Source organism: Nocardia arseniciresistens (assembly GCF_046764875.1).
GTDB lineage: Bacteria > Actinomycetota > Actinomycetes > Mycobacteriales > Mycobacteriaceae > Nocardia > Nocardia arseniciresistens.
The window spans coordinates 1-226,709 of sequence record NZ_JBKORD010000012.1 but is presented as its reverse complement, the minus strand read 5'-3'; the positions used below and the strand labels follow the sequence as shown (position 1 = coordinate 226,709).

Here is a 226,709-nt window from a genome sequence, read left to right as displayed (position 1 = left end):
GGCCATACACGTGGTGCCGACACGCGGGTCAACCACTGGTGCGCTCCGGGCTGTGACCATGGTTGACATCGTCGACCCGGCTACCGAACCAGTTTCATCGAAAACACAACCTGCACAGGATGTTTCCTCCCCTGCAGGGCCGTAACTTCACACTGGTCCGATAACGGAAAGACCCAGGAATTGGTCGACAGCTGGAGCCCGATCGACACGTGTCAGCCGAGCTACTCAATCATGCTTTGAAACGACACCGCTTCCAAGCTTCCACATTTCATAGTTCCCACATTCCGCCGTGATCTCGGCCGCCGCCTGAGCCGCGGTGAAGAAGTCGTCGACCACCGGCGAGGTGTGCGATGCCGCCATCGCGAGGCACACCTGATCGGACGCCAGATCCGGGACGGGCACGTAACTGTGTTCGGATGTGAGTAGAACACGGTCGCCGAACGGGCCAGAAACGAGATGCCCCGGCCGGCCGAGACATGCTCGAGCGTCTCCTCTACCCCGCGCACCAGGTACCCGGCGTTAGGGTGCGGCCGTCTGGTGGGCTGCGTGCTCGTGTCCGTGTGCCAGACCAGCGGCTCGCCGGCCAGGTCGGCCTCGGTGATCTGCTCCCGGCCGGCCAATCGGTGGCCGACGGGCAGCACCGCCACCCGCGGCTCGGTGTACAGCGGGGCCACGCGTAGGCCAGCCTCGTCTATGGGCAGCCGTACATAGCCGACGTCGATGCGGCCGTCGAGCAGCATCGAGCCTGGTCGTCCCATTCGATCGCTGCACGTCCACCAGAACATCTGGGTGCCGGGCGGCGAACAGCTGTACCGCTGGGGCAACCGCGATGCCCGCCCGGAAGCCGACCATTATTCGCTGGCCGCCCTGATCGAGATCCTCGGTGCGACAAGTGATCTCGCCGAGTCGGCCGAGTCAGACGGGGGCGGCGCGCATTTGCGGGAACCGGAGCCGGGCTCGAGATCCGGCCGTCGAAAGTCGAAGGGCTGCGGTTGAAACTCGAGCGCCCGGTAGCGCGGGGCCGGCTGGACGAGCAGACACCGGGGCTGTTCGCGATCATTGAATGAGGTTGGTGCATAGCACTATTGACGGGCTTTCCCCTGCGTCCGTCGGTGAGACCGGTAGGGGAACGAGGTTTCCCTTTGCCTGATGGACTGGCAAGTACCTACTATCTGGTCGGGTACTTACCAAGCGGGTTGTGAACAGGTGGCGAGGTCGGGCGATGGGTGAAAAGAGATCCGGACCATACTTCTGCGGCATCGACGCGGCGATGGACGTCGTTGGCGGGAAGTGGAAAGCGCTGATCCTCTGGGAGCTGGAGAACCACGGCGTGCGGCGCTTCGGCGAACTACGACGCGGCCTGCCGGGAGTGTCGGAGAAGATGTTGATCCAGCAGCTGCGCGAGCTGGAGGAGGACGGCATCGTCGACCGCGAGGTCTTTCGAGAGGTGCCTCCGCGCGTCGAGTATCGCCTCACCGCGCTGGGAACCGCGCTCAACGCTGCCCTCGAGCCCCTCGAGCCCCTCGGGGCCTGGGGCCGCGACCGTATCGATCGAACCGGAGCGGCGCGGGTCCATTTTCCCGCGTGACCGAGTAGTTCGGCGGCGCACCTCGCCCGGCGCGGCGGGAGGCGCAGCACGGTAACCAGGGGGTCAGATGGTAGGAAAGGGTACGTGTCAGCAATTGGCGAAAGATCCGGCCCGAAGAGAAACTCCCGCGCAGTGTCCGAGGTGGTGGAACTGGTCAGCACGCTGATCCAGTTCGATACTTCCAACACCGGCGATCTGGCGACCACCAAGGGTGAGCGCGAGTGTGCGCAGTGGGTGGCCGATCAGCTGCATCAGGCGGGCTACACCACCGAGTACGTGGAATCGGGCGCGCCGGGGCGCGGGAACGTGTTCGCGCGGTTGAAGGGCGCCGATTCCAGCCGCGGTGCGCTGATGATGCACGGCCACCTGGATGTCGTCCCCGCGCAGGCCGCCGACTGGAGTGTGCACCCCTTCTCCGGAGCGGTCCGCGACGGCTACGTGTGGGGACGCGGCGCGATCGATATGAAGGACATGGTCGGCATGATGTTGGCCGTCGCCCGGCAGTTCAAGATCGAGGGGACGGTGCCGCCGCGCGATATCGTCTTCGCCTTTCTCGCCGATGAGGAGGCCGGCGGCAAGTGGGGCTCGCAGTGGCTGGCGGACAACCGGCCCGATCTGTTCGCTGGGATCACCGAAGCGGTGGGGGAGGTCGGCGGGTTCTCGCTGACGGTCCCGCGCCCCGACGGCACCGAACGCAGGCTCTACCTGGTGGAGACAGCGGAGAAGGGCCTCGGCTGGATGCGGTTGCGCGCCAAAGCGCGCGCGGGTCACGGCTCGTTCCTGCACGAGGACAACGCGGTCACCATCTTGGCCGCCGCGGTCGCCCGACTCGGCAAACATACTTTCCCGCTGGTGCTTTCGGATTCCGTCGCCGAATTCCTCGCCGCGGTGGCGGAGGAGACGGGCTTGCCGTTCGATCCGACGGTCCCAGACATCGAGGGGCAGCTCGCGAAATTGGGCACGATCTCCCGCATCATCGGCGCCACGCTGCGCGATACCGCGAACCCCACCATGCTGCAGGCCGGTTACAAGGCCAACGTCATCCCACAAACAGCGGAAGCGGTCGTGGACTGCCGTGTGCTGCCGGGCCGGCAGCAAGAGTTCGAACGCGAGGTGGACGAGCTGATCGGCCCCGACGTCGAGCGCGAGTGGATCACCAAGCTCGATTCCTACGAAACGACCTTCGACGGGCATCTGGTCGACGCGATGAGCGAGGCAATCCTCGCCCACGATCCGCACGGCCGCACCGTGCCCTACATGCTCTCCGGCGGTACCGACGCGAAGGCGTTCGCCCGCTTGGGTATTCGCTGCTTCGGCTTCGCGCCGCTGCGGCTGCCGCCGGATCTGGACTTCACCGCGTTGTTCCATGGAGTCGACGAACGCGTTCCGGTGGATGCCCTCGAATTCGGCACCCAGGTTTTGGAACATTTCTTGTTGCACAGCTGAATCAATCCGGAGAGGACCTAATGACCTACAACCCCTACGACGCGCTCCCGCAGGTGCCCGCCTTCACGGTGGCCTCGGAGAACATCGCCCCCGGTGAGTCGCTGCACAACGATCAAGTCAGTGAATTCTTCGGCGTCGGAGGCAAGGACATTTCGCCGCAGCTGTCCTGGTCCGGATTCCCGGAGGAGACAAAGAGTTTCGCGGTCACGGTGTACGATCCGGACGCGCCGACGGCGGCGGGCTTCTGGCACTGGGCGGTCGCCAATATCCCGGTGACGACCACCGAACTGCCGACCGGCGCGGGAAGTATGGGCGGCACGCTGCCCGAGGGTGCGATCAACCTGCGCAACGACGCATCGTTCCCGGGCTTCGTCGGCGCCGCGCCGCCCGCGGGGCATGGGCCGCACCGGTATTTCGTGGTGGTGCACGCGGTCGATGTGGAGAACCTGGAGGTCACCGAGGACGCGACGCCGTCATTCCTCGGGTTCAACCTGTTCTTCCACACCCTCGCCCGCGCGACCATCGTCGCCACCTACGAGGTGAAGTAGGCTCCGCCGACTCCGACTCCAAAAATGCTGTGGCCCTGAGCATTACGCTCAGGGCCACAGTGCTTTCTCGCGCTGGGACACGTTGAGCACACCGTCTTACCCGATCAATGCGCGTACCCGATTCTTATCGGATCCAGATCTCGGGGATCGTGACAATCCTTGCGACGAGTATCAAACCCCGCCGAAACCACGACAGTGCCTGGCACCACCACGGCTGATGGGACTCTCGAATTTGCGCCGACCAGGGCGCGTCCTCCACGGGGATCATGTGACCGCGCCGTTTCCGCTTGGCCTCGAGATACCGTCGCGCCTTGTCGCTGCGCGGCCGCGTCCCCAGGGGCACGACCGTCACGGTGATGCCCTGATCGCGCACCGCGCGCACCTTTTCCGGATTGTTCGTCAGCAGCTGGACCGACCCGAGCCCGAGCACGGTCAGTGCCTCGGCCGCGAGTCGGTAGCACCGCATATCGACGCTGAGCCCGAGACGCTCGTAGCTGTCGAAGGTGTCGACACCCAACCGTTCACTGGTGCGCAGACCACGCGCCTTATTGACAAGGCCGGCGCCGCGCCCCTCCTGTTCGAGGTACACGAGCACACCGCACCCTGCGTCCTGGATGAGATCCATGGACTTGTCGAGTTCAGGACCGCAATCGCAGTCTTCGGATTGCAGGGCATCGCCGTATAGGCAACGGGAATGGATCCGAACCAGACAACCATCGGCGATCTGGCCGAAAACAAGCGCGTGGCCGCCGTCATCGCCACCGGATATCGGCATGACCCGAATGCAGAGCTCACGCCCTTTTCGGGTCAGCCGATGTCCGGTTTCGGAGAGGCTCGGTGCCGCTTTGCCCATGCTCCTCCGATGCATAGTGAAGCGGTCGGGCGAACTGCGAAATTGCCAGTCGCACAATGCATCCATCGTAGCCGGAGGGCAGGTTCGATGGCACTGCTACGCGGAGATGCCGACCTTATCGCCGACCGACTGCGTTCCGGTGTCGAGGGCGGGTTACGCGAGGACGGTCGACGATACCTTTTCGACCGCTAGGTATTCGGCGTTGTCACTCGATACCGGAACGGATTCCGGGGCGCGATCCTGTCGCTGCTCGGGCACCGCGACCGCTGCCATCCGCCGTCGCACCGCGAAACGACGTTTGCTGTCGGTCAAGGCCCGGAGAGCGCGGCGTAGCCGCCCCGCCGGGGCAGTGACCATGGCGTCGGAATCCCAATTATCCGGCGCCCATGGCGCCGCGTCGGTCGGGATCCAGTGTTTGCGCCTGCGGCGCTTGGCCTCCAGGTACGCGGCCGCGCGTGCGCTCAGGGGGCGGGTGCCCAAAGGCACCACGGTCACCGCGAAGCCCGCCGAGCGGATCTCATCGGCCTTGTCCGGGTTGTTCGTCAGTAGCAGTATCGATTTCAGCCCGAGTTTCTTCAGGCTCGTCGCCGCGTGATGGTAGGTCCGGGCGTCCGGCGGGTAGCCGAGTGCCTCATAGCTGGTGAAGGTGTCGGTGCCCTCGAGCTCGCTGTACCGGTAGCCGCGCGCTTTGGCGACGAGTCCGGCACCGCGGCCCTCTTGCTCCAGATACACAAGGACCCCTGCGCCCGCGGCCTGGATGAGATCCAGCGCCTTGTCGAGCTCGGGCCCGCAGTCGCAGTCATCGGAGCGCAGCGCGTCGCCATATAGGCAGCGGGAATGGATCCGCACCAGACACTCGTCGCCGGGTTGCCCGAAAACGAGCACGTGCCCGTAAGCGGGGCCACCGTCGACTTCGATGACAGAAACCTGGATTTCGTGCCCCTTGCGGGTGAACCGATGAGCGGTTTCACCAGGCAGGGGGGCAGCTGTGATCAATGCTGCCCCGAGCCGGAGTCGGCGCGACGCCGTTGGATGTGGGTGGTCACGACGGCGACTGTAGCGGATCGGATGTGCCGATCCGATGAAATGAGACGCAAAAAGTGGTAAAATGTCGCGGGCTCAGACGATCACGGTCGTCGAGTCGAGGCGAATCGTTCGACGGTGTCGTCGATATCGCCGGTGAGCGGCATGGTGCTCGGTACATCTCCGAGTTTTTGCGTCAGCAGCATGGCCGCGGTCGCCCACTCCAGGTCTTTCTGCTGGAGCGACTCCTCCGACAAGACCACCCGATAGGCGAGAGCCGCCGAGAACGCCGCAGCCGCACCCGGCGCGTTCTTGAGCGCGGGCAGGTAGTGCGTGACGTCGATATCGAGCCGGTCCGATCGCATCGCGCAACGAAATTCGCCCACCGTGCACACCGCGCCGACCCCGAGCCCGAGTAGTCGGCGCGCAACGTCCTCACTCGACGCCGATGCCACGTCCGGGATCATTTTCTCGAGCTCGTCAGCGGAGCCGACCAGATAGTCGACCGCGTCGAAATACCGATACAGATCCTGCGGCACAGGAAGATTCGGAGTCGGACAGACAATCAACCGCGGTTTGGGCCGCATGTTCTGAACCATGGCCAACACCTGGGTGATGATGCCGATGGGGTGTTCGAATGTCAGTAGTACGACGTCCGAGGCGCCGATTTCGGCACGAACATCCGGGCTGTCGAGATCGGCCGCCTCCAATCTGACCCCCTCGCTCTGCACGCCGATCAACGCCATATCGCCGCTCGAGGTCATGATGACCGCGGTGATCGGCGATGGCGCGAGCGGGGCGGTCTTGATCAGCCCGGTTCCGACTCCGGCCTTGTCGAGGTATTGCCTGATCCGACTGCCGTTTTCGTCGCCACCCAGTGCCGTGACGATGCGCACCTGAAGTCCGAGGCGCGCGGCCGCAACCGCCCGATTGAGCCCCTTGCCGCCGGGATGCTCGCTGTAGCTGTTGCCGCGAGCAGGCGCGTCGACGGCAGGAATGCGGTCGACCCGGTAGAGATGATCCATGACCGCATCACCGACGACTGTCACAATTCCGGGTCGCGGTTTCGAGTTCGGCAGCGTCACTATGATTTTCGGAGTGGGGGCGAGCTGCGGGATCGGGTACCCGGTTTCACCGGCGAGCAGGCCCGCCAACGCGGTGAACGCGTCGTGCTCCGAAGTGGTTCGCAGCCGCTTGACCGTCGGCGCCTCCGGGATGGCCTCCGCGCGCAGCGTCTCGTGCAAACGTTGCCAGTTCGCGGCGAGATACTCCCGCCGCTGACCCAGGCTATCGGCGTAGAGCCGATCGAGATCGATCCCGTCCGGGGGGCTTTCGCGCAGCAGCCCGAGCGAGAGGGCAGCATCGGCGATCAGCCGGGCAGTCGGCTGCAAGCGCCGCGCCATGTCGCTCACGACTGGCAGCATGGACTCCTCCGGTGACCGCCCCGTGCGCAGCGCACGTTGCCGAACGACCACCAGGTCGAGCAGTGGCTCGACGTCGATCTCGGTGTTGCGCAAGCGATCCGAGCTCAGACCGGAGTACTTGCACAGCCGCGTGAGGATGTTGCGTATCGCGACCATACGAGAGTCCTGCGGAAGGTTCTGCAAGATCCGCCCCTCCCTGTGTGCGTTGTCGTTTCGTTGTGCTCTGCGGAGAACTGCCCGGCGATCGGGGTTTAGCGCCAACGCGATCCGGCAATCCCCAATTTACTCCGGCAATTGACCATCATGAAGGGCAAATGCCACACTGGTTTTGACGATCTGATCGTCCACCAGACAAACCGGGAGGGTTTGGTGATGAGAGTGATTCTGCAGATGCGACATGCTCGAAGGCGCGGACGGCACAACGTCGGCAACTCTGATACCGAGCTGGAGACAAACCGCGCCACGGACTAGGCGAACGGCGCGCTGTTCGCTTGGACATCCGAGAAGAAATCAGCCAATACCGTCGCCCGCTACGCATCATCCGCGGGTGGCGAGGCCCGGCCGATCGGGCAACTCGAATCGGCTGGGGCTCAGTGCTCCCCAACAATGGCGCCTGTTCGGCGACGATTCCTCCGCCCGTGGAGACAGCCGTGACGATCTACGAAAGCAGCCGGTCGATGACCAGCAGCGTCACGCCCGAGTGGGCATGGCGGGCAGGCCAAGAGGAACCAGCGTGGCGACTGAGCTGGTTGCCCAACCCGCTGACCCGTGAACAGGCATTGGCCGGGATGGAACTGCAGGAGATCCTCAGCCATCCGGACCTGGCCTCGGACCCCACCGCGCAGGCGCTGGCCGATCAACTCGGCCTCACCGTCCGGCAGGCGCTGAGCCTGCTGCATCAACGGATGCTCGACAGGAGTCATTCGTGACCACCTACCCCCAAGAGCTCATCGAGCTCGAGCAGTCGCACCGGAGGCACCCATGAACGTGCATACAACCGAATGGACGATGATCAGTGACCTGACCCCCGAATCAGCCTATCGGACAACAGGACCAGGGTCAGCAGTGTGGCTGTTGAGCTGGCTGCCCGATCGACTGCTGACCCGCGAACAGGCATTGGCGGGTATGGAGCTCGACGAGATCCTCAGCGACCCGCGCGGCGTGCACGATCACCACGCGCAATCCGAAGCGTCCGAGCGTGCCGACATCCTCGACATCCTGTGGGAGCAGGCGGTGATCCTGCTGTCCAAGCAGATTCTGGTCCGACTGCGCCAGGGCTCTGGTGCGGAACCGAACCAGGCCGACGGGGGCAGTGAGCCGGCCACGACCGGACACACGTTGCGCTCGCATCGTGTGTCGCTGCATCCTCGCGGGCCGGTGTACGGGTAGCGCGCTGCCCGAAAGCGCATGCCACGCAAGGATGCATCGAACGCCGCGCCAGCGGTGCTGTCAGGCGCGATCGCCGTTCTCGGCGCCGACGGCGTCAGCGATCGACTTGTACCCGTGTTCGCGCAGGCGCGCGGCGATGCCGCGGTGAATGCGGCGGGTCCAGAACGCGCCCCCGTAGATGAAACCCGTGTAGCCCTGCAGCAGAGTGGCGCCCGCGAGGATGCGTTCCCACGCCTGGTCGGGGGTTTCGATACCGCCAACGGAGATCAGCACGAGCCGGTCGCCGACGCGACGGTAGAGCCGGCGCAGCACCTCCAGGGAGCGGTCGGCGACCGGCGCGCCGGAGAGGCCGCCCGCGCCCATCGCCTCGACCTCGGCGGCGGGGGTGCGCAGGCCGTCGCGGCGGATGGTCGTGTTGGTCGCGACAATGCCCGCGAGACGCAACTCGACCGCGAGGTCGGCTACCGCGTCGATGTCGTCGTCGGAGAGATCGGGTGCGATCTTCACCAGCACCGGAACCTCGACACTGTCGAGTACGGCCTGTAGCACCGGGCGCAGCGATTCGACGGCTTGCAGATCGCGCAAACCGGGGGTGTTGGGGGAGCTCACGTTGACCACGACGAAGTCAGCGAGCGGACCGAGCAATGCGGCGCTGATCGCGTAATCGACTGCGGCGCCTTCCGCTTCGACGATCTTCGTCTTGCCGATATTGGCACCGATCGGCAGCCCGCCGCGGCGGCCACGCAACCGTCGCGCCGCCGCGGCGGCACCGTCGTTGTTGAAACCCATCCGGTTGATCAGGGCGTGATCGGCGGGCAGCCGGAACAGTCGCGGCGCGGGATTGCCCGGTTGGGCATCGGCGGTGACGGTGCCGATTTCGGCGAAACCGAAACCGAGCGGGCCCCAGGCATCGACGCCATCGGCATTCTTATCGAAGCCGGCGGCCAAGCCCAGCGGCGCGGAGAACTCGACGCCGAATGCGGTGTTGCGCAGGATCGGATCCCGCGAAACCAGAACCTTGGACATCGCCGAGCGCGACGGTGCGAAGCGGTCGGCCAGTTTGATCGTCGCGAAGACCAGGTGGTGGATTCGTTCCGGCGGCAGCAAGAACATCAAGCGCAATAACAGTGCGTACATGGGCTCACATCCCCGCTTCGGGCTGGGGTAGCAGCGCGGTCTTTCGGCGGCGCAGCAGCACTCGACGGCTGCCGTCGGTATAGGCGCGTACGCGCGAGAGCTCCCAACCACCGAATTCGGCTTGGATTGCCAGCCGCATGGATGCGGTCACCCGATTCACCTCCGGAGGTAGTCGCAGTGGCACGTACTCGTAATCGTCACTACTGGTTTCCCAGTTCGCGGGGAGCGCGGTGCGTGGGCTCCTGGTCCGGTGATGATCTGGCGGTTGCGTATCCTTCGACGCCATCAGTGCCCTCCCTTTCGCTGGTCCGCCCGGATCCGCTGCAGACCGTCCCCGGTCGCGGACCCGACGAACAGGTCTCCGGTGTGCTCGTCGATGGCTATCGAATTGGCCTGCCGGACCGTCGGAAAGCGGCCCACTTCCTCCGGGATACCCGTCGACAGATCGAATCCGACGACTTCGTTGGTCTGCGTACACGTCACCCACACGGTCTCGGACCGCTGATCGTAGGCGAGCGCGTAGGGCGACGATCTTACCGGGAAACGCTGGCGCAGTACGAGCGGTCCGGCCGTGTAGACCAGCAGTTCGTTACCCGCGGTGTCGGTGACGATGATGCGGCCGAAGTGGTCGGCGATCAGATTGGTGGCGCCGTCACCGACGCGCAGAGCCAGGCCGAGTTGGTCTTTGCGCAGGTCGACTTCGGTGAGGGAGGTCTGGCGGCGATCCAGAACGGTCACGCGATCACCGGTGATGGCCAGAGCGTCGGCCGAGACGAGCCCGGAGACGGTGTGGAGGACTTCACCCGTGGGGGACAGAACGCGCACGGTACCGTCGGCCGTGCCGACGACCAGGGAGCCGTCAGCGCGTATTTGCGCCGTGTGCACCTCACCCTCGACCGGCACCGCGGTGGTCGTGCCCGCGACAGCGTCGATACGCAGCACCTGATTCGGCAAGGCCGCAAGGACTTCGCCGTGCGGCCCCGCGGCGATCGCGGCGGCCTTCGCGGGCAGAGGCACAGCGCGCACCTCAGGCGGGGTGGTCGCCGGGTCGATGAGCGAGAGCGTGGTCGCGCTGCCGTCGAGTGCGGCGAGCAGGCCGGTTCCGGTGACGGCGAGCAGATCGGTGATCGGCGTGGTGATCGGCAGGACCTGACCAGTCGGTGTAGCGGTCGTGTCCGAGGCGGTGGCGGCGGTGGCGGATGGTCTGGTCGGCAGATCCGCACCATTGGTGCCCGACGAGCATCCGGCGAGCAGCACTATCACCGCGATACCCGCAATCGCTGAGGGGACCGAGCCGCGAGGGCGCATCCACCGAACTCCTTCTACCGACGTACTACCGACCGATCATCCGCAACGCCACCATCTGACCATGATGGCGCACCATCGCAGCCGACTGGGGTGGCGGCTCGAGGAGAATGTCGGTGATCGGGGTTACCGTTGACTTGAAACAGTGTCCGACTCAGGGAGATCTGGTTGAAAGCCGACCATCCATCGGGATTTGCCATCGATGACATAACCGTTGGTCCGTTTGCTCACGGATTCGGCAGCACCGCCGATGGCAGGCCCTATGCCTTCCGCACCGTCCGCTCGATGGTGGTGCTGGAGATCTACCGCGCCGACCTCGACAGTGACGTTCCCGGCCCGGAGGACGTCGTCGCGCTCGCCCAGGCACGGGCCACCGACATCGACCTCCACGACGAACGCAGCGTAGTGGCGCTGGTGCGGGACATGATTCCGCACGCGGTGCCGGTCGAATCGGCCGCCGAGCGCGACGTGACGACCGTCCGGGCACTGCTGGGCCGAATCAGCTCCGTCATCGATGGTATGTAAAGGGAGATGCCAACCACACGATTCGCCCGTACCGCGCTGACCGCAGCGTCCATTCTCGCCGTGGCCTCGATCGCGGCGTGCAGCTCGGGACCGGACGAAGCGGCCGTGGACGTCGCGCGCTCTTCGGCCAACGCTTCGTTGTCCTCCTCGGTCGCCGTCTCCTCGAGTGCCGCGCACCCGCCGCTGCCGACCGCCGCCGAGCTCGACGCGCAGATCAAACGCGCACTGGACCCGTCGCTGCCCGACAGCGAACGCACCGCCCTCATCGAAGACGGTGAGGTGTTCAAGGACGCCATCCCTGACATGTACAAGGCGCTGCAGGACAATCCGCGCGCCGTCTACGGGGTCACCGACCCGGTTTTCGACAACCGCGACGGCACCTTGACCGCGACCATGCGCTTGGACAAGGACGGCAGCGGTAGCGCGATCCGCACCACCGTGGTGCATTTCGTGCTCATCGACGGCAAGTGGAAGATCTCCCGCACCGACCTGTGCGGCATCCTGCGCTCGGCCGATTACCGCACCGCGGCCTGCGGCTAGTGCTCGATACGGGCCTGGCACGGTGGGGTCATTTCGTCTATCGCCATCGATATCTGGTCCTCGTGGCGTTCGCGCTGGCCGTCCTCGCCTCCGGCTGGTACGGCCGTGATCTCTCGGGCAGGCTGACCCAGGAGGGTTGGTTCGACGAGAGCAGCGAATCGGTGGCGGCTTCCAAGATCGCCGATGACACCTTCGGGCGCGATACCGACAGCGACCTCATCGCCGTCTACACCGCTCCCGACGGCGCCACCGTCGATGACCCCGCGGTGCGTGCCGCGGTGACCAGCGCGCTCGAGCAGCTGCTGACCCGCCATCCCGACCGGGTCCAGAAGGTCGACAGCTATTGGGACAGCCCGTTCGCCGCACAGGCCACCGACGCCTCCCACACCCACGCCTTCGCCAGCATCGGGCTGCGCGGGGAGGGCACCGCCACAGTCGAGAACTACGCCGCGATCAAGGACCAGCTCGGCGCCGGCCGCGCCGGAGGTGGGCCTGGCGGTACGACAGTGCAGCTGGCCGGGCTGCAGCCGATTGTCGAAGGCATCAACCAGGGCATGCAGCACGACATCAAACGCGCCGAAATGATCGCGTTGCCGATCGTGGCGATCCTGTTGTACTTCGTCTTCGGCGGGGTGATCGGCGCGCTGCTGCCGGTGCTCATCGGCGGCATGACGGTGCTCGGCACACAGGGCACCATGCGCGTGCTCACCGACCACATCGATGTGAACGTATTCGCAAGCGCGGTCGTGACTTTGGTCAGTCTCGGGCTCGCGATCGACTACGGCCTGTTCACTGTGACCAGGTTCCGTGAGGAGCTCGCCGCCGGCCACTCGGTGGAGGAGGCGACCGCGCGCACCATGGCCACCGCGGGGCGCACGGTGCTGTTCTCGGCGGCGATCATCGCGATCAGTCTCGGCGCGTTGTTCATCTTCCCCAACGGTGTGCTGCGCTCGGTGCCCTACGGCGGTATCAGTTCGGTTTTGCTCGCCGCGCTACTGTCGGTGACCGCGCTGCCCGCGGTGCTCAGCATCGTCGGGCGACGCATCGACCTGTGGGGGTGGCATCGCTTCTCCCGCAGCAAAACCGAGGCGCAGATCGATGCCGGATTCTTCTCACGACTGGCCACCACCGCGATGCGGCGACCGTGGTTGATCGCGGTGCCGATCGTGCTCGGGCTGCTGGCGTTGAGTATCCCGTTCCGCCACATCGAATTCGGTGGCCTGAGCGAACGCTATCTGGCCGATGACAACTCGGCAAGGGTGGCACAGGAACGCTTCGACGAGCTGTTCCCGAGCTTCCGCACCGAGCCGCTCAAACTTGTCGTGATCGGGGCGAATCCACAGCAGCTCAGTGATATCCGGTTCGAGGCCAGCCACATTCCCGGCCTCACCGGACGTTTCGAACCCGGTGCGCCGACCAAAGATGGCATCAATGTGCTCAACGCGGGCTTGGCCGATAAACGCGACGCCGACACGGTGATCGAGGCACTGCGCGCCATCCCCGAACCGCCCGGGGTGCAGATCATGGTCGCGGGTGTGCCCGCGCTCGAGCGCGACAGCATCAACGGACTGCTCGACGGGCTGCCGATGCTGGCCGCGATCCTGGTGGTCGCCGCCCTCGGACTGATGTACGCGGCGTTCCGGTCCTTCGTGCTCGCGTTCAAGGCCGTCATCATGAGTGCGTTGAGCCTTGGCTCCACCCTCGGCATCCTCACCTGGATTTTCGTGGAGGGTCACGGCGCGGGGGTTTTCCATTTCACTCCGGGCCCGCTGATGTTCGCGGTCCTCGCGTTGATCGTGACGGTCATCTTCGGACTGTCCACCGACTACGAAGTGTTCCTGCTCTCACGCATGGCCGAGGCCCGCGCGGGCGGCGCCGACCCGCCGGAGGCGATCCGCTACGGCATCGCCCACACCGGCGGCGTCATCACCTCCGCCGCCGCGATTCTCATCGTGGTGACGGGTGCGTTCGGTTTCTCCGATCTGGTGCTGATGAAATACATCGCCTATGGGATGATCGCCGCGCTGATCATCGACGCGACGGTGATCCGTATGCTGCTCACGCCTGCGGTGTTGAAACTGATCTGGCGTTGAGAAGGAGGGGCGATCGTGCGTGCGGTCAAGGGCGCGAACCTGGCATCGGTGTTTCTGCTCGAGCTGGGTGTGCTTGCCGGAGTTGGCATCTGGGGCTTCACGTTGCCCGCGGGGTGGATTATCCGAGTGGTCGCTGGGCTGGGTGGGCCCGCGGTGTTCGTCCTCATGTGGGCGATGTTCGGTGCGGGCGGGGGCGCGAGAATTCAGCTCACCGGGGTTTGGCGGCTCGGCCTGGAATTGATTTGGTTCGGCGGTGGTGCGCTCGCCTGGTACCAGGCTGTGGGGCCGATCGCGGGGCTGGTCTTCTTCGCGCTGTGGGCGATTACCGCGGCGGTGCGGGTGGGCTTGCAGGGCGGGTTGCTGGTCGACATCGGACGCGACGGTATGACCGAGCCGCCACCGGATTGATGTATCGGGGACTGCCCAGAGGCCGATGGCGGTCTCCATCATCATCGCTGCCGACCACGCGGCTACCCGAACTTCGCGATTTTTCGCGCCATTACAACCGGAGTCCCTACCGGTCAGCGGCGGACCGGCAAGACTAATTGCGCACCGGTGACGGGGTGGTCGAGTACTTCGACGGGGTGTTGGTAGACGCGGCTGAGCAGTTCGGTGGTCAGCACGTCGCGGGGTGGGCCGTCGGCGGCGATGCGACCGGCGTCCAGGACCGCGACGCGGTCGGCGTAGGCGGCGGCGATGCCGAGGTCGTGCAGGACGACCACGACGGCCGTCCCCTCCTCGGCGCGGGCGGTTGCGAGGTTCAGTACGGCCTCTTGGTGACCGAGGTCCAATGCGGCGGTGGGTTCGTCCAGTAGCAGCGTGCCGGTGTCCTGGGCGAGGACGCGGGCCAGCGCGACGCGCGCGCGTTCGCCACCCGACAGTGTCGGAAACGACCGGGCCGCAAGGTGTTCCACGTCGGTGGCGGCCATGGCGGCGGCGATCTTCTCGTCGTCGAGTTCACGCAGTTCGGTACGCATCCACGGCGCTCGGCCCATGGCGACCACTTCGCGCGCGGTGAACGGGAAGCCGACGGTGTGACTCTGAGGCAGCACCGCACGGCGGCGGGCCATGTCGAGCGGGGACCAATGGGCCAGCGCGCGGCCATCGAGCTCGACGGTACCTTCGGTCGGCTCGAGCTCACCCGCGAGCGCGGCAAGCAGCGTGGACTTACCCGCACCATTCGGTCCGACCAGCGCGACCACTTGACCGGTAACCACCTCGAAATCCACAGCTTCGAGCACCCGACTGCTGCCCGATCCGGTGACACCCCGGCGATCGATGCTCACCCCGACTGCTCGCAGCGTCACCGAATCTCGCTTGTGCGCAACAGGCAGCTCATGCGTCCGCGCAAAAACACCACCCATCATGCCCAGCCTCCCGCGCGGGCTCGGGTGCGCCGCAGCAGCCAGAAGAAGAAGGGGCCGCCGACAAGGGAGGTGAGCATGCCGAGGGGGAGGTCGGCGTTATCGACAAGGGAGCGGGCGCCGACGTCGGCGGCGAGCAGGACAACGGCGCCGATGACAGCGCTCAAGGGGATCAGGACGCGATGGGCGGGGCCGACGAGCATGCGGACCAGGTGCGGGACGATCAGGCCGACGAACAGGATGATGCCGGTGAACGCGACACCCCCGGTGGCCAGGATCGCCACGACCACGATGACGTTGCGGCGCAAGCGTTCTACATCGACGCCGAGATGTCGCGCGGCGGATTCGCCAAGGGCGAGCAGATCCAGGCGCGGCGCGATGAGGATCGCGGCGAATAGACCCGCGGCGGTGAGTGGGGCGACCACGCTCACCGAGTCCCATGTGGCGCCGTTGAGGCTGCCCAGCTGCCAGAACACGATCTGATCGCGGGCGGCCGGGGAGGCGACGAACAGCAGCAAGGCGATGAGTCCACCGGCGAAGGCATTGATCGCGACGCCGGTGAGCACCAGGGTGACCACCTCGGTGCGTCCATTGGATCGGGCAAGCACATACACCAGAAACGTGGTCGCCAGACCCGCGACGAACGCCGCCGCCGCGACCGACCAGGCAGCGACGAACGCGCCGCCGAACACGATGACCGCGCCCGCACCGACCGCCGCACCCGCGGACACCCCGATCACGCCGGGCTCGGCGAGCGGATTGGCGAACACTCCCTGCAACAACGCACCCGCTGTCGCCAACGCCGCACCGACCAGCATCGCCAGCACCACCCGGGGGAAACGCACCTGCCACAGCGTCACCTCACCGGCGGGATGCGCGGGCATCGGACCCCAGTCCAGCCCGATCCGATGCAACACACTGCCCGCGACCTCGGCGGGGGTGGTCGGCACCTGCCCGATCCCGGCGGATGCAAGCGCGAGCAGCACCAGCAAGACCACCGCGATGACGAAGACGATCGTGGTACGCGAACGGCCCCGCGATTTCGGGGCACCCGGCTGCGGACTGTGCGGCATCGTCGGTTCGGTCGTCGCGCTGCCGGAGGTGTCGCTCACTCGCTCGCCGCCGATGCTCATGCGGGTGGAGTGCCGTACACGGCCTCGCTCAGGGCCGCGATGACGCGACCGGTGTTGGGGCCGAAGCTCAGTACTACCGCATCCGACATATCGACCACGCGGCGATTGCGGCCCGCGGGGGTTTGGGCGATGCCGGGGACCTTCTCCAGGCCGTCGATGCCACCGACAGATTTCAGGCCGTCGGTCATGACGAGCAACACGTCGGGGGCAGCGCCGATCATCGCTTCGCTGGTGATCGCGACGAACGGCTCTTTGATTCCGGCTACCTCGCCCGCGTCGGTGGCGCCCAGCGCGGCAATGAGCGCGTCCGCGCCGGAGCCGGGCCCCGCGAGCATGGTGATGGCGCTGCTGCGCAGGTAGAGGAAGGCGATGGTGAGCGGCTTGTCCTGCTTGGGCACGGCGGCGCTCGCGGTGGCGATCTCGTCGCGGGTGCGTTGGGCAAGGGCCTGACCACGGTCGGGGACGCCGAGTGCGGCCGCGACGGCCTCGATCTGCGGGACGACACCGTCCATGGTGCGTTCCGGATCGAAGTACACGACCGTGACACCCGCCGCGCGCAGCTGCTCGCGCACCGCTGGCGCGGCGCTGGTGCTGTCGGTGAGGAATACCGAAGGGCGCAGTGCCAGAATTGATTCCAGATTCAGAGAGCCACTGCCGCCGGTGACACTCGGCAGGTTGCGCACCGCGGGGAACGAGGCACCGGTGCTGCGGCCGATAAGTTTCGGACCCAGACCCAACCCCCAGACGATCTGCGCGAGGGTGCCGGTGCGGTCCGCGGCGATGATCCGGCTTGCGCTGTCGACGGTGACCTCGGAACCGTCGAAGGACCGCACCGTCACCGGCAGCGTGGGGGTCGGTTCCGGTCCGATCGGCACCGGGTCGAGATCGGCCAACCCTGCGGTGCTGGGCCCCTGCCGACCCGAGCCGGTGACATCGCTACCGGTGCCACACGCGGCGGCCGCGACGACCAGCATCAACGCGAGAACGGCGAAGACCGCACGCCCCGATGCGGTGCGGACACGGCCCAACCCTCGCGCCGCCGCCGCGGGCCTCGACAAGCGCGCACGGAAAACCGAAAGCCTCGACGTCGCAAACCTCATGCAGGCAAGGCTAACTTGCATCATTCCGTGCGTGCACTGACGTCATCCAGAGCGGCCGCGATGGCCCGAGGTAGTTCGAGAGCTTCGGCGGCGAGCACACCGGTCAGCTGCCCGATATCGCGGGCTCCGACGATCATGCTGGAGACGCCGGGACGGTCCCGAATCCAGGCGAGCGCGACGGCCAGCGGCGAGGTGGCCAGACCGTCGGCGGCGGTGACCAGCGCGTCGACAACCCGGGTTGCGCGCTCATCGAGCCGCTGGCGGATCTCGGCGGCGGTCGCCTCGTCCGCCCCGCGCGAATCGGCGGGCACCCCATCGCGATATTTACCGGTGAGGATGCCCCCCGCCAGCGGTGCCGACGCGATCAGTCCGACACCGTGATGGTCCGCGGCGGGCAGGTAAGAACTTTCGGTGCCGCGCGCCAGCAGTGAATACGGCGTCTGCGCGACAGTGATCGGCGCGACGGCCGCCAGACTGGCTAACTGCCAAGCGCCGAATCCACGCACACCCGCGTACCTGACCCGCCCCGAGCGCACCGCGTATTCGAGGGTCGCGGCGACCTCCTCGAGCGGCGTGCGCGGATCCCAGGCCGCCACGTTCCAGATGTCGAGGTAATCGGTGCCGAGCTCGAGCAGTGTCCGGTCCAGTTGTCGCAGCAGGGTGCGCCGCGAGGTATCCACCGTCGGGTGAGCCGGTTCCGGCGTGGGCACCGACGGACCGACCGGCGCGTGTGAAACCCTCGGCAGCACACCGGCACAGCCGCTGATCACCAGGTCGTCACGCGAGACCAGGTCACCGAGCAGTTCGGCCAGGATCCGTTGCGCCGCGCCACCGGCGTAGGCGGGGGAGGTATCCACCAAGGTGCCGCCCGCGTCGGTGAAAGCCACCAGCTGCCCGGCAGCCTCGTCGGAATCCGTATGCGACCCCCATGTGTGGGTCGCCAAACCGATCCGGGACACCCGTAGGCCACTGCGACCGACCGTCCGCTGTTCCATCACCGTGTCCACGATTTCGTCACGGCGCCAAGCCTAGAGCGTGCGAGCAGATGCGGACGTGCACCCGCGCTGTGCGTCGCGGCCCCGCGCAGTGATGGGTGAGGTCACCGCCCCGGCACCCGATCCTCGCCTCGACACTGTACTGTCGCTGCGTGATTGCGGCGGTGATCATCTCAGTGCTACCCGCCTACGAACCAATTGCCCAGCCGGAACGGATATTTCGGGCAGAAGCGGAGGAGGGTAAGTGGTCGGCGAGTCCATGACCTGGGTACAGGCGCTAGTACTCGGTCTGGTGCAGGGACTGACGGAGTTTCTGCCGATTTCCTCCTCAGCGCATCTGCGTATCGTGTCGGCCGTGTTCTTCGGTGACGACGCGGGCGCTTCGTTCACCGCGGTGACCCAGTTGGGCACCGAGGCCGCCGTGCTGGTGTATTTCGCCAAGGACATCGCGCGCATCGTGCGCGCCTGGTTCAGCACGGTGCTGAGCAAGATCAGGGGAACGGCCGAGCAGCGCGTTCCGCTCGCCGACCAGGTCACCATGAAGCTTCCCGTGATGCGTCCCGGCGCACCGATGGTGCTCGATGAGACCACGCAGCGCGAACTCGACTACCGCATCGGCTGGTATGTCATCATCGCGACCATCCCGATCGGTCTACTCGGGTTCGTGCTCAAAGATCAGATCCGCACCGGCGCCCGCAATCTGTGGCTGGTTTCTTTCATGCTGATCGTGTTCGCGCTGGTCATCGCCGCCGGCGAGTATTACGGACGCAAGACCCGCCCGATCGAGCAATTAACCACCCGCGACGGCCTCATCATGGGTTTCGCTCAGTGTCTGGCGTTGATCCCGGGTGTGTCGCGCTCCGGCGCCACCGCGACTGCCGGACTGTTCCTGGGGCTCGAGCGTGCCGCCGCGGTGCGGTTCTCGTTCCTGCTCGCCATTCCCGCGGTCACCGCCTCCGGTCTGTTCAGCCTGCCCGATGCATTCGAACCGGCAGGGGAAGGGCTCAATGCCAGCGGCCCGCAGCTGCTCGTCGCGACGATCGTCGCGTTCGTCGTCGGCTACGCCTCGGTTGCCTGGCTGCTCAAGTTCGTCGCCAAGCATTCCCTCGACTGGTTCGTCGGCTACCGCATCGTGCTCGGATTGACCGTGATGGGCCTATTGGCAAGCGGGGTGGTGTCGGCGACATGATCGCCAACGGACCCCGTCCGATCGCGCCCATTAGGCTGGCCGCATGACGGTAATCCTGCTGCGACACGGTGTGTCGACCTCGAACACCGCCCGCACCCTCGCCGGGCGCAGCCAGGGCGTCGATCTGACCGAGCGCGGCAACGAGCAGGCGCGCACCCTGGCCGACCGCCTGGCAGCGCTGCCGATCGAGCACATCGTGCACTCGCCGCTGCTGCGCTGCCAGCGCACGGTCGCGCCGCTCGCGGAAAAACTGGGCCTGGAACCGGAGTACGACGACCGGCTGATCGAGGTCGACTACGGCGAGTGGACCGGCAAGCTACTGGCCGAGCTGCTGGCCGAGCCGCTGTGGAAGGTCGTGCAACAGCACGCCTCCGGCGCGGTGTTCCCCGGCGGGGAGGGCCTCGCGCAGGTGCAGGCCCGTGCGGTCGCCGCGATCCGCGACCTGGACCGGAACTTCGCCGAACAGCACGGCCACGACGTGCTGTGGGTCGCATGCTCGCACGGTGATGTCATCAAGTCGGTGCTCGCCGACGCGTTCGGCATCCACTTGGACGGCTTCCAACGCATCGTGGTGGAGCCCGCGTCGATCAGTGTCGTTCGCTACACCCCGACCGCGCCGTATGTGTGGCGCCTCAACGACACCGGGACCGACCTTTCCGCGCTGGCGGCGTCCAACGTGCCACCGCCCGCGGCCGATTCCGGCACCACAGGGGACACCGAACCGGTCGATACCTCCGGGCCCGTTCCCGGCGGGGAGGTAGGTGATACCGGAAGTGCGGATAATGGGAATGCGGAGCGTCGAGATTCCTTGTAAACGAGTAGCCGGCGTGATGAATATCTGTGCGCCGCCAGTAGTCGATCAAGGTCACGTATCAGGAGGTGCATGTGTCACGCGCAATCCATGTATTCCGCACCCCCGATCGTTTCGTCGCCGGGACTGTCGGTGAGCCGGGCGATCGTTCGTTCTATTTGCAGGCCGTGGAGGAACCGCGCGTTGTCAGCGTGCTGTTGGAGAAGCAGCAGGTAAAGGTGCTCGCCGACCGCATGGGTCTGCTGTTGGACGAGGTCGCGCGCCGCTTCGGTGCCGAGATGCCGCCGCAGGCCGACGATGTGGCCGACGTCGACCCGTTGCAGACGCCGGTCGATGCCGAATTCCGGGTCGGCACCATGGGTTTGGGCTGGGACGCCGACGCGGGTGCGGTGGTGGTGGAGCTGCTGGCTATCACCGAGACCGAGGTCGACGAGTCGGTGGTGCTCGATGACACCGAGGAGGGACCCGACGCGGTGCGGGTGTTCCTGACCCCGATTCAGGCGCGCGAGTTCGCGCTGCGCTCCACCCGCGTCATCGCGGCGGGACGTCCGCCGTGTCCGCTGTGCGGCGAACCGCTCTCGACCCGCGGCCACATGTGTGTGCGCACCAACGGTTATAAGCGCGGGGATATCTTCGGCGCGGCCGAGCTGGAGGAGTAACCGGTGGCCGTGTGGCACACCGCCGATTTGACGGTGATCGGACGGGTGACCGTCGCAAGCAATGTCACCCTCGTCTGTGATGTGCCCGGCAGCCCGGGGCCCGACGGTGCGCCGCTACGAGTGGTGTACAAACCGGTGCGCGGTGAGCAGCCGCTGTGGGATTTCCCCGACGGCACCCTCGCGGGCCGGGAGGTGGGCTCATATCTGATATCGGATGCCCTCGGCTGGGGCATCATCCCGGAAACCATCCTGCGCGAGGGCCCCTACGGTCCCGGCATGGTGCAACGCTGGGTGAACGCGGTGGACAACCACACCGAACAGGGCAACCGTCTGGATTTGATCGACCTGGTTCCCGCGGGCGCGGTCCCCGACGGCTTCTGCGAAGTGCTGCGCGCCCACGACCCTGCGGGCAACGAGGTCTCACTCATCCACGCCGACGATCCACGCCTGCAACGCATGGCAGTACTGGATGTCTTGCTCAACAACGCCGACCGCAAAGGCGGACACGCCCTGGAAGGCACCGACGGCCAGGTCTATGGCGTCGACCACGGCATCTGCCTGCACAGCGAGCACAAACTTCGCACGGTGCTGTGGGGATGGGCGGGCCGCGATATCGACAAAGATCTGCTCGACGACATCACCGCCTTCGCGAAGGCACTGCCCGGCCAGGTCGCCGACGATCTCGCACCCCACCTGACCGACCCCGAGATCGACGCACTCGCCGAGCGGACCCAACAGCTGCTCGACGACCCGGTGATGCCCGGTCCGCGCACCCACCGCCCGATTCCCTGGCCCGCGTTCTGAGCGTGCCGCCTCAATCGAGCAGCGGGCGCACCTTCTCACCGACGAATCGCACGAACCCCGCCAGATCTGGGTCGTCGTCGGTCGGTTCGAGCACGACGGTGTCCGCGCCCGCGGCCGCGTATCGGCGCACGGCCTCCGCGATGGCGTCGGGGGTGCCCGCGATGCCGGCACCCTCCTGAAAACCGTTGCGCCGCGCGGTTGCCGCCAGTCGTGCCGCGGCATCTGGTCCGGTTGCCGCGGCCAAGTACACCGTCACCCGATGTGGTTCTGTCCGACCGGCTTTCACACGGCCTTCCTCGATGAGCAGCCGTGCCGCGCGCACGCCCTGCGGCGCGGTACGTGAGGTGAGGATGGTGCCGTCGGCGAGTTCGCCCGACAGCCGTAGGGTGCGCGGACCGCCCGCGGCGGCCAGGATCGGCGCGGGCGCGGTGGGCGCAAAATCCAGCGCGACGTTGTCCAGTCGCACGTAGCGGCCCTCGGTGGTCACGGTTTCTCCGTTGAGCAACGCGCGCAGCGCGCTGAGTTGTTCGCGCAGCAGGGTCATCGGTGATTCGACTCCCGCGCCGATCTGCGTCATCCATTCCTGCACGCCGTGCCCGAATCCCGGCAGGATCCGCCCCGGGTGCATCCGCAACAGCGCGGCGACCTCCATGGCAGTCAGTGCGACATTGCGCAACGGCACCGGCAGCACGCCGATGCCGACGCGTATCCGCTCGGTGCGCGCGAGCACGGTCGCGGCGGCCGCGATACCGCCGCCCCAGAAGCAGTCCTCCCACAGCCACAATTCGTCGAGGCCGCTGTCTTCCGCGGCGTTGCCCACTGCGGCAAGATCTTCCGGTGGAAGTTGTGGGAGGGCGACGGCACCGAGAACAGTCATCCGGTCACGGTATCGCGGGATACCGACAAGAGTGGCTCGCGTCGGTTGCCGGCCACCACCGACCCTATGGTGCTCGATGATTGCGAGAGCCGGATTCGCCCGGTTCGCCGACCTCGCAAATCGGGCACCGAGCGCATCGGACCAGCGAGCACGAAACCATTGACATCTGCCACCGACGCCGTTTATGCAGGTCGCAACACACCATGGGGGTGTCCTACGTCGCGAATCGGACGGGGCGAAGGCCGATGATCTCCACCACACCTTTACCCTCGAATGATGCAGTCCTGGTCCGATACCGCCCTTCCCACCATCCCCGGAGCAGGGCCACCGTTGCGGTTGTTCGACACCGCCGACCGACAGGTCCGGCCGGTCACCCCCGGTCCGACGGCCACCATGTACGTCTGCGGGATCACGCCCTACGACGCCACCCACCTGGGGCACGCGGCAACCTACTTGACCTTCGACCTGGTCAACCGGTTGTGGCGAGACGCGGGCCACGACGTGCACTACGTGCAAAACGTCACCGACGTCGACGACCCGCTGTTCGAGCGCGCCGCCCGCGACGGCATCGACTGGCGCGATCTGGGCACCCGCGAGATCGAGCTGTTCCGCGAGGACATGTCCGAGCTGCGGATCGTGCCGCCGCGCGACTATATCGGGGCCATCGAGTCGGTCGACGAGGTCGTGGAAATCGTGCAGAAGCTGCTTGCTTCGGGTGCGGCCTATATCGTCGACGACGCCGAATTCCCCGATATCTACTTCCGCGCGGACGCCACCGAGCAGTTCGGCTACGAATCCGGCTACGACCGCGCCACCATGGACCGCTTGTTCGCCGAACGCGGCGGCGACCCTGATCGCCCCGGCAAACGCGACACCATCGACGCGCTGCTGTGGCGCTCCGCGCGCCCTGGCGAGCCGTCGTGGCCCGCCCCCTTCGGTGCGGGCCGTCCCGGTTGGCATATCGAGTGTGCGGCGATCGCCCTCAACCGCGTCGGCCCCGAATTCGACATTCAGGGCGGCGGCAGTGACCTGATCTACCCGCACCACGAGTACTCCGCTGCCCACGCCGAAGCGCTCATCGCCGGGCGCCGCTTCGCGCGCCACTACGTCCATGCCGGTCTGATCGGCCTCGACGGCGAGAAGATGTCCAAGTCCAAGGGCAACCTGGTGCTGGTCTCCGAACTGCGCCGCTCCGGCACCGACCCCGCCGCGATCCGCCTGGGCCTGCTCGCCGGCCACTACCGCCAGGACCGTATGTGGACCGACACCGTCCTCGCCGCGGCCACCGGGCGCCTGGATCTGTGGCGGCGCGCGACCTCACTGGCCTCCGGCCCCACCGCCGAGGACACGATCGCTCGCCTGCGCCAACACCTGGCCGACGATCTCGATACCCCGAAAGCTTTGGCCGCCGTGGACAACTGGGCAACCCAAGCCGTCGAGTACGGTGGCGCCGACCGCGAAGCTCCCGCCTTGATCGCCGCCGCGGTCGATGCGCTGCTGGGCGTGCGCCTGTAGAGCTCTGTCCGACCCGTCCGGCTTCTCGTGGCGGGCGGGTCGGTACGTATCTCCTGCCGCCGGAGGCATTTGCCCTCCGGCGGTCGTGTTCGGGAGCCGGGGCCCTCATAGCCGGATGACGCGAGTGGCTGCTTTGTCGAGGCGACCTCTCTTGCCCGCGCCGCGATTCCGTGATCTGGTGCTCCTGTGTGCAACATTCATCCGCGTGCCCTGATCGGTCGGCGCACCGCGCTCGGTGGTGTCTTCGGTGCCGTCACGCAGCGGGTGGCCGGTCATTTGGAGGCCTCCGCTGAGCCTGCCGGGGCCCGAACCCTCGCGGCACGTCAGCGTTTCTTCGGCGCGGACCTCATCGACCCGGAGACTGGAGCGGTGCGTGCCGACCAGGTGGTGCTGTCGTGGGTGGGCTGCACGACCTTCGCGTTGGCGATCGGCGGGTCGGTGTTGCTGCTCGACGCGTGGGTGCCCCGGTTCACCAGTTCGGGCTATGTGCCCGCCACCGCGCAGGATCTGGCCGATTTGCATCCGGAGGCAATCTTCATCGGGCACGGGCATTTCGACCACGCCGGTGACGCGGGCCGGATCGCGCAGGCCTGCGGCGCGGTGGTGCACGGTAGCGCCGAACACTGTGCTGCCATCCGCGCGCAGGTGACCGACCCGTCGTTCCCCACGGTCGAACTGGGCGATGCCGACACGCTGATCGGCGCGCGCCACGATTTCACCGTCGGCAATGTCGCGGTGACTGCCATCCGTCATCTGCATTCGGCTCCGACCGCCCCCGACCGTAGCGACCCGGCCGCACCGTTCTTCCCGATACCCGACCTGCGCGCGATGGTGACGCACCCGCCGACGCTCGACGGCGTGCTGCACAGTCTGCCGCGACTGCGCGACCAGGAAGGCGGTGTCCTGCTCTACCAATTCCGGGTTCCAGGATTCACCCTCACCTGGCACGACTCAGCGGGCCCGCTGACCGAGAAAGCCCCCCACGTCTTCGACGTCTTGTCCGGCCTCGCCCCGACCGACGTGCAGATCGGCGCCATTCAGGGCTTCAACCAAATCACCAACGGCCTACGAGACCCCCGCCGCTACATCGAATCCCTGCGCCCGACCCTGTTCGTGCCCAGCCACCACGACAACTGGCTGCCCGGCGTCACCAGCCAGGCCGCCCGCTACGACGTCCCGCTGCGCACCGAACTGGCCCGCCTCACACCCGCGCAGCGCCCTGAATTGCGCACCATGCACGACCCGACCGACTACGTGCGTCCGCAACGACTGACCTTCGCGCTGTAATCGGGGGCGAGTACCACTCGAGCGGCCTTACGCAGCCAGAATCGTCGCGCAGCGGTCCGCCCTACTCGGATTCCCTCTCCTCGTCGTCGTCCCCGTCCGGTTCGACGAGCAGGGCGCGGAGCGCGTTCGAGATCCAGCTAGCTCGCGCGCACGACGTGTTCGACGGGCTCATGCACTGTCGCCGCCGGTTGTGCGGTGTAGAGCTCCTCGATTTCGGTGGCGTATTTCGTAGCGATCGGCTTGCGGCGCAGCTTCATGGTGAGGGTGATCTCGTCGCCGCCGGGCTCCCAGAAGGTCGGTAGGACGGTGAAGCGTTTGATCTGTTCGACGCGCGAGAGCTTCGTATTCCCTGCCGCGATACCGCGGGCGATCTCGGCGATCACACCGGGGTCGGCGGCGAGGGCGGCGGCGGAGGAATCGGGCAGTCCGTGCTTGGCGGCATAGGGTGCGGCGGATTCGGCGTCGAGGACGATCAGTGCGGTGTTGAAGGGGCGGGCGTCGCCGATGGTGGCCAGCGCGCCGACCAGTGGGGCGGCGGCCTTGATCGCGTTCTCGATGTTGGCGGGGGACATGTTCTTTCCCGCGGAGTTGATGATGAGTTCCTTCTTGCGGTCCACCACGCGCAGGAACCCGTCGGCGTCGCTGGTGAGGATGTCGCCGGTGTGCAGCCAACCCTCGGCGTCGACGGCCTCGGCGGTCTTGTCCGGATCTTTGCGGTAGCGGCGCATCACCAAGGGGCCGCGGACGAGGAATTCGCCGTCCTCGGCGATCTTGGATTCCATGCCGGGCAGCATCCGTCCGACGGTACCCAGGCGCGCCTCGGCCGGTGAGCTGGCACTTGCCACACACGTCAGCTCGGACATGCCCCAGATTTCACAGATCGGGATGCCGAGGCCGGTGAAGAACCCGAGGGTCTCCGGTGGGATCGGCGCGGCACCCGACATCGCCCACTTCACCTGGTCCAAACCAATTTTCGCGCGCAGTTTCGACAGCACCCGTTCGTCGGCCTCGGCCCATTGCGCGGCCAGCTCCGCCTCGATCGGCCGGCCTTCGAGTTGCGCGGCTGCCTTGCGTGCGGCCACCGCCAGCGCCCACTGCAAAGCGGCGCGGGTGGTGTCGTCGGGTTCGTTGTCGACGGAGAATTCGACGGCGGCCTTGAGCTTTTCCCATACCCTCGGCACCGCACCCCAAATGGTCGGGTGCACATCGAGCAGGGCGGCGGGCAGGAGTGTGCGGTCGGGCACGACGGTGATCTGGATGCCGAAGACCTCCTGTAAATACAGCGCGGTCATGCGGTCGGCCATGTGTGCGGTCGGCAGGTAGGAGATTTGGCGGTCACCGAATTCGACGGGGAGCACCGTGTGGAAGGCGTGCGCCTCGGCGAGCAGGTTCGCGTGGGTGATCTCCACGCCCTTCGGATTGCCGGTGGTGCCGGAGGTGTAGACCAGTGTCGCGACGTCCTCGGGGGCCACCGCCCGCCAGGTCGCTTCGAAGTCGAAATCGGTGCGGCCCATGGCTTTGAGCTCGGCGACGCTGATGGTTCCGGCATGCTCTGCATCGACGCACACGATGGTCTCGATCGGCGCTCCACACGACCTGACCCGCTCGACGTACTGTTCCTCGCAGATCACCACCCGGTTCTCGGCATTGGTGAACACATAGTTCAACTGCTCCGGCGCCAAGGTGTTGTACACCGAGAACGATGCCGCCCCGGTGTGCTGTGCGCCTACCTCGAGCGGATAGAACTCGACCCGATTGCTCATCATCAGCGCGACGGTGTCACCGCGGCCGACCCCGAGGGCGTTGAGCCCTGCGGCGACATGTCGTGCTTGATCGGCGTATTCACGCCAGGTCAGGGTCTGTCCGCCTCCGATGGAGCGCACAGCGACCGCTTCTGGGTCGATCGCGGCGGTGCGCTGGAACGCGGCGCACGACGTGTTCAGTTGGTTCATCGCACAGTCTCAATCACCTCAGCCGGATTTTGCTCTCACCGACGTTAGGTCGCCGGTCGCGGCAAGGGGGACGTTTTGCCCGATTCAGCCAGCCGCCACAGCGAGGTGATCTCCGCGCCGCGAGCGGTGTGCAGTGGATCGGTCGGATCCGTCGCGCGGCTGTGGTGTGGCCGGGTGTCGAGGCGGTCGAGGACGCGCAGCCCTGCCGAGGCGATGGCGTCGGTGAGGTTTTCGCGTGTCCTGAGCTCGAGGTGCTCGGCGAGATCGGACAGGATCAGCCAGCCTTCGCCGCCGGGTGTCAGGTGAGCGGCGAGACCGGTGAGGAAGGCGTGCAGCATGGCGCCGTCGGGGTCGTAGACGCCCTGTTCGACGGCGGCGGTGGGACGCGCGGGCAACCACGGCGGGTTGCACACGATGAGCTCGGCGCGACCGGCGGGGAACAAGTCGGGGCCGGTCACCTCGATGCGATCGGTCAGGTCGAGCCGGTCGATGTTGTCGCGGGCGCAAGCCAATGCGCGCGGGTTGATGTCGGTGGCCACGACATGCTCGATGCCGCGACGGGCCAGCACGGCCGCGAGCACACCGGTTCCGGTGCCGAGGTCGAATGCGGTGCGGGGGCCCTCGCCACCGGCGGGCAGTGGTGCCTGCGCGACCAGGTCGACGTATTCACCTCGCACGGGTGAGAACACCCCGTAATGCGGGTGGATGCGCGCACCCAGCGCAGGCACATCGACACCCTTGGCGCGCCACTGCTGTGCACCGATCGCGCCGAGCAATTCGGTGAGCGCGACAACCATCGGTTGCCCGGGCGCGCCGTAGGTCTCGGCGCACACCTGCCGCAGATCCGGTGCCCTGCGTAACTCGAGGGTGTGGTCCGCGGACAACTCGACGACGAGTTTCCCCAGCACCCGCGCACGATGCCCCCGAGCTCGACGATAGAGGTGGAAAGTCTCCGCGACGCTACCGCCGCGCGGCGGCGTTACGCGGTCGATGCGGCGACGCAGCGCCTGCAATAACTGCCGTGCCTGCTGAAAATCGCCCTGCCACAACAGCGCGGTGCCCTCACAGGCCAATCGGTAGGCGGTGTCGGCGCGCATGGTGTCGTCGGCGACGATAACCCGTCGCGGCATCGGCGCGCCGCTCTCGGAATGCCAGGGGGCGCTACGGTCGGTGTCGGTGTCGGTCCAGTGCATGGTTGGCACGGATGCTCCTCGTGATCGAACGTGTGTGGACACGGAGAGCACTTCGACCAGGTGCGATCACAGCCGGGTGTCGGACCCGGGCGAGGTTGGAACCGGGGAAGGGCTAGCCGTTCTGCGTCGAAGCGCGAGCGAAGGAGTCGCCGAGGACCATGCCGAGCGTCACGAGAAGCCCTTTCACTGATTCACCTCAAGAATCCCATAGGGCGCGGCGCGCGGGTGGCGCGGGTACGGCAGTCCCGCGCGGCTGGGACCCGGTGTCGTTCCGCCGAGCGACCGATCCCGTCGGGTGAGATGAATGCGGGTCGTTTCAGGATCGCATGGGTACCGTGGCGCGGACGGTGGCGTTCATCGCCGCGGTGAACGCCACGATGGCCGGGTGCTGGTCGGCGCCCGCGCGGAAGGCGATTCTGGTGTGGCGTGCGATCGGGAGCTCGGTGAGGATCACCCCGGCGGGTGGACGCGCCGCACTCGCTTCCGGGACCAGCGCGACACCCTGACCGGCCGCGACGAAGGCCAAAACCGTGGCGAATTCGTCGATCTGGTGGCGGATGTGGGGCAGGAAGCCCGCGGCCTGGCAGGCGCGGATGGTCATGGTGTGGCAGCGGGTGCCGGTGGTCGCCACGATCCACTGCTCGTCGCGGCAGGTGGCGAGGACGGCGTCGGTGGTGGTGCGTGGAGTGGTGGAGGCCAGGAACATTGTTTCGCGGTAGAGGGGCTCGGTGTGTACTCCGGCCTCGGGCGGGAACGGCACCAGGTCGTAGTCGTGTACCAGCGCCACGTCCAGCTCGCCCGCGCGCAGTGCGTCCGAGACCAGCGCCGGGTCGAGTTCCGCCACGCGAGGCTGGAGGCCGGGATGGTCCTGGGCCAGGGTGCGCAGCGCGGCCGGGATGAAAGCCTGTGTCGCGGAAGGGAAAGCGCCGATCCGCAGCGCACCGGTGGGCCCGGCCTCGGAATCGGCCAGGTCCGCCTGTGCCTGTTCCAGGCGGGCCAGCACGACCTCGGCATGCCCGACGAGGGTGTGCCCGGCCGGGGTGAGCGTCACCCGCCGCCCGGTGCGCTGCAATAACGCCACCCCGGCTTCGCGCTCCAGTGCGCTGAGTTGCTGCGAGACCGCGGACGGAGTGAAGGCCAACGCCTCAGCGACCGCGGCGATGGTGCCGCGACGGGCCAGTTCCCGCAGCAGCCGCAACTTGCGAACATCGAGCATCAGATGAGCTTACGCTCAAAGGTGCAAATACGAACTAGACCTGAGGGTAAGTGCCCGACACAGTGAACCTATGGCTCAGCACGAAGCTCTGCGCGGGATTTTCGTCCCGCTCGTCACTCCGTTCACCGCCACCGGAGACGTCGCGCTCGACGCACTGCGAGCTTTGGCTCACCGCGTCCTCGACGACGGCGCGACCGGCCTGGTGGCCCTGGGCACGACCGGCGAACCGGCCACCCTCGACGCCGAGGAGAAGCGCACGGTCCTCGATGTGTGCGCCGAGGTCTGCCGCACCCGAAACGCACCATTGATCCTCGGCGCGGGCGACAACAACACCCGCGCGACCGTCGCTGCCCTGGACGCATTCGCCGCCCACCCCGAGATCACCGCGGCGCTGGTCCCGGTGCCCTACTACACGCGCCCGTCGGAAGCGGGCGTGCTCGCTCACTTCACCCAGCTCGCGGCGAGCAGCCCCGTGCCGGTGATCATCTACCACATCCCTTACCGCACAGCCCGATCCGTCAGTGCGCACACCCTGCGCGAACTCGGCCGACTGCCCGGCATCGCCGCGGTGAAATACGCGACAGGCGGCATCGACGCCGACACCATCGACCTGCTCGGTGACCTTCCTGCGGACTTCGCCGTCCTCGCGGGCGACGACGAATTCCTCTTCCCGCTGCTCGCCTTGGGCGCCACCGGCGGCATCCTCGCCTCGGCACAACTGACCACCGCACCATTCGTCGCCCTGATGTCCGCGTGGCACAGCGGAAATCCGACCCGAGCCCGCGAACTGGGCGCGGCCCTGGCAAGAATGTCCGCCGCCGCCTTCGGTGAACCCAACCCCTCGGTGATCAAGGCAGTCCTACACGCCCAGGGCCGAATCCCCACCCCGAATGTCCGCCAGCCCCTGCTGGCCGCCGCGCCGGACTCGATCGCGCGGACCCTCCACCGACTCGACGAGCTCACCGAAGTGCGGATGTGACCAGCGCACGGCCCACGCCATCCATGTGGCGCAAGCACGAACTCGGGCGCGCCCCGCCGCCGCACCCAACCACGTCGACCGGGTCAGATCTCACGACGCAGCGGCGAAGGATTCGTACCGCTCGACTCACCCGACACCCTACGACCGATCTTGATCGGATACCTATACGGGGTATAGGCTCAACGGGAAACCGGCCGTTCGACCGAGGAGTGGGCGACATGGAGCAACGCGGACATCGGCACGACAACCCGGCTGATGGTCATGCAGCGCACGAGGCGAGGCCCGCCACCCGGTCGGTGGTGCTCGATATCGGCGGGATGCGCAGGGCCAGTGAGCAGAACGTCGTCACCGCGATCCTCGGCCGGCGGGCCGGTGTCGTCGATGTCGCGGTCAATCCGGTCTCCCACACCGCAACAGTCGTCTTCGACCCCACGCGGACCTCGGTAGCGCAGCTACGCGACTGGATTCGCGACTGCGGCTACCACTGCGCGGGCCGCTCGGTGCCCGGACATCTCTGCGATCCGATGACCGAGCCCGACGGGCCAAGCGGCCACACCGCCCCGCGCAGCCAGAACGCGACGGCAACCGATCATCGCGCCCACGACCTCTCGATGCCATTGCCGCATGAACAGCACGAACTCGCCCCGACGCCGAGGGATCCCGACACGACCCACGGGCACCCCGCATCGGCAACTATCCGGGAACATCCGACGCCGGATCGTGGGGCGCTGGATTACGCGGCGATGGGCCACGGCGGCCACGCGGGCCACGCTGGCATGTCCATGGAGGCCATGGCGGCCGATATGCGCAACCGTTTCCTGGTGGCGCTGGTGTTTTCGGTGCTGGTGATGTTGTGGTCGCCGATGGCCTCGGACATGTTCGGTCTGGATGTGCCGGTGCCTTTCGAGCTATGCCAGGACGTGTGGGCGCTGGTGCTGAGCCTGCCGGTGATCTTCTATTCCTCGGCGATCTTCTTCACCGGTGCGGTGCGTGCTCTGCGCGCTCGCACGCTGGACATGATGGTGCTCGTCGCGGTCGGGATCGGGGCGGGCTGGTCGTATTCGCTGGCGATCACCCTCACCGGCGGCGGCGAGGTGTTCTACGAGGCCTCCACGATGCTGGCCACCTTCGTGCTGCTCGGTCATTGGTTCGAGATGCGCGCCCGTGGCGGTGCGAGCGATGCGATTCGCACGCTGCTGGATTTGGCGCCGCCGATGGCGCAGGTGTTGCGCGAGGGGGAGCCGGTGGAGGTGCCGACCGCGCAGGTCGTCGTCGGTGATCTGCTGCTGGTGCGTCCGGGGGCGAAGATCGCCGTCGATGGTGTCGTGGAAGGCGGCGACAGCGAGGTCGACGAATCGATGGTCACCGGCGAGAGCCTGCCGGTACACAAGTCCGCGGGTTCGGCGGTGATCGGGGCCAGCATCAATGTCAACGGCACACTGCGGGTGCGCGCGACCAAGGTCGGCGCCGATACCGCACTCGCGCAGATCGTGGAACTCGTTCAGCAGGCCCAGAATTCGAAGGCTCCCGGCCAGAAGCTGGCCGACCGGGCCGCGTTCTGGCTGGTGCTCGTCGCGTTGATCGGCGGTGCTGCGACGTTGGGGGTGTGGCTGCTGGCCGGTGCGAGTTTCGCGAAGGCGATGTTGTTCGCGATCACCGTCGTGGTGATCACCTGCCCGGACGCGCTGGGTTTGGCCACGCCGACCGCGATCATGGTCGGCACCGGGCTCGGCGCGAAACGCGGGGTGTTGTTCAAGAATGCGATGGCGCTGGAGACCGCAGCGCGCATCGAGGTGGTGGTGATGGACAAGACCGGCACCTTGACCAAAGGCGAGCCCGAGGTCACCGAGGTGGTGACCGTCGAAGGCACCGAAGAGAACGCGGTACTTCGCCTGGTCGCGGCCCTCGAACGCGACTCCGAGCATCCGCTCGCGCAGGCGATCGTGCACCGGGCGGAGCAGCTCGGTGTCGACGGTCGGCGCGCACAAAGCTTCGAAAATGTGCCCGGCCACGGCGCGATAGCCGAGGTGGACGGCCATCGGGTGGTGGCCGGCAATCGCCGCCTGCTCGATCGTGAGGGCATCGACGCCACCGCCCTGTTCGATGCCCGCGAACGCCTCGCCACCACCGGCCACACCGCGGTACTCGTCGCCATCGACGGCAAGGCCGCCGCCGTCATCGCCATCGCCGACGCCGCACGCGACACCTCGGCTGCCGCGGTGTCGGAGCTGCACGATCTCGGCATCGAAGTGGTCATGCTGACCGGCGACAACCGGGCCACCGCCGAACGGATCGCCGAGGAGCTGGGCATCGACACCGTGATCGCGGACGTCCTGCCCGGCGACAAGGCCGCGAAAATCGTTGCGCTGCAACAGGCCGGGCGCAAGGTCGCGATGGTCGGCGACGGCGTCAACGACGCACCCGCCCTCGCCGCGGCCGACCTCGGCATCGCCATCGGCGCGGGCACCGACGTCGCCATCGAAACCGCCGACCTGGTCCTCATGCGTTCGGACCCCCTCGACGTGCCCACCGCCCTGCGTATCGGCCGCGGCACCCTGCGCAAGATGCACCAGAACCTGGCCTGGGCCGTGGGTTACAACACCGTCGCCCTGCCCATCGCCGCAGGCGTATTCGAACCCGCCTTCGGCTTCACCCTGCGCCCGGAGATCGCGGCCCTTTCGATGTCGGGCTCGAGCGTCATCGTCGCCCTGAATGCTTTGTCGCTCAAACGCCTGCCGCTGCCCGCCCGGAGGCCCGCTACCGAGAACAACCGTGTGTCCGCACGCCGGTGAGGTCGGGTTTCACCGTCGTTCGACCCGTCGTCGACCGATGAACGCCGACACCACGCTGTACACGTCTGAGACAGTGCCCTAGATTCGGTGGGCATGCAGACCATCGAGCTCGACGCGCCCGACGGCACCATCGAAGCGATCGTCGCCCGCCCCACCGGACAGGGGCCGTGGCCAGGGGTCGTCGTACTGCACGACGGGGTGGGTTTCGGCACGGATCTGCGCGGCAACGTCGAGATGCTCGCCGACTACGGTTACCTCGCGATCGCCCCGAACCTGTTCTCCCGCGGCCGGGTTCGCTGCATCCGCTCGATCTTCGACGCGCTGTTGCGCACCGGCGAGGGCCCGCCGATTCGTGACATCCTCGCCGCACGCGGGTACCTGCTCGCCGACGTCGATTGCACACGCAAGACCGCGGTCATCGGCTTCTGTCTTGGCGGTGGCTTCGCCTTGCTCACCGCTGCACAAGGATTCGACGCCGCCGCACCGTTCTATCCGGGTCTCTACGGCGACTACCGCAGCATTCTCAACGGTGCCTGCCCGATAGTCGCCAGCTACGCCGCACTCGACCCGTCACTGATCGGCGCGCCCGCCAAACTCGACCGCGCACTGACCGCACTCCAGGTCGAGCACGACATCAAGTCCTATCCCGCCACCATGCACGGTTTCGCCAACGTCTTCCCCGTCGAGCCACTGCTGCGTGTCACCGGCCTGGGCTACGACCAGGACGCCGCCCGCGATGCCTGGCAGCGCATCTTCGCCTTCTTCGACCGCCACCTCGGCACCGAAGATCGTGTCGCACGGCCTGACGCGACATAACCACTGCCGCGGTCCGCCGACCACCTCATGGGCGTCGAGTCGCTGCGCGACCCGCCGTGATCGGGAGCCGGGCACCGTCGAGCAGGGCTCGACCGCCCATCAGCGCGAGGCGGCTATTCCCCGCGCCACTGCGGGGCACGCTTCTCCGCGAAAGCGCGCGGGCCTTCAAGGGCGTCCTCGCTGACGAACACCGCAATCGCCTCCTGCGCGCTCATCTCCCAGATCGGAGTATCCCAGTCCGAGCCGAAGCCGTTGACTCGGTGCATGATTCGCTTGGAGGAGCGGACCGCGAGTGGGGCGTTGGCTGCGATGGTTTCGGCGAGCTCGATGGCGGCGGAGAGCACCTGGTCGGCGGGTACGACCCGGTTGACCAGACCCCATTGGGCGGCCGTGGCGGCATTGATGGGGGCGCCGGTCAACGCCATTTCCAGGGCGATCTTGGGTGGGATCTGCCGCGGCAGTCGCAGCAGGCCACCCGCCGCGGCGACGAGACCGCGTGTGACCTCGGGCAGCCCGAGGGTGGCATCCTCGCTCATCACCGCCAGATCACTGGCGAGGACGAACTCGGTGCCGCCACCGAGGGCGAAGCCGTTGACCGCCGCGATGAGCGGTTTATCGATGAAATGCCGGACCAATCCACCGAATCCGTATTCCGGGTGCTCGGGGTCACCGATCCCGTTGCCGCGGGCGAGTTCTTTGAGGTCGGCGCCCGCGCAGAAGGCGCGGCCCGCTCCGGTGATCACCCCGACTCGCAGCTGCGGATCGGCGGCCAGTTCCTCGAGTGCGGCCCCGACGGCGATCGAGAGCTCGGCGTTCACCGCGTTCATCGCCTCGGGCCGGTTCAGGGTGATGACGGCGATGTGGCCCCGGCGTCGCAGGGTAGCGGCCTCGCTCACGACAGTCTCCTCGTTCGTGGTGATCTGCTTGTTGGACCCTACTGCGGCAACGAGATCTGCGAGGGCGCATCGGCGGTGAGCGCGGCCACTACACCGGCGAACATGGTGTTCTTGATGGCGCCGAGGGTCGCGGAGTCCTTGCCTCCCAACGGGGCGAGCAGTGCCACCGCCGCGGTCGTCACCTCACCTTCGCCCGCGGTCGCATCGACGATGTCGTAGTCGCGCGCGTCTACCCCACCGAAGCGGCGGCCGGTGGTCATCGAGGCGAGCGCGGACCTGGGGGTGAGTTTGGCCTGGATGAGCGCGGCCATGCCCGGGGTGAACGAAATGTTGATGTCGACCTCGGGGAAGCAGAAGTAGCCGCGGTCGGCGCGCATGACGCGGTAGTCGTGGGCGATGGCCAGCATGGCGCCCGCACCGAAGGCATGTCCGGGCAGGGCGGCGGCGGTCGGGATGGGCAGGGTGAGCATCCGCGCGAGCAGCGCCTGCACCTGTCCGGTATACCACTGGATGCGTTCGCCGTTGGCCAGCAGCCAGTCCAGGTCGAGGCCGTTGGAGTAGAACTTGCCGCTGCCGGTGGTCACCAATCCTTGTGCGCCGTCGGCGAGTACAGCATCGAGCTGGGCGTTGATCGCGGTGAGGAAGTCGGGGGAGAAGCGGTTTTCGTCGTCGCCGAGGTCGAGGACGGCGATCGTGTCGTGGTAGGCGAGGGTGGGCATGGCGGTTCCTTTCGAGAGGGTTCGGCGCTGTCAGTGCGGTGGGCCCACGTCCAGGACCGCGCGCACCGCGGCCCGCAGATGTTCGTGGGCAACGGGTTGGCTGAGCCTGCCGCGTCGCAGCAGGATGGCGGTCGGCAGGTCGACCACACAGGTGGTGATCACATCGACCGCGCGACCGTCGCCGCGATCCCACAGGGCGTTCGAGAGCCGGACCAGCAGTGCCACCAGGGTGCGGTCGGTGCTGGCCAGCTCGGCGGCGACTGTGTCCGGCAGCTCGTCGCCGAGCAGTTGCTCGCGCGAGACCAGGTGCAGCAGTTTCCCGGATTCGGGGAATCGTTGGGCGAACAGCACCGGGGTCTGTGCCACGGCGACCACGGCCTCGATCGCCGCGGTGCGCGAAGGGGCGGGTGCGCCGAGGTGGGCCTCGACCAGTTCGGTCTGCATTGCCAGAAATCGGTGCGCGGCACGCAACCAGCTGCGCCCGAGCAGTTCCGCGCGCGAACCGAAGGTGTGATAGATCGCGCCGTTGGACGCCCCGGTCGCCGCGGCGACCGCGCGGATGGTGACCGCCGCGGGCCCTGATCGCACCGCCAGCGACTCCGCGGCATCGAGCACCGTGTCGGGGTCGTGGATCCGTGGGCGAGGCATATCCGAACTATAACAGAGCAATTGCTCTGTTATAAATGCCCAAGATTTTCGGGCTCGCACCCCACGGCATCGATACCCCTGTTGCGCACTGCCACTTCATGTTTCGGCCAGTCACGGTTACTTTCCGGTGGCCGGAGTTTCACATCGGAGATTTCGTTACGCACGCACCGGCCCGCAATACAATGCGGTACTGTTCGGTCCTCCCCACACTTGCCCGAACGACAGAACGGCGCACCGATGTCACGAGTGGTCACCAAGGAGCAGTACTTCGACATCGCTCTGGAGATGCTCGCCGAACTCGGTTTCAAGGGCCTCAACATCGGCGTGCTGTGCCAGCGCCTCGGGATCACCAGCGGCTCGTTCTACCACCACTTCGGCAGCTGGCAAGGCTTCGTCGACGTGCTACTCGAGCACTGGGAGAACCGTCAGGTGCTCATCCTGCGCACACTGAACTTCAACCAGGGCAACCCCGACAACGACATTCGCGCCATGTCCGACCTTGCCTCGGGCCTGCACCACGCCGCCGAGGCCGCCATCCGCGCATGGGCCGCCAACGACGAATCGGTCAACCTCGCGATCAAACGCGTCGACGAATCGCGCCGCCGCACCGTGCACAAGGCGATCAAAGGTGTTGTCGGCGACGACGACACCGCCTCGGTGGTCACCTCACTGGGCATGGCGATGCTGATCGGTTACCAGCAGGTCGCCGCGAACGAAGACGTCTCCCTCGACAGGCTGCTCACCGAATACGCGCGGCTGATCTACTCCCACGCCCGCCGCTGAAGGGGCGCGCTCAGCCCAGCAGTTCGTCCACATAGCACCAGCGCCATGCTTCACCCGGCTCCACACTGCGCATCACCGGATGCGCGGTGGCGGCGTAATGCTTGCTGGCGTGGTTGCCGACCGAGGAATCACAGCAGCCGATGTGCCCGCATGCCAGGCACATGCGCAGATGCACCCAGCTCATGCCCTCGGCCACACATTCCCGGCACTCGTCGCGCTCATCGGATTCCAGCACCAGTGGCGCGTTGCGCAGATGTTCGCAGTTCTCGCTGCCCCCGGGCAGCGCGAGGGGTTCGACGGGCGCTTCCTCGGTTTCGTCGTACCGGTCGATGATCGACTCTTCCAAATCGAGCCTGGCCAGCACGTGCTGCAGGATCGCATAGTCCAGGGTGCCCGAATCTCGCACGCGCAGTACAGTTTCGCGTTCGGCGCGCAGCATTTCCAGGCGCAGGCGCCGGTACTCCGCGGTCGGTGTCGCCAGCTCCGATTCCGCGCGCCCCAGACTTTCCCATGCCGCGTTGGTCTTCCAGGCGACCCGATCACGCAGCGACTCGATGACGCTGAGCGGGGTGTCGGGGGTGATGCGCCGCTCCAACTCCGCCAGCCCCGCGTTGGTCGCCTGTTGCAGCAGGTTCGCCTTCTGCAACGCGTCCTCGGCGCGGCTGGGTCCACGTAGACGCAACCACCGCACCAGCACCGGCAGCGAGGTGCCCTGCACCAGCAGGGTGCCCGCCACAACGATCACGGCAAGCAGTTTCAGCACCGGCAGCTGCGGAGTGTCCTCCGGTAGCAGCAGCACCGCGGCGAGGGTGACCACACCGCGCATACCCGCCCAGGACACCACCGTCGCATAACTCAGTGGCACCTGCGATCCGGTCGGGGTCAACCGGTGAAACAGCAACGCCCACGGGTAGATCCACAGTGGTCGTGCCAGCATCGCCGCGACCAGCACCGCCGTCGCGGCGATGATCAGTTGGCGGTGGTCCAAACCACTGCCCCACGCGCCTTCGAGGATCGCGCGCATCTGCAACCCGACGATCAGGAACACCGAGCTCTCCAGAATGAACTGGATGGTGCGCCAGTTGGTTCGCTCGGCGATGCGCGAGGCCGCGCTCTGCCACACCGGCGCACCGTGACCCAGGATCATCCCGCAGGTGACCACCGCGATCACTCCCGAGGCGTGGATACCCTCGGCGGGCAGATACGCGATGAACGGCGCGAGAAACGACAGCGAGGTATCCAGGACCGGGTCGGTGATCCGGCGGCGCAGCATCGCAAGCAGATACGCCACCGCGATCCCCACCGCGGCGCCACCACCGGCGGCGAGCAGGAAATCTCCGCCCGCCTTCCACACCGTCACCGTCCCGGCCGAGGCGGCGATCGCGGTGCGCACCGCGACCAGCGCGGTCGCGTCGTTGAACATCGACTCGTCTTCGAGGACGGTGACGATGCGTCGCGGCATCCCGATCCTGCGCGCCACCGCGGTCGCGGCGACCGCATCCGGCGGCGCCACCACCGCGCCGAGCGCCACCGCGACGGCGAAGGGCACCGGCAGCAGCCACCACACCACCGCGGCCACCACGAACGTACTGAACAGCACCAGCCCCACCGACAGCGACGCGATGGTGCGCGCGTTGGCCCGGAAATCCACCAGCGAGGTCCGAATCGCGGCGGTGTAGAGCAATGGCGGCAACAACCCGAGCAGAATGATCTCCGGATCCAGATGAACCTCCGGCACGAACGGCACATACGACGCCGCGACACCGGCCAGCGTCAGCACCAGTGGTTCGGATATAGCGAAGCGGCGGGCCAAGGCCGCCAGCGACACCGCTGACGCGATGAGAACAACAAGGCCGAACGCGACATGCACTGTGGCATTCTCGCAGAGCAAATGGCTGGCGCGAACCGACCGTGCAGTACGTGACACGAACTCTATCGGCGGTTCGGCCGAATCGCTGTGGTGGCGGGGTTCGCGCGCAATGCTTGTCGACACACATGGAGGAGGTTGATATGGAGGAGTTTGCGCTCTGGCGTGCGAGCGGACGGCGCCACACTCATCGCGGTCACCAGGTCTTCTGGCGCGACGGCGGAGCAGGTGCGGATGGCACCCTGCTGTGTATCCACGGGTTTCCCACCGCATCCTGGGATTGGCACAAGATATGGCCCGGTCTGTGTGCGCGCTTCGCGCGGGTGATCGCACCGGACATGATCGGGTTCGGGTGGTCGGCGAAACCGCGCCACTATCAGTACGCGATCACCGATCAGGCCGATCTGCACGAAAACCTGCTGCGTGAGCAGGGCATCGGGCGCTTTCACATCCTGGCCCACGATTACGGCGACACCGTGGCCCAGGAGTTGCTGGCCCGTGACACCCAGCGCCGCGCCGAAGGCGATGACTCGCTGATGATCGAATCGGGGTGCCTGCTCAACGGTGGACTGTTCCCCGAAGCTCATCGAGCCCGACTCATCCAGCGGCTGCTGGCCAGTCCACTCGGCTCGCTGATCGGGATCCTCGGCACCGAACACACCTTCGCGAGCAGCCTGGCCGCAGTCTTCGGTCCCGAGACGAAACCCAGCGAAGAAGAGCTGCGCCAGTTCTGGTTGCTGTGGTGCAGCAAGCACGGTAAACGCAACGGCCACAAGCTTATTCGATACATGAGCGAACGGAAGTCGAACCGGGACCGCTGGGTGGGGGCACTGACACAGACCCAGGTGCCGCTGCGGTTCATCGATGGCCTGCTCGACCCTGTGTCGGGCGCGCACATGGTCAGCCGCTACCGCAAGCTGATCCCCGATCCCGATATCGTCGAGCTGCCCGCGGTCGGACACTATCCGCAACTGGAAGCCCCCGAGGACACCCTCTCCGCCGTCCTCGACTTTCACGGCACCCGGGTGAAATAACGCCGCCACCCGCCATTATGGACTCTCCCATGGGATGGCGGGTATGGCAGCGGCACGGCGAGCAGGCAGCGAAACCACCGCCCGCCCGCGCATCTCGATCGCGCGGGCGCGCATGATCGAGTGCGCCACCCGCTGACACCGCGCCCTTGCCGAACTCCTCATCCGCCACGGCCTGGACGCCCGCCGCGCCGACAGCATGGCCACCCTCACCGTCGCCGCCCTCGAAGGCGCAGCGCGCGAATTACAAGACCACCTCGCCGCCGTCCTGGGGTTGACGACCATCATACGAACCGTCTCGTCTCGACTGGGTGTAGCCTGCGCATATGTCCAATGCCCAGAATCCGGCACGTGCCCGGCGCAGTGAAAGCTCGCGGCAGGCGATCCTCACCGCTACCCGTGCACTGATCTCCGAGGTCGGGTACAAGACGGTGTCCATCGAGGCCATCGCGGCGCGGGCCGGGGTCGGCAAGCAAACGATCTACCGGTGGTGGCCGTCCAAGGGGGCGGTGATCTTCGATTCGTTCCTGGCGCTCAGCGCCGATGTCGACGGGCAGGGCATGGCGCTGCCCGACACCGGCGACATCGAGTCCGACCTGAAACTGGTGATGCGCGCGACGGTCACCGAGTTCGCCGACCCCGACTTCGAACGTCCGATTCGCGCGCTCAACACCGAGATCATCAACGATCCCGATCTCGCCACCCAGTTCCACGAGAAGCTGGCCCGCCCGGTGGACGAGGCCAAGAAGGCCCGCCTGCGCAGCGCGCAGCAGGCCGGACAACTCGCCACCGACGCCGACCTCGACTTGGTCCTCGAAGTGCTCTATGCCCCCTTGTTCCAACGGTGGTTGCATCGTTCGGGGCCGCTCACCGCCGAGTACGCCGATTGCCTCGTCGACATCACGCTGCGAGCCTTCGGCCCCTGAGGAGTTCCCGATGCGCGTCGAACGTCAGCGCCGAGCCGAAAGCGCTGATCGAGGGCACCCGAGCGCACGCCGGAGGCCCGTCTGCGGTCGCCACCAGGTCGCGCAGCTGCCCCGCCGTCGCGCGTCGCGGTCTAGGTCGCACAGAACTCGTTGCCTTCGGGGTCATTCATGACCCACCAGTGCCCGGCCGGTCCCTTGTCGACCTCGCGGACGCGGACCGCCCCCAACTCCTCGAGCCGGGCCGCCAGCGCTGCCAGACCACCCGGCTCGCTGTGGATGTCGATATGCAAGCGGTTCTTGACCGTTTTGGCTTCGGGCACGTCCTGGAAGAGCAGCCGTCGACCGCGCCCGATACCGCTGGTCTCGTCGAATGGATCCTCGGGATGGCGGATGGCGGCGTAGCCGCGGAACGTTTTTCGGCCTCGGTGCTCGATGACCGCGTCCTGGCCGAGGTGGCCGGCAGCCAGCAGCTGCTCGATGAGAACGCTGGGGTCTTCCACCTCGTACTCCAGCGCCGCGGCCCAGAAGTCCGCGAGGACGGGTGCGTTCGTGCTGTCGATCACCAATTTCCAGTTCACTGCCATGTAGCCCTGGCCTCCTGCTCAGCGGCGTCGACGAATTCGGTGCCCTCGACCATCCCACACCCCCGACCATCGCCTCCGCGCAACGGCGCACCAGGGATTCGAGGTGGAAGAGGCCGTCACGGCTGGCTGGACAACAGATCAACAGGGCGCGAGTCGACCTCGATACGGATCGGCCGCCGGCACCTCACCGTGTCGGCGATGGCGCCGGCAGTGAATCCCGCTGCCCGCCTACCCTTTCCGAGACACCGACACAGAGCCATGATCAGCCTGCGACACGACCGCGTCACCGATGACCAGCGCAGCGACCACGGTCACCCAGGTGTTGTTGACCGCGGAGTTCCCGGAAAACGGGTCGGTCGATGCGGGATCATGCAGCAGATTGACATTCGCACCGGGCAACGCTGCCGCGACCTGCCAGCCGACACCGGGTTCGCGGTGTCCCCAACCGTGCGGGATGGCGATGGTGCCCGCGCGGATGTCGTCGGACACCTCGAGGCTCACCACGATCGACCCGGTCGGGGAGCTGACGGTGACCTGTTGCCCGTCGGTGAGGCCGCGGGCGGTGGCATCGGCAGGGTGCATGAGGGCAGTGCAGCGGTCACGGCCCTTCACCATCGGCGGAAGGTTGTGCAGCCAGGAGTTGTTGCTACGCAGATGGCGTCGACCGATCAGTTTGAGGTCGTAGCCCTCGACAGGAGTGGTGAGCGCGACACCGCGGTCGGCATCCTCGAGCAGGGTGGCGGCCGCGGCGAGGAAATCCGGTGGCGCCAGGTGCACTTTGCGGTCGTTCGTGCCGATCAGGGCCCGCAATCGCGGCTGCAAGGGACCCAGGTCGATACCACCGGCGGCGGCACGCACCTTGGCGACGGTCAACCCTTTGAACCCGCGCCGCAGCACACCGTAGGGTCCCGTCGCCACCCCGACCGTCGCCAACCGCATCGGACTGAACTGCTCGAACACCCCGTTGAGCAGACGCGAGGCGAACCGCCGCGCAGGCAACGGCAGCACCTCGGTGATCAACCGCGCCATGATCTGCCAATCCTCCAACCCACCGGCGGGCGCATCGAATACGCGCGCGTCGTAGCGCAGATTGTTGCGCACGCTGAACACCGGGAACAGGATGTTGAGGTCCTCGCGTTCCAGCGGCGAAATCGGCGGCAGGATGATGTCGGCGTGGCGGGTGGTCTCGGTGATGTACATGTCCACCGCGACATAGAAATCCAGCGAATCCAGCGCCGCACCGAGCTGACCGCGCTGCGGGGTCGAGAGCACCGGATTGCCGGCGTAGGTGATCATCGCGCGGATCTGCCCCTCACCCTCGGTGCGGATCTCCTCGGCCAGCACCGCCACCGGCAACTCCGAACGAAACGACTTGTACATCCCTGACCGGTCGGTCCACGCCCCGTACCCCATCGGCAAATATTTGGTGAACCGTGCCACGTCGATCGGCGGCGTCGCGAACATCTGCCCACCCGGAGAATCCAAATTCCCTGTCACCGCGTTGATCGCATTGACCAGCCAATGGGTGAGCGTGCCCGTCACCTGCTGACACACCCCGATACGGGCATACAGCACCGCCGAGTCCGCGCCCGCGTGCTCACGCGCCAACCGGCGAATAGTGTCCGCGTCGACACCGGCGTGCGCGCCCACCCGCTCCGGGGTGACCTGGGAAACCAATTCCCGCAGCTCATCCCAGCCGGTGCACTGCGCGCGAATCTTGGCCTCGTCACACAGATTCTCGGTGACCAGCACCTGCAACATCGCCAACAACAGGTAGACGTCACCGCCGGGGGCGATCGCGACATGCTCATCGGCCAACCGCGCGGTCTCGGTGCGCCGCGGATCGATCACGACGACCTTGCCGCGGCGACGCACCTCCCGAATACGCGCCTTGGCATTGGGCATCGTGGTGACCGACCCGTTGGACACCGCGGGATTGGCGCCCATGATCACCAACCGATCGGTGCGATCGATATCGGCGACCGGCATCAGCACATTCGACCCGAACATCCGCCACGCCACGAACTCCTGCGGGAACTGATCGATCGACGACGCCGAAAAGAAATTGCGAGTCGACAACACCGCCCGCAGCAACCCACCATAGATCACCGACGAGCTGTGCGCCGCTGGGTTCCCCAGATACATGCCGATCGCGCTGGGCCCGTGTTCACCTCGCACCCGCCGCAGCCGCTGCCCGATCTCCCGAAACGCCTCGTCCCAGCCGATCGGCTCGAAGCTGTCACCGACGCGCCGCACCGGGGTGCGCAACCGATCCGGATCATGGTGCAGCCCACCCATTGCCGTCGCTTTCGGGCAGATATAGCCCTTGGACAACACATCCTCGGGATTGCCCTCGATGCGAGTGACCTTCTCGTCCTCGACGGTGACCAGAATCCCGCAGTGCGCCTCACACAGCGTGCATTGTCGCGCGACGGTGGTAGCACTCATGAGCCGTCCTTTACACCATTGAGAGAATTTCTCTCTCAGACTACAAGCGTTCGCCGTCGTCGGAATAGATTCCGAGAGGGGCGATCTTGTGCCCGCGCAGGCACGATTGCGCACACGAGGCCGATCTGGATTCGCGGCGCGAGCAGCCCTCGCGCGTCGAATCGTGCACCGAACCAATCGTGAGTGCCATCGGCTACGAACAGAATTCGTGGCACGCACCAACTCGCAGAGGAGACCAATGCGCAGGTCCGCGTTCTGGTTCTGGGGTAGCAGGATCGGGGCGGCAGTGATCGCGTACTGCACGATCTCCGCGATCGGATCGTGGTTCGCCGACAATGGCTACTGGCGTGCGTATGCGGCAGCCGGGATCATCGGCGTCATCGCATGGTGGTTCGGTAACCGGCTCGGCGTGCGAACGGCAGCGGACGCACGTAGGCCCGCAACGAATCCGGATATCGCCCAGTGCCGGTGGGATGTCAGCCAAAGTATCGACGTGTTCGGTGCGGAGGATCCGCGCACCCTCGGTGCTCAGCTCGTACTCGCCGATGCCTGCTGGGCATCGGGACAACAGGACGAAGCGCTGTACTGGTACATGGCAACCCACGCCAGCTGCCTTCGTGCCCTCGGCACCGACCATCCGATGTCGATCGAGGCCGAACGCCGATTGCGCGACGCACACCACCGATCGAGATCGGGCCCGGACGACAACGATTCGGCCGACCCATCGGATTCGCCATAGCCACAACCGATTCGGCACCCACAGACCGCTCACGGGTTCGCACACCTAGATCGGCGTGATCGACAACCACAACGCACCAGGTGCGGCCGCGGGTACCACCGGATTCTTCGGCGCGATCGCATCGATCCGACGATAAGGCGCACCCAACGGCGGCCGCTGATCGACTTCACCCCTGTTGGGCCACAACGCCATCGCCCGCTCCGCCTGCGCGGTGATCGTCAACGACGGGTTCACCCCGAGGTTCGCCGAGATAGTCGAACCGTCCACGATGTGCAAACCCTCGTAACCGTAGAGACGCTGGTACGGGTCGACAACACCGGTATCGGGGGAATCCCCGATCGCACATCCACCGATGAAATGACCCGTGATCGGAATGTTCACCATCTCAGTCCAACTACCCTGCGCGATCCCATCGATCTTCTCCGCGACCCGACGCGCCACATCGTTGCCCTCCGGAATCCACGCCGGGGGAGCGGCACCGGTACCCGGCTTGGTCGTCATCCGCCGACCGAACAGGCCACGCTTGTTGTAGGTGATGATCGAATTGTCCAGGTTCTGCATGACGAGCAAACCGATCATCCGCTCCGACCAATGCCGCGGATTATGCATCGCCACCAGATCCCGGCGCCGCCGAAACAGCTCCCGCGCACCGAGCACCCAGCGCCGCTTACCTTCCTGGCCATCGACCAACACCGTGGTCATCAACCCCATGAAGTTGCTGCCCCTGCCGTAACGGACCGGCTCGATGTGGGTGTGAGCATTGGGATGAATCGACGAAGTGATCGCGACACCCTTGGTGAAGTCCGAACCCCGATCGCGCGAACGCGCCGCCAACACGGCCTCGGAATTCGTGCGCGCCAAATGCCCCAGCCGCGAGGACACCTTCGGCAACACCCCACGATCCTTCAAGTTGTGCAGCAACTGCTGGGTCCCGAGCGCGGCCGCGGAAAACACCACCTGATCAGCCGTGAAGGTCTGCCTCGCCCGACGCACCCACCGACCGGTCCGCACCGTGTCCACCGTGTACCCGCCACCAGTGCGCGGCCGCACCGTTACCGCGGTCGTCAACGGATGCACCATCGCACCCGCCTGCTCCGCCAAATACAGATAGTTCTTGACCAGGGTGTTCTTCGCACCATGCCGACACCCGGTCATGCACTCACCACAATGCGTGCACGCCCGCCGCTGCGGACCGACCCCACCGAAGAACGGATCCGCCACCGCCGCACCGGGCCGAGTGCCCGTGTCGGCGAACAACACTCCCACCGGAGTACGCCGATAGGTCTCCGCGATCCCCATATCCTCGGCGACCGCCTGCATCACCCGATCCGACGGCGTCGTCGCCGGATTCGTCGTCACCCCGAGCATCCGCTTCGCCTGGTCGTAATGTGGCGCCAGCTCCGAGCGCCAATCGGTGATATGCGACCACTGCTTATCGCGATAGAACGTATCCGGCGCTTCGTACAACGTGTTCGCATACACCAGCGAACCACCACCGACACCGGAGCCACTCATGATGAAGGTGTCATTGAGCAGGGTCATCCGCTGAATACCGAAGCACCCCCACTTCGGTGCCCACAGATACTCCTTCAAATGCCATGAGTTCTTCGCGAACTCCTCATCGGCGAAGCGGCGGCCGCTCTCGAGCACACCCACCCGGTACCCCTTCTCGGTCAACCGCAGCGCCGTGACACTGCCACCGAACCCGGAACCGATAACCAGTACGTCGTAGTGCGTCATCGTTGTGTTCGCCTTACCTTCCGGTCGGCTCCAACGCGACGGCGAGTCCACCGAACCCGGCGCCGACGATGAGCACGGCGGTGTGCTTGTCATGTCGCCAACTGTAGGAACCAGGACACATCTCGTAAGAGAGTCGAGCGGCCACAAAATCAATAATTTCGGCCATCAGTAGATGTATGTTTCGCCGCAGGTCGCGGCCGCGCTACCTACCGACCGCGGCGAGCACGCTTCGCGCCTGATGGTCGGCGCCGAGCTGGTTCGGATGAAACGGCACCGCCGGACCCACCGGGTCGCTGGTGAACGGCGCCAGCCCCTCCGCCCACCGCACACCCGCGGGCTTGCACGCATCATGCCCATCACTCGAACCGTAGGTATCGACCAACTCCGCGCCGGCCTCCGCGGTCGCCCGCGCGATCATCGCATTCAGCTCGATCAGCTTGCGCCCCAACCACTGCGCGTCACCATCGGAAATCGGAACCACCGGAAAACAACCGCCCTCGGTACCGACGCTCTTCAAATAGTTCAGCACCAGAATCCGCGCATGCGGTGCACGCGCCCTGATACCTTCGATCGTCACGACCACCTTCGGTTCCGCCGCCTCGATATTCACCGACATCCGATCAACCCCGTTGACAACGAACGAGTTCAGACACGGCGTCGCCCCGGCGTCGAGTGTCGGACACGCTTGGACGGCCGCCGCCAAACCCGCGTCGTTGCCGCCGATCAGCACCGTCACCAAGTCCGTCGAGGGAGTCAGTCGATCGAACTGCGGGGGATTGACCCCGCGCGGCGCGACCTGGCTTCCCGTCATATCGACAGTCTGCGCACCACCACAGGACGCATCCCGCAACACCGGAACCGCCAGCGCGGCAGCGACCTGCTTGGCATAGCTACCCCGGCTCTGCGCGCAACCCAACGGCACGAATTCATCGGTCACCAACCCCGGATTCAGCGTCGAATCCGCCGCCCACGAATCACCCAGCGCCACATACTCACCGAACTGCGGTGGTGTCGCCGATGCGGACTGCGCAACGACCGGCAATGCCACACAGGCGGCCGCCCACGCGATCAATGCCCGAGACGCCTTGTTCATGAAACCCCTCCACAGATGCTCGCCGTCGCGAGCCGACTCAATTGGACGTACGTCCAGCATGGGTGAAAGTATCAGCTGGGCAATGAGATGAGCGGCCCGGCACCCCCAGCGCGGCCCGAATCATCACCGCCATCGACAGCCCGTACAACCACAACCCGACGCGGATTCGTTGGGCTAGGCGGCGTTTCGAGTTACCATTAAAACTGAGGTTCTTGATTTCGAACTTTTCGCCACCTCGTCTCCCGAAGTGGCTATACAGACTTGCCCTGGTCGCGGTACCAGCGATCTGTAGCGACCAGTCGCCGCTTTCACGAAAGGAGCGATCGCTTATCGGCCGTCATAACCGAACACCCAATCAGCTAGGGATATCACAATGCATACCAAGTTCGCCGCGGCACTCGCCGCGATCCTGATCCCCATGTCAATCTACACATTTGCCGCTCCATCGGCATCGGCCGCTTCGACACCCGCGGCACCCGCGCCCACTCCTGCTGGTTCGGTGGCGATCTGCTTGTCCATCCCAGTCGGGTCGGTAGCCCTCGTATTCTGCCTCTGAGATAGCTCCAGGGTGAAGCCCCCGTACGCCGCGAACGCGGCGCTCATCACGTGTGCGGGCCATCGCCGCCGCAAAGAGAGACGCAAAGCCTCAGACTCGCCGGGACCGTGTCGGAGGTTGATGTCGTCGACCCAGCCATATTGAAAGCAACAGTTGGTCAGCTCGGACCAGAGGCAATTATGACCGGGCCGATGAATGAATTCGGCCTCATGCAATTGGTTTCGAAACCAATTATTGGCAAACGTTCGGTCGGGTTCACGATTTCAAGGGTCCGGTTGCAGTCCGGCAACGGTGCCACATGCCAGCGGCACAAGGTTCACCACGACGGTCGCCGCGACCGCCCGCGCGACCATCGCATTCAGCTCGATCAGCTTGCGACCCACCCCCCGCGCGTCACCATCGAAAATCGGGATCATCGGAAACAACCGCCCGCGATGCCGACGCCCCTCGAAATAGTTCAATGATCGACTACCCGCCAGTCGTCAGAGTGACGTTTCTTGATGAGGAAGCAGGCACCGGGCGAGACTGGCTCGCGGGAATGATGTTGCCGCCCATATCAATTCGAGCACTCACAGACCATCACCTCACGCCGTGACAGCGACGGGCTCACCTTCCGGCTTCGCCCGAAAGCCCGGCAGATACCGATCGACCACAGGAATCAAAACCTGAATCAACGGCCCGATACCGAACGCATACACAACCGTCCCGACACCCACACTCCCACCCAGCACCCAACCGACCACCAACACCGTCACCTCGATCGTCGTGCGAACCAACCGCACCGACAATCCCGTCCGACCAACCAGTCCAGTCATCAGTCCATCACGCGGCCCAGGCCCCATACCCGCACCGATATACAGCACAGTCGCCAGCGCATTCAACACAACCGCCGCACCCATCGCGCCGACCCGCCCCACCAGCACCTCCCACTGCGGAAGCAACCACAACCCGGCATCCACCGACACCGCGATCACCACCACATTGCTCACCGTCCCCAGACCGGGCCGCTGCCGCAACGGAATCCACAACAACAGCACCACCACCCCGGTAAGCGCGGTCACCGTCCCGAAGCTGATCGGCACATGCCGCGCGACACCCTGATGAAACACATCCCACGGATCCAACCCGAGCCCGGCACGCACCATGACAGCCATGGAAAACCCGTACAACCACAACCCGAAATACAACGCGACCAACCGGCGAAACAACATCGACCCAGCATGCCGACAACTGGCCCTTGAAAACAGATCCACTTACTAAACACTGGACCCCGAGATCAGCGCCCGACAGGCCACCTCGACATGCCGCTCACATCTACGCACGGTCCAGCTGCGGCCATATCCGGCATGTGCAGGGGTCCCAGTAGTTCGTGCCGACCAAGTGGCGCGGCTATCTCGACGACGCGCGCAAGTCCGGGAACGCGGTCATCGCCTGGACGACAGAGTATTACGGGCTCGCGGTGGACCAGATGCGCCGTCAGGGTCGCTGCATAGATGCCGATGTGCTGGCCCACATCTCGCCCGCGCACAGCGAGAACATCAACTTCTTCGGCGCGATCGAGGTCGATATCGACGCAGAACTCGCCCAGCTCGGCCCGACCGGCTTCCGGCCGCTGCGGGTTCGCGACATGCTGTTCTGATCCGCGCCCCGACCGGACACGATGCTGATCGTGGGCGGGATCGCGGACCCCGTGCAGTCGCTGCAGCGGTGTCGGGGAGAAGGGCGGAGCACCGCGCGGTCAACGGGCGTCCGATCTGGGGATATGGATGCCGGCGGCGCGGAGCTTGGTCTCGAAAACCGCGGCCGCTCGCGTCGTGGCCGATGTCTGCTCTTCCCCGTGGCGGGCGATCAGCGTGTACCGGGTCGCGGCCTCGGTGCGGGCTTGCAGGGCGGTGATGATCTTCAGGTGTGCGGGGTTGGCGAGGTAGTGCTCGGCCATGGTGGTGGCGAGCTCGGCGACGCGGGGGTCGTCCGGTTCCCAGGCCGCGGCCTCGGCGGCGCGCTTGATCAAGGCGACATACCTGGGGTCGTCGAGTGCGCCCTCGACATGGGTGAGGTAGTCGTCGAAGCCTTCAGGGACAAGGGCTTTGGCCAGCACCCAGCCCTCCCGGGCGTTCGCCACCTCGTCGGTGGCGAAGCCGAGTCCGGTCATCCGCTCCAGCAGCGCCACCGCGTGGTCGCCCAGCAACGCCCGGTCGCCGTCGGCGAGCCGGTGCAGGGTGTCACGTCGCGCGGTCAAGTCCTCGATCCGTTCGGTGAGCTGCCGTCCGACGTCGGCGAGCGCGGTGGCCAACCGCGTGGCGTCAGCGTCGAGCATGGGCCCGATCTCGGCCAACCGCACCCCGGCGGCAGCCAGCATCCGGACCTGGACCAGCCGCAGCAACTCGGCCGATCCGTACCGCCGGAAACCGGAGCTGTCGCGTTCGGGCTCCGCGACTAGGCCGAGCTTGTGGTAGTGCCGCACCGTCTTCACCGTGACACCGACGAATGCGGCCGCCTGCCCGATCGTGACTCCGTTGCTCATCTGCTCAGCCTGCCTTGTCCTCGAACCCGGCGACCGTGCGCACCGGCGGCCGCCGGGATTTCCACCTCAACAGCCATCCGATACGACGGAGCGGCACACACACCACAGCGCAACCACCGCGCCACTAGATGAGGTTCAGTGCAACGGCGATAGTGCCGAGCGTCGCCACGATCGAGGTCACGCCGACGTGCATTCCGATCGACAGCCGGATGTCCTTGTGCCGCCACGCGAACCAGTACCCCGGGAACGTGAAGATCACCCGCGACACGAACACCCACGGCGACCAGAAGTGGTACAGCGCGAACAAAACCGTGCTGAGCACCGGCGCCCATCCACCCAAGTGTGCGATGCGGGGCAGCAGGAAACCACGGAAGTACAGCTCCTCGATGAGCGGGAGGGAGATTCCGGTCAGCGGCAGGCATATCACCATCGTGGTGAGCAGCATCGAGTGCGAGTATCCATCGAGGTCGAGGTAGGTGTTGTTGCCGCTGCCACCGGTGTCCGCGAACGGAAGCCAGGTGAAGAAGTTGTCGAAGAAGAAGTTGTTCAACGGTGCCAACGCGAACCCGAGCACCATCATCCACACGATGAGCGCGATGACCATCACCACCAGCTTCGCGCGCGGGACCGGCTTGTCGGTGTAGTGCAGCACACCGTGCAGGGAGAACCGGCCGTTGCGCTGGCGGCCCAGCCACAGCAGCCCCAACTGGACCGGTATCAGAACCAGGCACAAAGCGATCGCCCAGCCCGCGAAGGCCGGATAACCGATGGCCTCGACGAATGGTTCGCCGATGAGCAGGTAGACGGCGACGATCAGGGCGCCGGGGACAAGATGCAACACGACCGACAGCGGCAGGGAGTGGCGGTCGTCCAGCAGCCGCTCGACTATCCCATGCTGTTGTGTGTCTTCGAAGGCGCGCATGACAAGAATTCCTCACAACCTGTTCGTGACGGTAGGTGAAATGAGTTGGAAAGTGCCCCACCCGGCCGAGCAGAGCTCGGCGGACAGGACAAGCGGACGGGCCACGCCGAGCTGGTTGAGTTCGGCGAGGCCCCGGTTTGCGGGCTACTGAGCCGGATCGGCCTGCCCGCCGCCGAACACCTCGGCGAGGAGCTTTTGCTGCGCGGTCTGGAACGGCACCGCCACAGACATGGCGGAGTCGTCTACGCAGGTCAGCGAGGCGGTCATGGTCTTACTGCCGTCGGGGGTGGCGCACATCAGCGTCGCGTAGCCCGCAAGACCGCCGTTGTGCGTGATAACGATGCCGCCGCCGGGACCCAGGTCCCGCACGAACACCCCCAGGCCGTAGTCCATAGTCGGAATGCCCGTCGGGTGCGGTGTGCACATCTGCGCCAGCAGCTCAGCCGGCAGGAGCTTGCCACGCAGCAGCGCTGAGATGAATGTGGCCAGATCCTGAGTGGTCGAGATCATGTCACCGCCGCCGGGGGTCCAGGAGGGGTTGTGGCGGGTGACGTCGACGGTCTTCTCCACACCGTCCTGCTCGTACCGGTAGTAGGCGTGGGCGTGCGGTTCGGGAATCTCCGGCGAGGTCTCCGGCACCACGGTGCTCGAAAGCCCGAGTGGACCCAGGATCAGCCGGTGCATTTCCGCGGCGAAGGATCGGCCGGTGACCTGCTCGATCAGCAGCCGGGCCAGCACGTAGTTGGTATTGGAGTAGCTCCATTTCGTCCCCGGTTCGAACCGCGCCGGCTTGGACAACGCGAGCTCCACCAGTTCCCGCGGCTGGTAGGTGTGGAACCGGTCCTCCACCCACTCTTGACCCAACGGGGTACCCGGCGCGGGGATCCCCAGCACGATCGTGCCGTCCTCATACATCTCGCCGGTGAAGTTGAACACGCCGCTGGTGTGCTGCAACAGCATTCGCACCGTGATCCGCTCGTCCAGCCCGAACTCGGGCAGGTAGTCCGCCACTGGGGTGTCGAGGCCGATCTTGCCCTCGGCTACCAGCTGCAGCACCAGGGTCGCGGTGAAAGTTTTGGTGTTGCTGGCGATCCGGACGTGCCCGTCGATCGAAGGCTTCGCGGTCCCGCCCAGCTCGGCAACCCCGGCGCTGCCGACCCACTCGCCGCGTTCATCGTTCACGCGCAGCGACACCCCGAGGAACCCGGACTCGACGATCTCCTCGATCGCCTTCTGCAACTCCGGGCGCTCCTGTCCGACAGCGACCTTCGGTACGGCGGCGTCGAGGGCGGCGGTGATCTTGCGGGCCATCTCGGCTGCCACGGGGCGGGGCTGGCCCTGACGGGTCTGGGCCGCTTCGATGGCGACGAGAACGGTAGTGCGGAAGTTCACGGCCTCGGCCGGATCCTGCCGCTCGAGCAGGCACATGGCTGCGGTCAGCGCTGGCAACACCCGGTCGGCGAGTTCTGCCACCGATTTGCCCGTCAGGTTGATGTCCTTGGATTTTGCGGCGAGTACGTGCCCGACCGGGCCGGTCGCGGTGTACAGGGCGAAGGAGCCGTCGGTGGCGATCTTGTGAGGCTTGCTGGCGGCACCGGCGGCGGCGATCAGCGAGACGGCGCCGTACGCGGCAGTCCGCAGAGTGCTCTTGTCCTTGTCGGAAAGGGTGATCGACATGGTGGTTTGCTCCTTCGAATCTGTTCTGTCCCAGTCGGCTTCATGCCGCTGCGACGAGCTTCCACCCTGACCTATGGTCAACTGCAACTATGATCTGGATCACATCTACTTTGTGGGATTTCTGGACAGCGGCGGAAGCAAGACGCCGTCCAGGTCGGGCGATAGCCGCATGCCGCACGGGTCCGGTGGCGTTCCGTATGAGTGAGCCGTTCCGCGTCGGATACTGCCGCAGCTCCACCGACGCACAAGACGTCGAGATCCAGACCGACCAACTCCTCTCGCTCGGAGTCCCGCGCGAACGGATCTTCATCGACACCGGCTTCTCCGGTACCACCCGTAAGAACCGCGCCGGCCTCTGTGTTGTTTTTCGCGCGATTACTACGGGGACCCCGTGTACCCATGCGGTAGCGCCCGGGAATCCGCTCAACTCTTGGCGAAGGCTTCGCAGCGGATCCACTGGACCAAGGTGGGATTGTCGACAGTGGTGATGACACCGACGGTGGTGCGGAAATAGCGGTCACTGTCCAGTAGACCCAGCATGCCGGCGGCCAGGTCCGCACGGGCGGTGAACCTGCCGTCTGCGTGGCCCCCGACGATGGTGTAGTCGGTGACCGCAGGCAAATAGTAGAGCCCACCCGGACGCACGATCGTCCAGTCCAGACCGCTGGCGCGGACCAGCGTTTCCATTCGCCGCATGTCGTCGTAGAGCGACCTACCCAACACCCGCGTCACATATGGCAGCAATACTCGATTGAAAAAGAAACCGCCATCGGAGTACGAGTGCGGGTCGACCCCGGTCGAGCTGACCACCCCCAGCCGACGCACCCGATGCCGTTCCATCGCGGCCACAATATTGCCCACACCACGCGAATAGGTGCTGATCGGCCCCTTCCCCGCGGGCACCCCAAGTGCCGACAACACCACATCCCGCTCCGCCACAGCGGCGTCAACGGCCACCGGATCCAGCACGTCGGCACCGACTACCTCGAGCCGATCATGGTGCAGCGGAAACAAGTTCGGCTGCCGCGTGACCGCGGCGACATGATGTCCGGCGGCGAGCGCTTGGCCGGTGAGCAGGCGACCGGTGCGGCCATTGGCACCGAAGACCGCGATACGCATGACAACTCTCTTTTCCTGGTTACAAAACTTTTTTGCAAGCTCGGCCCATCACTAGAAGCTGGAGACGCCCGCACGGGCGGTGGAGAAGGCACTGTGTGCACCCATCTCCTTGAGCACGACCGCGCCACGTCCGGCGAGATAGGTCCGCCGGACAGAGTCGTCGGCACGGGTGAACTGAGTAACCGCATCCGCTCGCCCAAGGGAGATGCCACGGTTCCAGTAAGGGAACGAGTGCGGCTTGGGTTTACGACCTTTGAGTAAGCGGGCAAAGTTATCAGCCGCGTGAATCGCCTGCGGCAGGGCCGTATAGCAGGCGAAACGCGCACCAGGAACGGCCGCGCAATCTCCGACGACGAAGATCCGCTCGTCGCTGACGCTACGCAAAAACTCATCGACAACCGCGCGACCGCGCGCATCGACCTCGAGACCACTGCGCGCCGCGAGGTCGGGCACGTCCGACACGATCGCCCACAGGGTCAGGTCGGAAGCCAGATCCCAACCCGACCGCAGTCGCACGACGCCCTCCAACTGCCCTGCGCCCGAACCGACTTCGACTACCTCATCGTCGACGATCTCAACCGTCAGCCGTTCCAGTCCGGCGCGAACACGCCGGAACGCGCCCTCCGAAAGGCCCCCGCCCACCGAGGATCCCACCAACCGCACCCGCACATCCGGCCTGGCCTCGGCGATCTCGGACGCGGTCTCGATACCCGTCGGACCGCCCCCGATGACGGTGATCTGGCTGCCTGCGGGCAGCGCCGTCAGCACCGCGCGAGCTTGCTGCGCGCCTTCCCACGTGCCGACCGGAATCGTTCCCGGCATCGGGGTGACCGTGCTGCCGACAGCCAGAAACGCGTAGTCGAAGTCGATTCTCTCGCCGTCGGCGAGTGCGACAGTGCCGTTGCCGATCTTCTCGACAGTGCCGACCCGCAGCGCGATGTCCTCCCGCAGCACTTCAGCGAGCGGTGTCGTTGCCGAGTATGTCCCCGCGATCTGCTGATGCAGCCGTACCCGCTCCACGAAGTCCGGGCGCGGATTGATCACGGTGATCTCGGCATCGATCGTCTTCCTGGCTACCCGGTTCGCTGCAAGCGTGCCCGCGTAGCCGCTTCCTATCACTACAACCTTCATATCGGCCTCCTGTCTGAGTAGTTGAACGAACACAAGTAGCTGGTGACCGTTCTCCTGTGACAGCACAATGACGTGACGAGCGCCACAGACCATGGCCGTCACAAAACGGCCTGGACGGACCACTTATGCATGACCAGGTCGAAACCGAAAGGCAGGAGCGACATGATGAGGGACAGCGACAGCATCGACCCCGCTACAGAGGCATTCATCGCCCTACGCAACCTGCTGTTCACCGTCGCCTACGAGATGCTCGGCTCGGCCGCCGACGCAGAAGACGTGCTGCAAGAGACCTGGTTGCAGTGGGCCAACATCGATCTCGACGCGGTACGCGACCAACGGGCTTTCTTGGTCCGAATCACCACCCGGCAGGCAATCCGGCGGCTACGCACCCTCGGCCGCCGCAAGGAATCCTATGTCGGCACCTGGCTGCCCGAACCGCTACTCACCGCCCCCGACGTCGCCGAGGACATCGCCCTGGCCGACAGCGTCTCGATGGCGATGCTGCTGGTGCTCGAGACACTCGCCCCGACCGAGCGGGCAGTGTTCGTGCTACGCGAGGTGTTCGACCTGGCCTACGACGACATCGCTGAAGCCGTCGAGAAGACCCCGGCCACAGTCCGTCAGATAGCCCACCGCGCGCGGGCCCACGTCGCCGCTCGCCGACCACGCGGCGTCGTTTCCCCGGCACAGACCCGAGCCGCACTCGAGGCGTTCCAACGGGCCGTCGAAACGGGTGACCTGCAACGTCTGCTCGACATGCTCGCACCTGACGTTGTCTTCTTGGGTGATGGCGGCGGAGTCAAGCAAGCGCTATTGCGACCCGTTGTCGGTGCCGTTCGGGTTGCGCGGCTGCTGGTCGGCGGCTCAGGCTGGATGGGCGGCAAGGCTTCAGCCATGCCGGCGCAGGTCAATGGCTGGCCGGCTCTAGTCGTCCGGCTCGATGGGGAGATCGACGGTGTTGTGGCGGTGCGGATCGACGACGGCTTGGTCACAGGACTCTATTTCGTGCGCAACCCCGAGAAGCTGTCGCATGTCGAACGGGAAACCGCCGTGAGCCGGAAAGCAGGTCCTGTCTCGCTACAACCGTGTCGAACGTCCAATGAGTGAGTCTTGGGCCACGGCAGGAGCACGGAGAATGCAATAGCAATCCCCCCTGCGTCATACCATGTTTCGTCACAGTGACGTTTCGAGGTGGACAAGCGAACACCGGGGGAGGCGGGCCCAAAAGCAAGATCTAGACTCAACCCAATATTTATCTGCCAAAAGCAAGATTCACAGGAAAATTTCCATCAATGGATAACTGCGCCAAGGGGATTGGTAGCACGCATCCAGTAGCGCAAACCGCGCGAATAGGGAACCAGGCCCGGGGCCAAGCGCCAACCCGAGCGATTTACTACCGAGACACCGCACACAGCAACGACATCCGAGGTAAGGACCACCCCTTCCGCCCACCCGTTCTAACGCCGATAATCAACATTATGTAAACCTAGCGCTGAAACGTGTCGATGCCCTGTGTCACAGTCGAAATCATGGCCGAACCTTCCCCCGCCGACTGGATCCGCTGCTCATCAGCCAGGAAACGGGCCAGGATAAAGGCTGACCACTCAACCGATGATCAGCCCGGCCAAGCAACAATTGGCGCGAATCGGATACGCCGGCAACGCGCACGACCTTCCCTGGCCATCGAGGTCATCCGTGATGCCGAATCGGGATATCAGCGGAACTGAACGTTGGCGGTCGCCAGTCCAAAGATCTTGCGGCCAGCGGACTTCGCCACGATAGCCACCACCGCGCTTCGCGTTGCCGGGTCCAGAGACTTGACGCGACCCGAGTATTCGATCTGCCCACCCATCCGAGACTCGACCACCGTGTAGTTCGAGAGCCGAACACCATAGCGAGTGACCGCGCCAGGATCACCCGACCACGCCGAGACAAAACCTGCCCCCAACCCCATCGTGAGCATGCCGTGGGCGATCACGTCCGGCAGACTGGCGAGTCGGGCAACGCGGTCGTCCCAGTGAATGGGGTTGGCGTCGCCGGAGACACCCGAGTAATTGACGAGATCCCCACGAGAGACAGTGGCGTCGCGAATCGGGAGCTCGACACCGACGGTCAGGTCATCGAACGACACACCCGTGCTCGGAACCCGCGCAGCACCCTCCACCGAGAACCGCAACTCCCCCTCCGGCCGCCGCGGTGTCGACTCCGCACTCGCCGACGCAACATTCTCGACCGTCCTGCCACGGGCGAGGATGTCGACACCATGCACCATGACGTTCTCCACGGCGCGAGCTATCTCGGGGTCCACCTCATCGCCCGTGATACCGACGACCGTCGTATGCATGACATGCACAACATCGCCATTCCGATCGGTGAAGGTGTTCGTGACGGTGATCAGGTCTTTGCCCCCGATCCGGCGAACCCCGGACAACTCGACATCAGTGATCAGCCGATCCCCCGCGACAATCGGCTTGTACTGCTCGAAAACCTGCTCGGTCTGCACGAACATGTCGTACCCGACCACCACGTTCTCGAACAGGGTGCGGTTGGCCGCCATCGCCGGAATCGAGACGAACGTCAAAGGCGCTACCAGCCCCGAGTATCCGAGCTCAGCCGCCGCGTCCTCGTCCCAATGCGAAGGGTGATAGTCCTGAACGGCTCGCGCGTACTCGCGGACCTTCTCGCGCCCGACTTCATACGTACCGTCCGCCTGGTAGTAGTGCCCCACTTGCGACATGACATCAGGTGCATCGACTACAGAACTCACCGTAAACCTATCCTTTGTTCGAGGAACGGACTCACGGCAGGATATCGGAAGCCCGATGGGCCCAACCGCAACCCGATCCGGTGAGCCGTCTCGACCTGCCTCGACTCGAGCCACCCCCACACTCCCCCTGTCGGCGAACCCCAGCGGTACGGGGTAGCGATCGTTTATTCTCGGGACGGGGCCGGGAAACCACTGCGATCGGGCAAATTCGACCCTGAGCAGGCCGCGAAGGCAGGGACGAATGAGTGACGAGCAAACGACGCTTGTCTACAAATCTGCTGTCGAGTTCGTCGAGAAGTACCTGAGCTCGATCTATCGCAGCGACATCGCCGTGTGCGCGTGGTGTCCCGAATGGTGGAAGCACGCGGAGGCCGTCGCGCGCTTCGATGCGCTGTGGAGAACGTGGGAGCACTACCGAATCGATGGACCGACCGGACTCTCGGTGTGGTTGATCGACCACGCGGGCCCCCACATGAATGTTCTACTGAGCCCGGTCGGTTCGTTCAGCGGATGCTCTGTGCGCAAAGGCCATTCGGACAAGATCCCGTCGCTGCCACTGAAATCGCCTTCGCCACATCCGTTCCTGCCCCCCACGCACTCCATGGACGAGTAGCCGCGCCGCCCAACCGCGCTTATCTGAAAGGTACTGTCGTCAACTAACGTTCATGCGGTGCTAGGACATTCTCATGCGACCAGCGGCGCGTTCGCCTGGTCGGTTGCGGCGGCGACGTTGCCCATATCGGCGTTGACCTATCCCGTATTGACAACTGCGGACGTACATCTCGGCCCTGTCGATCTGCTGTTGGGCGCCTTTCTGACGGCGGGTGCCGCACTGCTGCCCGACGCGGACCACCCCAACGGCACCATCTCGCATGTGCTCGGGCCGGTCTCGCACTATCTGTGCCGCTTCATCTCGTGGATATCAGGCGGGCACCGACATGCCACGCACTCGTTCGCGTTCGTGATCGCCGTGGGATACGGGACCTGGGCAGGTGAACACTGGCTCGGACGCTACTTCACCCTCTCGCTCGTCTTCTTCCTGCTGGCCCTCGCCGTACGCGCACTGCACATTTGCCCCTCCGGCGACGGCGTCGAGGCGTGGGGCACCGTAGTGATCCTCGCGGCCGCGGGCACCTTCGCGATGGATCACTGGATCACCGACAAACCGGTCTGGCTGCCCTTCTCCGTCGGGCTCGGCGCACTGGCCCACTTAGCGGGCGATTGCCTCACCGACCGCGGCTGCCGCCTCTTCTGGCCCTTCCCGCTGCGCACCTGCGTACCGATCATCGATCGCACCGGCAACAAGGTCGAGACCTGGGTCCTCTCCCCACTATTCACTCTCGGCACGCTGGCCGTGCTCTGGCACGTCTTCACCACCAGCCCCTGACAGCTCGATGCACCGAGGTCGACCACTGCTCCTCGGTGCCCTTGCTGTTTTTGGTCGTGAACGGTTTCAGTTATCAGTGACAACTCCAGTAGAGCTGTTCATGCAATGATATGCATAGCCCGATATGCGCATGTTTCAGCTAGTAATACTTTCGGCTGCGACTGCCTATGGGCTGTCGTCGACCGGACATCCGCTTTACCGCCGTCTCACCACGGCTGCCCCACCCATGAGCGCGCCACTCGCACGCTCCGCTCCCCTGCTCGGCAGGATTCCCACTCCCGCACCCCATATCCAGACAGCGCCCAACCATCAAGATGTTGACCGAAGGCGGGGCGATCAGCGGGGCAGGTCCTACGCGCTGGGCACCGCCGGTCCCCGTTCGGTGGCATTGAGATAGCTATGAAGGGCGTCGCGCGACCGAGATAGCGCATCGATACGTTCGTCGAGCCCTCGCATGCGAGCTTCGAACATGTCCACCAGGTCGGAGCATGGCTCGAACTCGGGCGCGGTGCCCATCGCGCAGGGCAGCAAATACCGGATGTCTTCGGTCGACAGTCCCGCCTCGAGCAGCCCCCTGATCTGGGTCACGGTCAGGACGGCATCGTCGGCGTATCGGCGATAGCCGTTGGCGCCGCGGGCGGGTTCGAGTAAACCTTGTGCCTCGTAGTAGCGCAGCAGATGCGAACCAACTCCGGTTCGGCGACTCAGTTCCCCGATCAACACCGTCGTTCCTCCTTGACCTTCATACCGATGTGAAGGTCGATGATACTGAAATGACCGAAGTATCAGCGCCCACCTCCGACGCAAGCCATGCTCCAGTGACAGTCATCGGCCTTGGACTGATGGGCCACACGCTGGCCGGAGCGTTCCTGACAAATGGACACCCTACGACCGTGTGGAACCGCTCGCCGGCCAAGGCCGAAGAGCTCGTCGCTCGCGGTGCCACCCTCGCCGCGTCCGCTCGCGATGCCGTCGCGGCGAGCCCCCTGGTGATAATCTGTGTAACCGACTACCAGGCCGCGCGCGAGCTTCTCGACCCGCTGGCGGACGTGCTCGCGGGCCGGGTCCTGGTGAATCTGACCTCCGGCACCTCGGAACAGGCCCGTCAGACAGCCGATTGGGCGGCCGCACGGGCCACGACCTATCTCGATGGCGTGATCTTGGCCGCTCCCACCGACATCAGCACCCCCGCCGCCGCCCTCCTCTACAGCGGGCCGCAGGCCGCCTTCGACACCCACGAGCCGACCCTGCGCAGCCTCGGATCCGGCACCACCTACCTCGGCGCCGATCACGGCTTGTCCGCGCTGTACGACATGGCGACGCTGACCGTCATGTGGAGCGTCCTCAACGGATTCCTGCACGGTGCGGCCCTGCTCGGCACCGCGGGGGTGGATGCGGCGACGGTGACCCCATTCGTGAGCCACGGGATCGCGACCGTCACCGGATGGTTGTCCGGCATGGCGGATCAGATCGACAATGGCACATACGCCGCCGCCGATGCCACCATCGACATCCACCTGGCCTCGATGACGCATCTCATCGAGGAGAGCCGATCCCTCGGCGTCAATGCCGAATTGCCCGAGCTCGCCAAGACACTGGCCGACCGGGCGGTGGCCGAGGGGCACGGCGGCGACGGCTATGCGGCCATGATCGAGCAGTTCCGCAAGCCGCGGTCGTAACCGCTGGTCACTCGCGGAATGAGTTCCCGTGGAGCTGTCGCACACAGCTCCACGGGAACTCATCGGCCGATACCCGAGTCCGGGATGCCCCTCCCCTGTCCTTGCTGTGTCCGGCGAAGCCGGACCGTTGGTGAGTTTTGCTAATAGGCCTCTATGCGTAGATGCGCATATCTACGTAAGGTGATGTATTTTGATCAATTAGCCCGATGGACCCAACCCATCGGGCTAATCTGACGCTATGTCTACCGCTTCGACGATGCGCCCCCACCGCTGGACGCCACCGCCAGCTCTCCCCCGCGCTCGCGAAACCCACAGCGCCCCACCGCTCGCCCCGGTCGCCAGGGTGGAACTGCCCGGCATCGGCCCCGAAGATGTAGTGCTCACGCCCGACGGGCGAGTGCTCACAGGTGTCGCCGACGGCTCGATCTTCAGCATCGATCCTGCCGATGGGAGCATGCACCTGCTCGTGAACACCGGCGGCAGGCCGTTGGGTCTGCATGCCGACGCGGATGGTTCGGTCCTTGTTTGCGATTCGACGCGTGGACTGCTGCGCCTCGACGCCGATGGCGGTCTCGAAGTATTGGTAGACGAGGTCGAGGGCGAACCACTCCCCTTCGCCAGCAACGTCGTTCGCGATGACGACGGCACGATCTATTTTTCGTCGTCATCGCGTCGCTATCGGCTCGACGAGTGGATGGGCGACATATTGGAGCATTCCGGGACCGGAAGGCTGCTGCGCCGTGATCCGTCCGGCGTGGTCGAAACGCTGCTGGACGGTTTACAGTTCGCCAATGGGGTGGTCCTGTCCCCCGACCGTTCATGCGTGGTGGTTGCCGAGACCGGCGGGTATCGCGTCTCCCGTTATTGGCTCACCGGGCCGAAGGCCGGCACTCACGACTATCTCATCGAGAACCTGCCCGGTTTCCCGGACAACATGGGTCTCGGCAGTGACGGGTTGATCTGGATTACCCTCCCGTCTCCGCGGAATCCGTTGCTGGACCGGCTGCTGCCGCTACCGGGTGTGCTGCGTCGGATCGTGTGGTCGCTTCCTGCGTGGTTGCAGCTGAGGCCGCCGAAGACGATCTGGGTGATGGCGGTCGATTTCGAGGGAAAGGTCGTTCATGACCTTCAGGTCGAGGGCACCAACTTCTCGATGGTTACCGGCGTGGTCGAGCATGGCGGCGTGTTGTACCTGGGAAGTCTGACCGAGACTGCGGTCGGGGTGACGCGGGTTCCGTCCTGATCGGCGCGACGGGCGAGTCCCCGGGTTGCTGTATGTAGCGGCGGGAAGGGGTTCGGGCACTCCGCGAATTTCAGTGCACAGTGGATGGTGCCGTTGAGTGTCCGCCCTGCCCGGGCTCTTCGGTCGTCGAGGGTGTCCGGGCAGGGCGGGTTGTCAGAACAGTTGTTCGGGGTGGGTGTCGGCTTCTTCGCGGACGTCGGCGGCGAACTGGGCTTCGAGGTCGTCGGCGTCGCCGATGCTGTGGGCTGTGTAGAGCAGCAGGCAGCCGCGGATGCCGTCGAGGAGGTCTTCGAGGAGGTCGAGGGCGGGGCGGACCGGGTCGAGGCGGCTGATGCGGAATTCGGCGAGCAGGGCTTCGCGGGTGTCGGCATCGAGGTCGAATTTGCGGGCTTGCTCTTCGATTTCGGCTACTCGGCCGACGACGGCCCATGGTGCGGGCACGTGTCCTTCCGCGACCGCCATGGCCTCCGCGATGAGGTCGACAACGACGTCGGTCGGTGTTTCGCCTGCACCGAGGCGTTCGAGCATCAGGGTGGGTGTTTCCACCTGGAGGGCTTCGATGTCGTCGGCCTCGACGACGACATCGACGGTCGGTACGCCTGCCAGTTCGCCTGCTACTTCGGCGGCCGCGTCGAGCCAGTGGGCGGCGGCGACGGCCGCGGAGGCGGGGTCGAGTTCGGTGAACAGTTCGATGGAGCCGAGTGGGTCGGCGCGCAGTAGTTCGTTGGCTGCTTGTACCTGGGCTGGTGAGACGTCGGGTCGTGAGAGTTCGACGGCTTGGCGGGCTCGGCCGGTCAGGTCGCCGAGTTCGGCGGATTCGATGGCGGCTTGTTCGGTGGCGACTTCGGCGAGGATCGTGGTGCGCAGTTCGAGGTCGTCGACGCCGTGCAGGGTGCGTCCGACGCGGTGGGCGGATTCGACGACGCCGCTGTAGGAGACGAGCAGGCCGTGGTCGGTGGGCAGGTTGGGTGTGCGGATGGCCGCGTCGACTTCTTTGAAGTTCCTGCGCTCTTCCGCACGCCGCCATGCCTCGCTGTTGGGGATGTCGGGATCCCCCGCGGCGCTGGCCGGGTGGGTGTAGGTGCGCCATTGGAAACGGGACAGGGTGGTCAGATTCGACGCCAAACTTGCTGCCTGGTCTGGGCTTATCGGTGGCAGCGCGGCCACTGTCGCCGCGAGATCGCCGCGTCCGGTCGCCCAGATGGCGACAAGCGCGTTGCGGTCTGCGTCGATTGCATATCGGGTCACATCCGCAAGTCTTGCCGATCTGGCGTGGTTGCGCGCGCGCAACACGTTCCAGCCCTCTGCGGTGACTGGTGTTTCTTCATGGCACGCTGGGGGGTATGACTCTCGATCACGGTGATCCCGGCGATGCGCCTTCGATTCCGCAGCCGACCGCGCCGGTGTTGAATTCTGTGCGTCCTTCCGCTGCGGAGGAGGCGAGAACTGTTGCGGCGGCGACGAATACGGCGACGATGGCGAGTTTGAGTGCGGATGGTGCGCCGTGGGCTTCGTTCATCACCTATGGGCTGTTGGATGGTCAGCCGGTGTTGTGTGTGTCGAGGATGGCGGAGCACGGTCGTAATTTGACGGCCGATCCGCGGGCGAGCATCGCGGTGGTGGAGCCGAATCCGCCTGCTGATCCGTTGGCGGGGGCGCGGGTCACGCTGGCGGGTGTTGTGGAGGCGCCTGTCGGTGCGGAGGCGGAGGCGGCACGGCAGGCGCATTTGGCGGCGGTGCCTGCGGCGAAGTACTACATCGATTACAGCGATTTCGCGGTGTGGGTGTTGCGGGTGCAACGGATTCGGTGGGTCGGCGGCTATGGGCGGATGGATTCGGCGTCGGCGCAGGAGTATGCCGCTGCCGCGCCGGACCCGGTGATTCCGGTTGCCGCGGAGGCAATCCGGCATCTCAACCAGGATCATGCGGGCGCGCTGTTGTCTATGGCGCAGGTACTCGGTGGGTATCCGGATTCGACGGCGGCCAGTTGTGAGCGCGCGGATCGGTATGGGTTGGATTTGCGGGTGGTGACGCCGCGGGGGGTGGCGCGTACTCGGGTGGGTTATGTGGCGCCGCTGGATTCGATCGATGAGTTGCGGGCGGCGACGGTGGAGTTGGCGCGGCGGTCGCGCGAGGGCTGATCGGGGTGGGTCTATCGTCACTGCGATGAGCGCACGCTTCGAGGAATTGGGCTGGCAGCAGACGCCGATGGGTGAGTTCAGTCTGCGGCGGCGTTTCGATCCGACGGTGCGTGCCGATGTGTACGAGGTGAAGCTCGGGGACGAGTATCTGATGTCGAGCCTGTTCACTGTGGCGGAGCGGGAGTTGGCGCGTAGGGGGTTGGCGCGCACGCCGGGTGTGCGTGTGGATGTGCTCGTCGGTGGGCTCGGTTTGGGGTATACGGCGCGAGAGGCGTTGGCGGACAGTCGGGTTCGGACGCTGACTGTCATCGAATATTCCGATGCGGTGATCGATTGGCATGTGCGGGATCTGCTGCCGGACACGGCGGGTATGGCCGCGGACGGTCGGGTTGCGCTGGTGCGGGCGGATTTCTTCGCCGCTGCCATGGGTTCGGTCGGGTTCGATCCGGAGCATGCCGGCCGAACCTATGATGCGATCTTGTTGGACATCGACCATTCACCGCGTCATGTGTTGCATCAGCCGCATGCCGCGTTCTATACCGAGGGCGGCCTGCATGCGGTCTCTCGGTACCTCTGCCCTGGCGGTACGTTCGCGATGTGGGCCGATGGCGCACCGGATGCGGAGTTCGTTTCGGTTCTCGCGGAGGTTTTCACCGATGTCGCGGCCGAGCTGGTGTGTTTCGACAACCCGCTGACGCGTGTCCAATCCGCGAGCACCGTCTATCTGGCGACCCGGGGTTGACCGACTGAGGGTGTCGGCTCGTCTCTTCCGTCGTGGGCCTGGACTCTCGTGCTGGAGACAGTGCGGCGGTTGCCGCGATTCATCGGGGTATCGACTGTGTCCAGTCCGGTACTTCGGCGACCAGTTGTTCGGGAGCCGATAATCGCCATGCCTCGAAAACCAGCTCGGATAGTTCGTCGGCCTCGATGCCTTCCAGGTAGACCACGACCCAGCCGAAACCGCCTGCGGTGAACTGTTCCTCGAAGACCTTCGGGCGCTCGGATACCAACGCCTGCTGTTCGGACAGGGTCTGCTTCAACCCGACGGTCTGTGTTTGCGGCCAGTAGTAGCCGAACCGCCTTCCGCGCACGCTGAAGGTGGTGTACCTCTCGCCCTTGGTGCGCTGGACCTCGATGAGAGCGTCGACGATTCGGAAGAGTTCGTTATCGGGCACAGACACCGTGGGCTCCCTTGGGACAGTCCGCTGAGGCGGCCTCCACGGTGCCGAGCAGGGTCGCGCGCACGTGGCGGGGCGGAAGAATCGGCACCTGCCAACTCAACCACATCCGGGCCGTCGCGGATTCGTCGCGAGTAGGCCCCGATTCGGATTGGCGCGGACCGCCTACACCTCGTTCGGCTCGAGTGGGAGAACGTCGGGGTCGATCCGTTTGCCGGTGGTGTCGTCGACTCGGAGTTCTTCGGTGCGGTATCGAAGCGCTGGACATTCGACTCAGGGAAGCGAAGCCCTTGTCGGCGTTCCTTCTCGGGACCGGTTTTGTGGCCGTCGGCGGGTGAGTCGCTGGCGGCAGCTCGAGCACCACCGTGTGGTGGGGATGGTCTGCAGTAACTCGATGGGGATCTCGGCACCGCAGCCACGGCAGCGGCCATAGTGTCCGGCGGCGAGCAGGGAGAGAGCTTCGCCGATGTCGGCCAGTGCGTGCCGTGCTGCGGCGGCCAGGTTGATGGTCACCTCACGTCTGGCTATGTCGGCCGGGTCGACAGGGGTTGCGGTGCCGTCGATTTCGGCGTCGAGTTCGGCTAGTTGCTGTAGGCGGAACTCGCGAAGCTGGCTCAATGCGGTCCGCAATCTGGGTAGGAAATGGGTGAGGCGGTCGTTTGAGGTGGTGTGCACGGGGGCCATCCTGGTCTCCAGGGTTGGGTGTTGTCGCAAGCGTTCGGTGTTCGTCTCGCGGCGCCTGGTTGCGTTCCGTCAGCAATTCATGCAATGAGGTCCGGCGCGACGATAGGTATGTGGTGTCGTGCGGTGACCTTTCGGTACTGGTCGGCTGCGCTCTTCGGTCCGAGAAGCGTCGTCTGGAGCGGGCTGCGTCGGGCAGTACCGGCTGATAAGTCGTGGACTGTGGCGTGGGACCGGGCTTGTCCCTTCGGATTTCCGATATCGTGGGGTCCTGCTGCCGTATCAACGCAGTTGATCGAGTTCGGGCATCGCGTCAGGGACCGGGGGCCGCGGCCTGACCGGGAGGGTTGGCCGCGCCCGCCGTCCGTCCATCGGTATTCACCTCCACAGTGAGACGTTGCCTTTCACATCCCATGATGGTGTAACCGTCGAGGCGATTGGTTGTGTCGGTCCCACAATCGAGAAGGACCATATTGTGGCCTTAGGACAGCGCATGGAGGCTATTCGTGGTCGGTGGCGGCGAGTTCGATCATCATGGCGAGTCGTTTGCGGGGGTCGCCCAAGCCGAGGTTGGTGACCTGGGCCATCTTGCGTAGCCGGTTGCGGACGGTGTTCTCGTGGACGCCGAGCTGTGCGGCCGCCGTGGCGGGGTCGCCTTGAGCTTGTAGCCAGGCGCGCAGTGTCGCTACGTATTCGGTGGAGTGTTCGCGGTCGTGATGTCGCAACTCCGGCACCGGACCCCGTGTGGGGGTGCGTCCAGAGAGTCCTGCGGTGCGTAGGCGTTGCAGCAGGATCTCGTCCCAGGATTCGTCGTACGCGGGTGGCTCTGCGCCGGAGGGACGGGTTTCGTGTAGCGCCAGGCATTCGTCGGCCTCGGGGCGCGCCGATGCCAGTTCGGTGGCGCGGGCGCTACCGCTGATCCCGGCCAGCACCACCAGCTGTGCGGGTAAAGCCGCCCTTAACTCATTGATCCAGTGCCGTGCCGCCGTCGCCTGATCGGCGGGTAGTGCCGTGTAGACGGTGTCGCCGACCAGAGCGCTGCGGCCGGCCCGGGACCAGCCGAATCCGGTTGTCGCTCGCTCGAAGACTTGCAGCAGCGCGGCATGGCGATCCTCGGCCATCCGGGCGCGTAGCGCGATCACCCGTAACGACACCGGCGCCAACCCCAGCCGACTGGCCACCGTCGCCGCGTCCGCGGCACCCTCGAGTAGACGGATCACCAGTTCGGATTCCACTTGGCGTTCCAGATCCGCACTGGCCCGTGAACGCAGCAGGTGCAGGGCGACGGTGCGTGCGCCGGCGGTTAGGGCCGAACGTCGCGGCCCGTGAAACGGAGTCGGCGCGGACACCCATACCGAGCCGAGTAGTTGGCGTCCCACGCGCACTGCCACCACCGACCGCCCGGTCACACCGTGTTCAGGCTGTGCGGGCACGAACAGCGGTTCGTCGGAGACCGCCAAATGGGTGAACACGCCATGTGTTTCGAACATGTCCCGCAGCGGCTGTGGCATCTGCCTGCTCAGGATGGTCTCGACCCCGGCAGGGTCGAGGTGCTGTCGCGGTTTCGAGTACGCCAGCACTCGCGACAGGTGGTCTTCGATCGTCACCGCACCCTCGACGGCGTCGGCCAGGCTGTCAGCCAAGGCGAACAAATCGGTCGGGCCGCGACCGGCCTCGGTCTCGCGTCCCTCCAACACCAGGCCGTAGACCACCGCGGCCACCTCACTCCAGGCCACCGCGGGGTCGACTACCAGCACAGCGACACCCTCGAGCTCCAGTTCGTCCCCGGCCTCGGCACCGTCGCGGATGATCGCGACCACCGCCCGCGCCGATGCCGCCCAGTCCGCGGCTTCGGCTGTCGAACGGGCATCGATTCCCAGCAGCACATCGCCGGCTTCCGTGGGGTCCGCGTCGGCTTGGTGGATCACTACGCTGCGCAGTTCCGTGGTCCGGGGAACCGATCCCAACCGCAGCCGGACCCCGAGGCCGCTCAACACGTTCGCCAACCGGTCCAACGTCACCACGAGGCCGCTCCTTTGCCGAACCGAAAATGTAGTGCGCTCACTGTTCGAGAGACCTGCCCGGCTCTGCGATGAGTTCGCTGAGTACGGCTGCTTCGCTGATGTCGGCGTTCTTGGTGCCGGTGAGCAGCGTGAGATCGTTCTGATCAGCCAGTTCGCGCAAATGGTCGAGCGCTTCGGCGCGTTCGGGTTCGCGCAGTTCGGCGCGGTAGCGGCGGGAGAATTCGTCGAAGAGTTCCGGCTCGTGGTGATACCACTGGCGCAGTTCGGTCGATGGAGCGATGTGTTTGCACCATTCGTCGAGGTGGGCTCTGGATTTGTTGACGCCACGCGGCCACAGCCGGTCCACCAGGACGCGAGTGCCGTCGCGCGGGGTCGGGTCGTCGTAGATCCTGCGGATCCGCACAGTGTGCCGCGTCGTCATCATCGACCTCCCTGTTCTCCTTGCTCCTGGACGCTAGTCCCCTCGCGGTCAGGTATTGACGCCGGCGAGGGCCCCGCAACAGGTCGCTTCAGGTGTTGAGTGTGGATTCGGCAGACGTATGACGGGTCAGGAGAGCGTCGCGCGAGCCTCGCCGATCCACGTGACCGTCTCGGCGCTGCGCCGAAGGTCTGATTTACAACCGCCAACGCACCCAACGCTGCTCGTCCGGCGAGAGGCGATGGAGCTCATCGGCGGATTCGACGATTCACTGCGGGATTCCTTCCGGCCCATCGCCCAGTTCTACGGTATGCCGCCAGTTAGGGAAAGCCATTTTTGATAGCTCATGAGAGAGGAGAGTTGGTTCTCGATCGGAGCTGCACCCACACTGGACTCGACGCCCAATACATTGAGACTATTGCCCGACAGTATCGTGAAGGATTGCGTTTGCGCATTCGAATACTCGTTGAAGGCGGGTACGGAAGTCGATCCGAGCTGCGAAGCGGGCAGGTCTTCCAGGTTGAAAAAATTCTTCATAACAGACGAATATGTAGAGCCGGGAGTCTGTATCAGTGCTTCATACTCCGCTCGCCGCGTTTCGGACATGAGCTCGGTATGGACATGAAAGGGCGACCCAACAGGGTCCGTCATTCGTCCGGTCAGGATGTTTACCTCGGAGTAGTTCTGGCATCGCGCCCACTCCTTCAAGCTCAACGGCCGCGTCGTATCGTAGACGGGATCTATCACCCCGATCACCTCCCCACTGCCCCTCGATATTCGTATCGTGGCTGCGGTGTGGTTGAAGAAATGGCTTATTCGGTCGGTATCCCATACGGGCCAATGGTTTTCGCCGTCCGGCGAACTGATTATTACGCTTCCGTCGGAGCGCCTGGCGAAGCGTGAACCTTCGAATTCTACGGTTTCATCTTCCGCGACAAGATTACCGGTGTTCATTTTCATTCGTTCCGAGAATACGGGCGTTGCCCTCCAGTTCTTGTGCATGGTCGCACCGGTTTCCACGGCTCGCCGCATTCCGGCCTCGGAGAGGTCCGGGATAAATGACCGCGCTATCCCGATATTATGCTCCGACACGCCGAGCTTGCGCATCTCGTACAGAATCGCGTCCGCTTTGCGGCCGCAGGCAACGTTCAGGCCGAACGGAAGACGTAGTCGAGAAACATGTGCAGTCAGCTCCGATGCTTCTGCCATCGTGAGAGGGGGAAGTGCAATCGGGTGGTCGGCAGTGTGTATGGCACTGTCGGAGAAGTTGGCGGTGTGCGGATTGACCGATGGCAATGTGTCCATGCTTCGAACCGATAATTCGCCGCTCCGATCGGCCTCCGGCAGGACATGGGCGGACCCCCGAGAGGCACCGCCTACCTGGAGTATCTGTGCAGCATCGTGCTCGCCGAACCTGTTGAAGGCACCAGCCAGACTGCTGGCAAGCCGACGGAATGCGGCAGCTGCCTCGCCGTACGCGTCATGGCCCATTCTTTAGCCTCCTATGGGCAGAGCCGAAGACTGCCCAGCGCCTTGTCGTCCCATGCACTGACCCGGACTGGCGTCGAAAGCATTCTCGTTGAGGTCGTGAATCACTTGTCGCACATACGATTCCAACGCCCACACCCAGCTTCACGATCAACGCCACCGTCCTGATGCAACAGCGTCTACCTTTCGGCAGAAGGCCGGTCAATGGGACACACCGACGTTGGCCCCGAGACTGCGCGGTTCGTCTACCAACGCTCAGTGGCGCGAAAAAATGTTTCGCGAACGAGGTGCCGACCGAGCGGAGGGCTGAGCGGTCGCTATCGCGCGCCGCTGATCTCGAGATGCTGCTCGACACACTGGTGTTGCGCCCCGAAAACGGCCGGTGCAGGTCGCGGCTGACGCACTCGGCGCACGGAACCCCGCCGCCGGATAGCCCGGCTGCGGGGTCTTGCCACCCTTCGGCGCGTACTACTGCCCTCTACCGGACGTTGATACTGTGCGCTGCTGCGTGGCCATGATCACGGCCGCAGCGGATTCTGCTGACCTGATCGCGCCTTCGTGTAGCCGTACCACTCGGTCGCGGTCTCCGTGCCCGCCCAGTGGACGCGGCCGACCGGCGGCCGCATCGTGTGAGCGTGCTCGGAGTGAGCCGCTACTAGTGCCCGGCAGAACATCTCGCCCAGGTACATGTGTCACGTCGACCTGAGCGATGCGGCGATCGTGTTCTGGAATCCCCGCCGAGCCCTGGGTTGGACAGGCGTGGACTATGCCCGCGAGGAGACCAATGGCGGTGTGGTGGTGGTGGTGTTCACCACGGCGCGGTGTCGAGCGAGGGCGAGTGCCATGGTCGCCAGCGAGGTGACGACGATGCCCGCGCCGAAGATCTGGATGGTGGGTGCGGCCCCGAGGTGGCGAGCCGTGTAGCCCGCACCGATGGTCGGTAGGGAGATGGCCGCGTAGGCGACGATGTAGAACGCCGCCATCACCTGGGCTCGTCGATCCGGTGGGGCCGCGGCACCGATCGTGCGCAAGCAACCGAACATTCCGCTACCCATGCCGAATCCTATGACGACGCCGGAGACGAGGAACCCTACGGCGGTCCCGTCGCCGGTCACAGACCCGGCCAGGCCGAGGATGCCCGCCGACATGATCGCCATACCCCAGGCGATCTGGGCCGTCGACGCCGTCTTCTGGGTGAGCACCGCAGCCACCGCGCCCGCGCAGCCCATCACCATGATCGAACCACCGGCGGGCAGATAACTGCTGGTGTGCAGCAGAGCCGGGACGATCGCGCCGACCAGGCCGAGGAACAGGCCGATGATCGACCACGCGCACGCGATCCCCAACCCCGCCAAGAGGAACGGCCCGCGGGTCGCACGCGGCACACCGGGTGCGGTGACCCGAAATCCGGTGCGCGACACCACGGTTTCCGGCATCAGCACGGTGCCCAGCAACAGGAGCGTCACCAACACCGCGAGCAGGACGAACGGCGTCACCAGCGGATGGGCCACGTATTGCACCAGCAGTGCCCCGACCATCCCACCCGATCCGACCCCGAGCGAGCTCGCGACGACGTTGTACAGACCGGCCTTGGCGGGATTATCGCCTCGATACAGCTCCATCAACGCCGCACCGGCGGCGCTGATGGCGATGCCGGTCGACAGCCCTTGCACGGCGCGGGCGAGGAAGAGCCAGATCACGTCGGAGGCATAGCCGAACAACACCATCGACGCGAGCAGACCAGCCAGTCCGGCCGCGATGACCGGGCGACGGCCGACGGCGTCGGAGATGCGGCCGACCGCCAGCAGGGTGGCCAAGACTCCGAAGCAATAGGTGGCGTAGATCAGCGTCACCGTCGAGGTGTCCAGGTGCCAGGTCGTCGCGTACAGCTTGTAGAGCGGCGAGGGCACGGCGGAGGCTGCCAGGCAGAACCCGATCACCGCCGCGGCCAGGCCGAATGCCACTTCATGAGGCAGCCGGGGTAGGCGCGGAACATCAGTCGTAGTCACAAGATTCAGACTCGTCGCGGGAACGATCTTCGACGAGTGGCAGAAATGACTAACTTGATGAAAATTCTGCCAGTAGTCTGGGGTTGTGGGTAACCCGGGAGTCGTAGCGGTCGCCGTCACCGACGGTATGCCGATGTTCGAGATGTCCATTGCTGCACAGGCATTCGGGATCAATCGGCGCGATATCGCCGATCCGTGGTACCAGCTGCGGATGTGCGCCGCCGATCCCGGCAAGACGCGTATCGCACACGGCTTCGTCCTGGACACGCCATATGATCTACACGCGCTCGAGAGCGCGGACACGGTTATCGTGCCCGGGCTGGATCCCGAGGACGTATCCGCGGACACCGTGGATCCGCGATTGACGGCCGCCGTTCTGACCGCGCACGCGCGCGGGGCTCGTATCGTCTCGCTGTGCACCGGCGCGTTCGCGTTGGCCGCGGCGGGGCTGCTGGACGGGCGGCGGGCTACCACCCATTGGCGCTATGCCGAACTCATGCGGACTCGGTTTCCGCGCGTCCGGGTCGATCCTGCGGTCCTCTACGTCGACGAAGGCGACGTGCTTACCAGCGCGGGCGTCAGCGCTGGTATCGACCTGTGCTTGCATCTCATCCGCACCGATCTCGGCGCGGACGTCGCAAATCAGGTGGCGCGCCGGATGGTTGTCCAAGCCCACCGCGCGGGCGGTCAGGCGCAATACATCGAGCAGCCGATGCCCCGATCCGACGGCGATGGACTCGGACCGGTATTGCAATGGGCGAGCGAGAATCTCGATCAGCAACTCACCATCGCGCAGTTGGCCCGCATTGCCGGGCTCAGTACACGCACCCTGGCCCGCCGCTTCGCCGAAGCCACCGGCACGACGCCGCTGCGCTGGCTGCACACTGAACGCCTCGCCCGCGCCCGCCAACTGCTCGAGGCCACAGATCTGTCGGTGGAGCGCATCAGCCAACTCTGCGGCATGGGCACCGCGGGCAACCTCCGACACCATTTCATCCGTGCGGTCGGCGTCACTCCGATGCTCTACCGCCGGTCCTTTCAGCGCTGACAGGGCGCCGGAGGCTCGTCCGAGCGACTGCCACTGCCCATGGGGCGCAGCCGGCACCGATACCGCACACAGAACCGCTGCCACCTCGGTCGGACACTGAGTGAATTCAGCCGGGCCTGATACGCAGCAAACTGGTCGCGCTCGTCTAGGGTGTGGGTGCGGCCAGTCGCACAGTCAGTAATGCATGAACAGCGGTACGTTCCGTGGCTTTTTCCACCGAATCGAAAGGCGCTGCATGGCAAAGGATTTGACACAACTCCAGCTACTGACCGAGCTCGAGCCGGTGGTCGCGGCCAACATCGACCGGCATGTTGGCATCGCCAAGGACTGGTGTCCGCACGATTATGTCCCCTGGGACGAGGGCCGCAACTTCGCAGCAATGGGTGGTGAGGATTGGGATCCTGAGCAGTCACGGCTCTCGGAGGTCGCCAAAGTCGCGATGATCACGAATCTGCTCACCGAGGACAACCTGCCCTCCTACCACCGCGTGATCGCCGAAAACTTCTCTCACGACGGTGCGTGGGGCACCTGGGTCGGCCGCTGGACCGCCGAGGAAAACCGCCACGCCATCGCCATGCGTGACTACCTCGTATGCACCCGCGCTGTCGATCCCGTCGCCTTGGAGAACGACCGGATGGTGCATTTGACCCGCGGCGTACACGCGCCGGAGGGCTTCGGCGGTGTGCTCGATCAGGTCGCGTACGTGACTTTCCAGGAGTTGGCCACCCGCGTCAGCCATCGCAGCACAGCGCGAGTCTGCGACGACCCGATCGCCGAACGGATGCTGCAACGCATTGCGGCCGACGAGAATCTGCACATGATGTTCTATCGCAACGTCACCGGTGCCGCGTTCGACATCGCCCCTGACCAGGCGATGGAGTCCGTGACCACTATCGTGAAGACGTTCGCCATGCCGGGCACCGGCATGCCGAACTGGCGTCGCAACGGCGTGTTGATGGTCAAGCACGGGATTTACGACCTTCGCCAGCACCTGGACGACGTCGTGTTACCTATCCTGCGAACCTGGAACGTCTTCAAGCGCACCGACTTCACCGCACGCGGCGAACGCAGCCGCGACGTACTCGCCGAGTACCTCGACAAACTCACTCGCGACGTCATCCGGTTCGAGGAACAACGCGCCCGCATCCTCGCCCGCGAGGCGGCGCGGGTCGGATAGGGCACCCGGGATGTCACAGTCGCGAACACCCCCACGACTGTGACGTCCTTCCCGGTGCCGGTCACCGCGTTCCAGAAGTGTTCGATGTCGGTGGCCGATAGTTCGGCGCGAGCGCACGCTTGACCAGGCGTGCTGGGACTTCGACCGGCGCGGTGCAGCCTTGCCCGAGTTCTACGGCGCGGCAGTCGAGTTCGGCGCACCGCGAACCGAACCCGCCCCACCACGGGTGATAGGCATCGGAGCACTGCCGGTGGGCTGGATTCTCTCGGAGTCGCCGAACCCAAACCCCGCGCCCATCAATCGAGCGGGTTCGCCGACTTGCTCACACTGCGGGGGCGCTGCGATGTGGGGATCGGTTGCGGCCTGTGGGGGGTCGGTGCGCGGGTGGGGACGGTGAGCATGGCGACGATCATGTCGATGATTTCCGCGGCGTCGTTGTCGGGGTCGGGGGTGCGGACGCCTGATTCCAGGGCGCGTTCGTAGTCGGCGATGAGGGCGAACATGACCGTTGCCATGGTCTCCAGGCGTTGGCGACGGCGGCGGGCGGGCAGTTGCGGGAGTGCGGCGTCGAGGCGGACGGCGATGATGCGGACCGCGGCGCGGTCGGCTCCTGCCAGGCGGCGGGCGTCGGCGATGACGGGATGGTCGCGCACGACTTCGAGGAAGCGGCCGTAGTGGGTGACGCGGTCGGTGCCGACGAGTTCGAGGATCGGTGCGGCTAGCATGGCGACCAGGGTGTGGACCTGATGTGCGGTGTCGTCGCCTTCGTGTTCGGCGAGCAGTTGCATTCGGCGGTCTTCGAGCCAGTTCATGCGGCGGTCGACGATGGCTTCGATGAGGCCGGTGCGTGAGTCGAAGTAGTAGTGGACCGCGGAGTTGTTGCGCTGGCCTGCGGCGGCGGCGATGTCGCGCAGTGGGACCTCGACGCCGCGTTCGGCGATGAGTCGTTCCCCGGCGTCGAGCAGTGCCGCGCGCGAATCGTCGATGGGCATAACCGCACTGTACTAAACCCGAGTATTGACGATGTTAAGCATCAGTGATTAATTGGTGGCGTGGGAAGTACGGATCACCGCATCGCGCACGGACCGATATTCCAGCTGTGCTGGGTGGTCGGTGACATGGCGGGTGCACAGCGGGAGTTCACCGAACGCTACGGAGTGACCGAGTGGCTCACCATCCCCGATGTGCACTTCGGGCCGGAGTCCACCGAGCTGCGCGGCGCCCCCGCCGAGTACACGATCACCGTGGCGCTGGGTTATGCGGGCGGGCAGCAGTTGGAGCTGATCGAGCCCAGGAGCGGGACGAGCCTGTACTCCGAGCATCTCGACCGCGTCGGCCCAGGCCTCCATCACGTCGCATGGGTTCCCGAGGACTTCGACGCCGCACTCGTGCAGGCGCGGTCACGCGGCTGCGAGATCCTCGCCAGGGGGTCCTTCGAGGGGATCGGGATGGAGTTCGCCTACCTCGACGGCGGCGCATTCGGTTCGCACGTCGAGCTGATGCGGCTCTCGGCGGACATGCGGGCGATGTTCGATCACCTGATCCCGGAAGGATATTCGAACCCATGGGCGTAGATGACGTGATCGCCCGCCGATCGCGGAGTCGCCGGACACCGATGAGCCCGAGCGGGACAACGTGATCGCGCCGGGCACTTCTATCTCGGCGGTGGCGCGCCGGTGCAACAAACGACCGGCCACGACGACAGCGTCGAGGCGATGACCGCCTACCTGCAACCGGTTACCCCGCAACCGGATCCGGTGAAGATCGGTACGTACTGCCAGCACAGCGTCGCGCATTTCGAGTGGCCCGCCGCCAATGGCGTCGAGTTCGAGCGGTCGAACATTTGGTCGCCGATCCCCTCGGTCGCATCGTCGGGGTACTGGCTGACGCCCCTGACCGAGGACTGTTCCGGCCGCCGCGCGGGTGCCCATGCCGCGCACGGCACCTCATCACCCGCCGAGCAGGCGGATCCACCGCGCACCTGCACACCGAAGGACATCTGATATGCGATTCACCTACGCCGAGACGATGGTCGACCCCACCTACTATGTGCCGTTGGCGCGTGCGGCCGAGGAGGCCGGGTACACGAGCATGGTTGTGGCCGACAGCGTCGCGTACCCGAAGGACTCCGACGCCAAGTATCCCTACACCCCCGACGGCAGCCGGGAGTTCCTGGAGAACAAGCCGTTCGTCGAGGCGTTCGTGGTGACCGCGGCAATGGCCGCGGTGACGACGACGCTGCGGTTCACACCGTTCGTGCTGAAACTGCCGATTCGCCCTCCGGTGCTGGTCGCCAAGCAGGCGGCTTCGATCGCGGCGATGAGCGGCAACCGGCTCGGGCTCGGTGTCGGAATCAGCCCCTGGCCCGACGATTTCGACATGATGGGGGTGCCGTTCGAACACCGCGGCGCACGGATGGACGAATGCATCGACATCGTGCGTGGCTTGACCGGCGGCGGGTACTTCGAATTCCACGGCAAGTTCTACGACATCGCGCCGCTGAAGATCAATCCGGTGCCGACCGCGCCGATTCCGATTCTGATCGGTGGACACAGTGAGCCCGCGTTGCGCCGGGCGGCACAGCGCGGTGATGGATGGATGCATGCCGGTGGGGATCCCGCGGAGTTGGATCGGCTGCTGGACCGGCTCACCGTGCTGCGCGCGGAATACGGAACCCGCGAGGATTTCGAGGTGCACGTCATCTCGCTGGATGGATTCACCGTGGACGGAGTGAAACGGTTGGCGGACAGGGGCGTCACCGATGTGATCGTCGGCTTCCGCTACCCGTATACGACCGAGGTCGATACCGAACCGCTCGACACCAAGATCGCGAACCTGTCGCGGTTCGCCGAGAAGGTCATCGCCAAGATCGGCAACTGATCGTCGACTCGCATCCCGCTGACCGGGAAGCCGTCTTCGACACGTCGGCGCTGCGATCTACGTTGTGCCGATGTTCAGAGCGAGGCTCGGGGTCCGGACACGGATTCTGGCGATCGCGCTCGTCCCGAGCTCGACCCTGCTCGTGGTCGGCGTGGGCGCGGCGGCGTACCTGGTGGCCGAGGGAAATAAGGCCCAGGAGTGGGCTTCGCAGAACCGGCAGGTGATTCCGTCGACGCGCCAATTCTTGGAGGCCGTCCAGGAGGAACGCCAATTGACACTGACCGCGCTCGGTGGTGATGAATCGTTGGCGCTCACTCTCGGCCCGGCCCGGCAACGGCTGGACATCGCGTTCAAGGGGCTCATGAGCGGTACGAACGGTGTGCGCGAGGTCGACGATTCGAAGATAGGCAGCACCGCGAACAACTTCATCGCCGTGGTCGCGCAGTTGACTCAGGTGCGCACGGCCGCCGATACCGGCCAATTGCCCGCGGCCGATGCGTACGCGTTCTTCAACCGTCTGCTCGACGCCATTACCAGCGGCTCCAAGGTGATCGCCGCGACGGCGCCGAATGCCGAGCTCGGCTTGCGGTTCGCCACCGGGCTACGGCTGTTCCTGGTGGACGAAGCGTTCTCGCGCAGCAGCGCGCTGGCGAGCATGATCATCGCCTCCCCTGGCCCGCCACCCATTCCGATGGAGGAGTTCTGGCGCCAGACCGGTTTCTATCACACCGAAGTGACCACTCTGGCAAGCTCGCTCGGCACCGAGCAGCACAGAAGTCTGCAAGCGCTGATGGCCGGGCCCGCGTGGCAGCGCATCACCACCATGGAAAACGCACTCGCCCACCGCAATACGGCTACTCCGACACCGAACGCCAACCACTTGGTTACCCAATCGGGGTGGCCGGCGCTGCCCCTCACCACCACGGAGTGGCAGGCCGCCGCGACGGAGGTGAACCGCGGCCTGATCGCTTCGTGGCTCGCCCAGAACGAGGAAGCCCAGACGCTGGCCGAAGCCGAGGCCGCCGATGCGACCACGAAATCCGCGTGGGCAGGTGGCGGCGTGATCGCAGTCAGCCTGCTGGCCTTCGCCATCGCGATCCTGCTGGCGAACCGGATCATTCGCAGACTGGAGAGACTACGCGGGGAGACCCTCGCACTGGCCGACGAACGCCTACCCGACATGATGCGTCGACTCAACGCGGGCGAAATCATCGACCCCGACGCCGAATCCCCCGACCTGGACTACGGTCACGACGAGATCGGCCAGGTAGCCAACGCATTCCAGCACGCGCACGGCGCGGCCGTCGCCGGTGCGGTGAACGAAGCCAGAACCCGAGAGGGTGTCAAGGCGGTCTTCCTCAATATCGCCCACCGCAGCCAAGTCGTCGTGCACCGTCAGCTCGAAATTCTCGACAAAGCCGAAGAGCGGCAAGAGGATCCAGCGCTGCTGAACACCCTGTTCGAACTCGACCACCTCGCCACCCGCGAACGTCGAAACGCCGAAAACCTGATCATTCTCGCCGGCGGCCGACCGGGCAGGCAGTGGCGCAATCCGGTGCCGCTGATCGACGTGGTCCGCAGCGCGGTCGGCGAAACCCTCGACTACACCCGAGTGCGAGTGGCCCGGCTGCCCGAAACGCAGCTGCTCGGCGCGGTCGTCGCCGACCTCATCCACCTGCTCGCCGAACTGGTGGACAACGCGACCTCCTTCTCACCGCCGCAATCACGCGTCGAAGTCACCGGCAAAGTGGTCGGTAAGGGCGTGGTCACCGAAATCAGCGACCAAGGCATGGGTGTGCCCTCCGCCAAGATGGCCAGAATCAACGAACTCCTGCGCCAGCCACCAGATTTCGGTCTCGTGGCATTGTCCGCGGACGCCCGGCTCGGACTGTTCGTCGTCGCCCGACTGGCCGCCCGCCATCACATTTCGATCCGGCTCGCCGAATCCGATTACGGCGGCGTCCGCGTCATCGTGCTCATCCCGTCCGCCCTGCTGGCCCAGGAGAACGTCCACACCCCGCCACCCCTCGGCGCCGCCGAGAACGGTTCCGGGGCACTCACCGCACTACCGCCCTCGCACACCGTGGACCCCGATCCGCTGCCGCGCGCGTGGTAGACCGTCGCACTGTGCTGGGGCGGCTCTGCACATCTGCCACTTCGAACCACCGATTAAGGCAGGCCGAACTATTTGTCGGATGGGTCGGCGATGGGGATGCGCGCAGCGGTGTCGGCCCGAATCCCATCCAACACCAGCGTCAGGTGTCTTCGCCAACCCAACGAGTCCAGTGGCCGAATCACCGGGACAGCTGATTCGAGGCCGGTCATTATGGCGAATATATCCCCGACGTCGATTCCCGGGCGTAGTGCCGCATTCGAATGAGCGCGCGCGAGCAGCTGCGAAACCGCCGGTATTATCTCGTCTCGAAAATATGGAAAGAGCGTGGAATCGCCGCACGCGGCCCGCAGCATTTCACCGAATCCACAGTTCGTCACCACGTTTTCACCACCGTATTCGAGCAACCGAATCAATCCCTGCCACGGGACCGGATCGCGTGCGGCGTCAACGGCCTCCCCGGCGAAGTCGACCAGGTATCGCTCGAACATCGTCGTAATGAGTTCCTGCTTGTTCGCGAATTGGCGATAGACAGTGCCCACACCCACACCCGCGTGCCGGGCGACCTCGTCCAGGCTGAACGCCGACCCCCGATCGGACAGCAATCCGTGCGTGGCGGCGAATATCCGATGGAGGTTGCGTTCGGTATCCGCGCGCAAGCGACGCGAGGACATCAACGCCTCGACCCTCGCCTGGGCGGGAGTCACTTCAGGGTGATGGCCCGCTCCGGGCACGCCATCACACCCTCGCGTGCCGCCTCCTCGAGGCCGGCCGGAATCTCGCCCTCCAAGGGCAGGGCATAGCCGCTGTCATCGAGTTCGAACACCTCGGGGGCCGCTGCCGCGCACCGTGCATGCCCGGAGCACAGCGCCGTGTCAATGGTGATCTTCATAGAAATCTCTCCAGTCTCGGGTGGCGATATCGCCGAGATGCCTGCTCGGGCCGTCAGGATCCGATGAGGTCGTCGGCGACCTCGCGCAGAGCCCGCAGCCGTGCCTCGAGCAGTTCGCGTTCAGCCTGATCGGGGTCACCGAGTTCGCCGAGGCGCGCCTCGGTTTCGCCGATCTCCTCCTGTAACCGGCCGTATGCCTCCTCGCGGGTCAGCAGGTCCAGATCGGTCCAATCGGACCGCTCGGACTCCGGACGCCTACTCATGCTGGAAAGTTGTAGAGGCGGCGGGTGTTCAGTTCGACCATCTGGTGCACCTCGTCATCGGGCACGCCGGCGAGAACCTCCGCGGCGTAGGCGCGGCTCTTGGGCCAGTACGAGTCCGAATGCGGGTAGTCGCATTCCCAGGTGATGCGCTCGACGCCGATATGGTGGCGTACCTCCACACCGAATCGGTCATCGATGAAACAGCCGTGGATGTGCTTGAAGAACAACTCCGAGGGCCGTGTCTCCTGGTTGACGTTCTGGTAGAAGCGATGCCGCTCCCAGGTGCCGTCCATTCGCTCGAGCAGATACGGCATCCAGCCGATGCCGCCCTCGGACAACCCGACCTTGAGCTTGGGATGCCGATAGAACACCGGGGAGAACAGCAGGTCGGCGGTCGCGAACATCGAGTTGCAGCCGAATAGCGCGATTGTCACCGCGAACGGCGCTTCCGGAGCGGTGACCGGCGGCTTACCCGAGGTGCCGAAGTGCAGGCAGATCGGCATATCGGTTTCTTCGGCGGCCGAGAACACCGGATCCCAGTGGTCGGTGTGGAACGACGGCAGTCCCAGTGGTGACGGGTTCTCCGGGAACGAGATCGCTTTGGCGCCCTTGGCCGCGGTCCGGTGGATTTCGGCCACACAGGCCGGTATGTCCCACAGCGGCAGAATGATCAGCGGAATGAGCCGGTCCGGTGCCGCGGCGCACCATTCGTCGAGTACGAAGTCGTTCCACGCCTGCACCGACAGCAACGCCAGTTGCTTATCTTGCGCCTCGAGGAAGATGGTGCCCGCGAAGCGCGGAAAGGACGGGAAGCACAGCGCACCCCACACGCCGTCCAGGTCCATATCGCGCAACCGTGCCTTCGGGTCGTAGCACCCGGGAATCATCTCGTCGTAGCGCGTCGGTTCCATACCGAATTCCTCGGGCTTCTTGCCCGCCACCGCGTTCAGGCCGATGTACGGATAAATCCGGCCCTCGTAGGTCCACACCTCCGCGGGCGCTCGGCCCTCGCTGCGCGACTGCTCGATGATGCGGGGACCCGCCTCCCGATACTTCGCCGGCAACCGGTCCGTCCACAGCCGCGGGGGCTCGATCAGATGGTCGTCGGTCGACAGCAACTTCATCCACGGCTGTAACGGCATCGTCGCGCTCCCTTGTCCTAATCGCGCGGCCCCGGACAACCATTCCGAGGCGCGCCGCTCCCACCGAACACGCGGTGCGGAGCCGCAAACCAACTGTGCGCTGGCACACAAACCCTATATCAGCGGCCAGATTGTGTACACCTGATTCCGTCCCGCCCAGCGGGAAACCCGTCGTTATGTCACCAATAGCGTCCGCTACGCGGTCATTAGGGCTACCCATTTATTCAGCGATTCACTAGGCTCGTTTTACCGGCGCACAGCGGATCGGGTGGAGCCTCTCCGGCTTCGACGGCGGCTGCGGCCGACGCCGACTCGACGGAAGGAGACCCACGATGGGTCGAGTGCAGGACAAGGTCGTCTTCATCACCGGAGCCGCGCGCGGACAGGGCCGGGCCCACGCGCTGCGCCTCGCGCAGGAAGGCGCCGACATCATCGCCGTCGACATCTGCGAGGACATCGCCAGCAACGCCTACCCGCTGTCCCGACAGACCGATCTCGACGAAACCGCGCGCCTTGTCGAGAAGCTCGGCCGCCGCATCGTCGCCCGCAAGGCCGACGTGCGTGACGCTGCGGCGCTCAAAGCCGCAGTGGCCGAAGGAGTTTCCGAACTCGGTAAGCTCGACGCGGTCGTCGCCAATGCCGGCATTTCCCCGCTCGGACACCAACAGAGCGCCCAGGCCTTCATCGATGCGGTCACCGTCGACTTCATCGGCGTCGTGCACGCTGTCGAGGCCGCTCTGCCCTATCTGCCCGACGGTGCCTCGATCGTGGCGACCGGGTCACTGGCCGGACTGGCCACCGCGACCACCGACAACCCGGCCCTCGGTCCCGGCGGCACGGGCTACTCCTTCGCCAAACGTAATGTCGCCTCGTTCGTCCACGATCTCGCGATGGTGCTCTCACCACGGCGGATTCGGGTCAACGCTGTGCACCCGGGCAACTGCAATACCGACATGCTCAATAGCGACATCATGTACCGCGCGTTCCGGCCCGACCTGGACAACCCGACCCGCGAGGACGCGATGTCCTCGTTCCCCGCGACCAGCGCCATGGGCAACCCCTACATCGAACCCGAGGACGTCGCGGACTCCGTACTGTTCCTCGTCTCCGATGAATCCCGCTGGGTCACCGGTATGCAGCACCGCGTCGACTCGGGCGGCTATGTGAAGAAGCGCCCGCAACAGCCTGCGTTCTGAACCGCGAATTCACAGGAAGGGAGCCGCCGGATTCCGGCGGCTCCCTTCCTGTGATCGAACCGAAACTCGGTGCATCACATGTGTTTCACGTCGCGCTGAGTCACCGCGCCGTCATATCGATGACGACCTTTCCGGTGGTGCGGCGTTCGGCCACATCGGTCAACGCGACCGCGACATCCTCGAGCCGATGGACTGTAGAGACAAGCGGGCGCATCCCGTCGCGAACCAGCTGTCCGAGGACCCGATCGGCCTCGACTACCGCGTCCGGGCGGTACTGACGCACCGTCCGGATCTCGAACCCGCGCACCACCACATCCTTGAGCAGTACGAGATTCAGTGGTATCCGCGGAATCTTGCCGTCGGCGTAACCGATCGTGACAAATCGGCCCCCGCGACGCAACGCACGCAACGCGGCCTCGGAGTAGTCGCCGCCCACCGGGTCGATCACGAGATGCACGCCCGCGCCACCGCTGAGTTCACGGATTCGCGTCTTCAGATCCTCGTGCACATAGTCGACGCCGCCCTCCGCGCCCAGCTTGCGAGCCACCGCGAGCCGGTCCGCACTGGACGCGGCCGCGATGACATGCATCCCGAGTCGCGCCGCGATATCGACCGCGGCCGAGCCGACCCCGCCCGCGGCACCGAGTATCGCCGTCCACTCCCCCGATGTGGCCTGACCTACGGTGACCAGCGAGTGGTACGCGGTGGCGTAGGTGACATGAAACGCTGCCGCGTGGACCATATCCAAGCCGTCGGGCACCGAGCGAAGCGCGGCGACGGGCACCACGACCTGCTCGGCGAACGCACCACCGAGTACCGCGCCGGCCACCGGCGTGCCCACCGCGGGCCCGTCCACTCCGGGCCCCAAAGCCGCTATGACACCGGCGAATTCGCTGCCCGGGGTGAACGGTAGCGGTGCCGAGATCTGGTAGCGGTTCGCCACGATCAGCACATCCGGGAAATTGACGGCCGCGGCGTGCACGGTGACCAGCACCTCGCCCGGACCCGGTGCGAGGTCGTCGACTTCGACGACCTCGAGGCCGCTGGGCGATCCGTATTCCGTACAGCGTGCGGCCCTCACCGCGACCTCCTCATATCCGGCATCGCCGGGTCGCGCGGCAGGCCGAGGACCTGCTCGGCAATGGTGTTGCGTTGGATCTCAGCGGTGCCCGCACCGATCGTAGAGGCGCGGGTGCGCAGAAAGCCCCACACCCAGCGCCCGCGTTGGACGGCGTGCGGATCGCCACGGCCGAGAATGCCGTGGGCACCGAGCATGTCGACGGCGAACTCGTGCAGGTCCTGTTCGAAGGTCACGATGAACAATCGCGATGTCGAGGACGCCGGACCGGGCTCGCCCTTGGTCATGATGTCGGTGATGGTCCGCATCCCGGTCAACCGCATGATCTGGACCCGCGTCTCGAAGTCCGCGAGCCGATCACGCACCAGCGGATCCGCCGTCGCACCGCGCTCGTGCGCCAGCTCGATCAGTTCATCGAGCACGCGCCGGTACAACGCGGCCTGGTTCATCGCCCCGGCCGCCCGCTCATGGCCCAAACTTGTTCGTACCAGCGGCCATCCGTCGTTCTCGGTACCGATCCGGTTGACGACCGGTACTCGCACGTCGCTGAAGAAGATCTCACAGAAGATCGCGTCGCCGGTCAGATCGCGCAGCGGTCGCACGCTGACGCCGGAGGCGTGCGCGTCGATCAGCAGGTAGCTGATCCCGTCCTGGCGTGAGCCGGGCGGGCCGGTGCGGACCAGGGTGAAGATGATGTCGGCGATATCGGCCGAACTGTTCCACACCTTCTGCCCGTTGACCACATACTCCGCTGCGGGATCGTCGGGACCGCCGCCCTCGCGCCGCGCCGAGGTGCGCAGGGCCGGGAGATCCGACCCGGCACCGGGTTCGGAATAGCCTTGCGCCCACACCAGATCGCCGCGCAGCATCGGGCCCAGAAAGCGCTGTTTCTGCTCGGCCGTACCGTATTTGATGATCGTCGGCGCCGCGATGCCGAGCCCGGTACCCAGCGGGCCCGGCACCCTGGCCTTGGCGTACTCCTCCTGATAGATGACCTGACGGGCGAAGCTCAGCTCCATCCCGCCGAATTCGCGCGGCCAGCTCGGCCCGGCATAACCCGCGTCGTAAAGGGTTGCCAGCCAAGTCTTCTGCCAGGCGACCCGGTCGCCGCGGCCTTTGGGCCCGCGGCCGGGATGATGTCGGGTCAGGAAGGCGCGCAGGCCCGTCCGGAACTGCTCATCGGTCTCGGCCGGATCGTCGCGGCGGTCCCGCATGGTCACCGCTGTCACCTCGGGGCCATGCGGATGGCGCCGTCGAGACGCACGGTCTGGCCGTTGAGGTACGGGTTCTCCAGCATCTCCACGGCCAGGCGCGCGTAATCGTCGGGGGCGCCGAGCCGCTTGGGGTGCGGCACGTCGGCGGCCAGGCCCTCGCGGATATCCTCGCGCAACCGCGCGAGCATCGGCGTGTCCATGACACCCGGCGCGATGGTGTTCACGCGGATCTGCCAGCTGGCCAGATCACGGGCGGCGACCAGGGTCATCCCGTGCACACCGGCCTTGGACGCGGTGTAGGAGGCCTGCCCGATCTGGCCGTCGAACGCGGCGACAGAGGCGGTGAGCACAATGGCGCCACGATCACCATCGACGATCTCGTTGTCCGCGATGCGGGACGCGGCCAGTCGCAGCACGTTGTAGGTGCCGATCAGGTTGACCCGCACAACCTCGGCGAAGGTGTCCAGCGCGCCCGGGGTCCGGTCCTTGCCGATGATGCGGGTGCGGTCGCCGCCACGCCCGGCACAGTGCACAACGAAGCGCAGCGGACCGTTGTGCTCAGCCGCGTCGAGGGCGGCGCCGACCGCCACCTCGTCGGTGATGTCGGCGCGCACGAAGGTCGCCGCGCCACCGAGTTCGGCGACCGCCTTCTCACCCTGTTCCTCCGAGATATCGGCGAGGACAACCTTGCCGCCGCGCTCGATGATCCGTCGCGCGGTGGCCAGGCCGAGCCCGGAGGCGCCACCGGTAACCAGTGCCGAGCAACCGTCGATCTGCATGTCTAACTCCTTATAGGCCAAGGGATTTACTGATGATGGTCTTCATGACCTCGCTGGTACCCCCGTAGATACGGGATACTCGCGCGTCGGCGTAGAGCCGGGCGATCGGATACTCCAGGATGTAGCCGTAGCCGCCGTGCAACTGCACACAGCGATCGACCACACGTCCCTGCATCTCGGTGCAGAACAGTTTGGTCTTGGCCGCGTCCGCCACGCTCAGCTCCTCCGCGACCCGAGCCGTGATCGCCGCGTCGAGCAGAGCTTGGGCCGCCTCGAGTTCGGTGGCCATCGCCGCGAGTTCGAATTTGGTGTTCTGGAAGTTCGCGACCGGCTGGCCGAAGACCTTACGGTCACGGACATAGGCGATGGTCATCTCGATCGCGGCGCGGGACTGGGCGACCGCGCCGACCGCGATGGCCAGCCGCTCCTGCGCCAGGTTGCGGCCGAGGTGGCTGAATGCCGCTCCTTCGGTGCCGAGCAGGTTGGCGACCGGCACCGGGACGTCGGCGAAGGACAGCTCGACGGTGTCCTGGATGGTGAGCCCGAGCTTATCCAGCTTGCGGCCCACCGTGAATCCGGGCATCCCCTTCTCCACCACCAGCAGCGACAAACCCGCGCGCCGGTTGTCCGGGTCGGTCGCGGTACGAGCCACAACGATTACCAGGTCTGCGTGGTAGCCGCCGGTGATGAAGGTTTTCGCGCCGTTGAGCACGAAATGGTCGCCGTCGCGGACCGCGGTGGCCTTCAAACCGGCCAGGTCCGAGCCGGTGCCCGGTTCGGTCATCGCGATGGCGGTGTAGAGCTCACCGCGGGCCAGGCCCGGGAACCACCGGGCCCGTTGTGCGTCGTCGGCCAAGCCGAGAAAGTACGGGACGACGACATCCAGGTGGGTGCGAAGACCGCCGAGTGTGACGCTCGCTCGCGCGGTTTCCTCCTGGATCACCACGTTGTAGCGGTAGTCGTCCTGACCGCCGCCGCCGTATTCCTCCGGGATGGCGGTGCCGATGATGCCGAGTTCGCCCAAGGCGTTGAACAATTCGCGCGGGACGAGACCGGCGTCTCGCCACTGCTCGTATGCCGGAACCACCTCGCGGGCAAGGAAGTCGCGGACCAGGAGACGGAAGTCCTCGTGGTCCTGGGTGAACAGCGTCCGGCGCATCGATTCTCCTTCTCGCAGCGAGCGCTTCGCCGGGCCGTCTCGCGACTATCGGCGGGTCGGAACTGTGCCTCATCAGACTCGGCCCACGACGTATTAAGTATGCGCATTCAGTGGTTCTGGATGGGACCTTACCATTTTCCGGCACTAGCGATAGGATCCAAAATGAATTAAGTATCCTGTTAAGCAATTTGCGGTCAGAGCGGTACAAAGGAGTAGACGTGTCGGATGAGGTGCTCGTCGAGCGTCGTGGTGCGATCCAGGTCATCACGATCAATCGCCCCGAAGTGAAGAACGCGCTCAACGCCAAGGTGGCCGAAGCGATCGCCGCCGCGGTCGACGAACTCGACGCGTCGGACGATTTGCGGGTCGGGGTGCTCACCGGTGCGGGCGGGACGTTCTCCGCGGGGATGGATCTCAAAGCGTTCCTGCGCGGTGAAAGTCCCGCGATCGAGGGGCGCGGGCTGTGCGGTATCGCCATGACCCCGCCGCGCAAGCCGCTGATCGGGGCGGCCGAAGGATGGGCGCTGGCAGGCGGTTTCGAGCTGCTGCTGGCCTGCGACCTCGTCGTGGCCGCGCGCACCGCACGGTTCGGCGTGCCCGAGGTGAAACGGTCGCTGGTCGCCCGCGCGGGCGCCGCACTGACGCTACCGCGCCGCGTGCCGTTCGCGATCGCGCTGGAGCTGCTGCTGACCGGTGAATCGATTACCGCGGTGCGGGCGGCCGAGATCGGCCTGGTCAACCGGCTCACCGACGAGGGCGGCGCACTGAAGGGCGCGCTGGAGCTCGCCGAGACCATCGCGAAGAACGGTCCGCTCGCCATCGCGGCCACCAAACAGATCGCTCGCTCCAGCGCCGACTGGACGATGGAGCAGGGCTGGGCGAAGCAGGCCGAGATCACCGCGCCGGTCTTCGCCTCGGCCGACGCCACCGAAGGCGCGACCGCGTTCGCCGAGAAGCGGGCACCGGTCTGGCAGGGCCGCTGATGGCTGCCGGGCCGCTGGCGGGCCTGCGCGTCGTCGAACTCGGCGGGATCGGTCCGGGTCCGTTCGCCGGGATGTTCCTCGCCGATCTCGGGGCCGAGGTCGTGCGCGTCGATCGACCCGAGCGCGCCGGCGAGGTCGGCGCGGGCGGACCCGCGGATGTGACCAATCGCGGAAAACGTTCGGTGGTACTCGATTTGAAGCATCCGGACGCGCCTGGCGCGCTACTGGAACTGGTCGAGCGCGCCGACGTGCTGATCGAAGGGTTTCGCCCCGGTGTGACCGAGCGACTGGGCATCGGACCGCATGAATGCCTGGCGCGCAATCCCCGGCTGGTTTACGGCCGGATGACCGGATGGGGGCAGGACGGACCCCTATCGGCCGCGGCCGGGCACGACATCACCTATATCGCCCTCACCGGAGCGTTGAGCGCGATCGGGTCCGCGGCCGGACCCCCGCAGATTCCACTCAACCTTCTCGGCGACTTCGGCGGCGGCGGCTGCTATCTCGTGATCGGTGTACTGGCGGCGCTGCACGCGGCCGCGCGCACCGGCCAGGGGCAAGTGGTCGACGCGGCCATTGTCGACGGCACCGCGCACCTGCTCGCGAGCACCTTCGCCAAACTCTCGCGCGGCGCGTGGACCGATGAGCGCGGGGTCAATCAGCTCGACGGCGGCTGGCCCTTCTATGCCGTCTACGAAACCAAGGACGGTAAGCATGTCGCGGTCGGGGCGTTGGAGGCGAAGTTCTACCGGCGACTGATCGACCTGCTCGAGCTCGACGTCGACCCGGAACGGCAGCACGACCAGTCGAGCTGGCCGCACTTGCGGCGTGGCCTGGAAAAGCGATTCGCGGAACGCACCCGGGACGAATGGGCGACCCTGTTCGAAGGGACAGACGCCTGTGTCGCACCGGTTCTGGGTCTGACCGAGGCGGCCGCGCATCCGCATGTGGCCGCGCGCGGGAGCGTGCTCGCTCACGACGGCGTCGTGCAACCCGCTGCGGCACCACGCTTTTCGGCGACGCCGTCGAATCCGGGTCATACCGCACCGACCGTCGGCGCCGATACCCGAGCGGTATTCGCGGACTGGGAGGTCGGCGGCATCGACGAACTGATCGGCAGCGGCGCGGCCGTGCAGGCGAGATGACAGATATCAAACCCGGGTCGCCACAGGGCGGCCCCGAGGAACTCATCGAGAGGATCCACCCATGAGAGAAGCGGTCATTGTCGACGCGGTACGCACACCGCTCGGTAAGCGCAACGGCTCGCTGGCCGAATTGCACGCCGCTGACCTGTCGGCCGAGGTGCTCACCGCACTCACCCGGCGCACCGGCATCGATCCCGGCCTGGTGGACGACGTGATGTGGGGCTGCGTCACCCAGATCGGCGATCAGTCCAGCAATATCGGCAGATTCGCGGTGCTCGCCGCCGAGTGGCCCGAGCATGTGCCCGGGGTGACGATCAACCGGGCCTGCGGCTCCAGCCAGCAGGCCATCGACTCCGCGGCGCATGCCGTCATGGCCGGACAGTACGACCTCGTCGTCGCCGGTGGCGTCGAAACGATGACCCGGGTTCCGCTCGGCTCACACCGGACCACCGGGCAACCCTACGGACCCCGAGTATTGGCTCGCTACAACGGGTTCGAGTTCAACCAGGGCATCGGCGCCGAGATGATCGCCGAGCGATGGGGTTTCGGCCGCGAGCAGATCGACGAGTTCGCCGCCGACTCACACGCCAAAGCCGCCGCCGCGATCGATGACGGCGTCTTCGACGATCACATCGTGCCGATCGAGGTGGACGGTAGGAAGTTCACCGTGGACGAGGGGCTGCGCCGGGGCACCTCGGTCGAGACGCTGGCCAAGCTGAAGCCGTCGTTCAAATCCGATGGCGTGATCCATGCCGGGAACTCCTCGCAGATCTCCGACGGCGCGGCCGCACTGCTCATCACCACCCCGGAACGAGCTCGCGAGCTGGGCCTCACCCCGATCGCGCGCTACCACTCCGGTGCGGTGAGCGGCGCGGACCCGATCGTGATGCTCACCGGGCCGATTCCGGCAACGGCGAAGGCGCTGCGCAAGGCTGGACTGTCCATCGACGATATCGGGGCATTCGAGGTCAACGAGGCGTTCGCGCCGGTACCGATGGCCTGGCTTGCCGAAACCGGCGCCGATCCGAAGCGGCTCAATCCGCTCGGCGGGGCGATCGCGGTCGGGCACCCGCTGGGCGGTTCCGGAGCCATCCTGATGACGCGGCTGATCGCCCGGATGCGGCGCGAGAACCTGCGTTACGGACTGCAGACGATGTGCGAGGGCGGTGGCACCGCGAACGCCACCATCATCGAATTGCTGCACTGACACCTGCTCGAAGCCGCCGTCGGCAGAACTGTCGGCGGCTAAGTTTTTCGGTATCCCGATTCGAAGGAACACCATGGACCTATCGGCCCCGGTTCGCCCCTTGCCACAACCGACGCTCGCCAGCGCCGAGTTCTGGCGGTCCGGCGCCGACGGTGTTCTCAGAATCTCGCACTGCGGCGACTGCGGGCGGCATTTCCATCCACCGATGCCGCTGTGCCCGTCCTGCCGCAGCGGTGCGGTATCGCTCGCACCCACCTCGGGGCGGGCGGTCGTCGTCGGCTTCAGCGTCAATCATCAGACCTGGCTGCCCGCGTTCCCGCCGCCCTATGTGGTGGCCGTGGTCGCGCTCGCCGAGGACGATCGGGCCCGGTTGACGACCAACATCGTCGGCTGCGAGCCGGACGAGGTGCATATCGGCATGCGGGTTCGGGTGCGCTTCGAACAGCAGGAGGATCTGTATCTTCCCTTGTTCGAACCGGACCATGAGACCGAGGGGGCCGGGCCGCTGCCCGTGCCGCGTGATGTTCGAACGGCCTTGCGGCCCATGGCTTCTCCGCAGAAGTACGAGGACAAGGTCGCACTGACCGGTGTCGGGCAATCCCGGGTGGGGCGACGGCTCATGGTGGACCCGATCGCGCTGACCGTCGAAGCGGCACTGGCCGCGGTCGCGGACGCGGGACTGGACCTCGATGATATCGACGGCCTGTCCACCTATCCGGGAACCGCGGCACCGGGCGGCTTCGGCGAGGGCGGGATCACCGCTCTGGCCGAAGCGCTACAGATCTACCCCACCTGGATCAACGGTGCGCGCGAGGTGCCCGGGCAGATCGGCTCGGTCACCGCCGCCATGCTCGCCGTCGCCGCCGGATTGTGCAGGCACGTGCTGTGCTTCCGCACGGTCTGGGAGTCCTCCCACACCGCGCTGGTCCGGTCCGGTCAATGGCGGCCCGACGGCGGTCGCGCCACCGGGATGATGGAGTGGCGGGCCCCGTTCGGGGCCATGTCGGCCGCGCAGTGGATCGGCTGCAACGCCTCGAACTATATGCATCGCTACGGTGTGGGACGCGAGGCGCTCGGTGCGATCGCGGTCACGGCGCGAGCGGGCGCGGGCCGCAATCCCGAAGCGCTGCACCGCGATCCGCTGACCATGGACGACTACTTCAACGCCCGCATGATCACCACGCCGTTCGGGCTCTACGACTGCGACGTGCCTTGCGACGGCGCGGTGGCCGTCATCGTCTCGGCGATCGACACCGCGGCCGACCGCCCCCGACCGCCCGTGCTGGTCGAGGCCGTCGGCACCGCGATGCTCGAACGACTCAGCTGGGATCAGGACACGCTGTCACACCTGCCCCAGTCCCTTGGATCCTCGGCGCACGTGTGGACACGCACCGATCTGACTCCCGTCGACGTCGACGTCGCCCTGCTCTACGACGGGTTCACCTTCAACGCCCTGTCCTGGCTCGAGGGCCTTGGCTTCTGCGGGCCGGGCGAGGCGACCGACTTCATCGCGGGCGGCAAAACTATCGCCCTCGACGGCGCGCTGCCACTCAACCCGCACGGCGGCCAACTGTCGGCCGGACGGCTGCACGGCTACGGGTTCATCCGGGAGGCCATGCTGCAACTGCGCGGCGATGCCGACGGGCGGCAGGTGCCGGACGCACGGGTCGCGGTAGTCACGGCGGGCGGTGGCGTGCCGTCCGGGGCGATGCTGTTGAGAAGGGCTGACTGAGAAAAGATTCGGGTACCCCGCAGGGCCGCACGCTCGGATGCGGGCGGCCCACCGGATCGGCCGCACTCCCAGATTCTGGGCGGGCGGACCGCCCATGGGTCGGATCTACCGCGGCTCCCGTGGCAGTCCGAGCCCCCGCTCCGCGACCTGCGTGCGCAGAATTTCGTTGGCGCCACCGGCGATCGTGTAGGCGCGCGAGTACAGGTGCGCGTCCTGCCACCAGCCGTCGGACACCGCGTTCGGGTCCGCCCCGGTGAGCAGCCCGTCGGTGCCCTGTAGCCGCATGCCGTAGGCGACCAGGTCGTGATTGAGTTCGCTGAAGAAGATTTTGCCGAGGGCGGCGTCGGAGGGCTGCTCGGTGTTGTGCAGCATCCGCGACTGGGCGAGGTTGATCATCGCGGCGTTGACGTGCGCCCGGGTGGCGAGTTCGCCGATTGTCTGGCGGGTCGCCGAATCCTCGAGTGCGGGCCGGTCGCCGATCGAGGTGCCCTCGGCCAGATGCAGCAGGTCGTCGAGCATGCCGAACAACTCCACCCCGCGCGCGGCGACACCAGAACGTTCGTGGCCGAGGCTACTCATCGCCACCCGCCATCCGTCGTTCACTTCGCCGATCACATTCGCGACGGGGATCCGGACATCGTCGAGAAAAACCTCGTTGAAGTCGGTGGTTCCGGTGATCTCGCGCAGCGGGCGGATATCGACACCCGGACTGCGCATATCGAGCGCGAAGGCCGTGATGCCCTTGTGTTTCGGCGCGTCGCGATCGGTGCGGGCGAGCAGGTAACCCATATCGGCATGCTGGCCGTTGGTGGTCCAGACTTTCTGACCGTCGACCACGTACACCGCGTCCGCACCATCACCCTCGCGGCGCGCTCGCGTCTGCAGTGCCGCCAGGTCGCTGCCCGCGCCCGGTTCGCTGAACAGCTGGCACCACACGTCCGCGCAGGCGCGGATCCGCGGCAGCAGGCGCGCGCGTTGCTCATCGGTGCCGAAGTCGATCACGGCCGCCGATGCCAGCGCGGCCGCACCGATCGGCGCCCATGTTCGAGCGCGCGCGATCTCCTCGGCCACGATGAACGGTTCGAGGGGATGCGCGTCGGGTCGGCCGCCGAACTCCGCGGGCCAGTTGATCCCGAGCAGGCCCGCCTCATACAGCTTCGCTGTCCACTCCCGGATCGCGGGCATGAGTTCGGGCTCGGGCGCGCGAACGCCCGCGTGCGCCTTGATACCCGGGGCGTGCTCGGTGACGAAGGCCCGCACCCTTTTTCGGAAGGCCTCGAGTTCTGGCGTGGACTCCAGCCGCATCGCTTAGCTACTCCTCGTCATCGGGTGCCGAATCCCCATGATGGGGTTACTCTAACTCTGCGATCGATCGACCAGCCAGGGTTGAACTCCGACACTACTCGATCAAGTCAACAAAAGAGTACACTCACTTCGCAGCGCTGTTTCTGTGACGCGGATGCGCATCGGAACCCTCCGTGCGGTGCGCAGACACGCGAACCGGCTCGGCGATGCATCGACAAACAGTGACCCCAACCTAGTCTTCGCGCATGTCGCAGCCGTCGTCATGTGGGTCGGCGACTAGACTGAGGATCCGAAAACTTCAGTCCTGAGGAGTTGGCCCATGACGTCTGCCGTCGAGATCGAGCCCGACGACAGCGAGCGGGAACCCGGCCTGGCCCCCATCGAACCCGGCGCACCTGTCGGCAAACTCGCCGCGCAGATCGCACACCGCATCGAAGCTACCGTGATGCGCCGTGGTTGGCCCGTCGGCGAATCGCTGGGATCGGAAGTGGATCTGCGCGAGGGCTTCGGTGTGAGCCGCGCGGTGCTGCGCGAGGCGGTTCGACTGGTCGAACATCACCAGGTCGCCAGGATGCGGCGCGGCCCGAACGGTGGCCTGTTCGTCTGCGCGCCCGACGCGGGCCCTGCGACGCGGGCCATCGTGATCTACCTCGAGTACGTCGGCACCAGCGTCACCGATCTGCTCCAGGCCCGCCTGCTGCTCGAGCCGATCGCCGCGGGCCTGGCCGCGGACCGGATCACCGAGGACGGCATCAACAAACTGCGCGCCATCCTCGACGACGAACTCACTCACCAGGACGATCCGAGCATCGCATCACAGGACCCACTACATCCCGCGCTCGGGCAGCTGTCCGGAAATCCGGTGCTGCACCTATTCATCGACGTGCTCACGCGCCTGACCGCACGCTACGCACACACCTCACGCCGGATCGCCAAAACCGACGTGCTGGCCGCGAAAGCGGAATCCCGGCAAGCACATCGCACCATCGCCGACGCCGTGATCGACGGCGACGGTGCCCGCGCCCAGACGATGTTGACCGCGCACCTGGAGTCGGATGCGAAGTGGATCGAGAAGCACCGGGTGCGCCACGGACAGCGCATCGCGGGCAACGTGATCGAACCCGAACTGGTCGAGGGCCCGCGCGCCAAGCTCGCCGAGGTGGTCGCCGCCCGGATTCACGACGATATCGCCGCACGTGGCTGGCAGATCGGCATGGTGCTCGGGTCGGAGGCCGATCTGCTCGCCCGCTACGGGATCAGCCGGGCGGTCTTACGCGAAGCCGTCCGACTGCTGGAATACCACTCGGTCGCCCAAATGCGCCGCGGCCCCGGCGGCGGACTCATCGTCGCCGCACCCGAGCCACAAGCCAGCATCGACACCATGGCGCTGTTCCTCGAATACCAGGGCGTCACCGCCGAGGATCTGCGAATCGTGCGCAATGCCATCGAACTCGGCATCATCGCCCGGGTCACCTCCCGGCGCGCCGAGGGCGACAACGAGGTGGCCGAGCGGCTCGGCGCGGCCGTCCGCTGGCCGACGGAGGGCCCCGCCGAGGACCCGCGCAAAGCCGACCTGTTCCACATCGAACTGGCCGAACTGGCAGGCAACCCCGTGTTGTCGCTGTTCCTGTCCATCATTACCGAACTCTTCCGCAGGCACGCGGCGGGCCAGGACCGGCCACTGCCCGGCGACCAGGCGGCCGAGGAGGTCGAGCACGCGCACCAGCGCATCCTCGACGCGATCCTGCAAGGCGATACCGGGGTTGCCCGGAATCGGATGCGCCGCCATCTGGACGCACTCGTGCCGTGGTGGCACTGACCGGTATGGCCCGCTGTTCGGCGTGCTGGTTCAGTCGGTGACGCTGAATCGGTCCAGTTCGTGGGCGACCATGCCGTCGAGGTCCGGGGCGGGCGGATTGGGGAGTTCGACCGCACGATCCCTGGTCGGGAGCAACACCACCGCGGAGCCCGGGGTGGTGACCTCGCCGCGCTGGTTTTCGCAGCGCACCTCGAGGTGAATCTCGTTGCGCCCGTCGAACTGTCGCTTGTCCACGACCGTGCCGCGCACCCAGGTGGTGTCGCCGATGTAGTTGAACTTGCGGTGTTCGCAGCGCAACTTCCACAGCCAGCCGTCGTCACCGATCCAGTCGGTGAGCAGATGGGTCAGCCAGGTTTCGCGCATGCCGCCGTAGTCGTAGGAGTTGGGCAGGCCGAGTTCCTTGGCCCGGGCGGGCTCCCAATGCAGGCGCTGCACGGTGTCGGGGATGTTCAGCCCGTTGGGCGGATAGAGCCCAGGGGCCTTGCGCCGGATCTTCGCGGCGATCTTGAACGTGCCGGGCGGGGTGAGCTGCATACCCCAGCCCAGATGCCAGACAACCAAGTCGGTGGTGGTGAGCGGCCCTTTCACCTTGGGCTGCAACACTTCTCCGACCTCGACATCCTCCCAGTAGCGCGGCTCGGCGGCGCGCCTGGTCTCGGCGGCGTAAGCCGCGTCGATTTCGGCGAGCTGCTCGGGTGAATAGGGCTGCTGCGCGAGCTGCTCTTTGGCCTGTTTCTTCGAGGCGTGCCGTTCGGCGTTGATCCAGGTACCGCGGCGCACGGCAAGCATCTCGCCGCGGCCATTCGTGTAGAGGTAGTCCTGGGTGACGTGCGCGGTGCGCCCACCGAAGCTACTGCGCTTGGGCTGCACACCCACCTGGGTCTGCAGCACCCGGCAGCGGTCACCCGGGCGCAGCGGCTGCCACCACTCGAACTCCATCACCGCCTGGTAGGAACCCAGTCCCGCGAAGGGGTCACCTCTCAGCAGAGCCTTGGTTTCAGCATCCGGCTTCGGGGCCGCGTCCTCCCCCATCGTGTACAGAAAGGTCGGCGGCGCGATCAGCGATCCCCAGCGGGTCCGCCCCGCGTAGTCCGGATCGCAATACAGTGGATTGTCATCGCCGTAACCGAATGCGAAGTGCCGCAAGCCATCCCAGCTCACCTCATAGTTGTGTGGCGGATTGCGCTGCGGGTTGGGAATGCCGAGCCGACGGCGGGACCGCTCGATCGCCTCGTCGGTCAGCACACCGAACTGCTCGCCCCGATTTGCCTCGGTGCTGGTCATTTGGGATCCTCCTCGATCAGTCACGCTGTGTCCTTTGTGGCATTCGGGCCCCGCCGCTCATGCCGTATTCGCGAGCTGCGCTCGCACGATGTCCAGCAGTTCGACTCGGCTCACCTTGCTCGACGGGGTGCGCGGCAGTTCGTCGAGGACGACGATGTGCGCGGGCACCTCGTACGGCATGAGCTGGTTGCGGCACAGGGCGATCAGCTCCGCGACACCGGGCCGGATGCGTCCGGGTTCGACCTCGATCGCTGCGACGGGCACCTCACCGAGGCGCGCGTGGGGCAACCCGGCAACAGCCGCTTCGCGCACGGACGCGTGTGCCTCCAGCACCCGCTGGACCAGCTCGGGCTGCACCTTGAAGCCGCCGCGGATGATGGCGTCATCGGCACGGCCTTCGATCCATACGAAACCGTCGGCGTCGATCCGCGCCAGATCGCTGGTCCGGACCCATACCTGAGCGCCTTGCGCGGTCTGCGCGGTACGGACCTCCAGCTGACCGGTCGACCCGACCGGCAGTTCCGCGCCGTCCTCGCCGGTCACTCGCAGCTCGACGCCGGCGAACGCACGCCCGGCACTACCCGCCTTCTCATCCCACCACTTTTGATGCTGCGCGAGCGTCCAGCCCGCCACCGCCCCGGCGAATTCGGTTGCGCCGTATGTCATCAGGACCGGAATGTCGTATCTGCGGAAGAAACCGTCGGCCAGTTCGGCCGGGCACGGCGCGGTCCCGGAAGTGACCACCTGCAGGCTCGCCAGCCGATCTTTCGGCACGTCGGCGTCGAGCACGGTGCGCAAGGCAGCGGGCACCAAGCTCACCGCCCGCAACTGGTGTCGCTCCACGACGCGCAACCAAGGCTCGAGGACGAACTTGGGCATCAGGATCATCCGGCGTCCGGTGGCCAGGCACGCCAGCGATCGCCACAGCCCGCCGATATGCACGAGCGGTGCCGCGACAAGCGCCGCCGAGCGGGTCAGCAGCCGGTCGGATTTGGGCGTCTGCCCGCCGGAGGCGAGCGCCTGGTCCAACTGTTCGACGCTCAGGTGCACTCGCTTCGGTGGACCGGTAGTGCCGGAGGTGAGCATCTCGACGGCGATGCCCGGGTTGGTCGGGGCATCGACGGGTGCAGCACCACCCGCGATACGCACTGCACCATCGGTATCCAACTCCAGAGCGAGACCGGCGGCGGTCACGGCGCCGAGCACACCGTCACGCGCGAGCACCTCGACCCCGGCGACGACAACGGGTGGCGCGCACCGGGCGATATCGGCCGCGAGTCGCGCGGCGGGTTGCAGTGGGCTCAGCATCACCACGCAACGTCCCGAAGCGATCACCGCAGCGACCACCGCGACGTGCTCGGGACGGTTCTCCAGTACGACCCCGACGCGGGCTTCGACGGGCAGACCCGCGGTCTCGAACGCGTCGATCACGGCGCCCGCGGTCTCTTGGACCCGGCCCCAGGTCCACCAGATCTCGGCGTGCTCGATCGCATCGGCGTCGGCGGGCGCCTCGGCAAGCAAGCGGGACAGGCGGTCTCGAATTCCCACGTGATCAGCCCTTCGAAAGACCGAGCACCTGCTCGGCGAGATGGGTTATGCGTATCGACCGGCGGCGCGATAGGCGCCGCGAGATCGCCACGTCTCATCTATAAAGTACACTTAATTAGAACCGCTGGTCAGTTGTCCCGCAAACAGCAAGAACGCGATATCGGTCACAGCCAGGCGGGATCGCGCCAGCGAAAGTCACGAAATTCCCTGTTTGGATAACAAATTCGCGCATTTCGGACCGAACTCAGCGCTACCGACGAAATGCGTAAGGATCAGCTACATACAAGATTCGAACACGCTTCCAGGACACTGATCTAGAAAAAGGCTGGGATAGCACCAGCGCCATCCCAGCCCCGGTCGGGCGTCGACGAGTCAGATACCGACCAATCCGGCGAGCCGGGCTCGGTGCATCGCGGGATCTCCGAACAACTGTTCCGAGGATTTGGCACGCTTCAGATACAGGTGCGCGTCATGTTCCCAGGTGTATCCGATACCACCGTGGATCTGAATGTTCTCTTCAGCCGCGTGGGTGAAGGCATGCGAGCAGTACGCCGCGGCCAGCGCGGCCGCCACCGGCAACGCGGTCGAGTCGCTAGCGGCCACCGACGCCGCGTGATACGCCGCGGACCGCGCGGATTCGACCTGTAGAAGCATGTCGGCGCACTTGTGTTTGATCGCCTGGAACGACCCGATCGGGCGGCCGAACTGCACCCGGATCTTCGCGTATTCGACGGCGGTGTCCAGGCACATCTGCGCACCGCCGACCTGCTCGGCGACCAGCGCCACCTCGGCGAGGTCGAGCACGGTGCGCAGGTACGCCGAGGCGTCCCCGTCCGGTCCGACCCGCCGTGCTACCGCGCCGTCGAGGTCGAGCCTGGCCAGGCGCCGGGTCGGGTCGAGTGTGTCGAGCCGGGTGCGAGTTACCCCCGCCTCGTCGCCCCGCACGGCGAATAATCCCGGCCCCGCTTCGGTGCGCGCGACGATGAGTACGAGGTCGGCCGTATCGCCGTCGACGACGAACATCTTGGTGCCCGATAAAGTCCAGTCCTCGCCGCTCGGCGCCGCCACGGTCGCGACATCGGCCAACTGCCAGGATCCACTCGCCTCGGCCAACGCTAGGGTGGCGGTCAGCGAACCGTCGGCGATCGAGGGCAGCCAACGCGCTTTCGCCGCATGATCACCGGAGGCGGTGAGCGCCTGACCGGCGAGCGCCACCGTCGCGAAATACGGCGAGGGCAACAGCACTCGCCCCATCTCCTCCAGCACGATGCCCAGCTCGACCGGACCGCCGCCGGCACCACCGTATTCCTGGGGCAGTGCCAGGCCGTGCAGGCCGAGCTGCTCGGCCATCTGCCGCCACACCGCCGGATCATGCCCCTGCTCGGACTCCATCCACTGGCGCACCGCCGCGCTCGGCGACTTCTCCGACAGGAAACGGCGCAGCGTCGCGCGCAATTCTTCCTGCTCCTCGGTGCACGTCAGAGTCACCCGACTCCTCCACGATGGCGAATCTTTTTGGGCTGCAACGAGATCACCGCGGGGTATGTGAGCGTAGGTAGGCGTCGAAGTCCGGCAGCATCCGTGCGCGCTCGACGATCTCGATGCGCACGCCGGACGGGTCGAGGAGATAGGCGAAGATCGAGGGCGCGCCGTCGATCACCGCGCACGCCTCGAGCAAGAAACCCGACTCCTCGAGCAGTTTCGCGGTGATCGGTACGTCGTCGCAGAAGTAGCCGAGGTGGTGGGTCGCGCCGCGCGGCGACGCCGTCCACGGTGTGCCGGGAATCGCCTGCACGAGTTCGATATGCGGGCCGTCGAGCGAGTAGCAGTACTCCAGGCGCAGCACCCGCTCGCCGTCGGCCATGCGGACCGGCAGCTCGCCTGCCATGGTCTCGGTCCACCGGTAGCCCGCGACCTCGCTCATAGCGTTCTTGGACGCTTCGAGATCCGGCACCACGATGCCGGTGTGGAACAGATCCGATGCCCGTAATGGATGGTTCACGCCGTCACCCACCGCAGCCGCAGGGACTGGATGCCGTACATATTGCCGTGCTGCTCGAGCTCTTGCCCGGGGGCCAATCGGTACTCGGGGATCCGCTTATGCCACTCCTCGACCGCCACATTCAGCTCGAGGCGGGCCAGATGGGAACCGAGGCAGCGGTGCGGACCCGATCCGAAGGCGATGTGGTTGCTCTGCTCGCGGTGCAGGTCCACGTCCAGCGGGTTGTCGAAACGTTCGGGATCGCGGTTGCTCACCGCGAGCGGCAGCATCACCATCTCGCCCGCTTTGACCGGGCAGCCACCGATTTCGGTATCAACCGTCGCTTTGCGGGCCGGGACGACGAAGGAGTAGACCCGCAGGATCTCCTCCACCCCCATCGCGATGAGCGAGGGATCCTCGATGATCGCCGTGCGCTGCTCTGGATGGGTGGCGAAGTGATAAAGCGCCCAGCCGATGGAGATCGGGACGGTATCGAACCCGGCCTGGAACATCAGGATGCAGAACGCGTGCATGTCGTAGTCGCTGATCGGCTCGCCGTCGATCTGCCAGGTCAACACGCGCGAGAGCAGGTCGTCGCGAGGAGCCTCGCGCCGCAGCGCGATCTGCTCGGCGAAATAGTCCGATACCGCGGTCATGGCACTGAGCTGGCGGACGCCCTCGGGATCCTCGGCGTAGGTCAGATGCAGCAGGTCGTGCACCCAATCGAGGAATATGCCCAGGTCCTGTTCGGGCAGGCCCATCAGGCGCATGAAGATCAGGGTGGGAAACCGGCGGGCGAATTCGTCGAGGACATCGACTTCGCCGCGCTCGAGCAACTGATCGATCATGTCGGCCGCAACCTGGCGAACCTCCGGTTCGCGGGCGGCGATCGCCTTCGGCGAGAAGTCTGTGCCGAGGAGCCGCCGCCAGATGGTGTGCACGGGCGGATCCAACATCTCTGGAATCCACAGGAACTTCGGGTCCGGATTGAGTGCCGTCACCGACTTGTTGGAGAACCGGCGCCAGTCCTGCAGCGCTTCCTGCACCGCCTGGCCCTCGGTAATCACCCAGTAGCCGCTGGCGATGGTGCTGCGGAAACCCGTATGGCTGCCGGCGATCTCGTCCCATCGCTGCTGGTGGCTCAGGACCGGTCCGCCCAGTCGGTTGTCGAAGTGATAGGCGGGTACACCGTCATAGGTGCCCTCGGGCTCGAGCTTCGTGCTCATCGCGGATCCTCTCGAAACGCTGCGGTACCGGGGTTCGAATATACCGGGCAATACAGCAATTGCGTAACCTCTTTTGTTGTTGATCCGGCTAATTCCCGCTCAGCGGACGGCAATTTCCAGAAAAGAGGTCACTTTCCTCAGATGAGATCAGGTGACCGCGCCGTCGATCTTGAGCGCGATGAGTTCGTCCTCGGACAATCCCAGCTCGAGCAGCACCTCATCGGTGTGTTCGGCGAACAGTGGGGCCCGGGTAAGGGTCGCCGGGGTTTCGTCGAATTGGACTGGGTTGGTGACCAGTTCGCGATCCACGCCCTCGGCGTCGACGACCGGCGCGATGAGGCCGTTGGCCCGCAGCGACTGGTCCTGGCCGACCTCCCACGCGTTCTGTACTGCGGCCCATTGCCCTTCGCCGCGGCCGAGGATCTCGACCCATTCGGCGTAGGGACGAGCCGCGACGATCTCGGCGACGATCTCCGCGGCAGCGCCCGCGTTGGCCATCAGCTTGTCGGCGCTGTCGAAACGTTCGTCGTCGACGAGTTCCGGGCGCCCGGCCAGCCGGCAGAATTCCGGCCAGTAGCGACCGGGTTGCAGCATCGACAGCTCGATCCACCGCCTATCCGCGGTGCGGTAGGCCCCGATGAGCGGATTAGTGGCCGAGCCGTGTTTCGGCGGCGTGTTGACCGGCAGCGGGCCGCCGGACATCAACGCGAGGTTGACCGTGAATTGCGTTGCCCAAGCACCGACTCCGAGCAACGAGACGTCCAGTACCGACGTCTCGCCCGTGGTCGCGCGAGCATAGAGGGCGGCGGCGATACCACCGGCGATGGTCAAACCGCCCATCGAATCGCCGTAGGCCCCACTCGGCATCCGCGTGATGCGCTCCGCCCCTGGCGGGGTGACCCCGGCGGCGCTACCGCCCCGCGCCCAGAAGGCGGTGCTGTCGTAACCCCCCTTGCCCGCTTCGGGTCCGCGGACGCCGAAACCACTGCCACGCACGTAGATGATGTCGGGGTTGATCGCCCGCACATCCTCGAGGTCGATCCCCAGTTTCGCCCGCGATTCGGGCAAGAAGTTCGTGAGGAACACGTCGCTGTTACGGATCAACTCCTCGAGCACACGGCGCGCGGACGGCTTTTCGAGGGCCAGGCCAACACTGCGCTTGCCACGGTTCGGACCTTCCATTATCGGGAAGAATGACGATCCGGCGCTGCCACCGGCATAACCGAGCACGCGCGAGAGCCCACGCTGGCCGTCGCCCCGCTCGGCGTGCTCAATCTTGATCACGTCGGCGCCCCAGTCGGCCAGCACCGCACCGGCCGCCGGAACGAAGGTGAACTGCGCGACTTCGAGAACGCGCACGCCCTCCATCGGTTTGTGCATCGGACAAGCTCCTCGTTGCGTCGAAGGGTTGCCGGTCAGGCGGTACAACCCCAAAAATAACAGTATCCCCAATAATTATGGAGAGGTATCTACTAACGCCCTTTCCAGATAGGTGCACGCTTTTCGGTGAACGCGGTGGCACCTTCTTCGGCATCCGCCGAGGCGAAGACGGGGCCGGTGATCTCGACCTGATTCGCCCAGCCCTGCTCCGTGGTCCAGTCGGCGCCGGAGCGGGCGATCTGCTTGGTCGCCGCCACCGCGAGCGGGCCGTTCGCCGCGATCGTCTCGGCCAGTTCCAGCGCGCCGTCGAGTGCGCCGCCCTCATCGGTGAGCCGGTTGATCAAGCCGATCTCGGCGGCGCGCTGCGCACCGAACGGCTCACCGGTCAGCAACAGTTCGAGCGCGATAGCGAAAGGCACCCGCCGGGCCAGTAGCAGCGCCGCACCAGCGCCCGCCACCAGCGCCCGCTTCACCTCCGGCACACCGAAACGCGCGGTGCGCGCGGCTACTACGAGGTCACAGGCCAGCAGAAGCTCGAAACCGCCTGCCAGCGCCCACCCCTCGGCCGCACCGATCAACGGTTTCCGGGGCGGAGTCATCGTGATCCCGCACAGCCCGCGCCCCTCGATCGCCGGGCTCTCACCACGCAGGAACGCTTTGAGATCCATCCCCGCTGAGAACGTCCCGCCCGCACCGGTCAGTACACCGACCCGCAACTCGTCCGACGCGTCCAACTCATCGACCGCCGCGGCCACACCCGCGGCCACACCCGCGTTCAGCGCGTTCTTCACCGCCGGGCGATTGATCGTAATGACCTGCACCGCACCACGACGTTCGACCAGCACCTCGTCCGACACGTCCACTCCTTCACCCGGCGGCCTGCGCCGACGGCTCGTCAACGAACAGTACATCCAATTTCGCATACTTATTTAACATGCGCCACAACGAGCGGACTGGCGCGTCGTTCACCACATGACCTGCTCGAAGGTCCTATCCGTCGCGTCGAGATTCCGTTCCGGCATCGTGCGCACGTGGACTCAAGACAGAAATACAGTGTACTGTTCAATGACAACCCCATTAGAATCACACTCTCTTACGGTGGTACACGTTGCGCCGGACCGGCCGGTCCGGTCCGACTCGGCGATCGTGACGGACGGAGTGGGCATGGCCGAAGGGTCACATATGGCCGACAAAAAACAAGCGGAACGACCGAGGATCGGGATAGCCGACCCCGCGGATATTTCCGCGCGCGCTGCACGAGCGGTCGGCGCGACATTGCGAGACCTGGTTCAACTGACCGGTGGCGCGTCCAGCCTCACCTATTCCGCCACGGCGGACACGGACACGCGCGTCGTGGTCAAGGTCGCCCCACCCGGTCTCGCCCCGGTCCGCAACCGGGATGTGCTGCGCCAGGCCCGGTTGCTTACCGCGCTCACCGAAGTGGCCGATCTGGCCGTGCCGCGCGTGTTGGGAACCGATACCGGCTCACCACCGGAAGTGCCGCCGCTGTTCGTCATGTCCTTCGCCGACGGCGAGAGCTACGAACCCCGCCACGTCGCGGTCGAACAGCGTCCGTCCCGGACACAGGTGCGCGGCCGGGCCGCGACAGCCGCCCGCATGCTCGCGGCCCTGCACGCCGTCGCCCCAGCGAAGCTCGGCATCGATGAACCGGCCGCCTCGCTCGAAGCCGAGGTCGAGCGCTGGACGAAGGCTTTCGCCACCTGTGAGCTCGAACAGTCCACAGCATCAGCCGAACTCGACTGCCGACGACTGCTCACAACCGCGGTCCCCGCGCCGCTGCGGCCCGCGGTGCTACACGGTGACTGGCGACTGGGCAATATGCAATGTGTCGGTGATCAGGTACACGCGGTCATCGACTGGGAAATCTGGTCGATCGGCGATCCGCGCCTGGACCTCGCTTGGCTGCGGCTGATGTCGGATCCCTCCCATCCGACGGCGATCGCCCCCAACGCCCCCACACTCGAGCCCGATGAGTTGCTGGCCAGGTACGAGGCGGCCAACGGCGCACTCGTAGCCGACCTCGGTTGGTTCGACGCCATCGTCCGCTATAAACAGGCCGCCGCGTCCGCGCTGCTGGTCAAGAACGCCGAACGCCGCGACCAGGTCACCGAGCGAGTCGAACGGATGCGCGGCGGAATCCCACTGCTGCTCACCGCCGCGCTGGCCCATCTCGACCACTGACTCGTCTCACCCACTGATTCCTATTCGGAGGACCGATGTTGGATTTCTCGATCGAACCGGAGTTCCAGGTAAAGCTGGACTGGGCCGCGGAATTCGTCCGCAAGGAGGTCGAACCGCTCGACCTGCTGTTCCCGCACGGCGGCGATCCGTATGACACGCGCAACGAAAAGGCGCGCGCGATCCTGCGGCCGTTGCAGGAGCAGGTCCGGGCGCAGGGCTTGTGGGCCTGCCATCTCGGACCCGAGCTGGGCGGACCGGGTTACGGCCAGGTCAAACTTGCCTACCTCAACGAGATCCTCGGCCGCTCCTATTGGGCGCCAACGGTTTTCGGCACCGCCGCACCCGATACCGGGAATGCCGAAATTCTCGCCATGTTCGGCACCGACGAGCAGAAGGCTCGCTACCTGCAACCCCTGCTCGACGGCGATATCGTCTCCACCTTCTCGATGACCGAGCCGCAGGGCGGCGCCGATCCGAAGGAGTTCGTCTGTCGTGCCCGGCGCGACGGCGACGAATGGGTGATCGACGGGGAGAAATGGTTCTCCTCCAACGCCAAGTTCGCCGCGTTCCTCATCGTCATGGCCGTCACCGACCCCGACGCCGCCCCGCACGCCCGGATGTCGATGTTCGTGGTGCCCGCCGAGACACCCGGCATCGAGATCAAGCGCAATGTCGGCACCATGGACGAACGCGACTCCCTCGATGAGGGCATCCACGGCTACATCCGCTACCACCAGGTACGAGTCCCGCTCGACGCCATGTTGGGCGGCCCAGGCGAGGGCTTCAAGGTGGCGCAGGCTCGCCTCGGCGGCGGACGGATTCATCACGCGATGCGCTCGGTCGGCAAATGCACCCGCGCCTTCGACATGATGGCCGAGCGCGCGCTCTCGCGGCGCACCCAGGGCACCCTGCTCGCCGAGAAGCAGGCCGTTCAGCAGTTCATCGCCGACTCCTGGATCGAATTGCAGCAGTACCGGCTGATGGTGCTGCATACCGCGTGGATCATCGACACCCAGCCGCACGGCGCCGCCCGCACCCAGATCGCGATGTGCAAGGTCGCGATGGCCAAGGTGCTGCACGACATCATCCAGCGCGCGCTGCACCTACACGGCTCGCTCGGCACCACCAACGAACTGCCCCTTGCCAAATGGTGGATGGCCGCGCCGAACCTGGCCCTGGCCGATGGCCCGACCGAAGTGCACCGCACCACGGTCGCCAAGCAGATCTTGAAAAAGTATCGGCCCGCCGAGGGCCTGTTCCCCAGCGAGCACATCCCGCCGAAGCTCGAGGAAGCGCGAAAGCGCTACGCGCACATCATCAATGACGGCACCCTCAGCGGTGAGGTGAACGCATGAGCTCAGATCTATTCGATCTGTCCGGCAAAGTCGCGCTCGTGACCGGCGGCAGCCGCGGCCTCGGCTTGGAGATGGTGCGCGCCTTCGCCGCCGCGGGCGCGGATGTGGTGATCACCAGTCGCAAGCTCGACGCCTGCGAGAGAGTCGCCAAAGAGGTCCGCGACCTCGGCCGTCGCGCGTTGCCGGTGGCGGCGCACGTGGGCCACTGGGATGACCTGGGCAGGCTCGCCGATGCCGCGTACGACGAATTCGGCAAAGTCGACATCCTGGTCAACAATGCGGGTATGTCACCGGTGGCGCCGTCCTCCGAGGAGACCAGCGAGGACCTGTTCGACAAGGTGATCGGCGTCAATTTCAAGGGCCCGTTCCGGCTCGCCTCGCTGATCGGGCGGCGGATGGCCGATGGCGACGGCGGCTCGATCATCAACATCTCCTCCTCCGGGGCGCTACTGCCGCAGCCCCGATTCGGGCCCTACGCCGGAGCCAAGGCGGCGCTCAACGTGTTGACTACCGTCTTCGCTCAGGAATACGGCCCGAAGGTCCGGGTCAACACCATCTCGGCGGGCCCGTTCCTGACCGATATCTCCAAATCCTGGCGCGAGGAGGCTCGGCAGAACACGCGCAGCGCGCTGGGGCGCCCCGGCAAACCGAAGGAAATCATCAGTACCGCGCTGTATCTGGCCAGCGATGCCTCCAGCTACACCACCAACGCGCTGATCCGGGTGGACGGCGGACTGTACTGACCCGTATGCCAAGGCGCCTGCCGCATGCCGAAAAGGTTGGCGGCAGGCCCTTTCTCACGGTGCCGGACACGCCACTCACACTCCTACCGCGGACGAAGGCCCTCGGAATGCCCGAACCCCGCCCGGTGAGGGGTACCGGGCGGGGCAGAAGGGCCAGAGGGCCTGTGTTACTTGGCCGGTGCGGGCATCGGCTGGTTGATGGTGGTGAAGTACTGCGCCACCGCCATGATCGCCATCGGTGCGGCGATGAACAACTGACCGGCCAGGGTGCCGATCGCACCGATAGCGACGATGCCACCGATGCAACCGATCGCGGCGGCCGGGATGAACGCGCCGAACAGACCGACGATGGTCGCCGAGGCGACGGTCGCACCGGCGATACCGCCCAGGACGCAACCGATCGCGCCGCCGCCGATGCCGCCCACGATGCCGCCGATGGTGGCGCCCATCGTGACGGTTCCCATCATGCGACCGAAGGCCGCTTGCTCACGGTCGTACTGCGATTTCCATGGCGCCTGATCCTCATACGGCAGCGCGACGGGCTTGTAGGCCGCGTTCGCCATGTCGAACTGTGGGGTCAGTGTCGCGGTTCGATCGGTGATCTCCGCGGCGATCGGGAATTCGAAATCATCGACGCGGAACTTCAATTCGGTACCCGCCAGGGTGACGCCGTTGGCCGCCTTGATCTTGAACACACCGTCCTCTACGACTATCGAGCCGGCCTCGGTGGTGATGACCGTCGCCTGCTCGGTGGTCCGTGTCGTGAAGGCGACATTGTCATCGGGCTGCGACAATGCAACCCCTGATTGGGCGGTGATGCCGAGCGCTGTTACCAGCAATGTGCAGGTAGCTGCAATCTTCCTCATCGGATTCTTCTTTCTTTTGTAAATCCCTCGGGCTGCGGTGCACGAGGAACAACCTGGGGCGAGTAGCGCGCCATGGACCATCGGCCGCTTCGCCGAATCCTGGACGCGGACCGCGTCCTACTTGGGCACGACCTTCACGTCGGGGATCAACTCGCCGCATGCCGGTGCGGCATTCGCGTCCGGCACGAACTTGTCGCCGCGCAGCACCGAGACGTAGGTGCAGTTTCCGGGGCCACCGACCGCGTAAGACCCGGGATTCTGGAAGTCGGCGGGTTTGGTGAACAAGCCGCCTGCGGTCCAGGTCTTGTCGGCGCGCAGCGCGGCCTTCAACTGCGCCTGGCTCGCCGTGCAACCCGCCTGTTCCAACCCGTGAATGAGTAGATCCGCGCTGATCCAGCCGACCGCCTGGGAGAACGACGGAATGCCGTTGGTCGCGCCAGCGAATTGCTGCAGCGACGCCGACCACGCACGGGTCGCGTCGGTGTTCAATTCCACTGGCGCATAAGAGGATAGGAAGCCAACACCCTGAGCGGCCGCGATGGTCGGCGCCGACTGCAGCAGTTCGGCGCCGTAGCCGGTGGCCAGCAGCACCGATTTCATCTCGACCCCTGCCTGACGCAGACCGGCCACCAGTGCGAACGCGGTCTCGGGGTTGATCGGGGCGTACAGCACGTCGGCGCCGGACTCCTTGATGCCCAGCACGGCGGCGCCGACATCGGTGCTCCCGACCGCGACACGCTCGCTGACATAGCCCCGCGCGAGCCCCGCATGTTCGGCCGACAGCACCGCCCCTTCTGCGGCCTTCGACGAACTCGGCACGTTATAGCCGACGACCGCCGCCTTGGTGCCGCCGAGCTTCTTCCAGTAGTCGCCCAGTGTGGTGGCGGTCTTGTTCCAGTCGGTACCCGACATACCCGCGAACAAGTTGTCGTATTTGGTGTTGAACCACTGATCACCGCCGTCGAAGGCGGCGCCGAGGAACGGTGTCGCCTTGGCCTGGGTGCCCGCGTACTGCCCGGCCCCGAAGAAGTAGGTGCTCACCGGCAGTACTGCGTACGCCTTGTCCTGTTGTACCAGCTTCTGAACGGCGGTCAGCGCCCCCTGCGGCGAGGACGTGTCGTCGCCCATGACCACGTCGAAACCGCGCGCGGCGCATTTGCCATCAGCCGCCTGATAGGCGGCGAACCGCGCCTTGACCCCGCTCTCGGCGCCGGTCCAGTGCGAGGCGCCGGTCCCGCTCAGCGAGGTCAGGACGCCCACCTTCACCGGCCCGCTCGTATCCCCCGCACCGGACGAACTGCCGCCGCACGCGGACAAAACCAGCGTTGCGGCGCACACTCCCGCCGCGATCGCACCAACTCTGCGCATTCGTACTCCTCATATCCGTCGCCGATCCGGCGCCCTTGCCGATCAACGTCCACGGACAGTGGAGCATATTCAGTACCCTTTGTATCTGTTTTTCGTCGAGAATCTACGGACAATGGTTGACGATGACCCTTTATTAGCGCACTCTTACCCTCAATACAAACCTCGGAGCACCGTCAACCTCCGAACGCAATCAACCTGAGCGCCGAACAGGAGCCCGCTGTTGCTCTCCTACGTTTTCGTCGGCCTGGCCCTCGGGGCCATCTACGCGATCGCCGCGGCGTCGCTGGTCGTCACCTATGTCTCGTCGGGCGTGTTCAATTTCGCGTTCGGGGCCATGGCGTTCGCCGTCGCCCGCGTCTACTACTTCCTCAACGTCGAACACGGTTGGCCGCTGCCGCTCGCGGCCGTCGTCGCGATCGGGCTGTTCGGCCCGGCGCTGGGTATCGCCTTGTACGCGTTGCTCTTCCGCTATCTGCGGTTGCGCTCACCACTGGTCAAGATCGTCGCCACCATCGGTCTTTCGGTCGCTTTGCCACCTCTGGTCAACCTCGTTCTCGGCCATCTCGCGAACGCCACCGCCCCCGGACTGGCACCACAACCACTGCGGACGTTCCACCTGTTCGGGGCGGTCGTCGACATGAACCAGCTGATCACCTACGCGGGACTGATCGTGGTCCTGGCCGTCGGCACCGGACTGCTCCGGTATACCGATGTCGGCCTGAAAATCCGAGCACTCGTGGACTCCGAGGCCCTGACCGCGATGTCCGGTGTCAGCCCCACGCGGGTGTCGCTCGGCGTGTGGGCGTTCAGCGCGTTGCTGGCCGGACTCGCCGGAGTGCTCATCGCACCCACTGCGGGGCTGACGGTGGACGGTATGACGTTCCTGATGGCGGCCGCGTTCGCCGCGGTGGTGGCGGCTCGGCTGCGCAGCCTGCCGATGGCCGTCGGGGTCGCGCTCGCGATGGGCGTCGTCACCAGCGTGATCCAGCGCTACCTCGATCCGCAGAGCCCGTTCGCGGCGCAGATCGTGCCTAGTATCCCGTTCGTATTCATGCTGGCATTCCTGCTCTACTACGCGCTACGCGGGCAGGCGGGTGACACCACGGCGGGTGGAGCCCTGGATCGCGCGATCCATACGGCCGACTCTGGAGCGTCTACAGGCGCGAGCACGCGCCGAGCCGGGCGGATCCGGCCGACGGCCGTGGTCATCGCGCCGCTGGTGACGCTGGCCGTCGTCGCGGCCCTGCCGCTGGTCCTCGACGAATATTGGACCGGTCTCGCGGCGGCGGGCATCGCGCTGGCGATCGCGCTGCTGTCCTACACCCTTGTCACCGGTGAGGGCGGGATGATCTGGCTGTGCCAGATCACCTTCGCGGGTTTCGGCGCGCTCCTCGCCGCCGAGCTCACCACGAACTCCGGCTGGTCTCCCTTGGCGGCGGTCCTGGTCAGCGGATTGTGCGTGGTACCGATCGGCGTGATACTCGGGATACTCACGATCCGCCTCGGCAATCTGTATATCGCCCTGGTGACACTGACGTTCGGCCTACTCGCGCAGAACCTGGTCTTCCTGCGCGACGGTTTCTACAACTCCGGCCAGGGCATCTACCTGCCGCGTCCCGAATGGGCCTCGGACAATAAGACTTTCGCGCTGCTCGCGCTCGCGGTGTTCGTCGTACTCGGCGTGATCGTCCTCAATCTGCGCCGCTCGACCGCCGGACTGGCGGTCGCGGCGGTCCGGTCGAGCGAGGCGGGGTCACGCACGTTGGGCCTGAGCATCCTGCAGGTGAAGGTGCTGGTATCGGGCGTCGCCACCTTCGTGGCCGCTATCGGTGGGGGCTTCATCGCATTGAATTACCAATCGGCGCTACCTGATTCGTTCAACCCGTTCACCGGACTGATCTGGCTGGCGGTTCTGGTCACCGTGGGTTCGCGGTCGATCATGGGCGCGCTCGTCGCCGGAGTGGCCTTCACAATGCTCCCCGGAGTCTTCCAGACCTACCTGCCGACCAGTTGGGCCGAAATCCCCGTCATCATGTTCGGACTCGGCGCGATCACGCTCGCCCGCAACCCCGACGGCATCATCGCTATGCACGCCGGGCAACTGCGCACGGTTAGCCAATGGCTCGAACATCGGCGGGCCGCCGTTCGAGATCCCGAGCCCGCGACACCCACGTCCACGAGAACCGAGTCCGCGACCTCAGAGTCCACCAGGACCGAGCCCATGAGCTCCGAATCAGCAACGTTCGAGACCCACGATTCCGAGTCGCCGACGTCCGCGCGGGGGCGCCCGGACCAACATTGTGCCGACGACATGAATCACAAGGGCACCGAGGAGAAACTGTTGACCCCAGGAGATCCGGCATGAGTCCCACCGCGACCGACACCACCCTGCCGCGGATCGAGGCCAAGGGCGTAACCGTCCGATTCGGTGGACTCGTCGCTCTCGACAACGTCGATCTGCAGGTGCCACCAGCTTCCATCGTCGGCCTCGTCGGCCCCAACGGCGCGGGCAAAAGCACGTTGTTCGCAGTTCTTTCGGGCTTGCTCACACCGAGTTCCGGTGCGGTATTGATGAACGGCCGAGACGTCACCGGGGCCAGCGCGCAATCGCGGGCTCGGCGTGGCCTCGCTCGCACGTTCCAGCATCCAGAACTGTTCCCGGGGTTGACCGTTCGCGAACACGTGGTGCTGGGCTACCGAGTGCGGCACACGCGCCGCCGGATCTGGACCGATCTGATCACCGCCGGCGGCTTCCGGAGCGCCGCCGTTGAGGAGGACGCGCGGGTCGACGAAATCCTCGCCGCGCTGCATCTGAGTGGACAGGCCGATCAGCCGGTCGCCGGATTGCCGCTGGGCACCAGCCGGCTCGTCGAGATCGCCAGGGCGTTGGCCGTCGATCCGAATGTGTTGCTGCTCGACGAGCCGTCATCGGGTCTGGATGCACGCGAAACCGACGAGCTCGCAGCCACATTCACTCGCGTCGTCGCCGATCACGGCGTCTCACTGCTACTGGTCGAGCACGATGTCGACCTTGTCCTCGGGCTCAGCGATGTCGTCCACGTCCTCGATTTCGGCGTGAAGATCAGCGCCGGCACGCCCGCCGAAGTCCGCGCGGATCCCGCTGTGCGCGCGGCTTATCTGGGCGAGGGCCCGGAAGGGAACACGGCATGAGAGCTCAGGCATGGAGGAAGCATGCGTAGCCACGTAGCGCCCGATCGTTGCCCATCGAACGGAAAAGACCTCGGCATGACAACCACCCCTGCCCTGCTCGCCGTCCGCGACCTGGCCGTCCGCTACGGTCCGGCGCACGCCTTGCAGTCGGTGACCTTCGACGTGCAACCGAACAGCGCGCTCGCCGTCCTCGGCCCCAACGGATCCGGTAAAAGCACACTCGCACGAGCCCTATCCGGGCTCGTGACTCCCACCGCCGGAAGCATCGAACTCCACGGCCGCAACATCACGGGTACAGCAGCCGAGGAGATTCGACGGACCGGTCTGGTCCACCTACCCGAGGGGCGCGGTGTCTTCCCGACGCTGACCGTCCTGGAAAACCTGCGCATGGCTACCGCATGTGACAGACGACAGCGAGCGACCGCCATCGAGAAGGCGTTCGAGATCTTCCCCGTGCTCGGACAGCGACGGCGGCAGGCCGCGGGCACCCTGTCCGGTGGCGAACAGCAGATGTTGTCCCTGGCCAGGGCGTTGATGGTCGACCCAACGTTGGTTATCGCCGACGAGATGTCCCTGGGCCTCGCACCCAAGATGGTCGACGTGGTCTTCGAGAGTCTGCAGCGGGCGAGGGCCGCCGGTGTCGCCGTCATCATGATCGAGCAATTCGCTAGCCGCGCACTGGCTTTCGCCGATCGCTGCCTGATCCTGCAGCGTGGGCGGATCGCTTGGGCAGGCGCGGCCGACCAGGCGGGCGATGAACTGCTGCGCCGCTATCTCGGCGACGCGACCGCCGCCTGATCCCAACCCCACCATGACCTCACATACCACCCGATTCGCGGCGACGGAGCGGATTTTACGAGCGACCGGTCACGACCCGCCCGCGTCCGAAAACACAGGAGTTCAAATGACGAACAACGAGCAGACCAGCAACGAGCACCAGGGCAAGGTCGCATTCATTACCGGTGGCGGCCGCGGTTTCGGTAAAGCGTTCGGTACCGCGTTGACGGCGCGCGGTGCGCATGTCGTACTTGCCGATATCGATGGCGATGTCGCGAAATCCGCCGCCGCGGAACTCACCGCCGGCGGTGCGAGTGCGATCGGAGTCGCCTGCGATGTGGCCGACGAGTCCCGGGTCGGCGAGCTGATCGATGAGATCGCCGAACGCCACGGCGGTCTCGATATCTTGGTCAACAACGCGGGCCTGCATGCCGCCTACAACAGGCCCTTCGCCGAACTCGGACTCGCCGCGACCCGGCGGCTGTTCGACGTCAACGTAATGGGCGTGATCATCTGCACCCTCGCGGCGAAGCAGGCCATGAGCGGACGTGACGGGGCCTCCATCATCAATATCTCATCATCGGCGGCTTACGGGAACCGTGCGGCCTACGGTGTCTCCAAACTCGCCGTGCGCGGCCTGACGATGGAGTTCGCGCACGAGCTCGCGGCCGACGGCATCCGGGTCAACGCGATCGCGCCGGGCCTCATTTTCACCGATGCCATCCGGGCCGAGCTGGCTTCCAGTGAAGTCGAACGTGTGATGGCACAGCAGATCCTGCAGCGCGAGGGCGAGGAGCGCGACATCGTGGAGGCGCTGCTCTACCTGGTGTCACCGAAGGCATCCTTCGTCACCGGTGAAACCTTGCGCGTAACGGGCGGTTTCGCACTATCAGTGTAGATCGCCCGGTCCGCCGGGCAGGGATCCGGCACGGCGGCGAACCCAGCGGCCCACCGCCACGCCCGGTCTCGACCAGCGGTCCCACCGCCACGCCTTCGCCTCACTCCAGTGGTCCACTCCCGCTCGGCCTCAACCAGCAGCCCTGCTGCCCGCCCGGCGATAAACCCGTGGTCCCGTCGCTTCGCCCAGTCTCAGCCCAGTAGATCCATCGCCTGATCCAGCAGCACTGGCAACGCGGGCAGCATCCGCCGGTGCATATCGTTCAACTGCCCGGCTTTACGCGCCCGCTTGATCAGCAGCGCGGTCGCGGCGGATTCCTTGTACTTGGTCAGCGCCTCGAACCACAGCAGGTTTCGCAGCGGCTCGCCGCGTGCCTGCTCGTAGGCCGCGACCAGTTCCGCCTTGCTCGGCATCCCCGTCGGCTCGTCCGACAGCGATGCCGGATGCCGGGCGTCGTCGGTGAAGAAGGCCAGCCAGGTCACATCGATCCGGGGGTCGCCGAGCGCCCAGATCTCCCAATCGATGATCGAGGTGATCCGGTCCGCCGCGCACAGTGTGTTGCCGAGCCGGTAATCACCATGGATGAACACCGGCGTCATCGCGGCGGGCGTCATCGCGTGCAGCCGGTTGGCGACCACCTCGTACCCGGCGCGCAGGTCGCCGGGTATGGTCGCGAAAGCCTTTGTCCACCGGTCTATTTCAGCGCCGAGCGGGACGGCCGGTTCGTCCGCCGCCACGGTCTGGCACGGATCGACGCGGTGCAGGTCGGCAAGCATCCGTGCCGCGTCGAAAGCCCGGGCCCGCACCTGTTCGGCCGGTACAACCCCGCGCGGGGCCAGGACCGGTTCCACGCACGTCCCCGGCACCAGTTCCATGGCTACGAACGGCGAGCTGTCCGGTGGCGCGCCCGCGTCGGTGAACAGCACCGCGGGTACCCGCACGCCGGGCTGTCCGGCCAGCGCCAGCATGATCCGAGCCTGACGCAGCACGTCGCGATTGCGCACCGGCGGCAGGCCGGGTGGCGCGACTTTCAGTACGACACGCTCGTACCCGACCGGAACACCGGACAGGGTGGCCACGTACGTCAGGCTCGATGAGCCGCCGGTAAGCGGTTCGATGTGCACGATGGCGGCACCGGAATTCCATCCGCGCACTGCGACGGCTGTGCGCTCGGTCAAGTCCCGCAGCAAACCTGGACTGTTCGTGACAACGCTCGCATCACTCATTCCCGCCATTCATAAAGAGTATACTATTCAAATCCAGGCGGATGACAGCGTCGACGCCGCCTGGGCTTCGTAGCCGGTCCTCAGCTCACGTCGCAGGATTTTGCCGCTCGGTAGCCGGGGCATATCGTGGCCGAGACTCCCGCACGGCCTCGATCTCCCGTGCACGATCGCAGGTTTGTCCTTCAGATCCGCCCGCCAGTGCAGTGAGCGGCATTGCCCGCTCCTTCTCTTTCGTGCTGGTCCCGGCTCGTATCCGGACCACACACTTGGAACCGTGACAGTAAGGCCCTATTCAGGTGCCTGTTCTAAACGAATACACCCTCGCTCCGGATGCGGTATCGCCCACGTCCTCGGTATTGTCGAATGACAACGACCATCGGGCAGTGTATTAATTATCCTTAATTGGTACATTGGACGAACTCGGTCGGCTTTGCCGCGCCGCCGGGCCAACGGAAGGGAATCGTCGATGACGACACCAGAGCACGGCGACGCCATACCCGCACCGCCGCCACCCACGACACCCAACGCCCGCCGTTTCGTCGGCAAGGTCGCCTTGATCACGGGGGCGGCACGGGGGCAGGGCCGGGCCGAGGCCGTGCGATTCGCCGCCGAGGGGGCCGATGTGATCGCGCTCGATATCTGCCGCACGCTGGAGACCACCCAATATCCGGGCGCGACACCCGAGGATCTCACCGAAACCGTTGCTCTGGTGGAGAAGTACGACCGCAAGATCGTCGCCCGTGAGGTCGACACTCGCGACTTCGAGGCCCTGGCCGCCGCGGTTCGTGCGGGTGTCGCCGAGCTTGGCGGCCTCGATGTCGTCGTGGCGAACGCCGGTATGACCACCGCCGCCCCGACCTGGGAGATCGACGCCGCGCACTGGCGCGAAAGTATCGACGTCAACCTCACCGGTGCGTTCCATACGGTGAAGGCGACCGTGCCGATCCTGCTCGAGCAGCGGCGCGGCGGTAGCATCGTATTCACCGGATCGGTCGCTGGCGTGCGGGGCTTGCCGTTCCTCGGGGCCTACGTCGCCGCCAAACATGGTGTCGTCGGACTGGCCAAGACCCTCGCGAACGAGCTTGCCGAATACCGGATCCGGGTCAATACCGTGATCCCGCACGGTGTGGACACCGATCTGCGCGTCCCCGAGCTGTTCGAATTCATCGAGGCATCCCCGAACCAGATGCCGCTGTACCTGCCGAGCCTGCCCGACCCCAAAAGCCACGTCGACGATATCGCCGTCGCCGTCGCCTGGCTGGCCTCCGATGAGGCCCGCCACGTCACCGGAATTCAACTCCCGGTGGACCTGGGCCGCACCAACCGATGACCCGCACCCACCCGCCGATATGCGGCCCGCAGAGTGTGGCGATCCCGACCGGCCGCCGGTCGGTCGGGGACGGCTTCAGGCCCCGAGCATCTGCAATCCGCCGTTGACCGCGATCAGCTGACCGGTCATGAACCGAGAGCCGGTGCCGGCCAGAAACACCATGACCGGACCGAGATCGGTTGCCGGATTACCGAGCTCACCCCGCAGCGGCATGGTCGCCCGCAGGCCCGCTTTCATTGCCGCCGTGCCGTCGGGGCCGAGGTGCTTCCAGAGCCGGTCGGCGTTCGCTGTATCGACTGCAGGGGCCAGAGCATTGACGGTGATCCCGAACTTCCCCCACGCCGTTGCCGCGGACCGGGTCCACGCGTGCACCCCGGCCTTCGCGATCGCGTAATGCGGTGCAATCGGATTCCCGCGAACGCCCTCACCCGAGCCGAGATTGATGATGTGCCCGCCACTTTCGCGCATATGCTCGAACGCCGCCTGGTTGGTGAGGATGGTCGAGCGGAGGTTCGTGTCGAGGACCTGATCGAGCTCGTCATCGGTCAGCGAATCCGGTGTACTCGGCTGCCAGGTGCCGGCCGCGTGCAGCAGTACATCGAGTCCGCCCAGTGTGGACGCGGCCTGTTCGAATGCCGCGCCGACCGAACCGCGGTCGCGCGCATCGCAAACCACCCATGCGCACCGGGCCTTCAGTTCGTCCGGTGGCGGTGTGGTGTGGAACAGGCCGACGACCTCCGCGCCGGCCGCGAGGAAGGAGGCCACCGCCGCCGCACCGATTCCGCTGGCCGCACCGGTCACCACCGCACGCCGACCGGCGAGCGGTTTGCCTGCGGAAATCGCGTCGATATCTGCTCGCGCCCGGGTTTCCACCATAATCTGTACTCCCTTATCGCTCTTGCCGATTACGCATCCGCTCGCGGAGCACCAACTTCTGTACTGATTCAGTGCGCGGATACGGTCGTCGCCACACATATCCGCGGGCACGCTCGGACGCCGCGTGGACGATTGCGGCACCGCGGCGAGTAATGCCGCGGCAGTCCGGACGCCCCGTCGTATGCGGATCAGCCGAGGGACGCTTTCCGATCGGCGGTCAACGTCGTGACGATATCGCGGCGGACGAGTTTGCCGGTCGCGGTGCGGGGCAGTTCGGGCCAGTAGGTGATCCGGTCGGGAGTCTTCGCGCCACGCAACGACTTTCGCACCACCGCGCGCAGTTGCTCGGCGTCGATCGCTATACCGTCACGGGTGACGACGACCGCCTCGATGCGCTGGCCCCATTCCTCGTCCGGGACGCCGACGACGACGGCGTCGAGCACGTCCGGATGGCGCAGCAGAACGTCCTCGACTTCAGCGGGCGCGATGTTCTCCGCGCCCCGGATGATGGTGTCATCGACGCGGCCATCAATGTAGAGGTAGCCGTCGGCGTCCAGGCGACCGTGGTCACGGGTGTGGAAGAAGCCGCGTTCATCGATCGCGGAGCCCTGCCCCGCGTACTCCCCCGAGACCTGCTCGCCGCGCACCCAGATCTGCCCGGGCTCCCCCGCCGCGACGATCTCATCGCGCTCGCCGCGGACCTCCAGTTCGATGCCAGGCACCGGCCGGCCCGCCGAACCGAGCCGAGCGCGAACGTGAGGATCGTCGCTGGCGACGGCGGCCCGATGTTCCCCGGGTCCCAGCACCGAGATCGTGGACGAGGTTTCGGTCAGCCCGTAGGCATTGACGAAGTCGACATGCGGCCACTCGCGCAACGCGGTCTCGATCACCCGCACCGGCATCTTGGCGCCGCCGTAGGCGAGTGCCCGCAGCGAAGGCACCGACCGGTCGAGCCCGTCCGCGTCGACGATCCTGGCGAGCATGGTCGGTACCACCATCGCATTGGTAATACGTTGTGCCCGTACAAGTTCGAGCCAGCCGCTGGGAGTGAAATCTTCCAGGGTGAGCACCCTCCGACCCGCATACAGATTCGTCAGCGCGTTCGATACGGCCGCGATGTGGTACGGCGGCACACTCATCAACGCCGCGTCGTCAGCGTCCGCGGCGGCGAACTCCACCGTCCCGAATACATACGAGACCAGGTTGTGGTGTCGCAGCAGCACGCCCTTCGGCGCCGAGGTCGTCCCGCTCGTGTAGATCAGCACCGCGGGGGCCTCGGGGTCGGCCGGGAAGTCCGCACCGTCGTCGCCCGCACAGGCCGCTGCGGCCAGCCATTGCTGCGGGCTTTGCGCGGGCAACCCCGCACGGCGCAACGCGTCGGCCTGGTCCGGGTCCGCGATGCCGAGCGCGCGTGGATGATTCGCCAGCAGCGCGTCGAGTTGCGCACTGCCGAGCCGATAGTTCAGCGGCACCAACGGCACACCGGCGCGAGCCGCGGCGAACAGAGCGACTTGGAAGGCCGGGCCGTTCACCGCGAGGTAGATGATGGCATCGGCACCGGCCGAGCGGACCGCTCGGGCACCGCCCGCGGACAGTTCGCGCAACCACTCGGGCGTCATCCCGTCCTCGGTGCGTCCGACGACTACCCGGTCGCCGAAACCATCGGAGGCCATATCCAGCAGCATCGCGATATTCATCGATCGCCCGCGCTCAGTCCGAAGCCGGCAGCGGCTTGGCACCCTTGAGTGGCAGAGCGGTTCCGTTCAATGCCAACGTGCCTTGCCCCGCCTTCGTGCACAGCAATTCCACGCCGAGCTCGTCGTCGGCGTAGCGCTTGCCGAGCTGGGAACCGGCCATCTGCCCAGGGTCGGCACTCCCGACGAAGCCGGCTTCCGGCCCCTTCGGATCCACCATCGCCGCTCCGCCGCAAGTGATTTCCAGATCGTTCTCCGGCCAGCGCACGACGATCACCATCGTCGCGTCGACCGTGCTGGCAAGCATCTGCCCCACGTTCGGCTTCATCGCAGCTACCTCCACGGATCTCGTCATTGCGTCCCGGCCATCGTTCGAACACAGCTGCTTCCGAACATCCGGGGACCCGAGAAGAGTATACGATTAAGACTCGATCGTGCAATGAAGCCGCGCGGGGCTCACGGCCCCGAGCTCGCCCGGCCACCACCTTTCGGGCGAGTGCCGCTATCGCCTTCCCGATGGGCGGGGCGACAGCGTCGTCGGCAGGATAATTCGTTGTACTCTACTCCGGCATTGCCCGGAAATACCCGCCTACCAGCCGATACATGAACGGAGTTGCCGAATGGAGCCGAAGACCGTCCTGTTCGACGTAGCCGACCACGTCGCGACGATCACCCTCAACCGACCGGAAGCGATGAACAGCTTCAACCAGCAGATGCTCGACGATTTCGGGCATCTCTGGCAAAGGGTCAAGGACGACGACGATATCTATGTCGTCGTGCTGCGCGCGGCGGGTGATCGGGCGTTCTGCACCGGCATGGACGTCAAGGTCGGCATCGACCGCCATCCGAACGTCTGGTCCCAGGTCGACCCCGGCGAGTACCTGTCGCCCAAACTCAACCAGGTATGGAAACCGCTGGTCTGCGCGGTGCACGGGATGGCTGCCGGCGGCGCGTTCTATTGGCTCAACGAGGCCGACATCATCATCTGCTCCGACGATGCGACATTCTTCGATCCGCACGTCAGCTACGGAATGACCGCCGCACTCGAGCCGATCGGACTGGCTCGGCGCATCCCGCTCGGTGAGACCTTACGCATCGCACTGCTCGGCCTGGACGAACGCCTGTCACCGGAGCGCGCCATGCAAATCGGCCTGGTCAGCGAGGTGCTTGCCCGCGAACGACTCTGGGATCGCGCCGACGAGCTTGCCCGCATCATCGCCGCCAAACCGCCGGCCGCGATCCAGGGCACCGTGCGTGCGATCTGGGAATCGCTCGATACCGGGCGCACCCAGGCATTGCGCACCGGACTGTCTTATACCCAGATCGGCAATCCGATCGGCAAGGCCGAGGTGGACCGCGCCACCGTGCCCCGGCGGAAGTGGACGTTGCGCTGACAGTCCCGTAGCTTCGCCATAAAAAGAGTATACGTTTTTGAGGAGGATCTCTGATGCGGTTCGGTATGCCATGGCCCGGTCGCGACGTCGCCCGCGAGGCCGAGCGGGCCGGTGTCGGCGCGTTCTGCACCGGAGACTTCGCCGACCACGACGCCTACCTCAATCTGGCCGACATGGTCGCCGATACCGAAAGCGCCCTGGTCGGCCCAGCCATCGCCTACGCATTCGCCCGCACTCCGTACGCACACGCAACCGCCCTGCGTCAGCTGCACGCGAAGGCGCCTGGCCGACTATTCCTCGGACTCGGGACCGCCGCCTTCCGCATCAACCGGGACTGGTTCGGCGTGCCCGCCGATCGCCCGGTGGACCGGATCGCCGAGACCGTCGATGTCATCCGCGCCTGGCTACACGCGGAGAACGGCGAGAAAATCCGGTACTCCGGCGAGTTCTACTCGATCGACGCCGACGTCCGGGCGCCGGTATTCGGGCGGCTGGATATCCCGATCCTGCTCGCCGGTTTCAATACCCGCATGGCCGCGACCGCGGGCCGGGTCGCCGATGGCGTGATCGGGCACGGGCTGTTCACCCACTCCTGGTGGAACGATGTCGTTCGCCCCTCCGTCGAGCGCGGTGCGACCGCGGACGGTCGCACCGAATCCGCACTGGAACACGGCTGGATCATCACCGCCGTCGACGATGCCGCACCCGAACGCGCCATCGCCGACGCCCGGCGCATGATCGCCTTCTATCTCACCGTCAAGACCTACGATCCCTACGTCGCCCATCACGGCTGGGAGGGCCCGGTCGATCAGTTGCGTAAGGCATTTCGCGCCGGCGATATGGACGCGATGGCTGCGGCCGTGACCGACGAGATGCTCACCGAGATCGCCGTCTGCGGCACTACCGCCGAAGCCCGCGAGACCCTGAAGCGCCGCGCCGAGTCGCTGCCCCGCGACGTCGGATACTTCGCCCCGCCTTCGTATCTCGTGCGCCGCCAACGCCGCACCGCCTACGCCACCGCCAGCCTGGCCCTGATCGACGCCGTCCCGGCCGAAAACTGATCGGCGAACAGCCGTACGCGAGCGAGGCCGGCAGCCGGGAGACACCGAATCTCAGTCCCATAATTCAGTACACTTTGAAATGATCGTCGGTCGATGCTCCCCGTAAGCCCGGCCGCCGCAACGACGTACTGCGGGCAATCAGGAGAAAGCACATGACGACGGCGTACTCGTTCTCTTCGCAGCTGTACATCGACGGGCACTGGAGCGATGGCGAGTCGGATACGCGGGTCTTCGTGCACAATCCGGCTACCGAGGAGAGGATCGCGGAGATCCCCCAAGCCACGCTCACCGATGTGCGGCGCGCTATCGAAGCGGCGCGCAGGGCCTTCGACGAGGGCCCATGGCCGCGGATGAAACCCGCCGAGCGGGCCAAAGTGCTGCTGCGCATGGCCGAGGAAATGGAACGTCGTCTGCCCGAACTGGCCGCCGTCAATATGGCGGAGGCAGGTTCGGTGCGCGGCCTGGCCGAGACCCTCCAGACCAGGCTTCCGGTATCGCATCTGCGCGATATGGCCGAACGAGTGATGCCGGCCTTCGCGTGGGAACGACCGATGGAGCCGACCATCGCGTCGGGTATGGGCGTCTTCCAAGGCCAATTCAGGCGCGAGGCCTTCGGTGTCTGTGCGCTGATCTCGGCCTATAACTTCCCGTTCTTCCTCAGCATGATGAAGCTGATTCCAGCCCTCGCCGCCGGTTGCACCGTGGTGCTGAAGCCCGCGCCGACCACGCCGCTGGAAGTCCTGCTGATCGGTGACTTCGCCGACGCGGCCGGGCTGCCGTCGGGTGTACTGAATATCGTCACCGGTGATATCGAGACCGGGCAGGAGCTGACCACCAATCCGATGGTGGACCTGGTCAGCTTCACCGGATCCGACACCGTCGGGCGGATGGTCTACACCCAGGCCGCGGCCACCATGAAGAAGGTCATCCTCGAGCTCGGCGGCAAGTCCGCGAGCATCGTGCGCGCCGACGGCGATCTCGACGGGGCTGTCCGGTCCGCGGTCGTCGGCATTACCACTCACGCCGGGCAGGGCTGTTCGTTGCTGACCCGCACGATCGTGCACGAATCCGTGCACGATGACCTGGTGGAGCGGATCCGCCGGGGCCTGGCCGCGGTCCGCGTCGGCGATCCGGCGGATGCGTCGACCACGATGGGCCCCTTGATCAGCGCGGCACAGCGGGACAAGGTCGAGAAGCTGATCCGCACCGGCGAGGAGGAGGGTGCCCGGATCGTCATCGGCGGCGGTCGGCCCACCGGTCTCGATCGGGGCTATTTCCTGGAGCCAACGCTTTTCACCGATGTCGACAATTCGATGACGATCGCGCAAACGGAGTTCTTCGGCCCGGTCGGAGTCGTCATCCCGTTCCGCACCGATGACGAGGCGGTCCGGATCGCCAACGACAGTCCCTACGGGCTGGCCGGTGCGGTGTGGAGCGCCGACACCGCGACCGCGCACAACATCGCGACGCAGATCCGCACCGGTGGCGTAACCATCAACGGCGGCAGCGCCGGGGTGAATCCGCGTACCGCGTTCGGCGGCTACAAGCAGAGCGGACTCGGCCGGGAGTGGGGCGAGTTCGGACTCGACGAATACCTGCAGACCAAAGCCATCACCTGGGCCGCCCGCTGAGGGATCGGCTCGTTCGCAGCCGAAACCGGGCCGTCCGTGCGTTTTTCGCACGGGCGGCCCGGTTCGTGTCAGAGAACGAACTATCAGTGTGCGAAAGCCACCTCATGGTCGTCGTCGGTGATCTGGGTGGCGGGAACCTCTAGTTGCGCGATCCGGCGGGGCAGCAGCAGCGCGAGCAGCGCGCCGATACCCGACGCCGCCGCACCGATCAGGAAGGCGATCTGGAATCCCTTGTCGGTGTATAGGATTGCGCCGTGCGTCAGCTCCGGCGGGAACGGAGCGATATAGGAGTTGTTCATCACGGTGAATGCGAGCACGGGCAGAATCGACGCGATGACGCTCTGCGCCACGCTGACGATGCTCGCGGTGCTGGCCTGTAACTGGGGCGGAACCGCCTCGATCAACAGGTTCGGCACCGCCGCGTAGGCCAAGCCCATACCCAGACCGGCCAGGCCCGCGAAGACGAGCAGCAGTGGCTTGTCAGTGTGGCTCAGCGCGGTGCACAAGAACGCCGCTGAAAACATCAGCAGACCCAGGATCATCAGCAGGCGCGGCCGGACATTGCGGCCGACCAGGATGCCGACGATGACACCGCCGACCACGACCATGCCACCGATCGGCGCTTGAAAGACCGCGAATCCCTTTGCGCTGACACCGAATCCGTAGCCGAGTCCCATCACCGCGGGCGTCATGGCCATCATCGGCAGCAGGATGGTGAACAGGGCACTACAGCCGTAGGCCATACCGGAAGCTAAGGCGGTCACCCATACCGGCCGCTCGCGCAGGACGGCCAGGTCGACCAGCGGGGCGGCGACCATTCCGGCCGACACCAGCCAGCCCACCAGCAATATGATCCCGCCGACGAGGTAGGCCAGGGTCGATCCGTTGGTCCAGCCCCAGGTCGGACCGAAGCTGAGTGCGATGAGAACACCGGCGATACCCGCGCCGAGCAGCACCGCGCCCAGCAAATCGGTCTTGGAGTGCAGCCGCACGGCGGATTCTTTGGTGCTGACGAAGATCATGGCGCCGAACACCACCATCGCGATCACGAAGAACCAGAAGATGCTGCGCCAGCCGTGGTTGTCGAGGAACCAGCCGGTGAGGAACGGCGCGGGGATGGCGACCAGGCCGAGGCCGCTGGTGACAATGCTGACCGCGAGCGCAATCGTCTTGGTCGGGAAGATATCCCGGATAAGCGAATAGGTCAGGAAGACGCACGGAATCAGCACGCCCGACAGCGCCCGGCCGGCCACCAGCATCGCGTAGCTGGACGCGACGGCGGACAGCAACGATCCCACGGTCGCCACGACGACACAGAGCAGCAGCAGTTTGCGCTTGCCGTACATGTCGGCGAGCTTGCCGACCAGCGGGCCCGTTACCGCCCCGACCAACAGCATCGAGGTGAGTAGCCAAGCACCCTGTGTCGTCTGGAAATGCGCGGCGATGCCCGGGATCGCCATCGAGATCATGATGTAACTGACTGTCAGCACCTCGAGCAGCAGCAGCATCGACGCCATCGAGAAGATCAGCTTCGGCGTCCAATTCTGTTCGGCACCAGGCATTTCGCCTGGCTTTGTAGCGGATTCCATCATCGAGGTCCTTTCGGGTTCCTGCTCGGGACTCTCGATTTCTGGATCGCGCCTAGCAAGTCGAGCCGTGCAGTGCAGTGCAGATATGAGCGCAGCTGCCGTAGCTCAGGGCTGGGCAGGTTGCGTAATGCACATCACAACTCCTCTACGACCTACCGCATATCGGACTTTCCACTCAGCGGGAATTCCGGCGGCCGAATTTCCTTATCGTTGCGTACAAACCGGCATCGACGAGGTGATTATCCGTGTAGCAGAGTTTCTCCGACTCGGCCACAAACACGGATAAGGGTGGCAGTGGTTATCGTTCCCACAATGCCGAAACGGGCCGGCCGCGCGAGAATCGCGCGAACGGCCCGTTTTCGTTGGTGATCAATGCGCGAAGGCCACCGCCGCCTGCTGGTCGTCATCGCCGGCGACCTGCGTGCGGGGTACCCGAACCTGCTCGATCTTGCGCGGCAGCAGCAGCGCGAACAACGCGGCGACACCGGCCGCGACCGCACCCATCAGGAAGGCGATCCGGAAGCCATTATCGGTGTAGAAGGTATGACCATGTGTCATCTCCATCGGAAACGGGGCGATGTAGGAATTGTTCAGCACAGTGAATACGATCACCGGCAGAATCGAGGCGACAACGCTCTGCGATACGGCGACGATACTCGCCGTACTGGCCTGTAACTGCGGCGGAACCGCCTCGATCAGCAGATTGGGCACCGCCGACATGGCTAGGCCCATTCCGGTACCGCACAGGCCCGCGAACGCCATCAGCAGCGCTTTGTTGTCGTGCATCTGCCCGCACAGCACGAAGGCTGCCGATATCAGCGCCATGCCCCCCGCCAGCAGCGGACGGGGGCGGATACCGCGGCCGACCAGGGCACCGACGATCACGCCACCGACCATGGTCATGGCGGCCATCGGCGACTGGAAGATCGCGAACCCCTTGGCACTGATGCCGAATCCGTAGCCGAGTCCCATCACCGCTGGAGTCATGGCCAGCATCGGAAGCAGCATCGCGAACAGCGCGCTACAGGCGTAGCAGAGGCCGGAGACCAGGGCGGTCAGCCAGACCGGCCGCCTGCGCAGGACGGCCAGGTCGATCAGCGGGGCACTCACGAAGCCCGCCGACACCAACCAGGCCACCATCAATACGCTGCCGCCGAACAGGTAGGCCAGCGTCGATCCGTTCTGCCAGCCCCAAGTCGGGCCGAAGCTGAGTGCGACGAGAACACCCGCGATACCCGCACCGAGTAACACCGCACCAAGCACATCGACCTTCGACCGCAGGCGAACGGCGGATTCCTCGGTACTGACGAAGATCATGGCGCCGAACACCACGAGCCCAATGGCAAAGAACCAGAAGATGCTGCGCCAACCGTAGTTATCGAGAAACCAGCCGGTGAGAAATGGCGCGGGAATCGCGACCAGGCCCATTCCGCTAGTGGCAACGCTCACCGCGAGCGCGACCGTCTTACGCGGGAAGATATCCCGAATCAGCGAATAGCTCAGGAATACGCATGGAATCAGGAGGCCGGTCAGCGATCGGCCGACGATCAGCACGGCATAGCTGGAAGCGACCGCGGAAAGCAACGCTCCCACGGCCGCCACGGCCGCGCACCCCAGCAACAGCTTGCGCTTGCCGTACATGTCGGCGAGCTTGCCGGCCAACGGGCCCGTTACCGCACCTACCAGCAGCATCGAGGTCATCAGCCAGGCACCCTGCGTCGTGTGGAAATGCGCCGAAATATCCGCGATCGCCATCGACACCATGGAATAACTGACCGCGAGCATCTCGAGTAGTAGAACCATCGAGACCAGGGACAGGATCAGTCGCGGCGACCAACCCTTTTCGACACCGGTCGATTCGCCGGACCGAGTAACAGCATCCATCATCGGGATCCTTTCGGGACCTGCTCGGAACTCTCGCTCTGGATTGCGCAGTGCGATCGAGCCGTGCAGACCATCGGTGATTGCATTCGCCCATGCTCGGGGCGCAGAGAATGCGTAATGAACATCACAACCCGTCTGTGGCGCAACGCATATCGGTCTTTCCGCTCAGCGGGAAGTCCCACTGTCGATGCGGGCCTGCGAGAACGCCGAAACTATTCTTGAAGAGGCAATACGGGCACGTAGCAGAGTTTCCTCGGATCGGCGGTCATCACGAGCGCAGAGAGTTATAGATCAGGCAGTGATGACCATCGCCGAGCCCATGCCGCCACCCGCGCACATCGCCGCGACCGCCGTCCCGCCACCCCGGCGACGCAACTCGTGCGCCAGCGTCACGACCATCCGCGCGCCGGTGGTAGCGATCGGATGCCCGAGACTGCAACCACTACCGAAGGGATTGACCCGCGCTTCGTCCAGACCCAACTCGCGCACGGCAGCCACCGGCACCGACGCGAACGCCTCGTTGATCTCGAACAGGTCGACGGCGCCGATGCCGATTCCGGCCCGGTCGAGCGCCTTGCGGATCGCGGCGATCGGCGCCAGTCCGGTCTGTACCGGATCGACACCGACGCTGGCCCATGCGCGGACCATCGCGATCGGCGTAAGCCCCTGCGCCTCAGCGAATTCCGAGCTCGCTACGACAACCGCGGCCGCGCCGTCGTTCACTCCGCTCGCATTGCCCGCCGTGATCGAAAAGCCCTCGATCTCCGGGTGCAGCGGCTTCAGTGAGGCCAGCTTTTCGAGGGTGGAGCCGCGCCGTGGGTGCTCGTCGACCTCGAAGACCGATACCGCGTTGTCCCGGTCGGTGACCTCGACCGGCACGATCTCGTCGGTGAACCGGCCCTCGTCGATCGCCCGGATCGCTCGCTCATGTGACCGCAGGGCCCACGCGTCCATCTCCGTCCGGGATATGCCGGCCAGTTGGGCGGTATTCCACCCTACGAGAATCCCCATGTCGTTGTTGGGCGCCTCTGGTGTCGAGACGTGCGAGGGCGACATCCACGGGTCCTGCAAGTCATCGGTGCCCGGAATCCGGCGGCGCGACACCGGAGCCGTGGACGAGGACTGGGTCCCGCCCGCGATCACGGCACGATCCATCCCGGCCCGCACGCTCGCGGCCGCGCTCGCCACGCTGGCCAGACCGGAGGCGCAGTGCCGGTTGTGCGCGAGGCCGGGAACATGAGTCAGGCCCGCCTCGATCGCCGCGTACCGGGCGATGTCGCCACCACCGGCCAGGGATTCGCCGAGGATCAGGTCGTCGAACGCCTCCAGCGGCAGACCGCTGCGGTGTGCCGCCTCGCGGACGACGAGGGTGGCCAGTTCGAAGGCGCTGGTGTCGCGCAGGGCTCCCTTGCGAGCGGTGCCGATCGCGGTGCGACAGGCGGACAGGATAACGGCATCAATCATATAATTCGTTGTACTCTATTATCGGCCTGATCGGAAGCGTTCACAGCCAGCAGACGGCCCCATTGCCCCGAATGGGCCGCATCGGACTCGCAATACACGAGTTCAGCGCCCATTTTTCGACCGCTCCCGGCGAGCGGGACAACGCTAGGGAGATCTCGACCCTCCGTAGAAAAAAGGATACCTTCGCTGTGACGTGTGCTGTTGAAACGATAGTGGGGTGGTGACCGGTGAACTTCGAGCTCGATGACGAGCAGGTGATGCTGCGCGACGCGTGGCGCGACCTGCTTTCCGACCGCGCTCCGATCGCAGACATGCGGGCCAGGCTCGATGCCGACGAGGATGTCGACTCCGAATTATGGCGGCTGGCAGGCGAACTCGGCTGGCTCGGCGTTGCCCTGCCCGAGGAATACGAGGGGGCCGATCAGGGTCTGGTCGAGCTCGCACTACTCGCCGAGGAGGCCGGGCGGGCACTCATTCGCGGGCCGTTCCTGCCGAACGCGATCGTCGGCCGCGCCATCACCACCGCCGGATCGCCGCCGCTGCGGGCCCTGGTGCTGCCCGCGATCGCCGCGGGTTCGAGCTGGGCAACCTGGGCCTTCGCCGAACCGCATGCGCCATGGACCCTCGACGGGGTCCACACCACCGCCCGAACCGACGGGGGCGCAATTGTTCTCGATGGGATAAAGACCGCGGTGCAGGATGCGGGTGGCGCACGCTGGCTGCTTGTCACCGCCCGGCACGACGGCACGATGCGGTCGTTCCTGGTGGACCGGGACTTCCCCGGAGTCACGGTCAGGCGTCAACAGACCCTCGATCCGACCCGCGCCTTCTACGAGGTGCGCCTCGACGGTGTGCGGGTCTCGGCCGACCGCGGCCTCGACGACGGACCCGCCGATGTGCAGCGACTGCTCGACTACGCGTCGGTACTGCGATGCGCCGAAGCGCTCGGGGTCATGGCGCGCATGCTAGAGCTCACCGTCGAGTACGCAAAGGTCCGTGTGCAATTCGGGCGTCCGATCGGCACCTTCCAGGCCGTCAAGCACAGCTGCGCCGAGATGGCGATGCTCGTACACGGCGTGCGCGCGGCCACGTATTACGCGGCAATGGCCGAGGACGCGGGTGCCGAGGACGCGGCGCGAGCGGCCTGTGCCGCCGCTTCATACACCTCGGCAACCGCCGGCGACGTCGCGGGCCGTGCACTGCAGTTGCACGGCGGCATCGGCTTCACCTGGGAGCACGACCTACACCTCTATCTACGCAGGGCCGAGGTCGATGCCGTGCTCTACGGCGACACCACCGTGCATCGGGACCGGCTCTGCCGCCTGCTGCGGCAGTCCCCACATCCGCTCGAGCGAAAGGAATTCGATGGAGATCAAGGGTAAGAAGGCCGTGGTGTTCGGCGGCGCGTCCGGCATGGGCCGGGCCAGCGCCGAACTGCTGGCGGCCCGCGGTGCCGACGTGGCGGTCCTCGACCGCCCCGGCTCCGACGGCGCCGAGGTTGCGGCGACATTCGGCGCCAGTTTCCTTCCGGTCGACATCACCGACTTCGCCGCTACCGAACAGGCGCTTGCCGACGCCGTCGAATCCCTTGGTGGACTGCATGTCTCGGTCACCACAGCGGGCGGTGGCAAGGTGAAGCGCACGCTCGGCAAGGACGGACCGCACGATCTCGAGCTCTTCCGCCAGGTGCTCGACCTCAACGCTGTCGCCACCTTCAACATCAGCAGGCTCGCCGCGGTGCATATGAGCCGCAACGAACCCGATGACCTCGACGGCGAACGCGGCGTCATCATCAACACCTCGTCGGTCGCCGCCTTCGAAGGTCAGATCGGCCAGGTCGCCTACACGGCCGCCAAGGCCGCGATCGCCGGGATGTGCCTCACCATGGCGCGCGACCTCGGCTCACTCGGCATCCGCGTGCTGGCCATCGCACCGAGCCTGTTCGACACCGGCGCCACCAGCAAGATCCCCGACGAGGTCCGGGCCGAGCTGGTCAAGGACGCCGCCTTCCCCAAACGGCTCGGTCGGCCAGAGGAGTACGCCAAGCTCGCCCTCGCCATCGTCGACAACCCGATGCTGAACGGTCAATGCCTGCGCTTGGACGCGGGCCAACGCTTCGCCCCGAAGTGAACCGGTCGGACCCGAGGTGATCGAAGACCAGCTGCGGTGGCGCCGGTTCGGAGGAACATCGCTGCGAGAATCACTGCCCCGGCAGGCTCGCGGCGATGGGCACCCCCGCAGCAGGGCCCGCACAGGATCCGGACTCCGGTCACACAGAGTCCGGATCCCGTGTCGGTGCCGAACGGCTTACAGCGGGTCCGAAACCCCGGTGAGGGTTGTTCGGACATCACTCCAGCGGCGAGCGACCAGCGGACTTCTCGTATACGCTCTCAGGCTCGAACAGTAGATGTTCGCCGCGGCCGATGACGAGCAGTGCTCGACACACCGAAGGGATGCGCATGATGAACGGTCTGCGCGAAACCGGGCTCGAGATCACCGAGGACGGCAAACCCGGCAGACCGCTGGTCGTCCTCGACCTGGACGAGCTGCACGGACAGTCCCCGGAGACCGTGACAGCGACCGCCGCGGCCATCGAACGCGCATTGCCGCTGACCATCGGCCTGCTGCGCACACCCCTGCCCCCGCATCTGAGCCCGATATCGGCCGCGCTGACTCTGACCCTGACCGATGTGCCGGGATCGGAGCTGGCATATCAAGTGGTCACCGTGCCCGATATCGATGGCGCGATACGGACTTTGGATGCCGCGGTCGCACGGTCACCGCAAGCGGCGCTGGCCTGTGGACAGCTCTTACGCCAGACCGTCCGGCTGCGGACCACTGCGGCGCTGGCCGCGGAGGCCGCCACCTATTCGATGCTGCTCGGTGGTTCCGAATTCGCCACCTGGCTCGCCGAGCGCGGCCCCGCGCGCACCACCGACCAACCGGCGCACGACCTCGTGCGCTCGAGCCGCACCGACGACCACCTGACGATCGTGCTGGACCATCCACAGCGGCGTAATGCGCTGAGTACCCGACTGCGCGAAGAACTCCTGGCGGCGGTGCAGGTGGCCGAGGCCGATCCGAGTATCGAATCCATCGAAATCAGCGGTACCGGACCCGCGTTCTGCAGCGGCGGCGACCTGGACGAATTCGGCAGGGCCACAGATCCGGTCGCGGCCTACCTCGTCCGGCTGGACCGCGCGCCCTGGAATGTCCTGGACCGCATCGCCGACCGGCTGGTGGTGCGCACCCACGGTGCCTGCATCGGCGCGGGAGCCGAAATGGCCGCGTTCGCCGGGACCGTACTCGCCGCACCGGACACCTACTTCCTGTTCCCTGAGGTGCGCATGGGCTTGGTTCCCGGCGCGGGCGGCACGGTCAGCGTGCCGCGGCGCATCGGGCGCTGGCGCGCGGCCTGGTCGATGCTGACCGGCGAACCCCTGTCGGCCGAGGCCGCCCTGCGCTGGGGACTGGTCGACCGGCTGACCGTGAACGGCGACTGACGTGGCTCCGAATGCCAAGGCCGACAAGCAGTTCGGGAACCCGGGTGCCGCACTACTGGTGAGCCGATGGTTGCGGACGCTGGACACACGGGTCAGTCGGGCCGAAGCTATCGAACCGACGCGTCCGGCAACCGGAGCCAACGACCCAGCGCACCCGGCCGAAAGAGTTACCGCCGCTGTACCTCCGGCCACGGATGTCACCGACCCGGTACCGCCGTCCGCAGATATCCCCGACCGAGTACCTGCCACGGCCGAGCTCATCGGTGCCGCGTGCCCGGCGCTGGATTGGGCGGCGTCCGGATGTATGGATCTCACCGGACCGGCGGACGGGCCGCCGGTCCTATCCCCCGCCGCCATGTACGGCCTGTTGCGGGAGGTCATCCGGGCGCTGGCGGATTCGACCGCCGACACCGGCGAGCCCGTCGACCTCGATCCGGCGACAGCACTGTCCGGCCGAGCCGCACTCACCGGATTGCGGCGCGCCGGTCGCCGATCCGCAGGCGGTACGAGCAGACTATTGCGCACCGCGGACGGCTGGTGCGCGATCACTCTCAGCAGATCCGATGACCTCGACGCGGTACCCGCGATCCTCGGCGAGCGTTGCGACGTCGCCCCATGGGAAGCTCTGGTGGCCGCTGCAAAGCATTGGTCTGCGACGCAATTGGCCGACAGGGCACAACTGCTGGGGGTACCGGCCGCCGCACTACCGCACACGCCCGGGCCCGCGGTGCCGTGGCAGGCCACTCGCATCAGCGCACCGACCGCCGGGCGCACCCTGCGCGACTGCTTGGTGATCGATCTGTCGTCGATGTGGGCCGGACCGCTCTGCGCGCACGTCCTGGGCAGGGCCGGTGCCCGAATCGTCAAGGTGGAGAGCCCGCACCGGCCCGACGGTGCCCGCGCCGATCCGGCCTTCTTCGATCGGTTGCACGCCGGGCACGAGTTCCGCACGGTCGACTTCCGATCCGGTACGGGGAGAACGGAATTGGCCGCGTTGATCGACGCAGCCGATATCGTGATCGAGGCATCGCGCCCGCGCGCGCTGGCTCAACTCGGCCTGGGACCCGATAGCCGCCCGCACCACGCCGGACAGATTTGGCTCAGCCTCACCGGATACGGCCGCGACGACCCGATGCGGGTGGCCTTCGGCGACGACGCCGCCGTCGCGGGTGGGCTGGTCGGCCGATACGAAGACGAGCCGGTGTTCTGCGCGGACGCCGTCGCCGACCCACTCTCGGGGATCTGCGCGGCACTGGCCGTCGTCGGGGCGGTCCGCGCGGGCGGCGGCCTACTGCTCGATCTTTCGATGCGTGACACCGCCGCGGCTTTCGCCACCGCACCACCCCTGGCGCACGGCCCACATCACGTGGTGCGCACGAACTCCGGATGGGTCGTCGAATGCGAACATCTCGGCCGCGCCCAGCCCGTGCTGGCGCCCGCGGCGGTCGCTGGTGCGCTGTGCTGATTGCGAGCACAGCGCTCATCGGCCCGTCCGACCCCGGCGTTCGATCGGACCCCCCACCACCCCCCGAATGCGGGCGTGGCCTGGGGCCGCGGCGTACGGGTGTGCTGTGCTGATCCGGAACGCAACGGTTTTCGGCACCGCCGATACCGACGTCCGGTGGGTCGGGGGCCACATCACCGAATGCGGACGAGGGCTGCGACCGATGTCCGGCGAGGACGATATCGATGCGCGCGGCGGCTGGCTGGTGCCGGGACTGCATGATCACCATGTACATCTGCGGTCGCTGGCGGCGCGCTCTGGTTCGATTCAGTTCGGGCCGCCGCGGGTACGCACCGCCGCCGAGTTGCTGAACCGGTTGCGGAGTGCGGATCGAGAGTTGCCGCCGCATGACTGGATTCGCGGGGTCGGCTACCACGAGAGCGTGGCGGGCGACCTCGATCGCGCGCGGCTCGACGGTATGCCGACGGCTCGACCGGTCCGGATCCAGCATCGGTCGGGTGCGGTGTGGATGCTGAATTCGCGCGCGTGCGAGCTACTCGACGTCGACGAATGCTCGCTGGCCGGTGTCGAACGCGATCCCGCAGGGCATGCCACCGGACGGTTGTGGCGCATGGACGCCTGGCTCGGCGAGCGAATCGGTGCGCGGTCGCCAGACCTGTCCGGGATCGCTACCCGGGCCGCCGCCCTTGGGATCACCGGATTCACCGACGCGACACCAGATTTGGGACAATCCGATATAGACGACCTCGCCGATCGGGTTGCCGACGGCGCTATTCCGCAGCGGGTCCACTGTATGGCCGCGCCGAATATCGCCGCCCCCCGCGTCGGACGATTCTCGTTGGGACCCAACAAGATAATCCTGGACGACACCACCTTGCCTGCCCTCGACGAGTTCACCGCCACGCTCCGCGAACTGCATGCGGTCGGCAAACCCGCCGCCGTGCATTGTGTGACCCGGGTGCAGCTGGTGTTGACCATGGCAGCGCTGGAGACCGCAGGCGTAATCGCCGGGGACCGTATCGAACACGGGGCCATCATTCCGGCCGAATCGATGGCCTGGCTGGCCGAGCACGGCGTCCCGGTGATCACCCAACCGCACTTCCCGGTGGAGCGCGCCGAACAATATGCCCAGGAAGTCCCCGACGAGGATCGGCCGGATTTGTGGCGGCTCGGTTCGCTGCTGGCCGCCGGTGTCGGAGTCGCTGCGGGCACAGACGCCCCGTTCGGCGGCCCCGACCCATGGCCGGTGGTGCGCGCCGCGATCGACCGCGGATCGGAATCACCTGCCGCCGAAACGATTTCACCCATTGCGGCGCTGGCCCTGTTCTTCGGAGAGCCCGCCCGACCACAACTTGGACGCACCATCGCACCAGGCCGTATCGCCGATCTGACACTGCTGCGCACCCCTCCGAGCGAATTCCCCGATGCGCTCGACACCGACCTCGTCGCGGCCACCGTTGTCGAGGGTCGACCGGTATATCTCGCGCCATAGCAACCGCTCTCACCGCTGCCGCCACACCGGATGCTGGTTACAGCAGCGAATATCCGCCGTCGACGGTAATCGTCGAACCGGTCACGTACGCCGAAGAATCCGAGGCCAGAAACAGATAGATACCGGGCAGATCGGCGGGAGTACCCCAGCGCCCGAGGGCGGTATGCCCGACGATGTCGTTCTCGCGTTCCTCGTCGCGGTGCCAGTGCGCACCCATGCCGGTATCGAACCAGCCGAGCGCCACCGCGTTGACCGTGATCGCGCTCGGCCCGAGTTCCTGCGCCAGCGACCGCACGAATGCGTGCGCGCCGCTCTTGGAGGCGGCGTACGCGGCCAAACCGCTGCGCGGCCGGTCGCCGATGACCGAACCGGTCACGATGATGCGTCCGCCCCGGCCCATCACGGCCGCGGCCGCGCGGGCCCCGAGAAATGTCCCGGTCAGGTTCACGTCGATGATGTCTCGCCACACCGCCGGCTTCGTCTCCGCGACCGTCGCGACCTCGGGCGATACGCCCGCGTTGCAGATCCAGACATCGACACCGCCGAAGCGGTCGAGCATGCGTTCGGCGACGGTCTCGTTGAACTCGTCCGCGCGTACATCTCCGGCACAGACGACCGGATCGCCCTGCAGCGAGTCGGCCACCTTCTGGAGGGCGGTTTCCGAACGGGCCACCAGTCCCAGTCGCGCGCCCGCCGCGTCGAAGGCCGTCGCGAGGACCCGGCCCAAGCCGCGTCCCGCGCCGGTAATGACAACTCGTCGCCCCGACACGTCGGGGTGCCCCATACCCATTTGCATCTCACCGTTCCTCTGCGCTGACATCGAACTATGATTAGCTGACCGGTCGGTACACTATTGGTGAACATAGCACACGATCGGAGGCACCAAATGGTGACCAGCAGGCCAGACGCCGCCCAGGGACCCGAAACCACCCAGGTGCGGCTCGAACGCCACCCCGACGACGAGCGACTGGCCGTCCTGCACATCGACCGTCCGCCGGTGAATGCGCTCGATCAATCCATGTGGGACCTCTTCGAGTCCGTGGCCGCGCGACTGCACGCGCGCACGACCTTTCGAGCGGTCGTGATCACCGGCGGCGCCGAGCATTTTGCGGCCGGTGCCGATGTCAAGGAGATGGTCGGCATGAACGCCGAGGTGTTCGCCCAGCGCAACCGCGTGCTGCAACAGGCATTTCACGCGATCGCGACCGCGCCGCAGATCACCATCGCGGCGATCAACGGCTTTGCCCTCGGCGGCGGCTGCGAGCTCGCCCTCGCCGCCGACTTCCGTATCGCAGGACGCCGCGCCTGCCTCGGCCTGCCCGAGACCACACTCGGAATCATGCCCGGATCGGGTGGCACGCAACGTCTTTCGCAAACCGTCGGACTCGCCAGGGCCAAGGACCTCATCCTTTCCGGGCGGCTCGTGCAGGCCGAGGAGGCACTGCGAATCGGCCTCGTCGATCAGGTGGTCGACGACACAGACGTGTTCGGCACCGCCGTCGAGAAGGGCCTCGCGTTCGCGCGGGGCCCACTCGCCCTGCGGTACGCCAAGCAGGCGATCGACGCCGGGTCCCGGCTGCCGATCGAGGACGGGCTGGCGTTGGAAGCCGACCTGATCGCCCGATGCTTCGCGAGCGAGGACGCGCAGCACGGTCTGCGCAGCTTTGTCGAAGACGGCCCCCGCAAAGCGACCTTCCGTGGCCGATGACGCGGGGCGGGTCGCCGACTTGCACGAATCATTGTATGTACTGACCGATTGGTCTAAAATTGGCCGAGGTTTACCCCGACACAGGAGTCGCGCATGAGTGAATTGAGTTTCGAAGGCCGCGTCGCGGTCATTACCGGCGCGGGTCGCGGCATCGGACGAGCCCACGCCCGACTCCTGGCCGAACGCGGAGCGAGCGTGGTCGTCAACGACCTCGGCGGCTCCGCGGAGGGCGAAGGTTCCGACGTCGGACCGGCGCAGTCGGTGGTCGATGAGATCATCGCCGCCGGCGCAATCGCCGCGGCCGATACCAACGACGTATCCACCGAAGCCGGCGCGAAGGCGATCATCGAGACCGCGATCGAACGGTTCGGCCGCATCGATATCCTCGTCAACAACGCCGGGATCGTCCGGTGGGCCGCCCTGCCCGACGTCGACCCGAAGGATTTCGACCGCACCCTCGCCGTGCACCTCACCGGTTCGTTCAACACCATGCGGGCCGCTTGGCCACACTTCGTCGAACAGGGTTACGGCCGTGTGGTTTTGACGACCTCGAGCGGTGTATTCGGCCTGGACAACAACCTCTCCTACGCGGCGGCGAAGGGCGGAACGATCGGTCTTGCGCGCAGCTCGAGCCTGGCCGGTGCGCCGCACGGGATCAAGGTCAATCTCATCGCCCCGGCTGCCATGACCCGTATGGGCGGCGGTGAGCAACCCGATGACGCACAGCCCGTTGCCGGTCAGCCGTTCATGCCGTCGTCGCTGGTGGCGCCGATGGTCGCCTACCTGGCCCACGAAAGCTGCCCGGTCAACGGCGAGATCTACACCGCGGGCGCCGGCCGCTTCGCACGACTGTTCATCGCCTCCACCGAGGGTTACGTGCATCAGGGCCCGGCCACCATCGAGGATGTGGCCGAGAACTGGAAGACGATCAACGATGAGGCGGGCTACTACGTGCCGGGCGACCTGATGAGCTGGTCCGGCTCCTTCCTGAAGCACCAGTTCGATATGGCCGCCATGTCCAGCTCGGGGCTGGCGGCGTCGGCCGATCAGCCGACGTCATAGGTCACTGCTGAAACAACCGCTCGCCGTGGCCTCGACCAGGGATTACGGCGAGCGGTCGGCCGTGCAGTCGATCACGGATGCCGAGCGAGTCGATGACGTTGCGGCACAAGCGATCCAGAGCTCAGTGATCGAGCCCCTTCGTGAGCAGCACGCCCAGCACGGACCGGCCGTGCTCCAGCTCCGCATCAGCCACTGCCTGGTCCAGCGGATCGGTGAGGATTCCGTTCAAGAAGATCCCGCAATAGAAGCGAGCGAGTTCTTGCACCGTCAGGTCCGGGCGGCGAGAAACCCACTGGTAGGTGTAGTTGTGCAGATTCAAATAGGTGAGCATCGCCAGATCCAGATCCGGCTCGCGCAGCTTCCCTTCGCTGTGCGCCTCTTCGAGAACACTGAGGATGTGCGATTCGAAACGCCGCCGCTTGACCCGGAACCGAACGCGGTGCTCACCCTGCAATTGTTGGTATTCGTGCAGAAAGACCCGCACATGGTCGCGCCGGTGGACGATCTGGCGCAGCAGTGCCTCTGAGAGCAATCGAAGACGGGCCTGGAAGGAGATATCCATCCCGACGATCGCCGATGTCTCGACGAGTAGCGGATCGAGCACTCGATCGTGAATCTCGGCCAGGAGCGCATCTTTGGAGCCGATGTAGTAATACAGCGCGCCACGGGCCAACCCCGCGGCCTCACCGATATCCGCCACCCCGGTCCCGGCGTACCCATTCTTGGAGAACAGCTGGACCGCGACGTCCACCACCTGCTCGCGCTTACGGTAGTAGCGGGCGGTTTTGGCGCGCTCCACACGGGCAGTTTTGCCGCGCTCCGTTCGCGTAGTAGGCATCTCACCGATCCTTCACCTGTCGCCACGAGTTGCGGCCCCACTAAAGACATACCCCACAGCCAGTCGAGCCGACCAATCGACGCACTTCCCGAACGAGCGGGTGCCGCGCATCGCACGAGTCCGCACAAACCGATTCGGCGCAGGTCGGGCACGAAACCTGACCTGCACCGAATTCAGCGCACGACGCTCGGGGGAACGCTCAGACTGTCGCGACCGGGGTCAGCGGACTGCCCATCGCGCCGGGCAGGCGCAGCGGAGGCGCGGTGAGCAGGAATCGACTCCGGTGGTGTTGGCGCAGCCAGGTCGCGAGCTCCTCGGTGTACCACAGCTCACCCAGCGGGATACCGAGCTTGAACAGGCACAAGTTGTGGATCGGGATCAGTGAGTGCGGCTCTTCGTTCGGCTCCGCCCAGCCCTCGACCGCGTAGTTGTCCGAGATCAGCGCCGAGATTCCCGATTGGTCGATCCACTCCAGCAGCGAATCGTCCGAGGCGTCGAGGTAGGGGTACATGTACTGGATCTCGGGGCCGGGGTTCTTTTCCCAGGACAGGACCTTGGTGGCGAAGCCGGTGTGGATGATCAGCATGTCGCCCGGCTCCACGACGACGTTGTCCTTCGCCATGGTCTCCTGGAGCAACTTCAGGTTCACCGGCTGCCAATCGCTGCCGAGGTGCGAGACGTCGATCAGGACACCGCGCCCCTGGATGCCGTGGGCGGCCATATGTTCGAGGCCGAGGTGCTTGCCGAAGGACTTGCTGCCGCTGCCGTCGCCCTTGGCGTCTTCCTTCGGCCCGATGACGTCGCCACCGGCGCTGAACCCGTTGTAGTACAACGGCTCCGCGACCCCGTCACCGTCGGCGTCGAACAGGGCGCCCTGATGAGCCAGCGCATCCCACTGCGTCGAATACTGCAGCCACAGCGTCACGACGTCGTCGGACCACACATCGATGAAGCTGGGGTCGATCGCGTCCTTCGCGATGACGTTGAAGAAGGTGTCCTGGTTATGTGCCAGGTCCTCGGTCGGTCGCAGGATCGGTGGATAGCGGCGCTGGTTCAGTGCGGTTCCACCCGGATAGTCCAGCGGCAGGCTCAGACTGAAGGTGATGCCGTGCTCGACCTCGCGCACCCCCTGAAGGACCTTCTCGGGGGTCAGCAGGTTGATGCGCCCCAGTTCGTCGTCATCGCCGAAATCGCCCCAATTCGAACCTTCGGGGCGCTGCTTCCACCGTTTCGTCACGGGCCTTCTCCTTCTGTCCGAGTCGTCATCGACCGAGGCCATCATGCTATGTGGATTGTACTGATCGGTCAACGAAATTATGAATGATGGCGATTCCTCTCTCTGCCACGGAATTTTGATTAGACTGAACGGTCGAAACAATAAATGGTTCTGTGGGCGTGAGCAGGCAGTTCCCCTCGATCTTGGAGAGATGATGAGCGAATCGACAGAGGCGTGGGTCGCGGTAGGCGTCCGCAACCTGATCGGCACCGCCACGCAAGCGCAGGATGCCGGACAGACTGATGAAATCGTCGCTTTGTACACCTCCGACGGAGTGCTCGAGGTTCCGGGCATGGACCCGATCGAAGGGCACGACGGATTACGCGAAGCCTTCAAAGGCTGGGCGCCGACCGCGCCGCAGAAGCACCTCGTCGCCAACACTGTCATCACGTCCTGGACCGAAAACGAGGCCACGGCCCTCAGCGATGTGACCTTCTTCCAGCGCGGCGACGCGGGTTGGACAGTGCTGGTCGTCGGCCGATACGAGGACACCCTGCGTCATCAGGACGGCGGCTGGCGGTTCCAGCGCCGGAAGACGACCTACATCGCCTAGGTCGCATCGAATCCTGCTGGTAATACCTAAGTTTGGAGTAACAATGAGTCGAACCACCGAGACACAGGTCGCGCTCGGCGTGCACGCCGCCATCGCCGCGTACACGCAGGCCCTCGATGACGGACGAACCGCGGATATCGTCGCGACGTTCTGTCCCGACGGCGCCACCGAAATCATGGGCGTCGGCACCTTCGAAGGGCACGAGGCGCTGCACGGGGTGTACGCCGGTATGGTCCCGACGGCACCGCAGAAGCACCTCGTCGCCAACACCGTCATCACGTCCTGGACCGAGTCCGAGGCCACGGCAGTCAGCGACCTCGTCTTCCTTCAGCGCGGCGACGCGGGCTGGGCGGTCGGGATCATCGGACGATACGAAGACACGCTGCGCAACCACGATGGCGCCTGGCGGTTCCAGCACCGCAATCTGACCTATGTGATCTAGGAGATCCGGCGCCACCACCTCGGCCGCGTTCACCGAACCGCGACCGACGCAACGGGCCTCGTCGACACAACACGTCGACGAGGCCCGTTCTGCCGATCCGGTCGACCGCTACGCGGCTGCTTCCTCGACCTTGGACAGGATGAATGCCGAGTACTTCTGCTCGGCCTGCTCAGCGATCAAACGCTGTAGGTTCGGCCGCCCGGTCGGATTCAGCAGCTGCTTGACCGCCTTGCCCGGAATGTTGGAGCCGAAGAAGTAACTGCTCTCCAGGAACAGCGATCCACTGCCGTTGACCGTATCTGTCCAGTCCTTCTCGGCGGCGGGGTCGACTTCGATGACGTCGTAGTCGTACTCGCGCGCGTGCTCGAGGACATCGATGACGCAGTCCACCTGGTCGCTCGCGTACCGCGGGTTATTGCCCAGCGCACCGTGCGGTCCGCCCGGAAAGAAGAAGTTCGGGAACCCGGCGGTCACGATGCCGAGATAGGTGGACGGACCGTCCGCCCAGGACGCCTCGAGCGCGAGACCGTCACGACCGCGCACCCCGAGCCGGTTGAGCGCGCCGGTGCCGAAGTCGTAGCCGGTCGCCCAGATGATGATGTCGAATTCACGCAGCCCGTCGGTCAGCTCGATACCGGTCTCGGTGACCCGGACGATCGGCGTCTGTTCGAGCGATACGTGCTGCACAGTCGGTTTGTTGTACGCCTCGTAGTAACCCGTCACGAACGGTGGGCGCCGACCTGCGTAGAGGTGGTTCTTGGGGATCAGCTTCTCGGCCGTCGCAGGATCGGTTACCAGGCCACGGATCTTGTCGGCGACGAACTCGCAGAACTCCTTGTTCACCTCGGGATTGGTAGTGAAGTCGATGTAGTTCGTGGTCAGCTTCGAAAAGCCCGGGCTGTTCCACATCTTTTCGAAGAACGCCAGCCGCTGCTCTTTCGAATCCTCGGTGGAGAAACGACTGGGCAGCTCGTGCAGGAACCCGCTCGGCGAAGTGTTCAGCGTCTCGCGGATAGTCTCGAACTCGGCCTTCAGCTCTGCCTGCTCCTGCGGACTGATCGGCCCGTTGTTGAGCGGGGTGCACCAATCGGGGGTGCGCTGCAGCACCGTCAGCGAGGCGACGTCGTCCGCGATCGCCGGCACGATCTGCACGCCGCTGGATCCGGTGCCGATCAGAGCGACCCGCTTGCCGGTGAAATCGACGGGAGTCTTCGGCCAACGGCCGGTGTGATACTGCTCGCCGCGGAAGTTCTCGCGCCCTTCGACCGCCGGGTAGTACGGCACCGAGAGGACGCCGGTGGCCGCGACGACATAGCGCGCGCGATGCTCCGCACCGCCTCCGGTGCGTACCGTCCAAGTTCCGGTCGGCTCATCGAAGGAGGCCGAGGTCACCGTGACGCCGAACTCGATGTCGCGACGCAGATCGAACTTGTCCACCACGAAGTTGAAGTAGCGCTCGATCTCGGGCTGACCGGCGAACAGCTCCGACCACTCCCATTCCTCCCACAGCTCCTTCGAGAACAGGAAGCCGTAGGTGTAGCTCTCGGAGTCGAAGCGCGCCTCGGGGTAGCGGTTCCAGTACCAGGTGCCGCCGACACCGGTGCCCGCCTCGAGCACCTTGACCGAGAAGCCCTCTTCGCGGGCCCGGTACAGCTGCTGGATGCCCGTGACGCCCGCCCCGATCACCAGCACGTCAACCAAAGCGCCGGTCGCCTTCGCTGAGCCACTCATATGTTCTCCAATTCTCGAACGGGTCGGCCATTTCGCATGACGCCCAGTTGTTTCGACCGGTCGGTCTATGACCTTGGTCACGAGAGTAGAGCGCTACTCGGTCCGAATCAACAGTCCCGTCACAGAAAGGCGTGCGGCCCATACGGTGAGGTCGCGGCCCGACCAGCCATCTTCCCCGTTGATTGTACTGACCGATTGGTCTAATCTGCGTGGTGACCACCAGCACACCGGAATGGAGCGACGAATGACCACCTCCGAAGCCAATGGCAGCGCTAGGACCGATTGGCGGGCCGAAGGTCTCGAGGAACTGCGCGCGGCCATGCCCGGCGTGATTCCCGAGGGCGATATCGACATGCGTGACGGCCTTTTCGCCGAGGAGCTCGTCGAGCTCGGTCTGGTGAGCGTCTGGGGGTTGCTGTGGTCACGTGACGGGCTCAGCAAACGCGACCGCAGCCTGGTCACCATCAGCCTGCTGATCGCCTTGGGAGCCGAGACCGAGCTGAAGACACACACCCGGATCGGGCTGACCAACGGACTGACCAAGGAAGAGATCGCCGAGGTCGTTTACCACGCCGCCGGCTATGTCGGCGCGCCACGGTCGGTCGGGGCCCGGACCGCCATCCGCGAAGCACTCGGCGAAATAGGCGTCCGCGAATAGCGGACCCTTCCGTTCGAAACGACATACATCCGACGCCGGACCGGCAACCCGAACTCAACGAAGACTTAAGGAGTCAGCATGTCACTCGAAGGAAAGGTTGCCGTCGTCACCGGCGGCGGCAGCGGCATCGGTGCGAGCATCGCGACCGTGCTCGCGGCCAAGGGCGCCGCGATCGCGGTGTGGGATCTCAACCTCGAGGGCGCCGAGAAGACCGCCGCCATGATTCGCGAGGCGGGCGGCACGGCGATCGCGGTGGAGGGCGACGCGGCCGAGGCCACGGCCATCGCCGCATCGGCCGCGCGAACCAGGGCGGAACTCGGACCGGTCACCATTCTGGTCAACAATGCCGGAATCACCCAGGCCGAACCCTTCACGACCCTCAGCGAGGAATCCTGGGATCGCACGATCCGGATCAACCTCAAGGGGCCGTTCCTGGTCACGCAGGCGCTGATTCCCGACATGCTCGCCGCGGGCTGGGGCCGGATCATCAATATCTCCTCGTCCTCCGCGCAGACCGGAGCTCCCGGCCTGGCCCATTACGCCTCGTCCAAGGGCGGCGTCATCGCCCTTACCAAGACCCTCGCGGTCGAATTCATCGAGAAGAACATCACCGTCAATCACGTTCCGCCCGGCTTCATCGACACCCCGCTTTCCCGCAAGACCATCGATGTCGACGCGGCGGCGGCCCATATGCCGATGAAGCGGGCGGGCGTACCGGCCGATATCGCCTATGCCGTCGCCTATCTCGCCTCCGAGGAAGCCGGTTACGTGACCGGCCAGACCCTGAGCGTCAATGGCGGACGCTACCTGTTCTGACACTGGACCGCCGAAATGTGATGTGCGGCAGCTGGTTCGCGGCCGATCGGGCCGAAAGCCACAACTGATCAAGATAAGGAATACGCGATGAGGATCGGAATCGTCGCCGAGTCGGCACCCGGTGAAACCCGGGTCGCGGCCACCCCCGCGACCGTGGGTCAACTGCTGAAACTGGGATATGCGGTCACCGTCGAATCCGGTGCCGGTAGGCACGCCGGTTTCAGCGACGAGGCCTACGCAGCGGCGGGCGCCTCGATCGTCGAAACCGGTGCGGCCTGGTCGGGCGATATCGTCCTCAAAGTCAACGCCCCGACCGACCCCGAGATCGCCAGGCTGCATTTCCAGGCGACGATCGTCGCTCTGCTGAGCCCCGCGCTCGACCCCGAACTCCTCGACAAACTGGCCGCGCGCCCGGTCACCGCGCTCGCCATGGACGCGGTACCGCGCATCTCGCGAGCCCAGTCGATGGACGTGCTCAGCTCGATGGCGAATATCGCGGGCTACCGCGCCGTAGTCGAGGCCACTCATGAATTCGGTCGATTCTTCACCGGTCAGGTCACCGCGGCGGGCAAAGTGCCGCCGGCCAAAGTACTGGTGGCGGGCGCTGGTGTCGCGGGGCTGGCCGCGATCGGCGCGGCGAGCAGGCTCGGCGCGATCGTGCGGGCCACCGATCCGCGTCCCGAGGTCGCCGATCAGGTCGCCTCCATCGGCGGCGAATACCTCGCGGTCGAGGTCGGGGAACAGATGGAGTCTTCCGACGGCTACGCCGAGGCGACCAGCGAGGCGTATGACCGCCGAGCCGCCGAGCTGTACTCCGAACAGGCCGGGGATGTCGACATCATTATCACCACGGCCCTCGTTCCGGGCCGCCCGGCGCCGTGCCTGATCACCGCTGCCGACGTCGCATCGATGAAGTCCGGCAGTGTCATCGTCGATATGGCGGCGGCCCAGGGCGGCAACGTCGAGGACACGGTGCCCGGTCGAAAGATCGTCACCGACAACGGCGTCACGATCATCGGCTATACCGATCTCGTCGGCAGGCTGCCCGCCCAGGCCTCACAGTTGTACGGCACCAACCTCGTCAACCTGCTGAAGCTACTGACACCCGGTCAGGACGGTGAGCTGGTCCTGGACTTCGACGATGTGGTGCAACGCGCCATCACGGTCGCCCATCACGGTGCGACGCTGTGGCCACCGCCGCCGGTGCAGGTCTCCGCGGCTCCTGCGGTCAAGGGCAGCGAGCCCGTGCTCGCCGAGCCGCGACCCGCGTTGTCCCAGCGCGGCAAGTACGCGCTGATCGCGATCGGCATCGCGGCTTTCTTCGGCATCAACGCCTTCGCCCCCGATCCGCTCCCCCAGCACTTCACGGTGCTGATGCTCGCCGTCGTCATCGGCTACTACGTGATCGGCAAGGTGCATCACGCGTTGCATACGCCACTGATGTCGGTGACCAACGCGATCAGCGGCATCATCGTCGTCGGCGCGATGCTCCAGCTCGCCGTCGACGATCCGGTGACCAGGGTCCTGGCATTCGCCGCCGTACTCCTGGCCAGTATCAACGTTTTCGGCGGATTCGCCGTGACCCGACGCATGCTCAGCATGTTCTCGAAGGACTGATCGGGATATGACCGTCTCCAGTGTCGCCACCGCCGCCTATATCGTCGCCGCCCTACTGTTCATCGCGAGCCTCGCCGGGTTGTCCAAACACGAAACCGCCCGTCAGGGGCTGACTTTCGGCATCGTGGCCATGGCGATCAGCCTTGTCGCCTCGTTGATTCTCGTCGTCGATATCTCCGACGCGCTCGGCATCGCGCTACTGCTCGTCGCGATGGCCGTCGGCGCGATCATCGGCATGACCCGGGCGGCGAATGTCGAGATGTCCGGCATGCCCGAACTTATCGCGCTGCTGCACAGCTTCGTCGGACTCGGCGCTGTGCTCGTGGGCTGGAACGGCTACCTCGGGCACGGCGATATCGCGGCTGATCTCGTCGAGATCCACCGCGCCGAGGTATTCGTCGGAGTCTTCATCGGCGCGGTGACCTGCACCGGCTCGATCGTGGCCTATCTCGTGCTCTCGGCGCGCATCGACTCGGCACCACTGCTTTTGCCGGGCAAGAATGTTCTCAATCTCGGCGCGCTCGTCTTGTTCGTCGCGCTCACCATAGGGTTCGTAGCGAGTCCGAACATTTGGTTGCTGCTCGCCGTCACGATTGTCGCGCTGGCGCTCGGCTGGCATCTGGTCGCCTCGATCGGCGGCGGCGATATGCCGGTCGTCGTGTCGATGCTCAACAGCTACTCGGGCTGGGCGGCGGCCGCGTCCGGCTTCCTGCTCGACAACGACCTACTCATCGTCATCGGCGCGCTCGTCGGCTCTTCCGGCGCGTATTTGTCCTACATCATGTGCAAGGCGATGAATCGCTCGTTCATCTCCGTCATCGCCGGTGGCTTCGGCATCGCGTCGGCCACGAACGATGACGCCGACTACGGCGAACACCGCGAAATCAGCGCGGCCGATACCGCGGAACTACTCGAGAACGCGGCGTCGGTCGTCATCACGCCCGGCTACGGAATGGCCGTCGCGCAGGCGCAATACCCTGTCGCCGACCTGGTGCGCAAGCTGCGCGAACGCGGCGTTGAGGTGCGCTTCGGCATCCACCCGGTCGCCGGACGCTTGCCCGGGCATATGAATGTGCTGCTCGCCGAGGCCAAAGTGCCCTACGACATCGTGCTGGAGATGGACGAGATCAACGAGGACCTCGCCGGGACCTCGGTCGTGCTGGTCATCGGCGCCAACGACACGGTCAACCCCGCTGCCGAAGACCCCGGCAGCCCGATCGCCGGTATGCCGGTCCTGCGGGTGTGGGAGGCCGAGAACGTCATCGTCTTCAAAAGGTCGATGGCCGCCGGTTACGCCGGAGTGCAGAACCCACTCTTCTTCCGAGACAACACCCAGATGCTGTTCGGCGACGCCAAGCAGCGCGTCGAGGAAATCGTCCGCGCTCTCGACCTCGCATCGGTGCGCTGACCCCGCCGAACAGCAGCGACTGCAAATCGGCACTGCTTGCCGAAACGAGGCCGGGGCTTTCCGCCCCGGCCTCGTTGGGTATCGCGTGCTACGGCCGCAGCAGGACCTTGCCGAACAAGTCACCCTCGATCATGGCCTTGAATCCATCCACGGCGGCGGCCAGTGGCAACACTGAGTGGATCGGCGGGTGGATGCCGTGTTCGGCGCAGAACCGCACGAGTTGCTCGAGTTCGTCACGTGTCCCCATCGTGGTTCCGACGATCCGTAGCTTCGCCATGAAAAGGCGTTCGATGTCCAGCGGCGGGTTGGAACCCGATGTTTGACCGGCCACCACAATCGTGCCACCCGGCCGGACGGCCTTCATGGAATGCGCCCACGTCGCGGCGCCCACCGTCTCCAGCACGGCGTCGACTCGCTCGGGTAGGCGTGCCCCCGGCTCGAACGCTTGATCGGCGCCGAGTTCCACTGCCCGGACACGCTTGTCCTGTGTGCGGCTGGTAACCCACACGCGCACACCCGCGGCCTTGCCCAGCATCGTGACCGCGGTCGCGACACCACCACCGGCACCCTGGACGAGCACGGTGCTGCCCCGCGTCGCACCGGCCAGGACGAACAGCATCCGGTATGCCGTCACCCATGCCGTGGGCAGACATGCGGCCTCCTCGAAGGAGAGTTCGGCGGGCTTGAGCACCAGGTTGCGGCGCGGGACGGCGACGCGTTCGGCGAAGGTGCCGTCGTGAAAGTCCGAGAGGATCGATACCCGAGGGTCGAGGATCTCGTCCCCGGTCCAATCCGGGTCATTGATCAGCGCGTGGATGATCACCTCGCGCCCATCCGCGTCGACACCCGCCGCGTCGCAGCCGAGTACCCGCGGCAATGGCGCGTTCTTGGGGTTTCCCGCGCCGCGCAACGACCAGAGGTCGTGGTGGTTGAGCGACGCGGCGCGCACCTCGACGATCGTCCAGCCATCTTCCGCGACCGGCTCCGGATGCGCACCGACGCGCAGACCGGACAGCGGGTCGGTCGCGTCGGCGCGGGTGATCTCGGCCGCTAGCACGCGCTGTCCAGCGATGCCGGGCGCTCGTCGGTGACGACGGTGACCCGCCTGCCGGTATCCATGAAATTCTCCTCGTCTTCGCGTAACACCCTGCCTCCGTCGCCGCGGTACCACATGGTCCAAACTTTCAGCCCGGCAAGGTTTTCGAACTTGAACTCCGTCACACAGTCATAAGCGGGTTCGGTGGTGCCGCGATCGATTCGCACCGCGTGGTTCTGCCGGTAATGCTTGATGGCCGCCGCGACGTCGGGTGGGATCATGCGCACGAAGAGGGGCGCGTGCCGCTGCTCGTAATAGTCGCAGAATTCCTCGAGGGTGAGGTCTGGACGACGTTTGAGCAGCGCGATCATCTTGATCATGTCGTGCCTAACTGTCGATCGTGATCGCGAGATTCGACTATCGAGTGCAGCGCATCGCCTCTATTTTAGACCTATCGGTCAGTACAATCAAAGGTCTACGCCGCTGACGAACCGATGCCCAACAGCGGACCGTCCATCGACCGACGCCTCGGCTCCGGAGCACCTCCAGGGCCGAGGCCGATTGCCAGAGGGTCACCAGACCCCGGCCGGAGCCTTCTTCACGCTCTTGTCGAAGCCGACGATGTCGGCCAGGGTGCTGCCCAAGATGATCGCCCGCTCCTCATCGGGAACGCCGGCGAAGTTGAAATCGACGCAGTCCTTGCTGCTACGGAAGGTCCCCTCCGCGTGCGGGTAGTCGTTGCCCCACATGATCGTCGTCATCCCCGTGATATGACGAGCCTGGACCGCCACCGGATCGTCGGCGAACTGCACGTGGATCTGGCGCTGCAAGTACTCACTCGGCTTTAGCGGATAGGGCCACTTGTCGTTGATCGCGAACAGTCGGCCCATGGCGGGCTGGTCGGTCGGCGGACGCGTGTCGTCCCAGAAGCCGAGCCACCAATCGGCATCCTGGCCGATGCCGGTCCGCCAGGACTTGTCCATCATGCCCACGAACGAGACCAGCCAGCCCGCCCCGAACTCGGTCAGGTTGAAGTGCAGGTCGGGGAACCGTTCACAGACGCCGCCGCCGATGAGTGAGGCGATGATGGCCTGCGGGCTCGCCGATGCGGTGTTCCCGCCACCCATGGTCCGGCCCGCCACCATATCGTCGGTCAGCTGCCCTTTGCCCATATTCATGGCCGTCATCAGCCCCTTGACGGTGGTCGCGGTTTCGGACGTACCCGCCTTCACCATCACACCGCCGGTGGCGACATGGAAGAACACCGGCAGCCCTAGCGACTGCGCGGCCGCCCACACCGGATCGTATATCCGCGAGTAGTACGGCTCGGGCGGCACCTCCGGCAGCAGCAGGGCCTTGATCCCCATGCGCGCGCACCGCTCGATCTCGGCGACCGCATCGGGGATATCGGTGAGCGGGATCGCCGCCGTAGGACACATCCGATCTTTGAATGGGAGATACCGCTCGACGACATAGTCGTTCCACACCCGAGCGTGCGCCATCGACAGCTCATGATCATCGGTGAACAGCACGAACAGCGACAGATTGGGAAACATCACCGAGGCGTCTACGCCGTCGAGATCCATATCCCGAATGATGTTCTCCGGCTCGCCGTCCGGCGTCCGCCCGCCGGACTGCCGGTACTTGGAGATGGTCCAGCCGTCGAACCCGATCGTGTGCAGCTTCTTGAACTCGGTATGCCCGCCCTCGACGATCGGTTCGTCGAGGGTGAACTCCTCCTCCCAGAGGGCACGATCGCGAAGCCCCTTCGGCAGCCGGGTTTTGAAAAGGTCGGCGGGCTCGATGATGTGGGTGTCGCCCGATACGACAAAGAATTCTGACATGTCTGTTGCTCCGTCGTTGTTTCTGATGTGCCCATCTACTGAGGCTGAGACGGGAAGTCTCGGTCGAGTCGCACCTCGCTCCGTTGCGGGTCCTGGGACGGCATCGAAGTGACGGCGCTCACAGTCATTTGAGACTGAGTGTCAGAGTAGATCCTTATACTCATTAGTGCAACCGTGTCTTGAATGTTAGAGTCGAACTCATGAGTGAGCGCAGCGAGCGAACAGTCGGCACTCCAGCTATCGGGCGCACCCGGACGATCGCCAGGGCCGCCGTGCGCGCCGACATCTCCCAGGCCGCCTTCGAGCTGACCAGGGAGCGGGGATTCCACAACATCACCGTCGATGACATGGCGGCGGCGGCCGGGGTCTCCCGCAGCACTCTCCTGCGCTATTTCGGCAGCAAGGAGGAAGCGGTGCTGAGCGCCTTCGACGCCCACGCCGACCGGTTCGCGGCGGCGCTGCGCGCCCGGCCGCTCGACGAGGACGAATGGACGGCGCTGCGACGGTCGATGGAAGGGGTCATCGAGTACTACATGGAAGATCCGGTCGGCGCGCTCTCCATCAGCAAACTCATCCTGGAAACCCCCGCGCTATCCGGGCGCCAACTGGAGAAGACGCACACTTGGCGCCCGTCGCTCACCACGGCGCTCGCCGACCGAGCGGGCTTGTCGGGGCCTGCCCCCATCGCCTTGGCGGTCAAGGTCGCTGCCGCGTTGGAGTGCTTGAATATCGCCGTGGAACGCTGGGCGGCGGGTGACGGTAAGCCCGACCTGGAGGCATTGCTCGACGAGGGGTTCGATGCGCTCTCGTCCCTGCAGACCGTCGAAACCACGGCAATCACAACCTGATTCGACCAACGCACCGAGCACTATGCCCTGATCCTGTTGCGCCAGGGCCGGATTCAGCCGAGCTCGCCCTCGAAGGCCGCGGCCTCGAGTCGCTTCTTGATGACGGTCAGGAAGCGGGCAGCGTCCGCGCCGTCGACGATGCGGTGGTCGTAAGTCAGCGCGAGATAGACCATGGAACGAACCGCGATGTTGTCACTACCGATGGCATCGGTGACCACGACCGCGCGCTTGACGACGGCGCCGGTGCCGAGGATGGCGACCTGAGGCTGGTTGATGATCGGCGTATCGAACAGGGCACCGACGCTGCCGGTATTCGTGATCGTGAAGGTGCCGCCGGAGAGTTCGTCGGGCGAAATCTTGTTCGCGCGGGTGCGCTCGGCGACATCGGCGATCTTGCGGGCCAGACCGGCGATCCCTAGATCTCCGGCGTCGGGGATGACCGGGACGATCAGTCCCCGATCGGTGTCGACCGCGACACCCAGGTGCGCGCAGTCGTGATAGGTCACGGTGGCGACGTCCGGGCCGAGCGAGGAGTTGAGCTGCGGATATGCCGCGAGTGCCTCGATTGCGGCCTTGGCGAAGAACGGCAAGAACGTCAGCTTGACGCCCTCGCGCGCGGAGAAACTGTCCTGGTGCCGGGAACGCAGCCGAGCGATCTCGGTGACATCGACCTCGACCACCGTGGTCATTTGCGCCGACACCCGCAATGATTCGACCATCCGGGCGGCGATCGTGCGTCGTAGCCGAGACAGTTTCTCGGTCCTGCCGAGTAACCGGGATATTTTGCCGGATTTGCCTGATGCCGCGGCCGGTGTCTGCGCGATGGCCGCCACAGGCGATGCGGTCGGCACGTCGAGCGTGGCTGATACCGGAAGTGCCGTTGACATGGGCTGCGCGGCCGATACTGGCGGCACGCTCGACACCGGCGGGGCGGCCGGTGCCGACGCGATGGGCCCAGCGTCGACCGCATCGAGTATGTGCTGCTTATGAATTCGACCCCCGCCTGTGGTTCGCACGGTCGCCGGGTCGACCCCGTGTTCCCTGGCGAGCTTGCGCGCGGTCGGCGTCGCGAAGATCCGCGCCGCCGCGCCGGACGGTCCGGTGTGCGCGGCCCGGGTTGGCGTTGACGCGGTCGGTCTCGGTGCGGTCGACGTCGGCGCGGTCAGTGTTCCCACTGTCGACGTCGGTGCCCGTGCGGCCGATGTCGGCACTGACGGCATCCGAACCGATACCGATTCACGTTGTAGCGCAGCCGGCTCCGGCTCCGGAGGCGACGTTGACACCCAAGCCGTTGTCGGCCCCGCCGTGGAGATGCCGCTGCCCGAAGGGGACATCTCGATCGACGCACCGATGAGCGCCAATACCGCGCCCACTTCGGCCGTCTCGTCCTCGGTCACCTTGATCTCGAGCAAGACACCGGCCACCGGCGACGGCACTTCGGTATCGACCTTGTCGGTGGAGACCTCCACCAGTGGGTCGTCGATCTCAACGGTGTCGCCGGCGGCCTTCAGCCACCGAGTGACGGTGCCCTCGGTGACGCTCTCACCGAGGGCGGGCAGGGTGACTTCGGTTGCCATGATGTCCTTAATCCGATTCGGGCGTACGGCCCTCGACTACCAGGCGAGCGGTAACTCGTAGATGCCGTAGGCGAGCGAATCGCCCTTGAACTCCAATTTGTCGAAGTCGGTCGCCAGCCGCAGCGTCGGGATCCGACGGAACAGCGTGCCGTACACCACCTCGAGTTCGATGCGCGCGAGCTGCTGGCCGATGCACTGATGCGGACCCCAGCCGAATGCATGGTGATGGCGTGCCTCACGGGTGAGGTCCAGCTTCTCCGGATCCGGGAAGGCCGCCGGATCGAAGTTCGCCGCGGGCAACGACGAGATAATGCCTTCGCCCGCCCGGATGGTGGTGCCCGCGACCTCGATATCTTCGGTGGCGATGCGCCGCTGCAGCAGGTGCGGAATGGTGAGGTAGCGAAGCAGCTCTTCGACCGCGCCCGAGATGACTTTCCGGTCCTCGGTTTCTCGCAGAATTGCAAGTTGGTCCGGATTCTGCAGCAGCAGGGCGGTCGCCATGGTGATCATGTTCGCGCTGGTCTCGTGACCGGCGATCAGCATGATCATGCCCATGATGACGGCTTCGGGCATCTCCAACTCGCCCGCCTTAACGCGCGCCGCGAGGTCGGAGATCACATCCTCGGCCGGCTCCTCGATCTTGGCGCCGATCAGCTTTCCAACGTAGGCGCCCAGCGCCCCGTTCGATTCGCTGTTTTCTTCTGGCGTCGTGTGCCGCCCGTTGGCGATCTTGGCGTGGGTCTCGAAGAAGTCGTGGTCTTCGTACGGCACACCGAGCAGCTCACAGATCATCAGCGACGGCAGCGGCAGCGACAGCGCCTCCACGAGATCGGTCGGGTTCGGGCCCGCCAACATCTTGTCGATGAGGTCGTCGGTGAGCTGCTGGATCGCCGGGCGAATCTTCTCCATCCGGCCGCGGGTAAAGGAGTTCGTCAGCATCCGGCGCAGTCGCGCGTGCTCGGGGCCGTCGGTGTCGAAGAGGGTCTTGGGCCGTTCATGGATCGTCCCGGCGATGGACGGGGTCATGTACGGGAACCCGGGCAGATGGTCGTTCGCGCTCACTCGTGGGTCGCCCATGACCTGTCGTTGGGCCGCGTGATTCGCGATAAGCCACGGGGTGCGGTCATCCCAGGTCCGCACGCGCGCCATCGATATCCCCTCGGAGTGCATCTGACGCAACTCGGGCGGGGGCAGGAACGGGCATTTACCGTCCCGTGGCGTCGGGAAGTCGGGGATATCGGCCATGTCGGGCGCGCTGGCCGCAGTCTCGGTCATGATGGGGTCTCCTCTGTTCATTCCACGATCGTGATCGCCAGCGCGGGGCAAACCGCCGCCGCCTGACGGACGTCATCGGCGAGCTCGGCGGGCGGGTTCTCGTTCAGCAGCACCACGATGCCGTCCTCGTCACGCTGGTCGAACACCTCCATCGAGGCGGCCACGCACTGACCGGCGGCGACGCACTTCTCTTCGTCGACGACAACCTTCATGGGACTACTCCTGATCGTTCGGTGGGTGTTCTGATGGCCGCCCGGGCTGGGGCTATCAGCGCTGGGAAACAGCGAGGGCGTCGACGATCTCCTGTCGGCGCTGACGAGCCTGTTTGGGCATATTCCAACCGAGAACACCGGTGACCACACCGGAGCTGCGATAGCGCGCGACGAAACGCCGAGCCGAAATCTCACCCTCGACGATGTCCACCTCGGCGTCGGCGCTCAGCACGCCGTGTACCTGGAGCTTCGCGTCGAACTGATCGGTCCAGAAATACGGCACCGGCGCGTACGGCTGGTCTTCCCCAACGATTACGGCGGCGACGGCCGCGGCCTGTTCGGTGGCGTTGGTCCGGTTCTCCAGGCGGATCAGCCCGTCGAAGTGCTGGTGCTGCCACCTGGCCACATCACCGACCGCGTAGATCCCCTCGGCCGCTCGGCACCGGGAATCGCAGACCACGCCGTTGTCGAGGTGCAGCCCACTGCTTTCGAGCCATTCGGTGGCTGGAATCGCGCCGATGGCTACGACCACCACATCGGCGGGCAGCACCTCCCCCGTGCCCAGTTCCACGCCGGTGACCCGGCCGTCCGTGCCGACCAGACTCCGCACGCCGGTGCCGAGCCGCAGCCGCACACCGCGTTCGATATGCAGTTCCGCCAGCACTTGCGATACCAGGGTGCCGACCTGCAGAGCCATCGGCGCGGGCTGCGGTCCGGTCATCGTCACGTCCACGCCCAATATTCTTGCGGTGGCAGCGATTTCGGCACCGAGAACACCTTCGCCGACGACCACCAGATGGGTGGCGGTAAGAAGGTCCGCGCGCAGCGCCAGAGCGTCGTCGAGTGCGCGCAGCACGTGCACGCCGGCCAGGTCCGGCTGGTTGGGCAACGTGCGCGCACGCACGCCAGTGGCGATCACGATCGCGTCCGCTTGCAGGTCACGCCCGGATTCGGTCCGCACTGTGTGGGTCAGCGGATCCAGCGCGACCGCGGCGTCACCCAGGATGAACTCGGCATCCAATGCCGAGAGCATCTCCTGGGAACGCAACTCGGCCCGCTCCGGCGCCCACGCGCCGGAAAGCACCTGTTTGGACAGGGGCGGCCGGTCGTAGGGCGCATACGGTTCAGCGCCGAGGACCGTGATCTTGCCCGCGTACTTCTTACGGCGCAGCGCCTCCACGGTGCACAGCCCGGACGCCGCGGCGCCCACCACCAGAACCTGAGCGGGAGTTGTCACGCGACCACCGCCGACGCGGCAGCCGAGAGCCGAAGGTCCGCATCGCGGACGCTGTGCACCCGCGTGTAGTCCCGAAATCTCATCTGTGGCTCCCGTTCGCGTCGGTTGTGCACCGCATCACAATCGAATATTAGAACAATCGGTCAGTACAATCAAGATGAGGTGAGGAACAACCATCGAGCTGGTCACCGAGGAGCTGATTGCCGACTCGGACTCAAACCAGCATGTCGTCGACGTACAACCCGAACGCACCACGTCCTACCAGCGCCAACGACGACTCGACATCGTTGGCCGCGTGGGTACTGCCGGTGTGCGCGTCACGCCAGGCCCGCTCGATCGGATTGCCCCGGCGCTGTGCCAGCCCGCCCGCGGCCGCGTACACCAGATCGATCGCCTTCAGCGCACGCTCGGTGCCGACCACCTGATCGCGACGGGCGCGCAAGCGCAACTCCATCGGTATCTCCTCACGTCGGCGCGCGCATTCGTATAGATCGCGAATATTGCGACTCAATTGCAGGGCGGCGGCGTCGACCTCCGAGCCCGCGCGCGCGACCGCGATCTGCGCGGCATGGTCCGCCGTGCTATCACCGCCACCGAAACTGAGCCGGTTGCGATCGCGCATGCGCGTCAAGAAGATCTCCAGGCCGCCTTCGGCCATACCGATCATCGGGGCGGTTACCGCGTAGCTGAATACCGTGCCGAACGGCAGCCGGAACAGCGGACCGGAATTCAGCTTCTGACCGGGGCCACGCCGCAGCGCGACATCGTAGTTCCGCAACGTCCGATGCTCCGGGACGAATACCCGATCAGCGTGCATGTCGTTGCTGCCGGCGCCGCGCAAACCCACGACCTCCCAGACGTTTTCGACCCGGTAGTCCGCACGCGGCACGAGCGCGGTGACGATATCCACCGGTTGTCCGTGTTCGGCAACGACGACCCCGCTGAGCAATGCCCACGAGGCGTGCGCGCACCCGGACGCGAAGCGCCAGTGTCCGCTGAGTTCGAATCCCCCCTCGACCGGAACCAACCGTCCGACCGGCGCGTACGACGAACAGAACAGCGCATCAGGATGGTCGGACCACACATCCCGCTGAGCACGCTCATCGAAAAGCGCCATGTGCCAAGGGTGTACCCCCAGAACCGACGCCAGCCATCCGGTCGAGCCGCAGGCGCCGGAGATCGCCCGCACCGCGTCGTAGAACCGAACCGGGTCGGTCTCGAGACCGCCGCACCATTTCGGTTGCAACATCCGAAAGACGCCGGCACCGACCAAGTCGGTCATCGTCTTCGCGGGGACCGCACCGGCGCTATCGATCCCCGCAGCACCTTCGGCCAATGCCGGCAACAGTCCTCGCACTGCCTCGGCCACATCATCGCTCATGCAGTAATCGTGCGCCATGCCGACCGCGAATGAGAATCCGCACGGCACCGATTTCTCGACTACCAGCCGACGAGCCGGTCCAACAACAGCGCCGTATTCGAGAAATAGTCGCCGTACCCCCCTCGGAAGAACAGCAGTGGAGCCTGCACCGACTCGACCCGCAGATCGTGGACGCGTCCGACGACCAGAACGTGGTCGCCGATTTCGACAACCTGCTCCACCACACAGTCGACCCACGCGACTATTCCGTCGAGAATCGGATTGCCCAGGGGCGACGGTGTCCACGCCACACCGTCGAACCGGCCGATTCCCTTGGTCGCCATCCGGCGCGATAGCCGTTCCTGGTTGCTCGCGAGCGCGTTGGCGCAGAAACGTTCGGCGGTTCGGATTGTGCGCAGGGTGGACGAGGAGCTGTCCGCGAGGAAGGACACCAGGGGTGGGTCGAGGGAAACCGAGGTGAAGGTTCCCACGACCAACCCCTGCGGCTGATCGTCTTCCACGGTGGTGGTGATGGCGACGACGCTCGTCGGGAAGTGGCCCAGCACGTCGCGGAAGCGCCGCCCGTCGATCGCGTCCTGCGGGGCTTCGCCGTTCCCGCGGGACAGGGAGATCCCTTCGTCCGTGGTCACCGTGCCCACCTCCTAGATCAAAATCTGCATCGCCGGGGGCAGTTCCAGTCCCATCGCGGCCAGCGCGTTCGCGTGGTAGGCCACACCCGGGACATGGATCATGTGGTTGAGCCCCGCGTGCGCGTCACGCCAATACCGCTGCAACGGGTTCGAGCGCCGGAACGCGTTTCCGCCGGAACGCGCGATGATCTCGTCCAGGGCCGAAACCGCCCGCCAGGCACAGCGGACCTGATTGCGCCGGACATTCGACCGGTCCTCGATAGTCACTTCCTGGCCGGATTCGACCTTGTCGTACAGCCGGCTGATGCCATCGATCAGCTGCACGCGCGAGGCCGCGATCTCGGAGGCCGCTTCGCCCGCCGAGTAGAGCACGTACGGATCGTCTTTTACCTGAACACCGGTCACGGCGACGCGTTCGCGCTGCTGGTCAAGGTGCAGAGCGAGCGCGCCCTCGCACATCCCGATGACCGCCGAGGTGATACCGAGCGGGAACATCGCGGCGAACGGCAGTTTGTACAGCGTTTCGGTCAGACCGACCCGTTCCGCGGCGGCCCCCGCCTGGACGTCGGACTGCTCGATCGTCCGGTATTCGGGCAGGAATGCGTTCTCGACGACGACATCCTTGCTACCGGTGCCGCGCAGGCCGACCACGTCCCAGGAATCATCGATGATCGAGTAATCCGACCGCGGCAGGACCACATGCATGACGGTGGGCGGCATGACCGGCTTACCCTTGCCGTCGCCGAGGAGCGCGCCAAGGAAGTCCCAGTCGCAGTGGTCGCTGCCCGAGGAGAACGGCCAGCGCCCGCTGAGGGTGTATCCGCCACCCTCGACCGGGTTGGCGACACCATTGGGCATATAGGGCGAGGCGATCCAACTGTCCGGGTTCTCGCCCCAAACCTCTTGTGCCAGACGCGGATCCATCTGCGCCAACTCCCACGGGTGGACGCCGACCACACCACAGACCCAGCCCGCGGCGCCGTCGTGGCGTGCGACCGCCATCACGGCCTCGGCGAACTCACTCGGATGTGCGGTATAGCCGCCGTACTCCTTGGGTTGCAGCAGGCGGATCACCCCGGCCGACTTGAGCAATTCGACCGTGCGGTCACTCAGCTTGCCGAGCTTCTCGTTCTCCTCGGCGAGTCCGGCCAGTTCGGGCCCGAACTCCTCGACGCGTTGGACTACTTCGTGCGCCACGTCGCACACCTACTTCCTGATGAGTAACATTCGCCGCTCTGGCGACGGGGTCGGTTCGTTGTCATTTCTGGATCACCCGAGTGAGGAATTCGGTCGCGACCCGCTCGAAATCGGCCTTACGTTCGATCTGGGTCCAGTGCCCGCAGTTGGAGAAGGTGTGCAACTCGACGTCGGGCAGCCACCGGTTCGCGTAATGCGCACCGTCGTACGGGAGCATGCGGTCGTCGCGGCCCCACAGCATCAGCGTCGGCGTGGTGAAGGTCGCGGCGCGGGTCCACAGCGGCGTGTAGTTCGTACGCAGGCGCGGGTCGAACATGGCCCCGAAAATCCGCCCGAGTCGCTCGATCGCGCCATCGGCCATGGCGTTCTTCATGCGCTGCTCGATGAGTTCCTCGGTGATCAAACTACGGTTGTAGACCATCGTTTCGAGCCAGCTGACCATGCGCTCGCGGCTGGGATCTTCGAGGAACGCGAACATCCGCTGAAAACCCTCGCTGGGGTCGGCCTGGAAGATGCTGACCGAAAGCCCGCCCGAACCCATGATGGCCATCCGGCGTACCCGCTCGGGGTGCAGCGCCGCCAGTTCGGCGACGACAGCTCCGCCCATGGAGTTGCCGATGAATCCGGCCGACTCGATGCCGAGGTTATCCATCAGCCGCGCGATCCAGCGGGCGGCGACGACGGAGTACACCTCGTCGAGCTCGGGGAGCTCGGTCCCGCCGAAACCCGGCAGGTCGGGCATGATCGTCCGGAAATTCTTCGCGAATACGGGCAGGTTGTGCTGATAGTTCGACCACGCGCTGACACCGAGACCCGAGCCGTGCAGGAGAATCAGCGGCTCTCCCTCGCCCGCCTCGTGATAGGCGAAGTTCAGGCCCTCGATGTCCTTGGTTACCAGCGTGGATTCATAAGTAAGAGAGGTCATTTGAGGCCTGCCGATGGTGTCGTGGATAGGAACGCACCACCGGGGCCCACGTCCAGAGCCTCGCCGTACCAGGTCTGGCCGTACTGCAGCTCGGGGATCTTCCACTCGATCGCCTGCCAGTCCGGATCGAAGATGTGGTATCCGCCGGAGTAGAGCTCGATCCGGGCGCCGGAGCCGGGATCGTGAATGTAGAGATACATCGCCTGACCGATGCCGTGCTTGCCAGGACCATGGCCATAGTCGATGTCGAGATCGCGGATCTCATCAGCCGCGCGCAGGATGTCGTGGTAGTTCTCGATATTGAACGCGACGTGGTGGAACGCCCCGTTCTTCTCCTCGCCGTTCACGCCGATCGCAATGTCGTGCACCTGTGGGGTCACCGACAACCAGGACGCCATCAGGGTCTCCGGGAATTGCGGAATCATCGCGAATTCGCGGCGTTTGAAACCGAGCGCGTCTTGCAGCCATTGCTCGGCGCCGTTCACCGTGCTGGGGCTGCACTGCACATTGAGGTGGTCTAGACGGCGGACGCCGAAACCGCGGCGGCGCGAGCTGTTGCTCGGCAGCTTCGAGCGCAGGTCCGCGGGGGCGACCGGCTTGTCGATGTCGTAGTAGAGCTCGAACGGGTGTTCACTGCCCGGCACCAGGAAGCGAATGGCCGTGCCACGGCCCGTCTCGTGGCCCGCGGGCAACTCGATGCTCTCGATCTCCGCGGCGGTGAGCTGCTGATGGAACAGCTCGACATCCTCGGGCCGCTGGACGCGGAAGCTGTAACCGTTGATCTTGGATTCGGCCTGCTGGGTGAGTACGAGCGAATGGTGGGCCAGCTCCTGGTAGCCGCGCAGGTAAGCCACACCGTCGGCCTGTGACACTACTTCCATACCGAGCAGATCACGGAAGAACCACAGCGAGCGCTCCAGATTCGGTGTACCGATACTGATGCTGCCCGCGTGGGCGATCCGCGGCCCTGGGTCGTAATCACGAGACTGAGTCATACGGGCTCTCCTTTGAATCGATTGACCGCCTGGAACGCTAGTTCGGGCGAGGACCTGCGAATGTGGCCTTCCCACACACCGGGACAAGACGGACCGGGGCGACCGCGGAATCCACGGACATTCGAGACACCGGGACCCGCGGTGCGTGTTTCGCGCCGGAACATGCCGCACCAACACGTTCGATCCAGGATCCTCATTTATCTGGTCATGCGACCAAATGGGACCGATCACTCAACCGAAAAGCAAAATTAGTCCGCCTTTTCGAGAAAACCCGTTCCAGCCGCACCGGACACGGCTACCCTGGCCCGTGTAGTTCGAGTCTCCGAAGGAGGCGCTGGCATGGCCTCAGTGTTGAGGGATGGCGCGATGAGTGAAACCGCGCCGAGTAATGACGCGTTGAACGGCGGAACCCACGTCGTCGAGCGGTACGGGTTGCCACCCTCGATGGTGGAGCGCATGACCCTGATCATGGATGCCTTCGCAGGCCCACAGACCCGCCTCACGCTGGAAGAAGTCACCGGGCGCACCAACTTGCCCCGCTCGACGACCCACCGAATCCTGGAGCAGCTCGTCCGGCTGCGGTGGCTCGATCACGGTGACAGCGGTTACGGCCTCGGTCCACGGGCCTTGGGTCTCGGCGGCAGAGAAGTGGGCCACGGCGCGTTGCGCGCCGCCGCGTTTCCGCTGCTGCACGCGCTCTCGGTGCGCACCGAGATGGTCGTGCATCTAGCCGTATTGGACAGAACCGACGTCTACTACCTCGACAAATTCGGCGGCAGGGCCACTGTCGAAGTTCCGTCGAGAGTCGGCGGCCGGGCACCCGCGCATTGCACCGCGGTCGGCAAGGCCATGCTGGCCTGGTTACCGGCCGAGGGGCTCGACACCCTATACCGGGGCGTGCTCGATCGGCGAACTCCGCGCAGCATCGGCGACCTCGGGGTCCTGCACCATGAATTGAGCCGCATCCGGACCCGCAACGGCCTCGCCTTCGAACGCGGCGAATGCTATCCGCATATCGCCTGCGTCGGCGCCGCGGTGCGCGGGCCGGACGGGCCGATCGGCGCGGTCTCGATCGTCGGTGACGCGCAAGCACCGCTGGAGCGGCTCGCGCCCCTCGCGGCCAACGCCGCCCATGCGATATCCGAGAAGTTGCTGGGCGGCGAACCCCCGAAAATGCGTCCACGTCCGGAATCGGCCGCACCACGCAACGCCGTGCCCATAGAAGCGCTCGGCCGGCTACTCGCGATGGGCGAGCGCGGCGAGTGGTTCTGAGGCTCCGAGCCGACTACGACGGGCCGAGCGTTAGGTACGCTCGGCCCGGTCGTAAAGGCAACCGAGCGATCAGGAATCACTCATCTCGTAGCCCAGCACCATGTAGGAAAGGTCCGTTCGATCTCACCTTCCACTCGGTGCCGAGTACTCACTGACCGGGCTCGCGGTGTGCTGGGCCTCGTGCAGCAAGTCTCCGACGTAGATCCGGTGCTCGATCGCCCATAGACCCTCGCGACTGGACCAGCGGTCGAGGTATCGGCCGCGATGGAATTGGTCGGTCACCAGCCCATCGACCGCGGCTGTCCGCAGCCACACAGCGACATAGCTTTCGCTGGCCGCGGTCGCCGACGCCGAGTCCACGTCGATGAGAATGTTGCTCACGATGTGTGAATGGCAGTCATACCCGGCGTGGAATTCCCACACGAAGTCCAGGAATCCGGACGCGCTCCCGCGGTAACCCGGACCGTAGTCGGCGGTGCCACCGGGGTGCCACACACGGTCGGCCAGCGCGCGGTCCATCCGGTCGAGCCCTCGGCAGTAGGCGTGCAACTGTTCGGTGACCGCCTGCTTGGCCGCCAGTTCGGCGACCAGATCACGTCTTTCGGACAATGTGCCGATCCTTTCGCGTAACCGATTGCGACTGTTCAGCTTTCGGCTCGATCCGGTTGCCCGTCATTCGCCCTTGCCGACGATGTCGAGTACCGCGAGATAGGCGAAGGCCAGCGAGGAGCCGATCGGCGTGCCGGCACCCGCGTACACCCGTCCCGACATCGCGGACATCGTGTTGCCGGCCGCGTAGAGCCCCTCGATCGGCTGACCGTCCGCGCGCATCACACGCGCGTGATCGTCGGTCTTCAGCCCGCCCTTGGTGCCGATATCGGACAGCACGATGGTGGCGGCATAGAACGGCCCCTGCTCGATCGGCTGCACCAGCGGATTCGGCCATTCACCCGTGAGCGGCACCAGGTAGTTCAACGTCGTCCCCGAGGTCGGGTTCCCCGGCTCGTAGGAAAAGCCGACCACGTGGTGGAACATCTGGTCCCACGGAGTCTCGCCACGATGGAACCGTTCGTCTACTCCGCTGTGGGCATAGCCGTTGAACTCCTCGACCGATTTCCGCAGGCTTTCGACCGGCACCCCGATCAGCTCGGCCAATTCCTCCAGGGTGTCGGCCTTCTTCAGCGCGCCCGATTCGAACCATTCGGGGCGCACCGGCTCGGCCGGGTCACCGCCGAAGCTGTCCCGGTCCACCAGCCGCTGATCGAACACCCAATGAACGCGACTGTGATCGACACCCGTAGTGGTGTGCAGCCGGCGCATCTCGTGACCGGCCCGGTCGTAGGGCTGGATTTCGTTCATGAAGCGCTCACCCGCGGCGTTGACCCAGATCCCACCGCGCGCACCGGTGAAGAACACCGGTCGGCCGTCGGGCTGGATGAGTCCTGGTACGTGCCATGCCTCGTCGAGCAGGTTGGTGGCTGCGCCGATCGCGGCACCGGCCTGGATCGCGTCGCCGGTGTTCTCCGGAGCGCCGTGGGACCACGCAGTGGCGGCGGGAACTACCCCATTCTGCTCGCGCAGTTCGCTACTCTGCTCGAACCCACCGGCTGCCAGCAGCACGCCTCGGGCGGCGCGAATCGTCACACGCTCGCCGTTGCTCACCGCCTCCAAACCGACCACCCGGCCATCCTCGACCATGAGGTTTTCCAGCGCAGTGTCGAGGCGGTAAGAGCCGTTGCCGGTCTCCACGAATGCCTTCAGCGCCCGGCCGATCAACGCCCGGCCACCGTAGAGCATGTGCCCCTCATCGTTGCCCCAGCGTTCTTCGGGGATGGAGCGCCGGACGATCGAGGCGAGCTCCCCGAGTTCATCGACCGACACCGCGGCCGGAAAAATACTGTGCCCCGCCGGCGACGCGCCGGGAGCCGACGCGAAGTATTCCGGCACGGGGGCATAGAAGAACGAATCGAACAGCGGGTTCTGCTCGAGCTCGTCGATCAGCTGCGGGCCCGCCCGCAAATAGGCGTCCTGGAGCGACTCCCGAGAGCTGTCGTCGACGATGCTGCGCAGATAGGTCCTGGACCCCTCGATGCCGTCCTGGATACCCGCTCGCTCCAGTGGAGCACTGCCGGGAAACCAAATTCCTGCCCCGGAATAAGCAGTGGTGCCACCGACGAGGCCGGTCTTCTCGATGACCAGAGTGCGCAGACCACGCGAGGCGGCCACATAGGCCCCGATCAGGCCACCACCTCCGGAGCCGACGACCACGATGTCGTAGGTTTCCTCGTCAGCGGGCATAGCTATCTCCTTGCTTCTTGATTTTCTCTTGCTCATAACCACAGGTAGAGACCGCCGAGGGAGATCCGCATACCGGGTTCGGCCGAAGTTCGCCGATCGGTGTCATGCGGTCTGTGTACTTCCGGCTCGGGGCCGGTCCCGCTCACTGGGACGGCCCTCGATCGCTTCCCGGCACCGCTCCCCCGCGGCCCGCCGCGCCGTAGCTCGACTTCAACGTCGTGCTGAGTCACAGTTCTCCCTCTAATCACCCGTCCGCACCATTCAGTGACCTGGGTCACGACGTGGCGACGGACCCTAGTGTGAGCGTTACGTCTCCTCAATCGACGCCACACTTCCGCTGAGCGGGACGAACATGTGAGGAATAGCGCCGCCCCTTCGGTATGGTGCGCGAATTGAGTGCACTGCATTAAGGAGCCCCCACATGCCTGAATCCCCGTCGAGGATGGTCGAACGAGTCGTCCTGATTCTCAGCGTCTTCGAGCGAACCGCGGGGGCGCTGACGCTCGGTCAGATCTGCACCCGCAGCGGGCTGCCGCGCTCGTCGGTCCATCGGATCCTGCAACATCTGGTCAATGCCCGCTGGCTTCAGCGCGACGACAACCAGTACACGCTCGGCCTGCGGATGTTCGAGATCGGTAGCCAGGTCGCGCATCGCCGAATCAGCGACGCCGCAAAACCTTTCGTACAAGACCTCTCCGCGAAGACCGGTCACGTCGTGCATCTGGCGCTGCTGGACGGACAAGACGTCGTCTATCTGGAAAAAGTCGGCGGGGCGCTCGCGAGCGAACTGCCGTCCCGGGTCGGTGGCCGCCTGCCCGCGCACTGTACGGCGGTCGGCAAAGTACTACTGGCTTACTCGCCGCCCGCGATCGTCGAGCGATACCTCGACTGCGGTCTGCGCGGCCTGACCAGTGCGAGTATCAAGACCCCCGAAGCACTCGGGGCGGCGCTGATGAAAATCCGCAATGCCGGCTACGCGATCGAGAGCGACGAGTCCGTGCCCGGTGTCGCGTGTGTGGCCGCGCCGATCTTCGAATACGGCGACGTGGTCGCGGCCCTGTCGGTGTGCGGACACCGCAAGCTGGTCCGCGCCGACGAGCTGAAGCACCGGGTCATGTGGACGGCCGCGGAAATCTCACGCCGCCTTTCTCTGACATCACGTCCGGGCTCCACCGCGAACGCGCCGCTGCTGGCCGTCGGCCGGGCCGTTTGACCTGGTCCGGCATTGGACCGCCGCCCTCGTCGCAGATCAGCGACGAGGGCGGCGGTCCAATGCCGTCGGACGGACCACCGCAAACGCCTCAGGCCCGTGCGATCGGATCGCACGGGCACCGGATGGGTTCGATGCTCAGGAAATGCTCTCGCGCAGTATGCGTTTGAGAACCTTCCCGGATGGAGTCCGCGGCAGCGATTCGACGCATTCGATCGCGGCGGGCACCTTGTACTTGGCCAACCGGGTTCGACAGAAGTCTTTGAGTCCCTCGGCATCGAGGGCGCTTCCGGCCCGGAGTACGACAAAGGCCATCGGCACCTCGCCCCAGCGCGCATGCGGCATACCGACGACCGCCGCCTCGACAACATCCGGATTCTCGTAGAGCACCCGTTCCACCTCGGGGGTGGCGATATTCTCTCCGCCCGAGACGATCATGTCCTTCTTGCGGTCCTCTATATACAGATAACCGTCCTCATCGAGGCGGCCCAGATCGCCGGTGTGGAACCACCCGTTACGCAAGGCGTCCCGCGTGGCCCGCTCGTCGCGCCAGTATCCGGTCATCACTTTCGGGCCGCGAATGACGATCTCACCGAGCATGCCCGCCGGGACCGGCCCGTCGTGCTCGTCGAAGATGGCGATCCGGACGTGCGCCACGGCCCGACCGACCGAGCCGACCTTCGAACGCATATGGTCGGCATCATTGATGGTGTCGCCCGATACGGTCTCGGTGAGCCCGTAGGCGTCGGCGAACCAGGCATCCGGGAAGGCGCCGGCGATCCGGTCGAGCAAGGGTATCGGCATCTTCTCACCGCCGCCGGTGATGAACCGGATCGATGAGGTATCCCGGTCCAGGATATCGGGAAGTTGAAGCAGGGCATTCATCATCGACGGGGCCAGCCAGACATTGGTCGGACGCAGTTTTTCGATCGCGTCCACCACGGCGGCGGCGTCGAAGCGCCGGATCAAGCTCAGACGTCCACCGGCGTGGAAGGTGGCCAGGCCCGGAAGATCCATTCCCCCAACATGATACAGCGGGCCACACACCAGGGTGTGATCCTCGGCGGTCAATGAGAACTCCAGGATATGAGCGAGGTTCTTCCAGATCACATTCTGATGCGTGATCATCACGCCCTTCGGGCGCGAGGTCGTCCCGGAGGTGTACATCAGTCGTTGCAGCGCATCGGGTTCGACATCGACCAACGGCGTGGTGAGTCCGCAGTGACGCCGCAGCAGCGCGTTGTATTCGAGCCACGACGGATCGCCCGCCGCGTCGAGCGTGACCTTGTGCCGCACCTTCGGCAAGGTCGGAGCCAGCTCATCGATGCCGGCCGCGAACTCGGCCTCGGTCAGGATCGCGACGGCATTCGAATGTTCGAGGATGTATTGCCATTCCGCGGGTGAGAGCCGGTAGTTCAGCGGCAGTATCGCGGCGCCGATGCGGCTTGCCGCGAGCATGGTTTCGATGAATTCGACGCGGTTGTACAGCAACACGGCGACGATATCGCCGGAGGAGATACCCAGGTCACGCAGCGCGGCGGACAGCGTATTCACGCGGGCCCCGAGTTCGGCGTAGGTCAACTCCCGATCGCCTTCGGACAGAGCGATCTTATCGGCGTATCGGTGCGCGTTCCGGTCGAGCACGGAGGCGAAGTTGAACATTCGCGGGCCTCGCTGTTGGTAGAGGAGTAGTCGGATACAGTTTTATGTACCGACTAGACTAATAAACTGTGGCGCAGGTTACAACCCACCGGTGGCACCGCGCTCCGGCGGCACATCTCAAGGCAACGAGTAGCCGCCGTCGACCACCAGTGAATGCCCTGTTACCCAGCGAGATTCATCGCTCGCCAGGTAGATGACGGCACCCGCGATATCGTCCGGGGTGCCGAATCCGAGCGGATGCTTGGCCTCGATCGCATCCAACGCCTCGGTAGGCAGACCCTCGTGCAGGGCCGACGGGAAGGTGCCGGGACAGACGGCGTTGACGCGGATACCCTCCTTGGCGTATTCGAGCGCGGCGACCTTCGTCAGGTGGATCACGCCCGCTTTCGACGCACAATAGGGCGCGGCGTAGGCCCAGGCCGTCAAACCGCTCACGGAGGCGATATTGACGATCGAGACATTCGCCTTCTTCCGCATGACCCGGGCGACCGCACGAATGCCATGGAACGTTCCGGTCAGATTGACCGACAACGAGCGCTGCCAGTCGTCGGTGGACAGGTGGTGGATCCGCGCATTGGGCGACACGATGCCCGCGGTATTCACCAGCACGTCGACGGTGCCGAACCGCTCGGCGGCGGACCGGATCAACTCGTCGAACTGCTCGCCGTCGGCGACATCGAGACGTTCGGTTGTCGCGGTTACCCCCTTGGCGCCCAATGTTTCCGCCAGCGATGTCATCGCATCGACATTCAGGTCGGCCAGGACGATATCGACCGCGCCCTCCTCGGCACACCGCCGCGCGACCACCGATCCCAGCGCGCCGCCCGCGCCGGTCACTACGACAGTCTTACCTTCGAGCCTCGAGCCCATGGTCGCCTCCCTTGCCGGGATCTGAAAGAATTAATTCGAACACTCGGTATAAGAAACTATACGCGCGGTTCTGTCAAGAGGCGCTCACGGTTCACACAATGAAGACGACATGCGGCTACCCGAGATCAGCGCCGGTCGGGGTATCCGAATAATTCAGCTCTGGAAAGTAGCGACCTGAGCCTCGATCGCTTCGAGATCGCAGCTACCGTCGGCGAAGCCGGTGAACAAGGTTGCGCAGTAGGTCTTGGAAAGGAATTTCGCATCCCATTGCTGCCCCGGCCGGACCCACTGATAGGTGTGATTGTGCATGTTGAGAAATTGCAGCACGGTCAAGGACGGATTGGTTTTACGGAAAAATCCTTCATCCATCGCAGCGACCAGCAAGGACCGCACGACGTTCTCGAATTCTTGGCGTCGCGCCAGCATCCGGGTCAGATTGTCCCCGGTCAGTTGACGGTAGTCGTGTTCGTACACCCAGATATGGTCCAGGCGCTCGAAAATGACTGTCAGCAATTCCTCGGACAGCAGACGCAGCTTGACCACCGGCGACGCGTCCAGGTCCTGAATTTTCCCGGCCGCGGCCAATAGCGGGTCCAGTACCCGTTCCTGGATTTCGACGAGCAGGTTTTCCTTGGACTTGATGTAGTAGTAAAGGGCGCCTTTCGCCAGGCCGACCGTATCGCCGATCTCGGTGATACCCGTCGCGGCATAACCCTTCTCCGAGAACAACATGGCGGCGGTGTCGATGATCTCCTGCCGTTTGATCTCGTAACCCGGACCATGTCCTGGTGGTCGCGCCATGTGATCCCTCGTGTCGTCGAATTCGCGTGGGACAGTAAGTATACGCAGAATCGAACAATCGGTCGAAACAAGCGCTGGTCATCACCGCGTGTCGAGTGTTTCGCGGATCGCGGCCTCGATACGAGCCTCGTCGGGCAGCCATATCTTCTCCAGCGCCGGGGTGTAAGGCGCGGGCGTCGAGTTCGCGGTAACTCGGATGACGGGCGCGTCGAGATACCAGAACCCGTCTCGTACAGCGCGAGCGGCCAGTTCCGCGCCGACCCCGAATTCGCCGACGGCCTGATGAACCACAACCAGGCGATTCGTCTTTTGCAGCGACGTCAGGACGGTGTCGAAGTCCAGCGGGCTGATGGTCCGCAGATCGATGACCTCGACCGAAATACCCTCGTCCGCAAGGCGATCCGCGACGGCCAGGCAGTCGTACATCGTCTTCGAATAGGACACGACGGTGACATCGGTACCCGGCCGCCGCACAATCGCCTTACCCAGTGGGACCACGTGGTCCACCGGCGCCTCGGGACCCTTCATGCCGTACAGCAGCCGGTTCTCGATGAAGATCACCGGATTGGGATCCTGAATCGCGGCCCGTAACAACCCGTAGGTGTCGGCTGGTGTCGACGGCATCACCACGGTCAGCCCGGGGATGTGCGCGAGCACCGCCTCCAGGCTCTGCGAATGCTGGCTGCCCGAGGATTTACCCGCACCGAACTGGGTGCGCACGACCATGGGCATCGTCACCGCACCGCCGGTCATGAAGCGCAACTTGGCGGCCTGATTCATCAACTGGTCCAGGCAGACACCGATGAAGTCGAAGTACATCAACTCAACGACCGGCCGGTAGCCGCCCATCGCCGCCCCGACCGCGGTGCCCATGATCGCGCTCTCCGAAATCGGGGTGTCCCGGACCCGCCCCGGAAACCGGTCTGCCAGACCGCGAGTCAAGCCATAGACGTTGCCGCCCTTGCCGACATCGATGCCAGCAAGGAAGACCGACGGATCGTCCTCGAGTTCACGGGTCAGCGCGTTGGTGATCGCGTGCATGACCTTGGTCGTTCCGGTGGTCGGCACCGGCGGCTCCGGTACGTCGGCGCGCGGGGTGATGACGAAGTCCCCGGCCGTTTCCGCGCCAGGATAAGGGGCGGCCACGGCCTTCTCGATCGCGTCATCGATCACGGCGTCGACCTCGAGTTCGATCGCCGCGATCCGCGCGGCCAGGTCCTGCGCGCGCATGGTGTCGCCGAGGACCGTGAGCGGATCGCGCTCCTTCCACGCCGCGAGTTCGGCTGCGTCCCGGTAACTTTCGGGATCGCCCTCGTAGTGCCCGTGCCACCGATAGGTGTTCGCCTCGACGATGACCGGGCCCGCACCGGCGCGCAGCCGATCGACGAGCGTGCGCTGCATGGTCGCTACCTGCACGACATCGTTTCCGTCGACCTCGTAGAACTCGACACCGTAACCCGCCGCACGATCGCGCAGCCCGGCCCGATGCTGGTCGGCCGCTGCGGAGAACTCGGAGTAGCCGTTGTTCTCGCAGAAGAAGATGACCGGCAGATCCCATACCGCCGCCAGATTGACCGATTCATGGAAGACACCCTGCGCGACGGCGCCGTCGCCGAAGAAGGCGACCACGACGCCACCGTCACGGCGCAACTGGGCGGCGGTACCGGCGCCGACGGCGATCGGCAGGCCGGCGCCCACGATGCCGTTCGCGCCGAAGATGCCCCTGCGCGGATCGGCGATATGCATGGAACCGCCACGGCCCCTACAGGTTCCGGTCTCTTTGCCCATCAATTCGGCAAACATGCCTTCGACGTCGAGGCCCTTGGCGATGCAGTGTCCGTGCCCACGGTGGGTGGAGGTCACCACGTCGCGATCGTCGAGGGGCCAGCAGGCGCCGACCGCGGAGGCTTCCTGGCCGATGGACAGATGCAAGAACCCGGGGATCTGAGTGTCGCGATAGAGCCGGGCGGCGTGCTCTTCGAACCTGCGGATCGTCAGCATTCGCCGGTACAGCTCAGCCTGCGTCGCCGCGCTCTCGAACCCCGTTGCCTGCGAGCCTGATTCAGTCATTGTCATATGTCTTTGCCGATCAATGTGTGGAGTCGCTCTCGAGCCGACTGTTGACTTGGGGCGCCGATGGTCAATATTATACCGAATGTTCGAAAAAACAAGGAGTCGCTGTCTGCGACGGATGCACAGGACGGACTCGATATGGATCTAGACCTGCCCGCCGAGGCAATCGAGCTGCAGAAGCTGTGCCGTGATTTCGCCGAAAAAGAGATCGAGCCGCACGCGGAGTCCTGGTCGGAGCAGGAGCGGTTCCCGTGCGAGGTCTTCTTGAAGATGGGCGCGTTGGATCTCACCGGCCTCCTGATACCGGAGGAGTACGGCGGTACCGGCGTCGGATACGTCGCCTACGTTGCGGCCATGGAGGCGATCGGCGCCGCGGACCAATCGTTCGCCGCCGCCTGGAACGCGCACTCCACGATCGCCTCGCTCCCCCTGGCCGCCTTCGGCACGGACGAGCAAAAGCGCAAATGGCTTACCCCGCTGGCCAAAGGCACGCACATCGGGGCATTCGGACTAACCGAACCCACCGCGGGCTCGGATGCGGCGGGTATCCGGACCACGGCTCGTCCGGATGGCGACGGGTGGGTCGTCAACGGCACCAAGATGTTCATCACCAATCCGGGCACCGATATCAGCCTCGGCGTCACGATCCTCGCGGTGACCGACACCAACGACGATGGCACCAAGCGGTTCGGCACGTTCTATATACCGACCGGCACGCCGGGATACACCGTCGGCAATTCGCTGAAGAAGATCGGCTGGCACGCGATGGATACTCGCGAACTGATCTTCGACAATTGCTGGATCCCGGCCGAGAACCTGATCGGCGAGGAGGGCAATGGGCTACGGCAGTTCCTCGACGTACTCGACGGTGGCCGCATCAGCGTTGCCGCACTGGCACTTTCGCTGGCTCAGCAGGCCCTGGACCTCGCGGCCGAACACGCGAGCCAACGCGAACAATTCGGCAAGCGGCTTTCGGCGTTCCAAGCGGTCCAGCACAAGCTCGCCGATATGGCCACCGAGGTGGAGGCAGCGCGCGGCCTGGTCTACCGGGCGGCCTGGCTCGCGGACAACGGCAGGCCCTTCGGCCAGGCGGCGGCCATGGCCAAGTTGTACGCCTCCGAGGTGGCCAACCGGGCGGCCAGCGCCAGCGTCCAGATCCACGGCGGTTACGGCTATATCCGCGAATCCAAGATTTCGCGCTTCTACGCCGATGCCAAGATACTCGAGATCGGCGAGGGCACCAACGAAATCCAGCGCACTGTGATCGCGCGCCAAGTGCTGCGCTCGGGTCGGGTCTGACCCACCGGACCGCCCTGCGTTCAGTCCCCGATGCGCGCTATCGTCTCGGCCACTCGGTCCAGGTGGTCGGTCATCGCGACGCGCGCATCCTCCGGGGAGCGAGCCTCGATAGCCCGGACGATCGCCTCGTGTTCGCGGTCGGAATCGGCGCGGCGGTCCTGGGTGAGGTTGAGGAATTCGGACTGGAGGTCCAGCGCTCGGCGAGTGTCGGCGACCATGCTGGTCAGCATCTTGTTTCCGCTGGCCACCGCGATCGCGGTATGCAATTCGCCGTCGTATCGCACCCATTCGCGGACGTCGGTCGCGGCCGCCAGTTTTGCGAGTATCTCGAACAGGTCCTGCAATTGATTCGCGGTGCGGCGCTCGGCGGCGAAACCGGCGGTGGGGATCTCGACGAGTTGGCGGGCCTCGATCAGGTCCGCGGCGTCGATGCCGGCGAAGGTCAGCTGGGCGGTCCCCTTTTTGGAGATGACGAAAGTGCCTCGGCCGGTTTGGGTCTCGGTAAGACCGAGGGTCGCACAGGCATGCAGCGCCTCGCGGACCACCGGCCTGCTGACGCCGAACTGCTTGGCGAGGGCGAGCTCGGCGGGCAAACGGTCACCGACCGCGACTTCCCCGCTTTGAATCAGGCTCTTCAGCCGACGGAATACCGCCTCGGTGGCGCCTACGCGCTGCACCTGCCCCACTTCGACCGCCACGCGACCAGTATGGAGACTCGTTGAAACGGCGTCAAAACCCCTCGCCGATGAGCCGCGTCCCCGGGCCGGGCTACCCGTTGACAGCGGATGTGACCCACGTTACGGTCTACCTGTCTTACAGCCTGACAGCATTACCGCCTGACGTTTCATCACGGAATCGGCGGCCGCGAAGGCTGTACTCGCCCCCGAGGAAGGTTTCGATGCAGCATCCCGACGAACTAACGGCCCGGGCAGCCGCCACCCCAGCAGCGACGGTCGACATCGGCGACATCGGCTATCAAAAACACCTGCGCAAACGCCATATGCAGATGATCGCTATCGGCGGATCGATCGGCACCGGACTATTCCTCGGCGCGAGCGGGCGCATGGCACTGGCCGGACCCGCACTGGCGATCGTCTACATCGTGTGCGGCATCTTCACGTTCATGGTCGTGCGTGCGCTCGGCGAACTGGTCATGCACCGGCCCTCGTCCGGCGCGTTCGTCTCCTACGCCCGTGAATTCCTCGGGGAGCGCGGCGCCTATTCGGTGGGTTGGCTGTATTTCCTGAACTGGTCGACGACGTTGGTCGCCGACATCACCGCGGTGGCCCTGTACGCACACTTCTGGTCGTTCTTCGTGCCGATACCCCAATGGACGCTGGCGCTGATCGCACTGGCCGTCGTCGTCGGATTCAATGTCGTCTCGGTGCGCCTGTTCGGCGAGTTGGAGTTCTGGTTCGCGCTGATCAAGGTCGGCACCATTCTCGTCTTCATGGTGGTGGCCATTGTGCTCATCGCCAGCGGCACGCCGATCGACGGAAATACCCCTGGCATCTCGACGATCACCGATAACGGCGGCTTCTTCCCGCGCGGTCTGGCGCCGATGCTCACCATCGCCCTCGGCGTGGTGTTCGCATTCGGCGGCACCGAGATGATCGGCGTCGCGGCCGGTGAGTCCGATAACCCGCGAGCCATCATCCCGAAAGCGGTCAACTCCATCATGTGGCGGATCATCCTGTTCTATGCGGGATCGGTCGTCCTGTTCACCCTGTTGCTGCCGTGGACCGCCTACTCCCCCAGCGAAAGCCCGTTCGTCACGGTGATGAGTTCGATCGGGATACCGCATGCCGCCGATGTGATGAACCTGGTCGTCCTGACCGCCGCGATGTCGAGCCTGAACGCGGGTCTCTACGCAACCGGTCGCACCCTACGGTCGATGGCCGTGGCGGGGACCGCGCCGCGATTCGCCGCGCGGATGAACCGACACGGCGTTCCCTATGGCGGGATTCTGCTCACCAGCTCGGTCGGCATCGCCGGTGTGCTGCTGAATCTCCTTATGCCGCAGAAGGCATTCGAGATCGTGTTGAATCTGGCCGGACTCGGCATCGTCGGTACCTGGGCGTCGATCATGATCTGCCACTGGGCCTTCGTGCGTAAGGCACAGCGCGGCGAGTACCGCCGCCCGGACTTTCAGCTCCCATTCGCCCCGGTCCTCAATATCCTGACGCTCGGCTTCCTGGCAGCGGTGGTCGGACTGATGTTCTTCGACGCCGAGATCGGGCGCATCACGCTGGCGGTGTTCATTCTCGTCGTCGCGGCCATGGTCGCCGGATGGTTCCAGGTGCGCGGTCGCCTCGATCCGGACGTCCTCGCACCGATAGACGACTACGGTGCGACTACGAACGAAACGCTGGGGTCGTGAACCTCGACGCTCATTCGGACGGGCCATCGATATCGCCTGCGATACCCCACGTTTCGCCCTTGCGAATCGAACTCCTGTACAGCGGAGGCACATTCGGGATGGTCGACCAGGGGGCGGGTTTGCGTCCGCGCTCGGGGATCGGCGGCGAAATCGCCGATATCGTAGCCCGGTTCGAGGCTGACGAAGAACGGTCGGTCGAGGTCCGGTACGCCGAACTCGAGGACGTCATCGACAGTTCCGACGCCGACCCCGCCACGGCCTGCCGTATCGCCGAACACGTGCGATCCAGCGTCGAATCAGCACCCCTCGACGGTGTCATCGTCATTCACGGCACCGACACCATGGCCTATGTTGGTGCCCGGCTGGCGTTCGAACTGCGCGAAATCACCGTTCCGCTGGTGTTGACCGGCGCCCAGATACCCCTGGGCCATCCCGGCAGCGACGCGCCGAGCAACCTGCGTCTGGCGTTGAATTCGATTGCCGCCGAACCGGGACCGGGAACCTTCCTCGCATTCGGCTCTGGACGGCATCCCGCCGTGCGAGCCAGCAAGCGCGCCGGTGACGATTTCGAGGCGTTCGTCGCGATCCGCGAATTCACGCCGCCCCCGACACCACCGGACCTCCGCATACGCGGGCTCGGCAATGCGGTCCGCAGGCCGGTCGGACTGGTGACCGTATTTCCTGGGATGCACGCCGCATTCCTCGACGTGGCGACGCACCACTACAGCGGCGGCATCGTGCTCGAATGTTACGGCTCCGGCACGTTGCCGCTACAAGGTTGCGCGACGATCGAGACGGTCCGCCAGGCAACCCTGCGTGGGACACCGGTCGTCGTCATCACCCAATGTGACAGCGGTTCCGTAGATCTCGGCCGATACCTGCCCGGACGGGCCATGCTCGACGCGGGCGCCATCAGCGGCGGCGATATGACCAGGGAGTCGGCACTTGCGAAACTGGCCTATCTCGTCGATCTCGGCCTCTCCGGTCCGCCACTGCGACACTGGATGTCGGTCAACCTCCTCGGCGAGCTATCCAACCCTCCTGCGGCCCCCGCCTTTTTCGCACCCGTTGATGACCAAGACACGCACCCGATCCACCGGAGCCGATGATGACCGACAGCACCCGCACCGAACGCGACTCACTCGGCACCCTCGCCGTACCCCTCGACGCGTACTGGGGCATCCACACCGCACGCGCGCTGAACAATTTCACCATTACCGGCGACAGCATCGGCCGGTATCCGGCGCTCGTCACCGCGCTGGCCGCGGTCAAACAGGCCGCGTGCCGGGCCAATCTGACGCTGGGCATTCTCGATGCCCGCCGAGCCGACGCGATCGGATCGGCCTGCGACGAAATCCGGGGCGGCGCACTGCACGATCAGTTCCCGATCGACCCGATCCAAGGCGGCGCGGGCACCTCGACGAATATGAACGCCAACGAGGTCATCGCCAACCGCGCGCTCGAACTGCTCGGCTACGCCCGCGCGACCTATTCCGAGCTCGACCCGATCGACCATGTCAACCTCGGCCAATCCACCAACGATGTCTATCCGACCGCCGTCAAACTCGCTGTGGTCCAACACATTCGGGAACTCGTCACGGCGATGCGCCGGCTCGCCGACGCATTCGAGGCCAAGTCCGCCGAGTTCGGCGACGTCATCAAAATGGGCCGTACTCAGCTGCAAGACGCCGTACCGATGACGCTCGGCCAGGAATTCGGCGCATTCGCCCTCATGATCCGCGAGGACTGCGCCCGGCTCGAGGAAGCTGTTCCACTGCTGGGCGAAAGCAACCTCGGCGGCACCGCGATCGGAACGGCAATCAACGGCCATCCTGGCTATCCCGCGCTGGCCTGCGCACAGCTGGCCGAACTCACCGGCGAGACAGTCACGCCGGCGGAGAATCTGATCGAGGCCACTCAGGATTGCGGCGTTTTCGTGCAGGTATCCGGGGTCCTCAAGCGGGTCGCGGTCAAGCTCTCGAAAATCTGCAACGATCTCCGCTTGATGTCGTCGGGTCCCATCAACGGACTCGGTGAAATCAACCTGCCGCCGGTCCAGGCCGGGTCATCGATCATGCCCGGCAAGGTCAACCCGGTCGTCCCGGAGATCGTCAACCAGGTCGCGTTCGAAGCCATCGGCAATGACCTGACCGTCACGATGGCCGCGGAGGCCGGGCAATTCCAGCTGAACGCTTTCGAACCGATCATCGCCTACGGCCTGCTGCGCACCACCGCGCACCTGACCGCGGCGGCCGACGCATTGACCACCAAGTGCGTCGTGGGCATCACCGCGAACCGCGAGCATCTGGAACTGGGTGTCCGGCGCTCGATCGGGATCGTCACCGCACTGACCCCGCACATCGGGTACGCCGCCAGCGCCCTGATCGCCAAACAGGCTTTGCAATCAGGACAATTCGTCGGTGATATCGCGGCCGAACTCGGCCTGCTCGCGCCCGAAATAGTCAAAGAACTCCTCGCACCGCACCGCCTCGCCGGTCTTGCCAGTCCATCGGCCGAGACCGCCCAGCAACCGGCCACCGATCGCACATAAGGCAACGAACCCGTCGTGGCGATGCCGTCTCCGGACGGTTCGCCAGGCATAAACTGGGGCCCAGCGCGGTAGCACCGCGGACGCCCGACACAGAACAAGAATATGGCCGACGGCGACCCCTTGGCGACAGAGAGCAATAAGCCTCCAGACATTGAAAAGGAGCTGACAGGCACGGGTCTCTACGATCCGCGTGTGGTCGGTCGCGGCGGGTTCGGTGTGGTCTATCGGTGCAGGCAACAGGCGTTGAATCGCGATGTCGCGGTCAAGATCCTGACCACCACCGAGTTCGATCCGCAGAGCGCCGAACGGTTCCTGCGCGAACAGCAGGCGATGGGCGCGCTGTCCGGACATCCCAATATCGTGCATGTCCTGCACGTGGGCACCACCGTCAGCGGTCGCCCCTACCTCGTGATGCCCTATCACTCCCCTGGTTCGCTGGAGTCCCGGATCCGTGGCACGGGATATCTGCCGCTGGAGGACGCGCTGCGCATCGCGATCAAACTGGCCGGCGCCCTGGAAACGGCACATCGAGCCGGGATCCTGCACCGCGATATCAAACCCGGCAATGTGCTGCTGACCGAATACGGCGAACCTCAGCTCACCGACTTCGGTATCGCCCGCATCGAAGGCGGTTTCGAAACGGCCACCGGGGTGATCACCGGTTCGCCCGCGTTCACTGCCCCCGAGGTACTGCGATCGGGTCATCCGTCCGTGGCGTCGGACGTGTACGGACTCGGCGCGACCCTGTTCTGCATGATCACCGGCCATGCCGCCTACGAGCGCCGCTCCGGTGAGCAGGTGGTCGCCCAATTCCTGCGAATTGCCGCCGAACCGCTGCCGAACCTGCGGCCCGACGGCATTCCCGAAGATGTGTGCGCCGCGATCGAGGCGGGTATGTCGCATGATCCGGCGGCCCGGCCGAAATCCGCCGCCGAGTTCGGTGAGTTGCTGCGCGATATCCAGCGCGCCCACGGGCTGCCGCTACAGGACATGACCCTGCCCAGCACCGCGGCGGGCACCAACGCGCGACCGGACACAGCGGTGGCGGTGGCGACGGGCCCGGCACCCATATTCCGGCCGACAACGACACCGCCCACCCCCGACACCAGATTCCGCCCCACTATGTCCACCCTCAAACTGGTCCAGCGCGGCAGGCTGATCGACGCACTACGGACCGGGCGCCGACGGCATCTGACCGTCATCCACGCGCCCGCCGGATACGGCAAGAGCACGCTGGCCGCCCAGTGGGCCAAGGATCTCCACGAGGGTGGTGAGGTCGCCGTCGCCTGGTTGAACGCCGACCAGGACGACAACACCGCCGTCTGGTTTCTCCTGCATCTGATCGAGGCGATTCGCCGAGCCCGCCCGGAACTGACCCAAGGACTCGGCCGGATCCTCGAGGAGCAGGGTGCACAGGCCAGCCGCTCTGTACTCACCACATTGATCAACGAAATCCACGAACAGCACGAACGCATCGCCATAGTGATCGACGCCTGGGACCGGATCACCGATGCTGATGCCGTTGCGGCGCTGCGGTTTCTGCTGGAGAACGGCTGCCATCACCTGCAGATCGTCGTCACCGGAAGACGTGCCGACGGACTGCCGTTGGCCACCATGCGAGTTCGAAACGAGCTCATCGAAATAGATACCACCGCGCTGGCTTTCGATGCCGACGAGGTGCGTTCGCTGCTGGTCGGGGTTGCCGGATTTCCCCTCGACGACGCACAGATCGCGGCATTGCACGCCTGCACCGAGGGGTGGGTCGCCGCATTGCATCTGGCGTCGTTGTGGCTCTACGAGCACCAGGACCCGGCCGCACTGATCGGACATCTGTCGGGACGCCACCATGCCATCGCCGAGTATCTGTCCGAAAACGTGCTCACCACTGTGGATGCCGAATTGATCGATGCCCTCCTGGAAACGTCGATGCCCGAACGGATCTGCGGCGATCTCGCCCGCGCACTGACCGGCCGTAGCGATGGGCAAGCGCTGCTGGAAACCATCGAGCGCCGAAACCTGTTCCTGCGCCGCATCGACGAAGACGGCGAATGGTTCCGCTACCACCGCCTGTTCGCCCAATTCCTACGCCAACGACTGGAGCGCGACCGCCCCGACCAGGTGCCAGAACTGCACCGGGTGGCCACCGCCTGGTTTGCCGAGCACGGAATGCCCAGCGCGGCAGCCGATCACGCACGGGCAGGTGGCGACTAGCTGTCCGATCACGGATACCTCGTCGAGCCGGGCCGACCGCGCACTACGACTCGTTCAGGTACGCCAGCACCGCCAGTACCCGACGGTGCCCGCTATCGGTGGGTGGCAGGCCCAGCTTCAGGAAGAGATTGCCGATGTGCTTGCTGACCACACGTTCGGTGACCACGAGCGTCTTCGCGATCGTCGCGTTGTCGTGCCCCTCGGCCATCAGCCCGAGAACCTCCCGCTCACGCGGGGTCAATAAGTCCAGCGGCGTATTCCGGCGACGGGTCAGTAGTTCGGTCACCACCTCCGGGTCCAGCGCGGTCCCGCCCTCGGCGACACGTTCCAGCGCGTCCAGGAACTCATCGACCCGGCCGACCCGGTCCTTGAGCAGATAACCGACACCGCCAGCGCCACCACCGAGAAGTTCTGCGGCATAGGACTGTTCGACATATTGCGATAACACGAGCACCGGCAGACCGGGGATCTCCTTACGCGCGTCGAGCGCGGCGCGCAGGCCCTCGTCGCGGAAGCCCGGTGGCATCCGGACATCGAGCACCGCGGCGTCGGGCCGATGCTTCAGCAACGCGGGCAACACTTCCGGGCCACTGCACGCGACTGCCAAGACTTCGTGTCCGGCGGAGGTGAGCAGCAGCACGAGTCCTTCCCGCAGTAAGGCGTTGTCCTCGGCGATTACCACACGCACGGCAACTCCGCTTCGATAATGGTCGGCCCCCCGGCGGGACTGGTCACGGTGAGTATTCCGTCGAGGGCGGCGACCCGGCGGTGCATACCGAGCAATCCCGATCCGCCCGGCTCGGTCCCGGCACCCACCATAGGGATCCGCGCGCCGCCATGGCCCTCGTCGCGCACCACCAAGCGCAACCCGTTCGTCGTGCAGGTGACCAGGACTTCGGCCCGCTCGGCGCCGCTGTGCTTGGCCGCATTCGTCAATGCTTCGGCGACGACGAAATACGCCGCCGCCTCGACTGCCGCAGGAGCCCGTGGCCCGGTGGTCACACCGTCGACGTCGACAGTGACTCGGAGGCCGCTGCTGGCGGCGAGCGCGCGCACCGCACCGGCCAGGCCGCGGTCGGTGAGGATCGGCGGGTGAATGCCGCGCACGACGTGGCGCAGCTCGGTCAAGGCATGCTCGGCCTGGTCCTGTGCCTCGTCCAGCAGCGCGCGGGCAGCCCCCGGATCGGACTCGTACACCCGTTTCGCCAGGCCGATCCGCATGGACAACGCGACAAGCCGCGCCTGCGTGCCATCGTGGAGGTCGCGCTCGATCCGGCGCAATTCGGCGGCGTGCGCGGCGATCGCGCCCGCCCGGGTCTGGGTCAGCGTCTCGACGCGCTCGGCCAGTAGCGCCTTCGGCGAAGGCTTCAACAATGCCTCGGACCAGCGCGCGTCCAGGTCGGCCAATCGGCCGATCTGCGGGAGTATCAACGGCTTTCGGCCGAACAGCCGGCACCGCACACCGTCGATGGGCACCCCGGCCACCCACAGCGGCACCGACAGGTAGGCCAGCGCGCCGTAGGCGTAGTAAGCCAGCATCCAACGCAGATCGGCATAGGTGCTTGGGTCATGCATTACCGCGCGCAGGCTTTTTCGTAGCGGGCCGTCGAGCAGCATATATATCTCGGGAATATCGCGGCCCGTCCATTCCGCCACCTTGCGCCGCTTGGTACCCGCGAATTGGCGCACCAGCAACGTCGTCATCGGCACCATCCCGATCCCGACGACCACCAATGTCCCCGCCACGGTCAGCAACAGCAGCGAAATGAACAGGTACGTGCCGAATGCGAGCGCCGCGGCCCCGGCCAACTGCCGAGTCGCCCGCGCTGCCTGCCGCACCGTCACCCACATAACGCTCAGCGTAAGCGGCTGACTACCCCCACGGAGGTGGGCGGTCACCCCCGGCGTGGTGTAGCTGGCGACACCATCGATTCGGGACTGCGCTCCCTCGTGCCGACCGTCGGACATCGAGATGGTTATCGCAGAAAGTTCATCGCCCCCACTCTCGAAGGAACTCCGTGAAATCACTGCTTTCATCCAAGCCCGCGCTCTGGTTCCTGTTCTCGTTCAATCTCGTCGTCGCCCTGGCCCTCGGCTTCGACCCGGTGGCCGATGTGCTCGGCCTCGACGGCACCGGGCAGATCGCGACCAGCGCCGTGATGGCTGTCATCGCGCTGGGAGCCGGCGCGGCCGTGCTCCGGAAGAGCCCGCAGACCGCCTGAACACACCCGCGGTACATATCGCCGGTGAATCCTGGAATGGAGTTACCCATGACTAGGCCGAACACACCCGTAAGCGTTCTGGTGGTCGGCGCCTCCGCCGCCGGACTTTCCACAGCAGAATCCTTGCGACGCAAGGGATATCGGGGCGTCATCACGATACTCGGCGCGGAGGACGAGCTGCCCTACGACCGGCCACCACTGTCCAAGCAGATCCTGGCCGGTCGATGGGAGCCGCGACGGACCCAGCTCCGCCCGGCGGCCGCGTTGTCGGACCTGAACGTCGAATTCATACTCGGCGACGCCGCGACCGGACTGGATATCGCGGCACACACCGTCCGCACCGCGTCCGGACGCACCCTGGGTGCCGACGCCATCGTGATCGCCACCGGAGTCCACCCTCGGCCACTGCCCGGCGCGGCGCGATTGGCCGGGGTCCATGTGCTGCGCACACTCGATGACGCACGCGCCCTGCGTGCCGAACTGCTCCGCTCCGCCCGTGTCGTCGTCATCGGCGAAGGCGTGCTCGGTGCGGAAATCGCCGCTACCGCACGCACTCTCGGACTCGATGTCACGATGGTCGGCCCGCAGCCCGCTCCGATGATCGGCCCGCTCGGCCCCGTCGTCGCGACGATGCTCGGCGAATTGCACACCGAAAACGGCGTCCACTGCCGCTTGGGTACTGCGGTCAGCGGATTGACCGGCCGCCAGGGCCGGGTCGCCGGAGTGCTCCTGGATACCGGCGAGGAAGTGCCCGCCGACATTGTCGTCGTAGCTATCGGCGCGATCCCGGCGACCGGCTGGCTCGACGGTAGCGGCCTGACCGTGGACAACGGCGTCGTTTGCGACTCCCGGTGCCGCGCGGCGGCCGACATCTACGCCGTCGGCGATGTCGCCCGATTCCAGCACGAGCAACTCGGCAGCCTGATTCGCCTGGAGAATCGCACCAACGCCACCGAACAGGCCGCCGCGGTTGCCGCAATCATTCTCGGTGCCGACGAGGCCTACACCCCGATCCCCTATTTCTGGACCGACCAATTCGACGCGAAGATCCAGGTCCACGGCACTGTGCCGGCCAACGCCGAGGCTGCCGTGGTGGATGGCGACCTGCATACCCGCCGCTTCGTCACTCGCTATCGCCTGGACGGCAGGGTCACCGGTGTCGTCGGCTGGAACATGCCGAAGCAGACCCGCCTGCGCCGCCAGGACATCGTCGACGCGCAGGCGCAATCAGCGCTGGCAACCGTCGCGCCATAGGCGAAACCCCCAGCACGACAACATGATCAACACCCCACGGAGGATCTCATGAAGGTATTCATCGACGAGGAGAAATGCGTCGCCTGCGGGCAATGCGTGGCCGCCGCCCCCGAAGTCTTCGACCAGCGTGACGAGGACGGCATCGTCATCCTGCTCGAGGCGAACCCACCACCGGAGCAGGTGGCCGACGTCCGTGACGCGGCCGCGGTATGCCCGGCACTCGTCATCACCATCGAGGAATAGCACGACCTTCCCAATCGAAGGAGTAATTCATGACCGACCCATCGACCACGCACCTGCCCGAATTCCCGATGGCCCGCGCCGCCGGGTGCCCGTTCAGCCCGCCACCCGAACTGGCCGCCCTACAGGCCGTGAAACCCCTTTCGCGAGTACGGATCTGGGACGACAGCACACATTGGCTGATCACCGGGCACGCCGAACAGCGCGCGCTGCTGTCGGACCCGAAAATCAGCGCCGACGAGAAGCAACCCGGCTTCCCGCATCAGAGCCCGGGCATGGCCGAGACCCTCGACCAGCGACCGCTCACCATCTTCAACTCCGATGCCCCCGAACACAGCCGGTTTCGCAGGCTGATGACATTTCCGTTCACCCTCAAACGAGTCGAGGCCCTACGACCGAATATCCAGACGATCACCGACGACCTGATCGACCAAATGCTGGCCGGACCGAATCCGGCCGACCTGGTCACCGCGTTGGCCTTACCGCTGCCCAGCTTGATGATCAGCCGCCTGCTCGGCGTCCCGTACGAGGATCACGCGTTCTTCCAGCAGCACGCGGGCGTCGCGGTCGACCGGCACGCGACCCCCGAACAGTCCGCGGAATCCAGCACGGCAATCCATAGCTACCTCGCCGAACTGATCACTGACCGGCTCGACTCCCCCGGCGACGGATGGGTCGCCGACCTGGCCGAACGGGTGAAAGCCGGAGAGGTCACTGTGCCCGAAGCCGCCCTCATGGGGGTCGTGCTGCTGATCGCCGGACACGAAACCAGCGCGAATATGATCGCCCTCGGCACCCTGGCACTGCTGCAGAACCCGGACCAACTCACCGTGTTCGGCGCCACCGACGACCCGAAAGTGATCGCCAATGGGGTCGAGGAAATGCTGCGCTACCTGTCCATCGCCCAGCATGGTTTGCGCCGAATCGCCCTGGCGGACATCGAGATCGGCGGTGAGACGATCCGCGCCGGGGACGGCGTCATCGTGCCACTGCCCGCCGCCAACTTCGACCCCGAGGTCTTCGCGGAACCGGACCGGCTCGACCTGCACCGGCAGGCCCGCCGGCACCACGCGTTCGGGTTCGGCATCCACCAGTGCGTCGGCCAGCAGTTGGCGCGGTTGGAGTTGCAAGTCGTCTACGGCACCCTCTACCGGCGAATCCCCACCCTCGAAATGGCCACCACGATCGACCGGATCGACTTCAAGGAAGACCATTTCGCGTACGGCGTCACGGAGTTGCCCGTCACTTGGTAATGCCCTCCCTCATTATCCGAACAACGAAAGGTACGAATCTCATGACCAACGAACTATCCGGCAAAGTTGCCATCGTCACCGGCGGCGCCGCGGGAATCGGGCGCACCACGGTCGATAAATTCCTCGCCGAAGGTGCGCGAGTTGTCATCGCGGACATCGACGCCGCCCGCGGCGATTCGGTAGCCGCCGAATACAGACCCGAGGTCCTTTTCAAAGCGACCGATGTCGCCGCGGCCGACCAGGTCGCGGATCTGATCGCCTTCACCGTGTCGAACTTCGGCGGGCTGGACATCATGTTCAACAACGCGGGCATTTCTGGTCCCATGTATGCGAGTTTCCTCGATGACGACCTCGCCGAATTCGACCGGATCGTCGCGGTCGACCTGCTCGGCGTCATGCTCGGTACCCAGCACGCGGCCCGCTATATGGCCGCCAATGGCGGCGGATCGATCATCAACACCACCTCGATCGGCGGTCTGCAGGCCGGTGGTGGCGAGATCACCTACCGCGCCGTCAAGGCCGGAGTCATCCACTTCAGCAAATGTGTCGCCATTGATCTGGCCACGCACGGAATTCGGGTCAACTGCATCGCACCCGGCGCCATCCCCACCCAGATCTTGTCGACCGTCACCGCACATCTGGCCGATAGCGACGAGGCAACGCGGCGGCTTCGTGAGATCATGAAATCCATCCGGCCGCTGCCACGCGAAGGTTCCGCCGACGATATCGCCGAGGCGGCCGTATTTTTCGCCGGCGACCGATCTGCGTATGTCACGGGAACAGTGCTACCTGTCGATGGCGGCATTTCAGCGGGTAATGCCATGCGCGGCTTCGCCGCTATCGAAGAAGAATGCGACAAAGTCACCGCATAGCGGCAATGGCGAGACGGGGCGGCGCCGGACACCAACCGAGGAAGTGGTCGGTGTCCGGCGTCTTCGCATTTCGCTCGAGTTGAACGTTATTCGGCGGCCTGTCCCGCGAGAAAACGCTGCCAGATCGCGAAATCTGTCCGCGGCCCACCCGGCGTATCCGCACCGTAGCGGGCGATCTGCGCCGCAAGATCGAGCGGACGGCTCGGCGCGGTCATCTCCCGCAATTCCTGCTCCACCGCCGAATCCGGCACCAACCAGGTCACTTCGAATTCGATGCCGTCGGGGTCGGCCCCATACAGCGCTTTCGTACACGCGTGATCGGAAGCGCCGGTCAGTGCCCCGGCGTCGCGCAATGCCTCCTGAACCCGGCCCATCTCACGCAACGTGTCGACCTCCCACGCCAGGTGATACAGCCCGACCTGCCCGGGGCGATGCGACCTCGCAGGTTCGGGAGACTGGAACAGCCCCAAGTCGTGGTCGTTGGCCGAACCCGCCGCCTGCAAAAACACCCCGCCCGGCATGCCGCCGATCCGGCGGAACCCGAGCACCTCCGTATAGAACGCCGCAGCGCGCTCAACATTCGAGACGAACAGGACAGCATGGTTCAGTCGCTGAATTGGCATGGGAACGGCTCCGTTTCATAGTGGCTCAGACGAGCCGATCACGTCCGTGCCGCCGACACAAGCTACCGGCCGCTGGGTTGTAGAACCTCGACAGAATCACACCGTCGCGGGTACAAGCTCAGCTTCCTCAGCCTCGCGCTCCTCGAGCTTCACCGCGCGCAGCAAGGTGTAGGTCATCATGATCTTCCAGAAGATGAAGGCCACGGACGGCAGCGCCATCGCGAAGAATCCGTTCCACGCCAGCGGTCCGCTCTGGAATGCGTAGACGAACACACCGGGGGCGAAAACCACGGCGAAGACGAGGTTCGCGTACCCCGTCCAACGCGGGAAGGTCGGAACCTCATTCTTGTCGAACAGCGTCGCGAAGCCGATGGTCGCGATATTGATGCTGAAGATGAAGGCCACTCCGACGTAGGTCAACCAATACAGGTCGCTGAACATCAGCATCAGGTCAGCGCTGCGATCGGGCCGGTAGGCTGCCGTCGCGATCATCGCCAGCGGGTAGATCCAGCCGGTGGGTGCTATGACCGCGGTGGTCAGCTGAACCATCGTCAACAACCCCCAGCCACCCTCGATGCGACGCATCAACACGCTGGTTATTACCGCGAAGAAATAGAAGAACGGTGCGACAAGCCCCATGATGACGACGCACCAAAGGATCCCGGTCCGGTTATCGAGCAGCTGCTGCTTGATCTCTTCGGCGCTCGCGGTCGGTGCGGGCGGGCTCAGCTTGCCGATACCGTAAAACGCGACCGCCGCCCCGATCGCGACGAATATGCCGCACCACACCGAGAATCGGTACAACCTGAACTTGATTTTCAGGTCCATGGGATCTCCTTTGATCTGTCAATCGTGCAACGAAGTATCGACCCGGCTACCGACCGGCCTCGGGGCGACTTCCCGCTGAACGGGACAAAACGTATGCGGCCTTTCGGCGGAAATCATTTCCTGACCGCCCACCGGACATCCGAGCCCATCCGCACTCGGGTAGCGGGTATTTTCACCAGCTCTGGATGGCAATTCGATAGTGCCGCGAGTATCGCGGCCCTGGAGGTGAACGGATGGATGTCGCCGATCTCGCCCTGGCGCTGATGCGACTGGTCATTGGTGCCACGATGATCGTGCACGGGATCAACCACTGGCTGGGCGGTGGCCGGATCGCGGGCACGGCCCGCTGGTTCAGCGGCCTGGGACTGCGCAACGGCGTGCTGCAGGCATGGCTGAGTGTGATTACCGAAATCGGCGCGGGAGCCCTGTTGATTCTCGGCCTACTCACGCCGCTGGCCTGCGCTGCGGTGATATCGGTCATGCTCGTCGCGGGGTTGCTTGCGCACCGGCCGAACGGGTTTTTCGTGTTCGAGGAGGGCTATGAGTACGTGCTGGTGTTGGCCGCGACGGCGCTGGTACTGGCGATATTCGGACCCGGGTGGCTATCGATCGACCACGCGGCCGATCTCGAGATCGTCGGCTGGGCGGGCGGCGGCATCGCCCTCGGTGTGGCGGTGGCGTCGACCGCGGGCCTGCTCGCGGTGTTCTGGCGGCCGCAGTCCGAAGCAGCTGCATGACAACTACTTTCGAACGAGAGGTGCGCCGATGCGCGTCGGTTTCATCGGATTGGGCAGCCAGGGCGCGCCGATGGCGCAGCGGATCGTGGCGGCCGGCTATCGAACGACACTTTGGGCACGCCGGCCCGAATCGCTCGCACCGTTCGCCGACACCACGGCCCGGGTCGCGGAGTCGCCGACCGAACTCGCCCGCGCCAGCGACCTGGTCTGCCTGTGCGTGGGCAACGACGCCGACGTGCGCGCGGTCCTCACCGGCGAGCACGGCGTGCTCGCCGGGACGTCTGCCGGCGGCATTATCGCCGTGCACAGCACGATTCATCCCGATACCTGTCGCGATCTCGCAGATATAGCTGGGGCACAGAATGTTTCACTGATCGACGCTGCGGTGAGCGGCGGTGCGCTCGCGGCTGCCGAGGGCCGCCTGCTGGTCATGGCCGGTGGCCCGGCCGACATCCTGCGACGATGCCGTCCCGTCTTCGAAACCTACGCGAATCCGATTGTGCACCTGGGCGATACCGGGTCGGGCCACGTCACTAAACTGCTCAACAACCTGCTGTTCACCGCGAATCTGGCGACGGCCGCGAGCGTCCTTACCCTCGGGCAGCAACTCGGCGTCGAACCGGCCCGCCTGGGCGAGGTGATCAGCCACGGATCCGCGAACAGTTTCGCACTCGACCGCCTGCTCACCGGCTCACTGGAATCCATCGCCACCACCGCCGGACATACATTGCGCAAAGACATCCAACTGGTCGCCGATCTCGCGACGGCCGCCGAGGCGACCACCGGCATCGCTCTCTCGGCGGCCGATGCCACACTGGCCCTCATGGGCCACCAGCGGTGATTCCGGTGCGAATCGGAGTCGACACATTTCGGCGGCGCGATACCAGCGCAGCCGGGCGAGCTAGCGGCGGTCAGCACTCGCCGTTGCGTGACATAGCAAGGAGGTTCTGATGAATTCCGGTGGATCGGCCGTAGTTATGGGCGGCGGTGGCGTGGTCGGCACGGCCTGGATGCTCGGTCTCGCAGCCGGATTGCGCCATCGCGGTGTCGATCTTGCCGCCGCAGACCTCGTCGTCGGCACGTCGGCGGGGTCGCTCGCGGGCACCTTGATCACCACCGGCGCGGATCTCGACGAACTCGCCGAAGGTCCGTCATCGGCGCCACCGCCGAGCCGCACACATGAACTCGACCCGCGCAAGCTGGCCGAGATGTCGCGACTGCGCTCGGACCCCAGCATCGATCCCGCCGAAGCCCGGCGCGGCATCGCCGCACTCGCAACCGCTGTCACCGAGGGCGCCGAAGAACATCTGGCCTGGATGGAGTGGATGGTCGGCTCACCGGACTGGCCGACGAGCAGACTATGGGTGACCGCGCTGGACATCGAGACCGGCGAGCGGGTCGCGTGGGATCGCGACAGCGAGGTCGCACTGCTCAATGCCGTCGCATCCAGTTGCGCGGTACCGACATTGATCCCGCCGGTCGCGATCCACGGCAGCCGATACATGGACGGCGGCGCGAGTTCGCCGACCAACGCCGATCTTGCCGCTGGATCGGAGCGACTGGTGGTCATCGAACCGATCGCCCACGTCTATCCCCGAGGGCCGCTCGAGCGCGAAATCGCCATGGTCGGCGCGGATATCGTGGTGACGATCGGCCCGAATGCCGCAGCACAGGCCGCCTACGGCACCAACATGCTCGCCGACGCCGCCTGGGCACCGGCCTATCGGGCCGGCGTAGACCAGGCCGATGAGGTCACCGAAGAGCTACGCGGTGTGCTCGGCTGACAGTCCGCGCGCACCACCACTCCTATCGAAAGATGGTGGCAGCCAACGATTGTCCCACCAACGGGAGCCCGGCGATCAGCTTCTCGCGTTCGACCCGCAGGCGGGCGGCGGCCACCGGGCAAGGAGGCATTCGCCGACGGCGCGGCGCTCGACCGCGCCGCCGAACTCGCAGCCTCCGACGTGATGGTTCTCAACCAAGAGGCTTGCGTCGCAAGCCGTTTCGTCTATGCCGAGGCCGATCAGGACGATGCCGACCGCTTCTGCACACGGTTGCACGCGCACATCGTCGACAAGGCGGCCGCCTCTGGCGATTCGAGGCCGCTCGACATGCGATCAGCGGGTCACCGGCGCCTGCCAGATGGCGACGATCGCGTCGATCAGATCCGTTCCGCAGTCCTGCCAATTCGCGGCATCACCCGAAACCGACTCGGCCAGTTCGCGTTCGCGTTCGGCGGACATGTGCACCATCAGGTATTGCGCCATATTGCTGCGCGTACGGCGCACGTCATCCGGGAGATCGGGTACGCATTCGGCCAGGCCGTCGATCGTGCGTCGCAGCGATGGCGAGATCAATGCCTCGTTTTCCATGATGGTGCGCAGCGCCGGGTCGGTCATCACCTGTGCGCTGAACCGCGCATGCCAGGTGGGACTGCCCAGCTCGGCCAAGTGGTCGATGGCGGGGCGCACGAAGCAGGAAACCCAATCGCGCAGCCGCGTCGATCCCTCGACCGACCGCAGCAGCTGGGCGCGTTTCTGCTCTATCGGCACGGAATGCTTCTCCACGATCGCGCGGACCAGATCGGCCTTGGTGCCGAAGTGATAGCCAACCGCGGCGTTGTTACCTTGCCCCGCGGCCTCACTGACCTGCCGGTTGGACACCACGAACACCCCGTGCTCGGCGAATAGCCGCTCGGCGGCCGTGAGGATGAGTTCCCGGGTTTCGGACGCACGATCGGTCCTGAGGGTGGGCCCGCCGGAACTGGCTGTCTTCATGGTGTCCATGGTGCCGTCGCCGATTGTTTAAGTCAACTGCTTGACGTTAAGTCAAGCGACTGCTTTAATTGTGATCGAACGATTCGCTGCCGACCCGACGGAGTCCAACCCATGCCATCCCCTGTCACAGACTCCGAGAGATCGGATTCGCGGTCTCGCACCAATCTCGTGGTCGCCGTCCTGGCGTTCGCCGGGATCGTGGTATCGCTGATGCAGACCCTGGTCATTCCGCTGATCCCGCAGCTGCCTCAGCTGCTCGGCGCCTCCGCGGCCGACACCTCCTGGGCCATCACGGCCACTCTGCTCGCCGCCGCGGTCGCGGTGCCGGTGATGGGCCGCCTCGGCGATATGTTCGGCAAGCGCCGCATGCTGCTGATCAGCCTTGTCCTACTCGTCACCGGTTCAATCGTCGGCGGGCTGAGCGAAAGCCTGTTGCCGCTGATCGCGGCTCGCACCCTGCAAGGATTGGCAGCCGGTGTCATTCCCCTCGGCATCAGCGTGATGCGGGACGAGGTCTCCAAGGAGCGGCTCACCGGGTCCATGGCATTGATGAGTGCCTCGCTCGGTGTGGGTGGCGCTCTCGGGCTGCCCGCCGCCGCGCTGATCGCCGAATATGCCGACTGGCACTTCCTGTTCTGGACCTCGGCCGGTCTCGGCGTCCTGGTCACCGCGCTCGTCATCGCCGTCGTCCCCGAATCGAATGTGCGCACCGGCGGCACATTCGACGCCATCGGCGCACTGTCGCTGTCCACCGCCCTGATCACGCTGCTACTGGCCATCTCGAAGGGCCGTGCGTGGGGTTGGACCAGCGACCTCACCATCGGAATGGTGCTGACGGCCGTCGCCGCCTTCGCGGTATGGATCTGGTGGGAACTTCGGGCCGAACAGCCCTTGGTCGACCTGCGCACTACGATCCGTCGCCAGGTCCTGCTCACCAATCTGGCCTCGATGGTGTTCGGGTTCTCGATGTTCGCGATGACCATGGTCTTCCCGCAGGTGCTGCAACTGCCCGAGGTCACCGGATTCGGTCTCGGCCAGTCGATCCTGGTCGCCGGTCTGGTCATGGCACCGTCCGGTCTGGTCATGATGCTCGTCGCACCGCTGTCCTCCCGGATCACCAACACCATGGGCCCGAAGATCACCCTCATGCTGGGCGCGGGCATCGTCGCCGCCGGATACGGCGTCGGCATCCTGATGATGTCGTCGGTCTGGCAGCTGACGATCATCGCCAGCATCATCGGCGCGGGCACCGGACTCGCCTATGGTGCGATGCCCGCCCTGATCATGGGCGGGGTTCCGGCCTCGGAAACCGCCGCGGCGAACAGCTTCAACACACTGATGCGCTCGCTCGGCACCTCCTTCGCCAGTGCGGTGGCGGGCATCGTGCTGGCCCAGATGACCGTGCGCGTGGGTCCCGCGACCATGCCATCGCAGGGCGGATTCCAAGTGATCATGGCGGCCGCGGCATTCGCCGCACTCGGCGCGCTGGTGCTGGCGGCGTTCCTGCCCCGGCACCGGGCGACACTCACGCCGGAATCGGCCGAAGATCTGATCGGCATCTCAGAACCCGCGCCGGCATTGCGTTGACCACACGCTGAACTAACCCCGCACCGAACCCGAACCCGCCCTACGTTGCGAAACCCACACAAACAGAGAGATGCGACTTGTCCACCATGAAATCCGTTCGCACCAGCAAGCCAGGCACCGTCGAGGTCGTCGAACTGGATCGCCCCGAGCCCGGCCCACAGGATGTGTTGCTGCGCATCCGCGCCTGCGGCATCTGCGGCACCGATACCGCGATGGTCGTGCAGGGCGGCGCACCGTTCACCCCCGGCGAATTGACCACGGTGCACCTCGGGCACGAACCCGCGGGTGAGATCGTGGCGGTCGGAGCCGAGGTGACCGGGCTGTCGGTCGGGGACCGTGTCGTCGTCAACCCGATGGATGGCCCATCGGGCCTGATGGGCTGCGGCGGACCACAGGGCGCGATGAGCGAATACGTCCTCATCGAGAAAGCCGAACTGGGCAAGAGCCTCTTGATCATTCCGAATGATGTGCCCTTCGCCGTCGCCGCACTCAACGAACCGATGGCCGTCGCCAAGCACGCCGTCAACCGCTCGGATGCCGAGCCCTCGGACAAGGTCGTGGTATTCGGCGCGGGACCGATCGGGCTCGGCGCGGCGATCTGGCTCAAACTGCGCGGTGTCGAACATGTGGTGGTCGTGGACATTCTCCCCGAACGCCTCGACAAGGCACTCGTGATCGGCGCCGACGCGGTCATCAACTCCGCGCAGGAAGACGTCGCCGCTCGCCTGACCGAACTGCACGGGGCATCCGCCAACGCCCTCGGACAACCGCGCCCCGGCACCGATATCTACATCGACGCCGCCGGCGCGGGCGCGGTCCTGGAAACAGTTCAGGCATCGGCGAAATGGGGGGCCGAGCTGGTCATCGTCGCCGTGCACAAAGAGCCGGTCGACATCTCCGGTATCCTGCGCAGCGAACTGACGATCATCGCCTCGATGGGCTACCCCACCGAAATCTTCGAGGTCACACCGGATTTGGCGGCACACTGGCAACGATTCGCCACGCTGATCAGTCACCAGGTCCCGTTCACCGATGTGCACAAGGCCTACGAGCTGGCCACGACCCCTGGCGCCGCCGACAAGGTCGTCGTCACCTTCGAATGACGCAAGTACCGAACCCGAATATGAAAGGCCTGCCGTGGCCCACGCACTGCTCGTCATGGATGTCCAGACTGTCGTTGTCGACCATTATCCCGATCCCACATACCTGCCGCGCCTAGGCGAGGCGATCAGCGCAGCCCGCGCCGACGGCATTCCGGTCATCTACGTGGTTGTCGGATTTCGCCCCGGCTTCCCCGAAATCAGTACCCGCAATAAGATGTTCGGCCCGCTCGCGCGCAGCACAGCGGTGGTGAGCAGTGAGGCAGCCACTCAGATCCACCCGGATGTGGCCCCCGAGCCCGGCGACATCATCGTCACCAAACGACGCGTGAGCGCCTTCGCAGGCAGCGACCTCGAGATGGTGCTGCGCGCGAGCGGAATCGACCACCTCGTCCTCACCGGCATCGCCACCAGCGGCGTCGTCCTGTCCACCGTCCGCCAGGCAGCCGATATGGACTTCGCCCTCACCGTCCTGTCCGACGGGTGCCTCGACGCAGACCTGGAGGTGCATCATGTGCTCACCGACAAGGTGTTTCCGCGCCAGGCGGACGTCACGACCGTCGCCGACTGGGTAGCGGCGCACTGACCGCTGACGCTGTCGACCCCGGATGCCCTCGGAGGAATACCGGCTCGAACTCTCCGACCGCTGGAACACCTTGGGCGACACCGTGAACGGCGGCTACCCGATCGCGAGAATCTCGGTGGCTGCGGTCAGGGTTCGGGTGCGGTAGGCGCCCCCGAACAGCACGACGTGCACCAGTAATGGGTGCAGTTGGTGCAACGCGATTCTGGTTTGCCAACCGTCGGCGAGCGGGCGGGTCTCCTGGTAGGTGGCGAGAATTCGGTCGAGGTGGGGTGCGCCGAAGAGGGCGAGCATGGCCAGGTCGGTTTCGCGGTGGCCACCGTGGGCAGCGGGGTCGATGAGAATCGCACGGTCGGGGGTCCAGCGGATATTGCCCGACCAGAGGTCGCCATGGATGCGGCTTGGCGGTTCGGGTGGACCGGCGAGGGTGTCGATGTTCTCGATGACGCGCTCCAGCAGGCGGATTCCGGCGGGGCCCAGATGAGGTGCGGCGTGCGGGAGGTAGGGCGCGAGGCGGCGTTCGGCATACCAGTGCGGCCATGGATCGTTGCCGATGGTGTTGTCGAGCGGGAGATCGGCGATCCGGCCGGGCCACGGCGCACCGAATGCTCCCGGTGAATTCGCGTGCAGCACGGCGAGTTCGCGGCCGAGTCGTTCGGCCGTGCCCGGGGTCGGGGGCGCCTCCGGCAACCACGGCAGCACGAGCATGCGGTCATCGACGGCCAGCACCCGCGGTACCAGTCCTGGTGACCCGACGCGCAACCAGTCCAGCCCCGCCGCTTCGGCGGTGAGTACCGCCGCCTGATCGTCGGCGACCTTCGCGAACACATCTCGGCCGTCGGCAAGGATCGCGCGGTGCAACGTCCACGAATGCCGTGCCTCCAGGTCGACCACCGCGCGGGCCGGAACACCGAGCAGTTCACCGAGCTCCGATGTGACACTCACGAAGGCGCCGAGGTCAGGAGTTTCTTGGTGGCGACGTCGGCCGGATAAAACGATTCGATGGCCAACTCGGCGACGGTGACGTTCATCGGTGTGCCGAACACCGTGGTCGCGCTGATGAACGACAGCTCCTGGCCGTCGTGGCGCAGACGCAAGGGAACCACCACCTGATCCGGCGCGGGCAACGACAGTTCGATCTCCCCACCGGGATATTCGCGCAACTCCGCAAGAAGTGCGATCAGTTCCGGCGACCCGGTTGCCTCGATACCGCGCGTCATCCGCTCGAACAGATGGCCACGCCATTCGGCGAGATTGATGATGCGACCGGCCATCCCATCGGGATGCAGGCTCAATCGCAGGGCATTCGCGGGCGCGGTGAACAACGCCGGATCGATACCTTCGAGCATCAACGCCATACCGGCGTTGACGTCGACGATGTTCCAGTTCTGATCGATCGCCAGCGCAGGGAACGGCTCCAGCCCGACGAGCAGCTGCCGCATCGCATCCCGTACCGGCGCCATCGCGAGGCTGTCGAGCGACGGTTCGCCGTACACCGGGGCATACCCGGCAGCGAGCAGCAGCCGATTGCGCTCCCGCAGCGGCACCTCCAGCTGTTCACACAGGTGCACGAGCATGGTGCGGCTCGGTGTGGCGCGACCGGTTTCGATGAAGCTGAGGTGCCGGGTGGAGGTCTCTGCGCGCCCCGCCAGTTCCAGCTGGCTGAGCCTGCGCTCGAGGCGCCAATGTCGCAGCAGGTCACCGGCAGTCTGGGTAGTCACCTCCCGAATCCTACGAACTGGGAGTCCCCGTGGCTATTACCTTCCGGGTAATCGACGCGAGTACCGTCGGCGGCGATCGTTGTGCCGGACCGAACGGGAGATCGAGCAATGACCACGACCACTCACTACCTCTTCGACACCGATACCGCCAGCGATCGCGTCAGCGACCATGAATACGGACTCGAGCTGTCCGACCGCTGGTCGACACCGGCAGGCACCGCCAACGGCGGCTACCTGCTCGCCACCGCGCTACAGGCACTGCGTGACGAATTCCCTCAGCCAGATCTGCTGTCGGCGTCCGCACACTTCCTGCGCCCCGGTACTGCCGGCCCCGCGCTCATCCACACCGAGATCGCGCGCATCGGACGCCGCACCGCCACCGGCCAGGCCATCCTCACTCGCGACGACCGCGAAATCATCCGCGTGCTGGCCACTTTCACCGATCTCTCCACCGCGCATGGCCGCACGGTGGTCCGCAATGAACCGCCCGCACTTCCCGCACCGGACCTATGCCTGGCTCCCTTCGACGGCGCCAACCCCACCGGCGCGAGCATCACCGAACGCATCGAGTTCCGTATGCCGCAACTGCCGGGAGTCTGGACCGGCACCCCGGGCGGAACCAGCGCCGCCGAATTCTGGATGCGCTTCGCCGATGGCCGCGACGCCGACCCGATCGCCCTTGCCCTACTCGTCGATGCCGCCATGCCGGTGGTGTTCGACCTCGGAGTGCTCGGGTCCTCCACCATCGAGCTGACCGTTCACGTTCGGCAGCGCCCAGCGCCGGGCTGGTTGGCCTGCCGCGTCCACACCAACTACCTCATCAACGGATTCCACGAGGAAGACTTCGAGATCTGGGACTCCACGGGGTCGCTTGTCGCGCAATCGCGCCAACTCGCCCTGATCCCCTGAGAGGCGCGACCTGCGGCGTCCTGGTATTTCGGCCCATGAATGCCACTACTTCACAACTTCGCCGCGAGTTCTTGCTCGGCGGGGGAATCGGGTGCCGGAGGTGGTTCGCGCTCACACCCTGGCGGCAGGTATCCGGGCCGAGCTGTGGCCGATGCGCATGGTCGTGAGGGCGCGTTCAGCGGTGTCAGCGGCAGATTGAGTGCGGCGAGGGTGTCTGTCCCGCTCGCCGCCGACGAAAACGAAGTGCCTACCGACCGGCTCGTCAATGCGACCTGGGTTCTCCAAAGGCGTGATAACAGGTGGTTGGTCGCCGCCTACCACAACAGCCCCATCGCCCCAACTCGTCCTGACCACGGCGACCGATGCCGTAGACGAGGCTTCGACAGCGCAGCCGCCCGGCGCACATGCCTCCATGCGGTCCGGAGCTGGGGCCGGTGCCGCCGCCGGGCGAGGTCACGCAGCATCCGCTCGCCGATGGCAGTCTCATCTACACCAACAACCCGCAGATAGTCCGGCGACGCCACGAATTGACGCAAGAAATCAGCCAACCCGAAGCAGCAACTTGTCTCTTGGCCTGCCTGGCTCCGCCGAGTCCGGACCCCGAACCGAACCTACAACCTGAGATCCGATCCCTCATCGCGGCTGCGGTAGTCGCGACCCCACTACTCGCCCTTGCTCCAGCCGCGTCAGCAGACAGCAACTTGCTGCCGAAGCGAGCCCACCAATGTTTCCACCAGTCCGGGTCCCGCATCGAAGATCTGCTGCGCGGAAATTCAGCTGGTGCTCGAATATCCTCGGTTCTTCACCAGCGCATTCGTTCTGGCCGGAGACGGCGCCCGCCCTCGGGTGCGGCGACGCCGCGCGATCATCCAACGATGCGATAGCGGGCCGGCTCCGACGCCGGTCACCGCGCGATTTTCAACCACGGACAATCGACATCAGGTCGTCGAGCGAGTCGGCTGACGCGAGCCCGAGTGCTCGCTCGGCGACAGCGAGTGCTGTCGCCGAGGACAATCGCCCTTCGACATTGAGATCGAATTTCAGAGTGAGTTCGTCGTCGGAGAGGGGATTGGCAGGCCCGCCACGATTGTGGTCGACGCGAGCCTCATGCCATGCACCGTCGCGGGTACGCACCCGCACGACGGCGGGGAACTGGTGTGGGTAGAGCTTGTCGCAATGGTCGTCGCTGCGGCTGACCACCAGTGATGCCAGCGCGAGCGTGCGAGGATCTTTCGCTGCCTCGTCCGTGAAATCGGCATGTCCTACACCGAGTCCCGAACCACCGAGCAGCGCACGTGCCACGGTGAACGGGCCCGAGAATGCCGCGTGGTACCCCGATTCCGGGGCGGCCTTCGCCGCGGGTGGCTCCGCGATGGTGCGCAGCACCGGCGTCGGCACGCCGAGATCGATCGCTACGATCTCGGCGGGGTCGAGTCCGTTACGTCGAAGAGCGCGCGCGGCATCGATCCCAGCGTGAGTGAAGTGGTTGCACGGATAGGGCTTGAAGAAGATGCCGGGCAATTCCCAATGCTCGCCCATCCTGTCGGTCACCTTCGCCGCGTCGGCCCGGTCACCGCAGAATGCGTGCAGGAAACCGAATCTGCCTTCGATCACTGTGGGCGGCCCGGTGAGTCCGTGGCGGGCGAGCTCCGCTGCTGTCACACCCGAATGCGCTGCCCACCCGCAGTGCGCACGTTTGACGGTGCCGCCGGTCCTATTGGCCTCGAGCAAACCCGCACCGAAGCTGGCGGCGATCCCCATCGCGTCCGCGATGCCCTCGGCGTCGAGGCCGTAGAGCATGGCGGCGGCCGCGGCCGACCCGACTGCGCCACAGATCGACGTCGCGTGCTGGCCGCGCTCGAAGAACTCGGAGTTGCCGAGATCCTCGTCGTAGCCGCCCATGCCCAAGCGCGCTGTGATTTCGATACCCACGCCTGCGGCGTCGAGGACCGAGGCTCCTGACGCCCCGGTTGCCTCACCGACCGCGAGCGCGGCCGGTATTACCGACGCGGACGGATGCAACACCGAAGGCAGGTGGGTGTCATCGGAGTCCATCGAGTGTGCGAGCGTGCCGTTCACCAGGGCAGCTGTGGCCGCGGGGAATCGTTCGCCGGTCCCGATGCCGGTAGCCGCGGGGGCACCTGCCCAGCCACGGGCCACGGCGGTGACAGCATGCGCGGACGGTTGTCCCTGCGCGGCCAGAGAATTGCCGAGCACGTCGAGGACTCGGCGAGCGACATCCTTGCGCAGTTCCGCGGCGAGCCCCGCAGTGCGGGTGTGGTCGGCCAACGCGGCGAGACGACCCACGACCGTGCCCTGCATATCGTGTCGGCTCGCGCTGTCGGGACGGATCATGCGGCCACCACCGCGACGGGACGTATGGGCGATCCGGTTCCGCCGGTGATCCGCAGTGGCGCCATGACGAAGGTGAACTCGGTGAGGCCGCGTCGGCTCGCTTCCTCGAGATTCAGATGCTCGATGATGTGGATTCCGTTCTCCACGAGCAGGACTCGATGCACCGGAAGTACGCTGTGGCCTTTACCCGCCGGAATATGCTCGAACGCGGTGGTATCCGCGCCTGCGGCTACGACGCCCGCGGCGGCCAGCCAGCGACCCGCGCCGACATCGGCTCCGGGAACACCATCCTGCTGCCCCAGGTAGCGCTGGGGGTCGTCGAAGTGTCTGGCCCAGCCGGTCCTGATGAGCACGACGTCTCCGCGCCGTGGAGTCACCCCGGCGGCATCGGCAGCGTCACGCAGATCCTGCTCCGTGATAGCACGACCGGCATCGAGAGCGTCGACCCCGCGCACGCGCGCCACATCCAGGAGTAAGCCGCGACGAAGCAGGAACGGGATGGATTCCGCGCCCAGTTGCGAGAACCGCCCGCCGCGTTGGGCCTCCTGGGCGTCGATTCCGCCGTGCAGCTTGCCCTCGTGACTGACGTGAGAGAGGGCGTCCACGTGCGTGCCGACATGCCCGCCGGTCACGATGATCTCGTTTGACGCCGACCCCCCGTCCGGACGGACCATATCGCCGTGCCGGCGTATCAGGGTCATCCGGAACCCGGGGTGGTTGGGCGAGCACGGCATCCCTGTCGTATGCGGGTGTCCGAGCTCGATGATGTCGGTTTCGTTGTCCACCACAGCGTTCAGTAGCGCGTCCGGTCCAGCGGTGACGGTTTGTTCGGTCATGCTTTTACTCCTCGTGCTGCTGTCGCGTCTGCTCGATCAAGGACGATGCGTGCGTTCGCGACGACGGCAGGGTCTATGAATCTGCCGTTCTCGTCGAGCACGGCAGATTCACCCGCCGCAATGGCCGCGGCCGCACAGTCCACGATCCGTCGCGCCCTGATCTGCTCTTCCGGCGACGGGGTGAAGGCTTGGTTGACGATGTCGATTTGGTTCGGGTGTATGACGGACCGTCCGAAGAACCCCATGGCTCGTCCGGCGCGCGACGTTGCCGCCAGACCCTCGCGGTCATCGACAGCGGTCCAGACACTCTGGATGGGTGAAGACAACCCGGCGGCACGCGCCGCGGCAACGATCCAGCCGCGTGCCCATGCAAGGCCACTCGGTTCTGTGCGCATATCGGCCGCGAGATCTGCTTCACCGAGCGCGATACCCGTTACTCGCGGATGACACCGCGCGATCTGGGGTGCTGCGAGCAGCCCTGCCGCGGATTCGATGATGGCATGGACGTCGCATGCGAGCCGATCCGCTGTCGCCGATACCGACTCGGGATACTCGGCTTTCGGTAACCGGACTCCTGCGGGCGCACAACCGGCCGCTGCCAACGCGCGGAGTTCGTGCTCGAGCCACTCGGATCCGACGGCATTGAGCCGCAACCAGATTTCACGATCCGGTGGTGCCGCACGCAGGGTGTCGAGTGCGTTCGCGAGTGCACGGTCCTTCGCTCCGACCGGTACCGCGTCCTCTAGATCGATGACGACGGCGTCGGCGGCGCTGTCGAGCGCTCTGCCGATGCGATCGTCGCGATGTCCGGGCACATACAGCCAGCTGCGTGCAGTCACGTCGCGTCCACCACGGCGGAACCCGATGCCCGGTAGCCGAGGGCGCGCGAGATCCGTTGGGCCGCTTCCACAACTGAGCTTTCGTGACGGTCGCAGGCGTCGTCGGTCATTCGATAACTGGGACCGCACACAGATACCGACCCGATCACCGAGCCGTCCGCCCCGAATACCGGGGCGGCGATCGATCCGGCCCCTTCCTGCCGTTCTCCGGTCGATCGACACACGCCTCGCTCACGCGCCTCACGCAGCGCGGCTCGCAGTGCCGCTGGGTCGACGATCGTAGTGGCGGTCAGGCGCGTGAGCGGTCGCGACAGCAGATCGTCCTGCTCTTCCTCGGAGAGATGGGCCAGGATGATGCGACCCGACGAGCCGCTGTGTAGATCGAACCGCCTGCCCAGGTCGACGGTCATTTTGATCTCTCGAGTACTCTCGACCTGATCGAGATAGACGCGACCACCTGGCAGTCGGCCGGATACGGTCGCCGTCTCACCGGTGGCTCGTTGCAGTTCTACCAATGCCTCGCGTGCCATTCGCCGTAGCGGCGACACATCCAATGCGCGCGCGCCCAGCGTCGCGGCCGCAGGGCCGAGGAGATACCGGCGTGTCGAGGGCTCGTAGAGCAGCAGACCGCACTCGACGAATGTCGTGAGGATGCGGTGGGCGACCGCCTTGGACATACCGGTCGTGCGGGCGATCTCCGAGACGCCGAGCGCGCTCGCTCCGCGGCCGAACTCGAGCAGAACATCTGCTGCCCGTGCGGCAGACGTGGTGCCTCCACTGGAGGACTCCATCGTGGCTCCGTTCTCCGGGTCGATTGGTTGTATTCGGAGGGCGCGTTTCGTAGGGCGCTGCGGCACCGACGTAAACACACAACAATTTGTACCGCCTAGCGAAACGATTGTCCAGTGGCCCATATGGGCGTGAGCTCAAGTTTCCTTGGAGTTAATCGTCTCTACGAGCACTTGTGTACAGGTGGCCGACCGTGCATAGTGCTAGGGACCACATTATTGCGTTCCGCTCAGCGGAACATGATAGGAGGAAGCGTGGACGGTCCCGATTTCGAACTCGTCGTCGCCGGTGCGGGCGGCGGGCTCGTCGCTGCCCTGCGCGCCGCCGAACTCGGCGCGAACGTGCTCGTTGTCGACGCCGACGAGCATTTCCAGCGCGGCAACAACACCTCGATGTGCACCGCGATGATCCCCGCTGCCGGTACCCGCTGGCAGCGTGCGGCCGGTGTGGACGACAGCCCGGACCGGTTCGTCAGCGACATCGATCGCAAGACCACCGGCACGGCCGACCGGCGACTTGCCCGTGCGCTCGCCGAAGCGAGCGCACCGCTGGTTACCTGGCTGGCCGACGCGCAGGCTCTCGAACTCGAACTCGTCACCGACTTCCGCTACCCCGGGCACAGCGCCGATCGTTGCCACACCATCGCCGGGCGTCACGGCTCTCGCCTACTGCGGCACCTCGTGGAGCGCGCCCACGCGCACCCGCGGATCGAGGTCATCGCGCCGATGAGTCTGCGTGAGGTTCGCACCACCGACGGGCGCGTTTCGGGGGTCGAGATCGCCACCCCCGACGGGCACGCCGAGCATCTGTCCACATCCGCGGTACTGTTGGCCACCAACGGTTTTGGAGCCGACCGTGCACTCGTGCGGCAGTGGATTCCCGAGATCGCCGACTCCCATTACCACGGCGGCCAATTCAGCCGCGGCGACGCCATGCGCATCGGGCGCGGCCTAGGAGCCGACAGTGGGTATCTGGACGCCTACCAAGGCCATGCTGCCCTGTCGTCGCGCAGTCAGACGCTCGTCGGCTGGGCCACGGTGGTGCATGGGGGAATCATCGTCAACAGCGACGGCAGGCGCTTCGCACCCGAATCGACCGGATATTCGGAGTTCGCGGCGATCCTCGCCGCACAACCCGGAGGCACGGGCTGGATCGTCATCGACGAGCACATCGAAGCACTGTGCTCGACCTTCGACGATTTCCGCGCGGTCGTCACCAGCGGGTCTCTCGTCCGGGCCGAGACCGCCACCGATCTGGCCGTGCGTCTCGGGGTTCCCGCGGACGCGCTCGAGGACGAACTGGAAGCTGCCCGTCGTTCGGCTGCCGGACAGGAACCGGACCGGCAGGGCCGCGTCGACGATCGCCACCCACTGACCGCACCGTATATCGCGATCGCCGTTACTCCCGCACTGTTCCACACCCAGGGCGGACTCGTTGTCGACGAACACGCGCGCGTCCTCGCAGGCGGGTCTCCGATCCCCGGTCTGTACGCGTCGGGTGGGGCGGCCATCGGCATCTCGGGCCACGGAGCGGCCGGCTACCTCGCCGGCAACGGCCTCATCGCGGCACTCGGCCTCGCCTACCTCGCTGCCGAGCACGTCAGCAACACCGTCCCCGTCTGAATACCCAACATCTCCGATACTCAGATATTCGCCAGGAGCAAGACATGACCACCTACCTGATCAAAAATGGCACCGTCGTCCGCACGGACGACAACGCGCCCGAAGAGGGTGAGACCGCGGACATTCTCATCGTCGACGGCAAGATCGCGGCCATCGGCCCAGACCTGCGGTCCGAGGGAGCCGAGATCGTCGATGCCACCGGCAAGCTCGTCTTCCCTGGCGTGGTGGATGCGCACCAGCACTGGGGGATCTACAACCCACTGTCCGAGGACACCCTCACCGAGTCCCGCGCGAGCGCGCAGGGCGGTGTCACCACCGCGCTGACGTACATGCGGACAGGGCAGTACTACCTCAACAAGGGCGGCGCATACTCCGACTTCTTCCCGGAAGTCCTCGAGGCTTCGGCAGAGCGCAGCTACATCGACTACGCGTTCCACCTGGCACCGATGTCCAAGCAGCACATCAGCGAAATCCCCGAGCTGGCCTCGGACCATGGTGTGACTTCGTTCAAGATCTTCATGTTCTACGGGAGCCACGGTCTGCACGGACGCTCCACCTCCCAGAGCGATTTCCTGATGATCCCCGAAGACGAGCGCTACGACATCGCCCACTTCGAGTTCGTTATGCGCGGAGTCCAGCGGACACGTGAACAGTTCCCCGAACTCGCGCCACACATTTCGCTTTCACTGCACTGTGAGACCGCCGAAATCATGAGCGCCTACACCAAAATCGTCGAACAAGAGGGCAAGCTCAGCGGGCTCGCCGCATACAGCGCCTCGCGCCCGCAGCACTCCGAGGGACTGGCAGTCACCATCGCGTCCTTCCTCGCCGACGAAACGGGGCTGCCGAATATCAACCTGCTGCACCTGAGTTCGGCGAAGGCGTTCAAGGCCGCGATGAAGATGGCCGAGGCCTTCCCCCATGTGAACTTTCGCCGCGAGGTTACGATCGGGCACCTGCTCACCGACATCGACAACGCGAATGGGCTCGGCGCCAAGGTGAACCCGCCCATCCGCCCGCGCGAGGATGTCGAAGCGCTGTGGGAACACCTGCTCGCCGGCAACATCGACTGGGTGGTCTCCGATCACGCGTGCTGCAAGGACGAGGTCAAGTTGGGCGAGGATCGCGATGATGTGTTCGCCGCCAAGTCCGGATTCGGTGGCACCGAGTACCTGCTGCCCGGCTTGATCACCGAGGGCCGCAAGCGCGGCCTATCGCTACGCCGGATCGCGCAGCTCACCGCATCGAGCCCGGCTGATCGCTACGGGCTCCCGAGTAAGGGCCGAATCGCCGAAGGCGTCGACGCGGATATTGCGATCGTCGACCCGAACCGGACGTGGACCGTGCGTGCCGAAGACTCCGAGTCCACACAGGAGTACACGCCGTTCGAAGGGTTCGAATTGACCGCCGCAGTCACCGACACCTTTGTCCGAGGCAATCACGTGTTGTCGAACGGCACCGTCATCGGCGACCCAGCGGGACGCTACCTCGCCCGGCCGTACTGAGGAGATTCTCAGTGAAGGACGATACGAGCGAGCACGAGCCATCCGGCCCACTCCGTGGAATCAAGGTGCTGGATGCCTCCACTATTTTGGCAGGCCCGCTGACGGCCCAGATTTTGGGCGACTTCGGCGCGGAAGTTATCAAAATCGAACACCCGGACAAGCCGGACGGATTGCGGGGCCACGGACTCGACAAAGATGGTGTCCCGTTGTGGTGGAAGATGGTCAGTCGCAACAAGCAGGCGATGACACTGAACCTGAGCACCCCGGACGGGCAGCAGATCTTTCGGGATCTGGCGGGTGAAGCGGACGTTGTCATCGAGAACTTCCGGCCGGGAACCTTCGAACGCTGGGGTCTGTCCTATGAAAGACTCGCGGCCGGTAATCCCGGCCTGGTCATGTTGCGCGTCACAGGTTTCGGGCAGCACGGCCCCTATGCCGAACGGCCGGCTTTCGGCACTCTGGTCGAATCGATGAGCGGGTTCGCCTACCTCACCGGCCAGCCCGACGGGCCACCCACGCTCCCGGCTTTCGGGCTCGCCGACTCCATCGCCGGGATCGCGGGCTCCTCCGCGGTATCGATGGCGCTGCTCGCCCGCGAACGCAACGGCGGGACCGGGCAAGAAGTCGATCTCGATTTACTCTCCCCGATCATGACAGCGGTCGGACCGGGAGTGATCTATGCCGACCAACTCGGGATCGACCAGGAACGAACCGGCAACAGATCACAGAACAACGCCCCGCGAAACCTCTACCGCACCGAAGACGACCACTGGGTAGCGATCTCGACCAGCGCCCACGCGATCGCCGAACGCGTCATGCATATCGTGGGGCACCCCGAAGTCCTCGACGAGCAATGGTTCGCGACCGGACGCGAACGTGCTCAGCACGCGGATCTGCTGGACACCTATGTCGGCGAATGGATCGCCGAACGCACCCGCGACGAGGTCACCAGCGTTTTCGAAAAAGCCGGCGCCGCGGTCGCGCCTGTATACCGACCGAGCGATCTACTGACCGATCCACAGGTAGTCGAAACCGACATGATCACCACCGTCGAGGACGACGAATTGGGTCCGATGCGCATGCAAAACGTTATGTGGCGCATGGGGCAGTCCCCCGGCTCGATCCGGCACACCGGACGACACGCAGGTGCCGACACCGACAAGATCCTCACCAACCTCGGGCGCAATGCCGAGGATATCGACAATCTGCGGGTGCGCGGGATCATCTGACCCGCCACAGCTTTATCCGAGGAGTTCGCTATGAAATCGCGTTGGCTGACCATCGCCATCATTCTGGGCCTGGTGGTGGTGAATTACATTGATCGCAGCGCCATCTCGTACGCTGCCAGTGATCTGAAACAAGAATTCGGAATCACGCCCGGCCAATATGGCTTCATCAGTTCCGCATTCTCGATCGGCTACATGCTTTTCGCGCTGCTGTCCGGACCGTTGGTCGATCGTTTCGGCTCACGACGTGTCCTCATCGTGGGAATGTTCATCTGGGCCGCGGCTACCGCATTAACCCCGTTCGCCGGGGGATTCCTCGGTCTCATTCTGCTGCGAATCCTCCTCGGATCGGGTGAAGCTCCCTGCTTCCCGGCTGCGACCCGAGTTGCGAGTCGGTGGCTACCCGCACACGAGCGGGGCAAGGCACTCGCACTCATCGGTGGTGTAGCTGTCTCGGGCAGCCTGCTCGTCGGCGGTCCCATCCTCACCCAGCTGATTGCTTTGACCAGCTGGAAGGGCATGTTTTGGGTTCTCGCGGTCTTGGGAATCGTCTGGGTTCTGGTGGCCTTCCCCTATCTGAGAAACTCACCGAAAGAGGCGTCCTTCGTCTCGGACGAAGAGCTGCGATATATCCGAGCAGGGCAGACCGAGGGCGAAGACAGCGGCCATGAGTCGAGCGTCGACTGGGGCGCGATTCTGCGTAACCGCAACCTCTGGCTCGTCGGCTTCGGCTACTTCTCCTGGGGATTCATGTTCTGGGCATTCATGTATTGGCTCCCGCAATACCTGCAACACTCATTCGGTCTGTCCATCAAGGCTGTCGGCGCATTCTCGGTCGCACCCTGGGCGGCCGGTGTCGTCGGAGCACTCGCCGGCGGAGTCATCGTCGACCGCGTCTACAAGCGCACACACAGCATCCGGTCGCGCTTCGTCATCATCGGTGTGGCGCTGCTTCTCGCAGGCGCCTCGATCACTCCGATACTTTTCTTCCCCGGCAATCTCACGGTCGCACTGATCTGTATCTCGGCCGGCGTCGGCTTCGGATTCATCACCGGCGGAATATGGTGGGTGGCCTCGATCGACGCCGCACCTAGCCAGCCCGGCACTGCCGCAGGATTCGCGGATGCGTGTTTCGCGCTCGCCGGGATCATCGCCCCCTCGGTCATGGGATTCATCGTTGCTCGAACGGGCACCTACGACGGTGGATTCATCATCATGGCGGCACTGTGCCTGATCGGTTCGGCAGCGATGCTGCTGTTCGCCAAGGAGCCACCACGTCCGCCGCTGACCAACCGGCCGCAACGACCGGCGACCGAGGACGAAGTCACCGTGACGACATAACAGCTGCGGTACTCGCCTGCACTTCGCGGCCCCCGGCTCCTTGGTTCATGCGGTCGTCGCAACACTCTCGATGCGAGAGGTTGCGGCGACCCTTGCGTTCACCCCTGCAAGTTCGCGCGGTGACATCGTCCGCAAAGGTGACCGGCAAGGAGACCAGCGACCGATGAACGGGCCCGGTCGCCACTGCAGTTCTTCCCGGGGTACCGCCAATTCCATTTCCGGAAGCGCGTCGAGCAGCTGATCAATGGCATCCTGAACGATCAGTACCGCCATCGGGCGAGCCGGGCAGGCGTGCGTGCCCGTGCCGACCGCCAGATGCGACCGATTATCGGTGACATTTCCGGACCGGACGGCCGGACCGTTGTTACAGGCGGCCGTACTAATCAGCACCGGCTGATGCGCGGGCAACCAGACATCGTCGACCAGAATCGGCTGGCGCGGATATCTGATGCAGTAGTTCGCCATCGGCGGATTGTTGAACAGCACCTCATCGAGAGCATCCCGGGTCGAAAAGCTACCGTCGAGAAGTATTCCGCAAGCCCTGCGCGCCACCGAGCCTGGCGCCGAGACCGGAGTTCTGCCAACCCCCGTGTGGCAGCGCGAAGCAGAATAGATTGGCGTAGGCGTCGTTGATGTTGACGGACCCGACCTCGAGCCTGCGCGCGATGGCTTGTCCACGGTCACAGTCTTTCGTCCACACGGTCGCGGACAGCCCGTACTCGCTGTCGTTGGCCAGCCGGATCGCCGCTTCCGCGTCGGCCACCTTCATCACCGGGATCGTCGGTCCGAACGTCTCTTCGCGCATGCATGCCATCGAGTGGTCGACGTCGACGAGAATCGTGGGTTCGAAGAACGCACCGGACCGATGGCGTTGCCGCCGGTCACTATTCGCGCACCGCGCGCGACGGCATCCTGAACGTGGCTGCGGACGATCTCGACCTGCTGCTCGGTGGCCATGGCACCGACATCTGCCGAGTACGAGCCGTCGTCGATTCCCTGTCGGACCGCCACGACCCGTTCGGTCAGCAGCGCGATGAACTGGTCATAGACCGGCGCCTCGACGTACACCCGCTCGACGGAGATGCAGGCCTGGCCGGAGTTGACCAGACCGCCCCACGCGATGCCGTTGGCGGCACGGGCGAGATCGGCGTCGGCGAGGACGATCGCGGCGTCCTTGCCGCCCAGTTCGACACTGCAAGGGATCAACCGTTCGCCTGCTCGCGCAGGCCAATTGTGGCCTCGATACCAGCTACTACGTCCAGGACTGGCATCACCCGGGTGGCCCCCACCGAGACCGTCACCTGCGATTTCACCGACACCGCGATCGCACGCCGACCCCGCGCCCACGCCACCGTCACTCCGATCACCCACGGGTTCGCACGGCCGCTTTGGCCAGAGGCCGCCGCCAGCTGAGCCGACCTCACCCCGATGCAGAAGGGATACCAATTCGCCATGGCCGTCGCCCCAAGAACAGCGTCCTCGAAGCGGTCGACATCGGCGTGCGTCGCCAGCGAGCGAATGCGGAAGCCGCACCGGCGCATGGCTTTTCGGGTCAGCGCGCCAGTGCACGCAGTCAACATCGGCACGTCGACCGGGGCGCGCGCGGAATCAGCGTGCGCGTTGGTCAGCCGTGGGTGCGAATCAGGCCTGGGTGGACCGAGTTCACCCGAATCTTGTGCTGTCGGGCGGCTACGGCAGGCCGGGTCATCGGAGGTCCTCGATTCGGATCGTGGCATTGGCGAAGTATCGATCTTCAAGCGTTTGCTATGAGTATGCTGGGGGTGTGGAGGCTGGCGACCGCCCGACCCGTCCGAGTAGGACCCGACCCAAGCGGAACTAGAAGCCCGCGTATCGGGCCGACCGCAGCGCCTCGACCCGACGGAGGAAGCAGCGATGATCCAGCACAGCGCCCTCCTCGAGCCCGGCCCAGAGGGTCTTCTCGACCTGGGTAAAGTCTCGCCACCTGACATGCGTTATGAGAACACACTGATCATCGCCAACGGGGACTACCCAAACCTGACGCGAGGTTGGAGGAACGATGACGTACCCAACCGGCACGAAACCCGGCCTCGGCCACTTCGGATCATTTAGTCGCGGAGTAACACCAGAGCAGGCGAAGAACATCGAGGCGCTGGGCTACGGCGCCGTTTGGGTCGGCGGTTCCCCGCCGGCAGAGCTGGACTGGGTGGAGCCCCTTCTCGAGCAGACCACGAGACTGCAGGTCGCCACCGGCATCGTCAACATCTGGACCGCGGCCGCCAAGCCGGTCTCCGAGTCCTTCCACCGCATCGAGCACGCCTATCCCAGCCGGTTCCTGCTCGGGATCGGTGTGGGACATCCCGAAGCCCAAGCCGAATACCGCAAGCCCTACGACGCGCTCGTCGACTACCTCGACCAACTCGACGAGCAAGGCGTCCCGGTCAACCGGCGAGTCGTCGCCGCGCTGGGGCCGCGGGTACTGAAGCTGGCCGCCCGCCGCAGCGCCGGCGCCCATCCTTACCTGACGACGCCGGAACACACCGCGCAGGCCCGGAAGCTGATAGGACCGTCGGCACTCCTCGCGCCCGAGCACAAAGTGGTGCTGACCACCGACGCCGAGAAGGCCCGGGCCATCGGCCGCAAGGCGCTCGACATCTACTTCAACCTGACCAACTATGTGAGCAACTGGAAGCGGTTGGGTTTCACCGATGAGGACGTGGCACGTCCCGGCAGCGATCGCCTTATCGATGCCCTCATCGCCTATGGCACCGTCGATGCCATTGCGGCGCGGCTGAACGAACATCTCGACGCCGGCGCGGACCACGTCGCGATCCAGGTCCTCACCGGGCCCGACCATCTGGTCCCCGCACTGGCCGAGCTGGCCGGTCCGTTGGGGCTGGCGCCGAAGGGCTGAGCATCCCGCTCGGTTGGGGTTTGACCATTCGGTTGCTGGTCACCGGCGGCGCGGGTCGTCGGGCGCACTCCCACCCGCGGGAACGCCGCCGCCGTGGCGAAATTGGTGTTCACCGGGACCAGAACCTGCTTGCCCGGCGCACATCGCCGATCCAACGTCAGCCGAGGAAGAGCTTCATCCCGTCATGCGTCGCCTTGAACCCGAGCCGTTCATAGAAGCGGTGCGCATCGGTACGAGCCTTGTTGGGACAGTTGTATTTCGTTGTGCTGCAAGTTGTTTCATTCTCGTTGTTGTTTGGGCGGTGTTGAATGATGTTGTGGCTGAGGCAGTTTCGTCGCGCGTGTGGGTTTGGACGAGGTGTTCGGTCGGGTGGAGCCGCGCCGGTCGGCGCGGGCGTATCTGACGGGTAGCTCGGGCCGGTGGAGCGCAAGAACTCGTGGCAGCTGGCCGACGCCGCGGGGGTGGTGAAGCCGGACGGGTTGCAGCATTTCCTGAACCGGGTGGCGGGTGCGGGCATCATCGAGCACCAACCGCACTGGGCGACTGGGTCGAAAACCAACGACGACTCACCGACACCGAGACTCGAATGATCAACGTGCTCAACGACCTTCGACTCACTGACCTGGTCACCTCCAGCACCGGACTCTCCGCGGTCGGGGCTGCGGCGATCCTGGCCGAAACCGGCGACCCCTCCCGCTTCGCCACAGCCCGCGCCGTGGTCGAACACGCAGGGCTGGCACCACGAGAGAAACTCTCGGGCGCGTTCACCGGCCGCACCAAACTCACCGGCCAAGGCCGACCCGCCCTGCGCCTAGCCGCGTGGCGGGCAGTGTGGGGCGCGCCAAACGCGCCAACCCCGTTTATGCCGCCCGTTACCAGCACCTGACCGGGCGCGAAACCAACAAACTCACCCCTACCCAAGCCCAAGCCGCGATCGCCGCGACGATCTTGCGCCACCTGCATGCCGTCGTCACCACCGGTCAACGCTGGGATCCACAGACCGCAACTCACGGCACACGACCCCTAATCCCGGTGGCCTCCTGAACCTTTCGGCGACCATCGAGTGGTCGGTCGGGGCGAGCCCCACGCGGCATAGAGACACACCGTGATCTCGCCGGAAATCATGGGCGGCCCCGCCCGTCGTCACCTCAACCCGATTGCACGCTGCTGGGATCAACCCCATCACTGCTATGCAGGGAAGACGACGGGCGAGGCACCGACCGAACCGCTTGACACAAAACCACTTACGCTGATGAGCGGACGTTGGACTTCCATCGAGTCCCGCAACAGCCCGGCGCGTGGAACCGGCTTGTCCGCCGGAGTAGCCGTCGCTACTAGACGACGGTCCCGGGCGGCCCCGGCCATGTATGTCGGTGGCTCGTGGCAGTGGCAGCCGCTGTGACTGCTTCAGCTGATGACGACGCCTGGTTTCATGATCATGGACTGTGTTTCCCGACCTTGATCGCGGTCAACGAACCGGGGGCATCGTGAACACCACGACCGGTGGCCTCGAGTGGCTGTACGACACGGATCTGCCGCTGGTCAACCTCACCTTCGCGCGTCAGATCAACGCCCAGGAGCTATTGGAGCGGATGGGCGTCGACCAAAACACGGTGGCGGTGCGCGGGCCGGATGACTTCCCCTACGCAGGCTATTTCGCAGCGAATGAGCCGCCGCGGCCAGCGGCGATCTACTGGTTCGCTGGGCCCCGGGCCGTGGTCAGAGCAGGAGATGGAAGACGTCGAAGGCGATGTTCCATTCGGCGGTCCCGGGGTTCTTACGGTCCGGTTCGATCGTGACGAATGTGTGCGCCAGCGCCACGCTCAAGCCCCCGGCAATCAGCGGCAGTCGCTGCTCGGTCGCCTCGGAGAGGGCCACGTCCAACGGCGGCCGGGCCGTCAGTTGATCGAGCACAGACTGTAGTTCGATCTCCTGGTCCAGTTTCTCGAACCGGTGGATGCTCTCCTGCAGTCCCTTGGTGATCGGCAGGTCCCACGGTTCGATCACGTCCCTCAGGTTTGCCTTTGCCGAGGCCTTGCCGATGAGGATCAGATCGTAGATCTTGTCGTCGATGAAATCCGTATAGCGCTTGAGGTCGTTCCGGTCGACTCGCAGGCCGGCCGCTGCCCGGAAGAATTGCTGGAATTTCACGGTACCCATCACTGGCATGTCGTCAGCTCCTGTCGAAGTATTCATGGATTTGGCGAACCGCCATCGCTCCCTCACCGACAGCGGATGCGACCCGTTTCACGGACCCGTTGCGGACGTCGCCCGCAGCGAACAGGCCGGGCAGGCCGGTTTCGAGCGGCCTCGACGGCCGGTCGCCGATCCGCCGGTTGCCGTCCTCACGGGCGTGGACCGCGTCCACGCCCGTGAGGACGAAGCCGTGGTCGTCGAGTGCAATCGTGTCGGCCAGCCACCCGGTGTGCGGCACCGCCCCGATGAAGACGAACAGGGCGTGTACCCGGAGGGTGTCCTGTTCGCCCGTGTGATTGTTCTCGACCACAATCTCGTCGAGGTACTTCTCACCGTGGACCTCGCGAATCTCGGTCTTCCGGTGGACGGTCACGCGCGGATGGCCCTCGATCTGGTCGACGAGGTACCGGGACATACTCTTTGCGAGGTCACCGCCGCGGATGAGCAGGTGAACGTGGGAAACACGGTCCGCGAGAAATACGGTGGCCTGTCCGGCGGAGTTGCCACCGCCGACGATGGCCACAGGGTCGGTGCCGCACATCCGCGCTTCCTGATGGGTTGCGGCGTAATACACGCTCGTCCCCTCCAGTACCTCGATCCCTGGAACCGCCAACTTGCGGTATCGCGCCCCGGTGGCGAGCACGACGGCCCGGCCGCGAACCGTGCCGCCGTCTGCCAGCCGGAGCACGTGGTGCCCGTCCTCGAACCCCAAACCGGTCACCTCCGCCGACACCAGGATGCGGGCGCCGAACTTCCCGGCCTGGATCACGGCCCGCTCCGCCAATTCGGCGCCGGAGATCCCTGCCGGGAAGCCCAGGTAGTTCTCGATCCGGGAGGAGGTACTGGCCTGGCCACCTGCGGCGAACGACTCCAGTGTCACCGTGTTCAACCCGTCCGAGGCGCCGTACACGGACGCGGCCAGACCGGCCGGTCCCGCTCCCACCACGACGAGGTCGCACACGTTCTGGGCCGCGTCCCGGACCGAGTTCGGGACCGGAAGCCCGACGATGCGGGCGAGTTCCGCATTCGTCGGATTGCGCAGCACCTTCTCGCCGTGCCAGATCACGACGGGAGTGTCCTCGGGGGCGACGTTCAGGCTGCGCAGCAGCTGCTCCGCCCGTTCGTCCTGCTCCACATCGATCCATCTGTGGGGCAATCGGTTTCGCATGGCGAACTGCCGAAGCCGCAACGTATCGGGTGAATAGCAGGAGCCGATGATCCGGAACCCCGAACCAAGCCCGATCAACAGGTGCCGCCGCACCAGGTAGGCGCGCAGGATCAGATCGCTGAGCACGGGATCTTGGGAAACCAGCTCGCGCACCCGCTCGGCCGGGACGACGAGCATCTCGCCGCCCTCGATCGCCTCGGCGGTGAAGAACGCGACCTGGCCTTCCAGCAACCCGAGCTCGCCCAGGAATCGGCCGGGACCGTGCACGCGCAGTATCCGGCGTTCGCCATCGCCGTCGCCCTCGTCGATGATCGCGACCTTGCCCGAGAGGATGACGAAGAAGTCGTTGCTGGGTTCGCCCTCTCGGATCAGCACCTCGCCGGTGCGAACCGATCGACGCGTGCCACCGACCTCGAGCGTCGCGACCTGGTCGCCCGTCAGCCGCGGGAATGCTCCCAGCTCATCCGGAGTCTCGTCGTCGACCGGCGGAATGTCGCGGATGGGAGCGGCGTCCTCAGACGAAGTTCTGGTCGACATAACACCAGCGCCAATCTTCACCTGGCTCCATCGACTGGACGATCGGATGGCCGATGGCGTGAGCGTGCGCGCTCGCGTGCTTGCCCGGCGAGGAGTCGCAGCAACCAACGTGTCCGCACGTCAGGCACAGCCTCAGATGTACCCACGGGGTGCCGAGGCGAAGACATTCCTCGCAGCCCTGCAGAGTCCGGGGTACGACGGGCCGGATCGCGGTCACGTGTGGGTCCACATGCACAGAAGTCATGACTTCGTCTCCTTGCCTGCATTTTCCGAGAGCGCCTGATCGAGCCATGTGCGCAGTTGTGGTACCGGAGCGGCGCCCGCCTGACGAGCCAGAACCTCGCCCCGGTCCATCACCAGCAGAGTCGGTACGGCGCGGACGGTGAACCGTTCGGCCGTCGTGGGCGCAGCATCCACGTCGATCTTCACCAGCTTGATCTGACCCGCGCGTTCCCTGGCGAGCTGCTCGAGCGCCGGACTGACCATGCGGCACGGGCCGCACCACGTCGCCCAGAGGTCGACGAGCACTGGCACCGAGGATTTCTCGGCGACCTCCGCGAAGTCGTCGTCCCCTGCCGAGGCGATCCAGGGCAGCGGTTCGTGGCAGTTCCCGCAGCGCGGTTTTCCTTCCCCGGCCGCCGCTACCTTGTTGACCTTGCCGCAGTTCGGGCATTTCACCTTTTCGGATCCCATGACGGCACCTCTCCTCAGGCCGCCGCGACGGCGGGTTCCGCATACACGGCGGCGAACTCGCCGCCGTCCACCGTGACACGGATGGTGCTACCCGGTTCGATCTCGCCGCGCAACAGCGCACGACCTATATTGGTTTTCGACCTCGTGGGCGATGTACTGTCGCAGCGGCCGCGCTGGGTCTGCGTTTCAGATTCTACCCCTGCTGTCACCGAGTATCAGTCGACCTGCTGCTAGCGGGGCAGGTCGACTGAAATCGTTGGAAACGCACCTTAACGAGTTCACACAAGAGATGTTCTAAAGGCCCTCGCATTAGACATAATAATGCCACTTGCCAGCGGGGCTTATGTGCCGGATTGGGGATTATGCCCTATTCTCTAGCGGTGCAATCCCATACAGTCCGAGCAGTCGCCGGGTTCAGTTGAGAAGTGGACCGCATCGGGATCATGCCAGTGATCACAGAATGGGCATGCCTTGAGCTGTACGCCCGCGCCGTCGGCGGATTCCCAATCGTTGAAAGTCACACCCCTCTTTTCGGGCAGTAAGTAGACTTCACAAATTCCAGAACCGAACATCATGGCTTCATCGTTGAAAGTTTCATAAAACGTGAGCACCAAGCCATTAGCTTTGACGTGTTCATGCACCTGCGTATGCCACGGATCTTGGTCCATTACGATCGGGATCGGGGATCGGGGATCGGGGATCGGGGATCGGGGATCGGTAGAGCCATACTCGACGGCAGTTCTTGATGAAGTTTCTGGGTCGCCGTGCTGCACTTGGGCGATCACGTCGATGACTTGCGTCGGCGAGGCGGCGCCTTTCGGAGTGCGCCCCATTGTTGGGCGCATTTCGCCGCTGACCACGTCCTCGCGGGCTGCCTTCGGCGACGCTGGTGTTTCTGTGGAGCTAAGGGGATTCGAACCCCTTACAGCATCCCATCAACGGCCAGGTCAGCGAAGTGACCGCTGCGCAACGCCGCCGCTCAACCGCCGTTTCACGACGTGCCACTACATTTCGCGACAGAAGATACCATTCTGCTGATGACACTGTCATCACGCGGTCAGCGCATGGATCGGGATGCCGGGTGATGACGGCGTCATCACCCCAGAGCCCGGTCCAACGTACTCAAGATTTTGCGGCTAGCAACCGTCCCCGTGCGTCCGACCTCGCCCTGCACAGACCCGTTCGGAGCGACGCCGCCGGCCGCTTCCAAGAGTGGCTGCCAGATCGCAATGCATGACTGCCTCCTGCATCGCTAGGTACGGGATTCGGTCGGTTGAATCGTCATATGCGCAGGTTAGGGCTTGATGTGTGGTCGAGGGAAAGACCGGGACGGGATAGGCTCAGAACGGATCGTTATCAATCGACAAGGAGGGCACGTGGCGCCGGATACGGTGAGCCTGCGGTACTTCCTGGTGCTGGCGCAGGAGTTGAACTTCACCCGCGCGGCCGCACGGATCGGTATCGCGCAGCCCGCACTCAGTGCCCGGATGCGCCGATTGGAGGCGGAACTCGGTACGAGCCTGCTGGTTCGTAACACGCGTAGCGTCGTATTGACCACGGCCGGTGCGGCTTTGGCGGAGTCCGCGCCGCCCGCGCTGGCGGCGCTGGACCGGGCATGGGACACCGCCCGGGATGCGGGGGCCGGTGAACTGGGCACGCTGCGCATCGGATACAGCCTCAGCGCGGGGGCCGAGACGGCACCGGCCCTGGTGGACAGGCTCATTCGCAGCAGCCCGGGACTCGAGGTCGGCGCGGTCCCGATGGCGACACCGGAGATCTCCCCCGCGGTCGCCGACGGCCGCATCGATGCGGGGATCACCCGCGGTGAACAGCCGGGTCGTGGCGTGCGCCGGTTTCTGCTGCGGCGTGTGCGCGTCGGGGTCCAATTGGCGCAGCATCATCCGCTGGCCGAACACCCGGAGATCGAGATCGCCGATGCGGCCGCGTATCCGCTGCGACTCCCCGACCGTACGGCCAACCCCGTGATCCACGATCAGCTGTCCGCGCTGTTCCGCGACACCCGGCCGAACCCCCGATTCCGCACGCCCGCAGTCTCTTTCGACATGTCTCAGCGCGACCTGCGCGACGGGGTCACCCTCGCTCCGGCCGGAGAAGCCGCGGTCACGGCAGCACCGGCCGGTCTCACCTGGCGACCGCTGCGGGGCGCGCCCAGCCTGACGATCCACCTGGTCCTCCCACGCGAGCAGTCGCCACTACACCGCCGCATCCGTGCCGTCGCCAAAACCCTGGCGCACGAGCTGCACTGGCTGCCGGATTGACGCGCAAGAGGTCAAGCGAGACGGACGTCTGCGGTGGCGAGGCCGAAGACCTTGCGCCCGGCGGAGTTCGCGGTGATGACGACGACGGCGATCTTGCTGAATGGCCGACACGACCTCGCCGGCCGGCCGCGGTCCGATCTGCTCGGCTCGACCCGTAAGCGGCGCGCAGATAGCCGGCTAGTCGGAGATGATCAGCACCTTTTGGCGGCGGAACACGTGGACCGCTGACCTTCTGATGCCTTCAGCTCTGCAATGATCCTGTGTAACAACCTGTTCCGAGGCGCGAATATGCATTCATGAGTCGTACGACAACGCGATCGATCAGCGTCGCAACGATGGCACTCGGTGCCGCACTGCTGCTTGCCGGATGTGGTCCCGCCTCGAACGACAGCACGTCCGCGCCGAGCACCCCGAACAACACGGTCACCTCGGCCAATGCAGTCACCGCGACCACAGCGGCGCCGACATCGGTTCCAGCCCCGGCGACGACCGTCGCGTCCGAGTCCACGACGGCGGCGCCGGGCACCGACACGGATCGGCCCGTCGGCAGCTGGAACCCTTGTGACACTACCGATTCCGCGCTCGCGAATGCGGGCTTGAACGTCGCCAGCGAGCAACCGATCTCGAATCCCGGTTTCCCCACCGAGAAGTCCTGCAAATGGAAGACCGCCGACAACGCGCTCGAGTTCTACGTCACGGCCTACGGCATGCCGGTAGGTGAGCTGCGCCAGACCGGTAAGTACGTCGACTTCAGTTCGGTCACGGTGGCCGGCCGTAAATCTCAGCAATTCCGTGCGGCGCAAGACACTCACAAGCTCGGGTGCTACATCGCGGTACCAGCGTCTTTCGGTGGTGACATTTTGCTCTTGGCGTCACGAATCTGGAACCCTCAGGGCGGCACCGACGGATTCAACTCCTGCGACGATGCCCAGCGCATCGCCAACTCCCTGCTCAACCACATACCCTGACGCACTAACGCTCGGGTGCAATGGTCCTGCCAGTTCTGCTGCGTGAACCCACGGATCAAAGGGCCGATTCGACCGCTCATCGGCATGTGCGTACGTACGTTCGTTCGGAGCGCTATCCACTGGGCGAGTCCGAACATATCTTTGCGAGTCTTAGGTTTTATGACGGAGATTCAAGAATGAATTCCCAGATCACCACCTGCAGGGACGTCACTGCGGCTACCGCCCAGCCCGGAGCTGTTCGCCCGCCTGTTCAATGCCGACCCTGAAACGATCCTGGTGGTCAATCATACGGAGATTGGACACCCCCGTGCCGGGCATCGCTCTATATTCTGGCGCGCTCAGGTCTGACGGGGAGCCGATTCCCTGTCGCGTCGGCCCCCCGACCGAGACTGTCCGCGGCGGTAACTATCGGGTTGGCTCCTGGTCAACCCCCGTCGATGCCCAGGGATCGACAGGCACAATGCCCTGCGCATGTCCATTGACGTCCAGAACACGGCCCCAAGTCTTGAGGGGGCGCAAGATGAGTTGTTGGTCAACTACTGTCACACGAGGCAAGTCGTTGCGAATTTGGTCGAGAATGTCACACAAATTGCGAACATGATGCACCTGAGACATAACCATCAGATTTGCGGTGCCGACGGTCGACAAACAGATTCGAGTTGCCGACCACCTTCCTATCGTTGCGCCGACATCTGCGAGTTTATGGTGTGGAACCTCTAACCACAGTACGAACTCAGCTGGCCAGCCACCTTCTGTCCGCGCGAAATCGGTACGAAAATTGAGCATTCCGCGCTTTGTCAAGGTTTCGAGTTGGCGCCGAATCAAATGCTCGGAACTATCCAATTCGCGTGCAAGGTCTCGGTACCGTGCACGGCCATCTTTTTGCAACGCGAGGAAGAGTCGGCGGTCAGACTCGTCGAAAACTCCCATACGCATCGCCGGTCGTGGTCTGGTGTCTGGCTCGTCGGTGACCGAGCGTTTCTGATCGGTATCGATAGCGCCCAGGCGCCAGTGGACGCCGCTATGCCATTCGAGGCCTATATGCGATGTGGCAGAGGCGATTCGAGGCACCTGGGGAAGTCGTTCGAGCAGAAGTATGCCAAGAGCCCGCATGTCGCTGGCAATGACAAGTGCGGTGAGGTCACAACGTCCATCGGTTGCGTAGACGCTGACGACTTCGGGGATGACAGACAACCCGCGTGCCACGTCGAGGGTGTGTCCAGGCTGGGCGCGGACTTCGTAGACTGCGCCGACCAATGCGAGGTAGGGGCCGGGAACCGAGGACACCCACGCGCGTCCGGTTTCTACCAGACGCTGCCACCGCCGACCGGCGGTCGCAGGGGAGATCCCCAGGATCAGCCCCAATTTCTCGAAGCTAATCCGCGGGTTGGCATGCAACGCATCCAGCAGCATGACGTCGACTTCGTCGACGCCGCGTTGCGTCGGTCGGTTCACGGTCACCGGGCTCCATCGTGATTCGGGGGCGGTCGGACCTGCGTCGCAGCAGCTTTGCCGCCGCGACGCCGATTACGCGCATCGTCCAAGCGGGAAGCGCATGTTTACGGTTCGAGCCAAGCGATTTGTCGAACTTCCTTTCAGCTCACAGGGAGGTTGAAGTTCTGACTCAGACTATCGGGAAGACCCAACGTGTATGTGCCGCTGGAGTCGTCTGTTGGAAAGCTTCGCCGCGCGCATTCGGGCGGCTGGGCGTGATCAACGGCAAAACGCCGCCAACTATCGCGCGGCATGACAGTGCCTCAAACCCGTCCGGTTGAAAGCGGGCCGTCTAGCGGCGGTCGCATGGTGGCGACCACATCTGCCACAGCACGGGACGAGACAGCACCCCACTGTGCCCTCCGATACATCATCGGCCGCCATCCGTGACGATTTCTTGCATCAGGCGCGAACGGCATCGGCACTTCATTCCGGAGCAGTGCCGGTGGTCGAATTTTCCCGCAATTCTCCGGACCCCGAGATTGCAGGGCGTTCACTGAGGTCATGAGCGAATCGACTACTTCTGGGGTCACAGTGCCACTGGCGCAGTGGGTTGAGCAGCTGACGCTCGATGCCATCCCCGAACGCGTCCGTACCCGAGCCAAATACCTGCTCCTGGACGGAACAGCCGCGGGACTCGTTGGGGCGGCGCTGCCATGGTCGAGGGTCGCGACGAGGTCTGTTCTCGACCTCGAAGGAACCGGTGACTTCATTGTGATCGGCACCGGCTCGACCACCAGCGGCCCAGCCTCGGTGCTGATCAACAGCACGTTCGTCCAAGGCTTCGAGCTCGACGACTTCCATCCATTGGCGCCGCTGCACAGCAATTCTCTGATCCTGCCGGTGCTTCTGGCGACCGCACATCACCTCGGTGGCGCTTCCGGCGCGCAGGCTTTGGCTGCCGCGGTAGCAGGGTTCGAGGTCGGCCCTCGCGTAGGCCTGGCACTGCACGGATCGCAGATGCTCTCCCGCGGCTGGCACAGCGGCCCGGTTTTCGGCACCCACACAGCAGCCATGGTCGCTGGAAAATTGCGAGAACTGAGTGCGGGGCAGTTGGAGGACGCACTCGGCATGGCCGGCACCCAGTCCGGCGGCCTGATGGCCGCGCAGTACGAAGCGATGTCCAAACGCATGCAACACGGCTTCGCCGCCCGCAACGGCTACTACGCCGCGGGCTTGGCTGCAGGAGGGTACACCGGAATCAAACAGGTCTTCGACCGGACCTATGGCGGGTATCTGTCGGTGTTCGGCGAGGGCCATGACCCGGATCCTTCGCAGGTGATCGCCGGTCTCGGTGAGGGCTGGCACACCGAGTTCATCATGGTCAAGTCCTATGCCGCCCAGGGCGGGCTGCATTGCACCATCCAGGCCGCGCTCGAACTGCGTAGCGAACACAGCATCGACCCGACCGCGATCTCGCATGTCGAAATCAGGGTCGGCCATACCGTCTACCACCATGGTTGGTGGGAACCGGAGCGGCCACTGACCAGTATCGGCGCGCAGATGAATCTCGGCTACGCCGCTGCGGTGGCGCTACTCGATGGCCAAGTCCTGCCCAGACAGTTCACCGAGGCGCGTCTCGATGCCGATGACGTGTGGGACCTCATCGCCAAGGTCGAAGTCGAACTCGACGAGAAAATCCAGAACGGTCCCCTGCAGGAGCGTTTCGCCACCGAGCTGATCATTACCCTTGTCGACGGGACCGTGCTGGAAAAGCGGATTGTGCAACCGCACGGTGGCCCCGACGACCCCGTCACCAACGACGACATCGTCGCCAAATACCGCTCGCTGGTCGGCCCATTGATCGAAGCCTCCCGCTTGGACGCCATCGAGCAGGCAGTGCTGGGCATGGACCAGATGGACGACATCCGGGAACTGGCCGAGTTGCTCGCCGCACCTGTCGAGGGCGCCCTGGACGAAGGGGAGCACAACCGATGACAGTGCACGGAGCCCGCCGGAATCTGCGCGCGGCAATCACCAGCGGCGAAGTGGTCGTCGCCCCAGGAGTCTTCGACGGCTTGTCGGCGTCGCTGGTCCGCAAACTCGAATTCAGCGCCGCGTATATGACAGGAGCCGGTGTCGCAGCCTCAGGTTTCGGTGTCCCCGACATCGGGCTGCTGACCCAGACCGAAATGGTCGAGCGAGCCCGGATGTTGGTGGGGGTACTCGATGGCATCCCGCTCATCGCCGACGCCGACACCGGATACGGCGCCCCGCTCAACGTCATCCGGACCGTGGAGCAATACGAAGCCGCAGGAGTCGCGGCGATCCAATTGGAGGACCAAGCATTTCCCAAGAAATGCGGGCACCTGCCGGATAAGGAACTCATCGACACCGACGAGTTCGCTGTCAAACTGACCGCCGCCCTCGAGGCCCGCACCGACCCGGATCTGGTTATTATCGCCCGCACCGACGCCCGCGGCCCCCTGGGCCTCGACGCCGCGATCGCGCGCGCGAACGCCTACGCCGCCGTCGGGGCAGATGTCATTTTCGTCGAAGCACCGCAGGGCAGCGAGGAGATCGAAAGGATCGCCCGCGAGGTCAAAGCGCCGCTGTTGATCAATCTGGTCATCGGCGGTTTGACGCCGCTGGAATCCACCGCGCGGCTGCAAGAACTCGGCTACGCCATCGCCATCCAGCCTTCACTGCCGTTGGGCGCGGCCGCCTACGCCATGCTGACCAGCCTCGCTGATCTCGCCGGGCGCGATCCCGCCCCCTTGCTGCCCTCCAAGCCCGCCGAGTTCTTCAACCTCGTGGGCTTGGCCGAATGGTCCGCGCTCGGTGAGCGCTACAGCACGAAGGAGTCCGAAACCCCATGGGCATGACGATGATCGAGAACCTGCTCGCCCGCAATGCCGGCGTCAAGCAGCTCAAACCCGGTGACATCGTCACCGTGGATGTCGACATGTGCGTCATGATCGACCTGCAGTTCGCCACACTGTGGATCCCGCCGAGCCGAATCCATGACCCCGACAAGGTCGCGGTCATCATGGACCACGCCGTTCCCGCCCCCTCGCTCAAAGACGCCGAGGGCGGGCCGAAGGCACGAAAGTTCGTCGCCGACTTCGGTATCGAGAAGTTCTTCGATGTCGGTCGCCATGGGATCTGCCACCAGGTGATCGCCGAGAACGGACTAGCACGCCCAGGAGAAGTGCTGGCCTGCACCGACTCTCACACTTGCGCCGGTGGCGCCTACAACACCGCGGCCCGCGGATTGGGCCCGGCAGAGCTGTATTCGATCCTGTGCACCGGCTCCACCTGGTATCAGATCGCTCCGACCGTGCGCTACGAACTCACCGGCACATTGGCGCCGGAAATTTCGGGCAAGGATGTCTTCCTCTACATCGCCAACACCTACGGTGACGCCACCAACCAGAACCTCGAATTCGGCGGGCCTGGCTTGGCTTCGGTGCCCTTGAACGATCGACGCACCATCGCCACCCAAGCCGCGGAAATCTCGGCTGACTTCGCCACCTTCGGCGTCGACGAAACCCTCGCCCAATTCCTTACCGAACGCGGAGTGCACGACTACGAACCCGCTGATGCCGACCTCGACGCCGAGTACTTCGACACCCGTACGGTCAACCTCACCGGGTTGGAGCCCTACGTCGCGCGCCCGGGAACCGTCAGCCGCAACGGAGTGCCGGTCTCTCAGATCGAACAGCGCAAAATCGATCAAGCCTTCATCGGCTCCTGCGCGAACGGTCAACTCGAAGACCTCCGCATCGCCGCCGACATCCTGCGCGGCAAGTCCGTCGCCCAAGGAGTGCGGCTGTTGATCACCCCCGCCTCACAACAGGTCTACCGCGACGCGATGCGACTGGGTTACCTCCAGGACCTCGCCGACGCCGGTGCGGTGGTGACGAATTCGACCTGCGGTGCCTGCTTCGGCTACCACATGGGCGTCATCGGTCCTGGGGAAGTGTGCCTGACCTCGAGCACTCGCAACTTCACCGGACGTATGGGCAGCACCGAGGCCGAGATCTACATGGCCTCACCCGCCACCGTCGCCGCCTCCGCCATCACCGGCTACATCACCGACCCCCGGAGCGTGACCGCATGAGCACCACCACGATCACGGGGCGGGTCTGGGTCTTCGGCGACTCCGTCGACACCGATGCCATGTATCCCGCCTTCGCCATGAAACTTGACATCCCCGAAGCCGCCAAGCATGTCTTCTATCAAATCCGGCCCGGGTGGACCGATTTGGTCGAGCCAGGCGACATCGTCATCGCCGGACGCAACTTCGGCGTCGGATCCTCGCGTCCGGTCGCTGCACTGTTCCGCCACCTCGGTGTCGCCGCACTGGTTGCTGAGGACTTCAACTCGCTATTTTTTCGCAACGCTGTCAACGCAGGGCTGCCGGCTCTGACCGTTCCCGGAGTCACCGCGTTGTACAGCGACGGAGACCACGGCAGCTTCGACATCGCCACCGGCGTCTACTCCAACGTAACCACCGGCACCACAGGAACAACAGCGCCCCTGCCTCCGCTTCTCCTCGAAATCCTGGCCAGTGGAGGCGTTCTCGCCCGACTTGCCGAGCAGGGCTACCTGCCGATCCAATCGCTCGAGATCCTGCGGTCGGGTGCGATCCCCGTCGACAGCGGATCAGGAGCATGACCAGCTCAGCCACGGGTGAGGGCAGTATCGACCACACCGCTGCCCTGGCGGCCTTTGCCGCGGAGCACGACATCGACGACCTTCCGATCGAGGTCGGCACCCGTTTGGCACAGTGCCTGGCAGACCGTTGAACGCGAGCTGATACCGATGGCACGGGAACTCGGCCTCGGTGTAACTCCCTGGTCCCCCTTGGCGAGCGGCGTGCTGACCGGCAAATACACCCGTGCCGATCTCGTCGATGCCACGGCAACCGGGGGATCACGCAAGAGCATCGCGGTGGCCAATGACTCGCTGACCGAGCGTGGACTGGCGATCGCCGAGGTCGTCGGTCGGGTCGCCGACGAACTCGGGCACACACCCGCGCAGGTCGCACTGGCGTGGACGCTGTGCAACAACGCCGTCGCGGCCCCCATCATCGGAGCCCGCACCACCCGGCAACTCGACGACAACCTCGGCGCATTGGGTGTGACTTTCGATGACCACCACCTCGATCGGTTGCACCAGGCCTCCGCGGTGGAACTCGGTTTCCCCCACGATTTCCTCGCTCGGCCGCTGGCCCGCAGCACCGTATTCGGTGACCTGCGCATCCAGGCCGACACACCCACATGAGCCGCAGATAGCCAGGCGCACAAACAATTCTGGCGGCTACGCCCAGAACAGGAAGGACGGTGCTCGCCGATGCCGAACATCGCCGACGTACTGACGGACCGAATGCTGTCTCGTCTCAGGGGGCGAAACGCCCGGTTGTGGTGGCGGGACATGAAGGCCCACCACAAGATCTTTAGCGACACTTTGAGCGCATTGGAGCTCCAACCGGCGGACAACCCGCTCGAAATCGGCTGCGGTGCAGGCACCTTCGTACGGTGGGCGCTCGAGTCCGGCTGTCGTGCGACCGCCGTCGACCACAGCGCGGATATGGTCGCGCTGACCGCCCGGAACAATGCCGTCGCGGTGCGCGACGGTCGCCTCAAGGTGGTTGAGGCAACAGCTGAGGCACTACCCCTGCCCGATGAGCAATTCACCTGCGCGGCAATGGCAAACGTCTTCTTCTTCCTCGACGCCCCACGCGCGCTCACCGAACTGCGGCGTGTACTCGCACCGGGCGCGCGGATCGTCGTGCACACCGTCGCCCCGAATCCACCCGCATCGGTCGCCCCGCCGCCCGTGGCCCGACGCATGCGCCTGTACTCCGACGACGACCTACGCGCACTGTTCCAGAACGCGGGATTCACCGAGTCCAACATTGCGCGGCTCGGCGCGACATTCCAACTCGTCACGGCCAGCCGCTGAGGAGACGTCCTTCGGCTCGCCGTTGTGTGTCCCCCATTCACCACTACTACCGGATTCGCGCGCCTGGCCTGAACCGAATCGAGGCATTCTGGGTCGTCAAGGCTGTTACGTCGAAATCTGCTGTGCCCCGATCGCGGCAGCGACGTAGCCGTCGCGAGCGTTCCTGGTGCAGGCCCGGGCCGATGTGGCGCTGGGCGGGTCGCCGAACTCAGTGTTCGTCGTAGTGGCCGTCGTGCACATAGATGACGCCTTGGCGGACCACGGACGCGATCGTGGACAGGCTGCGCAAATATTGGAATGTTCCCGCAGACCCTGTTCGGGGTTGATCGGCGAGCGTAACCAGGTTGCTGAAGCCACGGGTGTTAAAGGCGGCGCAACACGCTTGGCGAGACAGCCCCTCAGCCGCATCGGCTATCTAGAGTCGTCGAATGACTTGGAATCGTAAGGGGCGTAACCGCATATCACTCGGCATCGCACGTGGTAACAGATCGAAGACCCCCATCGTGGTCACCTCCGCGGCCGTCCTGTCCGCAGCCCTTGGCCTTTTGGCCAGCACCGCGGGCCAGGCGCTGGCGGCCCCCGCCGCCGCACTCCCCACAACCGTGCGGCACCAGGCCGCCAAAGCCGAGCAGTGTCAAATCTGGCGGCGTAATTACGAGTCTTCGAACAACGCCGGTCAATGGCTCAAGGACAACGTGTGCTGGAACGACGACTCGCAGACCGTACGCATAACGTCCACCGCTGGAGGTGACAACCAGTCGGAGCCCAACAGCACATGCACGCTCAGCACGTCACAAACGTCCTGCATAACCAGTACCTGGGTCAATTCACGTTTCGTCGCGGACTTCAGCTCCAAACAGGTCACTGAAACCAGCCGAGCGTGCAACCACGGCGACTGCGTGCCCGAACAGCACATCTACAACTTCCAGTAGCCCGGCCCAATCAACAGCTCACGACGAAAGGGGCAGCGGTCTCGAACTGCTGCCGGGTCGCCGTAGTATCGGCGAAAAATGCGACATATATGCTGGTCAAGTCGCATTTTCGCTACTCGATCTCAGCATATGGCACACGCAGCAGCGAGGCCGCAACCACGGCTGCCACCCCGTCATTCGCGGCAAGACCTCAAATCGCCCGAAATTCGGCGAGTTCTACGGGAACCCCTGATAGCCAAACCGCTTAGCGCGACTTTTCGCTGCCTGACCTCTGTGAGAGACCGCCCGGCGGCTTTCCACCGGGCTGTCGAGCTGCGGAGGTTTCCGGTTGACGGGCACGGATCCAGAACTGTCAGCCGATGCGTGCGGTCTGTTTTCCCTTGCGTGACAGCTGATTTCATGTCAGTGCTCCAGCTGGGCAATCAGGAAGAACCCGAGGTGCACGCGAAGTACCTCGCCCTGCAGTTCGACGGCCAGAAGTTCAAGGTCGATCAGCCGAAGGAGTATGAGAAGTACATGGACACCACAACGGTGCGGGTATTCGAACTGCTCGACGAATCCTGAAGCTACATCCCGACTCCTGAAAGTTCGCCCACAGGATCGGGATCGGCGACGCACTGCGGACGCCGTGGTAGTACGGAGACCGGTAGCGCCCCGGCCGTGCGCGTCCGGCGCTCACGCTCGCCCACCCTCGCTCATGTAGCTGTCCCCGAGAACGCCACCGCACAGGTCATACCCCATAACCGAAGTATGGCGCGAAGGGCCGACATGATCGGCCGGTTAGAGGGTGTTCAACCGCCGATAAAGGAATGTTTTCGACAGCGAACTGCTCGAGAGTGGACCCCCGATTACCCCGCTGGGTGTTCTGGACCGATCAGCTCACAGGTGGGTTGCCGGGTCCGCGGGCGTCGAGGGCGTGCTGGAGGTCGAGGTTGATGCGGTGGGCTTCAGCGAGCTGGTCCTCGAGGATGACGATCCGGCAGGCCGCCTCGAGGGCGTTCCCGGCGTCGACGAGCT

211 protein-coding genes and 4 pseudogenes are annotated in these 226,709 nt (G+C 65.6%); 106 read left to right on the top strand and 109 right to left on the bottom strand.

Going from position 1 to position 226,709, the window contains the following annotated elements; translation table 11 throughout:
- Window positions 1–225: 225 nt before the first annotated feature.
- On the bottom strand, window positions 226–360 hold the full coding sequence (locus tag ACLMAJ_RS23160) for a hypothetical protein (protein WP_412015964.1): 135 nt from the start codon (window positions 358–360) through the stop codon (window positions 226–228).
- A gap of 104 nt (window positions 361–464) precedes the next feature.
- Window positions 465–740 (bottom strand): annotated as a pseudogene (locus ACLMAJ_RS23155) (LysR substrate-binding domain-containing protein); the annotation flags it as partial.
- Here ACLMAJ_RS23155 and ACLMAJ_RS23150 point away from each other — a divergent pair.
- From ACLMAJ_RS23150 to ACLMAJ_RS23135, 4 genes are all read left to right on the top strand, one after another.
- On the top strand, window positions 721–996 hold the full coding sequence (locus ACLMAJ_RS23150; RefSeq protein WP_412015894.1) for a hypothetical protein: 276 nt from the start codon (window positions 721–723) through the stop codon (window positions 994–996). The pseudogene ACLMAJ_RS23155 and the gene ACLMAJ_RS23150 sit on opposite strands and share 20 nt — an antisense overlap.
- A gap of 226 nt (window positions 997–1,222) precedes the next feature.
- Window positions 1,223–1,588 carry a winged helix-turn-helix transcriptional regulator gene (locus ACLMAJ_RS23145; protein WP_412015893.1) on the top strand — a complete coding sequence of 122 codons (366 nt, stop codon included), beginning with the start codon at window positions 1,223–1,225 and terminating at the stop codon, window positions 1,586–1,588.
- An 84-nt stretch (window positions 1,589–1,672) separates the two neighbouring features.
- A complete protein-coding gene (locus tag ACLMAJ_RS23140; protein WP_412015892.1) occupies window positions 1,673–3,034 on the top strand; it encodes a M20/M25/M40 family metallo-hydrolase in 1,362 nt (453 codons plus the stop codon).
- A 20-nt stretch (window positions 3,035–3,054) separates the two neighbouring features.
- Window positions 3,055–3,582: a YbhB/YbcL family Raf kinase inhibitor-like protein gene (locus tag ACLMAJ_RS23135; RefSeq protein ID WP_412015891.1), complete on the top strand. Its 528-nt coding sequence runs from the start codon at window positions 3,055–3,057 to the stop codon at window positions 3,580–3,582.
- Window positions 3,583–3,706: 124 nt separating this feature from the next.
- On the opposite strand, the gene ACLMAJ_RS23130 is transcribed toward ACLMAJ_RS23135, so the two are convergent.
- The 3 genes from ACLMAJ_RS23130 to ACLMAJ_RS23120 form a co-directional block, all read right to left on the bottom strand.
- Window positions 3,707–4,435, bottom strand: a complete 729-nt coding sequence (locus ACLMAJ_RS23130) for a GTP cyclohydrolase II (RefSeq protein WP_412015890.1) — start codon at window positions 4,433–4,435, stop codon at window positions 3,707–3,709.
- 153 nt (window positions 4,436–4,588) lie between these two features.
- Window positions 4,589–5,431 (bottom strand): GTP cyclohydrolase II, encoded by an 843-nt coding sequence (locus ACLMAJ_RS23125; RefSeq protein ID WP_412015889.1) that lies wholly within the window; start codon window positions 5,429–5,431, stop codon window positions 4,589–4,591.
- A 131-nt stretch (window positions 5,432–5,562) separates the two neighbouring features.
- Complete coding sequence (locus ACLMAJ_RS23120) at window positions 5,563–7,038, bottom strand: PfkB family carbohydrate kinase (protein ID WP_412015888.1); 1,476 nt, start codon at window positions 7,036–7,038, stop codon at window positions 5,563–5,565.
- Window positions 7,039–7,532: 494 nt separating this feature from the next.
- On the opposite strand from ACLMAJ_RS23120, the gene ACLMAJ_RS23115 reads away from it, so the two are divergent.
- Both ACLMAJ_RS23115 and ACLMAJ_RS23110 read left to right on the top strand, forming a co-directional pair.
- On the top strand, window positions 7,533–7,811 hold the full coding sequence (locus tag ACLMAJ_RS23115) for a hypothetical protein (RefSeq protein ID WP_412015887.1): 279 nt from the start codon (window positions 7,533–7,535) through the stop codon (window positions 7,809–7,811).
- A gap of 52 nt (window positions 7,812–7,863) precedes the next feature.
- On the top strand, window positions 7,864–8,271 hold the full coding sequence (locus ACLMAJ_RS23110; RefSeq protein ID WP_412015886.1) for a hypothetical protein: 408 nt from the start codon (window positions 7,864–7,866) through the stop codon (window positions 8,269–8,271).
- Between the two features lie 60 nt (window positions 8,272–8,331).
- On the opposite strand, the gene ACLMAJ_RS23105 is transcribed toward ACLMAJ_RS23110, so the two are convergent.
- From ACLMAJ_RS23105 to ACLMAJ_RS23095, 3 genes are read right to left on the bottom strand one after another with little or no spacing between them, the layout of a single operon-like run.
- Window positions 8,332–9,408 carry a quinone-dependent dihydroorotate dehydrogenase gene (locus tag ACLMAJ_RS23105; RefSeq protein ID WP_412015885.1) on the bottom strand — a complete coding sequence of 359 codons (1,077 nt, stop codon included), beginning with the start codon at window positions 9,406–9,408 and terminating at the stop codon, window positions 8,332–8,334.
- 4 nt (window positions 9,409–9,412) lie between these two features.
- Window positions 9,413–9,694, bottom strand: a complete 282-nt coding sequence (locus tag ACLMAJ_RS23100; protein WP_412015884.1) for a DUF5703 family protein — start codon at window positions 9,692–9,694, stop codon at window positions 9,413–9,415.
- Window positions 9,694–10,716, bottom strand: a complete 1,023-nt coding sequence (locus ACLMAJ_RS23095) for a YncE family protein (RefSeq protein ID WP_412015883.1) — start codon at window positions 10,714–10,716, stop codon at window positions 9,694–9,696. The genes ACLMAJ_RS23100 and ACLMAJ_RS23095 overlap by 1 nt, the downstream gene beginning before the upstream one ends.
- 165 nt (window positions 10,717–10,881) lie before the next feature.
- On the opposite strand from ACLMAJ_RS23095, the gene ACLMAJ_RS23090 reads away from it, so the two are divergent.
- From ACLMAJ_RS23090 to ACLMAJ_RS23075, 4 genes are read left to right on the top strand one after another with little or no spacing between them, the layout of a single operon-like run.
- On the top strand, window positions 10,882–11,238 hold the full coding sequence (locus ACLMAJ_RS23090) for a hypothetical protein (protein ID WP_412015882.1): 357 nt from the start codon (window positions 10,882–10,884) through the stop codon (window positions 11,236–11,238).
- Between the two features lie 6 nt (window positions 11,239–11,244).
- Window positions 11,245–11,778 (top strand): WKL family lipoprotein, encoded by a 534-nt coding sequence (locus tag ACLMAJ_RS23085; RefSeq protein ID WP_412015881.1) that lies wholly within the window; start codon window positions 11,245–11,247, stop codon window positions 11,776–11,778.
- Window positions 11,778–13,871 carry an MMPL family transporter gene (locus ACLMAJ_RS23080; RefSeq protein ID WP_412015880.1) on the top strand — a complete coding sequence of 698 codons (2,094 nt, stop codon included), beginning with the start codon at window positions 11,778–11,780 and terminating at the stop codon, window positions 13,869–13,871. The genes ACLMAJ_RS23085 and ACLMAJ_RS23080 overlap by 1 nt, the downstream gene beginning before the upstream one ends.
- 15 nt (window positions 13,872–13,886) lie before the next feature.
- Window positions 13,887–14,279 (top strand): YrdB family protein, encoded by a 393-nt coding sequence (locus ACLMAJ_RS23075; protein ID WP_412015879.1) that lies wholly within the window; start codon window positions 13,887–13,889, stop codon window positions 14,277–14,279.
- 113 nt (window positions 14,280–14,392) lie between these two features.
- On the opposite strand, the gene ACLMAJ_RS23070 is transcribed toward ACLMAJ_RS23075, so the two are convergent.
- The 4 genes from ACLMAJ_RS23070 to ACLMAJ_RS23055 all read right to left on the bottom strand — a co-directional run bounded on the left by ACLMAJ_RS23070 (window position 14,393) and on the right by ACLMAJ_RS23055 (window position 18,463).
- Complete coding sequence (locus tag ACLMAJ_RS23070; RefSeq protein ID WP_412015878.1) at window positions 14,393–15,238, bottom strand: heme ABC transporter ATP-binding protein; 846 nt, start codon at window positions 15,236–15,238, stop codon at window positions 14,393–14,395.
- The gene (locus ACLMAJ_RS23065; protein ID WP_412015960.1) at window positions 15,235–16,308 is read right to left on the bottom strand and encodes a FecCD family ABC transporter permease; all 1,074 of its coding nucleotides are present in this window, start codon (window positions 16,306–16,308) and stop codon (window positions 15,235–15,237) included. The genes ACLMAJ_RS23070 and ACLMAJ_RS23065 overlap by 4 nt, the downstream gene beginning before the upstream one ends.
- A gap of 56 nt (window positions 16,309–16,364) precedes the next feature.
- Window positions 16,365–17,342: a heme/hemin ABC transporter substrate-binding protein gene (locus ACLMAJ_RS23060; RefSeq protein WP_412015959.1), complete on the bottom strand. Its 978-nt coding sequence runs from the start codon at window positions 17,340–17,342 to the stop codon at window positions 16,365–16,367.
- Window positions 17,343–17,488: 146 nt separating this feature from the next.
- A complete protein-coding gene (locus ACLMAJ_RS23055; RefSeq protein ID WP_412015877.1) occupies window positions 17,489–18,463 on the bottom strand; it encodes an aldo/keto reductase in 975 nt (324 codons plus the stop codon).
- Window positions 18,464–18,722: 259 nt separating this feature from the next.
- On the opposite strand from ACLMAJ_RS23055, the gene ACLMAJ_RS23050 reads away from it, so the two are divergent.
- The 4 genes from ACLMAJ_RS23050 to ACLMAJ_RS23035 all read left to right on the top strand — a co-directional run bounded on the left by ACLMAJ_RS23050 (window position 18,723) and on the right by ACLMAJ_RS23035 (window position 21,926).
- Entirely contained in the window at window positions 18,723–19,652 is a 930-nt protein-coding gene (locus tag ACLMAJ_RS23050; RefSeq protein ID WP_412015958.1) for an undecaprenyl-diphosphate phosphatase, read from the top strand.
- A gap of 43 nt (window positions 19,653–19,695) precedes the next feature.
- Window positions 19,696–20,466, top strand: coding sequence for a histidine phosphatase family protein (locus ACLMAJ_RS23045; RefSeq protein ID WP_412015876.1), 771 nt, complete (start codon window positions 19,696–19,698; stop codon window positions 20,464–20,466).
- Between the two features lie 71 nt (window positions 20,467–20,537).
- Window positions 20,538–21,122 carry a DUF3090 domain-containing protein gene (locus ACLMAJ_RS23040; protein WP_412015875.1) on the top strand — a complete coding sequence of 195 codons (585 nt, stop codon included), beginning with the start codon at window positions 20,538–20,540 and terminating at the stop codon, window positions 21,120–21,122.
- A gap of 3 nt (window positions 21,123–21,125) precedes the next feature.
- A complete protein-coding gene (locus ACLMAJ_RS23035; protein ID WP_412015874.1) occupies window positions 21,126–21,926 on the top strand; it encodes an SCO1664 family protein in 801 nt (266 codons plus the stop codon).
- 10 nt (window positions 21,927–21,936) lie between these two features.
- On the opposite strand, the gene ACLMAJ_RS23030 is transcribed toward ACLMAJ_RS23035, so the two are convergent.
- Window positions 21,937–22,803: an LLM class flavin-dependent oxidoreductase gene (locus ACLMAJ_RS23030; RefSeq protein ID WP_412015873.1), complete on the bottom strand. Its 867-nt coding sequence runs from the start codon at window positions 22,801–22,803 to the stop codon at window positions 21,937–21,939.
- Window positions 22,804–23,079: 276 nt separating this feature from the next.
- Here ACLMAJ_RS23030 and mshC point away from each other — a divergent pair, with 276 nt between their 5' ends.
- Together mshC and ACLMAJ_RS23020 are read left to right on the top strand one after the other, a co-directional pair.
- Window positions 23,080–24,318, top strand: a complete 1,239-nt coding sequence (mshC, locus tag ACLMAJ_RS23025; protein ID WP_412015872.1) for a cysteine--1-D-myo-inosityl 2-amino-2-deoxy-alpha-D-glucopyranoside ligase — start codon at window positions 23,080–23,082, stop codon at window positions 24,316–24,318.
- Window positions 24,319–24,504: 186 nt separating this feature from the next.
- Window positions 24,505–25,605 (top strand): MBL fold metallo-hydrolase, encoded by a 1,101-nt coding sequence (locus ACLMAJ_RS23020; protein ID WP_412015871.1) that lies wholly within the window; start codon window positions 24,505–24,507, stop codon window positions 25,603–25,605.
- 137 nt (window positions 25,606–25,742) lie between these two features.
- Here the strand turns inward: ACLMAJ_RS23020 and fadD11 are convergent, their stop codons facing one another.
- The 3 genes from fadD11 to ACLMAJ_RS23005 form a co-directional block, all read right to left on the bottom strand.
- Entirely contained in the window at window positions 25,743–27,557 is a 1,815-nt protein-coding gene (gene fadD11, locus ACLMAJ_RS23015; RefSeq protein ID WP_412015870.1) for a fatty acid--CoA ligase FadD11, read from the bottom strand.
- A 44-nt stretch (window positions 27,558–27,601) separates the two neighbouring features.
- Window positions 27,602–28,750 carry a methyltransferase gene (locus ACLMAJ_RS23010; RefSeq protein ID WP_412015957.1) on the bottom strand — a complete coding sequence of 383 codons (1,149 nt, stop codon included), beginning with the start codon at window positions 28,748–28,750 and terminating at the stop codon, window positions 27,602–27,604.
- A 316-nt stretch (window positions 28,751–29,066) separates the two neighbouring features.
- Window positions 29,067–29,966, bottom strand: coding sequence for a LysR family transcriptional regulator (locus tag ACLMAJ_RS23005; RefSeq protein WP_412015869.1), 900 nt, complete (start codon window positions 29,964–29,966; stop codon window positions 29,067–29,069).
- A 70-nt stretch (window positions 29,967–30,036) separates the two neighbouring features.
- Here ACLMAJ_RS23005 and ACLMAJ_RS23000 point away from each other — a divergent pair, with 70 nt between their 5' ends.
- The 3 genes from ACLMAJ_RS23000 (at window position 30,037) to ACLMAJ_RS22990 (ending at window position 34,553) form a co-directional block, all read left to right on the top strand.
- Entirely contained in the window at window positions 30,037–30,945 is a 909-nt protein-coding gene (locus tag ACLMAJ_RS23000; protein ID WP_412015868.1) for a 4-hydroxy-tetrahydrodipicolinate synthase family protein, read from the top strand.
- 317 nt (window positions 30,946–31,262) lie between these two features.
- Entirely contained in the window at window positions 31,263–33,737 is a 2,475-nt protein-coding gene (locus ACLMAJ_RS22995; protein WP_412015956.1) for a heavy metal translocating P-type ATPase, read from the top strand.
- Window positions 33,738–33,830: 93 nt separating this feature from the next.
- Window positions 33,831–34,553 carry a dienelactone hydrolase family protein gene (locus ACLMAJ_RS22990; protein WP_412015867.1) on the top strand — a complete coding sequence of 241 codons (723 nt, stop codon included), beginning with the start codon at window positions 33,831–33,833 and terminating at the stop codon, window positions 34,551–34,553.
- Window positions 34,554–34,666: 113 nt separating this feature from the next.
- On the opposite strand, the gene ACLMAJ_RS22985 is transcribed toward ACLMAJ_RS22990, so the two are convergent.
- Genes ACLMAJ_RS22985 through ACLMAJ_RS22975 form a run of 3 tightly spaced genes read right to left on the bottom strand, consistent with a single transcriptional unit; the run spans window position 34,667 to window position 36,816 of the window.
- A complete protein-coding gene (locus ACLMAJ_RS22985; RefSeq protein ID WP_412015866.1) occupies window positions 34,667–35,449 on the bottom strand; it encodes a crotonase/enoyl-CoA hydratase family protein in 783 nt (260 codons plus the stop codon).
- A gap of 38 nt (window positions 35,450–35,487) precedes the next feature.
- Window positions 35,488–36,168, bottom strand: a complete 681-nt coding sequence (locus ACLMAJ_RS22980) for an enoyl-CoA hydratase-related protein (RefSeq protein WP_412015865.1) — start codon at window positions 36,166–36,168, stop codon at window positions 35,488–35,490.
- Between the two features lie 30 nt (window positions 36,169–36,198).
- Window positions 36,199–36,816 carry a TetR/AcrR family transcriptional regulator gene (locus ACLMAJ_RS22975; protein ID WP_412015864.1) on the bottom strand — a complete coding sequence of 206 codons (618 nt, stop codon included), beginning with the start codon at window positions 36,814–36,816 and terminating at the stop codon, window positions 36,199–36,201.
- Window positions 36,817–37,053: 237 nt separating this feature from the next.
- Between ACLMAJ_RS22975 and ACLMAJ_RS22970 the strand changes: the two genes are divergently transcribed.
- On the top strand, window positions 37,054–37,599 hold the full coding sequence (locus ACLMAJ_RS22970; RefSeq protein WP_412015863.1) for a TetR/AcrR family transcriptional regulator: 546 nt from the start codon (window positions 37,054–37,056) through the stop codon (window positions 37,597–37,599).
- 10 nt (window positions 37,600–37,609) lie between these two features.
- On the opposite strand, the gene ACLMAJ_RS22965 is transcribed toward ACLMAJ_RS22970, so the two are convergent.
- A complete protein-coding gene (locus ACLMAJ_RS22965) occupies window positions 37,610–39,469 on the bottom strand; it encodes a Na+/H+ antiporter (protein ID WP_412015862.1) in 1,860 nt (619 codons plus the stop codon).
- A gap of 140 nt (window positions 39,470–39,609) precedes the next feature.
- Between ACLMAJ_RS22965 and ACLMAJ_RS22960 the strand changes: the two genes are divergently transcribed.
- Both ACLMAJ_RS22960 and ACLMAJ_RS22955 read left to right on the top strand, forming a co-directional pair.
- Window positions 39,610–40,500 (top strand): alpha/beta fold hydrolase, encoded by an 891-nt coding sequence (locus ACLMAJ_RS22960; RefSeq protein ID WP_412015861.1) that lies wholly within the window; start codon window positions 39,610–39,612, stop codon window positions 40,498–40,500.
- A 323-nt stretch (window positions 40,501–40,823) separates the two neighbouring features.
- Complete coding sequence (locus ACLMAJ_RS22955) at window positions 40,824–41,423, top strand: TetR/AcrR family transcriptional regulator (protein WP_412015860.1); 600 nt, start codon at window positions 40,824–40,826, stop codon at window positions 41,421–41,423.
- Between the two features lie 131 nt (window positions 41,424–41,554).
- Here ACLMAJ_RS22955 and ACLMAJ_RS22950 read toward each other — a convergent pair whose 3' ends face one another.
- Both ACLMAJ_RS22950 and ACLMAJ_RS22945 read right to left on the bottom strand, forming a co-directional pair.
- A complete protein-coding gene (locus ACLMAJ_RS22950; protein WP_412015859.1) occupies window positions 41,555–42,007 on the bottom strand; it encodes a VOC family protein in 453 nt (150 codons plus the stop codon).
- A 228-nt stretch (window positions 42,008–42,235) separates the two neighbouring features.
- A complete protein-coding gene (locus tag ACLMAJ_RS22945) occupies window positions 42,236–44,455 on the bottom strand; it encodes a molybdopterin oxidoreductase family protein (protein ID WP_412015858.1) in 2,220 nt (739 codons plus the stop codon).
- A gap of 238 nt (window positions 44,456–44,693) precedes the next feature.
- On the opposite strand from ACLMAJ_RS22945, the gene ACLMAJ_RS22940 reads away from it, so the two are divergent.
- On the top strand, window positions 44,694–45,194 hold the full coding sequence (locus ACLMAJ_RS22940; protein WP_412015857.1) for a tetratricopeptide repeat protein: 501 nt from the start codon (window positions 44,694–44,696) through the stop codon (window positions 45,192–45,194).
- A gap of 45 nt (window positions 45,195–45,239) precedes the next feature.
- Here the strand turns inward: ACLMAJ_RS22940 and ACLMAJ_RS22935 are convergent, their stop codons facing one another.
- From ACLMAJ_RS22935 to yczE, 4 genes are all read right to left on the bottom strand, one after another.
- Window positions 45,240–46,934, bottom strand: a complete 1,695-nt coding sequence (locus ACLMAJ_RS22935) for a GMC oxidoreductase (protein WP_412015955.1) — start codon at window positions 46,932–46,934, stop codon at window positions 45,240–45,242.
- Window positions 46,935–47,136: 202 nt separating this feature from the next.
- Window positions 47,137–48,027: an SGNH/GDSL hydrolase family protein gene (locus tag ACLMAJ_RS22930; protein WP_412015856.1), complete on the bottom strand. Its 891-nt coding sequence runs from the start codon at window positions 48,025–48,027 to the stop codon at window positions 47,137–47,139.
- 819 nt (window positions 48,028–48,846) lie between these two features.
- Complete coding sequence (locus tag ACLMAJ_RS22925; protein WP_412015855.1) at window positions 48,847–48,999, bottom strand: hypothetical protein; 153 nt, start codon at window positions 48,997–48,999, stop codon at window positions 48,847–48,849.
- A gap of 168 nt (window positions 49,000–49,167) precedes the next feature.
- The gene (gene yczE, locus ACLMAJ_RS22920; protein ID WP_412015854.1) at window positions 49,168–49,794 is read right to left on the bottom strand and encodes a membrane protein YczE; all 627 of its coding nucleotides are present in this window, start codon (window positions 49,792–49,794) and stop codon (window positions 49,168–49,170) included.
- Between the two features lie 206 nt (window positions 49,795–50,000).
- Here yczE and ACLMAJ_RS22915 point away from each other — a divergent pair.
- Window positions 50,001–50,222, top strand: a pseudogene (locus ACLMAJ_RS22915) (Tn3 family transposase); the annotation flags it as partial.
- A gap of 99 nt (window positions 50,223–50,321) precedes the next feature.
- On the opposite strand, the gene ACLMAJ_RS22910 reads toward ACLMAJ_RS22915, so the two are convergent.
- The 3 genes from ACLMAJ_RS22910 to ACLMAJ_RS22900 all read right to left on the bottom strand — a co-directional run bounded on the left by ACLMAJ_RS22910 (window position 50,322) and on the right by ACLMAJ_RS22900 (window position 53,706).
- On the bottom strand, window positions 50,322–51,107 hold the full coding sequence (locus ACLMAJ_RS22910; RefSeq protein ID WP_412015853.1) for a MerR family transcriptional regulator: 786 nt from the start codon (window positions 51,105–51,107) through the stop codon (window positions 50,322–50,324).
- A gap of 124 nt (window positions 51,108–51,231) precedes the next feature.
- Window positions 51,232–52,029, bottom strand: a complete 798-nt coding sequence (locus tag ACLMAJ_RS22905; RefSeq protein ID WP_058856509.1) for a CPBP family intramembrane glutamic endopeptidase — start codon at window positions 52,027–52,029, stop codon at window positions 51,232–51,234.
- A 144-nt stretch (window positions 52,030–52,173) separates the two neighbouring features.
- Window positions 52,174–53,706, bottom strand: a complete 1,533-nt coding sequence (locus ACLMAJ_RS22900; RefSeq protein WP_412015852.1) for a serine hydrolase domain-containing protein — start codon at window positions 53,704–53,706, stop codon at window positions 52,174–52,176.
- An 89-nt stretch (window positions 53,707–53,795) separates the two neighbouring features.
- On the opposite strand from ACLMAJ_RS22900, the gene ACLMAJ_RS22895 reads away from it, so the two are divergent.
- Complete coding sequence (locus ACLMAJ_RS22895) at window positions 53,796–54,194, top strand: recombinase family protein (RefSeq protein ID WP_412015851.1); 399 nt, start codon at window positions 53,796–53,798, stop codon at window positions 54,192–54,194.
- On the opposite strand, the gene ACLMAJ_RS22890 is transcribed toward ACLMAJ_RS22895, so the two are convergent.
- Both ACLMAJ_RS22890 and ACLMAJ_RS22885 read right to left on the bottom strand, forming a co-directional pair.
- The gene (locus ACLMAJ_RS22890) at window positions 54,130–54,825 is read right to left on the bottom strand and encodes an NAD(P)-dependent oxidoreductase (RefSeq protein WP_412015850.1); all 696 of its coding nucleotides are present in this window, start codon (window positions 54,823–54,825) and stop codon (window positions 54,130–54,132) included. The genes ACLMAJ_RS22895 and ACLMAJ_RS22890 overlap by 65 nt on opposite strands.
- Window positions 54,826–54,876: 51 nt before the next feature.
- Window positions 54,877–55,956 (bottom strand): NAD(P)/FAD-dependent oxidoreductase, encoded by a 1,080-nt coding sequence (locus ACLMAJ_RS22885; protein ID WP_412015849.1) that lies wholly within the window; start codon window positions 55,954–55,956, stop codon window positions 54,877–54,879.
- A gap of 162 nt (window positions 55,957–56,118) precedes the next feature.
- Between ACLMAJ_RS22885 and ACLMAJ_RS22880 the strand changes: the two genes are divergently transcribed.
- Window positions 56,119–57,063, top strand: coding sequence for an RNA polymerase sigma-70 factor (locus ACLMAJ_RS22880; protein WP_412015848.1), 945 nt, complete (start codon window positions 56,119–56,121; stop codon window positions 57,061–57,063).
- 607 nt (window positions 57,064–57,670) lie between these two features.
- Here ACLMAJ_RS22880 and ACLMAJ_RS22875 read toward each other — a convergent pair.
- Entirely contained in the window at window positions 57,671–58,693 is a 1,023-nt protein-coding gene (locus tag ACLMAJ_RS22875) for a fused (3R)-hydroxyacyl-ACP dehydratase subunits HadA/HadB (RefSeq protein ID WP_412015954.1), read from the bottom strand.
- A gap of 271 nt (window positions 58,694–58,964) precedes the next feature.
- On the opposite strand from ACLMAJ_RS22875, the gene ACLMAJ_RS22870 reads away from it, so the two are divergent.
- On the top strand, window positions 58,965–59,336 hold the full coding sequence (locus ACLMAJ_RS22870) for a DUF4913 domain-containing protein (RefSeq protein ID WP_412015847.1): 372 nt from the start codon (window positions 58,965–58,967) through the stop codon (window positions 59,334–59,336).
- A gap of 57 nt (window positions 59,337–59,393) precedes the next feature.
- Window positions 59,394–60,110: a metal-dependent hydrolase gene (locus ACLMAJ_RS22865; RefSeq protein WP_412015846.1), complete on the top strand. Its 717-nt coding sequence runs from the start codon at window positions 59,394–59,396 to the stop codon at window positions 60,108–60,110.
- 351 nt (window positions 60,111–60,461) lie between these two features.
- Here ACLMAJ_RS22865 and ACLMAJ_RS22860 read toward each other — a convergent pair whose 3' ends face one another.
- Window positions 60,462–60,833 carry a MerR family transcriptional regulator gene (locus tag ACLMAJ_RS22860; RefSeq protein ID WP_412015845.1) on the bottom strand — a complete coding sequence of 124 codons (372 nt, stop codon included), beginning with the start codon at window positions 60,831–60,833 and terminating at the stop codon, window positions 60,462–60,464.
- A 50-nt stretch (window positions 60,834–60,883) separates the two neighbouring features.
- On the opposite strand from ACLMAJ_RS22860, the gene ACLMAJ_RS22855 reads away from it, so the two are divergent.
- Both ACLMAJ_RS22855 and ACLMAJ_RS22850 read left to right on the top strand, forming a co-directional pair.
- The gene (locus tag ACLMAJ_RS22855; RefSeq protein ID WP_412015844.1) at window positions 60,884–61,789 is read left to right on the top strand and encodes an NAD(P)-dependent oxidoreductase; all 906 of its coding nucleotides are present in this window, start codon (window positions 60,884–60,886) and stop codon (window positions 61,787–61,789) included.
- Window positions 61,790–62,027: 238 nt separating this feature from the next.
- The gene (locus ACLMAJ_RS22850) at window positions 62,028–63,032 is read left to right on the top strand and encodes an SMP-30/gluconolactonase/LRE family protein (RefSeq protein WP_412015843.1); all 1,005 of its coding nucleotides are present in this window, start codon (window positions 62,028–62,030) and stop codon (window positions 63,030–63,032) included.
- Between the two features lie 153 nt (window positions 63,033–63,185).
- Here the strand turns inward: ACLMAJ_RS22850 and ACLMAJ_RS22845 are convergent, their stop codons facing one another.
- Window positions 63,186–64,280, bottom strand: coding sequence for a hypothetical protein (locus ACLMAJ_RS22845; RefSeq protein WP_412015842.1), 1,095 nt, complete (start codon window positions 64,278–64,280; stop codon window positions 63,186–63,188).
- A gap of 95 nt (window positions 64,281–64,375) precedes the next feature.
- Here ACLMAJ_RS22845 and ACLMAJ_RS22840 point away from each other — a divergent pair, with 95 nt between their 5' ends.
- Together ACLMAJ_RS22840 and ACLMAJ_RS22835 are read left to right on the top strand one after the other, a co-directional pair.
- Window positions 64,376–65,173 (top strand): HugZ family pyridoxamine 5'-phosphate oxidase, encoded by a 798-nt coding sequence (locus tag ACLMAJ_RS22840; RefSeq protein WP_412015841.1) that lies wholly within the window; start codon window positions 64,376–64,378, stop codon window positions 65,171–65,173.
- Window positions 65,174–65,198: 25 nt separating this feature from the next.
- Complete coding sequence (locus tag ACLMAJ_RS22835; RefSeq protein WP_412015840.1) at window positions 65,199–65,915, top strand: polyamine aminopropyltransferase; 717 nt, start codon at window positions 65,199–65,201, stop codon at window positions 65,913–65,915.
- A 79-nt stretch (window positions 65,916–65,994) separates the two neighbouring features.
- On the opposite strand, the gene ACLMAJ_RS22830 is transcribed toward ACLMAJ_RS22835, so the two are convergent.
- From ACLMAJ_RS22830 to ACLMAJ_RS22805, 6 genes are all read right to left on the bottom strand, one after another.
- Window positions 65,995–66,354: an MmcQ/YjbR family DNA-binding protein gene (locus ACLMAJ_RS22830; protein ID WP_412015839.1), complete on the bottom strand. Its 360-nt coding sequence runs from the start codon at window positions 66,352–66,354 to the stop codon at window positions 65,995–65,997.
- Window positions 66,355–66,624: 270 nt separating this feature from the next.
- Window positions 66,625–67,026: a TraR/DksA family transcriptional regulator gene (locus ACLMAJ_RS22825; RefSeq protein ID WP_412015838.1), complete on the bottom strand. Its 402-nt coding sequence runs from the start codon at window positions 67,024–67,026 to the stop codon at window positions 66,625–66,627.
- Window positions 67,027–67,532: 506 nt separating this feature from the next.
- Window positions 67,533–69,056, bottom strand: a complete 1,524-nt coding sequence (locus ACLMAJ_RS22820) for a PucR family transcriptional regulator (protein WP_412015837.1) — start codon at window positions 69,054–69,056, stop codon at window positions 67,533–67,535.
- Window positions 69,057–69,093: 37 nt separating this feature from the next.
- Window positions 69,094–69,477, bottom strand: a complete 384-nt coding sequence (locus ACLMAJ_RS22815; RefSeq protein ID WP_412015836.1) for a DUF488 domain-containing protein — start codon at window positions 69,475–69,477, stop codon at window positions 69,094–69,096.
- A 300-nt stretch (window positions 69,478–69,777) separates the two neighbouring features.
- On the bottom strand, window positions 69,778–70,965 hold the full coding sequence (locus ACLMAJ_RS22810) for a hypothetical protein (RefSeq protein WP_412015835.1): 1,188 nt from the start codon (window positions 70,963–70,965) through the stop codon (window positions 69,778–69,780).
- A gap of 761 nt (window positions 70,966–71,726) precedes the next feature.
- A complete protein-coding gene (locus ACLMAJ_RS22805) occupies window positions 71,727–72,971 on the bottom strand; it encodes an MFS transporter (RefSeq protein WP_412015834.1) in 1,245 nt (414 codons plus the stop codon).
- 85 nt (window positions 72,972–73,056) lie between these two features.
- Here ACLMAJ_RS22805 and ACLMAJ_RS22800 point away from each other — a divergent pair, with 85 nt between their 5' ends.
- Complete coding sequence (locus tag ACLMAJ_RS22800; RefSeq protein WP_412015833.1) at window positions 73,057–74,019, top strand: helix-turn-helix domain-containing protein; 963 nt, start codon at window positions 73,057–73,059, stop codon at window positions 74,017–74,019.
- Window positions 74,020–74,254: 235 nt separating this feature from the next.
- Window positions 74,255–75,196: an acyl-ACP desaturase gene (locus ACLMAJ_RS22795; RefSeq protein WP_412015832.1), complete on the top strand. Its 942-nt coding sequence runs from the start codon at window positions 74,255–74,257 to the stop codon at window positions 75,194–75,196.
- A 296-nt stretch (window positions 75,197–75,492) separates the two neighbouring features.
- Here ACLMAJ_RS22795 and ACLMAJ_RS22790 read toward each other — a convergent pair whose 3' ends face one another.
- Window positions 75,493–76,188: a TetR family transcriptional regulator gene (locus ACLMAJ_RS22790; RefSeq protein ID WP_412015831.1), complete on the bottom strand. Its 696-nt coding sequence runs from the start codon at window positions 76,186–76,188 to the stop codon at window positions 75,493–75,495.
- A gap of 60 nt (window positions 76,189–76,248) precedes the next feature.
- Here ACLMAJ_RS22790 and ACLMAJ_RS22785 point away from each other — a divergent pair, with 60 nt between their 5' ends.
- The 4 genes from ACLMAJ_RS22785 (at window position 76,249) to ACLMAJ_RS22770 (ending at window position 80,192) form a co-directional block, all read left to right on the top strand.
- A complete protein-coding gene (locus ACLMAJ_RS22785) occupies window positions 76,249–76,770 on the top strand; it encodes a VOC family protein (RefSeq protein WP_412015830.1) in 522 nt (173 codons plus the stop codon).
- 102 nt (window positions 76,771–76,872) lie between these two features.
- Complete coding sequence (locus ACLMAJ_RS22780; protein WP_412015829.1) at window positions 76,873–77,199, top strand: hypothetical protein; 327 nt, start codon at window positions 76,873–76,875, stop codon at window positions 77,197–77,199.
- 1 nt (window position 77,200) lies between these two features.
- Window positions 77,201–78,076 (top strand): TIGR03619 family F420-dependent LLM class oxidoreductase, encoded by an 876-nt coding sequence (locus ACLMAJ_RS22775; RefSeq protein WP_412015828.1) that lies wholly within the window; start codon window positions 77,201–77,203, stop codon window positions 78,074–78,076.
- Window positions 78,077–78,146: 70 nt separating this feature from the next.
- Window positions 78,147–80,192 carry a sensor histidine kinase gene (locus ACLMAJ_RS22770; RefSeq protein ID WP_412015827.1) on the top strand — a complete coding sequence of 682 codons (2,046 nt, stop codon included), beginning with the start codon at window positions 78,147–78,149 and terminating at the stop codon, window positions 80,190–80,192.
- A gap of 68 nt (window positions 80,193–80,260) precedes the next feature.
- Here the strand turns inward: ACLMAJ_RS22770 and ACLMAJ_RS22765 are convergent, their stop codons facing one another.
- From ACLMAJ_RS22765 to ACLMAJ_RS22750, 4 genes are read right to left on the bottom strand one after another with little or no spacing between them, the layout of a single operon-like run.
- Window positions 80,261–80,896 (bottom strand): TetR/AcrR family transcriptional regulator, encoded by a 636-nt coding sequence (locus ACLMAJ_RS22765; RefSeq protein WP_412015826.1) that lies wholly within the window; start codon window positions 80,894–80,896, stop codon window positions 80,261–80,263.
- Window positions 80,893–81,081, bottom strand: a complete 189-nt coding sequence (locus ACLMAJ_RS22760; RefSeq protein WP_412015825.1) for a ferredoxin — start codon at window positions 81,079–81,081, stop codon at window positions 80,893–80,895. The genes ACLMAJ_RS22765 and ACLMAJ_RS22760 overlap by 4 nt, the downstream gene beginning before the upstream one ends.
- Window positions 81,082–81,134: 53 nt before the next feature.
- Window positions 81,135–81,344, bottom strand: coding sequence for a hypothetical protein (locus ACLMAJ_RS22755; protein ID WP_412015824.1), 210 nt, complete (start codon window positions 81,342–81,344; stop codon window positions 81,135–81,137).
- Window positions 81,341–82,486 carry an amidohydrolase family protein gene (locus tag ACLMAJ_RS22750; RefSeq protein ID WP_412015823.1) on the bottom strand — a complete coding sequence of 382 codons (1,146 nt, stop codon included), beginning with the start codon at window positions 82,484–82,486 and terminating at the stop codon, window positions 81,341–81,343. The genes ACLMAJ_RS22755 and ACLMAJ_RS22750 overlap by 4 nt, the downstream gene beginning before the upstream one ends.
- Window positions 82,487–82,818: 332 nt before the next feature.
- Here ACLMAJ_RS22750 and ACLMAJ_RS22745 point away from each other — a divergent pair, with 332 nt between their 5' ends.
- Window positions 82,819–83,682, top strand: a complete 864-nt coding sequence (locus ACLMAJ_RS22745) for a mycofactocin-coupled SDR family oxidoreductase (protein WP_412015822.1) — start codon at window positions 82,819–82,821, stop codon at window positions 83,680–83,682.
- Between the two features lie 100 nt (window positions 83,683–83,782).
- On the opposite strand, the gene ACLMAJ_RS22740 is transcribed toward ACLMAJ_RS22745, so the two are convergent.
- From ACLMAJ_RS22740 to ACLMAJ_RS22725, 4 genes are read right to left on the bottom strand one after another with little or no spacing between them, the layout of a single operon-like run.
- Window positions 83,783–84,763 carry an NADPH:quinone oxidoreductase family protein gene (locus tag ACLMAJ_RS22740; RefSeq protein WP_412015821.1) on the bottom strand — a complete coding sequence of 327 codons (981 nt, stop codon included), beginning with the start codon at window positions 84,761–84,763 and terminating at the stop codon, window positions 83,783–83,785.
- A complete protein-coding gene (locus ACLMAJ_RS22735) occupies window positions 84,760–85,974 on the bottom strand; it encodes an acyl-CoA dehydrogenase family protein (RefSeq protein WP_412015953.1) in 1,215 nt (404 codons plus the stop codon). The genes ACLMAJ_RS22740 and ACLMAJ_RS22735 overlap by 4 nt, the downstream gene beginning before the upstream one ends.
- Window positions 85,975–85,985: 11 nt before the next feature.
- Window positions 85,986–86,753, bottom strand: coding sequence for an SDR family NAD(P)-dependent oxidoreductase (locus tag ACLMAJ_RS22730; protein ID WP_412015820.1), 768 nt, complete (start codon window positions 86,751–86,753; stop codon window positions 85,986–85,988).
- Window positions 86,754–86,763: 10 nt separating this feature from the next.
- The gene (locus tag ACLMAJ_RS22725) at window positions 86,764–87,912 is read right to left on the bottom strand and encodes an acyl-CoA dehydrogenase family protein (RefSeq protein WP_412015819.1); all 1,149 of its coding nucleotides are present in this window, start codon (window positions 87,910–87,912) and stop codon (window positions 86,764–86,766) included.
- Window positions 87,913–88,130: 218 nt separating this feature from the next.
- Between ACLMAJ_RS22725 and ACLMAJ_RS22720 the strand changes: the two genes are divergently transcribed.
- The 4 genes from ACLMAJ_RS22720 to ACLMAJ_RS22705 all read left to right on the top strand — a co-directional run bounded on the left by ACLMAJ_RS22720 (window position 88,131) and on the right by ACLMAJ_RS22705 (window position 92,979).
- The gene (locus ACLMAJ_RS22720; RefSeq protein ID WP_412015818.1) at window positions 88,131–88,895 is read left to right on the top strand and encodes a crotonase/enoyl-CoA hydratase family protein; all 765 of its coding nucleotides are present in this window, start codon (window positions 88,131–88,133) and stop codon (window positions 88,893–88,895) included.
- A complete protein-coding gene (locus ACLMAJ_RS22715; protein WP_412015817.1) occupies window positions 88,895–90,040 on the top strand; it encodes a CaiB/BaiF CoA transferase family protein in 1,146 nt (381 codons plus the stop codon). Before ACLMAJ_RS22720 ends, ACLMAJ_RS22715 begins: the two co-directional genes overlap by 1 nt.
- Before the next feature lie 61 nt (window positions 90,041–90,101).
- Window positions 90,102–91,247, top strand: coding sequence for a thiolase family protein (locus tag ACLMAJ_RS22710; RefSeq protein WP_412015816.1), 1,146 nt, complete (start codon window positions 90,102–90,104; stop codon window positions 91,245–91,247).
- Window positions 91,248–91,320: 73 nt separating this feature from the next.
- Window positions 91,321–92,979 carry a thiolase C-terminal domain-containing protein gene (locus ACLMAJ_RS22705; protein WP_412015815.1) on the top strand — a complete coding sequence of 553 codons (1,659 nt, stop codon included), beginning with the start codon at window positions 91,321–91,323 and terminating at the stop codon, window positions 92,977–92,979.
- A 105-nt stretch (window positions 92,980–93,084) separates the two neighbouring features.
- On the opposite strand, the gene ACLMAJ_RS22700 is transcribed toward ACLMAJ_RS22705, so the two are convergent.
- Window positions 93,085–94,284 carry an acyl-CoA dehydrogenase family protein gene (locus ACLMAJ_RS22700; RefSeq protein WP_412015814.1) on the bottom strand — a complete coding sequence of 400 codons (1,200 nt, stop codon included), beginning with the start codon at window positions 94,282–94,284 and terminating at the stop codon, window positions 93,085–93,087.
- 319 nt (window positions 94,285–94,603) lie between these two features.
- Between ACLMAJ_RS22700 and ACLMAJ_RS22695 the strand changes: the two genes are divergently transcribed.
- Window positions 94,604–96,103: a FadR/GntR family transcriptional regulator gene (locus ACLMAJ_RS22695; RefSeq protein WP_412015813.1), complete on the top strand. Its 1,500-nt coding sequence runs from the start codon at window positions 94,604–94,606 to the stop codon at window positions 96,101–96,103.
- A 30-nt stretch (window positions 96,104–96,133) separates the two neighbouring features.
- Here ACLMAJ_RS22695 and ACLMAJ_RS22690 read toward each other — a convergent pair whose 3' ends face one another.
- The 7 genes from ACLMAJ_RS22690 to ACLMAJ_RS22660 all read right to left on the bottom strand — a co-directional run bounded on the left by ACLMAJ_RS22690 (window position 96,134) and on the right by ACLMAJ_RS22660 (window position 104,379).
- The gene (locus ACLMAJ_RS22690) at window positions 96,134–97,387 is read right to left on the bottom strand and encodes a MaoC family dehydratase (protein WP_412015812.1); all 1,254 of its coding nucleotides are present in this window, start codon (window positions 97,385–97,387) and stop codon (window positions 96,134–96,136) included.
- Between the two features lie 57 nt (window positions 97,388–97,444).
- Window positions 97,445–98,935 carry a class I adenylate-forming enzyme family protein gene (locus tag ACLMAJ_RS22685; protein ID WP_412015811.1) on the bottom strand — a complete coding sequence of 497 codons (1,491 nt, stop codon included), beginning with the start codon at window positions 98,933–98,935 and terminating at the stop codon, window positions 97,445–97,447.
- A gap of 372 nt (window positions 98,936–99,307) precedes the next feature.
- Entirely contained in the window at window positions 99,308–100,423 is a 1,116-nt protein-coding gene (locus ACLMAJ_RS22680) for an acyl-CoA dehydrogenase family protein (RefSeq protein WP_412015810.1), read from the bottom strand.
- A 43-nt stretch (window positions 100,424–100,466) separates the two neighbouring features.
- Entirely contained in the window at window positions 100,467–100,937 is a 471-nt protein-coding gene (locus tag ACLMAJ_RS22675; RefSeq protein ID WP_412015809.1) for a VOC family protein, read from the bottom strand.
- Complete coding sequence (locus ACLMAJ_RS22670) at window positions 100,934–102,142, bottom strand: cytochrome P450 (protein WP_412015808.1); 1,209 nt, start codon at window positions 102,140–102,142, stop codon at window positions 100,934–100,936. The genes ACLMAJ_RS22675 and ACLMAJ_RS22670 overlap by 4 nt, the downstream gene beginning before the upstream one ends.
- 147 nt (window positions 102,143–102,289) lie before the next feature.
- Window positions 102,290–103,522 (bottom strand): CaiB/BaiF CoA transferase family protein, encoded by a 1,233-nt coding sequence (locus tag ACLMAJ_RS22665; protein ID WP_412015806.1) that lies wholly within the window; start codon window positions 103,520–103,522, stop codon window positions 102,290–102,292.
- A 92-nt stretch (window positions 103,523–103,614) separates the two neighbouring features.
- Complete coding sequence (locus ACLMAJ_RS22660; RefSeq protein ID WP_412015805.1) at window positions 103,615–104,379, bottom strand: crotonase/enoyl-CoA hydratase family protein; 765 nt, start codon at window positions 104,377–104,379, stop codon at window positions 103,615–103,617.
- A gap of 325 nt (window positions 104,380–104,704) precedes the next feature.
- Between ACLMAJ_RS22660 and ACLMAJ_RS22655 the strand changes: the two genes are divergently transcribed.
- From ACLMAJ_RS22655 to ACLMAJ_RS22645, 3 genes are read left to right on the top strand one after another with little or no spacing between them, the layout of a single operon-like run.
- Window positions 104,705–105,724 carry a phosphotransferase family protein gene (locus ACLMAJ_RS22655; RefSeq protein WP_412015804.1) on the top strand — a complete coding sequence of 340 codons (1,020 nt, stop codon included), beginning with the start codon at window positions 104,705–104,707 and terminating at the stop codon, window positions 105,722–105,724.
- Window positions 105,725–105,759: 35 nt separating this feature from the next.
- Window positions 105,760–107,079 (top strand): acyl-CoA dehydrogenase family protein, encoded by a 1,320-nt coding sequence (locus ACLMAJ_RS22650; protein WP_412015803.1) that lies wholly within the window; start codon window positions 105,760–105,762, stop codon window positions 107,077–107,079.
- Entirely contained in the window at window positions 107,076–107,822 is a 747-nt protein-coding gene (locus ACLMAJ_RS22645) for an SDR family NAD(P)-dependent oxidoreductase (RefSeq protein ID WP_412015802.1), read from the top strand. Before ACLMAJ_RS22650 ends, ACLMAJ_RS22645 begins: the two co-directional genes overlap by 4 nt.
- Window positions 107,823–107,989: 167 nt before the next feature.
- On the opposite strand, the gene ACLMAJ_RS22640 is transcribed toward ACLMAJ_RS22645, so the two are convergent.
- A complete protein-coding gene (locus ACLMAJ_RS22640; protein ID WP_412015801.1) occupies window positions 107,990–108,688 on the bottom strand; it encodes a DUF8020 domain-containing protein in 699 nt (232 codons plus the stop codon).
- 117 nt (window positions 108,689–108,805) lie between these two features.
- Window positions 108,806–110,056, bottom strand: a complete 1,251-nt coding sequence (locus ACLMAJ_RS22635) for an ABC transporter substrate-binding protein (RefSeq protein WP_412015800.1) — start codon at window positions 110,054–110,056, stop codon at window positions 108,806–108,808.
- 220 nt (window positions 110,057–110,276) lie between these two features.
- Here ACLMAJ_RS22635 and ACLMAJ_RS22630 point away from each other — a divergent pair, with 220 nt between their 5' ends.
- The 4 genes from ACLMAJ_RS22630 to ACLMAJ_RS22615 all read left to right on the top strand — a co-directional run bounded on the left by ACLMAJ_RS22630 (window position 110,277) and on the right by ACLMAJ_RS22615 (window position 114,902).
- Entirely contained in the window at window positions 110,277–112,421 is a 2,145-nt protein-coding gene (locus tag ACLMAJ_RS22630; RefSeq protein WP_412015799.1) for a branched-chain amino acid ABC transporter permease, read from the top strand.
- Window positions 112,418–113,227, top strand: coding sequence for an ABC transporter ATP-binding protein (locus ACLMAJ_RS22625; RefSeq protein ID WP_412015798.1), 810 nt, complete (start codon window positions 112,418–112,420; stop codon window positions 113,225–113,227). Before ACLMAJ_RS22630 ends, ACLMAJ_RS22625 begins: the two co-directional genes overlap by 4 nt.
- 75 nt (window positions 113,228–113,302) lie before the next feature.
- Window positions 113,303–114,025 carry an ABC transporter ATP-binding protein gene (locus ACLMAJ_RS22620; protein ID WP_412015797.1) on the top strand — a complete coding sequence of 241 codons (723 nt, stop codon included), beginning with the start codon at window positions 113,303–113,305 and terminating at the stop codon, window positions 114,023–114,025.
- A 106-nt stretch (window positions 114,026–114,131) separates the two neighbouring features.
- Window positions 114,132–114,902, top strand: coding sequence for an SDR family NAD(P)-dependent oxidoreductase (locus ACLMAJ_RS22615; protein WP_412015796.1), 771 nt, complete (start codon window positions 114,132–114,134; stop codon window positions 114,900–114,902).
- A 191-nt stretch (window positions 114,903–115,093) separates the two neighbouring features.
- On the opposite strand, the gene ACLMAJ_RS22610 is transcribed toward ACLMAJ_RS22615, so the two are convergent.
- Window positions 115,094–116,137 carry a phosphotransferase family protein gene (locus tag ACLMAJ_RS22610; protein WP_412015795.1) on the bottom strand — a complete coding sequence of 348 codons (1,044 nt, stop codon included), beginning with the start codon at window positions 116,135–116,137 and terminating at the stop codon, window positions 115,094–115,096.
- 457 nt (window positions 116,138–116,594) lie between these two features.
- Between ACLMAJ_RS22610 and ACLMAJ_RS22605 the strand changes: the two genes are divergently transcribed.
- Window positions 116,595–117,458, top strand: a complete 864-nt coding sequence (locus tag ACLMAJ_RS22605; RefSeq protein WP_412015794.1) for a mycofactocin-coupled SDR family oxidoreductase — start codon at window positions 116,595–116,597, stop codon at window positions 117,456–117,458.
- A 75-nt stretch (window positions 117,459–117,533) separates the two neighbouring features.
- Here the strand turns inward: ACLMAJ_RS22605 and ACLMAJ_RS22600 are convergent, their stop codons facing one another.
- The 3 genes from ACLMAJ_RS22600 to ACLMAJ_RS22590 form a co-directional block, all read right to left on the bottom strand.
- Window positions 117,534–118,334, bottom strand: a complete 801-nt coding sequence (locus ACLMAJ_RS22600) for an SDR family NAD(P)-dependent oxidoreductase (RefSeq protein WP_412015793.1) — start codon at window positions 118,332–118,334, stop codon at window positions 117,534–117,536.
- 188 nt (window positions 118,335–118,522) lie between these two features.
- A complete protein-coding gene (locus ACLMAJ_RS22595; protein ID WP_412015792.1) occupies window positions 118,523–120,031 on the bottom strand; it encodes a class I adenylate-forming enzyme family protein in 1,509 nt (502 codons plus the stop codon).
- A 13-nt stretch (window positions 120,032–120,044) separates the two neighbouring features.
- The gene (locus ACLMAJ_RS22590; RefSeq protein WP_412015791.1) at window positions 120,045–120,356 is read right to left on the bottom strand and encodes a hypothetical protein; all 312 of its coding nucleotides are present in this window, start codon (window positions 120,354–120,356) and stop codon (window positions 120,045–120,047) included.
- 292 nt (window positions 120,357–120,648) lie between these two features.
- Between ACLMAJ_RS22590 and ACLMAJ_RS22585 the strand changes: the two genes are divergently transcribed.
- From ACLMAJ_RS22585 to ACLMAJ_RS22575, 3 genes are all read left to right on the top strand, one after another.
- Window positions 120,649–121,422: an enoyl-CoA hydratase/isomerase family protein gene (locus ACLMAJ_RS22585; protein ID WP_412015790.1), complete on the top strand. Its 774-nt coding sequence runs from the start codon at window positions 120,649–120,651 to the stop codon at window positions 121,420–121,422.
- Window positions 121,423–121,475: 53 nt separating this feature from the next.
- Window positions 121,476–122,483 carry an LLM class flavin-dependent oxidoreductase gene (locus ACLMAJ_RS22580; protein WP_412015789.1) on the top strand — a complete coding sequence of 336 codons (1,008 nt, stop codon included), beginning with the start codon at window positions 121,476–121,478 and terminating at the stop codon, window positions 122,481–122,483.
- Window positions 122,484–122,635: 152 nt separating this feature from the next.
- On the top strand, window positions 122,636–124,114 hold the full coding sequence (locus ACLMAJ_RS22575; protein ID WP_412015788.1) for an aldehyde dehydrogenase family protein: 1,479 nt from the start codon (window positions 122,636–122,638) through the stop codon (window positions 124,112–124,114).
- Between the two features lie 83 nt (window positions 124,115–124,197).
- Here the strand turns inward: ACLMAJ_RS22575 and ACLMAJ_RS22570 are convergent, their stop codons facing one another.
- The 3 genes from ACLMAJ_RS22570 to ACLMAJ_RS22560 form a co-directional block, all read right to left on the bottom strand.
- Complete coding sequence (locus tag ACLMAJ_RS22570) at window positions 124,198–125,703, bottom strand: MFS transporter (protein ID WP_412015952.1); 1,506 nt, start codon at window positions 125,701–125,703, stop codon at window positions 124,198–124,200.
- Between the two features lie 369 nt (window positions 125,704–126,072).
- A complete protein-coding gene (locus tag ACLMAJ_RS22565; RefSeq protein ID WP_412015787.1) occupies window positions 126,073–127,587 on the bottom strand; it encodes an MFS transporter in 1,515 nt (504 codons plus the stop codon).
- A gap of 291 nt (window positions 127,588–127,878) precedes the next feature.
- A complete protein-coding gene (locus ACLMAJ_RS22560) occupies window positions 127,879–129,051 on the bottom strand; it encodes a thiolase family protein (RefSeq protein WP_412015786.1) in 1,173 nt (390 codons plus the stop codon).
- Window positions 129,052–129,278: 227 nt separating this feature from the next.
- On the opposite strand from ACLMAJ_RS22560, the gene ACLMAJ_RS22555 reads away from it, so the two are divergent.
- The 5 genes from ACLMAJ_RS22555 to ACLMAJ_RS22535 all read left to right on the top strand — a co-directional run bounded on the left by ACLMAJ_RS22555 (window position 129,279) and on the right by ACLMAJ_RS22535 (window position 135,511).
- On the top strand, window positions 129,279–130,433 hold the full coding sequence (locus tag ACLMAJ_RS22555; RefSeq protein ID WP_412015785.1) for an acyl-CoA dehydrogenase family protein: 1,155 nt from the start codon (window positions 129,279–129,281) through the stop codon (window positions 130,431–130,433).
- A complete protein-coding gene (locus ACLMAJ_RS22550; RefSeq protein WP_412015784.1) occupies window positions 130,417–131,181 on the top strand; it encodes an SDR family NAD(P)-dependent oxidoreductase in 765 nt (254 codons plus the stop codon). Before ACLMAJ_RS22555 ends, ACLMAJ_RS22550 begins: the two co-directional genes overlap by 17 nt.
- A gap of 293 nt (window positions 131,182–131,474) precedes the next feature.
- Window positions 131,475–132,554: an enoyl-CoA hydratase/isomerase family protein gene (locus ACLMAJ_RS22545; RefSeq protein ID WP_412015783.1), complete on the top strand. Its 1,080-nt coding sequence runs from the start codon at window positions 131,475–131,477 to the stop codon at window positions 132,552–132,554.
- 1 nt (window position 132,555) lies between these two features.
- On the top strand, window positions 132,556–134,019 hold the full coding sequence (locus ACLMAJ_RS22540; RefSeq protein ID WP_412015782.1) for a CoA transferase: 1,464 nt from the start codon (window positions 132,556–132,558) through the stop codon (window positions 134,017–134,019).
- Between the two features lie 106 nt (window positions 134,020–134,125).
- Window positions 134,126–135,511 (top strand): amidohydrolase family protein, encoded by a 1,386-nt coding sequence (locus ACLMAJ_RS22535; RefSeq protein WP_412015781.1) that lies wholly within the window; start codon window positions 134,126–134,128, stop codon window positions 135,509–135,511.
- 37 nt (window positions 135,512–135,548) lie between these two features.
- Here ACLMAJ_RS22535 and ACLMAJ_RS22530 read toward each other — a convergent pair whose 3' ends face one another.
- A complete protein-coding gene (locus ACLMAJ_RS22530; RefSeq protein ID WP_412015780.1) occupies window positions 135,549–136,331 on the bottom strand; it encodes an SDR family NAD(P)-dependent oxidoreductase in 783 nt (260 codons plus the stop codon).
- A gap of 66 nt (window positions 136,332–136,397) precedes the next feature.
- Between ACLMAJ_RS22530 and ACLMAJ_RS22525 the strand changes: the two genes are divergently transcribed.
- Entirely contained in the window at window positions 136,398–137,219 is an 822-nt protein-coding gene (locus ACLMAJ_RS22525; protein ID WP_412015779.1) for an enoyl-CoA hydratase/isomerase family protein, read from the top strand.
- Window positions 137,220–137,312: 93 nt separating this feature from the next.
- Window positions 137,313–138,281: an SDR family NAD(P)-dependent oxidoreductase gene (locus ACLMAJ_RS22520; protein ID WP_412015778.1), complete on the top strand. Its 969-nt coding sequence runs from the start codon at window positions 137,313–137,315 to the stop codon at window positions 138,279–138,281.
- A 121-nt stretch (window positions 138,282–138,402) separates the two neighbouring features.
- Here ACLMAJ_RS22520 and ACLMAJ_RS22515 read toward each other — a convergent pair whose 3' ends face one another.
- Both ACLMAJ_RS22515 and ACLMAJ_RS22510 read right to left on the bottom strand, forming a co-directional pair.
- On the bottom strand, window positions 138,403–139,119 hold the full coding sequence (locus ACLMAJ_RS22515) for a TetR/AcrR family transcriptional regulator (RefSeq protein ID WP_412015777.1): 717 nt from the start codon (window positions 139,117–139,119) through the stop codon (window positions 138,403–138,405).
- A gap of 199 nt (window positions 139,120–139,318) precedes the next feature.
- The gene (locus ACLMAJ_RS22510; RefSeq protein ID WP_412015776.1) at window positions 139,319–140,356 is read right to left on the bottom strand and encodes a cyclase family protein; all 1,038 of its coding nucleotides are present in this window, start codon (window positions 140,354–140,356) and stop codon (window positions 139,319–139,321) included.
- A 193-nt stretch (window positions 140,357–140,549) separates the two neighbouring features.
- On the opposite strand from ACLMAJ_RS22510, the gene ACLMAJ_RS22505 reads away from it, so the two are divergent.
- Window positions 140,550–140,948 carry a nuclear transport factor 2 family protein gene (locus ACLMAJ_RS22505; RefSeq protein WP_412015775.1) on the top strand — a complete coding sequence of 133 codons (399 nt, stop codon included), beginning with the start codon at window positions 140,550–140,552 and terminating at the stop codon, window positions 140,946–140,948.
- Between the two features lie 43 nt (window positions 140,949–140,991).
- Window positions 140,992–141,390, top strand: coding sequence for a nuclear transport factor 2 family protein (locus tag ACLMAJ_RS22500; RefSeq protein ID WP_412015774.1), 399 nt, complete (start codon window positions 140,992–140,994; stop codon window positions 141,388–141,390).
- Between the two features lie 108 nt (window positions 141,391–141,498).
- Here the strand turns inward: ACLMAJ_RS22500 and ACLMAJ_RS22495 are convergent, their stop codons facing one another.
- A complete protein-coding gene (locus ACLMAJ_RS22495) occupies window positions 141,499–143,121 on the bottom strand; it encodes a flavin-containing monooxygenase (RefSeq protein ID WP_412015773.1) in 1,623 nt (540 codons plus the stop codon).
- 244 nt (window positions 143,122–143,365) lie between these two features.
- On the opposite strand from ACLMAJ_RS22495, the gene ACLMAJ_RS22490 reads away from it, so the two are divergent.
- The 4 genes from ACLMAJ_RS22490 to pntB all read left to right on the top strand — a co-directional run bounded on the left by ACLMAJ_RS22490 (window position 143,366) and on the right by pntB (window position 147,620).
- On the top strand, window positions 143,366–143,779 hold the full coding sequence (locus tag ACLMAJ_RS22490) for a carboxymuconolactone decarboxylase family protein (RefSeq protein ID WP_412015772.1): 414 nt from the start codon (window positions 143,366–143,368) through the stop codon (window positions 143,777–143,779).
- A 78-nt stretch (window positions 143,780–143,857) separates the two neighbouring features.
- Complete coding sequence (locus ACLMAJ_RS22485) at window positions 143,858–144,595, top strand: SDR family NAD(P)-dependent oxidoreductase (RefSeq protein ID WP_412015771.1); 738 nt, start codon at window positions 143,858–143,860, stop codon at window positions 144,593–144,595.
- Between the two features lie 87 nt (window positions 144,596–144,682).
- Window positions 144,683–146,212, top strand: coding sequence for a Re/Si-specific NAD(P)(+) transhydrogenase subunit alpha (locus ACLMAJ_RS22480; RefSeq protein ID WP_412015770.1), 1,530 nt, complete (start codon window positions 144,683–144,685; stop codon window positions 146,210–146,212).
- A gap of 7 nt (window positions 146,213–146,219) precedes the next feature.
- Window positions 146,220–147,620 carry a Re/Si-specific NAD(P)(+) transhydrogenase subunit beta gene (pntB, locus tag ACLMAJ_RS22475; protein ID WP_412015769.1) on the top strand — a complete coding sequence of 467 codons (1,401 nt, stop codon included), beginning with the start codon at window positions 146,220–146,222 and terminating at the stop codon, window positions 147,618–147,620.
- 88 nt (window positions 147,621–147,708) lie between these two features.
- Here pntB and ACLMAJ_RS22470 read toward each other — a convergent pair whose 3' ends face one another.
- From ACLMAJ_RS22470 to ACLMAJ_RS22460, 3 genes are all read right to left on the bottom strand, one after another.
- Window positions 147,709–148,677, bottom strand: a complete 969-nt coding sequence (locus ACLMAJ_RS22470) for a zinc-binding dehydrogenase (protein WP_412015768.1) — start codon at window positions 148,675–148,677, stop codon at window positions 147,709–147,711.
- On the bottom strand, window positions 148,671–149,036 hold the full coding sequence (locus tag ACLMAJ_RS22465; RefSeq protein ID WP_412015767.1) for an EthD domain-containing protein: 366 nt from the start codon (window positions 149,034–149,036) through the stop codon (window positions 148,671–148,673). Before ACLMAJ_RS22465 ends, ACLMAJ_RS22470 begins: the two co-directional genes overlap by 7 nt.
- Before the next feature lie 192 nt (window positions 149,037–149,228).
- Window positions 149,229–150,500 carry an amidohydrolase family protein gene (locus ACLMAJ_RS22460; protein WP_412015766.1) on the bottom strand — a complete coding sequence of 424 codons (1,272 nt, stop codon included), beginning with the start codon at window positions 150,498–150,500 and terminating at the stop codon, window positions 149,229–149,231.
- Window positions 150,501–150,700: 200 nt separating this feature from the next.
- Here ACLMAJ_RS22460 and ACLMAJ_RS22455 point away from each other — a divergent pair, with 200 nt between their 5' ends.
- Window positions 150,701–151,348, top strand: a complete 648-nt coding sequence (locus tag ACLMAJ_RS22455; protein WP_412015765.1) for a TetR family transcriptional regulator — start codon at window positions 150,701–150,703, stop codon at window positions 151,346–151,348.
- A gap of 53 nt (window positions 151,349–151,401) precedes the next feature.
- On the opposite strand, the gene ACLMAJ_RS22450 is transcribed toward ACLMAJ_RS22455, so the two are convergent.
- From ACLMAJ_RS22450 to ACLMAJ_RS22410, 9 genes are all read right to left on the bottom strand, one after another.
- The gene (locus ACLMAJ_RS22450) at window positions 151,402–152,925 is read right to left on the bottom strand and encodes a 2-oxo acid dehydrogenase subunit E2 (RefSeq protein ID WP_412015763.1); all 1,524 of its coding nucleotides are present in this window, start codon (window positions 152,923–152,925) and stop codon (window positions 151,402–151,404) included.
- A gap of 36 nt (window positions 152,926–152,961) precedes the next feature.
- The gene (locus ACLMAJ_RS22445) at window positions 152,962–154,200 is read right to left on the bottom strand and encodes a cytochrome P450 (protein ID WP_412015762.1); all 1,239 of its coding nucleotides are present in this window, start codon (window positions 154,198–154,200) and stop codon (window positions 152,962–152,964) included.
- Between the two features lie 17 nt (window positions 154,201–154,217).
- On the bottom strand, window positions 154,218–154,412 hold the full coding sequence (locus tag ACLMAJ_RS22440) for a ferredoxin (RefSeq protein WP_412015761.1): 195 nt from the start codon (window positions 154,410–154,412) through the stop codon (window positions 154,218–154,220).
- A gap of 55 nt (window positions 154,413–154,467) precedes the next feature.
- Window positions 154,468–155,649, bottom strand: a complete 1,182-nt coding sequence (locus tag ACLMAJ_RS22435; RefSeq protein WP_412015760.1) for an NAD(P)/FAD-dependent oxidoreductase — start codon at window positions 155,647–155,649, stop codon at window positions 154,468–154,470.
- A 214-nt stretch (window positions 155,650–155,863) separates the two neighbouring features.
- Window positions 155,864–157,030: a 3-hydroxy-9,10-secoandrosta-1,3,5(10)-triene-9,17-dione monooxygenase oxygenase subunit gene (gene hsaA / locus ACLMAJ_RS22430; RefSeq protein ID WP_412015759.1), complete on the bottom strand. Its 1,167-nt coding sequence runs from the start codon at window positions 157,028–157,030 to the stop codon at window positions 155,864–155,866.
- Between the two features lie 59 nt (window positions 157,031–157,089).
- The gene (locus ACLMAJ_RS22425) at window positions 157,090–157,659 is read right to left on the bottom strand and encodes a flavin reductase family protein (protein ID WP_412015758.1); all 570 of its coding nucleotides are present in this window, start codon (window positions 157,657–157,659) and stop codon (window positions 157,090–157,092) included.
- Window positions 157,660–157,671: 12 nt separating this feature from the next.
- Window positions 157,672–158,856, bottom strand: coding sequence for an acyl-CoA dehydrogenase family protein (locus tag ACLMAJ_RS22420; RefSeq protein ID WP_412015757.1), 1,185 nt, complete (start codon window positions 158,854–158,856; stop codon window positions 157,672–157,674).
- Between the two features lie 61 nt (window positions 158,857–158,917).
- Window positions 158,918–159,781: an alpha/beta fold hydrolase gene (locus ACLMAJ_RS22415; protein ID WP_412015756.1), complete on the bottom strand. Its 864-nt coding sequence runs from the start codon at window positions 159,779–159,781 to the stop codon at window positions 158,918–158,920.
- Complete coding sequence (locus tag ACLMAJ_RS22410) at window positions 159,778–160,776, bottom strand: VOC family protein (RefSeq protein ID WP_412015755.1); 999 nt, start codon at window positions 160,774–160,776, stop codon at window positions 159,778–159,780. The genes ACLMAJ_RS22415 and ACLMAJ_RS22410 overlap by 4 nt, the downstream gene beginning before the upstream one ends.
- A gap of 444 nt (window positions 160,777–161,220) precedes the next feature.
- Between ACLMAJ_RS22410 and ACLMAJ_RS22405 the strand changes: the two genes are divergently transcribed.
- Complete coding sequence (locus tag ACLMAJ_RS22405) at window positions 161,221–162,048, top strand: IclR family transcriptional regulator (protein WP_412015951.1); 828 nt, start codon at window positions 161,221–161,223, stop codon at window positions 162,046–162,048.
- Between the two features lie 123 nt (window positions 162,049–162,171).
- Here the strand turns inward: ACLMAJ_RS22405 and ACLMAJ_RS22400 are convergent, their stop codons facing one another.
- Entirely contained in the window at window positions 162,172–162,657 is a 486-nt protein-coding gene (locus ACLMAJ_RS22400) for a nuclear transport factor 2 family protein (RefSeq protein ID WP_412015754.1), read from the bottom strand.
- A 63-nt stretch (window positions 162,658–162,720) separates the two neighbouring features.
- Window positions 162,721–164,346 (bottom strand): FAD-dependent oxidoreductase, encoded by a 1,626-nt coding sequence (locus ACLMAJ_RS22395; RefSeq protein WP_412015753.1) that lies wholly within the window; start codon window positions 164,344–164,346, stop codon window positions 162,721–162,723.
- A gap of 421 nt (window positions 164,347–164,767) precedes the next feature.
- On the opposite strand from ACLMAJ_RS22395, the gene ACLMAJ_RS22390 reads away from it, so the two are divergent.
- A complete protein-coding gene (locus ACLMAJ_RS22390) occupies window positions 164,768–165,559 on the top strand; it encodes an IclR family transcriptional regulator (protein WP_412015752.1) in 792 nt (263 codons plus the stop codon).
- A 135-nt stretch (window positions 165,560–165,694) separates the two neighbouring features.
- Here ACLMAJ_RS22390 and ACLMAJ_RS22385 read toward each other — a convergent pair whose 3' ends face one another.
- The 4 genes from ACLMAJ_RS22385 to ACLMAJ_RS22370 form a co-directional block, all read right to left on the bottom strand.
- Window positions 165,695–167,218, bottom strand: a complete 1,524-nt coding sequence (locus ACLMAJ_RS22385; RefSeq protein ID WP_412015751.1) for an acyl-CoA synthetase — start codon at window positions 167,216–167,218, stop codon at window positions 165,695–165,697.
- 117 nt (window positions 167,219–167,335) lie between these two features.
- The gene (locus ACLMAJ_RS22380; RefSeq protein ID WP_412015750.1) at window positions 167,336–168,088 is read right to left on the bottom strand and encodes an SDR family NAD(P)-dependent oxidoreductase; all 753 of its coding nucleotides are present in this window, start codon (window positions 168,086–168,088) and stop codon (window positions 167,336–167,338) included.
- Window positions 168,089–168,241: 153 nt separating this feature from the next.
- A complete protein-coding gene (locus ACLMAJ_RS22375; protein ID WP_412015749.1) occupies window positions 168,242–168,889 on the bottom strand; it encodes a TetR-type transcription factor C-terminal domain-containing protein in 648 nt (215 codons plus the stop codon).
- Window positions 168,890–168,970: 81 nt separating this feature from the next.
- Complete coding sequence (locus tag ACLMAJ_RS22370; RefSeq protein ID WP_412015748.1) at window positions 168,971–170,959, bottom strand: alpha-ketoacid dehydrogenase subunit alpha/beta; 1,989 nt, start codon at window positions 170,957–170,959, stop codon at window positions 168,971–168,973.
- 141 nt (window positions 170,960–171,100) lie between these two features.
- Here ACLMAJ_RS22370 and ACLMAJ_RS22365 point away from each other — a divergent pair, with 141 nt between their 5' ends.
- Entirely contained in the window at window positions 171,101–172,261 is a 1,161-nt protein-coding gene (locus tag ACLMAJ_RS22365; protein ID WP_412015747.1) for an acyl-CoA dehydrogenase family protein, read from the top strand.
- Between the two features lie 20 nt (window positions 172,262–172,281).
- On the opposite strand, the gene ACLMAJ_RS22360 is transcribed toward ACLMAJ_RS22365, so the two are convergent.
- The gene (locus ACLMAJ_RS22360; protein ID WP_412015746.1) at window positions 172,282–172,959 is read right to left on the bottom strand and encodes a FadR/GntR family transcriptional regulator; all 678 of its coding nucleotides are present in this window, start codon (window positions 172,957–172,959) and stop codon (window positions 172,282–172,284) included.
- Window positions 172,960–173,159: 200 nt separating this feature from the next.
- Between ACLMAJ_RS22360 and ACLMAJ_RS22355 the strand changes: the two genes are divergently transcribed.
- The 4 genes from ACLMAJ_RS22355 to ACLMAJ_RS22340 all read left to right on the top strand — a co-directional run bounded on the left by ACLMAJ_RS22355 (window position 173,160) and on the right by ACLMAJ_RS22340 (window position 179,403).
- Window positions 173,160–174,641, top strand: a complete 1,482-nt coding sequence (locus ACLMAJ_RS22355) for an amino acid permease (RefSeq protein WP_412015745.1) — start codon at window positions 173,160–173,162, stop codon at window positions 174,639–174,641.
- A gap of 59 nt (window positions 174,642–174,700) precedes the next feature.
- The gene (locus ACLMAJ_RS22350; protein ID WP_412015744.1) at window positions 174,701–175,750 is read left to right on the top strand and encodes an asparaginase domain-containing protein; all 1,050 of its coding nucleotides are present in this window, start codon (window positions 174,701–174,703) and stop codon (window positions 175,748–175,750) included.
- A complete protein-coding gene (locus ACLMAJ_RS22345; protein ID WP_412015743.1) occupies window positions 175,750–177,192 on the top strand; it encodes an aspartate ammonia-lyase in 1,443 nt (480 codons plus the stop codon). Before ACLMAJ_RS22350 ends, ACLMAJ_RS22345 begins: the two co-directional genes overlap by 1 nt.
- A 192-nt stretch (window positions 177,193–177,384) precedes the next feature.
- Window positions 177,385–179,403 (top strand): protein kinase domain-containing protein, encoded by a 2,019-nt coding sequence (locus tag ACLMAJ_RS22340; RefSeq protein WP_412015742.1) that lies wholly within the window; start codon window positions 177,385–177,387, stop codon window positions 179,401–179,403.
- Between the two features lie 43 nt (window positions 179,404–179,446).
- Here ACLMAJ_RS22340 and ACLMAJ_RS22335 read toward each other — a convergent pair whose 3' ends face one another.
- Together ACLMAJ_RS22335 and ACLMAJ_RS22330 are read right to left on the bottom strand one after the other, a co-directional pair.
- Window positions 179,447–180,091 carry a response regulator transcription factor gene (locus ACLMAJ_RS22335; protein WP_412015741.1) on the bottom strand — a complete coding sequence of 215 codons (645 nt, stop codon included), beginning with the start codon at window positions 180,089–180,091 and terminating at the stop codon, window positions 179,447–179,449.
- Window positions 180,079–181,371, bottom strand: coding sequence for a sensor histidine kinase (locus ACLMAJ_RS22330; RefSeq protein ID WP_412015740.1), 1,293 nt, complete (start codon window positions 181,369–181,371; stop codon window positions 180,079–180,081). The genes ACLMAJ_RS22335 and ACLMAJ_RS22330 overlap by 13 nt, the downstream gene beginning before the upstream one ends.
- A gap of 50 nt (window positions 181,372–181,421) precedes the next feature.
- Here ACLMAJ_RS22330 and ACLMAJ_RS22325 point away from each other — a divergent pair, with 50 nt between their 5' ends.
- Genes ACLMAJ_RS22325 through ACLMAJ_RS22305 form a run of 5 tightly spaced genes read left to right on the top strand, consistent with a single transcriptional unit; the run spans window position 181,422 to window position 185,244 of the window.
- Window positions 181,422–181,625, top strand: a complete 204-nt coding sequence (locus ACLMAJ_RS22325; protein WP_412015739.1) for a hypothetical protein — start codon at window positions 181,422–181,424, stop codon at window positions 181,623–181,625.
- Between the two features lie 48 nt (window positions 181,626–181,673).
- Window positions 181,674–182,879, top strand: a complete 1,206-nt coding sequence (locus ACLMAJ_RS22320) for an NAD(P)/FAD-dependent oxidoreductase (protein WP_412015738.1) — start codon at window positions 181,674–181,676, stop codon at window positions 182,877–182,879.
- A gap of 48 nt (window positions 182,880–182,927) precedes the next feature.
- Window positions 182,928–183,122, top strand: a complete 195-nt coding sequence (locus ACLMAJ_RS22315; protein WP_412015737.1) for a ferredoxin — start codon at window positions 182,928–182,930, stop codon at window positions 183,120–183,122.
- Window positions 183,123–183,151: 29 nt separating this feature from the next.
- Window positions 183,152–184,372: a cytochrome P450 gene (locus ACLMAJ_RS22310; RefSeq protein WP_412015736.1), complete on the top strand. Its 1,221-nt coding sequence runs from the start codon at window positions 183,152–183,154 to the stop codon at window positions 184,370–184,372.
- Window positions 184,373–184,413: 41 nt separating this feature from the next.
- Window positions 184,414–185,244, top strand: coding sequence for an SDR family NAD(P)-dependent oxidoreductase (locus tag ACLMAJ_RS22305; protein WP_412015735.1), 831 nt, complete (start codon window positions 184,414–184,416; stop codon window positions 185,242–185,244).
- An 86-nt stretch (window positions 185,245–185,330) separates the two neighbouring features.
- On the opposite strand, the gene ACLMAJ_RS22300 is transcribed toward ACLMAJ_RS22305, so the two are convergent.
- Both ACLMAJ_RS22300 and ACLMAJ_RS22295 read right to left on the bottom strand, forming a co-directional pair.
- The gene (locus tag ACLMAJ_RS22300) at window positions 185,331–185,867 is read right to left on the bottom strand and encodes a VOC family protein (RefSeq protein WP_412015734.1); all 537 of its coding nucleotides are present in this window, start codon (window positions 185,865–185,867) and stop codon (window positions 185,331–185,333) included.
- 96 nt (window positions 185,868–185,963) lie between these two features.
- A complete protein-coding gene (locus tag ACLMAJ_RS22295; protein WP_412015733.1) occupies window positions 185,964–186,695 on the bottom strand; it encodes a hypothetical protein in 732 nt (243 codons plus the stop codon).
- Between the two features lie 233 nt (window positions 186,696–186,928).
- Here ACLMAJ_RS22295 and ACLMAJ_RS22290 point away from each other — a divergent pair, with 233 nt between their 5' ends.
- From ACLMAJ_RS22290 to ACLMAJ_RS22280, 3 genes are all read left to right on the top strand, one after another.
- Complete coding sequence (locus ACLMAJ_RS22290) at window positions 186,929–187,432, top strand: DoxX family protein (RefSeq protein ID WP_412015732.1); 504 nt, start codon at window positions 186,929–186,931, stop codon at window positions 187,430–187,432.
- A 28-nt stretch (window positions 187,433–187,460) separates the two neighbouring features.
- Window positions 187,461–188,273, top strand: a complete 813-nt coding sequence (locus tag ACLMAJ_RS22285) for an NAD(P)-dependent oxidoreductase (RefSeq protein WP_412015731.1) — start codon at window positions 187,461–187,463, stop codon at window positions 188,271–188,273.
- A gap of 109 nt (window positions 188,274–188,382) precedes the next feature.
- Window positions 188,383–189,216: a patatin-like phospholipase family protein gene (locus tag ACLMAJ_RS22280; protein WP_412015730.1), complete on the top strand. Its 834-nt coding sequence runs from the start codon at window positions 188,383–188,385 to the stop codon at window positions 189,214–189,216.
- A gap of 333 nt (window positions 189,217–189,549) precedes the next feature.
- Here the strand turns inward: ACLMAJ_RS22280 and ACLMAJ_RS22275 are convergent, their stop codons facing one another.
- Window positions 189,550–190,209, bottom strand: coding sequence for a TetR/AcrR family transcriptional regulator (locus ACLMAJ_RS22275; protein ID WP_412015729.1), 660 nt, complete (start codon window positions 190,207–190,209; stop codon window positions 189,550–189,552).
- Window positions 190,210–190,320: 111 nt separating this feature from the next.
- Here ACLMAJ_RS22275 and ACLMAJ_RS22270 point away from each other — a divergent pair, with 111 nt between their 5' ends.
- From ACLMAJ_RS22270 to ACLMAJ_RS22260, 3 genes are all read left to right on the top strand, one after another.
- Window positions 190,321–191,796, top strand: a complete 1,476-nt coding sequence (locus ACLMAJ_RS22270) for an MFS transporter (protein ID WP_412015728.1) — start codon at window positions 190,321–190,323, stop codon at window positions 191,794–191,796.
- An 86-nt stretch (window positions 191,797–191,882) separates the two neighbouring features.
- Window positions 191,883–192,899, top strand: a complete 1,017-nt coding sequence (locus ACLMAJ_RS22265; RefSeq protein WP_412015727.1) for a zinc-dependent alcohol dehydrogenase — start codon at window positions 191,883–191,885, stop codon at window positions 192,897–192,899.
- A 55-nt stretch (window positions 192,900–192,954) separates the two neighbouring features.
- Entirely contained in the window at window positions 192,955–193,482 is a 528-nt protein-coding gene (locus tag ACLMAJ_RS22260) for a cysteine hydrolase family protein (RefSeq protein WP_412015726.1), read from the top strand.
- 93 nt (window positions 193,483–193,575) lie between these two features.
- On the opposite strand, the gene ACLMAJ_RS22255 is transcribed toward ACLMAJ_RS22260, so the two are convergent.
- Together ACLMAJ_RS22255 and ACLMAJ_RS22250 are read right to left on the bottom strand one after the other, a co-directional pair.
- A complete protein-coding gene (locus ACLMAJ_RS22255) occupies window positions 193,576–194,424 on the bottom strand; it encodes a fructosamine kinase family protein (protein WP_412015725.1) in 849 nt (282 codons plus the stop codon).
- The gene (locus tag ACLMAJ_RS22250; RefSeq protein ID WP_412015724.1) at window positions 194,421–195,200 is read right to left on the bottom strand and encodes a helix-turn-helix domain-containing protein; all 780 of its coding nucleotides are present in this window, start codon (window positions 195,198–195,200) and stop codon (window positions 194,421–194,423) included. The genes ACLMAJ_RS22255 and ACLMAJ_RS22250 overlap by 4 nt, the downstream gene beginning before the upstream one ends.
- 108 nt (window positions 195,201–195,308) lie before the next feature.
- Here ACLMAJ_RS22250 and ACLMAJ_RS22245 point away from each other — a divergent pair, with 108 nt between their 5' ends.
- The gene (locus ACLMAJ_RS22245; RefSeq protein ID WP_412015723.1) at window positions 195,309–196,109 is read left to right on the top strand and encodes a thioesterase family protein; all 801 of its coding nucleotides are present in this window, start codon (window positions 195,309–195,311) and stop codon (window positions 196,107–196,109) included.
- Window positions 196,110–197,027: 918 nt separating this feature from the next.
- Here ACLMAJ_RS22245 and ACLMAJ_RS22240 read toward each other — a convergent pair.
- The 4 genes from ACLMAJ_RS22240 to ACLMAJ_RS22225 are packed head-to-tail and all read right to left on the bottom strand — an operon-like array spanning window position 197,028 to window position 200,930.
- Window positions 197,028–198,464, bottom strand: a complete 1,437-nt coding sequence (locus ACLMAJ_RS22240) for an MmgE/PrpD family protein (RefSeq protein ID WP_412015722.1) — start codon at window positions 198,462–198,464, stop codon at window positions 197,028–197,030.
- Window positions 198,461–199,300, bottom strand: a complete 840-nt coding sequence (locus tag ACLMAJ_RS22235) for a cyclase family protein (RefSeq protein WP_412015721.1) — start codon at window positions 199,298–199,300, stop codon at window positions 198,461–198,463. Before ACLMAJ_RS22235 ends, ACLMAJ_RS22240 begins: the two co-directional genes overlap by 4 nt.
- A complete protein-coding gene (locus ACLMAJ_RS22230) occupies window positions 199,297–200,139 on the bottom strand; it encodes an HpcH/HpaI aldolase/citrate lyase family protein (protein WP_412015720.1) in 843 nt (280 codons plus the stop codon). The genes ACLMAJ_RS22235 and ACLMAJ_RS22230 overlap by 4 nt, the downstream gene beginning before the upstream one ends.
- Window positions 200,136–200,930 (bottom strand): IclR family transcriptional regulator, encoded by a 795-nt coding sequence (locus ACLMAJ_RS22225; RefSeq protein WP_412015719.1) that lies wholly within the window; start codon window positions 200,928–200,930, stop codon window positions 200,136–200,138. Before ACLMAJ_RS22225 ends, ACLMAJ_RS22230 begins: the two co-directional genes overlap by 4 nt.
- 252 nt (window positions 200,931–201,182) lie before the next feature.
- On the opposite strand from ACLMAJ_RS22225, the gene ACLMAJ_RS22220 reads away from it, so the two are divergent.
- Genes ACLMAJ_RS22220 through ACLMAJ_RS22205 form a run of 4 tightly spaced genes read left to right on the top strand, consistent with a single transcriptional unit; the run spans window position 201,183 to window position 206,622 of the window.
- Window positions 201,183–202,550 (top strand): FAD-dependent oxidoreductase, encoded by a 1,368-nt coding sequence (locus ACLMAJ_RS22220; protein WP_412015718.1) that lies wholly within the window; start codon window positions 201,183–201,185, stop codon window positions 202,548–202,550.
- Window positions 202,551–202,594: 44 nt separating this feature from the next.
- Window positions 202,595–204,055 (top strand): dihydroorotase, encoded by a 1,461-nt coding sequence (locus ACLMAJ_RS22215; protein WP_412015717.1) that lies wholly within the window; start codon window positions 202,595–202,597, stop codon window positions 204,053–204,055.
- Between the two features lie 11 nt (window positions 204,056–204,066).
- Window positions 204,067–205,284: a CaiB/BaiF CoA transferase family protein gene (locus tag ACLMAJ_RS22210; protein ID WP_412015716.1), complete on the top strand. Its 1,218-nt coding sequence runs from the start codon at window positions 204,067–204,069 to the stop codon at window positions 205,282–205,284.
- A gap of 30 nt (window positions 205,285–205,314) precedes the next feature.
- Window positions 205,315–206,622: an MFS transporter gene (locus ACLMAJ_RS22205; protein ID WP_412015715.1), complete on the top strand. Its 1,308-nt coding sequence runs from the start codon at window positions 205,315–205,317 to the stop codon at window positions 206,620–206,622.
- Between the two features lie 133 nt (window positions 206,623–206,755).
- Here the strand turns inward: ACLMAJ_RS22205 and ACLMAJ_RS22200 are convergent.
- From ACLMAJ_RS22200 to ACLMAJ_RS22190, 3 genes and pseudogenes are all read right to left on the bottom strand, one after another.
- A pseudogene (locus tag ACLMAJ_RS22200) lies at window positions 206,756–207,165 on the bottom strand (cytochrome P450 family protein); the annotation flags it as partial.
- A pseudogene (locus tag ACLMAJ_RS22195) lies at window positions 207,140–207,843 on the bottom strand (aldehyde dehydrogenase family protein); the annotation flags it as partial. The pseudogenes ACLMAJ_RS22195 and ACLMAJ_RS22200, both read right to left, overlap by 26 nt.
- Window positions 207,825–208,358 carry a hypothetical protein gene (locus tag ACLMAJ_RS22190; RefSeq protein WP_412015963.1) on the bottom strand — a complete coding sequence of 178 codons (534 nt, stop codon included), beginning with the start codon at window positions 208,356–208,358 and terminating at the stop codon, window positions 207,825–207,827. The pseudogene ACLMAJ_RS22195 and the gene ACLMAJ_RS22190, both read right to left, overlap by 19 nt.
- Before the next feature lie 302 nt (window positions 208,359–208,660).
- On the opposite strand from ACLMAJ_RS22190, the gene ACLMAJ_RS22185 reads away from it, so the two are divergent.
- From ACLMAJ_RS22185 to ACLMAJ_RS22175, 3 genes are all read left to right on the top strand, one after another.
- On the top strand, window positions 208,661–209,515 hold the full coding sequence (locus ACLMAJ_RS22185; RefSeq protein WP_412015714.1) for an LLM class F420-dependent oxidoreductase: 855 nt from the start codon (window positions 208,661–208,663) through the stop codon (window positions 209,513–209,515).
- 419 nt (window positions 209,516–209,934) lie between these two features.
- Window positions 209,935–210,105, top strand: a complete 171-nt coding sequence (locus ACLMAJ_RS22180) for a hypothetical protein (RefSeq protein ID WP_412015713.1) — start codon at window positions 209,935–209,937, stop codon at window positions 210,103–210,105.
- Complete coding sequence (locus tag ACLMAJ_RS22175; protein ID WP_412015712.1) at window positions 210,102–210,401, top strand: transposase; 300 nt, start codon at window positions 210,102–210,104, stop codon at window positions 210,399–210,401. The genes ACLMAJ_RS22180 and ACLMAJ_RS22175 overlap by 4 nt, the downstream gene beginning before the upstream one ends.
- 833 nt (window positions 210,402–211,234) lie before the next feature.
- On the opposite strand, the gene ACLMAJ_RS22170 is transcribed toward ACLMAJ_RS22175, so the two are convergent.
- From ACLMAJ_RS22170 to ACLMAJ_RS22150, 5 genes are all read right to left on the bottom strand, one after another.
- Window positions 211,235–211,675 (bottom strand): DUF1931 family protein, encoded by a 441-nt coding sequence (locus tag ACLMAJ_RS22170; RefSeq protein WP_412015950.1) that lies wholly within the window; start codon window positions 211,673–211,675, stop codon window positions 211,235–211,237.
- A 13-nt stretch (window positions 211,676–211,688) separates the two neighbouring features.
- Window positions 211,689–213,416, bottom strand: coding sequence for an FAD-dependent oxidoreductase (locus ACLMAJ_RS22165; RefSeq protein ID WP_412015711.1), 1,728 nt, complete (start codon window positions 213,414–213,416; stop codon window positions 211,689–211,691).
- Complete coding sequence (locus ACLMAJ_RS22160; RefSeq protein ID WP_412015710.1) at window positions 213,394–213,660, bottom strand: UBP-type zinc finger domain-containing protein; 267 nt, start codon at window positions 213,658–213,660, stop codon at window positions 213,394–213,396. Before ACLMAJ_RS22160 ends, ACLMAJ_RS22165 begins: the two co-directional genes overlap by 23 nt.
- Window positions 213,657–214,109: a thioredoxin gene (gene trxA / locus ACLMAJ_RS22155; RefSeq protein ID WP_412015709.1), complete on the bottom strand. Its 453-nt coding sequence runs from the start codon at window positions 214,107–214,109 to the stop codon at window positions 213,657–213,659. Before trxA ends, ACLMAJ_RS22160 begins: the two co-directional genes overlap by 4 nt.
- 374 nt (window positions 214,110–214,483) lie before the next feature.
- The gene (locus ACLMAJ_RS22150; protein ID WP_412015708.1) at window positions 214,484–214,969 is read right to left on the bottom strand and encodes a hypothetical protein; all 486 of its coding nucleotides are present in this window, start codon (window positions 214,967–214,969) and stop codon (window positions 214,484–214,486) included.
- A gap of 516 nt (window positions 214,970–215,485) precedes the next feature.
- Between ACLMAJ_RS22150 and ACLMAJ_RS22145 the strand changes: the two genes are divergently transcribed.
- Both ACLMAJ_RS22145 and ACLMAJ_RS22140 read left to right on the top strand, forming a co-directional pair.
- The gene (locus ACLMAJ_RS22145) at window positions 215,486–216,388 is read left to right on the top strand and encodes a LysR family transcriptional regulator (RefSeq protein WP_412015707.1); all 903 of its coding nucleotides are present in this window, start codon (window positions 215,486–215,488) and stop codon (window positions 216,386–216,388) included.
- Between the two features lie 296 nt (window positions 216,389–216,684).
- Entirely contained in the window at window positions 216,685–217,356 is a 672-nt protein-coding gene (locus ACLMAJ_RS22140) for a DUF3558 domain-containing protein (protein ID WP_412015706.1), read from the top strand.
- Window positions 217,357–217,761: 405 nt separating this feature from the next.
- Here ACLMAJ_RS22140 and ACLMAJ_RS22135 read toward each other — a convergent pair whose 3' ends face one another.
- Window positions 217,762–218,817: an Lrp/AsnC family transcriptional regulator gene (locus tag ACLMAJ_RS22135; RefSeq protein WP_412015705.1), complete on the bottom strand. Its 1,056-nt coding sequence runs from the start codon at window positions 218,815–218,817 to the stop codon at window positions 217,762–217,764.
- 537 nt (window positions 218,818–219,354) lie between these two features.
- Here ACLMAJ_RS22135 and ACLMAJ_RS22130 point away from each other — a divergent pair.
- The 9 genes from ACLMAJ_RS22130 to ACLMAJ_RS22090 all read left to right on the top strand — a co-directional run bounded on the left by ACLMAJ_RS22130 (window position 219,355) and on the right by ACLMAJ_RS22090 (window position 226,256).
- Window positions 219,355–220,788, top strand: coding sequence for an MmgE/PrpD family protein (locus ACLMAJ_RS22130; protein WP_412015704.1), 1,434 nt, complete (start codon window positions 219,355–219,357; stop codon window positions 220,786–220,788).
- Window positions 220,785–221,675, top strand: a complete 891-nt coding sequence (locus ACLMAJ_RS22125; protein WP_412015703.1) for an isocitrate lyase/PEP mutase family protein — start codon at window positions 220,785–220,787, stop codon at window positions 221,673–221,675. Before ACLMAJ_RS22130 ends, ACLMAJ_RS22125 begins: the two co-directional genes overlap by 4 nt.
- On the top strand, window positions 221,666–222,913 hold the full coding sequence (locus tag ACLMAJ_RS22120) for a 3-isopropylmalate dehydratase large subunit (protein ID WP_412015702.1): 1,248 nt from the start codon (window positions 221,666–221,668) through the stop codon (window positions 222,911–222,913). Before ACLMAJ_RS22125 ends, ACLMAJ_RS22120 begins: the two co-directional genes overlap by 10 nt.
- An 11-nt stretch (window positions 222,914–222,924) precedes the next feature.
- Window positions 222,925–223,470: a LeuD/DmdB family oxidoreductase small subunit gene (locus tag ACLMAJ_RS22115; protein WP_412015949.1), complete on the top strand. Its 546-nt coding sequence runs from the start codon at window positions 222,925–222,927 to the stop codon at window positions 223,468–223,470.
- Entirely contained in the window at window positions 223,467–223,601 is a 135-nt protein-coding gene (locus ACLMAJ_RS22110) for a hypothetical protein (RefSeq protein WP_412015701.1), read from the top strand. Before ACLMAJ_RS22115 ends, ACLMAJ_RS22110 begins: the two co-directional genes overlap by 4 nt.
- Window positions 223,602–223,617: 16 nt before the next feature.
- Window positions 223,618–224,079 (top strand): aldo/keto reductase, encoded by a 462-nt coding sequence (locus ACLMAJ_RS22105; protein WP_412015700.1) that lies wholly within the window; start codon window positions 223,618–223,620, stop codon window positions 224,077–224,079.
- Window positions 224,080–224,229: 150 nt separating this feature from the next.
- On the top strand, window positions 224,230–224,760 hold the full coding sequence (locus ACLMAJ_RS22100) for a class I SAM-dependent methyltransferase (RefSeq protein WP_412015699.1): 531 nt from the start codon (window positions 224,230–224,232) through the stop codon (window positions 224,758–224,760).
- 428 nt (window positions 224,761–225,188) lie between these two features.
- On the top strand, window positions 225,189–225,692 hold the full coding sequence (locus ACLMAJ_RS22095; protein ID WP_412015697.1) for a hypothetical protein: 504 nt from the start codon (window positions 225,189–225,191) through the stop codon (window positions 225,690–225,692).
- Window positions 225,693–226,091: 399 nt separating this feature from the next.
- Window positions 226,092–226,256 (top strand): hypothetical protein, encoded by a 165-nt coding sequence (locus tag ACLMAJ_RS22090; protein WP_412015696.1) that lies wholly within the window; start codon window positions 226,092–226,094, stop codon window positions 226,254–226,256.
- Window positions 226,257–226,709 lie beyond the last annotated feature (453 nt).

What these genes read in the sequence shown, in the direction of transcription:
- ACLMAJ_RS23160 (WP_412015964.1), bottom strand. Translation starts at nt 360, where the DNA reads ATGGCGGCATCGCACACCTCGCCGGTGGTCGACGACTTCTTCACCGCG.
- ACLMAJ_RS23150 (WP_412015894.1), top strand. Translation starts at nt 721, where the DNA reads ATGCGGCCGTCGAGCAGCATCGAGCCTGGTCGTCCCATTCGATCGCTG.
- ACLMAJ_RS23145 (WP_412015893.1), top strand. Translation starts at nt 1,223, where the DNA reads ATGGGTGAAAAGAGATCCGGACCATACTTCTGCGGCATCGACGCGGCG.
- ACLMAJ_RS23135 (WP_412015891.1), top strand. Translation starts at nt 3,055, where the DNA reads ATGACCTACAACCCCTACGACGCGCTCCCGCAGGTGCCCGCCTTCACG.
- ACLMAJ_RS23130 (WP_412015890.1), bottom strand. Translation starts at nt 4,435, where the DNA reads ATGGGCAAAGCGGCACCGAGCCTCTCCGAAACCGGACATCGGCTGACC.
- ACLMAJ_RS23120 (WP_412015888.1), bottom strand. Translation starts at nt 7,038, where the DNA reads ATGGTCGCGATACGCAACATCCTCACGCGGCTGTGCAAGTACTCCGGT.
- ACLMAJ_RS23110 (WP_412015886.1), top strand. Translation starts at nt 7,864, where the DNA reads ATGAACGTGCATACAACCGAATGGACGATGATCAGTGACCTGACCCCC.
- ACLMAJ_RS23105 (WP_412015885.1), bottom strand. Translation starts at nt 9,408, where the DNA reads ATGTACGCACTGTTATTGCGCTTGATGTTCTTGCTGCCGCCGGAACGA.
- ACLMAJ_RS23100 (WP_412015884.1), bottom strand. Translation starts at nt 9,694, where the DNA reads ATGGCGTCGAAGGATACGCAACCGCCAGATCATCACCGGACCAGGAGC.
- ACLMAJ_RS23095 (WP_412015883.1), bottom strand. Translation starts at nt 10,716, where the DNA reads ATGCGCCCTCGCGGCTCGGTCCCCTCAGCGATTGCGGGTATCGCGGTG.
- ACLMAJ_RS23085 (WP_412015881.1), top strand. Translation starts at nt 11,245, where the DNA reads ATGCCAACCACACGATTCGCCCGTACCGCGCTGACCGCAGCGTCCATT.
- ACLMAJ_RS23070 (WP_412015878.1), bottom strand. Translation starts at nt 15,238, where the DNA reads ATGATGGGTGGTGTTTTTGCGCGGACGCATGAGCTGCCTGTTGCGCAC.
- ACLMAJ_RS23065 (WP_412015960.1), bottom strand. Translation starts at nt 16,308, where the DNA reads ATGCCGCACAGTCCGCAGCCGGGTGCCCCGAAATCGCGGGGCCGTTCG.
- ACLMAJ_RS23060 (WP_412015959.1), bottom strand. Translation starts at nt 17,342, where the DNA reads ATGCTGGTCGTCGCGGCCGCCGCGTGTGGCACCGGTAGCGATGTCACC.
- ACLMAJ_RS23055 (WP_412015877.1), bottom strand. Translation starts at nt 18,463, where the DNA reads ATGGAACAGCGGACGGTCGGTCGCAGTGGCCTACGGGTGTCCCGGATC.
- ACLMAJ_RS23050 (WP_412015958.1), top strand. Translation starts at nt 18,723, where the DNA reads ATGACCTGGGTACAGGCGCTAGTACTCGGTCTGGTGCAGGGACTGACG.
- ACLMAJ_RS23045 (WP_412015876.1), top strand. Translation starts at nt 19,696, where the DNA reads ATGACGGTAATCCTGCTGCGACACGGTGTGTCGACCTCGAACACCGCC.
- ACLMAJ_RS23030 (WP_412015873.1), bottom strand. Translation starts at nt 22,803, where the DNA reads ATGACTGTTCTCGGTGCCGTCGCCCTCCCACAACTTCCACCGGAAGAT.
- mshC (WP_412015872.1), top strand. Translation starts at nt 23,080, where the DNA reads ATGCAGTCCTGGTCCGATACCGCCCTTCCCACCATCCCCGGAGCAGGG.
- fadD11 (WP_412015870.1), bottom strand. Translation starts at nt 27,557, where the DNA reads ATGAACCAACTGAACACGTCGTGCGCCGCGTTCCAGCGCACCGCCGCG.
- ACLMAJ_RS23010 (WP_412015957.1), bottom strand. Translation starts at nt 28,750, where the DNA reads ATGCACTGGACCGACACCGACACCGACCGTAGCGCCCCCTGGCATTCC.
- ACLMAJ_RS23005 (WP_412015869.1), bottom strand. Translation starts at nt 29,966, where the DNA reads ATGCTCGATGTTCGCAAGTTGCGGCTGCTGCGGGAACTGGCCCGTCGC.
- ACLMAJ_RS23000 (WP_412015868.1), top strand. Translation starts at nt 30,037, where the DNA reads ATGGCTCAGCACGAAGCTCTGCGCGGGATTTTCGTCCCGCTCGTCACT.
- ACLMAJ_RS22995 (WP_412015956.1), top strand. Translation starts at nt 31,263, where the DNA reads ATGCGCAGGGCCAGTGAGCAGAACGTCGTCACCGCGATCCTCGGCCGG.
- ACLMAJ_RS22990 (WP_412015867.1), top strand. Translation starts at nt 33,831, where the DNA reads ATGCAGACCATCGAGCTCGACGCGCCCGACGGCACCATCGAAGCGATC.
- ACLMAJ_RS22980 (WP_412015865.1), bottom strand. Translation starts at nt 36,168, where the DNA reads ATGCCCACCCTCGCCTACCACGACACGATCGCCGTCCTCGACCTCGGC.
- ACLMAJ_RS22975 (WP_412015864.1), bottom strand. Translation starts at nt 36,816, where the DNA reads ATGCCTCGCCCACGGATCCACGACCCCGACACGGTGCTCGATGCCGCG.
- ACLMAJ_RS22970 (WP_412015863.1), top strand. Translation starts at nt 37,054, where the DNA reads ATGTCACGAGTGGTCACCAAGGAGCAGTACTTCGACATCGCTCTGGAG.
- ACLMAJ_RS22960 (WP_412015861.1), top strand. Translation starts at nt 39,610, where the DNA reads ATGGAGGAGTTTGCGCTCTGGCGTGCGAGCGGACGGCGCCACACTCAT.
- ACLMAJ_RS22955 (WP_412015860.1), top strand. Translation starts at nt 40,824, where the DNA reads ATGTCCAATGCCCAGAATCCGGCACGTGCCCGGCGCAGTGAAAGCTCG.
- ACLMAJ_RS22950 (WP_412015859.1), bottom strand. Translation starts at nt 42,007, where the DNA reads ATGGCAGTGAACTGGAAATTGGTGATCGACAGCACGAACGCACCCGTC.
- ACLMAJ_RS22945 (WP_412015858.1), bottom strand. Translation starts at nt 44,455, where the DNA reads ATGAGTGCTACCACCGTCGCGCGACAATGCACGCTGTGTGAGGCGCAC.
- ACLMAJ_RS22940 (WP_412015857.1), top strand. Translation starts at nt 44,694, where the DNA reads ATGCGCAGGTCCGCGTTCTGGTTCTGGGGTAGCAGGATCGGGGCGGCA.
- ACLMAJ_RS22935 (WP_412015955.1), bottom strand. Translation starts at nt 46,934, where the DNA reads ATGACGCACTACGACGTACTGGTTATCGGTTCCGGGTTCGGTGGCAGT.
- ACLMAJ_RS22930 (WP_412015856.1), bottom strand. Translation starts at nt 48,027, where the DNA reads ATGAACAAGGCGTCTCGGGCATTGATCGCGTGGGCGGCCGCCTGTGTG.
- ACLMAJ_RS22925 (WP_412015855.1), bottom strand. Translation starts at nt 48,999, where the DNA reads ATGATCCCGATTTTCGATGGTGACGCGCGGGGGGTGGGTCGCAAGCTG.
- yczE (WP_412015854.1), bottom strand. Translation starts at nt 49,794, where the DNA reads ATGTTGTTTCGCCGGTTGGTCGCGTTGTATTTCGGGTTGTGGTTGTAC.
- ACLMAJ_RS22910 (WP_412015853.1), bottom strand. Translation starts at nt 51,107, where the DNA reads ATGAGCAACGGAGTCACGATCGGGCAGGCGGCCGCATTCGTCGGTGTC.
- ACLMAJ_RS22905 (WP_058856509.1), bottom strand. Translation starts at nt 52,029, where the DNA reads ATGCGCGCCTTCGAAGACACACAACAGCATGGGATAGTCGAGCGGCTG.
- ACLMAJ_RS22900 (WP_412015852.1), bottom strand. Translation starts at nt 53,706, where the DNA reads ATGTCGATCACCCTTTCCGACAAGGACAAGAGCACTCTGCGGACTGCC.
- ACLMAJ_RS22895 (WP_412015851.1), top strand. Translation starts at nt 53,796, where the DNA reads ATGATCTGGATCACATCTACTTTGTGGGATTTCTGGACAGCGGCGGAA.
- ACLMAJ_RS22890 (WP_412015850.1), bottom strand. Translation starts at nt 54,825, where the DNA reads ATGCGTATCGCGGTCTTCGGTGCCAATGGCCGCACCGGTCGCCTGCTC.
- ACLMAJ_RS22885 (WP_412015849.1), bottom strand. Translation starts at nt 55,956, where the DNA reads ATGAAGGTTGTAGTGATAGGAAGCGGCTACGCGGGCACGCTTGCAGCG.
- ACLMAJ_RS22880 (WP_412015848.1), top strand. Translation starts at nt 56,119, where the DNA reads ATGATGAGGGACAGCGACAGCATCGACCCCGCTACAGAGGCATTCATC.
- ACLMAJ_RS22875 (WP_412015954.1), bottom strand. Translation starts at nt 58,693, where the DNA reads ATGTCGCAAGTGGGGCACTACTACCAGGCGGACGGTACGTATGAAGTC.
- ACLMAJ_RS22870 (WP_412015847.1), top strand. Translation starts at nt 58,965, where the DNA reads ATGAGTGACGAGCAAACGACGCTTGTCTACAAATCTGCTGTCGAGTTC.
- ACLMAJ_RS22855 (WP_412015844.1), top strand. Translation starts at nt 60,884, where the DNA reads ATGACCGAAGTATCAGCGCCCACCTCCGACGCAAGCCATGCTCCAGTG.
- ACLMAJ_RS22850 (WP_412015843.1), top strand. Translation starts at nt 62,028, where the DNA reads ATGTCTACCGCTTCGACGATGCGCCCCCACCGCTGGACGCCACCGCCA.
- ACLMAJ_RS22840 (WP_412015841.1), top strand. Translation starts at nt 64,376, where the DNA reads ATGACTCTCGATCACGGTGATCCCGGCGATGCGCCTTCGATTCCGCAG.
- ACLMAJ_RS22835 (WP_412015840.1), top strand. Translation starts at nt 65,199, where the DNA reads ATGAGCGCACGCTTCGAGGAATTGGGCTGGCAGCAGACGCCGATGGGT.
- ACLMAJ_RS22815 (WP_412015836.1), bottom strand. Translation starts at nt 69,477, where the DNA reads ATGACGACGCGGCACACTGTGCGGATCCGCAGGATCTACGACGACCCG.
- ACLMAJ_RS22810 (WP_412015835.1), bottom strand. Translation starts at nt 70,965, where the DNA reads ATGGGCCATGACGCGTACGGCGAGGCAGCTGCCGCATTCCGTCGGCTT.
- ACLMAJ_RS22795 (WP_412015832.1), top strand. Translation starts at nt 74,255, where the DNA reads ATGGCAAAGGATTTGACACAACTCCAGCTACTGACCGAGCTCGAGCCG.
- ACLMAJ_RS22790 (WP_412015831.1), bottom strand. Translation starts at nt 76,188, where the DNA reads ATGCCCATCGACGATTCGCGCGCGGCACTGCTCGACGCCGGGGAACGA.
- ACLMAJ_RS22775 (WP_412015828.1), top strand. Translation starts at nt 77,201, where the DNA reads ATGCGATTCACCTACGCCGAGACGATGGTCGACCCCACCTACTATGTG.
- ACLMAJ_RS22770 (WP_412015827.1), top strand. Translation starts at nt 78,147, where the DNA reads ATGTTCAGAGCGAGGCTCGGGGTCCGGACACGGATTCTGGCGATCGCG.
- ACLMAJ_RS22760 (WP_412015825.1), bottom strand. Translation starts at nt 81,081, where the DNA reads ATGAAGATCACCATTGACACGGCGCTGTGCTCCGGGCATGCACGGTGC.
- ACLMAJ_RS22755 (WP_412015824.1), bottom strand. Translation starts at nt 81,344, where the DNA reads ATGAGTAGGCGTCCGGAGTCCGAGCGGTCCGATTGGACCGATCTGGAC.
- ACLMAJ_RS22750 (WP_412015823.1), bottom strand. Translation starts at nt 82,486, where the DNA reads ATGCCGTTACAGCCGTGGATGAAGTTGCTGTCGACCGACGACCATCTG.
- ACLMAJ_RS22745 (WP_412015822.1), top strand. Translation starts at nt 82,819, where the DNA reads ATGGGTCGAGTGCAGGACAAGGTCGTCTTCATCACCGGAGCCGCGCGC.
- ACLMAJ_RS22735 (WP_412015953.1), bottom strand. Translation starts at nt 85,974, where the DNA reads ATGCGGGACCGCCGCGACGATCCGGCCGAGACCGATGAGCAGTTCCGG.
- ACLMAJ_RS22730 (WP_412015820.1), bottom strand. Translation starts at nt 86,753, where the DNA reads ATGCAGATCGACGGTTGCTCGGCACTGGTTACCGGTGGCGCCTCCGGG.
- ACLMAJ_RS22725 (WP_412015819.1), bottom strand. Translation starts at nt 87,912, where the DNA reads ATGCGCCGGACGCTGTTCACCCAGGACCACGAGGACTTCCGTCTCCTG.
- ACLMAJ_RS22715 (WP_412015817.1), top strand. Translation starts at nt 88,895, where the DNA reads ATGGCTGCCGGGCCGCTGGCGGGCCTGCGCGTCGTCGAACTCGGCGGG.
- ACLMAJ_RS22710 (WP_412015816.1), top strand. Translation starts at nt 90,102, where the DNA reads ATGAGAGAAGCGGTCATTGTCGACGCGGTACGCACACCGCTCGGTAAG.
- ACLMAJ_RS22705 (WP_412015815.1), top strand. Translation starts at nt 91,321, where the DNA reads ATGGACCTATCGGCCCCGGTTCGCCCCTTGCCACAACCGACGCTCGCC.
- ACLMAJ_RS22700 (WP_412015814.1), bottom strand. Translation starts at nt 94,284, where the DNA reads ATGCGGCTGGAGTCCACGCCAGAACTCGAGGCCTTCCGAAAAAGGGTG.
- ACLMAJ_RS22695 (WP_412015813.1), top strand. Translation starts at nt 94,604, where the DNA reads ATGACGTCTGCCGTCGAGATCGAGCCCGACGACAGCGAGCGGGAACCC.
- ACLMAJ_RS22690 (WP_412015812.1), bottom strand. Translation starts at nt 97,387, where the DNA reads ATGACCAGCACCGAGGCAAATCGGGGCGAGCAGTTCGGTGTGCTGACC.
- ACLMAJ_RS22670 (WP_412015808.1), bottom strand. Translation starts at nt 102,142, where the DNA reads ATGAGCACGAAGCTCGAGCCCGAGGGCACCTATGACGGTGTACCCGCC.
- ACLMAJ_RS22665 (WP_412015806.1), bottom strand. Translation starts at nt 103,522, where the DNA reads ATGCACAAACCGATGGAGGGCGTGCGCGTTCTCGAAGTCGCGCAGTTC.
- ACLMAJ_RS22655 (WP_412015804.1), top strand. Translation starts at nt 104,705, where the DNA reads ATGGCCGACAAAAAACAAGCGGAACGACCGAGGATCGGGATAGCCGAC.
- ACLMAJ_RS22650 (WP_412015803.1), top strand. Translation starts at nt 105,760, where the DNA reads ATGTTGGATTTCTCGATCGAACCGGAGTTCCAGGTAAAGCTGGACTGG.
- ACLMAJ_RS22645 (WP_412015802.1), top strand. Translation starts at nt 107,076, where the DNA reads ATGAGCTCAGATCTATTCGATCTGTCCGGCAAAGTCGCGCTCGTGACC.
- ACLMAJ_RS22640 (WP_412015801.1), bottom strand. Translation starts at nt 108,688, where the DNA reads ATGAGGAAGATTGCAGCTACCTGCACATTGCTGGTAACAGCGCTCGGC.
- ACLMAJ_RS22635 (WP_412015800.1), bottom strand. Translation starts at nt 110,056, where the DNA reads ATGCGCAGAGTTGGTGCGATCGCGGCGGGAGTGTGCGCCGCAACGCTG.
- ACLMAJ_RS22625 (WP_412015798.1), top strand. Translation starts at nt 112,418, where the DNA reads ATGAGTCCCACCGCGACCGACACCACCCTGCCGCGGATCGAGGCCAAG.
- ACLMAJ_RS22620 (WP_412015797.1), top strand. Translation starts at nt 113,303, where the DNA reads ATGACAACCACCCCTGCCCTGCTCGCCGTCCGCGACCTGGCCGTCCGC.
- ACLMAJ_RS22615 (WP_412015796.1), top strand. Translation starts at nt 114,132, where the DNA reads ATGACGAACAACGAGCAGACCAGCAACGAGCACCAGGGCAAGGTCGCA.
- ACLMAJ_RS22610 (WP_412015795.1), bottom strand. Translation starts at nt 116,137, where the DNA reads ATGGCGGGAATGAGTGATGCGAGCGTTGTCACGAACAGTCCAGGTTTG.
- ACLMAJ_RS22605 (WP_412015794.1), top strand. Translation starts at nt 116,595, where the DNA reads ATGACGACACCAGAGCACGGCGACGCCATACCCGCACCGCCGCCACCC.
- ACLMAJ_RS22600 (WP_412015793.1), bottom strand. Translation starts at nt 118,334, where the DNA reads ATGGTGGAAACCCGGGCGCGAGCAGATATCGACGCGATTTCCGCAGGC.
- ACLMAJ_RS22595 (WP_412015792.1), bottom strand. Translation starts at nt 120,031, where the DNA reads ATGAATATCGCGATGCTGCTGGATATGGCCTCCGATGGTTTCGGCGAC.
- ACLMAJ_RS22590 (WP_412015791.1), bottom strand. Translation starts at nt 120,356, where the DNA reads ATGAAGCCGAACGTGGGGCAGATGCTTGCCAGCACGGTCGACGCGACG.
- ACLMAJ_RS22585 (WP_412015790.1), top strand. Translation starts at nt 120,649, where the DNA reads ATGGAGCCGAAGACCGTCCTGTTCGACGTAGCCGACCACGTCGCGACG.
- ACLMAJ_RS22580 (WP_412015789.1), top strand. Translation starts at nt 121,476, where the DNA reads ATGCGGTTCGGTATGCCATGGCCCGGTCGCGACGTCGCCCGCGAGGCC.
- ACLMAJ_RS22575 (WP_412015788.1), top strand. Translation starts at nt 122,636, where the DNA reads ATGACGACGGCGTACTCGTTCTCTTCGCAGCTGTACATCGACGGGCAC.
- ACLMAJ_RS22570 (WP_412015952.1), bottom strand. Translation starts at nt 125,703, where the DNA reads ATGGAATCCGCTACAAAGCCAGGCGAAATGCCTGGTGCCGAACAGAAT.
- ACLMAJ_RS22565 (WP_412015787.1), bottom strand. Translation starts at nt 127,587, where the DNA reads ATGGATGCTGTTACTCGGTCCGGCGAATCGACCGGTGTCGAAAAGGGT.
- ACLMAJ_RS22560 (WP_412015786.1), bottom strand. Translation starts at nt 129,051, where the DNA reads ATGATTGATGCCGTTATCCTGTCCGCCTGTCGCACCGCGATCGGCACC.
- ACLMAJ_RS22550 (WP_412015784.1), top strand. Translation starts at nt 130,417, where the DNA reads ATGGAGATCAAGGGTAAGAAGGCCGTGGTGTTCGGCGGCGCGTCCGGC.
- ACLMAJ_RS22545 (WP_412015783.1), top strand. Translation starts at nt 131,475, where the DNA reads ATGACGAGCAGTGCTCGACACACCGAAGGGATGCGCATGATGAACGGT.
- ACLMAJ_RS22530 (WP_412015780.1), bottom strand. Translation starts at nt 136,331, where the DNA reads ATGTCAGCGCAGAGGAACGGTGAGATGCAAATGGGTATGGGGCACCCC.
- ACLMAJ_RS22525 (WP_412015779.1), top strand. Translation starts at nt 136,398, where the DNA reads ATGGTGACCAGCAGGCCAGACGCCGCCCAGGGACCCGAAACCACCCAG.
- ACLMAJ_RS22520 (WP_412015778.1), top strand. Translation starts at nt 137,313, where the DNA reads ATGAGTGAATTGAGTTTCGAAGGCCGCGTCGCGGTCATTACCGGCGCG.
- ACLMAJ_RS22515 (WP_412015777.1), bottom strand. Translation starts at nt 139,119, where the DNA reads ATGCCTACTACGCGAACGGAGCGCGGCAAAACTGCCCGTGTGGAGCGC.
- ACLMAJ_RS22505 (WP_412015775.1), top strand. Translation starts at nt 140,550, where the DNA reads ATGAGCGAATCGACAGAGGCGTGGGTCGCGGTAGGCGTCCGCAACCTG.
- ACLMAJ_RS22500 (WP_412015774.1), top strand. Translation starts at nt 140,992, where the DNA reads ATGAGTCGAACCACCGAGACACAGGTCGCGCTCGGCGTGCACGCCGCC.
- ACLMAJ_RS22495 (WP_412015773.1), bottom strand. Translation starts at nt 143,121, where the DNA reads ATGAGTGGCTCAGCGAAGGCGACCGGCGCTTTGGTTGACGTGCTGGTG.
- ACLMAJ_RS22490 (WP_412015772.1), top strand. Translation starts at nt 143,366, where the DNA reads ATGACCACCTCCGAAGCCAATGGCAGCGCTAGGACCGATTGGCGGGCC.
- ACLMAJ_RS22485 (WP_412015771.1), top strand. Translation starts at nt 143,858, where the DNA reads ATGTCACTCGAAGGAAAGGTTGCCGTCGTCACCGGCGGCGGCAGCGGC.
- ACLMAJ_RS22480 (WP_412015770.1), top strand. Translation starts at nt 144,683, where the DNA reads ATGAGGATCGGAATCGTCGCCGAGTCGGCACCCGGTGAAACCCGGGTC.
- pntB (WP_412015769.1), top strand. Translation starts at nt 146,220, where the DNA reads ATGACCGTCTCCAGTGTCGCCACCGCCGCCTATATCGTCGCCGCCCTA.
- ACLMAJ_RS22465 (WP_412015767.1), bottom strand. Translation starts at nt 149,036, where the DNA reads ATGATCAAGATGATCGCGCTGCTCAAACGTCGTCCAGACCTCACCCTC.
- ACLMAJ_RS22460 (WP_412015766.1), bottom strand. Translation starts at nt 150,500, where the DNA reads ATGTCAGAATTCTTTGTCGTATCGGGCGACACCCACATCATCGAGCCC.
- ACLMAJ_RS22455 (WP_412015765.1), top strand. Translation starts at nt 150,701, where the DNA reads ATGAGTGAGCGCAGCGAGCGAACAGTCGGCACTCCAGCTATCGGGCGC.
- ACLMAJ_RS22450 (WP_412015763.1), bottom strand. Translation starts at nt 152,925, where the DNA reads ATGGCAACCGAAGTCACCCTGCCCGCCCTCGGTGAGAGCGTCACCGAG.
- ACLMAJ_RS22445 (WP_412015762.1), bottom strand. Translation starts at nt 154,200, where the DNA reads ATGACCGAGACTGCGGCCAGCGCGCCCGACATGGCCGATATCCCCGAC.
- ACLMAJ_RS22440 (WP_412015761.1), bottom strand. Translation starts at nt 154,412, where the DNA reads ATGAAGGTTGTCGTCGACGAAGAGAAGTGCGTCGCCGCCGGTCAGTGC.
- hsaA (WP_412015759.1), bottom strand. Translation starts at nt 157,030, where the DNA reads ATGAGCGATGATGTGGCCGAGGCAGTGCGAGGACTGTTGCCGGCATTG.
- ACLMAJ_RS22415 (WP_412015756.1), bottom strand. Translation starts at nt 159,781, where the DNA reads ATGACCTCTCTTACTTATGAATCCACGCTGGTAACCAAGGACATCGAG.
- ACLMAJ_RS22410 (WP_412015755.1), bottom strand. Translation starts at nt 160,776, where the DNA reads ATGACTCAGTCTCGTGATTACGACCCAGGGCCGCGGATCGCCCACGCG.
- ACLMAJ_RS22405 (WP_412015951.1), top strand. Translation starts at nt 161,221, where the DNA reads ATGGTGGAGCGCATGACCCTGATCATGGATGCCTTCGCAGGCCCACAG.
- ACLMAJ_RS22395 (WP_412015753.1), bottom strand. Translation starts at nt 164,346, where the DNA reads ATGCCCGCTGACGAGGAAACCTACGACATCGTGGTCGTCGGCTCCGGA.
- ACLMAJ_RS22390 (WP_412015752.1), top strand. Translation starts at nt 164,768, where the DNA reads ATGCCTGAATCCCCGTCGAGGATGGTCGAACGAGTCGTCCTGATTCTC.
- ACLMAJ_RS22385 (WP_412015751.1), bottom strand. Translation starts at nt 167,218, where the DNA reads ATGTTCAACTTCGCCTCCGTGCTCGACCGGAACGCGCACCGATACGCC.
- ACLMAJ_RS22380 (WP_412015750.1), bottom strand. Translation starts at nt 168,088, where the DNA reads ATGGGCTCGAGGCTCGAAGGTAAGACTGTCGTAGTGACCGGCGCGGGC.
- ACLMAJ_RS22375 (WP_412015749.1), bottom strand. Translation starts at nt 168,889, where the DNA reads ATGGCGCGACCACCAGGACATGGTCCGGGTTACGAGATCAAACGGCAG.
- ACLMAJ_RS22370 (WP_412015748.1), bottom strand. Translation starts at nt 170,959, where the DNA reads ATGACTGAATCAGGCTCGCAGGCAACGGGGTTCGAGAGCGCGGCGACG.
- ACLMAJ_RS22365 (WP_412015747.1), top strand. Translation starts at nt 171,101, where the DNA reads ATGGATCTAGACCTGCCCGCCGAGGCAATCGAGCTGCAGAAGCTGTGC.
- ACLMAJ_RS22355 (WP_412015745.1), top strand. Translation starts at nt 173,160, where the DNA reads ATGCAGCATCCCGACGAACTAACGGCCCGGGCAGCCGCCACCCCAGCA.
- ACLMAJ_RS22345 (WP_412015743.1), top strand. Translation starts at nt 175,750, where the DNA reads ATGACCGACAGCACCCGCACCGAACGCGACTCACTCGGCACCCTCGCC.
- ACLMAJ_RS22330 (WP_412015740.1), bottom strand. Translation starts at nt 181,371, where the DNA reads ATGTCCGACGGTCGGCACGAGGGAGCGCAGTCCCGAATCGATGGTGTC.
- ACLMAJ_RS22320 (WP_412015738.1), top strand. Translation starts at nt 181,674, where the DNA reads ATGACTAGGCCGAACACACCCGTAAGCGTTCTGGTGGTCGGCGCCTCC.
- ACLMAJ_RS22315 (WP_412015737.1), top strand. Translation starts at nt 182,928, where the DNA reads ATGAAGGTATTCATCGACGAGGAGAAATGCGTCGCCTGCGGGCAATGC.
- ACLMAJ_RS22310 (WP_412015736.1), top strand. Translation starts at nt 183,152, where the DNA reads ATGACCGACCCATCGACCACGCACCTGCCCGAATTCCCGATGGCCCGC.
- ACLMAJ_RS22305 (WP_412015735.1), top strand. Translation starts at nt 184,414, where the DNA reads ATGACCAACGAACTATCCGGCAAAGTTGCCATCGTCACCGGCGGCGCC.
- ACLMAJ_RS22300 (WP_412015734.1), bottom strand. Translation starts at nt 185,867, where the DNA reads ATGCCAATTCAGCGACTGAACCATGCTGTCCTGTTCGTCTCGAATGTT.
- ACLMAJ_RS22295 (WP_412015733.1), bottom strand. Translation starts at nt 186,695, where the DNA reads ATGGACCTGAAAATCAAGTTCAGGTTGTACCGATTCTCGGTGTGGTGC.
- ACLMAJ_RS22290 (WP_412015732.1), top strand. Translation starts at nt 186,929, where the DNA reads ATGGATGTCGCCGATCTCGCCCTGGCGCTGATGCGACTGGTCATTGGT.
- ACLMAJ_RS22285 (WP_412015731.1), top strand. Translation starts at nt 187,461, where the DNA reads ATGCGCGTCGGTTTCATCGGATTGGGCAGCCAGGGCGCGCCGATGGCG.
- ACLMAJ_RS22280 (WP_412015730.1), top strand. Translation starts at nt 188,383, where the DNA reads ATGAATTCCGGTGGATCGGCCGTAGTTATGGGCGGCGGTGGCGTGGTC.
- ACLMAJ_RS22275 (WP_412015729.1), bottom strand. Translation starts at nt 190,209, where the DNA reads ATGAAGACAGCCAGTTCCGGCGGGCCCACCCTCAGGACCGATCGTGCG.
- ACLMAJ_RS22270 (WP_412015728.1), top strand. Translation starts at nt 190,321, where the DNA reads ATGCCATCCCCTGTCACAGACTCCGAGAGATCGGATTCGCGGTCTCGC.
- ACLMAJ_RS22265 (WP_412015727.1), top strand. Translation starts at nt 191,883, where the DNA reads ATGAAATCCGTTCGCACCAGCAAGCCAGGCACCGTCGAGGTCGTCGAA.
- ACLMAJ_RS22260 (WP_412015726.1), top strand. Translation starts at nt 192,955, where the DNA reads ATGGATGTCCAGACTGTCGTTGTCGACCATTATCCCGATCCCACATAC.
- ACLMAJ_RS22245 (WP_412015723.1), top strand. Translation starts at nt 195,309, where the DNA reads ATGACCACGACCACTCACTACCTCTTCGACACCGATACCGCCAGCGAT.
- ACLMAJ_RS22240 (WP_412015722.1), bottom strand. Translation starts at nt 198,464, where the DNA reads ATGATCCGTCCCGACAGCGCGAGCCGACACGATATGCAGGGCACGGTC.
- ACLMAJ_RS22235 (WP_412015721.1), bottom strand. Translation starts at nt 199,300, where the DNA reads ATGACCGAACAAACCGTCACCGCTGGACCGGACGCGCTACTGAACGCT.
- ACLMAJ_RS22225 (WP_412015719.1), bottom strand. Translation starts at nt 200,930, where the DNA reads ATGGAGTCCTCCAGTGGAGGCACCACGTCTGCCGCACGGGCAGCAGAT.
- ACLMAJ_RS22215 (WP_412015717.1), top strand. Translation starts at nt 202,595, where the DNA reads ATGACCACCTACCTGATCAAAAATGGCACCGTCGTCCGCACGGACGAC.
- ACLMAJ_RS22205 (WP_412015715.1), top strand. Translation starts at nt 205,315, where the DNA reads ATGAAATCGCGTTGGCTGACCATCGCCATCATTCTGGGCCTGGTGGTG.
- ACLMAJ_RS22190 (WP_412015963.1), bottom strand. Translation starts at nt 208,358, where the DNA reads ATGCCACGATCCGAATCGAGGACCTCCGATGACCCGGCCTGCCGTAGC.
- ACLMAJ_RS22185 (WP_412015714.1), top strand. Translation starts at nt 208,661, where the DNA reads ATGACGTACCCAACCGGCACGAAACCCGGCCTCGGCCACTTCGGATCA.
- ACLMAJ_RS22175 (WP_412015712.1), top strand. Translation starts at nt 210,102, where the DNA reads ATGATCAACGTGCTCAACGACCTTCGACTCACTGACCTGGTCACCTCC.
- ACLMAJ_RS22170 (WP_412015950.1), bottom strand. Translation starts at nt 211,675, where the DNA reads ATGGGTACCGTGAAATTCCAGCAATTCTTCCGGGCAGCGGCCGGCCTG.
- ACLMAJ_RS22165 (WP_412015711.1), bottom strand. Translation starts at nt 213,416, where the DNA reads ATGTCGACCAGAACTTCGTCTGAGGACGCCGCTCCCATCCGCGACATT.
- ACLMAJ_RS22160 (WP_412015710.1), bottom strand. Translation starts at nt 213,660, where the DNA reads ATGACTTCTGTGCATGTGGACCCACACGTGACCGCGATCCGGCCCGTC.
- trxA (WP_412015709.1), bottom strand. Translation starts at nt 214,109, where the DNA reads ATGGGATCCGAAAAGGTGAAATGCCCGAACTGCGGCAAGGTCAACAAG.
- ACLMAJ_RS22140 (WP_412015706.1), top strand. Translation starts at nt 216,685, where the DNA reads ATGAGTCGTACGACAACGCGATCGATCAGCGTCGCAACGATGGCACTC.
- ACLMAJ_RS22130 (WP_412015704.1), top strand. Translation starts at nt 219,355, where the DNA reads ATGAGCGAATCGACTACTTCTGGGGTCACAGTGCCACTGGCGCAGTGG.
- ACLMAJ_RS22125 (WP_412015703.1), top strand. Translation starts at nt 220,785, where the DNA reads ATGACAGTGCACGGAGCCCGCCGGAATCTGCGCGCGGCAATCACCAGC.
- ACLMAJ_RS22120 (WP_412015702.1), top strand. Translation starts at nt 221,666, where the DNA reads ATGGGCATGACGATGATCGAGAACCTGCTCGCCCGCAATGCCGGCGTC.
- ACLMAJ_RS22110 (WP_412015701.1), top strand. Translation starts at nt 223,467, where the DNA reads ATGACCAGCTCAGCCACGGGTGAGGGCAGTATCGACCACACCGCTGCC.
- ACLMAJ_RS22105 (WP_412015700.1), top strand. Translation starts at nt 223,618, where the DNA reads ATGGCACGGGAACTCGGCCTCGGTGTAACTCCCTGGTCCCCCTTGGCG.
- ACLMAJ_RS22100 (WP_412015699.1), top strand. Translation starts at nt 224,230, where the DNA reads ATGAAGGCCCACCACAAGATCTTTAGCGACACTTTGAGCGCATTGGAG.
- ACLMAJ_RS22095 (WP_412015697.1), top strand. Translation starts at nt 225,189, where the DNA reads ATGACTTGGAATCGTAAGGGGCGTAACCGCATATCACTCGGCATCGCA.
- ACLMAJ_RS22090 (WP_412015696.1), top strand. Translation starts at nt 226,092, where the DNA reads ATGTCAGTGCTCCAGCTGGGCAATCAGGAAGAACCCGAGGTGCACGCG.